We start from the raw sequence: 228847 nt of genomic DNA, 5'->3' as shown, positions 1-228847 counted from the left end.
GCTGCCATCCCATGACCGACGGCGTAGACCTTTCGGTCGCGGTAGCGGAGTCGGATTTCAGCCGACTCCGAATCCACGTCGAAGGAGCGTGCTGGGTCGTATTCGAGGAACGCCCCGGCCTCCGGCGGCGTGACGCTCAGCCCGGCTTGGAAGAGCGTGAGGGGGATGTCGAGTCGGTCGTCTCCCGTGCTCTTCGCGAGGACGCGGACATGCACCGTCACTAGGAATGCGGAGCCGTACTGCCTCCACCTCGATCCCACCTCGACCGGAATCCCACCGACACTCAGCTGCCGCATTTTGGCCGTGCTTGATAGATCCAGGACTCCCGACGAAAAGTCCGTTCGCTGCCATCTAGGCGGCCCATCGTCAACGACGCGTTCGTAGGTGCCGCCTGTCAACTGGCAGTGCACGTGCGGAATGCTCGAAACGAACGACAGCGCAACGGATGATGGGCGCCAGTCCTCCGCGACGGGCCCGGTCGCTCCGTCCTCGTCGACGTCTCCGGACTGAACATCTGCATCTGTAACGGGATAGCTGTCTTCGAGCGACCCAGTGGCATCGGTGGCCTCGGATGGATAGAGCATTCCGACCGAATACTGCCTATTCGGCGGGTTGGTCATCAGCTCGCCCGGTCCTGCTTCCGGCCCGACATACGCGGCGCGGAGGTGACGAAGGGCAAGACGCTGCGCTGACGTGTATGTCACTTCTGCTCCAGGCGGCTCTTGAGGAGGACTTGCAGACGTCGCTTGTCCGCCGCAGACGCGACGATGGTCAGCGAAACCCGAGCACGCGTGACGGCGACGTAGAACGCGGCCAAGCCGGGTACGTCATACTCAGCTGGGAGGCAGCACACGACGACATGCTCTGCCTCCAGTCCTTTCGCGAAGCGTGGGCTTGTGATCGTGAATCCGCCTGCAGTGAGCGCGGGAGGATCCACTGAATCCGCTCTGATGATCCAGACGCCCGAGCGGCTCGCACCATCCGACACGAGCTCTGATGCCGCGGACTCGCCCTCCTCAACGCCCCCTGAGCCGGTTGGTGTGTGCCACCGCACTTTCTCACCATGCACTATGCCGGGGTCCCCAACGTCTGCTCCGAGGTACTCCTGCACCACGTGGACGATTGCTCGAGTGTTGCGAACGTTCAGATCCAGATCCAGCGATGTCGCCTCGGCCGCGATGAGCTCAAGCACATCTCCATCAAACGCACCGTCGATGTGAGCCTGGTTGTTCGGGTCGAGGAACATTCGCCATCGGCCGCCCGTGCGACCACCCACGAGGAGTGCGTCGATAGCGTCCATTCCGTCCGCGGTCATGAGGTCTTGTGCTTCATCGACGAACACCACGTCATATCTCGTCCCCTGAACAAGGGAATGGAACGGTATGACGTCAACGTCTCTGCCCGCGACTCGGGGCGCAAAGAAGTCGACAAGGCCAGGGGATCCGAACGTGATGAGGACGCGTCGACCTTGGTCTGATTCCTGCTTGGCGCCCTCCGCCAGGACAACGGACTTCCCGGTGCCAGCCCCTCCCTGCACCAGTACTCGCGGATTGCGTGCGAGCGATGCTAGTACGCGCGCTTGACCCTCGGTTGCGCGATTCTGTTCCTCGAGCACTGCGCCTCGCTGTGCGTCGATCACTGGGACACGGGTGAACTCGCCAAAAAGCCGGGCCCTCAAGTCAGTGATGCGCGCGAGCTTCTGATTCACGGGGGCACTTCGCGCGGCACTTACAACGTCTTGCAGCGCGTGCGCGACGCCATCGACGCTCATCCGGTCTTTCGCAACCCAATGTGTGGGACGCCACTCAACGGAGTGGGGCGGCGAGTCGATGTCCGGAGTCACGACAATGGCTTCATGGGCGAACCACCCGAGCCCCTCATCCTTCAGGATGTCTCGAAGAGCAAATGCCGCGGACTGCGCCTGCTCCATCGGAGAGGTCGCGAGTTTGTGCCAGTCGCCGCGGCGATCGACTGAGTACCAAACACCATCATGCTTCCTCACACCGCCGCCCTTGACTTCGACGACGACGACGACACCGTGGAAGAGGATGACGAAGTCGGCCTCCGCTTGTTGCTTGTATGCGTGAGAGCGAAGCCGCACCGAGTAGAACGCCACAGCGTCTGGATCTGAGTCGACTTGTCGGAGGAGCCGCGCGAGTCGGCGTTCGGCGTCGCTGTTAGCGACTCGTTCAATGTCAGCGAGGTCTGGAACGAGGATCATGCGCTCTGCTCCTCCCACAGATCTTCGTAGTCCCTGTAGCCGAGGAAGTCATTCATCGCACCCCAGTTGTCAGCAACGTCAACAATCAGACACTCCTCCTTGCCGCCGTTCTCTTTTCCACGCAACCCTCGACCAGCCATCTGGATGTAGGCGCTTGGGCTGAATGTTGGGCGTGCGATGTAGAGAGCGCGTACACCAGGGGCATCGAAACCCTGTACGAGCAGATCACAGTTGGCGAGTACGCGAATCTTGCCCTCTTGGAACTTCTGGATCACATCTCGTCGCTCCTGGCGGCCGGTCTGTCCACTGACCGAAGCCGCTTCTGTGCCGCGGTAGCGCAAGGAGGCCGCGAGTACCTGTGCTGAGAGAACGCTCGGTGTAAAGACCAATATCGGCCAATCGGGGTGCGAGCCGAGGACGCTCAGGATGTGATCGACGAGCACCCGCATTCGCTGCTCGTTGCGTCCGATCCGCTCATAGAGATTGCGGTCGATCAGACGATTTGTCTGCAGCGTGGTCTGCTCGGGCTCGCTCAGCTCCACGTTGATGCCGGAGGGGAGTACCTCGTGCCGGACCTTGGCAAGCACCCCCAAAGCGACCAATTGCCGGTAGGCATCCGACTCGAAGGCCGTTAACCGATTCGATCCGAAACGGGCGACAAGTTCTCTGGTGCCGCTCGAATCGTCCGCGCTTCCCTTGAACGGTGTTGCCGACAGACCGACGAGAGGGCGTTCCCAGCTGCGCCCGTCGACGCCGAGCCAGCTCAGGATCTTCCTGTAGCGTCCCGATCCTCCGGCGCGATGTGCCTCGTCGATGAATACGGCGGCGGGCGTGCTCAACCATGCGTAATCGTCGCGGTCCATGATGGTCGCTATCTTGGCGTCCGTTGCGACGATCACGGCGAACTCGGTGTCCGGCTCGTGGACCATGTTGGTGTCCCAGAGTCGGCCGATAGTCAGCGGACGTTCGTCGCCTAGATAGCGCCACACAGATTGGAAAGTCTGAACGGCCTGCTCGCAAAGCTCGGCAGACTGTGCGATCCAGAGGATAGTGCCGCTAAGTACTTCGTCGACGAACAGTCTCAGAACGGTTTCCGTTGCGACGCGCGTCTTGCCCGCACCGGTCGGCAGTTCGACCATTCCCTTTTGCGAGGGGCCTGCCGCCGACGGCTGGGTGAGGACCGTACGCAGGTCCTCGCTGATTTTCTTCTGAAAGGTATGAAGCTTGTTCAGCCGAACTGCACCCGCGACGACGAATTCTTCGGGGCGAGGCTGGTTTCGCTGACCCGCATACGACGACGCGAATCCCATCTTCCGCACCCACGAGATCGCCGCTGGTGAGCCCGCCCAGGTGTCGGGGACGTCTGAGTAACCCTCTTCCCGGAAACGGTCCGCAAGGGTTTTCAGGGAGTCCGACCCGTACACCGTCAGAAAGAGCTCGGACGCGGACGTGTGTTCGCCAACAAGACCCTGCGCTTCGAGCGCGGTCCATAGGCCGGTGGGTAGGGCGTCTTTCAAGTCATCTGGGCCGATGTAGAGATCCAAACGGTCGGCATCCGACTCGATCGTTCGTGCTTGCTGGCGTAGCACTTCGAGCCGATGGTCCTGGCCGGCCTGGAGAATGGCGCTCAACTGCGCGTTGTTCAGTCGCAGCTCGAACGCCTCGCTCAAGAGCGACAAGACTCGTCGGTCGTCCGCATCGGCACGGACGACGAGATCGTGACCATCAAGATGCCAGTCCAACGGCTGGTCCTCGACGCCGTCCTCGGTTGTCACACGTTTAGCGATGTGGAGCGCCCTTGCGAATCGAACGCCTGCGAGTCGTACCGAGAACTCTGTGCGTAATCCGGGATACGCGTCGAGGATCCTTTGAAGGTCCTGCTGGCCCTCGATAACCATCGAGAACGAAAAGCTCTCCTCGAATCGTCGGCAACCGACGTCGGCGACGAATTGATCTGCCTGATCCGGTGACACACGTAGGTAGGGCCGCTGCTTCGCACGCAGGAACGACTCCTGCTCGTCTGTGGTGGCGAGGTACACCGCCCCAGGTGGTCGAGACTCGATCGCGCGGTGCACCCGTGACGGAATAGAGGTGAGCGGTGCCTCGTTCTGGACGATCCTTGCTGCGATGAGAATGAACTCGGCGAGGACGTCGTCCTTCAGTGTGGCGGGATACAGATCCTGCCCCAGGGCGGTTCTCGCGACCTCGAAGGACATGGATTCGAGGTCCTCGGGAAGCCCGAGCGACTCTTCCATTGATCGCGGACCAAGGAACAGAGGGACGAGGCCGTCGTACCTCACCAGAGATGCAGAGACGGTCTGTCGGGGCGCGAGATATCCGCGGCTGGAGTTCACGATTCCCACAGCGTCCACTGCCCACCTGACCGGCGACGGAACGGCATACGAGGCTCCGGTGTCGATGTCCTCGCAGTCCCACGCGCTGTCGCCAAACTCCATGAGTCCTCGCGTCCAGAGCTCGCGAGAAGGCGCGCTCGCATCTGAATCGGCGAGCATGAGGAGGACGGAGAACGGTCCCGGCGATGAGTCACGCCTCGGGTAGAGAGTGATGCGTTCGATCGGACGATCGTCGGGGGTAAGGCGCGAGTTCAGCTCCCGCAGCACCCATTTCTCATAATCGGCGGCGGCGAACTCATCCTCGAACGGGTAGTCCGCCTGAGGCGCACGGACGACACCGAGTGCATGTGCGACCGCCGGAAAGCAACGCTCGTGATCGAGCAGCAGGTTGCCATCTGCACCGGGGAGAGTCTCATCGAGGTCGAATGTTTGCTGCGGCCATGCCCACCCGCCGCCCCTCGTGGGCACAAGAATGACTGCTTGCGGGTGAGCTGAGATGACCTTCATCGCGTCGCGCGGGTTTACACCGAGTGCGGCGTCCCAGAACTTGCCCTGTAGAGATGTATCGGCGTTCGGGGTGAGCACCGCGGTGCGAGCGTTGAGGATCGCGATTGGATCTAGATCACGGAATCCGCATTCGCGGAGCAGCTTCTCCATCTCGGCATGCGCGAGAAAGTCGGGGTCGACGAAGACGGCACCCTCGATCTCGAGGTCCTCCACCTGGTGCAGGAACACCAGATCCTTATCCTTGAGGGCCTTGGCGCCGCTCGATGTGGGAATGACTTTAGCTTCGATGACGGTCGGATTCGTCCGCCGGTCGAAACAGAAGCGCAATGCGTTGGCGGTGGAAATCAGGTGCGTTCCCTCCGCCCACTCTCGAAGCCAGGACAACATCCCGCGCTTGGGTAGAGATCTGAGAGCCATCTCGATACGGCGCGCCCGCGGCCCGGCGTCCTCGAAGAACAGGTCGGGATCGCTGCTCGCAGCGAAGACCTCGCTAAGACGGAGTACTCGCTGACTGGAGCTATAACACTTCCAGTGCGGGACATCGCCGCCGGTGTTGGGCGATTCGATCCATGCTTTGTGAACCGACTCATCGATTTTCAGATCGTCGATGACAGCGAAGTCAAGCGGAACCAGCTCAGCCGCTGATAGGAGCGTCCCCGCGCTGTCGGGTACTAATCCGCCTTGGCCAGCGAGGCGCGGCACGTCTGCGCACAGGATCGAGTCACCGTACGACCGTTCCTCCCGACCGCGAGCAGGGAGGTAGTCGAGGTGAGCCGCCGGATCCTCGGCAGTCCGGACTTGCGGGACAAGCTCGAGGAAGACTTCCGCCATCGTGGCGAGAATCTCTCGGTTGTACTCATTGCGCAGCAATGTCGTGCGATCGTCATTGACACTCCAGGGCGCATTGAAGAAACCGGTGGCTGAGGTGTTGTCCTGCAGCGGAAAATAGCTCCAGAACTGCCCAACCTGCGTACCGCGATCGTCCTTCTCCCTTAGGCCGGCTCGGCGCGGACGCAAAGGTACAGCGACGCTGATCTTGATCTCGTCTCTCGAGACCGCCTCTCCAACCTCTCGGCGTGCCGAAGGCGACGGTGCATGCATCCGGTCTCCTACGATCCACTCGTCGCCGCTGCCATCGGGTCTTTCGATCTTGAAGCGCCCGAGTCCCATGTCACGAGAGACATGGCTCGTTTCGAAGCCTTGGTGGCCAAGGACACGGAGGTGGATCTCTCTCACGGCGCCCACGAACAGTAGGAACTCCGAAGCGAAGGTCCTCATCTCGGCCTGAATGCGGTCGACGTGAAGGATGGCGGGAAGTCTGATCACCGTGGTTGCCCAGCTCGCGAGCTCCCCCAGCGTGGCATCGCGCGCGATGGATTCGCCAGCGTCAAGCAACGTTGCCGTTCTCAGCACCGGCAGGCGCCGAGCGCCTGATCCAACCTCTCGAATCGCAGTCTTCGCAATGGGCGAGTTGTACTCGAAAGACACACTCCGGCTCAGCACCTGCGGGGAGTCGGTCAGGGCGAGGACGGACTTGAATCCCAGACCAAATCGCCCGATCTCATCGCCCCGCTTCGCGCTCAAATAGGCGTGGGCCATCGCTTCAAGCCCTTGCTTCGAAAACCCTCGCCCAGAGTTGGCGCAGTACAGGGTCTTCGAGCTTGGGTCGAGCACGATCTCTACGCGACCCAGCTCGTCCGAACCGGGTGTAGTGCCAGCCATCGCATCAGCCGCGTTTTGAACCAGCTCCAGCAGGGTGCGATTCGCGTAGCCCCCAACTCGGATCGACTCCTCGAGGTTCGCGTGCTCGACGATGAGCTTTGGGTCTGCGCGATACGAACCGATGGCTCGCTCGAATTGCTCTTCGATTTCGCGGATGAGAATCGGTTCAGGCGTCCATGCCTGAGCAGTGTCGGTCACCACTTACCCCCAATAAACGGCAGTCTAGACAGCACGCTATCCGGTCAGATCCAGACTCCGGTCGAGGGCCAACGATTTTCCCCGTCGACGTGTCGAGAGCTCGCATACATCCCCAGCGGCGCAAGTGCAGAGAACAGGTTGTCGACCAGGGCCATCGAGTCGCCACACGCCCCCCTTGCCGCGACAGACCCGAATGCCGTCGACTTGGATCTGCTCGCTGCACAAGCGGTCGTCGACGCGGACGAACGGTCCACCTCATGCGGCGGAAGGTTCAGCAACTTCGACGTCCGCGCGGGCGCAATACGCGCGCTCTCCCGCACGGGCGTCGTTGCGGAGCGCGACCGGCTCGTTGGCGTGATCGCCGAGATCACGGAGCGCGCCACGGGTTCCGTCTACCGGCTCGTTGCAGATGATCCGCCGGCGCACGTCAAGGCGTTCATGGCGACTGAGACCGTACGCGCCAAGGTGCGTGTAGCCGGTCGCTTGGATGTGCTCGCCCGACCTGGTCGCTCCCTCCTGCCGGACGAGTTGCACCGGCTCGCACCGAATGCGGATCGGTCTGCGCTGGATGCGTCGCAACGCGTTGCCGCGTGCGCCATCGCCGGCACGGACGGGCTCGTAACTGTGACCGGCCCCGCCGGCGCGGGCAAGACGACGATGCTGCGCGCTGCGTTCGCGGCCCTCACGTCGCAACGGCGGCGGATGCTCGTCGTCGCCCCCACGCGGAAGGCGGCATCGGTGGCGTCTCGCGAGGTCGGGGCCGCGGCATCCAGTATTCATGCCTTGCTTTTGGACCATGGCTACCGGTGGGGCACCGACGAGGCGGGCGCGAAGGTGTGGACCAGGCTTCGCGTGGGAGAAGTCGATCCCAGCACGGGCGCCGTATACGGCGGACCAACCCACTACGTGTTGCGTTCTCGCGCTCGGATCGTCGTCGACGAAGCCGGCATGGTCGACCTGCAGACCGCGAACGTCCTCGTCGAGCTCGCGATCGAGCAGGGCGTCGGGCTGGCCTTCGTCGGTGACACGCATCAGGCGTTGCCGGTCGGACATGCGGGTGCGATGGGTTCTGCGATCCGGCACGCGAACGCGGCGGTCGAACTCGACACGGTGCACCGGTTCCGCGATCCCGACTACGCGGCGCTCACACTGCGGCTCCGGGATGCGGGTAATCGCGAGCGGGCGCTGGTGGTTGCGGCCGAGCTTGCCGAACACGGTCACGTCGACCGAGTCGACCACCACGACGCGGCGCGTGAGCGGATGGTCGACGCTTACTTCGACTGGCACGCACGCGGCAAGCGGGTGACGTTGGTATCTGGCACGAATGCTGAGGCGGATGCGATCAACGACGCCATCCAGCAACGGCGAGTAGATCAGGGCGAGCTCGTTGTCCGCGTCGCCGCGTGGGGAATCGGGCAGCAGCGCATCCTCGTCGGGGACACCGTCCAGACCCGTCGCAACGACCGGCTCACGGGAGTCGAGAATCGTGCGCTGGTTGCCGAGCGCTCAAGCGAGGGGAGGGTCGGCGGGCTATGGGGTCGCAATTAGCGCGAGTTTCGGCTTCGCCAACAGGGTCCCTCGCTCGTTGTCCCGAGGGATGGTCACGCGCACGTTGGTGCAACTTTCGCACTTTGCTGTCCGGGCGTGTCCGAGCCCTCCACTACGTTCCTCGGCATGCCGACCGGAGTGGAGGTTCTTCAGACGACTATTGCGGTTCTGTTCGTACCGGCGGTCGCGTCCGCCACTACGTGGTTGGCGCGCCGGTTCTGCAAGGAGCCACGTCTGCTGCTGCGGCTCGAGCGGCTGGCCGCGATCTACACTGATCTCCCACACGGCTCGATGCGCGATGAGTTCGCGCGGCGGGTCACTGACGCCGGCGCAGAATTGAATGCCCGGCTCGACCCACTCTCCAGGAAGGAGCGCCGCCGCAAGAGGAAGGTAATCGCGTGGCTCGTCGTTGGGTCGGCGTTCCTCGTCTTGGTCTTCCCGGGCCACGCTGCTCTGGGGCCCGCCGGCAGCAACATCGTTAGTCTCGCGCTGGGAGCTAACGCCGTGGCAGCCTTCCTCTTGATTGAGCGCGATACGCGTCGAGAACGGGCAGCAATTGATGCCGAGCAGACCAGCGAGCGCAGCGCACTTAGATGACCCGCTCCGCACGTCTGCTGGGCCCGGCGGGGAAAGGAAAGTTCTGCGGCCGCGGCACGGTTGACCGTGCGCATGGTCGACTGTACCGTCGGCGCGTGTCATTGGTCCCTGAGTTGCCACCCGAGTGGACATCGGTTCTCACTCGACCGTCGGATCCGCACTGGCTGAATCGGCTCCGCGCCGAGATCGAGACCATCTATTCGACTGCAACAGCGGCGGTTTACCCGCATGCTTCAGATGTCTTCAGAGCCTTCGAGTTGACATTGCCCGACTCGCTGCGAGTAGTGATCGTGGGCCTCGATCCATATCGGGTTCGAGACCCGGCTAAACCCAACGGCTCTGTTGCGGATGGGCTCGCCTTCTCCGCCCGGGGCCACAAACCGCCCGCCTCGTTGCAGACGATGCTTTACAACCTTTGGCAGAGCAGAGAGATCGAGCTTCCACCTGCGGAAGGTGACCTCGCACCGTGGGCCCTCGATCAAGGCGTCTTGCTCCTGAACCTCTCCTTGACCGTGCAGAGAGGTGCGCAGGACAGCGATCGGGCGGCTCAAAGGGCGCTCTATCGGGAACTGATCGAGTCCGTCCTCGAATATGCCTCAAGTCGGCAGGGCGATCCCGTCGCCTTTCTGCTGCTAGGCGAGGAAGCTAAGCGCGTGGAGGCGTCCATCGCCAACCCATTGCAGGGGCAGGTCGTAACAGCAAGGCATCCGAGCAGGTCCTGGTGGCCGAGTGCTGGCGATACCGAGTACCCCTTCACCGCGATCAACGAGTTCTTGGGGCCGGACCGGCGCGTCGATTGGCGGCTTTGACTAGCGGCATCTAGGTCCACGCGTCACCGGTGGTGGATGGTTCCAGAGGGCTCCCGGCCCAGGACGGGACTGGTCTTGTACACATACCCCGGATGCGCGGGCACGGCGAGCGGGAATACGCGAGTATGGAACGCGGACAGTCGATAGGAGTTCTCATGAGCACGGCGGACGAAGCCACACCTGTTGAGGCCGAGGCAGAGGAGTCGATCTCGGACGCCCACCGGGTCAAGGTTTCGGACCTCGTTCTGGACCGCAACAACCCTAGGCACCCTGAGCAGCCGTTCGGCTCAGACGAGGAAGCTCTCGAGTTCCTGGTCGAAGAGGCTGACGCGAACGAGCTGGTTCAGGCGATCGGCAACACGGGTTGGCTCAACTACGAGCCACTGGTGGTACTTCGCGACGGGAACGTGGTCCTCGAGGGGAATCGCCGCCTAGCTGCTCTCCGGATCCTTCGAGACCCCGCCCTCCAGCGTGAATACGGAATCACGCCTCCGAGCCCGCTGCACGCGAACGCTGTCCCCGACGAGGTACTTGCGATCAAGGTTGGTACTCCATCCCAAGCGCGAGACTTCATTGGGTTCAAGCATGTCAATGGGCCGCACAAATGGGATTCGCTGGCGAAGGCGAAATTTGCTTGGGATTGGGTGCGGGATCCATCGGGGCTTTCGCTCGATGCAATCGCGAAGCGTCTTGGCGACAGTCACAATACAGTTGCACGACTTGTCAATGCGTATATTGTGCTTCGACAAGCTCAGCGACTAGGTTTTGACATCGCCGAGCGAACGAAGTCGAGTTTCTCCTTCTCGCACCTCTACACAGCACTTCCCCGGCCCAATGTTCGTGCCTACCTCGGATTAGACGACGCCGTCACCGATCTCCTGCCAGACAATCCTGTGCCTGAGGAGCGTCATGAGTCGCTGCTGACATTCATGACGCTCCTTTACGGACAGGGCGCTCGCAAAACTGTAATTCAAAGCCAGAATCCGAACCTCAATCAGCTGGTCGACGTTCTGGGGAACCAAACGGCCACCGCGATGCTGGTGTCCGATCGGGACCTGAAAGTTGCGTACGAGCAAGTCGAGGATCGTAGTCGGCGTTTCGCAGAGCGTCTGTTCGCGTTGAACAAGGCCGCTCGTGCAGCTAGTGAAGCGGCTGGTGACTACGCCTACGATGCGGATCTCCACGAGATGGCACTCAGCGTGCAGAAGACGGTGCGGGGGATCGTCACCGCGATGACTGCAGAGAAGGACACGGCGGAAGCAGCAACCGAGTGACCAGCGCCATCTCGCCGGTCGATCGGAAGGCGACGCGTTCGCATGCGGCCGACTGGATTGAATTGAAGGCCCTCGAGTCCGCAACTGGAAGCTATCGATCGTCACAATATGTCTCAGCGCTGAGCTGGGATTCGCGTAGCGACGACGACGACGATGGGTTTGACGACGATCGGGAGGTTGCGGAGTTCGGAGGAGACCCCGAAATCATGGATGGCGAGTTCGACGACGTCCTCGAACGAGCGTCGGATGAAATTCGCTGGCGGCAGGAAGTGCTCGGCGATCTCTACCCTTTTGAGTTGTCATCATCTCGAAGGGGCTGGGTGCTTAGGCTGCGTCGCGAGCTGAGAACTCGAGCGGAAGTGCGGTTGGCGAGAACGGTCTACATTGCTTGCCTCCTACTGTCGGCGGCAAGACATGGTCGGATTCCAGGGCTAGATCCAACACTCATCGCAGTGAAGCCAGTCGCGGACGCTTTCCAACGGATGGTCTTCCTCGTTTCACCCGCCCTGCTGGGAGGCCCATCCTTCTGGATTGCATTCCCTCGACCGGAGAGCGATGACTACGGGCCGGCGCTGGAACGGCTAATCAAAGCTATCGGGAGTGGACTCCTCCGCCGTCGTAAGCCTCCGTCTCAGACAAGCAATAAGGATGGCGGCGTTGATGTGATAACCTGGCGCCCTTTTGCGGACGGACGCTCAAACATCCTCATATCCTACGGTCAGGTTGCCAGCGGTAAGAAGTGGCGAGACAAGTCGGTCAAGAATAAGCTGAAAAGCCACTTCCTCAAATGGTTTGAGGAGCACCCCGCAGGCCACTACATTCCGGCCATGTACATCCCGCACCTTATGCACGAAGAGCTTCGAGTCGGCAAGAAGGACACGTGGGAGGAGCTGCTCCAGGACGACGCACACACCTTGGAGATGCTCCTGGGAGTCGTCGTAGATCGCGTTCGAATGACGCTCTTCGTGCCGGATGCACTTCGCTTGCGGGGCGGTTGGGATGCCACCGTTGCGTCGGAGCTGCGCACCATCGCCAGGTGGGTAGGCAAAGCCAAGCGCGCCCTTGCGGCGTCTTAAGGAATCATCAGATCTCTCATGCGATCGGAGAGGACCATGAGTTCGGTCGCGACGCCCATGTTGCGCGCTGAGTAGATCAGGCTAAAAGTCTCTTGATACCTCTCTTGGTAGAGATCTCGAATTAATTGGGTGTCATCGTATGTCAGAACCCAATTCGCGGACGCGTTGCGGTTCAGGCACAGCGCAAGGAATGTGTGGTCTGCCTCCGTAAACGAGTTCAGATACAGACTCCCGCCCATCTGAACATACGGTGGATCGACGTAAAGAAATGCCTCGGAGCGCCCCGCGTATTCCTCGATCAGCGCCCGGCCATCGCGTGACGATACTGAGATCTTGTCGCGAAGTTCGTAGATACTCTTGATGCGGGAGGCGAGTCTCTCTCGATTGAAGCGAGCGTGGATCTTGTAGCGACCCGATTGCCCCTGCCCGCCGATAACTCCTGCGTTAAGTACACCAGACCGATTGGTGCGATTCAGATAGAAGAAGGAGAAGCCGAGCTCGAAAGAGTACACGCCGGCGGCGCGTCCAGAGGCGTAGATCCGTTTCTGCGCACGCCATTCCTCGAGAGCAAGCGGGACGCGTTCAACCTGTTCGACAAATCGGGGGCCTTCTTCGACTACGGCGCGCCAGAACGAGTAGACGGCGGGATCGAGGTCATTGATGACCACGCGAGCAACATGCTCCTGGAGCAGCAGAGTGATGGCTGCGCCGGCGCCGCCAGCGAAGGGCTCAACGTACGTCACCTCTTCGATGTTCGCCTTGGCGATGGCTTGCCCGAGGAAGGCTGACAGGGAGGACTTGCCGCCGGGGTAGCGCAGTGGGCTGTCATACTGCGGGCGAGTCGTCTTTACGTCGAGCACATAGCTACTTTCTGTCGTGAGGTCAAGATCGAGGTTAGTGGGCACCTGCGACGTCTGCCAGCAACGGCTCAGCTACGTCCGTCCGCCGAGGAGCACCAGCAGCGGAGCGAGTACCGGAAGCAGCAGTGCAGCCAGCGGAGCCAGCCGCAGGCCACACGACGGTCCCAGTGCTCCCCGCGCGTCGATCCCGTGACGTCATGATCTTCAGTCGCGTGCTGCATGTGACCTCCGCGACCGCGGCACTGGACCACGCCGTGCTTGCCGGCTGCCTGGACGTTGGGCTGCACCGCGCGTCGAGCCGCTGTCAGGTGTCGACGCCGAACGCGCACAGCAGCGGCACGCGGGGGATCATGCGGCGCGGACCGAGTTGGACCGTAGGGATGGTCCCGCTCTCGATGCCGAGCTTGATGGTGCGGTAGTCGACGCCGACGAGCTTCGCGGCATCCTTCATCGTCAGAGCCAGGCAATCCTGTGACCGGTTCATCGCCCTTCCCTCCTGTGAGCCAGCAGTGTCAGTCTCCCCTCGTCGCAAGGTACCACACGCGTGAGCCAAGATCGACAGTCTTCTTCGCGTATCGTCGAAGACCTGGAATAGTGGGATTCATGGCACACGTCGAGGCGTATGACTTCAGCGACGAACGCATTGACCTCGGCAGCGGGGTGACGCTCCCGAAGTCCTGGCGCGCGCGCGTGTCGGATGAGCAGGACGTGCCCGGCACGATCACCGTCCGCGTCGAGTGGGATGACACGCTCGGACGCACCGCCGTCGTCTTCGCTGCCCTCGAGCGCGAAGCGGAGGGCGTCGACATCACCAGTCAGGTGCTGCGCGAGGTGCGAACGCACTGGATCATGACGAGGTCAGCCCTTGATGTCGTCACCGTCGATGTCCGCACCGAGGATGGCGACAAGCTCGACCGCATACCGGTGCGTGATTTTCTCACTCGCGTGCGAGCGCATGAGGAGCGCGAGCCCTTGGAGTCCCTCTACGCCGCGATCTCCGTCTATCGCGTCGCGACGGCAATCAGCTATCCGCCGCTGAAGCTCGTCGCCGACACTCTCCAGATCAGCCAGAGCACCGCGACGCGCCTCATGAGTCGCGCGCGCGACTCGGGCCTGGCGCCGGAGGTCCGGATCCAGGAGCCGCGGCGGGCGCCGGCGGTAGACCCCTATAACCCGGGCAGGACATACGACCCTGCGGCGCCCCACCAGGGGCCGACTCAGCCCGGAGGCCCTTCGATCGGCCGGTGAGAGACGGGCTGGAAACGCAGCCTGTTCGGGTGATGCCGTCAAAGCACCGCTGAGGGTTGCTTGAACATGTTGCTAAATGATGGTCAGTGGTGCAAGCAGAGTGCACAAAGTCTGCGTCTCGGCGGAGCGCTCAAAACAAACTTGCCCGCAGTCGTTCGGCGCGTGGACTGTATACCCGCTTCACAACGAGAGTCTCTTGCCCGCGTTTTGGCCGCATTCCATTCGCCGCTGGCTGTTTTCGGACGTCGCTCGATGTCGCCGCGGTCTCGAAAGCCCGCGTAATTCCGCGGAAGTCGTCGTTCGATGACGCCGTGCAGAATGCTCAAAACGTGTTCGAATCCCTCCAGGGGCATCACGCTCGAAGGATGGCTCATTCGCGCACCTCCAGGGTGCTCACCGACCGGCTGGCAACCCCGGACGCAGAGAAAGGCCGGCTCCAGCTTCGCGGAGGGCCGGCCTTTCGGTCGAGGCGGCTGGATTTACAGGCCGATGCCCGTCAGCAGGCGGTTCAGCAGCGCGCTGATCGCCGTCAGGGGACCGCCGCGGTCGAGCAGCCCTGCGACAGCGCAGAGCAAGTTGCCGAGCAGGTTCCCCGCGCCGGGAACGGTGGTGATGTCGAGGTTGACCTCATCGAGTTCGACGACCAGACCCACCAGGTCGAGGTCGAGCGGGCCGAGATCGAGATCCAGAATCATGCAGGACGCATTCGCCTGAACGCTCTCGATGACGGTGGTGAACGAGGTCGCTTCGACGTCCTGGCCGTCCAGAACACCTTGAATCGTTCCGGTGAGCTGCAGGTCTCCATCCACGACACTGACGGCGAGGTCGCTGATCTCACCCACGAACCCGTCGCCGGTCACGTCGAGTGCCGAGGCGGTGACTTCCTGCACGGCCGCGGGGGAGGCGGCCGGTGGTGCGGCGGAGGCCGCGGTGGCGGGGATGATGCCGAACGCCGACGCGAGGACGATCGCCACTCCGGCGGCGGTGGTTTTGCGTCGTCGCCCTCTGGAAACCACGAAGGCCGAGCCCGCAGCGGGGTCGGCCTTCGTGAAGAGCGTGTCAGCCCTGGGTGGCGAGGGCGAACCGGACGGAACCGTCCTGCACCATCTCGGCATCCAGCACCCGGTCATCGAGTGCCTGCGCGGCGGGCGCATCGAGGAACACCCGGGCGCCGTCGGTGACGACGACGGTGTCATCGGGCTCGGGCGTCGGGGCGACGCTCAACTCGAAACCGGTCTGCGGACCGGTGTCACGGATGCGGATACCGCCGTCCTCTGCCTGCGGGACGTTGGCGACGATCGACTTCACAGCCTCAGCGGCGGTCTGGGTCAGCGTAAGCATGCTGTTCTCCTTCGGATTCGGATCGTGCGGACCGGCCACGATTCCGAGAATCCGCGCAGCATGCAACCTGTGACCCACCATCGGCACCCATTCCCACCGAATACGGAGGTTCAGGTTCCGCGCCGAAAAGGGCTCAGGAAAAGGTCGTCAGTGCGCGGCTTCGTACGCTTCGAGAACGGATGCCGGAACCCGGCCGCGCTCCGAAACGGAATGTCCATTCGCCTTGGCCCATTCGCGCACGGCGCTGTAATCCTGCTGTCCGGTGCGACGACGTTTGCGGGCGGCCGAACCGGCGCCGCCCGAGGATCCGCGAGCCGACGAAACGGACCGTGCGGCGTCGATGTAGCGACCGAGGGTCTCGCGGAATTCCGCGGCGTGCTCGGTGGTGAGGTCGATCTCGTAGGCGGTGCCGTCCAACGAGAAGGTCACGGTTTCGCCCTCTCCGATTTCGAGGACGGTGCCGTCGATGTCATCGACGAGCTGATGCACGATTCTGCGGGCCATATCGCTCACACTACGCCGAATTGTCACGAGGAATCCGATATTCCGGATCCCCGTGACAATTCGGCGCGTGAGGGGGTCTATTCAGACGTTCCGCGTCACGGACGCCCGCCTCCGGGGCCGCCCATTCCACCGCCACCGGGGCCACCGGTCGCGACCTGCTCACCCGCGGTCGCGGTGACCGAGGTGCCCCCGTTGACCGTGATCGTGTAGGTCTCACCGTCGACGATCGCGGCGTCGCTGAAGATCACCGAGGCGAACGATGCGGGCAGTTCGAAGGTGCCCACGACGGTGCCGGCGGCATCCATGATCTCGACCGTGTCGCCGGCTGACCCGCTCACCGAAGCCGAGACGAAGGCCTGCGCGCCCGACAGGGTGCCGGTCGAGCTGCCGCCGACCTGGACGGTGCCGCCGTCGAGCGTGACCGCGCCGTTCGCGTCGATCGCGCCTTCGCCGCCGCCGGTCGGACCCGACACCGACACGACGCCGCCGGTGATGGTGATCGTGCCGTTGGAGTCCAGGCCGTCGCCGCCGCCGGTGACGCTGACGGTGCCGCCCGAGATGACGAGGGTCTCGCCGCTGTCGGCCTCGCCGCCCCCGCCCATCCCGGCGCCCTGGGTGGCGGTGCCGCTTGCGGCATTCACGCCGTCGTCGCTCGCGATTACGTCCACCGTGCCGCCCGAGATGGCGATGTCAGCCGCCTCGAGACCCTCGACCGACGAGGCGACGGTCACGACGCCGTCGCGGATCTCGAGCGTCTGCTCGGCGTGCACGCCGTCGTCGCCGGCATCCACGATGACGGTCGCGCCGCCGAGCCCGACCGAGCCGTCCGAATGCAGGGCGTCGTCGGCAGCGTCGATCGCGACCTCACCGCCGTCGAGTGCGGCGACGACACCGGCCGCGACACCCTTCGCCCCGGCATCCGCTGCCGTTCCGGCCCCGGCGGTGATGTCGACCGTGCCGCCGGTGATGACGACGTCGGTGGCGGCCGCGATCCCGTCGTCAACGCTCGTGAGCGACAGGGTGCCGCCCTCGATGAGCACGAAACCCTGTGCGGCGTCGTCTGCCTGGTCGCTCTTGAGCGCGTCACCGCCGGCGTCGACCGTGACCGTGCCGTCGCGAACGACGAGCGCGTCCTTGCCGCGCAGACCGTCGTCGACGGCCTCGACGGTGATGTCACCCGACAGCACCACGAGGTCGTCGGTCGAGGTGATGCCGTCGTTGCCGTTGCCCGACACCGTCAGCGACCCGGTGCCCGAGATCGTCAGGTCGGCGTCGCTGTAGATCGCGGCGTTCGCGTCGGCGTCGTCGGCATAGGCATCGGCGTCCGACACCGCGTTCGACGACCCGTCGGCGAGCACGAGCGCGACATCGTCGGCCGTCTGCACGGTGATCGCCGGGCCCTCGGATGCCGAGATGTCGACGTCGTCGAGGATGAGCACGACCTGCGCGTCGTCCTCGGCAGCCACGACCACCGAGCCGTCGAGCGAACCGCTCAGCCGGTACACGCCGGCCGACGTGATCGACACGATCGAGCCGTCGATCTCGACGGCGTCGGAATCGGATCCCGCGGACGAACCCGTGAGGGTCACGTCGACGGCATCGCTCTCGGACCATTCGTCGTCGTTGACGACCGTGTGATCGGCGTTCGCGGCGAGCACCGCGTCGGCGTCGAGGTCGGAGTCGACCACCACAGCGGTGGCGGTTTCGCTCGACTCGGTGGAGGTGCTCGTCGTTCCCGACGACGTGGCGGCCGCGTCAGCGGACTGCACGGTGCAGCCCGCGAGGACGACGGCGGTGAGGGTGAAGGGGATGGCGGCGAGGGAGATGCGGCGGGTCAAGCGGCGGCGGAGCATGATGCGTCCTCCATTTCTGGGTGAGTGGTTCGGGTGTCGGTGATGTGGGAGTGCGTGGAGGTGGGGGCGGCGGTGTCGAGTGGCGCGCGGCGGTCGGCCGCGAACGGGCCGCGCAGCAGGCGGGCCCAGCGGTTGCGGGGGAGTCGGGGGTGCAGCGCGGCGAGCCCGGTGGCGTACTTGCTGACGGTCGCGGGGCGGACGCCCGCGCGCCACAGCGCACGGTCGACGACGGATGCCGCAGCCCCCGACTTCGTCTCGACGATCGCGATCTCGGGCAGCGCGAACCCGCTGCCGTCGGGTGCCGCCCATTCCAGGTCGGTGTCGACCGTGGCACGGCCGACGCCGTCGGGGGCCAGAAGCGTCGAGCGCCGATAGCGGGTGACCAGCGTGGCCTCGAGGTGTTGGGCGCGCTCGCCGGCCACGCCGATCGCCTCGAGCGCGGTCGCGACCTCGGCGCGGGCGGTGGCGGTGAGTCCCGCGGCGTCGGCGGGGTCGTAGGCGCCGCGCTCCTTGACGGTCGCACCGCGCGCACCGCGGGTCTTGATCTCGAGGAACGCCGATCCGGTGTCGAGGTAGCTGCGGGTGCGCAGCTTGAACCGGCGCCGCCGGGGCTGCGCGGCCATGTGGAAGCTCAGCAGCTCGGGGGTGTCGAAGTAGACCGACTCATACGAGAACTGCCGCGCACCGTCGATCTCGAGCACCCGCGTCTGCGGGTCCATGCCGGCCAGCAGGTTCTCGACGGCCGCGCGCGGCAGGACGTACTTGCGGTCGATGCGGGTCAGCAGCGCGGCTTCGGTCACCAGCTCGTCGAGGCTCACGCGCTCGAAGCGGTCGAGGGCGCTCATCGGGCTGCTCCCGCCATGGCGCCGCGTCGCGCGCCGGTCGGGCGAGTCGTGGCGGCCGGGGCGGCCGGCCGCGCCGCACCGCCGACGCGGTAGCGCACATCGACGAGCGTGGTGTCGTTCACGAAGTCGAGGTCCTGCACGGTCAGCGACGTGACGGTCGCCACGGTCCTTTTTCCTGACGTGCTTCTTCCTGAGGTGCCCGCGCCGGCCGTGCCCCCGCCTGACGTGCCTGCGCCCGGCGTGCCCGTGCCTGACATGCCTGCGCCTGCTGGGCTTCCGCTCGACAGCCGGCGCTCGAGCTCGGTGCGCAGGTCGTCCTCATCGGTGATCGCACGGTCGAGCCGCACGATCTGGTGGCGGCTGCGCGCCAGCATCCGGGGGTGATCAGCCGCCCACAGCACCGCGAGGATGAGCGAGACCAGCGCGACCACGGGCCACGGGTCGGTCGTGGGCAGGCCGCAGATGAGCCCGGTCGCGAGGGCCGCGAAGTAATAGGCCACTTCGCGCTGCGAGATCTCGGACGAGCGCAGCCGGATGATCGACAGCACGCCGAACAGACCCAGCCCGAGTCCGAGTGCGACTTCGGCGGTGCCGAGGACGGCGGCGACGGCCATCACGCCGACGTTCACGCCGAGGAAGGCGACGACCAGGTCGCGACGGTGGTGGCGGCGGTAGTACAGGCCGAGGCTGAGGATCACGGCGGCGATCAGGTCGATCCCGATCAGCAGGAAGGTTGTGGATGTCATGGGTGTCTCCCGAAGTCGAAGGCGTCTGATTCCATTCGAGTGCGGCTCGCTATGGGGTTCCTATGGCGGGCCTCTGGCGCGGTTACGAGTTCCGCGCCGCGCCCGAAGACGAAACCGCGCTGCACGCCGTAGCTGGTGACGAACAGCACCGCCTCGGTCGCGACCTTCGCCATGATGAGCGGCACGCCGTACCCGGTGAGGGCCTGCATCCACACCACGTTCGACGCCAGCAGCACCAGCGCGAGCACGGCGTACCGCACCGCCTGACCGGTGCGGCCGGCGCCGTGCCGGCCGAACACGACCCGACGGTTCACGGCGAAGTTCACCGACGCGCTGAGCACCCGCGCTGCGACGATCGAGAGCGTCAGCGACCCCGTCGCGGCGGTGAAGACCAGCAGCGCGACGGTGTCTATGACGAATGCCATCAGCGACGACGCGGCGAAAAGCAGCAACGGGATCGCGATGCGCGCCGAATCCACGACGGGGCGGAAGTGGCTGCCGGCGTTGTGGTCGAGATAGACCGTCTCGATCCGCAGTTCGCGCGCCCGGATGCCGGCACGCCGGCTTCGCAGCAGCACGTTCTGCTCGTACTCGAAGCGCTCGCCCGGCACGCTCAGCATCCACGCGATGACGGATGCCGGGATGCCGCGCAGGCCGGTCTGCGTATCGCTCAGCGCCCACCCCGCCGCGAGCCGGAAGGTCGCGCGTGCCAGCGTGTTTCCGGCCCGACTGCGCAGCGGGACCCGGCCGGTGAAGCCCCGGCATCCGAGGATCAGCGCTGGAGCCTCGCGGGCCGCGTCTTCGCGCAGCCCGTCGACGATCCGCAGGATGTCGGCGACCGTGTGCTGGCCGTCGGCGTCGGCGGTGACGACGTCGTCGGTCGGATGCGCGCAAGCGATCGCGGCGAGCCCGGTCTTGAGCGCCGCACCTTTGCCGAGGTTGCGTCCGTGGCGCAGCACGGTGGCCCCGGCGGTGCGGGCGGCCTCGAAGACCGGCCCCGAATCTGCCGGGCTGCCGTCGTCGACCACCCACACGTCGAGGTCGGGGTCTGCGGCCAGCAGCTCGTGGACGAGCCGGGGGAGGGCGGGGCCCGGTTCGAGCGCGGGGATGAGGACGATCACGGCCGTCACCCGGCCACGTACAGGATGTCGCTGGTGGCGCGCTCGCCGCCGTTGGACGGGCTGTTGACGACCTCGCCGTCGAAGTACATCGTCGACGACCCTCCGCCGTCGAGGTTGTAGGCCGTCGTCGCGCCGAGATCGACCAGGATGTCGGCGAGCTCGGTGAGGGTGACCCCGGCGCTGTAGCCGGTCTGGCGCCCGTCGACGACGACGAACACCAGGTGATTGTCGTCGATGACCCCGACCGCAGTGCGCGGCTGGTCGCCTTGAATCGAGTGGTTGCCGAAGTTCGTGTCGATCTCGACGTCCTCGATGCCGGCGACGACCGTGGCGTCCTCGACGATCGCGGGACCGAAGCTCAGCGTGTTCCACGCCCCGGCGGCGATGAGCTCGTCGGCGGAGGTGGCGGTCTCGTCGTACACCTCGACGGTGCCGTCGGTGAAGAAGACGAGTCCCGCCCGCGCGGGCTCGTCGCGGTAGACGACCCCGTTGCGGATGACGATGCCGGTGTCGCGGAAGCCGTAGTAATCGCCGTTGACGGCGAACACCGCGCCGTTGTCGGCCGCGATCGCACTGGTGAGCTCGGTGATGTTCTCGCCGAACTGATCCTTCGCGAACGCGCTCCTCAGGTCGGTGGCGTCGCCGAGCACGACGTCGGCGACGTAGTAGGTGACCGTCTCGTCGCCGGAGCCTTCCGTGACGGTGGTGATCGTCACCGCGGTGTCGCCGTTCGTGTAGCTCGTATCGGTGAGGACGGCTTCGGAGGTGTCGACCGCGGTGTCGGTTCCGCTCGAGGTCTCGACGGGGGAGTTCTCGGCCTCGTACGCCGAGACGTCCGAGATCTCGACGTGCTCGATCAGGAACCGGTCGGCCGCCCACGCTGTCGCGCCGGTGAGCGAGAGCGCGACGGCGAGACCCGAGGCGAGCACCGCGGTGCGCCGCTTCGCGCGGGGCGCGGCGGGCCCGGGCGCGGGGTTCGGGAGGGGCGGGGTCGGGAGGGGCGGGTTCGGGAGGGGCGGGGTCGGGAGCGAGGCGTGGTCCATGGTTCATGGATACGCACCGCGCTTCAGCGCGCGATCGCCCGCCGTTATGCGCCGGCTATGGATGCGGGTCGTGCGTCAGGGCAGGATGCCGGCGCGACGCGCCTTGGCGACGGCGGCGTGCCGGGTCGACGCGTCGAGCTTGCCCATCGCGGACTGCAGGTACGACTTGACGGTGCCTTCGCGCAGGTTCAGCTCGGCGGCGATCTCGGCGTTCGTCGCGCCGAGCGCGGCACATGCCAGCACGTCCAGTTCGCGGGGCGAGAGCCGGACGTCGAGCTCGGCGGCCGGACCCGCTGGGCGGGACAGGGCGGCGAGGCGCTGCTCGAGCTTGGTGAGACGCTCGCGGACAGCGGTGTCGGTGACGGTGGAGGCGATGCTGCGCAGCTCGGCGAAGCTCTCGCGCAGCTCCTCCTGCATCGCGGGCGCCAAGGCCTCGGAGGTCGCGGGCGGCGGCATCGTCGCCAGGCGGCGCCGCACCTCTTCGCCGACGCGCAGCTCGGTCGCGAGCTCTTCGGCGACGGCGAACGCGGGCCGAGCGATGACGTCGCCGACACCGGCCTGCCCCCACGATCCGCAGTAGAGGACGCCGCGGGAGCGCCCCGACACCAGCACCGGCACGGCGAAGAGCGTCGCGATGCCCTCCGACAGCACCTGCCCGTCGTAGTCGTGGGTGATGGAGCGGGACGTGCGGTAGTCCAGCGCCAGGCGCGGGCGCTTCTCGGCGAACGCGCGCCCGCCGAGGCCGCGCGTCTCCTGCACGACGAGGCCGTCGAGGCTGCGGGTGCGGGCGCCGACGATCGAGCTGACGTGGATCGCGCCGCCCTGGGCGAGGCCGCCGAAGGCGATGGGGAAGCGGGTGCGGCGGGCCAGTTCCGACACGGCGCGCGACACCGCGCGGGTATCGCTGTCGTGTTCGGCTCGCGCGTCCACGCACTACCTACTTCCGGGGGTGACGGCATCCATGCCGCATTTCGTAGCGTCGACCATACCACCGGGGGTGGGCCTGCCCGCCCCCGTCTGCACACGGTGCGTGGAGAGAACGATCGAGCGCGATGGAGCGCTCCCATGAGGCAAGGAGGCCACATGTCCGATCCCCGGATCGATACCGCCCCACCCGGCGACATCGACTACGTCGCGGTGGAGGAGTCGCCCCGGTTCGTCGAACTCAAGCGCCGCCAGCGCGGGTTCGTCTTCCCGATGGCGATCGCGTTCCTCGTCTGGTACTTCACCTACGTGCTGCTGTCGTCGTTCGCCCGCGACTTCATGGCCGAGCAGGTGTGGGGCAACATCACCGTCGGTCTGCTGCTCGGACTGGGCCAGTTCGTGACGACGTTCGCGATCACGATGACCTACGTCTGGTACGCCAACCGGACGCTCGACCCCATCAGCTCAGAGATCCGCGACGAGCTCGAGGCGCGGGAGGGCAACGCATGAACGACGTCTTCGGAGCGGTCCACGCGGCCGTGCAGACGGTGGAGAACAACCCCGTCCTGAACATCTCGATCTTCGGGGCCTTCGTCGCGGTGACGCTGTTCATCGTCATCCGCGCCAGCCGCAACAACAAGTCCGCCGCCGACTACTACGCCGCGGGCCGCTCGTTCACGGGGCCGCAGAACGGATTCGCCATCTCGGGCGACTACCTGAGCGCGGCATCCTTCCTCGGCATCGTCGGCGCGATCGCGATCAACGGGTACGACGGGTTCCTGTACTCGATCGGCTTCCTCGTCGCGTGGCTCGTCGCCCTGCTGCTGGTGGCCGAGCTCATGCGCAACACCGGCAAGTTCACGATGGCCGACGTGCTGTCGTTCCGTCTGAAGGAGCGGCCGGTGCGCATGGCTGCGGCCATCACCACGCTCGCGGTGTGCTTCTTCTACCTGCTCGCCCAGATGGCCGGCGCCGGCGGGCTCGTCTCGCTGCTGCTGGGTATCAACGAGGCGATCGGCCAGTCGATCGTGGTGGCCGTGGTCGGCATCCTCATGATCGTCTACGTGCTCATCGGCGGCATGAAGGGCACCACGTGGGTGCAGATCGTCAAGGCGTTCCTGCTCATCGGCGGCGCGCTGGCGATGACGATCTGGGTGCTGGCGCTGCACGGCTTCAGCCTCGACAACCTGCTGGGGGCCGCGGTCGCCGCCTCGACCACCGATCCGCAGGAGGCCATCCTCGGCCCGGGCCTGCAGTACGGCGCGAACCCGCTGGACTTCATCTCGCTCGCCATCGCACTCGTGCTCGGAACCGCGGGTCTGCCGCACGTGCTGATGCGCTTTTACACCGTGCCGACCGCCAAGGAGGCGCGTCGCTCGGTGGTGTGGGCGATCTGGCTGATCGGCCTCTTCTACCTGCTGACGCTCGTGCTCGGCTACGGTGCCGCTGCGCTGGTCGGTTCCGAGACGATCAAGGCGGCTCCGGGCGGCGTGAACTCCGCCGCGCCGCTGCTGGCCCTCGCCCTCGGCGGACCGGTGCTGCTCGGGTTCATCTCGGCGGTGGCGTTCGCGACGATCCTCGCGGTCGTCGCCGGCCTCACCATCACCGCGGCCGCGTCGTTCGCGCACGACATCTATGCGAACGTGCTGAAGAAGGGGAACGTCCCCCCGGACGGCGAGGTCAAGGTCGCCCGTCGCACGGTGATCGTGATCGGCATCCTGGCGATCCTCGGCGGCATCGGCGTGCAGGGACAGAACGTGGCGTTCCTGGTGGCGCTGGCGTTCGCGGTGGCGGCATCGGCGAACCTGCCGACGATCATCTACTCGCTGTTCTGGCGCCGGTTCACCACGCGCGGCGCGGTGTGGAGCATGTACGGCGGACTGGCCGCAGCGGTCATCCTCATCCTGCTCTCGCCCGTCTTCTGGGGCACCCCGACGAGTGTCTTCAAGGACACCGGCGTGGCGATCTGGCCGCTGAGCAACCCGGGCATCGTGTCGATCCCGCTCGGGTTCTTCCTCGGCTGGCTCGGCTCGGTCGTCTCGCGCGGTCAGGAGGACCGCCGCAAGGCCGCCGAGATGGAGGTGCGCTCGCTCACCGGCTTCGGCGCCGAGAAGGCCACGCACCACTGACCTTCGGGTGAGATCACGCAGCGGCCCGGGGGAGGGTGTTCCCCCGGGCCGCTACGCGTGTGCGCGCTCGAGGTCGACGAGGAACCGCTTGACCGCGGGCTGGCCGCCGTACTCGCCGAGCGACCCGTCGGCGCGCACCACCCGGTGCACCGGCACCACGATCGAGAACGGCGTCGTGGCGCACGCCGTGCCGACCGCCCGCGCCGCACGGGGGCTTCCGGCGAGGATCGCGACCTCGCCGTAGCCCGCCGTCTCGGCGTAGGGGATCTCGCACACCGCCTCGAGCGCCGCCCGCGTGAACCCGCGCACGAGTCGCCAGTCCAGCGGCAGGTCGAACGCGCGGCGCTGCCCGGCGAAGTACTCGTCGAGCTGTGCGGCCGCGGTCGCGGTCACGTCACCCTCGCCCCCGGCATCCGTCTCATCGCCCACCGGGCCGTCACCACCCGGACCGTCGCTCACCGGGAGGGGAGCGGACCCGAGCGTCGCAGCGACGTGGGCGAGCTCGTGGTCGGCGTCGGCCCGCATCGGATGCAGCGTGACGACAGCGTCGCCCGCGGCGACGATGAGGATGTCGCCGACGGGCGAGGGGTGGATGCGGTACCGGGCGGCGGTGGTCATGACACCATCCTGGCGCGGCGCTCGGGAGCCGACCCCGGCACGCCCCGGCTGTGGACATCGGCGGCGCCGTGGGGGCCTGGGGAGGAACGGCTGATCATCCGGCGTGTCGGCAATACCGCGAAACTCGGGGAGCTTGCAGGGTTGCGCAAGACCCCCCGCATACCCTGTCACCTGTGTGGCGAGCAGAAGGCAGCGTCGTGGCCGGCGGAGACAGGGTCGCCGAGGTGAGCCCTGGCGACCTCGGACTGGCCGACCCCGGCGCGGTCGTCATGCATGTCGCCGAACCCGAGCGCGACCGGCTGCGCCTGCAGACCGCGGAACTCGGCGGTCGCTCGACCCTGTTGCACTTCTCGGACGCCGAGGACTCGTCGATCGAGATCACCAACGCCCACCCCGGGAGCCTGCCGCAGTTCATCACCGGCCGCTCCACGCTGCTGTCGAACCTGTTCCGCGACGAGGTCGCGCTGCGCAACGCGCGCCTGGCCGCCGAGCGCATCACGGCCAAGAACGTCGAGATGCGCACCACCCGCGGGCTCGAGCCGGTGCACCTGGCCGTCGGCCTCGCCTCGTGGCGCATCGGCGGCATGACCTGCACCGCCCCCGTCCTGCTGCGTCCGCTCGCGATCCGCCGCCACCACGCCGACTTCGAGCTGAAGCTGCACGGGGTCTTCCGCGTCAACCCCGAGCTCGTCCGTGCCCTGCGCACCCACTTCGGCATCGAGCTCGACGGCGCCCAGCTGTCGGCCATGGCCTACGACGGCGGCGTGTTCAAGCCGCAGCCGGTCATCGATCGCCTCCGCGCCCTCACCGCCGGCATCGACACCTACTCCGTCCGGCCCCGCCTGCTCGTCTCGAGCTTCGCCGACGTCGGCGCCGCCATGGCCCGGGATGCCGTCAACCTCGACCATCCGGTGCTGAACGCGCTCGCGGGCCACGCCGATGATCGTGAAGCCCTCACCATCCGTCGTTCACCGGCATCCACCCTCAGTCCCGATGAGCGTCCGCCCGCCGCCGACACCCTGCTGCTGGACGCCGACGCCGAGCAGGAGCGCGTGCTCGCCCGCATCGCCGCCGGCCAGTCGCTCCTCGTCCACACCCTCCCCGGAACCGGCGGCACGCAGACCGTCATCAACGCCCTCGGCGCGCTCGTGCGCGAAGGCAAGCGCGTGCTGGTCGTCAGCGCCCGCCGCTCGACCCTCGAGGGCGTGCGCCACCGCCTCGCCGGCATCGGCCTGCCCGGACTCGCCGTCTCGCCGCGGCACATGCAGCGCGACCTCATCCGCGCGATCGGCCGCAACGAGAAGGCCGTCTCGCCCAAGGTCGCCGAGGTCGACGACGCCCTCGTGCGTCTGCGCGGCGTGCTGCGCGACTATCGCGGAGCCGTGACGGCGCAGCATCCGACCCTCGGGGTCTCGGTGCTCGAGATCCTGCGCGCCCTCTCGGCGCTGACCGTGGCCGGCGCTCCGTCGACGGCCACCCGCTTCGACCTGCGCACCCTCGAGCGTCTCGCCGGAGTGCGAAAGGATGCCGCGGCGAAGCTGCGCGCAGCCGCACGGCTCGGGGAGTTCCGCTTCGGACCCGACGACTCGCCCTGGTACGGCGTCTCGTTCTCGACGCCCGAAGACGCCCGCCGCGCCCACGCCCTCGCGGGCAAGCTGCACCGCGCCGACGTGCCGACGCTGCTCGAGCGCGGCTACGAGCTCATCGCCCAGACGCGCATGCGCCCCTTCCACACCGTGTCGGAGCTGGGGGAGTACGTCGCCCTCTTGCAGGGGATCCGCGACTCGCTCGACCGCTTCAGCATCACCGTGTTCGAGCGCCCGCTCGGCGAGCTCATCCAGGCGCACGGCCACCGCCGCGACGCGCCGAACATGACCGGGGCCAACCGTCGTCGACTCAAGCGCCTGTCGCGCGAGTACGTGCGCCCAGGCGTCCACATCTCCGACATGCACGAGGCCCTCGTGCGCGTGCAGCACCAGCGCACCGAATGGCAGCGCTACGTCGACGCCGGCGTCGCCCCCGAACTGCCGCTCGGCCTCGCCGACGTGCAGGTCGCGTGCCAGCGCGTCGAAGCCGAACTCGCCGAAGTCGACGTCGTCCTCGGACGCACCGGCGCCGACCGGCTCGCCTCGCTGCCCGTCGCGCAGCTCGTCCGCACGCTCGCCGGCCTGGCCGCCGACTCCGCGGTGTTCGAGAACCTGCGCGAGCGCGCCACGCTGCGCACCGAGCTCGCCGGCCTCGGACTCGAGCCGCTCCTGGCCGAACTCTCGGTGCGCCACGTGCCCGAAGACGAGGTCGGCGCCGAACTGGAATTCGCCTGGTGGCAGTCCGCGCTCGAGCACATGCTGCGCTCGGACCGGGCCCTGCTCGGCGCCAACACGTCGGTGGTCGACCGTCTGGAGCGCGACTTCCGCCTGGTCGATGAAGCGCACGCCGCGGCATCCGGCCCGCTTCTCGCCTCACAGCTGGCCACGCAATGGCGGATCGGCATCGTCGACCACGCCAACGAGGCCGCCGCCCTGCGCAACGCGCTCAAGGAAGGCGTGAGCGACCCGGTCGTGATCGCGGACGTCGCCCCGACGCTGATGCGCACCCTCGCGCCGGTATGGCTGGCGTCGCCCTACGACGTGCCGATGATCCCCGCGCACCCCGAGTTCGACGTGGTCATCATCGCCGACGCCGCCGCGCTGTGCCTGGCCGAGGTGCTGCCCACCCTGCGGCGCGCACGTCAGGTCGTGGCTTTCGGCGACCCGGTGACGCAGAAGCCGACGCCGTTCCGCGTCGCCGCCGGTCACCCGCCGGTCGCGCCCGTCTTCGCCGACGAGACCGCCGAGGTCGACCCCGACGAGGTGCCGTTCGATCAGGTCAGCGTGTTCGAGCGCCTGGCCGAGCTGCTGCCGATCGAGACCCTCACCCGCAGCTACCGCGCCGGCGGCGAAGACCTCGCCGAGCTCGTCAACGACGCGTTCTACGGCGGCGAGCTCGTGTCGCTGCCGTGGGCGGGCTCGTACCTCGGCCGCGGCAGCCTGTCGGTCGACTACGTCGAAGGCGGCACGGGTGTGCCCGACCCCGTGAGCGGCGCCGTCGAGAGCCCCGACGCCGAGGTCGCCCGCGTCGTGACCCTCGTCGTCGAGCACGCGATCAACCGCGGGTCCGAGTCGCTCATGGTCGTCACCGCGAGCGCCAAGCACGCCCACCGCATCCGCGCCGCCGTCGAGTCGGCGTTCGCCGGGCGCTCGGACGTCGCCGATTTCGTCTCGCGCGAGACCGCCGAGCCCTTCGCCGTGCTGACCCTCGAGGAATCCGTCGCCGAGAGCCGCGACCGCGTCATCTTCGCCCTCGGCTTCGGCCTCACCCGCCACGGCCGCGTGCTCAGCGACTTCGGCGACCTGTCGACCCCCGACGGCGAGCGGCTGCTGACCGTCGGCATGACCCGCGCCCGCCGCTCGATGGTGATCGTGTCATCGATCCGCCCCTCGGCGTTCGACGACGGACGTCTCGAGCACGGCGCCGCGACGCTCATGTCGATCCTCGGCGGCATCGCCGCCCGCGCCCGCGAGGCCCGGCTCGAGGACCTCGCCGACCCGCTCACCCTCGCCCTCGCCCGGGAGCTCCGCCGCCGCGGCGTCGCCGTCGACGTGCACTACCGCGGACTGCTGCCGCTCGTGGCGCAGTACGGCGGCAAGGCGGTCGTCGTCGAGAGCGACCCCGAGACCCACGGCGAATCGCTCCGCGAATCGCTGCGGCTGCGCCCCCAGATCCTCCGGCGCCTGGGCTGGCACTACGTGCGCGTGCACTCGTTCGACCTCTACAGCGACCCCGGCGCCGTCGCCGCGCGGATCGCGGGACTCCTCGGCGTCCCGCCCGAGGCGGGTCTCGAAGACGGCGACACCCAGCCGATCGATGTCACGGAATAGCCGCCAGCGCATCGAGCGGGTCCCCGGTTCGCGCCGCGCGCGGCTCACCGCCGCGCCGGGAACCCAGCCCGAGCCCGTGCCCGCAGATACGGCGCGAGACGAGGATGCTGCGGTTGCGGCATCCGCTCGCCCTGGCGGTGCCGGAGGAGGAGCTGCCGGCGATGCGGGACCGGATGCGCCGGGGCCGAACGACGAGCGGATGAAACGCGACGTCCCGCCCCACTGGTGAGCGGGACGGGACGGCGGAGGTTCGGTCAGACGCGGGGGGCGCCGGGCGTCTGCCCGGGAGCGCCGCCCGGCTGGGCCTGCAGCAGGTCGCGGATCTGCATGAGCAGCTCCTGCTCGGTCGGCAGCGACGGCGCATCGGTCGTCTTGCCCACGCCCGCCTTCGCCTCGGCGCGCGCCTTGAAGCGGTTCATCGGGTAGACGAAGACGAAGTACACGATCGCCGCGACCGCGAGGAACTGGATGATCGCGCCGAGGATGCTGCCGATCAGGATGTTCGACGTGTTGCCGGTGAGCGTGGGGATCGAGATCACCCAGTCCGACAGGTCGCCGACCTGGAAGATCGCGCCGATGAGCGGGTTGATGAGGCCCTCGACGAGCGCGTTGACGATGGCGGTGAACGCGGCGCCGATGACCACCGCGACGGCGAGGTCGATGACGTTGCCACGCAGGATGAATTCTTTGAAGCCGTTGATCATGTCGGTCTCCTCGAGCCGGCTCACGCCGACGTGCTGGCGGATGAGGACGACGAGCCCGCCCCCGAGGACGATGATGCCGCAGACGACTCGCTTTTGCCAGACGAGCCGGAGGAGCCCGAGCCCGAGCTCGACGAGCTGGAGCCGGACGAGCCGGTCTTGCCGGCGCCGGCGCCCGCGCGTGAGTCGGTGCGGTAGAAGCCCGAGCCGTTGAAGGTCACGCCGATCGAGCCGTACTCCTTGCGGAGCGTTCCGCCGCACTCCGGGCACTCGGTGAGGGTGGGGTCGGCGAAGGACTGCACTGCGTCGAAGCGGTGTCCGCACTGCTTGCAGGCGTAGGCGTAGGTGGGCATGTGGTTTCCGTTTCAGTGCGCGGCCGGCGCGAGGGTGAGGGTGCGGGTGGGGGTGACCACTCCGGTGACGGGCTGATCGTGAAGGTCGAAGGGGACGTCGTCGACGATCTCGGAGTCGAACACGACGGCGTAGACGGGGGGACAGTGCTGCATCGACCCGAGGGTCTTGTCGAAGTAGCCGCGGCCCCAGCCCAGGCGCATGCCGTCCGGCGAGACGGCGGCGGCCGGGATGATGAGCAGGTCGACGTCGTCGAGCGCGATGGGTCCGAGCACCTCGCCGACGGGCTCGGGCATCCCGAACAGGCCCTCGGCGATGCCGCCGTCCGGTGTGGCCACCGACCAGTCGAGCAGCCCGTCCGCGCGCGTGATCGGAAGCAGCACACGGATGCCGCGCCCCACGGCCGCGGCCACGAACTCGTGGGTGCCGGGCTCGGTGGGGGTGGAGAGGAAGCACGAGATCGAGCGGGCGCCGAGTCGTTCCACCAGGGCGTCGAGCTGGCGGCGGACGCCGTCGGAAGCGGCATCCCGAGCCGATTCGGAGAGCTGCTGCCGACGCTCGCGCAGCTCGGCGCGCAGGGCACGCTTGGCATCGGCGATGGCGTCGGACATGCCCACGATTCTAGGCGGGGGCGGAGGGTATCGAATCCGACACGGGTCCCGCTCGCAAACTGCGCGTCACATTCAGATCACACACCGTCGTTAGACTGCCGCGTATGCCTCACAAGCCATTCAAGGCCGTCATCCCTGCTGCGGGTCTCGGCACTCGGTTCCTGCCCGCCACGAAGGCGATGCCGAAGGAGATGCTCCCGGTCGTCGACAAGCCCGCGATCCAGTACGTGGTCGAAGAGGCCACCGCCGCCGGCATCGACGACGTCCTCATCATCATCGGGCGCAACAAGAACAACCTGTCGAACCACTTCGACTCGGTGCCCGAGCTCGAGAACAACCTGCGCAAGAAGGGCGATGAAGACAAGCTCGCCAAGGTGCAGCAGTCGAGCGACCTCGCCGACATCCACTTCGTCCGTCAGGGCGAGCCGAAGGGGCTGGGCCACGCGGTGCTGCGCGCCCGCGCCCACGTCGGCGACCACCCCTTCGCCGTCATGCTCGGCGACGACCTCATCGACGAGCGCGACCCGCTGCTGACGACGATGCTGTCGGAGTACGACAAGCGCGGCGCCACCGTCATCGCCCTCATGGAGGTCGACCCCGAGCACATCCACCTCTACGGCGTCGCGACCGTCGAGGCGACCGACACCGACGACGTCGTGCGCGTCACCGGCCTCGTCGAGAAGCCCAAGCGCGAAGACGCTCCGTCGAACCTGGCGATCATCGGCCGCTACGTGCTCGACCCCTCGGTGTTCGACATCCTCGAGCGCACCGAGCCGGGCAAGGGCGGCGAGATCCAACTCACCGACGCACTCGAGGAGCTCGCCGCCGACCCCGAGGGTCCCGGCGTCTACGGCGTGGTCTTCCGCGGCCGTCGCTACGACACCGGCGATAGAGTGGATTACATCAAGGCCATCGTGCAGCTCGCGGCCGATCGTGAAGATCTCGGACCCGATCTGCGTCCCTGGTTCAAGGAGTTCGCGGCCACGCTGTAGGCCGCCTGTTCGAGGGGGTCGACGTGGATCTGACGGCTCCTCGTCGCCATGGACCGGTGTCGATCCGCCTGGTGCGGCAGCGCGACGCGCGCGGCTTGCAGAACGAGCTCCTCTCCAATCGCTCGTGGCTTCGGCCGTGGGAGGCGACGAGCCCCGACGGGCCGGTGTCGTTCGACATGCGGCTCGGCGTTCGTCGACTGCTGCAGCAGTACCGCGACGGGGCCGGCGTTCCGCTGGTCATGGAGTACGACGGCGAACTCGCCGGGCAGTTGAACGTGTGGGGGATCGCGCGCGGCTCGCTCGCGTCGGCGACCATCGGGTACTGGGTCAGCGAGCGCTTCGCCGGCCGGGGCATCACGCCCACGGCCGTGGCGATGGCCACCGACCTGTGCTTCACCGAACTGCGCCTGCACCGCATGGAGATCTGCATCCGTCCCGAGAACCAGGCGAGCTTGCGGGTCGTCGAGAAGCTCGGCTTCCGATACGAGGGGCTGCGCCGACGCTACATCCACATCGACGGTGACTGGCGCGACCACTACGCGTTCGCGCTCGTGAGCGACGAGGTGCCCGAAGGGGTGCTGGAGCGGTGGGTCACCGGGCAGGCTCCGCGCGATGCCGCCATCGTGCCACCGGCGGACCGGCTGCCCGCCTGACACCCGTTCGCTTCGGATGCCGTGGGTTGGGACGGCGTGCCGTGGGTTGGGGGCGCGGCCTGCGGCTTCGCGTCGAGACCGCCGCTTCGTTCGGATTGCTGGCTGCGACACGCGCGAGGATGCGGCGGGCGCGGCATCCCGTCCCCTACCGTTGAGCCCATGGGTGGGCAAGTGCTGGGCGGGGGCGTGATCGTCCTTGTCGCGACCCTGCTGTGGCTCATCTACCTGCTGCCGACGTGGAACAGCCGCCGGCAGTACGACGCCGCCGAGCGCAACGCCGTGCGGCTCAACCAGGCCCTGCGGGTTCTCGCCGAGACGAGCGAGCAGCCCGAGGAGATCCGCCTCGAACTCAACGCCCGCACGGCCTTCGCCCAGCAGCGCCTCGCGCGCCAGGCGACCGCGCAGCGCGAGCAGGCCGCGCTCGAGCAGGCGCGCATCGAGCTCGAGACCGCGCGGGCCGAGCGTGCCGCCGCGCGGCTTCGTCCCGAGGCGCGCCGCGCGCGGGCCCGTCGCTCGACGCGACTGACGCTGACGGTGCTCGCGCTCGCCGGCGTCGCGCTTGCCGGCTGGGGCGGATGGGTGGTCGTCTCGACCGGCGTCCAGGTGGCGCTGTGGAGCGGCACCGCCGTTGTCGCGGTGGCCGGACTGATGCTTCGCCGCATGGCCGTCGTCGGCGCCCGCGAAGTCGTGCGCGCACAGCGCGCCGCTGTGAGGGTCGCGCCCGGTGTGGCCGAGACCGCCGTGCAGGACGTCGCCCTCGAGCGCGAGGAGCGCGCGTGGGAGCCCCGTGAACTGCCGCGTCCGCTCACCGCGTCTGCGGGCTCGCGTGCAGCCGCCGTGCTGGACGCGACCGCCGCCCGCGAAGCGCTGCGCCAGGCCGCCCTCGACGAGGCGATGCGCCAGCGCGCCGAAGAGCACCAGCCCCCGTCGATCGAGGTCGCGAGGACGGCACGGGCGGCATCCGGTGCCTCGGAATTCGCCCGCATGGGCGTCGTCGACGACGCTGAGATCGAAGACCACGTCCGCCGGTTGCTCGCCCGCCGCGCGTCCGGCCAGTGACCCGCCTGCGCGGTGCCGGGTGATCGGCGACCCTCAGCCGGCGTGATAATGTTGCTGAGGTTCACGGGCCTGTGGCGCAGTTGGTAGCGCGCTTCGTTCGCAATGAAGAGGTCAGGGGTTCGAATCCCCTCAGGTCCACGAAACGGCGCCCCTCGCGGGCGCCTTTTTCGTTGGCCGTGCTGGCGGCGACGGTTGCCTCGCCGGCGCGGGTTCGGCTGCCCTTCGTGGCGCCTCGGCGGCCGGCGCGGATCATAACTCCTGCACTCCTGGCCGGTGCCGGGTCCGGAGCCCGCGGGATTCCGCGGGGTCGGTGAGGCGGCGACGGCGGGGTGCAGGAGTTGTGATCCTCGGCGCGGCGGCAACCCGAACCGGCTCAGCCGCGAGGGCCCGGGAAGGCGAGCGGCCTCAGCCCGTTGGGCTGGGTGACGGTCGGCGGGTGTAACGGGTCGGGCAGGATCACAACTCTTGCACCGCAAGCCGGGGGGCGGCGCCGGTTCCGCGTGATTCCGCGGGTCGGGCCGGCCGGGGCGGGCGGGGTGCAGGAGTTGTGATCCTCGGCGCGGCGGGAGAACCCGCGCGGGCTCAGCCGGCCAGGGCCGGGTGGCGGCCTCCGCTGGTGAGGCGCGCGGCGGCGAGTTTCTCGGCGGCGGCGAGCGGGGTGATGCCGCCCTGGTCGGCTTCGTCGAAGATTCGGCGGACGGTCTGGCCGATGCCGGCGACGCGGTCCATGATCTCGGCTCGCGTGCCGATCTTCTTGGCCTCGAGGTCGAGGTAGATGACACCGCCCGCGTTGACCACGAAGTCGGGGGCGTACAGGATGCCGCGCGCGGCGAGCCGGTCGGCGCCGCTGTGGTCGGCGAGGGGGTTGTTGGCCGGCCCGCACACCGCACGCGCGGCGAGGGCGTCGATGGTCTCGTCGTCGAGGACACCGCCGATGCCGGCGGGCACGAACACGTCCGCCTCGACGAGGTGCTCGGTGCCGGGCTCGGCCCAGGCGGCGCCGAGTTCCGTAGCGAGCTGACGCTTGGCGGGGTTGACGTCGGTGACGGTGAGCAGCGCGCCCTCCGCCGCCAGGCGCACGGCGAGGCGGCTGCCGACCTGGCCGAGACCCGACACGGTCACGCGGCGACCGGCGGGGTCGGCGGCGCCGGCGACGCGCTCGAGCGTCGCGCGCAGCGACTCGTACACGCCCAGGCTCGTGGGGCCGGCCGGTTCGCCCGATCCGCCCACGGCGTCGGGCAGGCCGACCACGTGCTCGGTCCGCTCGCTGACGACGAGCATGTCTTCGGTGGTCGAGCCGACGTCTTCGGCGGTCCGGTAGAGGCCGTGCAAGGACTCGACCGCATCGCCGAGGTCGAGGAAGGCCGCGCGGCGGCGATCGGCGTCGAGTGCCGTGCCCTCGGGCAGCGCGATCACGGACTTGCCGCCGCCGGCATCGAGCCCCGCGGCAGCGTTCTTGAGGGTCATCGCCGCGGACAGGCGCAGAGCGTCGCCGAGGGCGTCCGACCAGTGCGGGTAGGTCCACAGGCGGGCGCCGCCGAGTGCGGAGCCGAGCACGGACGAGTGGAGCGCGACGGTGATGAACAGACCGCTGCGTCGTCCGGTGATCACCTCCACGCGTTCGTGGGTGAAATCGGGCAGGGGCAGGGTGTGCGTCATCGCGATTCTCTTTCGGCCGGCCTTGTGGGCGCTGCTCTGCGGATGCCGCGGCGTTGCGGCGTCCGTCTCCATTGTGCCTCAGCGCACCGAAGCCGGGGGAGTGGCTGCGGGGTGAGCCTCGGCGATCGGGTGGGCGACAGGCGAGGTGCCGATGCCCGCGCCGGGGCCGCGGAGCGCGCGGAGCGCGTAGAGGATCGTGGCGAGGTCGACGAGTTCCTGGGTGAGCGCGCCGGCGACAGCGGGGATGTAGCCGGCGGCGGCGACGAGCATGAGGCCGATGCTCAGGGCGATGCCGATCCAGATGGCCGTGTAGGCGACCTTCAGGGTGTGGCGTCCGATGGCGACGGCCTCGGCGATGGGCAGCAGGGAGTCCTGGAGCACCACCGCGTCGGCGGCGTCGCCGGCCGCCGTGGCGCCCTTCGCGCCCATCGCCACGCCGATGTCGGCGGCGGCGAGCACGGGTGCGTCGTTGACACCGTCGCCGACCATCAGCACCGGGCGCGGGTGCAGCTGTGCGGCGAGCTGGACCTTGTCGGCGGGGAGCAGCTCGGCGTGCACATCGGCGATGCCCACCGTGTCGGCGATCGAACGCGCGGTCGCCTCGACGTCGCCGGTGAGCATCGTGATGCGCTCCACGCCGGTGGCGCGCAGCCACGCGACGACCTGCCGCGCTTCGGGGCGCGGATCGTCGGCGAGGATGAGCGCGCCGGCGTACCGGCCGTCGACCGCGACGTACGCCGCGGCCTGACCCCGCTGAAGCGGTTCGGGCGTGGTGTCGGAGGCGAGCGAGGCGACGTACGCGGGCTTGCCGACGACGACGGTGCGGCCGTCGATGATCGCGGTGACGCCGTTGGTGGCGACCTCCCGGGCGTCGGTGGCGGGCCGCAGTCGAAGTCCGCGCTCCTCGGCCGCGCGCCGGATGCCGTCGGCGAGCACATGGCTGGAGTACTGCTCGGCCGAGGCGGCGAGGGTCAGCAACTCGTCGGCGTCGACGGGTGAGGGGCCCGTCACCCGTGCGACGCGAACCTCGACGAGGTCGGGTCGGCCCTGGGTGAGCGTGCCGGTCTTGTCGAAGGCGGCCGAGCGGACGCGCGCGAGCTGCTCGATGACCGCGCCGCCCTTGACGATGATGCCGGCCTTCGCCGCCCGCGACAGCCCGCCCAGGAACGCCACGGGGGCGGCGATCAGCAGCGGGCACGGTGTCGCGAGCACCAGCACCTCGGCGAAGCGCGCGGGGTCGCCGGAGATCCCCCACGCCGCTCCGGCGATGACGAGCGACACCGCGGTGAAGGGGATCGCGAAGCGGTCGGCGAGGCGCACCGTGGGCGCCTGCGACTCCTGCGCGTCGCGCACGAGCGCCACGATCTGCTGGTACTGGCTGTCGGCGCTGCGGCGGATCGCGCGGATCCGCACGGCACGCGAGCCGTTGATCGCCCCCGACAGCACCTCGTCTCCCTCGCCCCGCGACACCGGCATGCTCTCGCCCGTCAGCGACGACTCGTCGAAGGTTCCGGACGTGGACAGCAGGATGCCGTCGACCGGCACGATCTCGGCGGGACGGATCAGCAGCACGTCCTCGGGTTCGACATCGTCCACGTCGACGTCCCGGACGGCGTCGGTGCCGGCATCCGATCGGGTGAGCAGATGCGCGATGCGCGGGGAGCGATCCAGCAGCGCCGTGAGCTCGCGCTTGGCGCGGCGTGCGGCGGCGTCTTCGAGGGCGGCCCCGCCGCTGAGCATGAGCACGATGATGAGCGCGGCGATGTACTCGCCGACGGCGAGCGTGGCCGCCATCGCGACGACGGCGAGGATGTCGAGCCCGACGTGTCCGCGCAGGACGTCGCGGACCATCCCGATCAGGACCCACACGATCACCCCGGCGACGTACACCGTCGCGATCCACCGCGCCGCCGGCACGTCGCTGGCGGCGAGCACCAGCACGACGGTGCCGACCACCAGCGTCGCGGCGATCGCCGGATACCGCACGAGCCTTCGCAGCCACCTGGTCACACGTCGAGCCTGGCTCGGCCGGGAGCGCCGCGCCACCGTCTTTGGTCCTGCCGTGCGGGCCCGCGGGTTCGCCCTATCCTGGGGGCGTGACCTCGCACCTCCACCCGCGCAGCCGCGCGGTGCACGACGCCCTCCGCGCCAACGGCATCGGCGGTGAGATCGTCGTCCTCCCGGATGCCGCGTCCACGGCCGCGCTCGCCGCAGCCGCTCTGGGCGTGGACGTCGGCGCGATCGCGAACAGCCTCGTCTTCTGGTCGGACGGCGAGCCGCTGCTGGTGATGACCTCGGGCGCCCACCGCGTCGACACGACCGCCCTCGCCGAGCGGCTCGGTCGCGGGAGCATCGCGCGCGCCACGCCGGAACAGGTGCGGGAGGCGACCGGCCAGGCCATCGGCGGCGTCGCACCGACCGGCCACCCCGCGCCGGTCACGACGGTCGTGGACGAGGATCTCGCCGGCTACGACGAGATCTGGGCGGCCGGCGGCACGCCGCACACCGTCTTCCCGCTCACGTTCGACGAGCTGGTGCGCCTCACCGGCGGCCCCGTGGTGAAGGTGGACTGAGCGGCGACCGACGAGAGCGCGGTCACGACGAGCGAGGTCACCGCCGGCCGATGCGGCGGCCGAGCGACGCTGCGGCTTCGGCCACGGCAGGGACCAGGTGGTCCGCCGACACCGCCGCGTCGTCGGGCCACGTCACGGCGACGGCGGCGGCCGGCCAGCCCGCGTGGTCGGTGACGGCGACGCCGACCGACCGGAGCCCGAGGCTCACCTCGCCGTCCTCGACCGCGTACCCCCGGGCGCGGACCTCGCGCAGCACGTCGCGCAGCTCGCCCGGCCTGCCCGGACCCCGCCCGGTGCGGTCGGCGAAAGCCCCGGCATCCGGATACAGCGCCCGCACCTGCGCGCGCGGCATCGCGGCGAGCATCGCCCGCCCGGTGGCGGTCAGGTGCGCGGGCAGGCGCACGCCGACGTCACTGACGAGCGCCGGCCGGCGCGGCGCGCGCTCTTCGACGATGTAGAGGACGTCCCGGCCCGTCATGACGGCCAGATGCGTGCTCTCTCCGACGCGGTCGGCGAGCGCCGCCACCAGCGGTCGGCCGAGTCGTGCCAGAGGCTCCTGCCGGGCGTACCCGCCGGCGAGCTCGAACGCCGCGGGCCCGAGCCCGAACCGCCGCTCGGCAGGCAAATGCACGACGAAGCCGTGCTCGACGAGGGCGCCGAGCAGGTGGTAGACGCTCGAACGAGGGATGCCGAGCGTGGCCGCGATCGTGCCCGCCGCGACCGGGCCGCGCTGACCCGCGAGGAACGACAGGATCCGCAGCGTCTGGTCGGCGGCGGGCACCTGCGGGCGGGGCGAAGAGGTGTCTGACATACCAGACACAGGATGGCACGGAGACCTGTTCCGCGCGAGGGAACGGGTGTGGAATCGACGCATGTCCCGCGTCGCGAGCCCCACCCTGCCGCGCACCGGAGGTGCCGTCGTGGTCGGCGCCGCGCCGCTGACCATGCGGGACGTCGTCGCGATCGCCCGGCACGACGCCCGGGTCGAGCTCGACCCCGCCGCGCGGCGGCGCGTGGCCGAGACGCGCGCACTGGTCGAGGCACTCGCCGACGACCCTCAGCCGCACTACGGCATCTCGACCGGCTTCGGCGCCCTCGCGACCACCTTCATCGCCCCCGAGCGCCGCGCGCAGCTGCAGGCGAGCCTCATCCGTTCGCACGCCGCGGGCACCGGGTCACCTGTCGAGCGCGAGGTCGTCCGCGCACTGCAGCTGCTGCGACTGCAGACCCTCATGACCGGTCGCACCGGCATCCGGCCCGTCGTCGCCGAGACCTACGCGGCGATGCTCAACGCCGGCATCACCCCGGTGGTGCGCGAGTACGGCTCGCTCGGCTGCTCGGGCGACCTCGCCCCGCTGTCGCACGTCGCGTTGGCGGCGATGGGCGAGGGCCGGGTCGTCGTCGACCTCTCGGAGGAGGATGCCGCGGACGCGCTCTCGGCCGCCGGCATCGAGCCGCTCGTGCTGAGCGAGAAGGAGGGCCTCGCCCTCATCAACGGCACCGACGGCATGCTCGGGATGCTGCTGCTCGCGCTCCACGATCTCGCGCGGCTGTTCGACACGGCAGACGTCGCCGCGGCCATGTCGATCGAGGCGCAGCTGGGCACCGACGCCGTGTTCGCGGCAGACCTCATGACGCTTCGCCCCCAGACCGGACAGGCCGTGTCGGCGGCGCACCTGCGGCGGCTCCTCGCGGATTCGCCGATCGTCGCCAGCCACAAGGGCCCGGAGTGCACGCGCGTGCAGGACGCGTACTCCCTGCGCTGCGCGCCGCAGGTCCACGGCGCCGCGCGCGACACGTGGGCCCACGCGCACACGGTCGCCGAACGCGAACTGGCCTCGGCCGTCGACAACCCCGTGATCACACTCGACGGACGCGTGGAGTCCAACGGCAACTTCCACGGCGCGCCCGTGGCGTATGTGCTCGACTTCCTCGCGATCGCCGTCGCCGACGTCGCCTCCATCTCGGAGCGACGCACCGACCGGGCCCTCGACCCTGCGCGCAGCAACGGACTTCCGCCGTTTTTGGCGCACGAGGTCGGCGTGGACTCGGGACTCATGATCGCCCAGTACGCCGCCGCCGGGATCGTGTCGGAGCTGAAGCGACTGGCCGTTCCGGCATCCGTCGATTCGATCCCGTCGAGCGCGATGCAGGAGGACCACGTGTCGATGGGGTGGGCTGCGGCGCGCAAGCTGCGGCGCGCCGTCGACGGGCTCGCACGGGTCGTGGCGATCGAGGTGCTGACGGCGGCGCGCGCGCTCGACCTGCGCGCTCCGCTGCCGGCGGGCCCTGCCACCGGGGCGGTGCGCGACCTCGTCCGCACCGTGGCCGAGGGCCCCGGGCCCGACCGCGTCGTCTCGGCCGACATCGAGGCGGTCACCGCGCTGGTGCTGTCAGGAGCCGTGGCCGAGGCCGCGGGCATCGCCGGCGATGACGCTGGGAACGAAGGAGGACACCGATGACCACCGCACCCGTCTCTCGCGTCATCCGCGCCCCGCGCGGCGCGGAGCGCACGGCCAAGAGCTGGGGTGCCGAGGCCGCCAAGCGCATGCTCATGAACAACCTCGATCCCGAGGTCGCCGAGCACCCGGAAGACCTCGTCGTGTACGGCGGCACGGGCAAGGCGGCACGGTCGTGGGAGGCCTACGACGCGATCGTGCGCACCCTCGACGAGCTCGAGCCCGACGAGACCCTGCTCGTGCAGTCGGGCAAGCCCGTCGGGGTGTTCCGGACGCACGAGTGGGCGCCGCGCGTCCTGATCGCCAACTCGAACCTCGTGGGGGACTGGGCGACGTGGCCCGAGTTCCGTCGCCTCGAGCAGCTCGGGCTCACGATGTACGGCCAGATGACAGCCGGCTCGTGGATCTACATCGGCACACAGGGCATCCTGCAGGGCACGTACGAGACCTTCGCCGCCGTGGCGCGCTCGCTCGGCCGCGATGACCTCGCGGGAACGCTGACCCTCACCGGCGGCTGCGGGGGGATGGGCGGCGCACAGCCCCTCGCCGTCACCCTCAACGGAGGCGCGGTGCTGATCGTCGACGTCGACGAGTCGCGTCTGCGCCGGCGCGTCGAGCACGGCTACCTCGACGAGTACACGACCGACCTCGACGAGGCCGTCGTGCGGGTGCTCGAGGCCAAGGCGGCCGCGACGCCGCGGTCGGTAGGGGTCGTCGGGAATGCGGCCGTGGTGTTTCCGGAGCTGCTCGCACGCGGCATCCCGATCGACATCGTCACCGACCAGACGAGCGCGCACGACCCGCTCGCCTATCTGCCGGCCGAGGTCGCCGTCGAACAGTGGCGGACCGAAGCCGAGCGCGACCCCGAGGGGTTCACCGCCCGTGCCCGTACGTCGATGGCGGCGCACGTCGAGGCGATGGTGGGGTTCCAGGATGCCGGTGCGGCCGTCTTCGACTACGGGAACTCGCTGCGGGCCGAAGCCCTGCTGGGCGGGTGCGAGCGAGCGTTCGAGTTTCCGGGCTTCGTGCCGGCGTACATCCGGCCGCAGTTCGAGGAGGGGCGCGGCCCGTTCCGGTGGGTGGCGCTGTCGGGCGATCCGGAGGACATCCGCAAGACCGACCGCGCTGTGCGCGAGCTCTTCCCCGACAACGCCGGGCTCGTCCGGTGGCTCGACAAGGCGGGGGACACCGTGCACTTCGAAGGGCTTCCGGCGCGGATCTGCTGGCTCGGCTACCAGGAGCGCCACCTCGCGGGGCTGAGGTTCAACGAGATGGTGGCGTCGGGCGAACTGTCCGGGCCCATCGTGATCGGCCGCGACCACCTCGACGCCGGCTCGGTGGCCTCGCCCTACCGCGAGACGGAGGCGATGGCCGACGGTTCGGACGCCATCGCCGACTGGCCGCTGCTGAACGCGCTGCTGAACACCGCGTCCGGGGCGTCGTGGGTGTCGATCCACCACGGCGGCGGCGTCGGGATCGGCCGCTCCATCCACGCGGGCCAGGTGACCGTCGCCGACGGTACGCCGCTTGCGGCCGAGAAGCTCGCGCGCGTGCTCACCAACGACCCCGGCACCGGAGTCATGCGCCACGTCGACGCCGGATACGAGCGGGCGCGCGAGGTCGCCCGCGAACGCGGACTGAAGGTGCCGATGCTGTGAGCGCCGCGCCCCTGCTCATCACCGACATCGGCGAGCTGACGACGAACGTCGCCGCACCGGGCGACCCCTGCGGCACCCTGCACGACGCCGCCGTCCTGGTGATCGACGGCCGCATCTCGTGGGTCGGCCCGTCCTCGCAGGCCCCCGCCGCCGGTGCGGCCGCCCGTGACGGCGCTGCGCGCGGCGGCAGTGCGGGTGACCGCGGTGCGGGTGGCCGCGAGAGTACATCCGGTCGCCGAGAGGGTGGGCGCGCCCCGGCCTCTCGTCCGCCAGGTGTACTCTCGCGGACCGCGGACGGGAGCGGGGCCGGGGCCGGGGCCGGGGACGTGGGCCCGGGCGCGGGGACGCGGATGCCGGGGGTGCGGGTCGTGAGCGCGGGCGGCGCGGCGGTGATACCCGGGTTCGTCGACAGCCACACGCACCTCGTGTTCGGCGGCGACCGCGCGGACGAGTTCGAAGCCCGCATGGCCGGCACGCCCTATGCCGCCGGCGGAATACGCCGCACCGTGGCAGCGACCCGCGCGGCGTCGACAGGCGAACTCCGCACGAGGCTGGCCGGTTTCGTCGGCGAGCTGCGCGCCCAGGGAACGACGACGTTCGAGATCAAGACCGGCTACGGGCTGACCGTCGCCGACGAGGCACGGGCGGCCGCGCTCGCGGCGGAGGTCACCGAGGAGGTCACTTTCCTCGGCGCTCACGTCGTCCCCGAGGAGTACGCCGGCGACCCCGATCGCTACGTCGACCTCGTGTGCGGCGAGATGCTCGAGGCGTGCGCGCCGCACGCACGTTGGATCGACGTGTTCTGCGAGCGCGGCGCGTTCACGTCCGAGCAGTCGCGCCGGGTACTCGCGGCCGGGATCGCCGCCGGCTTGCTCCCACGCGTGCACGGGAACCAGTTGGGACCCGGCGACGGCGTGCGTCTTGCCGTGGCCATGGGGGCGGCATCCGTGGATCACTGCACCCACCTCGGCGACGAGGACGTCGCCGCGCTCGCCGCGTCCGACACCGTTGCGACGCTGCTGCCGGGCGTGGAGTTCAGCACGCGGCAGCCGTATCCGAGCGCGCGGCGCCTGCTCGACGCGGGTGTGACGGTGGCGCTGGCGAGCGACTGCAACCCCGGATCGAGCTTCACCAGTTCGATGCCCCTCATGATCGCGCTCGCCGTCCGCGAGATGGGCATGACCACCGCCGAGGCGGTGTGGGCGGCGACGGCCGGAGGCGCCCGCGCCCTGCGTCGCGACGACATCGGCGTGATCGCCCCGGGGAAGCGTGCCGACCTCGTGCAGCTGAAAGCCCCGAGTCGCACCCACCTGGCCTACCGGCCCGGCGTGCCGCTCATCGAGCGCGTCTACCTCGCCGGCGCCGAGGTCTGACCGCCGGGCGTGCCCGCGCCGGGCTTTGGGTTGGGCGCCCGGGCGGCGCATAACTCCTGCAGGGTGTGGGGTCGCGGCCTGCCTGAGGCCCGTGATTCCGCGGATGCCGGTGCCCCGACCCGGGCGAGGTGCAGGAGTTATGCGCCCGCGACGGCGAGCCGTCGGCGGTCGTCGGGTGGCGGCGCGCGAGACTCCCGCGCTGCGGGTGGGGCGCGCGGGCGGCGCATAACTCCTGCAGGGTGTGGGGTCGCAGCCTGCACGAAGCCCGTGATTCCGCGGATGCCGGTGCCCCGACCCCCGCAAGGTGCAGGAGTTATGCGCCCGCCGACCCCGCAACCGTGGTCAGCCCGCCTCAGCGGGGCGTGTCGAAGGTCCACTCCACGGGATCGACGGCGTCGATGAGCGACCAGTCGTCCTCATCCCAGTGGAAGGTGGCGACGGCGCACGTCGGCATGTGCTCGATGCGGTCGCCCGACAGCCGCCCGGCCAGCACGCTCATCCCCGGGTCGTGGGCGACGAGCAGCACCGACGGCACCGCAGCGTCGGCGGCGTGGGCGAGCAGCGTCGGGGCGCTCGCGCCGTACAGCCTCTGATCGATGTCGACGTCGACGCCGAGGCGCTCGCCGAACACCGCCGCGGTGGTCCGTGCACGCACGGCCGAGCTCGAAAGGATCACCTCGGGCCGGAATCCCGCCTGCGCGAGCCGTTCGGCCATCACCGGTGCGTCCCGCCGGCCGCGGTCGTTCAGCGGCCGGTCGTGGTCGTCGAGGGCGGGGTCGCCCCAGTCGGACTTGGCGTGCCGCACGAGAGCCAGTCGGATCATCGGTTCAGGGCCTTTCCGGCGAGGAGTTCGAGGATGCAGAGGGCGGCGAGCCGCACGGTCCGCCCGTCGGGGGAATCGGCGGTGGCATCGACTTCGACGACATCCGCCGAAGTCACGCGCGGATCTGCGGCGAGCGCCCGCACGAGGCCCCGCAGCTCGTGTGCGGCGAGGCCTCCCGGGACCGATGCCGGGCACCCCGGAGCCACGGAGCGGTCGCACGCGTCCACGTCGATGTCGAGATGTACAGGGCCTCCGCCGTCGCCTGCCACGGCCAGCGCCTCGGCGACGACGCCGGCGGCATCCCGGCGGCGGAGCTCGTCGAGGGTCACGACGGTGATCCCGTACTCGTGCGCACGCTCGGCATACGCCGCGGAGTTGGCGAAGTCGGCGATGCCGAGCTGGACGATCCGCGCGGGATCGATGACGCCGTCGTCGACGAGACGCCGCACGGGGGAGCCGTTGGAGACGCCGTCCCGCAGATCGAAATGCGCGTCGATCGTGATGAGACCGTACGACTCCGCCCCGCGGGCGACGGAGGACGTGATCGAGTTGTCGCCGCCGACCGCGATCACGAGTTCCGCGCGGGCGATCAGCTCGGCGACGCGCTCCGACACGCGGCGCTCCCCATCGGGGCCGTCCGGCTCGGCGATGTCGCCGGCGTCCGCCACCTGCAGCACCTCGGTGAGGTCCAGCGTCCGTGGACCCATGAGTGTCGGACTGTACCGCCGCAGCGCTTGGCGCACCGCGGCGGGAGTCTCGTGCGCGCCCGTCGGCGACAGCGACGTCCGCCATGCCGGCACGCCGACGAGGACCGCGTCCACCGCCCCGGCGATGCCGTCGAGCGGCGGCCAGTCACCGGCGCGCGGCCACAGCGGATCGTGCGAGAGGGTCACGCCCTGACGTTATCGCGCACTCCCGGATCCCGCACCGTGCCAGGCTCACCCGTCGAGATACACCCACGCGGCGCGGCCGCTGGCCAGCACGACCCGGGCGCGCCGGTAGAGCGAGGCCTGGTACTCGTCGCACGCGTCGAGCTCGTCCTCGTCGAGATGCAGGACGCTGCCCACCACCTTGTCGAGGCTGCTGCCGGTCTCTCGGACGACCGGCACGACGCGGGGGGTGGCGTCGTCGATCTCACGGTGGTCCTCGACCTCGGCGTAGTCGACGGTGTACCCGGGCAGCACGTCGCCCTCGGTCCGCACCACGCGTCCGAACGTCCCGCGCTGCACCTCGGGATCGCGCAGCGATCCGTAGCTGAACAGCAGCGCCGTCGCAGAGTCCCCACCCACGCGCTCAGGGTACGCCGCCGACGCGGCTGCCCGTAAGGGCGAAGTCGCACCGTGACGGCGTGTGTCAGCCGAGCAGCGCGTGGGCGACGGCGTAGATGGTGACGCCGGCGAGCGCGCCGACGATCGTGCCGTTGAGCCGGATGTACTGCAGGTCACGGCCCACCATCAGCTCGATCTTCTCGGTCGTCTCCTCGGGATCCCACCGTTCGACGGTGTCGACGATGATCGAGGCGATGTCGTGCCGGTAGCGCTCGACCAGGAAGACGGCGGCATCCACCACCCATCCCTCGACGCGGCGCTGCAGCGCGGCATCCGTCATGAGTCGCTCGCCCACCTCGGTGACGGCGACCACCGCGCGGCGGCGCAGGGCGCTGTCGTCGTCCTCGAGGGCGGCGAGCAGCCCGGCCTTGGCGGTGTGCCAGGCCGCCGAGGCGAGTTCGCGCACGCGCGGGCTGTCGAACACGGCGACCTTCGCGTCTTCGAAGCGCCCGATCGTGACCGGGTCGTGCTGCAGGTTCTCGGCGAGGCGGTCGAGGTACCCGTCGATCGCGCCGCGGGCCGGATGCCGGGGGTCGGCCCGCACCGCCGCCACGAAGCGCACCGCCTCGGTGTAGACGGTGTCGTCGACGAGACGGGCGGCGATCGAGGGCACCCACGCGGGCAGGCGGCGCGACACGAGCCCGGCGAACGACGCGCGGTTCGCGGTCAACCAGGCGCTCAGCGAGTCGAAGCCGAGGTCGACCGCGCCATGATGGGCATCGGACTCGAGGATGCGCGAGAGCCAGGCCCCGAGCGGCGGTCCCCACTCGGGGTCGATCAGGTGCTCGCGGGCGAGCCCCTCGATGATGTCGCGCACGTCGTCGTCGCTGAGCGCGCGCAGCACGCCAACCGCGACCGCGGAGCCCTCGCCGACCACCCGCTCCGCGTTCGCGGGGGTGACCAGCCACGCGCCCAGCCGCTCGGCGATGGGCGTCGCCTCGAGCTTGGCGCGCACGACGTCGCCCCGCAGGAACTCGGTCTCGACGAACTCGCCGAGGTTGCGGCCGATCTCGTCCTTGCGTCGCGGAATGATCGCCGTGTGCGGGACGGGTATGCCCAGCGGATGCCGGAACAGCGCGGTCACGGCGAACCAGTCCGCGAGCGCGCCCACCATGCCGCCCTCGGCCGCCGCGCGCACGTAGGCGGCCCACGGCAGCGTCTGCTGCAGCGAGAACGACACGACGAACACCGCGGCCATGAACAGCAGTGCGCCGAGCGCGACGCCCTTCATCACGCGCAGTCCGCGCCGACGCTCCTGATCGGCGGGGCTGAGCAGTGCGGTCGGAGTGCGCGTCATCGCGGGCGCCCTACGCCTCTCGCGGGCCGAGCCACGCCGCGGCGACGGTCGCGTGCGCCGACTCGGGGTCGGAGGGGTGGAACTGCCCGGCCAGGACGTCGCGGTACAGGCGGCCGATCTCGCTCGACGAGAAGTAGGACGATCCGCCCGCGACCAGGACGGCGTCGTCGACGACCGCCTTCGCCGCGGTCACCGCGCGGTGCTTGAGTCCGCTCAGCAGCGAGAACCACCGGGGGCCGTGGTCGACCTGCGCGTCGACATCGCGGGCGAGAGCGGCGATCTGAGGCGGCAGGGCGTCGTAGGCGAGGGCCATCTCGGCGACCCGCCAGCGGATGTCGGGGTCTTGGCTGTAGGTCAGGCCGGTCTTCTTCGACGTGCGCCGGCCCGCCGTCTCGACGGCGACCTCGAGCGCGCGGCGCGCGATGCCGGTGTAGACGGCGGCGAGCAGGATCTCGAAGACGGCGAAGATGCCGAAGACCAGCGGATCGGGGGTGGGCCCGGGTTCGATGCGCCGCACGACCCGGTCGGCGGGTGCGACCGCGCCGTGCAGTTCGGTCGTGCGCGACTGCGTTCCGCGCATGCCGAGGGTGTCCCAGTCGTCGCGGGTGACGATCCGGTCGCTGCGCGGCACGAAGGCGTAGACCATGCGCGGCGCATCGGGCGAGGTGGTGTCGAGGCCGTGCAGCCCGAGCTGCGTCCATTCGGGGGCGAGGGAGGTGAAGATCTTCGTGCCGGTGAATGCGTACGAGCCGTCTTCGCGGGGAGCGGCGTCGGTGTCGCTGCCGAAGAGGACGAGGTCGTTCCCGGCCTCGCTGATGCCGAAGGCGAACAGCTCGCCGGCGACGGCCCCTTCGTGCACGAATCGCAGCGCGTCGTCTCCCCGGTCGGCCAGCACCTTCGCGACGCCGGTCCACACGAGGTGCATGTTGATCGCGAGCGCCGTCGCCGGTGCGGCTCCTGCCAGACGCTGCTGCACCTCGGCCGCCTCGGCCAGGCTCAGCCCCGCGCCGCCGAGGGCGGTGGGGGCGAGGAGGCCGAGGTAACCGGCATCCCGGAGCTCGGTCAGATCATCGTGCGGGAAGGTGTTGTCGCGGTCGTGAACGGCAGCGCGCTCGCGGATCCGCTCGAGCAGCTCGTCGGGCACATGGTCGGCCGGGTCGAAATCGCGCATCCTCCCATTGTGGTCGTCGTGGGCGGACCGCGTCCCGTTCCCGGCCCAACCGACGGCCCGTCGACGGATACGCACCTCTGCGTATTCCGCGCGGCAGTGGTGTTCCCGCAGTCTTGGCTCATGTCAGCGCCGCCGTGGGAGCGGCCTACCGAAAGGAACCCGTCATGACCTCATCCCGTCGCGTTCTCGGACTGGGCGGCTCCTTCATCGCCGCCACCGCCGCGCTCACGCTCGTGGCCTCGTCCGCATCGGCGCACCACTGCTACAAGGACGAGTGGGCGGAGGCCGCCTACGCCCACCACGCCGCCGGGGGCACCGCCTGGGTGCCGCTCAGCGAACTCGGCAAGTCCTTCCTCATCCCGCCGGAGCTGCAGGAGGAATGCGGCTATGTCGCTGACGACGCCGCGGCGGCGTTCATGGCGGAGCGCGTCCTCACCCAGGAGCCGCTCATCCACAGCCGCGCAGTGACCGGCGGCGGTGCGCTCTACAACGCGGGCAAGGCCCCGAAGCCGTTCAGCTATCTCACCGAGGACGACTTCATGATGCTCACGATCGATCTGATGGAGCGGCTCGAGGTCTGCGCGCCGGCCTGATCGACATCGTCAGTCGAGCAGTCCCCGTCGCTGCGCGGCGAGGACCGCCGACAGTCGGTCGCAGGCGCCGAGCTTGCGGTACAGGTGCTCCTGGTGTTTGTGGACGGTCCGGGCCGAGATCCCGAGCCGTCGCGCCATGGCTTCGGCGGTGCAGCCCTCTGCGGCGAGGGTCAGCACGACGCGCTCACGGGGGGTGAGACGCGGCGCGCCGGGGTCGGGCACTGGGGAGCGAGCGCGGGCGAGGATCCGGAGATGGGCATCGAGCCCGGCCAGAAGGCGCTGGCTGTCCCGGACCTCGTCCGCCTCGCGTTCGCCGAAGCGCTCTTCGGCCACCAGCACCCACCCGTCGTAGGCCCGACCACGGCTCAGCGGGACCGACAGCTGCTGGTCGCTGATGCGCAGATCGTGCATGACCTCCTTGCTGGCGGGGTCGAGCTCCCAGCCGGCAGCCAGCACGTCGGGCATGAGCACTGCGGTGTCATCTCCGGTGGCCACCCGGTACCGGGCCATCGGGTGGCCCCGCACCTGCGCGGCGGTGGGCCACGACGTGGGCCCCGGCTGGAACATGCATCCCGAGACGGAGATGTCGATGCGGTCGGGGTCGGTCGCGCTCAGCCTGATGCGCGACACCAGTCCGGCGTTCGTGCGTGCGATCAGCGCGGTGGTGAGTATGTCCGTGGCATCCGCGTGGCTCTGCTGTGCGAGCACGTCGGCAGCGACTGCCAGCCATGCCGTCGCCCGGTCCATCCCGGCCCCCCTTGCGCCTGGTACCGGAGGTTAGCCGAGCGGCGCCGTCGCGCACCACCCCCGGGCGTGAGCGCCCCTCGTCGTGGGCGATGGACGGTGGACTCCCGGCGCCCTCGCCATGTGCCGACGCGACCTCAGCGCCGTCCTCCCCGGCGTGGCGATCTCGATCTCCCTCGTGCCGCCCCTGGGCGTCGTCGGCGTCTGCGTGGGTCAAGGGGAGTGGGCTGGGGGCGGGCGGAGCGCTGCTGCTGTTCCTGTCGAACGTGGTCTCGCTCGTCGTGGCGGGCAGCATCGTCTTCACCCTCGCCGGTTACGCGCGCGAGCCGGGGTCGCGTCCGGGGGCGATCGCGGTCGTCGTCAACGCCGAGGTCGCGATCTCGTACCCCGTCGTCAATCGATGAGGTGCGCCGCGTCGTGATCGACGTCAGCGCACGAGCGGGGTGAGCGCGGCATCCAGCGCGGCGAGCGTTGCCTCGGGCTTGTCGCGGTGGGGGGAATGACCCGCCCGCGCGACGACGGACATCGTGACGGCCGAGTTCTGCAGAACCTCTTCGGCGAGGGCGCCGGTGAAGATGGAGTACACGCGCGGGTCGGATCCGATGATGTGCGTCGGCACGGTGAGCCGGGATGCCGCCTCGCGCACATCCCATTCGGGGTTCTGGATGCTGGTCTGTTCGACCGCCCAGCGACTGGCCTGCTGGGCCGAGAGCGCTTTGAGCTCCACGTCCACCTCGTGCCAATCCGGATGCTCGGCGCGCACGGCACGGCGGGTCGGATCCTCGAAGGCGGCCGTCTGGCTGCGTCGCACGATGCCCCGGTCTCGCGGGAGAAGGTGGAGGGCGGGGTCGATGAGCACCAGGCGTCGGGTCCACGCCGGGTCGGCGGCGGCAGTCACGGTGGCGGCGGCGGCACCGAGGGAGTGGGCGACGACGAGGTCCCACGGTCCGGCGGGGTCGCGGAGCGCGGCGAGGTCGGCCGCGTACGCGTCGATCCGGTAATCCAGCGTCCGCGGCGCGGTGCCGTGGCCGCGCAGGTCGACGGCGTCCGCGCGCCAGCCCGCGTCGGCCAGGTGCACGCCGTAGCGCCACATGAGGGCGCCGTTGGATCCGAGGCCGTGCACGAGCAGCGCGCGGCGGGCGGCGTCGGGGGAGCCCCACGACTGACGGGGGAGTGAGACCGGAGCAGGCATGCTGACAGCCTAGAAGCGGCCCCGGGCCCCGGCATCCGCGTCATGATGGTCTGCATGATCTCGACGGAACTGGCCCTGGCCCTGCGGGAGGCGGGGCTCATTTGGCACCCGCGATCGGGCGACCGGTTCCAACTGGACGAACCCGAGTTCGACGCGGACGTCTTCACCGTCAGCGAGATGACCGTCGAGCCTCGGGAATACCCCACGGGCCGGATCCTCGCCTTCAACGGGACGACGGAGTGGGCGCTGGACTCGGTGGCGCTCGAGGACGCCCTGTGGCTGCCGCACGAGCACCAGCTGCGGGAGCTGCTGCGCGGCGCGTTCCGCGGGCTGCGGCGACTGGCCGACACGCACGAGGTCGAGATCGTGCTGCGCCGGCGCGAGGGCGAGGACGAAGGGCAGGAGACCTTCGTGTTCGAGCATCCCGAGCCCGCCGACGCCTACGCGATGGCCGTGCTGGAGATGCTGCGACGCATCGCCTGAGTCGCCATGGGCCTGAGTCGCGCCATGCCTGAGTGCTACGTGATCGTGGCGACGGGCTCGGTGTCGGGGAGGGGGCTCGCATCGCGACCGCGGAGGTCGGGGAAGCCGCGCACGAACACGACCGAGACGGCGAGACCGGCGGCGGCGAAGATCGCCGCGGCGACGTACGCCCCGGAAGGGCCCACGCCATCGATGAGGAAGCCGGCGACGGCGGAACCGGCGGCGGCCCCGATGAGCTGCCCGGTCCCGATCCAGCCGTAGGCCTCGGCGGTCTCGCTGAACTTCACGCTCACGGAGGTCATCGCGAACAGCACCGCCAGGGCGGGGGCGATGCCGATGCCGGCCACGACGAGGGTGGCGCCCAGCCACCACACGTTCAGCGACACGATCGTGAGCGACAGGCCCACCGTCACGATCGCGAGGCGGCGTGCCATCGCCCACGGCCCGATCGGGATGTGCCCGAACGAGAGTCCGCCGGCGAGGCTGCCGATGGCGAACACCGCCAGCACGATCCCGGCCTCGAGGCCGTCGTGGCCGAAGGTGGCGACGACACCCGCCTCGACGGCGGCGCACGCGCCGATGAGGAGGAAGCCGATGACGGTGGCGAGGATGACCGGCGGCTTCATGAGCACGCGTCCGAGACGGCGGCGGCTGCGGGGGATGCGCACGCGTCCGACTTCGGGGGAGAGGATGAACCACGTGCCGCCGCCCACGAGGATGACGACGACGACGAGCAGGGCCTCGACGGTGCCGATCTGCGTGGCGACGAAGGTGATGAGCACCGGGGCGGCGATCCAGATGATCTCCTGCAGCGACGCATCGAGCGAGAACAGCGGCGTGAGCTGACGGGAGTTCACCATCTTCGGATAGATGGTGCGCACCGCCGACTGCACCGGCGGGGTCGACAGTCCGGCGACCAGACCCAGGGCCACGGCGGCGGGAAGGACGAGGTCGGCCAGCGCGAGGGTGGCGATGGCGATGGCGCACACCACGAGCGTCACCGAGAGCACCTTGCGCATGCCCCACACGCCCATCCAGCGGCTGGTCACCGGGCCCGCGACAGCCTGTCCCACCGAGGTGGCGGCGAGGACGAGCCCGGCCGCGCCGTACGAGCCTGTGCTCTGCTCGATGTGCAGGAGCACGGCGAGGCTCGTCATGCCGTTGGGGAAGCGCGCCGTCAGCTGCGCGGCCATGATGCGCCCGACACCCGGAGTGCGCAAGAGATCCCGATAGCCCGCCACGGATCAACGCTACCGGGGAGCGACCCCCTCGCCGACACGCGCGCGACACGCCCAAGCCGCTCTCCACAGGCGAATCCGATGTCGGTGGACGGTCGTAGCGTGCGACCTGTGGATGGATCTCATCCGCAGCGGTGAAACGCCGGTGATCCAGGGATTTTCCGAGGGCTCCTGAGCGTTTCATCCTGTGGATGGATCCGTGGAGAACCTGTGGTGTACCTGAGGACAACGGTGGAAAACTACACGGATGTAACTACTATCCCTTGTGGTGCTATCCAATGTCGGCACCCATATGTAGTATTGGACTCCCGGTGGGGCCTACCGGAGATTCACCGGATATGAGGGGAAGAACGGATCGATATGGCGATTACGGTCTACACGAAGCCAGCCTGCGTTCAGTGCAACGCGACGTACCGCGCGCTCGACTCGAAGGGCATCGAGTACAACGTGCTCGACCTGTCGGAGGACCCTGCCGCGCTCGAGCAGGTGAAGGCACTCGGCTACCTGCAGGCGCCGGTCGTCATCACCGACGAAGACCACTGGTCGGGCTTCCGCCCCGACAAGATCGACGAGCTCGCCTCTCGTCTGGCGTGACCTCGATGGCAACCGCGGTCGCCCAGCGCAGCGCGGTTGCCGACGAGGCGGCCGCGACGCCGCTGGTGGTGTACTTCTCGAGCGTCTCGGGGAACACCGCACGCTTCGTCGAGAAGCTGGGGGTGCGCGCCCTGCGCATCCCGCTTCATTCGTCGGAGCCGGATCTCGCGGTCGATGAGCCCTACATCCTGATCACCCCCACCTACGGGGGCGGGCAGGGACGCGGCGTCGAGAAGGGCGCGGTGCCCAAGCAGGTCATCCGGTTCCTCAACGACGAGCACAACCGGAGCCTGATCCGCGGAGTCGTCTCTGCGGGGAACACGAATTTCGGCGAGCACTTCTGTCTCGCCGGCGACATCATCAGCCGCAAGTGCCGCGTGCCGCACTTGTACCGGCTCGAACTTTTCGGCACGCCCGAGGATGTAGCTCGCGTACGCGAGGGAATGGATCGATGGTGGAAGCTGCAGTGAAGACGGACGTCACGAACGACGCGCGGTTCGAGGGCATGGATTACCACGCGCTGAACGCGATGCTCAACCTGTACGACGCGGACGGGAAGATCCAGTTCGACGCCGACAAGCGCGCCGCGCGGGAGTACTTCCTGCAGCACGTCAACCAGAACACGGTCTTCTTCCACTCCCTCAAGGAGCGGCTGGACTATCTGGTCGAGAAGGAGTACTACGAGCCGGCCGTCATCGAGAAGTACTCGTTCGAGTTCATCCAGCAGCTCAACGACCGCGCCTACGGCAAGAAGTTCCGGTTCGAGACGTTCCTCGGCGCCTTCAAGTACTACACCAGCTACACGCTGAAGACCTTCGACGGCAAGCGCTACCTCGAGCGCTTCGAGGACCGCGTCGTCATGACCGCCCTCGGCCTCGCGGACGGCGACGAGAAGCTCGCCGAGCAGCTGGTCGACGAGATCATCTCGGGTCGCTTCCAGCCGGCCACCCCCACCTTCCTCAACACCGGCAAGGCCCAGCGCGGCGAGCTGGTGTCGTGCTTCCTGCTGCGCATCGAGGACAACATGGAGTCGATCGCTCGCGGCATCAACTCGGCGCTCCAGCTGTCCAAGCGCGGCGGCGGCGTCGCCCTGCTGCTGTCCAACATCCGCGAATCCGGTGCCCCGATCAAGCAGATCGAGAACCAGTCCAGCGGCATCATCCCCGTCATGAAGCTCCTCGAAGACAGCTTCAGCTACGCCAACCAGCTCGGTGCGCGTCAGGGTGCCGGTGCGGTGTACCTCAACGCCCACCACCCCGACATCATGCGGTTCCTCGACACCAAGCGCGAGAACGCCGACGAGAAGATCCGCATCAAGACCCTGTCGCTCGGTGTCGTCATCCCCGACATCACGTTCGAGCTGGCCAAGAACGGCGAAGACATGTACCTCTTCTCGCCGTACGACGTCGAGCGCGTCTACGGCGTGCCCTTCGGTGACATCTCGGTGACCGAGAAGTACCGCGAGATGGTCGACGACCCGCGCATCAAGAAGACGAAGATCAACGCGCGCGAGTTCTTCCAGACCCTCGCCGAGATCCAGTTCGAGTCCGGCTACCCGTACATCATGTTCGAGGACACGGTGAACAAGGCCAACCCGATCAAGGGCCGGATCAACATGTCCAACCTGTGCTCCGAGATCCTGCAGGTGAACACGCCGACGACGTACAACGAGGACCTCTCGTACGACCAGATCGGCAAGGACATCTCCTGCAACCTCGGGTCGATGAACATCGCCCTGGCGATGGACGGCGGCGATCTCGCCGCCACCGTCGAGACCGCGATCCGCGCGCTCACCGCCGTCAGCGACCAGAGCCACATCAGCTCGGTCCGCTCGATCGAGGACGGCAACGACCGCTCGCACGCCATCGGCCTCGGGCAGATGAACCTGCACGGCTTCCTCGCCCGCGAGCACATCCACTACGGCTCGGAAGAGGGCCTGGACTTCACGAACATCTACTTCTACACCGTGGTGTTCCACGCGCTGCGCGCATCCAACCGGATCGCGATCGAGCGCGGCCAGGCGTTCGAGGGATTCGCGGACTCGACCTACGCGTCGGGGGAGTTCTTCGACAAGTACACCGAGCAGGCGTGGCTGCCCCAGACCGACAAGGTCGCCGAGCTGTTCGCCGGCATCCACATCCCGACGCAGGACGACTGGCGCGAGCTGAAGGCCAGCATCCAGGCCCACGGCATCTACAACCAGAACCTGCAGGCGGTGCCGCCGACCGGTTCGATCTCGTACATCAACAACTCCACGAGCTCGATCCACCCGATCGCGTCGAAGATCGAGATCCGCAAGGAAGGCAAGCTCGGCCGCGTCTACTACCCGGCTCCGTTCATGACGAACGAGAACCTGGAGTACTACCAGGACGCGTACGAGATCGGCTACGAGAAGGTCATCGACACCTACGCCGCCGCCACGCAGCACGTGGACCAGGGCCTGTCGCTGACGCTGTTCTTCAAGGACACCGTCACCACCCGCGACATCAACAAGGCCCAGATCTACGCGTGGAAGAAGGGCATCAAGACGATCTACTACATCCGCCTGCGGCAGATGGCCCTCGAGGGCACCGACATGTCCGAGTGCGTCTCGTGCATGCTTTGAGCTTCTGACCTGGGATTCTAGAAGGAACTGACAATGGCTGAGAAGCTGCAACTGCTGGACCACGTCCAGGCGATCAACTGGAACCGCATCCAGGACGACAAGGACCTCGAGGTGTGGAACCGCCTCGTGAACAACTTCTGGCTGCCCGAGAAGGTGCCGCTGTCCAACGACATCCAGTCGTGGAACACGCTGACCCCCGAGGAGCAGACGCTCACGATGCGCGTGTTCACGGGCCTGACGCTGCTCGACACGATCCAGGGCACCGTCGGCGCGGTCTCGCTCATCCCCGACGCGATCACCCCGCACGAAGAGGCGGTGTACACCAACATCGCGTTCATGGAGTCGGTGCACGCCAAGAGCTACTCGTCGATCTTCTCGACGCTGTGCTCGACGAAGGAGATCGACGAGGCGTTCCGCTGGTCGGTCGAGAACGAGAACCTCCAGCGCAAGGCGCAGATCGTCATGGAGTACTACCGCGGCGACGAGCCCCTCAAGCGCAAGGTCGCCTCGACCCTGCTGGAGTCGTTCCTGTTCTACTCCGGCTTCTACCTGCCGATGCACTGGTCGAGCCGCGCCAAGCTCACCAACACCGCCGACCTCATCCGCCTCATCATCCGCGACGAGGCCGTGCACGGCTACTACATCGGCTACAAGTTCCAGAAGGGACTCGAGAAGGTCGACGAGGCCACGCGGCAGGATCTGAAGGACTACACCTTCTCTCTGCTGTACGAGCTGTACGACAATGAGGTGCAGTACACGCAGGACCTCTACGACGGCGTCGGGCTGACCGAGGACGTCAAGAAGTTCCTGCACTACAACGCCAACAAGGCGCTGATGAACCTGGGTTACGAGGCGATGTTCCCGTCGAGCGTCACCGACGTGAACCCGGCGATCCTCTCGGCCCTGTCGCCCAACGCGGACGAGAACCACGACTTCTTCTCGGGGTCGGGCTCGTCCTACGTCATCGGCAAGGCCGAAGCCACCGAAGACGACGACTGGGACTTCTGATGACCGACATCACCGGCTCGGAGCGCAAGGGCGGGAAGCAGACCAACCCGTTCAAGGCCAACAGCGACGACCCCGTCACGACCGACGAGACGTCCACGGCAGACGCGGGCGACGCGCCCACCTCGGGCTCCGACTGACGAGCTCGACCGACAACGGGGATGCGCCGGCGGCTCAGTCCGCCAGCGCATCCCAGTTCACGTCGAGCACGCGCGGGTCGCTCACCGACACCCGCGCGGGCAGCACCGCGCCCACGCGCGGCCAGTGGCGTCGCGTTGTGACGACGGCCGTCGTCACCCGTGTCGGCTCGATGCCGGGCCCCTCGGCCAGCACCTCGAGCTGACACTCCTGATAGCGGCCGCGGGGTCCGGGCTCAGACGCCGCCAGGATGCGGATGCTGGCGGCGACGGCATCCGCCAACGGGTCGGCCGTGAGCCGTTCGAGCTGCCGGGCGACGTCGTCGAGGTCTTCCATCCCCGCAGGATAGCCCGCCGGGACGCAGCCCCGACCCGGGGTCCCGCGCGCTGTGGTTGGCTGGAACGATGAGGAACGTCGCGCGGTGGGCTCTGGGTCTCAGCATGATCTTCGCCGGCATCAGCCACCTGTTCTGGGCCCGGCGGGAATTCCAGGCCCAGGTGCCGGACTGGACCACGCGTGTGACCCCGCTCGACAAGGATGCCGTCGTGGTCGCCTCGGGCGTCGTCGAGGCCATGCTCGGCGGTGCGCTCATCGCCCTGCCCGGGTCGCGGCGACGGGTCGGCGCGATCCTCAGCGCCTTCTTCATCGCCATCTTCCCGGGCAACATCGAGCAGTGGGCGAAGCGTCGGGACGGCTTCGGGCTCGACTCCGACGGCAAGCGCCTCGGACGGCTCTTCTTCCAGCCCGTGCTCGTCGCGTGGGCGTGGTGGTCGACGCGCTGACCCTCCCCGTCGCGGAGGTCAGCGACGCGTCGACGCCGTGACCGTGAACTTGGCGTTCCGGGCGATCTGCCGCGTGGGTCCGACCAGCTGCTCGAGGGCGGCGCGGTAGCGCAACGGCGAGTTCCACACCGTCCACAGCTCGCCGCCGGGGCGCAGCACGCGGGCGGCGTCGGCGAAGAGCCGGGGGGCGAGATCGCCGGTGACGGCGGCGCCGCTGTGGAACGGCGGGTTCAGGGCGACGAAGCCCGCGCTCGCCTCGGCCATGCTCTCGAGGCCGTCCTCGCGCACCACCCGCACGCGCTCCGCCACGCCGTTGGCTTCGGCTGTGGCGCGCGCGGAAGCGACCGCCGCGGCCGACACGTCGGCCGCATGCACGCGAAGCAGCGGATGCCGCGACGCCAGAGCCGCCGCGATCACGCCGGTGCCGCATGCCAGGTCGACGGCGGGCAGGTCGGCGGGCACGGTGGGCGGCAGGTGCGCGAGCAGGAGGCGGGTGCCGATGTCTATCCCGGCACCGGCGAACGTGCCGCCGTACGCGCACACCACGAGACCGTCCTCGGTCGCGCGCCGCGGCTGCGGATCCGCGCCCTCGCCGGGGCCCGTGGCGATGAGAACCCGCGACTTCTGCCTGGCGTGCGTGACGTCGACCCGCGCGAAGTGCCGGCGGAGCACGTCGTTCATGCCGAGCGACATGTGCTTGATGCGGCCGCCCGCGAACACCCGGACGTCGCGGTCGGCGTGACGGGCGATGAGGCCCGCGATGTCGTCGAGGGCGTCGAGCGAGCGCGGCAGTCGCAGCAGCACGACGCGGGCGTCCTCGACGGCCGTGGCGTCGAGGGGGCGGGGGCGGGCCGCGCCGGGCATGCCGAGGTCGGCGGCATTGGCCGCCAGCGCGCGCTCGCCCACGATCGAGTCCTGGTGCACCCGGACGGGTCCGCCGGCCGAGGCGGACGCCGCGAGCGTGAGTGCGCCGTACGCGTCGCCGATGACGGCGATCCGCCCCGCGGCGACACCGTCACGGGCGCCCGTCGAGACGTCGAGGATGAGGCGATCCGCCGCGTCGACGGCGACCAGGTCCGGTCCCTCGACATCGGGTCGACGTCGCAGGGTCTCGAAGGGGAAGTCCACGCACCCACGCTAGACCGCCGCGCCGTCGGCACCGGACGGGTGCGTCCGGGCGGGCCGGCCCGCACCCGCGCTTAGGCTGGAGATCCCGACCCGAGGAGACCGGTGTTCCGCACGCCCCTGACCCTGTTCCGCACGCTGGCCATCGCTGAGGCGATCTCGTGGACGCTGCTCATCGGCGGCCTCATCCTGCGCGCGACGGCCGACCTCGCCGTCGCCGTGACGGTGGGTGGCGGCATCCACGGATTCGTCTTCCTCGCCTACGGCGCCACCGCGATCCTCGTGGCGAGGAATCAGCGCTGGGGCGCGGGGCCGGCGATCGTCGCGATCGGCAGCGCCGTCATCCCGTACGCGACCATCCCCACCGAGGTGTGGCTGCACCGCAGCGGCCGCCTCGCCGGACCATGGCGCCTCGAGCCGACGGCCGATCCGCGCGACGCCGCGTGGCACGACCGGCTCATGCGCTGGTTCCTGCACCGCCCGTGGGTGCTCGCGGCGCTGATCGTCCTGGCGGTGGCGACCCTGTTCGTCGTCCTGCTCATCGTCGGCCCGCCGGGCGGGCGCGACTGACGCCGATCACCATCCCTCGGTGAGCACGCGGTCCAGTGCGCCGACGAGGGCGTCGGCGCTGGCGTCGTCGAAGCACATGGGGGGCTTGATCTTCAGGATGTTCTGGTGGTCGCCGGTCGGCTGTGCGATCACCCCGAGGTCGCGAAGCCGCCGGCAGATCGCCGCCGTCTCGGCGGTCGCGGGCTCCCACGTCGCGCGGTCGCGGACGAACTCCGGCCCGAGGTAGAAGCCCGCGCCGTGGACGGTCGCGAGAATCGGATGCCGCGACCCCAGGTCGAGCAGCCGCCGACGCAGTCGGTCGCCGACCTCGCGCGCGTTGCGATCCAGATGCTCGTCGCTGATGACGTCGAGGACGGCCAGGCCCACCGCGCACGAGACCGGGCTGCCGCCCGCGGACGAGAAGAAGTAGCCGCCGTCGCGGTACCGCGCGGCGATCTCGCGCGTGGTGATGACGGCTCCGAGAGGCTGGCCGTTGCCCATCGCCTTGGCGACCGCGACCACGTCGGGAACGACGCCCTGCTGTTGGAACCCCCAGAACCACTCGCCCAGGCGCCCGTAGCCGACCTGCACCTCGTCCGCGATCGCGAGCCCGCCGTGCGCGCGGACGGCGCGGTAGACGGCGTCGAGGTAGCCGTCGGGGAGGAAGACCCCGCCCGCGTTGCCGAAGATGGCCTCGGCGACGACAGCACCGACGGGCGTGCCGGCGGCCGCCAGCCGCTCCACCTCGGCGACCGCCTCGCGCGCATAGGCCGAGGGGTCCGCGGCGTGGGCTCCGCGCTGCGGATGGGGCGCGGGCACCGTGTGCACCCACGCGGGCCGGGTCTCGAGGGCGGCCGGATTGTCGGCGATCGAGGTAGAGACGGCGTCGGTGAGGAAGGTCCAGCCGTGGTACGCCTCGCGCACGGCGAGGACGTCCGTGCGTCCCGACCAGACCTGACCCAGACGCAGCGCGAGGTCGACCGCCTCGGAGCCGCTGTTGACGAGGAACACCGTGTCGAGCGGGTCGGGAAGAAGCCCCGCCAGCCGCTCGGCGAACTCCACGATGCCGGGGTAGTGGAAGCGGGAGTTCGTGTTGAGCAGCCGCCACTGACGGCTCGCCGCCTCGACCACACGGGGGTGGGCGTGACCGACCGACGTGACGTTGTTGAGGGTGTCGAGGTAGACCCGCCCGTCCGCGTCGATGAGATGCTCGCGCCAGCCGCGCACGATCACCGGAGGGTCGTCGTAGTAGTGCTCCTGCACGTCGGCAAGGGCGGCGTCCCGGCGCGCGCGGAGCGTCTCGGCGTCCGGCCGCGCGGGCAGCGGCGCGAGCCCCGGAAGGATTGAGCCCGGGTCGGCGACGACCCTGCGCCACGCGTCGGCGAGCGACGCGGGCACGAACGGCGGCGCCTCGACGCCGGGTCGGGTCGCCTGCACCCACACCCGTCCGGTCGCGGTGCCGAGGACGTCGCCGGCGGCGACGGTGCCCTCGGACGCGGGCACGCACCCGTCGACCCGCAGGTCGATGTCGTCGCCGTGCAGGACGAGACCGTCCGGCGTCCGCGCGATCCGACCGGCCCAGGGCGCGCGCAGGCCGGTCTCCTCGCGCAGGCGCAGCTCGACGCCGAGGGCGACGTTGGCCGGCTCTTCGACCTGGTGCGGCTGAGACCGCGTGAGTCGGGCCTCGCCGAACCGAGCCGCCGCGACGGCGCCGGTCGTCGCATCGAAGACATCGTCTTCGACGGATGCCGCCAACCACCGGCCGCCGCGAAGGAACGCGTCGTCCAGCGCGCCGTCGAGCGCGGGACTCGTCGGCGAGAGGTCGACGGTGGTCATCTCGTCGATGTCGATCAGCGGACGAGCCGCCGGAAGCGCAGCGGGCGGCGCTTCGTGCCGTGCCGCGCGCTGCACGAGCGCGGTCGCGACCGGCAGCGGCAGCGACACGGCGTGGGCGAAGATGAGCTGCTCGTGCGACAGGTTCTCAGCCGCGTAGGCGTTCCCGGGGTCGGTGGCGAGCACGTGGTGGGCGCTCGCGACCAGAGTCGCTGCGCGCACGACCACCAGCGGCCAGAGCGCGCGTGCCTCGGCATCCGTGATCGGTCGCTCGGCGGCGTAGGCCGATACGGCCTGCATCGCCGGCACGAGTCCGCCGCCGGGGTGGTGCAGCAGGGACGACACGGTGATCGCGAGCTCGCCGATCGCCCACGTGCGGTTGAGGTCGCCCAGATCGATGACGCCGTCGGGCATGCGCGAGACGGGATCCGACGCGACGACGTTGTCGTCGGTGAGGTCGCCGTGGATCCACTGCACCGGCAGGTCGTCGGCGACGGCCTGGACGGCCGTCCACGCCGCCGCCGCGGTGTCGGCGAGCCGGCGTCGGTCGCCGGCGTCGGCGACGTGCGGCAGGGTGGCGGCGAGCGCCGTCGGCGCATGCCGCAGGTCCCACTGGTGCGTGCGCTCGGCGCCTGGGGCGTCGAGGGACTCGAGCGCGCCGGCGATCTGCGCGGCCAGCCGTCCCATCCGCCGAACGACGGGGATCGAGAGATGGCCGGTGAGCGTCTCGCCGGGGAGGAAGTCCAGCAGGCGGGCGTGCACGGTGACGCCGTGCACCGCGACGGCGAGCGTCGAGCCGTCGGCGTCGGCGTCGGCGAGGGGGAGGGCGCGGGGCGCCCGCACACCGCAGCGGTCGGCGATGAGGGCCGCCGCCGACGACTGCGCCTCGGTCTCGGCCCGCGTGACGCTGGGGTTGGCGATCTTCAGGAGCAGGTCCGGGCCGTCGGGACGCGTGAGCAGGAAGTTGCGGTCCTGGTGGCTGCCCAACGCGCGGGCGGACCCCGCGATGCCCCACCCGTCCGCGGCGATGCGCGCGGCATCCGCGGCGCTGATGGCTGGTGGCGCGGGCTGGACGAGAGGCCGGACGCTGCCGCCGGGGCCTGGCGAGGTGTCGGACATGCGGGTGCGGGTCTCCTTCAGGGCTGGGACGAGAGTATCGCCCGGCGACGGGCCGAGCGGGGTGCGCGGTGAGGCATGCTCGAGGGATGAGAAGCGGCCGACGACAGCGCACCAGACGCGCAGGGACGATTCCGCAGACGATCGCCCGCTGGGCGCTCGTCGCCCTGCTGGGTGTGGCCGGGGCGAGCCACCTGACCTGGGGACGCCGCGGCTACCGCATCGTCGTGCCGGACTGGGCCACGCGGATGCTGCGCACAGACAAGGATATGATCGTCGTGGCCTCGGGGGCGGTCGAATTCATGCTCGCCGCCGCGCTGGCGGTGCTGCCCGGCGACCGCGCGCGGGTCGGCGCGGTCGTCGCGGGCTTCTTCGTCGCCGTCTTCCCGGGCAACGTCCACCAGTGGCGCACCCGCCGGGACGCACCCCTCATGCGCACCGACCGCGCGCGGTTCGTCCGCCTGCTGCTCCAGCCGGTCCTGGTGGCCTGGGCGCTGTGGTGCACGAGGCCGGTGTCGGAGCCCCGGAGGAGGATGCGGTCATGATGCTCGCCGACCTGCTGCGGGCGACCGAGGAGGTCGCCGCCACCCGCGCGCGCCGCGGCAAGGTCGAGGCGCTCGCGGCCCTCCTGGGCGCGATGACACCGCCCGAGATCCCGGTCGCCGTCGGTCTGCTGCTCGCCAAACTTCGACAGGGCCGGCTCGGAGTCGGCTGGCGCGGGCTGGGCAGCGTCGAGACCGCGCACGCGGCGGCATCCGCTCTGACGATCCTCGATGTGGATGCCGCACTCACCCGTCTCGCCGAGGCTTCGGGCGCCGGGTCCGCGGGCGTGCGACGGAACGAGCTCGAGGCGCTCGCGGCACGCTCGACGGCGGCGGAGTGGGAGCTGCTCACCCGAGTGATGCTCGGCGAGCTGCGCACCGGCGCTCTCGAGGGCGTCGTGCTCGACGCCGTGGCCGCCGCCGCCGACCGACCCGCCGCCGTCGTGAGACGGGCCGCGATGCTGTCGGGCGACCTCGGCCGGACGGCCGCGCTCGCGCTCACGGGGACCGCCGACGAGCTCGCCGCGGTGGGGCTCGAGGTCGGCACGCCGGTGCTGCCCATGCTCGCCTCGACCGCGGGATCGGCGGCAGACGCGGTGCGCACGCTCGGCGTCGCCGCGGCGGTGGAGTACAAGCTCGACGGTGCGCGGATCCAGGTGCACCGCCGGGGCGACGACGTGAGCGTGTACACGCGCAGTCTCGCCGACATCACCCACCGCGTGCCCGAGATCGTCGAGGCGGTGCGCGCCCTGGCGGCCGACCCGGTGATCCTCGACGGCGAGACGCTCGCCCTCGACGAGGACGGCGGCCCTCGCCCGTTCCAGGACACGATGGCGCGGTTCGGGTCGGACACCGCGGCTGCGGTGGTGCTGCGCCCGTGGTTCTTCGATGTGCTGCACGCCGACGGTCGCGACCTCATCGACGAGCCGCTCAGCGTCCGGCGCGAGGTGCTCGCGGGCCTGGTCGGCGATCGCATGGTGCCGGGAATCGTCACCGACGACCCCGATCAGGCCGAAGCGCTTTCGCGCGAGGCGCTCGCCGCCGGGCACGAGGGGGTGATGGTCAAGAGCGTCGACTCGCTCTATGCCGCCGGTCGCCGGGGGTCGTCGTGGTTGAAGGTCAAACCGGTGCTGACCTTCGACCTCGTCGTGCTGGCGGTCGAGCCGGGCTCGGGACGGCGCACCGGCATGCTGTCGAACCTGCACCTGGGCGCCCGCGACGCGGCGGGGGAGTTCGGTCCTGCCGGTGGATTCGTGATGGTCGGGAAGACCTTCAAGGGCCTCACCGACGATCTGCTCCGCTGGCAGACGGCGCACTTCCCCGAGATCGAGACGCACCGCACCGCGTACGCCGTCCACGTGCGACCCGAGACCGTGGTCGAGATCGCGATCGACGGCGTCCAGCGATCGACGCGCTACCCGGGAGGCGTCGCTCTCCGCTTCGCGCGGGTCAAGGGCTACCGCCCCGACAAGTCACCCGCCGAGGCGGACGACATCCGCGCGCTCCGAGACCTGCTGCGCTGAAACCGGACTCACTTCCGGCAGAATACGCCATGACACCTCATCGACCTCTCATGCGGAAACGGCGGACGGCGCGGGCCCGGCCGAGCCGGTCCCGCGCCGTCCGCGCGTCGATGTGCGGCTAGGTTCTCGAACCGCCGCCCGAGCGCAGCCGCGACAGCGCATCGACCGTGGCCGCGAGGATCAGCACGCCGCCGGTGACGAGCAGGTTGATGCCCGCCGGCAGGTTCAGCAGACCCAGGCCGTTGGTGATGACCGCGATCACGAGGGCACCGATGGCCGCGTGGATCAGCCGGCCGCGCCCGCCGAAGAGGCTCACCCCGCCGACGACAGCGGCGGCGACACCGCTCAGCACGATGTCCCGGCCGACGGTGGCATCGACCGATCCGACCCGCGAGACGCTGAGCAGTGCCGAGAAGACCGCCAGACTCGAGCAGATGACGAACGCCCACCACTTGATCCAGCGGACCTTCACGCCGGATCGCCGCGCCGCTTCGGCGTTGCCGCCGATCGCGTAGATGTAGCGACCGAACTTCGTGCGGTCCAGAGCGAACGTGCCGATCCACAGGATCACCAGCACGATCGGCACGACGTTCGGCACGCCCTGCACCGCGTTGACCGACTGGCCGCGGTCCTGGTTGAGGATGAACACCACGGCGCCGCCGATGACGGCGATGACGGCGAGTTTGATGAACACCAGCGAGATCGCGCGGTTGGGCACGCCGGCGCGGGTGCGCCGCGCGCGGTCCCAGAAGGACGTGCCGGCCGAGACCGCGAGCATGATCGCGAGCATGAGCCAGCCTCCCCAGACGGGCAGGTTGCCGTTCTGCAGCGCGATGAGCTCGGGCACCTCGACCCGGAACAGGCCTCCCGGACCGATGATGACCAGCGCCAGCCCCTGGAGACCGAGGAACAGACCCAACGTGACGACGAACGACGGGATGCCGACCCTCGCGACGAAGAAGCCTATGAGCGCGCCGATGAGGAAGCCGAACCCGAACCCGAGGAGGAGGGCCAGCGGCCACGCGATGCCGAACTGCGCGTTGAGCACGACGAACAGCGCCATGCCCACGCCGCCGGTGACGCCGGCGGACAGGTCGATCTCGCCCAGGAGCAGCACGAACACGAGCGCCATGCCGAGGACCACCAGCGTCGCGGCCTGATTCAGCAGGTTCGCGAAGTTCCGCTCGGTGAGGAAGAACGGGCTGAGCACCGAGAACAGCAGGCTGAGCACGACGAGACCGCCGATGGCGGGGAGTGCGCCCATGTCGCCGCTGCGCACGCGCTGCCACCACGCGCGGATCTGATCGACCAGACCGCCTTCGACGCCGCTGCCGATGAGGTCGCTCGCGACGGGATCGGGCGCCGCCTCGGTCCGGGTCGCGTTGCTGCTCATAGTGCGCCTCCCTCGGTGCGGATGGTCGAGGTGTCCTCGATGACGACCCCGGACGGGGTCTTGGTGCCGGTGATGTAGCCGACCACGTCGTCGCGGGTCGTCGACGAGGTCGGGATCTGCGCGACCATCTGGCCGAGGTAGAGCACTGCGATGTCGTCGGCGACGGCGAACACGTCGGCGAGGTTGTGACTGATGAGGACCACCGCCACGCCCTGCTCGGCGAGCCGCGTGACGAGGTTCAGCACCTGCTCGGTCTGGGCGACACCGAGGGCCGCCGTCGGCTCGTCGAGGATGACGACACGGGCCTTCTTCAGCACGGCGCGGGCGATGGCGACCGTCTGGCGCTGCCCGCCGGACAGGCTGGAGACCTTCTGGCGGACCGACTTCACCGTGCGCACCGACAGCGAGCGCAGGGTGTCGGAGGCGTCCTTCTCCATGCGCCCCTCGTCGAACGTGCCCGCCGACAGCTCCTCGCGACCGAGGAACATGTTCTGGACGATGTCGAGGTTGTCGCACAGCGCGAGGTCTTGATAGACCACCTCGATGCCGAGGCCCGCCGCCTCGCGCGGCGTGGTGAGGTCGCGGTGCTCGCCGTCGATGCGGACCTCGCCGCTGTCGTACGGCTGGACGCCGGCGAGACCCTTGATGAGCGTGGACTTGCCCGCACCGTTGTCGCCGACGAGTGCGGTGACCTTTCCGGGGCGGACCTTGAGGTCGACGCCCTTCAGGACGGTGACCGGGCCGAATGATTTCCTGACGCCGATGAGTTCGATGATCGGCTCTTGTGCAGTCGCTGTTGACATGCTCGCTTCCTCGCGATGGTGGTCGACACGGGTGGAGGACGCCCCGCCCCGAAGGGCGGGGCGTCCTCGGGAGGAGGTGTTACGGGGTGACCCCGTACTCCTCGCACGCGGCCATGACCTCGTCGGTGCACACCTCGTCGTAGGCGGCGTCGCCGGCGGCGATGACGTCCTTGACCTGCTCCGGGCCGACCAGGATCGGCGTGACCTGAATGTAGGGCGTGCCGTCCTCGAGCTCGGCGTCCGTCGCCGGCTCTTCGCCGTTGAGCAGTGCCACCGCGGTCTCGACGGCCGCGGCGGCCTCATCGGCGACCGGCTTGTAGACGGTGGCGGTCTGCCAGCCGAGCAGGATGTTCTGCAGGCCCGCGACGTTGGCGTCCTGGCCCGAGACCGCGACGCCTTCGAGGTTGTTGTCCTGCAGCACCTTGATGACGCCGGCGGCGTTGGTGTCGTTGGCCACCCACACCCCGTCGACCGCGCCGTCGAGCGAGGTCAGGGCCTGCTCGAAGTTGGTCTGCGACTTCGCCTGGTCCCACACCCCCGGAGGCTCGGCCGCCGGGCTGATGCCCGCCGCTTCCATGACCTCCACGGCACCCTGCTTGAACATCGCGGCGTTGCCGTCGGTCGGGTCGCCGCCCATGTAGACGACCACGGCCTCGGCGGGGTCCTTGCCTGCGGCCTCGAGGCCGTCCAGGACGGTCTGGCCCTCGAGCCGGCCGACCTCGACGTTGTCGAACGAGACGTAGTAGTCGGCGCCGGCGAACGGGCGGTCGTAGGCGATGACGGGGATGCCCTCGTTCTTGGCCTTCGTCGCGACCGCTTCGGCCGCGCCCTGGTAGTCCACCAGCAGCATGACGCCGCAGCCCTGGGTGAGCTGCTGGTCGGCGATCGTGGAGTACTTGTTGACGTCGCCCTGAGCGTTCTGGATGTCGACCTCGAAGCCGGCGCCCTCCAGACCCTCCTGGAGGTACTTGCGGTCGAAGTTCTCCCAGCGGGGAGAGGATGCCGCGTCGGGCAGGATCACGCAGGCGCGGCCGGCGGTCTCGCCGTCGCCCTCGGCGGTGCCGCCGTCGGTGGGGGTGCCCGTGCCTGCCGAGCCGGCACAGCCGGCGAGCAGGAATGCAGCGGCGCCGGTGAGGGCGACCGCGGCGAGCAGAGAGTTCTTCTTCATCATTCGCCTTTCATCGTTGAAGGTTCGAGCGCTGTCCACAGTGATCGCATCGCGCTGGGTCAAGCATCCAAGCATCCGGCCTTGGCGTCAAGACTTGAACGTAACGCTTTGGCAACGCGGTGCGGCGGACGAATAAGCCGAACGCGAGAACGCTGTGAGTTCTCAGAATGCTTCAAGATGCGCGCCGGAATAACCTGCAAGTAAGCACTATGCGCAAGTGTTCACGACTTGTGTTCCGGATCAGGCGCGGCCGGTCGCCGCCCGGGTCCGCCGGGACATCGAGTCGACGATGACGGCCAGCACCAGCACGACACCGGTGACCATGTACCGAACCGACGAATCCAGGTTCATCAGCGTCAGACCTGACGAGATCGACTGGATGACGACGATCCCGAGCAGGGCGGAGAAGGCTGTGCCGCGCCCGCCGAACAGGCTCGCGCCGCCGATCACGGCGGCGGCGATGGCATTGAGGTTGGTGTCGGCGGCGCCCGAGCTCTGATTCGCTGCTGCCAGGCGGGCGGCGGCGAGGATGCCGCCCACGGCGGCCAGAGTGGAGCACAGGACGAAGACCGAGACGAAGATGCGGTCGACCCGGATGCCGGCGCGTCGCGTCGCCTCGACCGAACCGCCCACGGCGTAGACCGCCCGACCCCACCGGGTGCGGGTGAGGGCGATGTTCATCACCACCACCAGTGCGAGGAAGAACAGGAACATCACGCCGACGCCGCGGGAGAGGTTCAGGTACCAGGCCGACGCTGTGAGGAAGACGAGCAGGACGGTCGAGCGCGCGGCGATCTCGGCGTAGCTCTGGCTCATCAAGTTGGCGGCGGCCCGTCGACGAGCACGCAGGACCCGTGCCCACGCATACCCCGCGGCGGCGGCGACGGCCAGGACGTAGGAGGCCCACGCGGGCAGGAACATCTGCTGCGCGAACTGCACGATGAACGAGTCGAACGGCAGGTTGATCGAGCCGGTGTCGCCCAGCACCCACAGCTGCAGCCCCAGGAATCCGAGGAGGCCGGCGAGCGTGATCACGAAGCTCGGGAGCCCGAAGCGCGTGTAGAGGAATCCGTAGACGAGACCGACCAGGGCGCCCGCGGCGACCGCAGCGAGAAGGGCGAGGATCGGATGCCACTGGAGCTGCACGAAGGTCACGGCGAGCACTGCGGCGGCGAGCCCTGACACCGACCCGACGGACAGATCGATCTCGCCGACCAGCAGCACCAGCACGATGCCGAGCGCGATCGTGCCGATGGCCGCGCACTGCATGGTGAGGTTCACCAGGTTCGTGCTCGAGAGGAAGACGGGGTTCATCGCCTGGAACACCGTCCAGATGAGCACGAGCCCGACGATGACGGGCAGCGAGCCGAGGTCGCCGCCGCGCACGCGCTCCACGAAGGCCGCCGCAGCCCGCCGCAGACCCGACGAGGACAGCAGACCGTCGTCGGCGTCGTCGTCGAGTCGCCCCAGGTCGCCGTCGCGGCTCACGCGTCGTCCGTCCGCGACGCGCCCGCGCGACGGGGGCCGGTCATGGGGATGACCGAGCCGCCGGCTGTGCGAGCAGCCTCTGCCTCGCGCAGCGCCGCGTCTCGCGCCCGTGCGGCGGCGCCGTGGTCGATCGCTCCGGTGATGGCGGAGATGAGCGTCTCGCTGGTCACGTCGACGACGTTGAACACCCCGTTGTTGCGTCCGAGCCGCAGCACGACGACACGATCGGCCACGGCCATGACGTCGGCCATGTTGTGGCTGATGAGGACGACGCCGTGGCCCCGTTCGCGGAGCCGTTCGATGAGGCCGAGCACCTCAGCGGTCTGGGCCACTCCGAGCGCGGCGGTCGGCTCGTCGAGGATGACCACGCGCGGGTCGCCGACGAGCGATCGCGCGATCGCCACCGTCTGCCGCTGCCCGCCCGAGAGGGACGCCACCGGGATGCGCACCGACGGCACCTTGGCCGACAGCTCGCGCAGCAGCATCCAGGTGCGCTCCTCCATCTCGACCTCGTCCAGGCGACCCGACGACAGCAGCTCCTGTCCGAGCCACAGGTTCGCGACCACGTCGAGGTTGTCGCACAGTGCGAGGTCCTGGAAGACGGTCGCGATCCCCAGCTCCTGCGCGTCGGCGGGGTCGGCGATCTCGACGGTCTCGCCGTCGAACTCGATGATCCCGGCATCCGGAGGGTGGACCCCAGAGAGCACCTTCACGAGCGTGGACTTGCCCGCGCCGTTGTCGCCGACGAGCGCGACGACCTCGCCCTCGTTCACCCAGAAGTCCACGTCGGTGAGCGCCTTGACGGCGCCGAAGCGCTTGCCGATCCCGCGCATGGTCAGCACGCGCTCGCGTGTGCGCCGCCCGCGGCCCGGTGCCTCCGACTGCTTCGTCACCGCGGCAGGCTATCAGTCGAGTCCGGCGGCGGCGCAGGCGGCGGCGTAGTCGCTCGTGCAGATGTCGTCGATGCTCCAGAACCCGTCGGCGACCACCGTCTCGGCGATGTCGTCGACGGTGACCGGCACGGGGTCGAGAAGCGTCGCGGGCGTGCCGTCGACCTCGAGCGGGGCGGTGACCTCGTCGCCGTTGAGGAGGGCGACGGCGACCTCTGCCGCGAGCTCGGCCTGCGGCTTGATGGCCTTGTAGACGGTCATGTGCTGATCGCCGGTGAGGAGGCGCTGGATCGCCGAGAGCTCGGCGTCCTGCCCCGTCACGACCGGCCAGGGCGACACGTTGGCGGCCTTCAGCGCGGCGACCGCTCCGCTGGCGGTGCCGTCGTTGGCCGCGTACACGCCGGCGATCTCGTCGCCGAACTGGGCCAGCTGTCCCGCCACCCAGTCCTGCGCCTTGTCGGGGCTCCAGTCGGGTGTGCTGTACTCGGCGAGGATGCGCAGGCCCGAGTCGTCGATCACGCCGCGGGCGCCCTCGCGGAAGAGCGCGGCGTTGCTGTCGGTGGGGGAGCCGTGGACGAGGATGACACCGGCATCGGGCCCCGCAGCCGCCTCGACGGCCGAGACGAACGCGGTCGCCTGCAGCACGCCGACCTTCTCGTTGTCGAAGGAGACGTAGTACGCCAGGTCGCCGCCGGCGATGAGGCGGTCGTACGACACAACCGGAACCCCCTGCGCGTTCGCCGCCGCGACGATGCTCACGGCCGCGCGCGCGTCGACGGGGTCGAGGACGAGCACATCGGTTCCGGCAGCCAGGGCCGACTCGGCCTGACGCTGCTGCTCGGCGGCATCCTGATCGGCATTGGAGTACAGCACGTCGTAGTCGCCGAGCTCGGCCACGCGCGCCTCGAAGAACGGCCGGTCGAAGGTCTCGTACCGCGCGGTCTTCACATCGGGCAGCAGGAAGGCGATCGTGCCGTCGGAGGCGCCCGAGCCCGAGGCGTCGCACCCGGCGAGTCCCGTTCCGGCGCACAGCACCGCGACGCCGAGCAGAAGCGAGCGGATGCCGCGACGACGCGACGGGTGCGGGCGACGCATCCGGTCAGGCGGTGATGGGGACGGCGCCGGCGCCGGCGTCGACGGACACGTGGTCGAGGGCGATCGCGATCGCCCCGCGCACTTCGGCCCACTCGGCGAAGGACGAACCGACGATCTCGGGCAGACCGGCGCTCGATGACAGGGCGGTGCGCTCGAGCGAGTGGCGCATGGGGGCCATGAGGATCTCGCCCGCCTCGGCCAGTTCGCCGCCGACGACGATGAGCTCGGGGTCGAACAGGTTGCACACGCTCGCCGCGGCGATGCCGATGTGCCGGCCGGCGTCGGCGATCACCCGCCGCGCGCTGCCGTCGCCGGCTTCGGCTGCGCTCAGCAGGTCGCTCAGACGCTGCATGCCCTCGCCCGGAGGGAACAGCGACAGCAGCGCCGGCGCGCCGGCGTACGTCTCGAGGCACCCCCGGTTGCTGCAGCGGCAGATGGGGCCGTTCTCGTCGATCGTGACGTGACCGACCTGCCCCGCCTTGCCGTTGACGCCGCGGAAGAGGTCGCCGCCGACGACCAGGCCCGCGCTGATGGTGTGGCCCACGCGGATGTACACCGCCGACGCGGCGTCGCGGGCGCTGCCCTCGCGCGCCTCGGCGAGGCCCCCGAGGTTCGCCTCGCTGTCGACGTACACGGGCCTGCCGATGCGCAGCGTCAGGCTCTCGGCGATGTCGATGCCCTCCCAGCCGCGCAGCAGCCCCGTGGCCGAGACCATGCCGGTCCGGGGGTCGACCGGCGCCGGAACGGCCAGTCCGACGGCCAGGAGATCGCTCACGCTGCCGCCGAGGGAGTCCATCATGTCGCTGAGCAGCAGGGTGAGTCGTTCCAGCTCGGCGTCGGCGCGGTGGTCGAGGGCGAGAGGGAGTGCCGACTGCGACACGATCGTGCGGGTGGCGTCCGCGATCGCTATCCGCAGGTGGCGCGAGCTGAAATGGACCCCGGCGACGAGCCCCAGCTGACGCGCGAGCGACACGAGCGTCGCCCGCCGGCCGCTGCGCGAGGTCATCGAGGTGTGCAGGATGCCCGTGGCGGTGAGCTCCTTGACGATGTTCGACACCGTCGCCGGCGACAGCCCGGTGCTGCCGGCCAGCTCGACCTGCGTGAGACGGCCGTGCCGCTTCAGCGAGTCCACCACGCGGGCGCGGTTGGCCTCTCGCAGAGAGGACTGCGAGCCAGGCGGGACTCCTCGGCGTGCCACGAGCACACTGTACCGCGAGGCCCGGCGAAGACGATCAGGCGCGTTCGGCGGCCAGTCTCACCAGGCGCACGTTGCCCTCCTCCTTGAGATCGGCGATCGCGGGGTGGGCGGCGATGTAATCGGTGAAGCTGCGGTGCCCGAGGGACTTCTCGCTGAAGGAGGGGTCCATCCGCTTGAGCAGGCTCTTCAGGGCGGAGGCGTGCACCCACTCGTCGTCGGTGCGCTCGCTCTCGAGTCGGAGCGCCCGCTCGAGCAGATCGCCTTCGGGGTCGGCGGTCGTCTTGGTCTTGCGGGTGCGCCGCGTCGCGGCATCCGTCGCGGGCTTCTCGGTCTGCGGGACGCTCACCCCCGGCAGAGAGTCGTAGGAGTCGAACTGGTCACACGCCGCGGCGAGCGACTTGGCGGTGGAACCGGCGACGCCGACGCCGACCACCACGCGGCCGAGCCGCTTGCAGCGCTGCGCGAGCGGGACGTAGTCGCTGTCGCCGGCGACGATCACGACGTGGGTGAGGTCGGGGAGACGGAACATGTCCTCGACCGCGTCGACGGCCAGGCGGATGTCGGCGCCGTTCTTGGCGTATGCGGCCGCCGGGAACAGCTGCACGAGGTCGACGGCGCGGGCCACCAGCTGGTCGCGGTACTTCGCGTTGACGGGGGAGGACCAGTCGGCGTAGGCGCGGGTGAGCACGAGGGTGCCGAACGACGCGGCGTAGTCGATGATCGCGCCGACGTCCACGCGCGCGGCCGCGAGCTGGTCAGCGAACTCCGCATCGGGCATCTTCTGCCGGTCGCGCATGTACGAGCTCTTGCCGTGCACACGGTCGTACCAGCTCATCACGATGTTGTCGAAGTCGAGGTAGACCGCGACGCGGGGGTTCTGCAGATCGGGCATCAGCGTTCTCCGGGGTAGGCGACGCCGATCCGCGAGCGGATGTCGTCGAGGACGTGCATGATCGCGACCGACTCGTCCAGCGGCAGCAGGTCGCTGTCGAGCCGTCCGCCGGTGATGGCAGCCTCGGCCGCGATCGCCTGATACTGCATGCCGCGACCGGCGACCTCGGAGCGGTACTCCTCGAGCACCGTGCCGTCCGGTGCGCTCACCCGGAAGGTCGTCGGGGTGTACCAGACGCGGTCGATGTCGATGCGGGCCTCGGTGCCGACGATGTGCGCGCTGTTGGGCCCGGCCGACCGCGATGCCGACAGCGAGGTGGACAGCGCACCGGAGGCGTGGGTCATGATCGTCGCGACCTCGGTGTCGGCGCCGGTCTCGCCCAGCCGCCCCGCGGCGGTGAGGGACACCGGTGCGCCCAGGATGTCGTGGGCGAACGAGACGGGGTAGATCCCGAGGTCCAGGAGCGCCCCGCCGCCCAGCGCGAGGTCGTTCAGGCGGTGACTCGGGTCGCTCGAGATCCGCTGCGTGTGGTCGGCCATGACGGCACGGATCTCACCGAGGGTGCCGGCGGCGATGATCTCGCGGATCCGGATCATGTGCGGCAGGTACCGGGTCCACATGGCCTCCATCGCCAGCAGTCCGCGCTCCCGCGCCACATCGCGCACGCGGTCGGCCTCGGGGCCGGTCAGGGTGAACGGCTTCTCGACGAGGACGTGCTTGCCCGCTTCGAGGGCGAGGACGGCGTTGTCGGCGTGCATCGGGTGCGGAGTGGCGATGTAGACGATGTCGACGTCGGGATCGGCCACGAGCTCCTCGTACGCGCCGTGCGCGCGCGCCGCGCCGAACTCGGCTGCGAACGCCTCGGCCGACGCGCGCCGCCGCGACCCGACGGCCGCCAGCTCCAGGCCCGCCGTGCGCAGGTCGCTCGCGAACGCATGGGCGATACCGCCGGGGCCGAGGATGCCCCATCTGATTCCGGTCATCCTCCGAGCGTAGCGGCGCACGCCGAACCGCCATGGCTACGCTCGGGGAATGAGCACGCCCGTCGACCGCTTCCGCGAGCTGCTGCGGATCCCCACCGTCTCGCACGTCGACGAATCCCTCACCGACTGGGCGCGCTTCGCCGAGCTCCGCGAGGCGATGCAGCGGATGTACCCCGCGCTGCACGCCGCGCTCGAACGCGAGATCGTGGCGGGGCATTCCGTGCTCATGCGATGGCCGGGCGCCTCGGCGGACGCACCGCTCGTGCTCATGGCGCACCTGGACGTCGTACCGGTCGTCGACTCGGAGTGGCGGCATCCGCCTTTCGAGGCGCGCATCGTCGGATCGGGCGAGGACGCCGAGATCCACGCGCGGGGGGCGATCGACGACAAGGGCGCGCTCGCGGCCATCCTCGAGGCGGTGGAGTCGCTCGTGATCGAGGGGTTCACGCCCGCGGCGGACGTGTACCTGGCGTTCGGGCACAACGAGGAGACCGCGGGCGACGGCGCCCGGGCACTCGTCGCGGCCCTCGCGGACCGGGGCGTGCGTCCCGGGCTCGTGCTCGACGAGGGCGGCGCGGTGGTCGACGGCGTCGTCCCCGGCGTGGGCGTGCCCACCGCGATGGTCGGTGTCGCCGAGCGCGGGGTCATGACGCTCGAGCTGATCGTGCGCGAGAGCGGCGGGCACGCCTCGACGCCGCCCGCGATGCCCGCCACGGCGCGGCTTGCCCGCGCGATCGACCGCCTGCGGCGGCATCCGTTCCGCCCTCGCCTGGTGCCGCCGGTGCGTGCCATGCTCACCACCCTCGCCCCGCACGCGCCGCAGCCGCTGCGGACACTGCTGCGCTCGCTGGCGGTCACGGGACCCCTGGTCGCCACCGTCCTCGCGCGACTCGGCCCCGAGCTCAACGCGACGGTGCGCACGACCGCGGTGGTCACGCAGCTGCAGGGCGCGGCGGGCGAGAACGTGATGGCCACCACCGCGCGGGCCTCCGTGAACGTGCGGCTGCTGACCGGTGAGAGCGTCGCGGCGGCGACGGCACGCATCCGCCGCGTCGTTGCCGACGAGCGCGTGGCGGTCGAGGTGCGGCATGCCTCGGAGCCGTCGCCGGTCTCGCCGTGGACCGGACCCGCATGGCGCCGTGTCGCGGCGGCGGTGCGCGACGGCCTCGGCGGCGAGATCGTCACGACGCCGTACCTGCAGCTCGGGGCGAGCGACAGCCGATGGTTCTGCGCCATCAGCGACCACGTCTACCGATTCACGCCCTTCCACCTCACGCGGCCCGAGCGCGATGCGCTGCACGCGCACGACGAGCGCATCCGCGTGTCGGTGTGGGAACGGGGCGTGAAGTTCTACCGAGCGCTGATCAGCGCGGGCTGAGCGGCCGGCGCCTTCTCGAGAGGCGTCAGCGTCGCGAGCGCGTCGCCGAGGTCGGCGATGACGTCGGCGGCGTCCTCGAGACCGATCGACAGGCGCACCGTGGTCCACGAGATGCCCGCCTCGGCCAGCTGCGCCGCCGACATGTGGCTGTGCGTCATGGATGCCGGGTGGGCGACGAGGCTGCGGGCGTCGCCGATGTTCGCGACCAGGCGCACCACCCGCAGTCGGGCGATGAAGGACTCGACGCGGGCGAAGTCCGACTCGTCGTCGCCCGTGGTCGGCAGATCGAACGAGAAGACCGAGCCGGCGCCGCGCGGGAGGTACCGCGTCGCGAGGTCGTTCCACGGGCTGGTGGCGAGCCCCGGATGGTGCACGCGCGCGACGGCGGGGTGGGTGTCGAGGAAGCGGGCGACCTCGAGCGCGTTGGCGGCGTGCCGTCCCATCCGCAGGTCGAGGGTCTCGATGCCCTGCAGCAGCTGGAAGGCGTTGAACGCCGAGAGCGACGGGCCGAGATCGTGCACGTACTTGGTCTTGACCAGCGTGATGTAGGCCGAGCCGGTCTCGGCGCAGCGGTCGAGCAGGCTGCCCCCGTGCACGCGGGTGTAGGGCTCGGTCAGCTGCGGCCAGCGGGCCGGTTCGGCACCGAAGTCGAACGTGCCGAGGTCGACGACGACGCCGCCGAGCGAGGTGCCGTGCCCGCCCAGGAACTTGGTGGCCGAGTGCACGACGATGTCGGCGCCGTGATCCTTGGCGCGCTGCAGGTACGGGGTCGCGACGGTGGCATCGATGACGAGGGGGACCCCGGCGGCGTGGGCGATGTCGGCGACCGGACGCATGTCGAGGACCTGCGCGATCGGGTTCGTCACCGACTCGGCGAACAGGGCCCGGGTGGTCGGGCGGATCGCGTCGGCCCACGCGGTCAGGTCGTCCTGGTCGACGAAGGTCACGTCGATGCCCCAGTCGGCGAAGGTGTCGGCCAGCAGGTCGACCGTGCCGCCGTAGAGCTGGCGGGCGGCGACGATGTGCTCGCCGCTCTTGGCCAGCGCGAGAAGGGCGACGGCCACGGCCGCCTGCCCCGAGGCGACGCCGGCGGCGGCGACGCCGCCCTCGAGCGCGGCGACGCGACGCTCGAACACCAGGACGGTGGGGTTGGCGGCGCGGCTGTAGATGTTGCCCTCGCGGCGCAGCGCGAACAGGTCGCGCGCCTCGCTGAGCGACGCGAACTCGAACGCGTTCGACTGGTGGATGGGCGGCACGGCGGTGTTCTCGGCGACGCCGGGGTCGAACCCGGCCTGAACCTGCGCCGTGGCGAAGGCGCGCGGAGACTCGGGCATGGGTCCATTCTCGGACCGGGGGCCGGATCGACCGTGATCGTATGTCGAACTGTTGCGGGCCGGCGCGGTGAGCAAGCCCTCGTCGACAGATCAGCGGGCGTCAGGGCGTCAGGGTGATCTTGCCGGCGACGCCGGCCTCCACCCGCCGGTGCGCCTCGGCCGCCTCGGCCAGGGGCAGCGCGGGCCCGAGCTCGACATCGAAGCGGCCGGCCGCCAGCAGGGCGAGCGTCACCGGGATCGCCTCGGCCCGCCAGGCCTGCGCTCGCGCGGACAAGGGCACCGGGCTGCCACCGCTGAACGCGCGGATGCCGAGGCCCGCGGCATCCTTGCCCCTGACCAGCGTCGCGATACGGTCGCGGTCGGCGACCAGGTCGAGGGAGGTCTGAAGAGCCTCGTCGGTACCGGCGGCGTCGAGGGCGACGGTGATGTCGGGGGCGATCTCGCGCACGCGCTCGGTCAGCCCCGCGCCGTACGCGACGGGCTCGGCGCCGAGCTGTGCGACACGGGCGGCGCGCGCGGGGGAGGCGGTGGCGATCACCCGCGCGCCCCACAGCACCGCGAACTGGACGGCCGCCTGGCCGACGGCACCGGATCCGGCGTGCAGGAGGAGCGTGTCGCCCGGGCCGACGGCGAGGGATCGCAGCGCTTGATAGGCGGTGCTGACGGGGATGCCGATCGCCGCGCCCGTGGCGGCGTCGACACCCGGTGGGCGCGGGAGCACGCGGTCGGCGGGCAGGACGACGTCGGAGGCGTACGCGCCCGCGCCACCGAAGAACACGACGGCGTCGCCCGGGCGGAACCCCTCGACGCCGTCGCCGATCGCGGTGACGACACCCGCTCCGTCGGCTCCGACGCGCCGCGGCTCGGCGATGGGTCCGGAAGGGCGCAGGCCGGAACGGAGTTTGGCGTCGATGGGGTTGACGCCGGCTGCTTCGACGCGGATTCCGAGCTGTCCCGGACCCGGCGCGGGGGTGTCGATGTCGACCAGGCGCAGGACGCCGGGGTCGCCGAAGGCGGTGTAGACGATCGCGGAGCTCATACCGGGGCGAACGACGCCGATGCGCCGGGCTATTCCCGCAGCGCCTTGTTGATCCGCTGCGGCGACACCGGTTCGGCCGTGCCGAGGTGCTGGGCGAACAGGCTGATGCGATACTCCTCGAGCAGCCAGCGGGTGCGTGCGAGCGCGGGCGTCGCCGCGTCGGCGAGCGGGATGGTGCCGCCCGCCTCCGCGTAGGCGGCGTAGGCGCGTTCGTACTCGCTCATGCGCTGGCGGTCGCGACCGGCGTTGTCGGCGAGACCCCGGACGCGTTCGAGGGCTCCCTGCAGGTAGCGCGGCAGGTGCGCGAGGCGCGCCGTGCCCGTCCGCGAGACGAAGCCGTTGGGCACCAGCCCCGCGACCTGCGCCTTCACGTCGCCGAGGGCGCCGAGAAGCGTGAGCGAGTTCTGGGTGCGCATCGCCCGCTCGACGTCCCGGGCGAGGGTGAGGATGCGGGCGGCCAACGACACCGTCTGGAACAGCTCGTCCACCACGACCGTCGAGAACGCGTCGCGCGCGCCGTCGAAGGCGGCGGAGGTGCGGACGCCGCCGGGTGCGACGCGGTCGAGGACGGCGTCGGCCACGGCGAGCCGTGCGTCCTCGATGAGGGCCTTCGCCGAGGAGTACGGCGACGACGCCAGGGCGAGCTTCTCGGCGCTGGTGAGGTGGTCGAGGACGTACGGGGCGGGGGAGGGGATCGCCAGCAGGAGCAGACGGCGGACGCCCGCGCGCGTCGCGGCCGCGGCGGACTCGGCGGTGGAATCGATCCGGATGTCCACGGTGTCGCCCGCGTCGACCGTGGCCGGGTAGCCGCGCACGACGCCGCCGGCCACCCGCGTGTCGACGACCTCGGGCAGGTCGCCGAACGACCACGCCGTCAGCCCCGTGCGTTCGGCGAAGCCGGATGCCGCGCCCGACGGTGAGCCTGCACCGGCCGGTGCCGCGGGCCCGCGGCGCGGTCCGTTCGCTTCGCCGCCGCGGCCCGCGGAACGCTCGATCGAGGTCGCGACGGATTGCCGCGCGCGGTCGGCGAGCCGCTGCTGGAGCACCGCCAGCTCGCGGTCGCTGCCGGCGGGGCGCCCGCGGGCGTCCACCGCGCGGAACGACATCCGCAGGTGACCCGGCACGCGCTCGAGGTCGAAGTCCGCGGCCGTCACCGGCTGATTCGCGATGCGCTGGATCCGAGCGGCCAGCGCATCGCGAAGCGTGGCCGGCGGCATCCCCTCGTGGGATTCGGGTCCGGCGTCGCGGAGTTCGTCGGCGAACTTCGCCGCCCAGTCGGCGGCGGGGACGACACTGCGGCGGATCGACTTCGGCAGCGAGCGCAGCAGGCCGGCGATCAGGTCGTGGCGCATGCCGGGCACCTGCCAGTCGAATCCGTCGGGGCGCAGCTGCGCGAGCAGGGCGAGGGGGACGACGACCGTCACGCCGTCGTCTTCGGCGCCCGGCTCGAAGCGGTACGCGAGCGAGAGGACCTGATCGCCCTGGCGCCAGCGCGCCGGGAAGTCGCGCTCGTCACCGCGCGACGCGTCGTCGACGAGGTCGGCCTCGGTCATGTCGAGCAGCTTCGGCGTGCGCGTGCTCGCGTCCTTCCACCACGCCTCGAACGAGCGCGCGTCGTACACGTCGCGGGGGATGCGCGCCTCGTAGAAGGCGTAGACCGCCTCGTCGCCGACGAGGATGTCCCGTCGACGCTCCCGCTCCTCGACCTTCTCGAGACGCCGCCGCAGCTCGAGGTTGCGGCGCTCGAAGGCCGTCAGCCGCTTGTCGAGGTGGCTCGTCTCCCAGTCGCCCTCGACCAGCGCGTGGCGAAGGAACAGCTCCCGCGCCAGCGGGCGGTCGAACCGCGCCAGCTGCACGCGCCGCTTGGGCACGATCTCGACGCCGAAGAGGGTGACCTTCTCGTAGGCGGATGCCGCACCCGCGGTCTTCGACCAGTGCGGTTCGCTCAGCCGGCGCTTGGCGAGATCCCCCGCGAGGGATTCGGCCCACTCGGGGTCGATGGCGGCGACGGTGCGCGCGAAGAGCCGGCTGGTCTCGACCAGTTCGGCGGCCATCACGGCGCTCGGCTGCTTCTTGCGCAGCCCCGAGCCGGGGAAGATCGCGAAGCGCGCGCCCCGCGCGCCGAGGTACTCCGCTCCCCGTCGCTGGCTCTCGCGGCCGCTATTGCGGTCGGCGCCGCGCGCCGGGGTGGTCGAGCGCTCGTCCCGCAGACCGATGTGCGAGAGGAGCCCCGCGAGGATCGCCTTGTGGACCGTGTCGGGGTCGGCCGCCTCGGTCGGGCCGCGGTGCTTCGGGGCTTTGACCAGCGCACTCAGCTGCCGGTGGACGTCGGCCCACTCGCGGACACGGACGTAGTTCAGGTGCTCGGCCCGGCACATGCGCCGGAACGCGCTGGATCCGAGCTCGGCCTGCTTCTCCTGCAGGTGGTTCCACAGGTGCAGCAGCGTCAGGAAGTCGCTCGTCGGGTCGATGAAGCGCGCGTGGAACCGATCGGCTTCCTCGCGCCGCTCCTCCGGGCGCTCGCGCACGTCCTGGATCGACATCCCCGCGACGATCGCGAGGACCTCTCGCTGGACCCCGCTGCGCTGGGCTTCGATGAGCATGCGGGCGAAGCGCGGGTCGATCGGCAGCCGCGCGATGTCGCGGCCGATCTTCGTCAGCCGGGCATCCTTCTCGGGACTGCGGCCTGCGACGGCGGTCTCGACAGCTCCCAGTTCGACGAGCAGCTCGAACGCGGCGCGGACGCCGCGCGAGTCGGGTGGGGTGAGGAAGGGGAAGGCGGAGATGTCGCCGAAGCCGAGTGCGAGCATCTGCAGGATGACCGAGGCGAGGCTGGTGCGCAGGATCTCGGGCTCGGTGTACTCGTCGCGGCGGGCGAAGTCGTCCTCGCCGTAGAGGCGGATGGCGATTCCCGGAGCGGTGCGACCGGCGCGTCCGGAGCGCTGCTGCGCGGACGCCTGCGAGATCGGCTCGATCGGAAGGCGCTGGATCTTGCTGCGGGACGACCATCTCGAGATGCGCGCCGTTCCGCCGTCGATGACGTACCGGATGCCGGGGACGGTCAGGCTCGTCTCGGCGACGTTGGTGGCGAGGATGACCCGTCGTCGCACGCCCGCGACGGCGGAGCGCTCGAAGACTCGATGCTGCTCGGCGGCGCTCAGGCGTCCGTACAGGGGAAGGACCTCCGTCGGGGCGGCATCCTTCGCGTACATGCCGCGGACGGCATCCATCGCATCGCGGATCTCGGCCTCGCCCGGCAGGAAGACCAGGACGTCGCCGGCGGGCTCACGGTCGAGTTCGCGGAGCGCGCGGAGGAGCGCGTCGACGTCGTCTCCCGCATCGTCGGATGTCGCGCCGTCCGCGACCGCCGGACGGTAGCGGACCTCGACCGGGTAGGTGCGTCCTGACACTTCGACGACGGGAGCGGGACGGGGGTCGCCGGTCGGAGCCGAGGCGGGGGCGGCGAAGTGACGGGCGAAGCTCTCGGGGTCGATCGTCGCGCTGGTGATGATGACTTTGAGGTCGGGGCGCTTGGGCAGGATCCGGTGGAGGTACCCCAGCAGGAAGTCGACGTTGAGCGAGCGCTCGTGGGCCTCGTCCACGATGATCGTGTCGTACCGGCGCAGCAGGCGGTCGCGGTGGATCTCGTTGAGGAGGATGCCGTCGGTCATGAGGGCGATCCGGGTGTCTTCCGACACCTGGTCGGTGAAACGCACCTTGTACCCGACGGCGCCGCCCAGCGGGACCTGGAGCTCCTCGGCGATGCGTTCGGCGATCGTGCGCGCGGCGATGCGGCGCGGCTGGGTATGGGCGATGCGCGTGCGGCCGAGCTCGAGGCAGATCTTCGGCAGCTGCGTGGTCTTGCCCGAGCCGGTCGCGCCGGCGACGATGACCACCTGGTTGTCGCGGATGGCGTCGGCGATCTCGTTCCGCGCCGCGCTGACCGGCAGCTCGGGCGGGTAGACGATCACGGGTTCGCGCGCGGACATAGCCTTCCATCGTATCGGCCGCCGCCGCCCGCATCCCGCCCGCGGCGGATCCGGACGCAGGTCGGTCCTCAGTGCCTAGTCTGGACGGATGAGCATTCCCACCATCGCCCTCAACGACGGCAACAGCATCCCCCAGCTCGGCTACGGCGTCTTCAAGGTGCCCGCCGCCGACACCGAGCGCGCGGTCAGTGAAGCGCTCGAGCTCGGCTACCGCCACATCGACACCGCCGCCATCTACGGCAACGAAGAAGGCGTCGGCGCGGCGATCGCCACCAGCGGCATCCCCCGCGACGACCTCTACGTGACCACGAAGCTGTGGAACGACCGGCATGACGGCGACGAGCCGCACCAGGCGATCGCCGAGAGCCTCGAACGGCTCGGGCTCGAGAAGGTCGACCTGTATCTCGTGCACTGGCCGACCCCCGCACACGACAACTACGTCCACGCGTGGGAGAAGATGATCGAGATCCGCGCCGCGGGCTTCACCCGCAGCATCGGCGTCTCCAACCACCTCGTGCCGCACCTCGAGCGCATCGTGGCGGCGACCGGCGTCATCCCGGCGGTCAACCAGATCGAGCTGCACCCCGCCTATCAGCAGCGCGACATCACCGAGTGGGCCGCCGCCAACGGCGTGGCCATCGAGTCGTGGGGACCCCTCGGCCAGGGCAAGTACGACCTGTTCGGTGCGGAGCCGGTGGCCGGCGCCGCGACCGCCCACGGCAAGACCCCCGCCCAGGTGGTCATCCGCTGGCACCTGCAGAAGGGCTTCATCGTCTTCCCCAAGTCGGTCAAGCGCGAGCGCCTCCAGGAGAACCTCGACGTGCTCGACTTCGAGCTGTCGGCCGACGAGGTAGCGAGCATCGACGCCATGAACATCGCCGACGGCTCGGGTCGCGTCAGCGCCCACCCCGACGAGGTCAACTGAGAGCCGACCGGACGTGAACGAGCGTCTCGCCTCGTCGACGAGCCCGTACCTCCGCGCCCACGCCGCCAACCCGGTGGCGTGGCACCCGTGGGGTGAAGCGGCTTTCGACGAGGCGAGACGCCGTGACGTGCCCGTCATGGTGTCGATCGGGTACTCCACCTGCCATTGGTGTCACGTCATGGCGCGGGAGTCGTTCGAGGATGCCGCCACCGCCGCCGTGATCGACGACGGCTTCGTCGCGGTGAAGGTGGACCGCGAAGAGCACCCCGACGTCGACGCCGCCTACATGGCGGCTGCGGCCGCCTTCACCCGCGGACTCGGCTGGCCGCTGACGGTCTTCGTCACGCCCGAGGGCCGCCCGTTCTTCGCCGGCACCTACTTCCCGCCCGAGCCCCGCGGCGGTATGCCCTCGTTCACCCAGGTGCTGCACGCCGTCACCGAGGCGTGGACGACGCGGCGCTCCGAGGTCGACGCCACGGCATCGGCCGTCGTCGCCGCGCTGGCCGAGCTGCCTCGTGCGGGCCCGGGTGAGGCCGGGCCCCCGTCCGCCGCCACGGTCGCCGACGCCGCCCGAGCCCTCGCCGCGTACGAGGACACGCGGTACGGCGGGCTGACGTCGGCGGGCCCCCAGGAGGCGGCGCCGAAGTTCCCCGTCGCGACGGCCCTGCGCTTCCTGCAGCATCCGCTCGTCTCGGATGCGGCGCCCGACGCAGCAGCGGTCGCGGACCGGGCGCTGGGTGCGATGTCGCGCTCGCCGCTGCGCGACGCCGTCGAAGGCGGATTCTTCCGCTACGCCACCCGACCGGATTGGACGGTTCCGCACTACGAGCGGATGCTGACCGACAACGCCCAGCTGCTCGATGTCGCGGCCGCGGCGGGCCCGCGCTCGGGCGTCGATCTCGCCCACGTCGCGGCCGGCATCGCCGCGTTCCTCACGGGCACGCTCCGCCGGGCCACGGGCGGGTTCGGTGCGGCCCAGGACTCCGAGTCCTGGATCGACGGCGCCCGCGACGAAGGCGGCTACTATCGCCGCGACGCCGCCGGCCGCGCGGGGCTGGAGCCGCCGGCCGTCGACGCGAAGGTCGTCAGCGGCTGGAACGGTCTCGCGATCGGCGCGCTGTGCCGTGCCGGCATCCGCTTCTCGCGTGCCGATTGGGTGGAGGCCGCCCGACGAGCCGCCGAAGCCGTCCTCGTCGCGAACGTCGACGCCGACGGGATGCTGCATCGCGCATCCCTCGATGGCACGCTCTCGCCTGCTCCCGGAACCCTCGCCGACCACGGGCAGCTGGCCGAGGGGCTCGTCGCGCTGGCCGCGGCGACCGGCGAGGCCCGGTTCGCCACCCGTGCTCGCGAGCTCGTCGCGGCGTGCCTGGACGCGACCGGCGGCCTCCGGGCGCCGGCCGGCGACGATCCGGTCCTCGCGGCCGGCGGCGTGCAAGCGCCACCCGGGACCTCCGACGCCGACGAGCCGAGCGGTCCCGCGTCCATCGCGGCCGCCGCGCTCGCCCTCTGGCAGGTGGGTGCGGGCGACGACTGGCGTCGCGTCGCAGAGGGACTGGTCTCCGCCTGGGGGCCGAGCGCCGTGGCGCAGCCGCTCGGTCATGGAACCCTTCTGCGCGTCGCCGCCTCGCTGGCGCGGCCGCCGCGGCAGGTGGTCGTGGTCTCGGATGCGAGCGGCACCGCGATGCACGCCGCACTGGCCGAGGTCCGGGCCGACGCGGTCGTGCAGGTCACCGCCGCGCAGGCGGAGGAGTGGGCGGCGGCCGGCTTCGACCTGCTCGAGGGCAAGGTCGCCGAGGGAGGGGCTGCGACGGCCTACGACTGCCGCGACTTCGCGTGCCGGCTGCCGACCGATCCGGCGGACCTCAGCCGCAGCTGACCGCGGACGGTGCCCTCCGCCGGCCGCCGCAGGCGGAGGACGGATCGCGCACGGGAGGACGCGTACGTGCGGGTGTCTCCTCCGGCCGGCGACATCTCCTCCGCCCGGCGCGAGAAGCGGAGGATCGGGCTCAGCCCGCGGCGCGGGGGATGTCGACGTCCTGGGCGGCGCGGCGCGCCACCTCGAGTCCGAACACCGTCTCGAGCGCCGCCTCGAACTCGTCGAGGCGCCCCGCGGCGGCGAACTCGCGTGCGCGCACCGACGGGGTGTGCGAGAGCACTCCGGCGAGGTGGCGCAGGGCCGCGCGGGTGGCGTCGGCGCCCGGGTCGGCGTCCTTCACCCGGGCGAGCTCGGCCTCGAGTGCCGTCTGGATGTGTCCGCGCACGGCCACGACGGCGGGGGCGGCATCCCGCTCGGCCGCGAACGTGGCGGCGTGCGAGCCGACCACCTCGTGGGCGCCGCGTCCGCCGAGCTCGGGGAGCGCGGCGTGACGGCCGATGAGTTCGAGATCGATCAGCTCGATTCCGGGGACGTCGGCGACGGCCTGGTCGACGTTGCGGGGCAGACCCAGGTCGATGACCAGGCGCGGCCGGTGGTCGGGGATCTCGTCGGCGGTGACCGTGTAGCGCGCGGTGCACGTCATCACGACGTCGGCGTCGACCATGGCCGTGCGCAGGTCTGCAGCCGAGCGGATGCCGTAACGGGCGGCGAAGCGCTCGGCACGGCCCGTCGACGAGAACACCGTGATGTCGAGCGCGCCCCGCGCCTGCAGGGCGGCGATCGTCGTCGCGGCGTACTGACCGGTGCCGACCAGCAGCACCCGCACGTCGGCCCAGTCGGTGACGCGGGAGTCGACCATGTCGAGGGCGATGCGGGCGAGCGAGCGACCGGCGGCGCCGAGGTCGGAGGTCGCGCGCACCTCGCGCGTGGTGTGCGCAGCCCGCTGGAACGCCTGCTCGAGCTGCGGGGTGGTCGCCCCGCGGGCGCGGGCAGCGGCGAGAGCGCGCTGCACCTGGCCGGTGATCTCGTCCTCGCCGAGCACCATGGACTCGAGGCCCGAGCTCACCGCGAAGAGGTGTCGCACGACGTCGTCGCCCGACAGGGCCACGGCCGAGGCGCGCAGCGCGTCCACGTCGCCGTCGCCGAGCGGGCCCAGGGAGTCGAGGACCGCTTCGCGTGCGAGGGCGGCTCCGCCGGTGAGCGGCTCGTCGATGTCGAGGTAGGCCTCGAAGCGGTTGCAGGTGGCGAGCACGACCGCGCCGCGGACGAAGTCGTGGTTCGTCAGGATCGTCTCGGGGCTGGCGTCCGCGCTGCGCGAAACCCGGTCGAGCACGTCGAACTCGGTGTTCCGGTGGTTCGCGGACAGACAGAAGAGCACCGGACGATTCTACCGGTCGTTCCCGACACCTTCACGGAGACGGGCCGCGTACCCTTGTCGGGTGTCATCCGCCGTCATTTCGCTGCCCGTCGACCACCCGCTCGCGAGCGGCCGCACCGCCGCCGCGCCCCTCGTGCGGGCCGCGCGCGGCGACCGGCCCGAAACCCTTCCGGTGTGGTTCATGCGGCAGGCGGGCCGGTCGCTTCCCGAGTACCGCGAACTGCGCGTGGGGACCGACATGCTCGACGCGTGCCTCAACCCCGCCCTCGCCGCCGAGATCACCCTGCAGCCGGTGCGTCGCCACGATGTGGACGCGGCCGTGTTCTTCAGCGACATCGTCGTGCCCGTCCTGCTCGCCGGGGTGGGTGTGCGCATCGTCCCCGGCCGGGGACCCGTGCTCGACGAGCCGGTGCGCACCGCCTCGGACGTGCTCAGACTCCGACCGATCGAGCCCGAGGCGCTCGCCCCGATCTCCGAGGCCGTCGGCATCGTCGCGGCCGAGCTCGGCGATCGTCCGGTCATCGGCTTCGGCGGTGCTCCGTACACCCTCGCCAGCTATCTCGTGGAAGGCGGGCCGTCCAAGGATCAGCTGCGCACCCGCGCGCTGATGCGCACCGACCCGCGCACGTGGTCCACGCTGCTGAACTGGTGTGCGGACGTCACCGGCGCGTTCCTGAAGGCGCAGGTCCTCGCCGGTGCGAGCGTGGTGCAGCTGTTCGACTCATGGGCCGGGTCGCTCTCGCGCGACGACTACGTGCGCCGCGTCAGCCCCCATTCCCGTCGTGCCTTCGACGCGCTGCGCGGCCTGGACGTGCCGAAGATCCACTTCGGGCTCGGCATGGGCGACGTGCTCGACGTCCTTCCCGGCATCGGAGCCGACGTCGTCGGCATCGACTGGCGCCTGCCGCTGGACGAGGCCAACCGCCGGCTCCGCGGTGCCGTTCCGCTGCAGGGCAACATCGACGCGGCCTTCCTCACGGCGCCCTGGCCGCTCATCGAGCGCCACGTCCGCGACGTGGTCGAGCGCGGCGCCGCGGCGCCCGCGCACATCGTGAACCTCGGGCACGGCGTGCCGCCTGAGACCGACCCCGACGTGCTCAGCCGGATCGTGGACCTCGTGCATGACCTCTGAGGTCCTCATCGCCGGAGGGGGCGTGGGCGGGCTCGTCCTCGCCCGGCGCCTCGCGCTCGCGGGTCGCCCCGTGCGCGTCTTCGAACGCGCGGACCGCGTCGGCGGTCAGGTCGCGCCGATCCGCGTGGCCGGCGTCGACCTCGACGCCGCGGCCGAGTCCTTCGCGACCCGCGGCGGCGTCGTGGCCGCCCTCGTCGCAGAACTCGGCATGGCCGACGACATCGTCACCCCCAGCCCCGCGCCGGCGTGGCTGCACCGCTCCGACGGCACCGCCGTGCCGCTGCCGTCCACCGGCATCCTCGGCATCCCCGGCGACCCCGCGGCACGGGACGTCGCCCGCGTGATCGGCCGCCGCGCGGCAATGCGCGCCCGCCTCGACCTGCTCCTGCCGGCGGAGGTGGGGCAGGATGCCGCCACGCTCGGCGCGCTCGTGCGCGCGCGCATGGGAGCGGGAGTCGTCGACGGACTCGTCGGGCCGGTCGTCCGCGGCGTCCACTCCCGCGATGCCGACGACGTGCCGGTCGAGTCGGCGGTGCCCGGCCTTCGCGCGCGCGTGCTCGCCCATGGGTCCCTCGCGGCGGCGGTGGCCTCCCTTCGCGCCGCGGCGCCGGCGGGGTCGCAGGTCGCCGGGATCCGCGGCGGCATGCACCGCCTTCCGCACGCGCTCGCCGCGGACGCCGTCGCTGCCGGCGCGCGCATCGAGACGGGCCGCGTCGTCGAGGACATCACCGCCGACGGCCTCACCGTCGACGGCGTCCGCGCGCGGGGCCATGTCGTCCGCGCCATGCCCGACCCGAACCGTGAACAGGCCGGCCGAGTGCTCACCCTCGTCACACTCGTCGTGGACGCCCCGGCCCTCGATCGCGCTCCGCGCGGCACCGGCATCCTCGTCGCCCCCGACGCCCCCGGCGTCACCGCCCGCGCGCTGACCCACCTGACGGCCAAATGGTCGTGGATCGCCGATGCGCTCCCGGGTCGTCATGCCGTGCGGCTGTCGTACGACTGCGAGCCCGCGGATGCCGCGACCACGGCCGCACGCGACCTCGGCGTGCTGCTCGGCGCGCCCGTGGTCGAGATCGAGGACGCCGTCGCGATCACCTGGCGACGCGCCGAGAGGGACGAGGCACCCGGGATGCCGGTGGTGGGCGAGACCGCGGGGGGCACGGGCCTGGCCGCGGTGGTGGGACACGCCGAGGGGGTCGCCCGCACCCTTCTCGACGCGTCATCGACGAGTCCGGATGCGCCCGGACGGGAGAGGATGGAACCGTGAGCGAGAACGAGAACGACAGCACCCCGGTCGACCACTACGCCCTGTGGGCCGTGCTCCGCCGCGACCCGCACCCCGCGTCGGCCCCCGGGGAGCCGACCTCCCTGGCGCATCTCGCCGCCGACCTGCCCAGCCTGCGCGCGATCTACGACGTCTCGGGCCTCCGCGCCGACGCCGACATCCTGCTGTGGCTCACCGGACACACCGCGGAGGGGCTGCAGGCGGATCTGCGCACGCTCCGTCGCTCGCGCGAGCTCGCCCCGCTGCTTCCGACGTGGAACGCGCTCGGCGTCCACCGCGAGGCCGAGTTCAGCCGCGACCACGCGCCGGCGTTCTCGCGCGGTCTGCCGCCCAAGCAGTGGGTGACGGTGTACCCCTTCGTCCGCAGTTACGAGTGGTACGTCCTGCCCGCAGAGGAGCGCGGCCAGATGCTGCGCGAGCACGGGCTGAAGGGACGCGACTACCCGCAGGTGCAATCCAACACCGTGGCGAGCTTCGCGCTCGGCGACTACGAATGGCTGCTGGCCCTCGAGGCCGACGACCCGGTGGACCTCGTCGACCTCATGCGGTACCTGCGGGCCACCGAAGCCCGACGCCACGTGCGCGAAGAGGTGCCGTTCTTCACCGGACGCATGATCACGGCCGATGAGGTCGCCGAGGTGGTGGCGTGACGCTGCGCATCGGCACCCGCGGCAGCGCGCTGGCGACGGCCCAGGCGGGCACCGTGGCCGACGCCCTCGGCGGCGAGCTCGTCATCATCCAGTCGGAGGGGGACCGCTCCACGGCGTCGCTGGCGTCGCTCGGCGGGGCGGGCGTGTTCGCCGCGGCCCTGCGCGAGGCCCTGCTGGCCGGCGAGGTCGATGCCGTCGTGCACTCGTACAAGGACCTTCCGACCGCGCCCATCGACGGGCTGTCGATCGCGGCGGTGCCGCGCCGCGCCGACGCGCGGGACGCCCTGTGCGCGCGGGACGGACTCACTCTCGAGACCCTCCCCGAGGGCGCTCGCGTCGGAACCGGCTCGCCGCGCCGCCGCGCCCAGCTCGCCGCGCGCCGGCCCGACCTCGACGTCGTCGACATCCGCGGCAACATCGACACGCGGCTCGCGCGCGTCGGCGACGCCGACCCGGAGCGCGGGCTCGACGCGGTGGTGCTCGCCGCTGCAGGGCTGGAGCGCCTCGGGCGCTCCGACGCCGCGACCGAGCTGTTCGACCTCGACCGCTGGCCCACCGCCCCCGCGCAGGGCGCGCTGGCCGTCGAGACCCGCACCGGCGACGAGGCGCTCGCCGCGCGCGTCGACCACCGCTCCACGCGCCTGGCCGCCGAGGCCGAGCGGGGTGTGCTGGCACGCCTGGAGGCCGGGTGCGCCGCCCCGATCGGCGCGCGTTCCTTCGTCGAGGACGGGATGCTGTTCCTCACGGCGCGGATCTACCGCGTCGACGGCAGTGCGCAGCTGACGAGCTCGCACGCCGCCGTGCTCGACGACGACTCCGCCGCCGACCTGGCCGAGCGCGTCTCGGCCGAGCTGCTGGCTGCCGGGGCCGCCGACCTGGCGCCGCTCGGCGCCCGCCCCGAGGAGGACCGATGACCGCGTCGTTCCCCGCCGTCCGTGCGCGGCGCCTGCGCGCCACACCCGCGTGGCGTCGCCTGACCGGCGAGACCCGCATCGATCCGGCGAAGCTCGTCCTTCCGCTGTTCGTCCGCGAGGGCGCCGACGCCGCGGTCCCCATCTCGTCCATGCCGGGCGTCGTGCAGCACTCGCTCGACTCGCTGAAGGTCGAGCTGCAGCGCGCGGCCGCCGCCGGCATCGGCGGAGTGATGCTCTTCGGCGTGCCCGAGCACAAGGACGCGACCGGATCCGGCGCGACCGCCGCCGACGGCATCCTGAACATCGCGACCGAGGTCGCCGTCGCCGAGGCGGGCGACGCCCTCGTCGTGCAGACCGACCTGTGCCTGGACGAGTTCACCGACCACGGGCACTGCGGCGTCCTCGATGACCGGGGCCTGGTCGACAACGACGCCACCCTCGAGCGGTACCGCGACATGGCGCTCGCCCAGGCGGCCTCCGGCTCCCAGCTGCTGGGGATGTCGGGGATGATGGACGGCCAGACCGCGGTCATCCGCGCCGCGCTCGACGACGCCGGGCGGGGTGACGTGGCCCTGCTGGCCTACGCGGCGAAGTACGCCTCGGCCTTCTACGGTCCGTTCCGCGAGGCCGTGCAGTCGTCGCTGCAGGGCGACCGCCGCACGTACCAGCTCGATCCCGGCAACCGACGCGAAGGCGCACGCGAGGTGGCCCTCGACATCGACGAAGGCGCCGACATCGTCATGGTGAAGCCGGCGATGAGCTATCTCGACGTCCTCGCCGACGCGGCCGCCACCAGCCCCGTGCCGGTATGGGCCTACCAGGTCAGCGGCGAATACGCCATGATCGAGGCCGCCGCCGCCCACGGCTGGATCGACCGCGACCGCGCCGTCGACGAGTCGCTCGTCAGCATCCTCCGCGCCGGCGCCGACGCCGTGCTGACCTACTGGGCGATCGAGGTCGCCGAAAGGATCTCCCGCGCATGACCGTCCTCAGCGACGCCGCCCACGGCTCCGCCACCAACGACGCCGCCGCCGCCCGCGCCCGCGCCGTGATCCCCGGCGGCGTGAATTCGCCCGTCCGCGCGTTCGGGTCCGTCGGCGGCACGCCGCTGTCGATCGTCGCCGCCGAAGGCGCCCGCGTGCAGGACGTCACCGGACGGCGCTACGTCGACCTCGTCGCCTCGTGGGGCCCGGCACTCCTCGGTCACGCGCATCCCGAGGTCGTCGACGCCGTGCAGCGCGCGGCGGCCCGCGGGCTGTCGTTCGGCGCATCCACGCCGGCCGAGACCGAGCTGGCCGAGGCCGTCATCGAGCGTCTCACCGTCGACGGCGTGCGCGGCGTCGAGCGCCTGCGGATGGTCTCGACGGGCACCGAGGCGACGATGACCGCCATCCGCATCGCGCGCGGCGCCACGGGGCGCGACGTCATCGTGAAGTTCGCCGGCCACTACCACGGGCACTCCGACGGCCTCCTCGCCGAATCCGGCTCGGGAGTCGCGACCCTGGGCCTGCCCGGGTCGGCCGGTGTGCCCGCCGACATCGCCGCCCTGACCCTGGTGCTGCCGTACAACGACCGCGAGGCCGTGGCGGCCGCCTTCGCCGCCCACCCGGGGCGCATCGCCGCCGTCATCACCGAGGCGGCCGGTGCGAACGCGGGCGTCCTGGTCCCGGATGCCGGATTCAACCGGTTCCTCGCCGACGCCGTCCACGCCGACGGCGCGCTGCTCATCGTCGACGAGGTGCTCACCGGCTTCCGCGTCGGTCCCGCCGGCTGGTGGGGCCTCGAGCGCTCCGGTGCGGTCGGCACCGCGGCCGAGGGGGAGTGGGTCCCCGACCTCATCACCTTCGGCAAGGTCATCGGCGGCGGGATGCCCCTGGCCGGGATCGGCGGGCGCGCCGACCTGATGGAGCTGCTCGCACCGCTCGGGCCGGTCTACCAGGCCGGCACCCTGAGCGGGAACCCGCTCGCGGTGGCGGCGGGTATCGCGACGCTGCGCGCGGCCGACGCCGAGGTCTACCGCAGGGTGGATGCCGCCGCGGACACGGTCCGCACCGCGCTCGGCGCGGCGCTCGAGGCCGCCGGGGTCGCGCATGTGATCTCGCGTGCCGGCAGCCTGTTCTCGGTCGCCTTCCGCGACGCCCCCGTCCGCACCTACGACGATGCGCGCGCCCAGGACACGTGGCGGTACGCGCCCTTCTTCCACGAGATGCTCGACCGCGGGGTGGCGCTGCCGCCGAGCGTGTTCGAGGCCTGGTTCCTCACCGCTGCGCACGATGACGACGCGCTGTCGGTCGTCCTGGACGCGCTCCCGCACGCGGCCCGCGCCGCGGCATCCGCGACGCCGCCCGCCTGAGCCGGCCGCGCGCGGCACCCCGACCCGTGCCGCACACCGGTCCGCCGGCCGCGACCTCACGCGCCGCGCCGGTGCCCGGGCTCAGGCCCAGCCGGGGAGCCAGATGTGCGCGTGCCAGAAGTCGTAGGGCACGGTCATCGCCGTCACGACCGGGTACCAGAACGCGGACAGGCCCAGCGCGACCCACACGAACACCCAGACCAGCCGCTGCCCCGTGAGACGGCGATGGTCGTCCGCGTGCCGGGGACCGGCGATCGTCCGCAGTGCGAAAGTCAGCGCCAGCAGCACGAACGGCAGCATCAGCACGGTGTAGAACTGGAAGATCGTGCGGTCCGGGTACAGCAGCCAGGGAGCGTACGTCGATCCCACGCCGACCAGGATCAGCGCGTCCCGCCAGTCGCGCGCGACGACGAAACGGTAGAGCAGGTAGAGCACCGCGGCGATTCCGGCGTACCACAGGAGCGGGTTCGGCATGCTCGCGATCGCCTGTGTGCACCCGTTCGCGAAGGCGCAGCCGTCCTCGCCGACGGCCGTATGCCGGTAGTACATGCCGGTGGGGCGGACGAGCAGCGGCCACTGCCACGCGGGGCTGGAGTACACGTGCCCGCCGTTGATGTTCGCCGCCGAGGCGTACATCGTCTGGTGGTAGATCCACAGGCTCTGCAGCGGCAGCGGCACCCATGACCACAACCCGGTGGCGGGGGCGGCGTCGGCCGCGTGGCGGTCGTAGCCGCCGTCGGTCACGAGCCACCCCGTCCAGGACGCCAGATAGACCACGAACGCCACGGGAACCAGCAGCACGAAGGTGACCGCCCCCTGCCGCACGGCATCGGTGGGCCACAGCAGCACCCCGGCGCGCCGGCGGGCGAGGGCGTCGGTGACGACCAGGTACACGCCGAGTGCGGCCAGGACCCACGCGCCCGACCACTTGATCGCCGACGCGGCGCCCAGGGCGGCCCCGGCGGCGAGGATCCAGGGCCGGTTCCACAGCAGCGGTCCCCACCGCGGCGCAGGGGCCTCGCCGCCGCGGCGGGCTGCCAGCGTGGCGGCGACCCTGCCGGCCGTGCGCTCCCGGTCGATGACCACGAACAGGAACGCGAGGAGCACGAAGAAGGTCAGCGAGGTGTCCAGGAGCGCGACGCGGTTCATCGCCACCGAGAGCCCGTCCACCGCCAGGAAGAGCCCCGCCACGACCGCGACGTTCGTCGAGCCGGTCATCCGGCGGGCCAGCAGCATCAGCACGAGAACGGCGGCCGTCCCGAGGAGAGCGGTCGTGAACCGCCACCCCCAGCCGGTCTCGGGCCCGAAGGTCAGCATTCCGAGGGCGATGATCCACTTGCCGAGCGGGGGGTGGACCACGAAGGCGGGGTCGGTCGAGAAGACGCCGACATCGCCCGCCAGGAAGCTCTCGTTGGCATTCTCGGGCCAGGCTCCCTCGTACCCGAGCTGCGAGAGGCTCCACGCATCCTTCACGTAGAAGGTCTCGTCGAACTGGTTCATCAGGTCGTGCGGGTGGGCGAGGTTCCAGAACCGCAGCACGCCTGCCAGGACGACCACCAGGGCCGGCCCGAGCCACGCGTACAGCCGCCGCAGCCGGTCGTCGGCGTGCAGGCGAGCGGTCCAGCGGTCGTACAGCGACTGCCGCGTCGCGGGCAGGAGCGGCTCGACGGCGGTGGTCACCCGACAAGCCTACGGGCGGCGCCGCGCGGCGAAGGCTCACCGCGGGTGTCCGCCGGTCGCGGCGCGGAAGCGGGGCTAGGATGCGTCTCGTGGCTGATCAGCCCGCCGACAGCGGCTACTGGTACGGCGTGGACGACGATTCCCACCGCCGTCACGCCGTTGCGCTCCTGCAGTCCTTCCGTCGCTACCGCGCCGCCGAGGTGGCTATGCGCTCGCGCACGCGGGCGTCGATGGGGATGGGCGAGAACGACATGGCGGTGCTGCGGCATCTGCTGCACGCCGAGCGCGAGGGGCGAGTCCTGACCCCGTCCGACCTCACGCGCCGGCTCGGCATCTCGACGGCGTCCATGACGGCCCTGATCGATCGCCTCGAGGCCTCCGGCCACGCGCGGCGCGAGCGCCACCCGACCGACCGGAGGAGCATCGTGGTGGTGCCCACGCCCGCGACCGACGAAGACGTCCGCCGCACCCTGGGGGCGATGCACGAGCGGATGATCGCCGCGGTGGCGGAGATGACCGACGACGAGATGCGCGTGGTGGTCGACTGCCTCGACCGGCTGCGTCATGCCGTCGACCAGATCGACCCCGTGCCGAAGCACGACTCCCGCTGATCCGCGGCAGAGGTTCGCGACCGGAGCCGCGTGTGTGCGCCGGTCGCGGGGGTGCGCCGTGTCAGACGAACAGGGTCGTCATGGCGGTCGCGGCGGTGCCGAGGGCGACGGCGCCGGCCACCGTGGCCGTGGCGAACGCGACCCGCTCGGCCGAGGGCCGCATTCCGCGGCGGCCGCGGCGACGGATGCCGGTGAGCGCGCTCTTGGCCTCGCGCAGCGTGTCGAAGCGTCCGACCCCCGCACCGCGGGCGTCGATGGCGACATACCCGCCGGCGACCTCCTGGATGCGCCCGGCGGCCGTTCCCGCGTCGTTGCCGACCAGCACGCCGCGGTCGGCGGAGGCCCAGCGGATGCGCCGGGGTGCGGGAAGAGCGGTCCGGGTGAACGTCGCCGTCATCGCCATGGTGAAGGTCTCCAGGTTCGTCGGGTTCGAAGAGGTGTTCACCTTTTCTACCTGGAGCGCTCCGCGATCCCGGGCCCTTGACGGATCGCGCCGCTGATGATATTGCCGTTCCCCGGCTCGCCTAGGCTGGCGTGATGCTCATCCTCGCCGCCACCCCCATCGGCAACCTCGGCGACGCGTCCCGCCGGCTCGTGGAGGTCCTGTCCTCCGCCACCGTCGTCGCCGCCGAAGACACCCGCACCACCCAGCGCCTGCTCGCGGGACTGGGCATCGACAACCGCCCCCGTCTGATCGCCCTGCACGACCACAACGAGAAGCAGCGGGCCGGCGATCTGGTCGAGCTCGCCCGCACCGAGGACGTCGTCCTTCTCAGCGATGCGGGCATGCCGACGGTGAGCGACCCGGGGTTCGCCGTCGTCGCCGCCGCGGCAGCCGCCGGCGTCACCGTGACGGCGCTGCCGGGCCCGAGCGCCGTCCTCACCGCGCTCGCCGTCTCGGCGCTTCCCACCGACCGCTTCACGTTCGAAGGCTTCGTCGCCCGGAAGCCGGGGGAGCGCCGGGCGGCCCTCGCGGCCCTCGCGGCGGAGCCGCGCACGATGGTGTTCTTCGAGGCGCCGTCGCGGATCGCCGAGACCCTCGCGGCCATGCGCGACGCCTTCGGCGCCGACCGCCGTGCCGCCGTCTGCCGGGAGCTGACCAAGCTCCACGAGGAGGTCGTCCGCGGCACGCTCGCCGAGCTCGTCGAATGGGCGGCCGACCGCGTGCGCGGAGAGCTCGTGGTCGTCGTCGCCGGCGCCGAGCCCCGGACCGTGTCGTTCGCCGACGCCGTGGCGCAGGTGCGCGATCTCGTCGCTGCGGGTGTTCGGCGAAAGGATGCCGCGTCCGAAGTCGCGGCGCACACCGGTCACTCCTCACGGGAGCTGTATCAGGCGACCCTCGGCCGGGAGGGCGCGGACGGCTGATGCCGCCCGCCCTCCCGACCGTGATGCCTCAGCGGCCGCGCGGAGCGTTGCCGCTCGGGCGCGGATCCACCCGCACCGTGAGCGGTTTGACCGCGGTGGCGCCCTGCGAGTTGATCAGCTCACCTGTGTAGACGTAGCTGCCCGCGGCGCGGCCGGCGATCTCGAGATCGGCGGTCTGCGCCCTGTCGCCCGCGTACGTCAGGGGCAGCGTGGCGAGCAGATCGCCGTTCTCGTACACCCGCAGCGACGTGCCGTTGACGCCGTGCGGCAGGCTCATCCGGACGACGTAGTCCCCGTCGCGCCGGTCGGCACCGGGGGCGTCGACCTGCGACAGTCGCGCCCGTGCCGGCGGCTCCACGGCGTCGTCGGTGGTCACCAGGCCGTCGACCGCCGTTTCGAGCAGCGTCGTGACCTCATCGACGGTCGTGTCCTGGGGGGCGAGCGCACTCAGGACGACGTGGGCGATCTCGACGGCGACGTCCAGCCGCGCGAGCGAATCGGATGTGTAGAGGTCCCGGTCGACGCCCTCGGCCCGCTCGACGAGGCCGCGCAGCCCCGTGGTGTCCGCCCCCTCGGGGAGCGCGCGGACCAGCTCGAGGTCGTCGATCGTGCCCCACGCTCCGCCCGGCAGCGCCGCCGAGACCGCCACGGTCACCGATCCGCCTTCGGGGACGTCGACGGCGGCCGTCGCGGGCACCGACCAGGCGCGCCAGCCGTTCATCGCGAACGGTGCCGCCGCGGTGGATCCGGACGAGCTCGACAGGGACAGCTCGACGGTGCTCGCGGCATCCTCACCGTCGCCCTGCAGCGCCCCGCGGGCGATGTACTCACCGGCGGGCAGGCCGGTGACCGTCTGGCCGAGGGTGAAGGAGAAGGCCGATCCGGCGTAGAAGTGCGCCGAACGGGTGCCCGTCCGAGGATCGTCGGTGCTCCCGACCGTGAGCCCCTGGCCGCTCGTTGTCCACATGGAGCGGTCCGCCTCTTCGAAGCCGCCGTTGCGCAGCAGGTTCTCCGAGGTCACCGTCACCGTGGCCGCGGTGGCGTGACCGGCCGAGGTCGTGCCGGACACCCGGTACGTGCCCGGTCCGTCGATCCACGCGGCGGCCTCCGACCACGTCACGGTCTGCTCCTCGATGCTGCCGTCGTTGTACGTCACCTCCACGGTGCCGGGGAGGGAGAGCTCCTGTCCGTCCGCGATCGTCACCGACACGGATTCGACATCGGTGACCGCACGCGGCGCGACGGCGCCCGTCCGGACGTACCGGAAGACGTTGAGCGATTCCAGCGGCGTGCCGTCGTTCGCGAACAGGGCCTGGTTGTCCCACGCCGAGCCGCCGTACCACTGCCCGGCGTCGTGCGGGTCGTACTCGTTCGCGAAGCTCGTGGCCCATCCCGACCCGTCGCGCTCCCAGAGCCGGCGGTTCTGCTCGAGGTCGTCGGCGGGGCCCACCGTCAGCCACGCGGGCTCCCAGTAGAAGACGCCGAGCCCCGCCTCGCCGACGTCGGCGACCGCCTGGATGACGTCGCGCACCGCGGTGGCCTGTCCCTGCACGCTCACGGGGTACGCGGTCGCCTCGGCTGGCGTGTCGATCACGTTGGGGTGTCCGTCGGCGTCCTCGAGCGTGCGGGCCCACGAGGTCTCGGCGACCATGACCTGCTTGCCGTGCGTGTCCGCCACGTCCGACAGCACCGTGGTGAGGTTGTCGAGGCTGCCGTGCCAGAACGGGTAGTAGCTGGACGCGAAGACGTCGTAGTCCACGCCGCGTGAGGCGAGGTTCTGCGCGTATCCGGCGTACCGACCGCTCGACTCGGGGTTGGTGAAGTGCACCGCGACGAGCGCGTCGGGCAGGACGTCTCGCACGGCGGCGGCGCCGGCCGAGAAGATCTGCGCCATCCCGTCCCAGCCGGTGACGCCGGCGACGGCGTTGTTGGTCTCGTTGCCGACCTGCACCATCTCGACGTCGACGTCCGCGGCGGCGAACCGCGTCAGCGCGTCCGCGGTGAACTCCCGCACGGCCGCCGCCTTGTCGGCGACGCCGAGTTCCGCCCACGCCTTGGGCGCCTGCTGCTTGGCGGGGTCGGCCCAGAAGTCGGAGTAGTGGAAGTCCACGAGCACGCCGAGCCCGGCATCCGTCGCGCGTGCTCCGATCTCGACCGCGCGCTCGACGTCGACGTTCCCGCCGCCGTAGCCGTTGCCGTCGGCATCGAAGGGGTCGTTCCACACGCGGACCCGGACGTCGGTGACCCCGGCGTCGGCGAGCACGTCGAAGAGGTCGGCAGGCTCGCCGGCGGCATCGCGGAAGACGACGCCCGACTCCTCCAGCGAGAGCACCGACGACACGTCGACGCCGTTGATGAAGTCGGCGGGAAGGTTCTCGACCTTCTCGACCACGATGCCGGCGTCGACCGGGCCCTCTTCGGCGGCGGCGGCCGGCGGCGCGACCGTCGCGGTCGCGACCAGGGCGAGGGATGCCGCGAGGGCGGCCGCGGGCGACCTCCGCGCCGGGGATCCGGCCGCACGGGATGCGGGGGCGGTGTGGGGACGGGTGGGGGACACGGTGTTTCTCCGATCGACGTTGATCACGGGACGTGCGGGGTCAGCCCTTGACGGACCCCGCGGTGAGGCCGCCGACGATGTAGCGCTGCAGCGACAGGAACAGGACGAGGACGGGGATCGAGGCCAGCACCGCGCCGGCGGCGAACAGTCCCCAGTTGGAGGCGAGCTGGTTCGAGACCCACTGGTACATCCCGACCGCGAGCGTCCAGTTGTCCTCGGACACCAGGACGATCTTGGCGATGATGTAGTCGCCGAACGCGGCGATGAAGGCCAGCAGCGCCACGACGGCCAGGATCGGGGTGACGAGGGGGATGATCAGCTGCCAGAAGATCTGCGCGTGGGTGGCGCCGTCGATCTTCGCCGACTCGTCGATCTCGATGGGGACGGTGTTGAAGAAGCCGTACATCAGGAAGGTGTTCACGCCGAGGGCGCCGCCGAGGTACACGCAGATCAGCGCGATCTTCGAGTTGATGCCGAGCACCGGCACCACCTCGCCGAGCGCCAGCAGCATCAGGAAGATCGCGACGAAGGCCAGCGCCTGCGGGAACATCTGGATGATGAGCAGGCCGGTGAGGCTCGCCCGGCGGCCCGAGAAGCGGAACCGCGAGAACGCGTAGGCGGCGGCGGCGCCCATGAGCACCGCACCGACGGCGGCGCTGCCGCCGACGATGAGCGTGTTGGCCGCCCACGTCCAGTAGCTCGTCTCGGCGAGCGCGGCGAAGTTGGCGACGTCGATGACGCTGAACAGCGCGTTGCTGGCGGCGAGGGTGCCGCGGGGGTTGAGCGAAGCCGACAGCACGTAGACCAGCGGGAAGATCGCGTAGAAGATCACGAACGCGGCAAGCAGGTACTTCCAGCCCACCTCCAGCAGCCATCGGCGGCGCCGGGTGGCGCTGCGGTCGACGGCGGGGCGCGGCATCCGCTTCGTGGGGGAGGCGGTGGTGACGGACATCACATGAACTCCTCGAGCTTGCGGGTCTGGCGGAAGGCGATGGCCGAGATGAGGCCGACGACCGCGAACACGATGATCGACAGGGCGCTCGCGAGACCGTAGTCCGCCGCTCCGCCCGAGACGCCCGAGATGTCGTAGATCGCCGAGATGAGGATGTCGGTGGACCCGAGCGCGTATGGTGCCCCCGGGATCGCGGGACCGCCGTTGTTGAACATGTAGATGACGGTGAAGTTGTTGAAGCTGAACGCGAACGACGAGATCAGCAGCGGGGCGGTGGCCACGAGCACGAGCGGCAGGATGATCGAGCGCAGCTGCCGGGTGCGGCCGGCGCCGTCGAGGGATGCCGCTTCGAGGGTGTCTGCCGGCAGCGCCTGCAGCGCCCCCGTGCAGACCAGGAAGTAGTACGGGTAGGTGAGCCACAGATTCACCCACACGACAGCGCCGCGGGCGAGCCAGGGATCGCCCAGCCAGTTGATGTTCGCGCCGAAGAAGAACAGGTCGTTGATGACGCCGAACTCGGCGTTGAACATCCCGCGGAACAGAAGCGCCGACATGAAGGCGGGGAACGCGTAGGGGAGGATGTACAGAGTCCGCAGGAATCGTCGGCCCTTGAGGCGCGCGTCGTTGTAGATGAGCGCGAGGACGAGGCCGAGGGCGAACGGCAGCACCACCGACAGGATCGCGAAGGCGAACGTCCACACCGTCACCGTCAGCAGGGTCTGGGCGAGAACGGGGTCGGCGAACAGCCGCGCGAAGTTGTCGAACCCGACGTTGACGTACCAGCCGGTGGGCAGGCGCTGCCCGTCCGCCGACACGAAAGACCCCCGATCGTCCGCGGTGTACACCGCGCCGGTGCTGGTGTCCGTGATGCTCTGGGCACCGGCATCCCACACCAGGGTGGACTGGTAGACCGCGCCCGATGAGCCGTCGCGCGTGCGGATCGAGCCGTCGTTGGGGTCGTCCGAGACCGGCACCCGCAGGTTCACGACCTCGTCCTGCAGCGCCTGATCCGAGATGAGGGCGGCGCGCGAGACGACCGTCCAGCCCGGCACCTCGGCGGGGGCGCCGCCGTCGCCCACCACGGCCTGCGGGGCGTCGGCGAGGGGCTCGTCAGCGCTGCCGACCTGGACGACGCCTCCGTCGCCGACGACGGCGAAGCCGAGCACGCCGGCGTTCTCGACCACGGCGAGCGGGTAGGTGGGTGAGCCCTCGACGCGTCGCTCGCCCTGGATGAGGGCCGCCTCCACCGCCTGCTCCTGCGACCCCGCGTGACCGGTGCCGTAGTTGGTGAAGGCGATGTAGGCGGTGTAGCCGAAGATGAACACCTGGAACACCAGGAGGAACACCAGGCCCGGCAGCAGGTACTTCAACGGCAGGGCGCGCTTGGTGAAGTAGACGAGGTCGGCAACCACGAGGAGGACGACCGCCACGCTGAAGATGACCCAGGACTCGGCCCGCAGCGCGCTGAGGATGGCCATCACGCCGAAGGCGTTCACGAGCGCCATCACGCCGAGCTTGGCGAGGAACCCCCAGCCGGGGCCGCGCCAGCGGCGCCCGTGGGCGTCGGAGTCCTGCGGCGCGGCGGGCGCCGGGGGACGGGAGGGTGCGGTCACCGACATGGGTGCTCCTGTCAGGGGAATGGTGCCGGGAGGCGGGGAGAGGCACTCACCCGCCTCCCGGCGGTCGGGGGCGGCCCGGGACGGACCGCGGAGGATCAGCCGGCGAGCGTCGTCTCGAGGTCTTCGACCATCGTGTTCCAGGTGGACACGGGGTCGGCGCCGCCGATGATCTGCGCCTGCGCGGCGTTCCAGAGATCCCACACCGAGCCCATCTCGGGGATGCTCGGCATCGGGACGCCGTTCTGCGCCGACGCGAGGAAGCCCGCGATGATCGGGTCGGAGGACACCTCTTCGGCCAGAGCCGACCACGCCGGGATGCGGGGGTCCGCCTCGTACAGCGCGCGCTGCGCCTCTTCGGTGCCGAGGTGGTTCACGAGGAACTCCTGGGCGAGGAGGGCGTTGTCGGACTGCGAGCTGAGGTAGAAGCCCTGGACGCCCACGAACGGCGCCGCGGTCTCGCCGCCCGCGGAGGGGATCGGGTTCACCGCGACCTCGACGTCCGGGTACGAGCTGATCGCCCACGGTCCCTGGATCGTGTACGGCGCCTCGCCCGAGTTGAACAGCTCGTTGTTGATGTCGTAGTCGACGGTGGTCGAGATGATCCCGGTGCCGTCGGCGCCGTTCTCGCCGAGCCAGGTCGCGAAGGCCTCGCCGGCCTCGCCGCCCATGCCCACTTCGCTCGTGTACGAGCCGCTTTCGTCCTGGACGAACACCGGAGCGCCGAACGAGGTCTGGAAGCCGTACATCGTGTAGCCGTCGCCGGTCTCTCCGGCGGTGTTGATGACGAACGGACGCTCGGCGCCGGCCTCCTCGGCCGTGGCGATCATCTCGTCCCACGTCGCGGGGGCCTCCTCGCCGACCATCTCGACGTTCTGGACCAGCGCGATCGTCTCGAGCGAGTAGGGCAGCGCGTAGAGCTGACCGTCGTATGTCATGGCGTCCAGGGCCACCTGCTCGAACTCCGAAGCGGTGTCGCCGAGGTCGATCGTGTCGACGACCCCGGCTGCGACGAGGGCGCCGAGCCAGTCGTGGGCGCCGACGGTGATGTCGGGGCCTTCGCCGGTGGGCACCTGCGCGATGAAGTCGTTGCGCAGGTCCTCGAAGTTCTTCTGCACGATCGTCACCGTCGCGCCGGTCTCTTCCTCGAAGGCCGCGGCGGCGTCGGCGACGGCCTGCTCGCGCTCCTCGTCGGTCCAGACGACGAGTTCGGCTCCGCTGCCGTCGACGGCGGGTTCCTCGGCGGACTCGGGTGCTCCGCCCGAGCTGCAGCCCGCCAGCACCACCGTGGTGGTCAGGGCGAGAGCGCCGAATGCGATGGAGGTGCGCATATTCGTTTCCTTTCAGAGATCGGTCGTCGTCGGGTGACTCTGCGTCGTCGCGTCTTCACGACCGAGGGGCGGGCGGTGGCCGGTCGGCTGCCGCGAGGGGGTGCGGAGGACGGCGACGCCGCCCCCGGGGATGGTCAGGGTGCCGGCGACGTCGTCGCCGCGGAGGAGCTCGTGTCCGGAGGCGGCGAGCGCGGCCGGTTCGTCCCGGTGGTTGATGGCCACGAGATAGTCGGCGTCGTCGCCGCGACGGACGACGACCTCGAGCCCGTCGGGATGAGCGGGAGGCGTGACGCCTGCGTCGGCGTACACGGCGTCCATGACCGTGCGCAGCCCGTCGGCGTCCAGTCGGCTGCTGATGTACCAGCCGGTTCCCGCGCCGTGGCGGTGCCGCGTGATAGCGGGTCCGCCGGCGCCCGGACCGTCGGCGTAGGTCGCCACGACCTCGGCGCCGGCGAGGACGAGATCCTCCGCCCACGCGTCGGCGGCGAGCGTCGCGGGGCTCTCGCCGCTCCAGTCCAGGGTGCAGGTGTCGCCGTCGCGAAGCGGCAGGAACTCCTCGACGGTCACGCCGAGCGCGTCCGCGAGCGGCGCGAGGTAGCCGCCGGCGTGGACGGCGTCGTGCTCGTCGACGACGGCGGAGAAGAACGACACGACCAGCGTGCCGCCGCCGGCGACGTAGCGGGTGAGGTTCTCGGCGTCGGCGGCGCTCAGCAGGTACTGCGCGGGGACGACCGCGAGGCGGTACGCCGACAGATCGTGGCTGGGGAGGGCGAAGTCCACGGTGATGCCGTCGCGCCACAGCCGCTCGTAGAACGCCCGGATCCGCTCCGCGTGGCTGATGTCCACCGACGGGCGCCACTCCAGGTCCTGGGCCCAGAACGACTCGAAGTCCCACAGCATCGCGACGTCGGCGTGCACCCGCGACCCGCGCGCTTCGGCGACCCGCTGCAGCGCCCCGCCCAGCTCGACGACCTCGCGCCACACCCGGGAGCCGGTCCCGGCGTGGGGGATCATCGCGGAGTGGAATTTCTCGGCTCCGAAGCGCGAGGCGCGCCACTGGAAGAACAGGACGGCGTCGGCGCCGCGCGCGAAGTGCGACAGCGAGTTGCGGGCCATCTCGCCGGGACGCTTGGCGATGTTGCGCGGCTGCCAGTTCACCGCGGAGGTCGAATGCTCCATGAGGATCCACGGCTTTCCTCCGCCGACCGAGCGGGTGAGGTCCGCGGCGATCGCCAGACCGATCTCGCCTTCGGCGTCGGCCGCCCACAGGTAGTGGTCGTCGGCGACGATGTCGACCTCTCGCGCCCACGCCCACATGTCGGTCGTCCAGCTCTGATTGGCCATGAAGTTCGTGGTGATCGGCTGATCGGCGTGGGCGCGGATCGCGTCGCGCTCGGCGATGAAGCACGCCCGCAGCTGGTGGTCGGTGAACCGGGCGAAGTCGAGCCGCTGGCTCTGATTGACCACCGACGGCGCGGCGGCCGGAGCGCCGATGTGATCCCACGCGCCGTAGTGCTGACCCCAGAACGTCGTCCCCCACGCCGCGTTGAGGGCATCGAGGGTCCCGTAGCGTTCGCGCAGCCATGCGCGGAATGCGGCGACCGACTGCGGGGAGTAGTCCTCGCCGACCGGGACGCCGTACTCGTTGTGGACGTGCCACATCACGACGGCGGGGTGCGAGCCGTAGCGCTCGGCGAGCGCCGACGCGATCCGCACGATCGCCTCGCGGTACGCCGGCGACGAGTGCGATGCCATGCCGCGGGCGCCGAAACCCATGACGGTGCCGTCGCGGGTGATCACCCGGGCGTCGGGATGCTGCGCGAAGAACCACGCGGGCGGGGAGGCCGTGGGGGTTCCGAGGTCCACCGCGATGCCGTGGGTGTGGAGCAGGTCGAGCAGCTCGTCCAGCCACGCGAAGTCGAACTCGCCCTCGCTGGTCTCCAGCAGCGCCCAGGAGAAGATCCCGACACTGACGAGGTTCACGCCGGCTTCGTGCATGAGGGCCACGTCTTCGCGCCACACCTCGCGGGGCCACTGCTCGGGCGTGTAATCGCCTCCGTAGGCGATTCCGCTGATCGCGGGCCATGCGTGCGGCGAGGTCATGAACACTCCATCGGGTTTCGGGGATGAGGCGACCGGTGCCCGCCCGGCTCGGGGCGGCATCCGGCTCGCGTAACTGGGACCGGTCACAGTCTCACCTGCCCCCGGGGAGGGAGGCGACCGATCGCGGCCAACCGTTACCGAACTGTGACCGGTCCCAGTTCTCCGGCCTCCTCGTCGACGGAACCGCCGCGAGGGCCGGTAGAGTGCGGACGTGGACGAGACGACGACCGTGCGGCGACGCCCGACGATCCGCGACGTCGCGGCGGCGGCCGGGGTGTCGCGCGGCACCGTCTCGCGCGTGATCAACGGCGGGCACTGGGTGTCGCCCGATGCGCGCGAGGCCGTCGAGGAGGCCATCCGCCGGACCGGCTACACCGCCAACCACGCGGCACGCAGTCTCGCGACCGGACGGGCCGGCTCGCTCGCCTTCCTCCTCACCGAGCCGCAGCACCTCCTCTTCGACGACCCGACCTTCGCCCTGCTGCTGCGCGGGGCCGCCGAGGCGCTCTCGCAGCGGTCGATGACCCTCGTGCTGCTGGTGGCCGGCACCCCCGCGGAGCGTGCGAACGTGACGCACTTCGTCAGCACCGGCCACGTCGACGGCGTCATGCTGATCTCCTCCCACGAGTCCGACCCGCTGCTGGAGGAGCTCCTGGCCGCCGGCGTCCCGACCGTGGCCTGCGGCATCCCCCTCGGTCATCGGGCCGAGGTGCCCACGGTGTCGGTCGACGAGATCGCCTCGGCGCGCGAGATGACGCGGTATCTGCGCTCGCGGGGCCACCGGCGCATCGCGATGATCGCCGGCCCGCCCGACACCCCCGGCGGGCGTTACCGGCTGGTCGGGTACCGCGACGAGCTCGGCGACGACTTCGACCCCGACCTCGTGGCCACGGGCGACTACTCGCACGACTCCGGTGCCGCGGCGATGGCGCAGCTGCTGGAGCGCACACGCGACATCGATGCGGTCTTCGCCGCAAGCGATCGCATGGCCGCCGGTGCGATCGCGACCCTCCGGAAGGCGGGTCTGCGCGTTCCCGAGGACATCGCGGTCGCCGGGTTCGACGACTCCGGCCTCGCCGCCACCCACGAGCCGCCCTTGACGACCATGCGCCAGCCGTGGGATCGCATCAGCGACGAGATGGTCGGTCTGCTCCTGGACGTCATCGCCGGGCAGGACCCCGGCCCCATCACGCTGCCGACGACGCTCGTGGTGCGCGAGAGCGCGTGAACGGCCGCGCCCGGCGCGGCGGCCGCCCGCCGAGGTGTCACACGGCGGGGCGCGTCCCGACGCCGAACTAGAATCTCCAGGTGACTTCCGGGCGATCCTTCTACATCACCACGCCGATCTACTACCCGAGCGATGTCCCGCACATCGGGCACGGGTACACCACGGTTGCGGTGGACACGCTCGCGCGCTGGCACCGGCAGGCCGGCGACGACACCTGGATGCTCACCGGCACCGACGAGCACGGACAGAAGATGCTGCGCGCCGCCGCGGCCAACGGCGCCACGCCTCAGGAGTGGGTCGACAAGCTCGTCAGCGAGTCGTGGTTCCCCGTCCTCGACACGCTCGACGTCGCCAACGACGACTTCATCCGCACCACGCAGCCGCGCCACGAGGAGCGGGTGCGCGAGTTCGTGCAGGCGATCTTCGACCGCGGCTACATCTACGCCGGCGAGTTCGAGGCGCTCTACTGCGTCGGGTGCGAGGAGTTCAAGACCGAGGCCGAGATCGTCGACGGCGCGGGTCCCTTCGAGGGGCTCAAGGTCTGCGCGATCCACTCCAAGCCGCTGGAGCTCCTGCAGGAGAAGAACTACTTCTTCAAGCTCAGCGAGTTCCAGGACCGTCTGCTGGAGCTCTACCGAAGCGTCCCCGACTTCATCCGGCCCGACTCGGCGCGCAACGAGGTCGTCTCGTTCGTCAAGAGCGGCCTGAAGGACCTGTCGATCTCGCGGTCGACCTTCGACTGGGGCATCAAGGTGCCGTGGGACGAGAGCCACGTCATCTACGTGTGGGTCGATGCGCTGCTCAACTACGCCACGGCCATCGGCTACGGCACCGACCCCGAGCAGTTCGCCCGCCGCTGGCCGGCCTACCACGTCGTCGGCAAGGACATCCTGCGCTTCCACGCGGTCATCTGGCCGGCCATGCTGATGGCCGCCGGCGTCGAGGTGCCCCGCGGTGTCTTCGCACACGGCTGGCTGCTCGTCGGCGGCGAGAAGATGTCGAAGTCCAAGCTGACCGGCATCGCCCCGACCGAGATCACGGACGTGTTCGGCTCGGACGCGTACCGGTTCTACTTCCTGTCGGCCATCGCGTTCGGCCAGGACGGCTCGTTCTCGTGGGAGGACCTGTCGGCGCGGTACCAGGCCGAGCTGGCCAACGGCTTCGGCAACCTCGCCTCGCGCACCGTCGCGATGATCGGGCGGTATTTCGACGGGGTGCTCCCCGCCCCGGGCGAGCCCGCCGAGGGGGATCTCGCGATCCAGCGGACGGTATCGGATGCCGCGACGGCGGCCGACGCCGCGATCGAGCGCTTCCGCATCGACGAGGCGATCTCGGCGATCTGGACGATCGTCGACGAGCTGAACGGCTACATCACCGACAATGAGCCGTGGGCGCTGGCCAAGGACGATGCGCAGCGCGAGCGCCTCGGCACGGTGCTGTACACCGCCGCCGAGGGTCTCCGGGCTCTCGCCACGCTGCTGTCGCCCGTGATGCCCATCGCGACCGCGAAGCTGTGGGCCGCGCTCGGCGCCTCCGACGCGCTCGGCGCCCTCCTCGACCAGCCGATCCGCGAGGCGGGGGAGTGGGGAGGGCTGCAGCCGGGGACCGCGGTCCAGACGCTCACTCCGCTCTTCCCTCGCGTCGAGCAGGCGTGAGCGACCCGAGGGGCTACGTCCGCATCCGCTCGCAGGACGGGCGCGGCGACGTCCGGTGGCCGGCGCTGCCCGAGCCGCTGCGCGTGCCGGTGTACGACAACCACGCCCATCTCGAGATCGAGGACGGCGACGAGCCGCTCACGCTCGCTGAGCAGCTCGACCGCGCCGCCGCGGTCGGCGTGGTCGGGGTCGTGCAGGCCGGGGGCGACATCGAGTCGAGCCGCTGGTCGGCGTGGGCCGCGGCATCCGACCCGCGGGTCCTCGCGGCGGTCGCGATCCACCCCAACGAGGCCCCGGCGTACCGCGAGGCCGGGCGCCTGGACGAGGCCATCGCCGTCATCGACGAACTCGCCTCCCAGCCGCGCGTGCGCGCGATCGGCGAGACGGGCCTGGACTTCTTCCGCACCGACGAGGCGGGGCTGCCTGCGCAGTTCGAGAGCTTCGAGGCCCACATCGCGCTGGCCAAGAAGCACGGCGTGGCCATGCAGATCCACGATCGCGATGCGCACGACGCTGTGCTCGAGACGCTGCAGCGGGTGGAAGCTCCCGACCGCACGGTGTTCCACTGCTTCTCGGGCGACGAGGAGATGGCCCGGGTCGCCGCAGATCGCGGGTACTACCTCTCCTTCGCGGGCAACGTCACGTTCAAGAACGCCCAGAACCTCCGCGACGCCCTCGCGGTGACCCCGATCGAGCGCATCCTCGTCGAGACCGACGCGCCGTTCCTGACGCCGACGCCCCACCGGGGTCGGCCGAACGCGCCCTACCTCATCCCCGTCACGGTGCGCTTCCTCGCCGACGAACTCGGCGTCGGGATCGACGAGCTGTGCGCGCAGCTCGCAGCCAACACCCTCGCCGTCTACGGCTCGTTCGCCGACTGAGTCCGCGCCCGGCGCGGCGGATGTCAGTCCCGCAGCGGACGGCCGCCGTCCCCGGGCTCTGCGTCGGAGGCGACCTCGTCCGCCGTCTCGGCATCGAGGACCGGCTTCGCGGCGGCGATGTGCGAGATCGACCGCCAGACCAGCGCCAAGGTGATCGCCGACCCGGCGAAGGCGAACCACCACGGTGCGGTCAGCCCGAACAGCTGCGCGAGGATGCCGCCGATGAACTGCCCGATGACGAGACCGCCGAAGACCCCCACCATGTTGACCGAGGCGATGCGGCCCTGCAGCGGGAGCGGAACGAGGCGCTGGCGGACCGTGGTCGAGATCGTCGACCAGATGAACGCGTACAGACCGAATCCGAACATGATGACGAATGCCGCCCAGGCGGCGGTCGAGAGGGCGAACCCGAGGTGCATCACCACTTCCAGTGACAGGCACACGCGCATGAGGGTCGCGAACGACACCCGCTTCTCGAGCCAGCCGAAGCCGAAGATGGCGACCATGCCGCCGAGCGCCGACGCGGTGGTCAGGGCGCCGTAGCCGACGGGGCCCATGTCCAGGTGCTCGGTCGCGTACAGCACGAGGATGCCCCACGGGGCGGCCCACGTGACGTTGAACACCAGGATGATGACGATGAGCGTCCGCACGGGTGCGTTGCCCCGCAGCCATCGCAGTCCCTCGCGCACCGCGCCGAGCTTGGACTCTCGCGGTGCCGACGGCTCGGTCGGCACCGGCGTGCGTGCGATGCGCGAGATGAGGACGACGGCCAGCGACACGCACAGCACCTGCAGCAGGAACGGCCAGAACGATCCGAGCGCGAACAGGAAGGCGCCCAGCGGGGGCCCTGCCAGTTGGTTTCCGACGAGCTAGCCGGCCTGCATCCGGGCATTCCCGATGCCGAGATCGGCGGGCCGGACGAGCATCGGCAGAAGGGTGCTGCCGGCCGAGTCCGCGAACACCTCGGCCGTACCGTAGAGGAACGCCGTGGCCAGGACCAGCCAGACCGTGGCCTGACCGGTGACGAGGACGACGCACAGCGCCGCCACGACCACGGCCCGTGCGGCGTTGGCGATCATCACCAGCCGCCGCCGGTCGTGGTGGTCGGCGACGGCGCCGGCCAGCAGGCCGAACAGCAGCCAGGGCAGGAACTGCATCATCGCCCCGGCCGCCACCAGCAGCGGCGACGAGGTCAGCGACGCGATCAGCAGGGGCGCGGCGGCGAGGGCGATGCCGTCGCCGATGTTGCTCGTCCACGATGACGACAGCAGCCAGCGGAAGTCGGTTCCGAGGCGCCGCGGCGCGATGAGCTGGCCGAGCGAGGGCATCAGGCAATCCTAGGACCGCTCGTCGCCCGTCGGCACTCAGTCGCGCATCGACTCCAGGGTCTGCCCCTTGGTCTCGCGCACGAACCGGATGACGAAGAAGATCGCGACGAACGCGAAGAACGTGTAGACCCCGTAGGCCAGGCCCAGGCCGACCGAGGCGAGCGCCGGGAAGGTCGTCGAGATCACGAAGTTCGCGGCCCATTGCGCCGAGGCGGCGACCGAGAGGGCGATCGCACGGATCCGGTTGCTGAACATCTCGCCCAGCAGCACCCACACCACCGGTCCCCACGACGCGCCGAAGAAGACGACGTACAGGTTCGCCGCGACGAGCGCGACGGTCCCGGCGGCGCCCTGCAGGACCGGTTCCCCGTCCACGACGGGCGCGGTGGCGAACATGAACGTCAGGACCGCCAGGCACGCGAACTGCCCCATGGCGCCGACGAGCAGCAGGGGTCTACGGCCGATCCGGTCGACGAGCATGATGGCCACGATCGTCGTGAGGATGTTCGTCACCGACGTGATGACGGTGATGGTGAGCGAGTCCTGCTCGGTGAAGCCGACCGCCTGCCACAGCACGCTGGAGTAGTAGAAGATCACGTTGATGCCGGTGAACTGCTGCAGGACCGAGAGCCCGATGCCGACCCACACGATGGGCAGCAGCCCGAACGTCGAGCCGCGCAGGATCGCGAAGCGCGGCCGGTCGGGGCGGTTCTCGACGGTCTTGATGATGTCGGTGGTGGTCTTCTCGACGTCGCCCCCGACGTAACGGGTGAGGACCTTCTTCGCCCGCGCCACCTCACCCTGCGCGATGAGGTAGCGCGGGGATTCGGGGATCGTCAGGGCCAGGAGCCCGTAAAGCACCGCGGGCACGAGCTCCGACAGGAACATCCAGCGCCACGCGTCGATACCGAACAGCCACGGCGACGAGGCGCTCCCGGCGGCCGCGACGATCGCGGCGTCGGTGAGGAGGGCGACGAAGATGCCGATGACGATCGCCATCTGCTGCAGCGATCCGAGTCGTCCGCGCTGGGCCGGGGGTGACACCTCGGCGATGTAGGCGGGCGCGATCACCGAGGCCGCGCCGACGCCGAGGCCGCCGACGATGCGCCAGAACGACAGATCCCAGATCCCGAACGCGAAGCCGCAGCCGAGCGCGCTGATGATGAACAGCGTCGCGGCGATGATCATGACGCGGATGCGGCCGTAGCGGTCGGCGATCCGACCGGCGAACCACGCGCCGATCGCGCAGCCGATGAGCGCCGAGGCGACCGAGAACCCCAGCAGGAACGGTCCGGCGTCGAACTCCTCGCCGATCGCTCCCACGGCGCCGTTGATGACCGCGGTGTCGAAGCCGAACAGGAAGCCGCCGAGCGCGGCGGTCGCGGCCACCAGCACCACGCGGGCGATCGGGACCGAGGCGTTCGCATCCGCCGTCTGCGCTGAACTCATGGACCGCTCCTCCTCATGGGGCCGCCGCCGGCCTGCAGGCCCGGACGTGCGCCCCACCCTTGCCGTCCGCCTGAGCGGCTGTCAAGACCGTGCGTCGGCGGCCCCGCTGTGCCACGGCTACAGTGAAGCGCATGCCCGTGAACCTGCTCGGCGCGTCTGAGATCCGCGCGCTCGCCGCCGAACTGGACGTCACCCCCACCAAGAAGCTCGGGCAGAACTTCGTCGTCGACGCCAACACGGTGCGCAAGATCGTCCAGGTCGCCGGGGTGACGTCGGGGGAGCGCGTCGTCGAGGTCGGGCCCGGGCTCGGCTCCCTGACGCTGGCGATCCTCGAGGCGGGCGCGAGCGTGACCGCCGTCGAGATCGACCACCGCCTGGCGGCGCGCCTGCCGGAGACCGCCGCCGCGCACGGGGTGCCCGATGGTGCGCTCACGGTCGTGGACGCCGACGCCCTGCGGGTGAGGGAACTGCCCGGCGAGCCCACGGTGCTCGTGGCGAATCTGCCCTACAACGTCAGCGTCCCGGTGCTGCTGCACTTCCTCGAGACCTTCGCGGGGCTGGAGCGCGGCGTGGTGATGGTGCAGGCGGAGGTCGGCGAGCGACTCGCCGCCCCGCCCGGATCCAAGGTCTACGGCGCGCCCAGCGTGAAGGCGGCGTGGTACGGACCGTGGCGGCTGGCCGGCACCGTGTCACGCCAGGTGTTCTGGCCGGTGCCCAACGTCGACAGCGTGCTCGTGGCGTTCCGCCGGGATGCGCAGCCGCGAGGCGATGAGCAGCTGCGCCGGCGCACCTTCTCGATCGTGGATGCCGCGTTCCAGCAGCGCCGCAAGATGCTCCGCCAAGCGCTCGCCGGCGTGCTCGGGGGAACGGCCGCCGACGCCACGCGCGTCCTCGAGGCCGCGGGCGTAGCCCCCACGGCGCGCGGCGAGGAGCTCTCGATCGATGATTTCGTGCGGGTCGCCGCTTCGCTCGGCTGACCGGTTCTCTGGGCTGACCGGTTCGCTGGGCTGACCGGATCGTCACACACCGTTTCGGTCTCGTTCACCGCGTTGCGGCCCTCGGGTACGAAACATGTCGGTAACATTTCGCATGCCTCGTCTCGACCGCGGGGCATGGGGAGACGAGATCATGCGCATCGCCGAGTACCCGGCGCCGGAGCGGATCCTGCTGCACATCAGCGACACCCACCTGCGCGCGGCGGGCTCACGGCTGTTCGATCTCATCGACGGCGTCGAACGTCTGGAACGCGCGCTCGGCGCCATCGAGGCGTCCGGCATCCGCCCCGACGCGGTGGTCTTCACGGGCGACCTGGCCGACCTCGGCGAACGCGACGCCTACGAGGCTCTCCGTGAGCGCGTCGAGCCGTTCGCACGACGGCTGGCCACCCGCGTGGTGTGGGTCATGGGCAACCACGACGACCGCGCGGCCTTCCGGGCGGGACTTCTGGACGACCCGTCCGCCGATGCCCGGCCGGTCGATCGGGTCGAAGAGCTCGACGGGCTGCGCCTGGTCACCCTCGACTCGACCGTGCCCGGACACCACCACGGCGAACTCAGCGACGACCAGCTGGCGTGGCTGCGCAGCGTCCTGGCCACCCCCGCGCCGCTGGGCACCATCCTCGCCATGCACCACCCGCCGGTACCGAGCGTGCTCCCCCTCGCCGCGAGCGTCGAGCTGCGCGATCAGCGACGCCTGGCGGCGGTTCTGCGCGGTACGGACGTCCGCTCGATCATCGCCGGGCACCTGCACTACTCGACGTTCGCCACCTTCGCGGGCATCCCGGTGTCGGTTGCCTCGTCCACCTGCTACGCCCAGGACCTCACGGTCCCGGTCGGTGGCACGCGTCCGCAGGACGGTGCGCAGGCGTTCAACCTCGTGCACGTCTTCGCCGACACGGTCGTGCATTCGGTCGCCCCGGTGGACGCCCCGCAGACGCTCGAGCACATCGATGCCGCCGAGGCGCGTCGACGACTTCAGGATGCCGGGGTCGAGACGGTCAGCGGCCTCCGGCCGGATGCGCCGACCGAGCCGATCGCTGTCCTTCGCTGAGCTCGGCCTTCTCCCACGGGGCGCGCACAGGGAACATCCGCTCGAGGGCGGTGCGCAGTGCACGCACGCGCAGCTCTTCGGGCACTTCGCGCTCACCCCCGTCGTTCAGGCAGAACATGTCGACGTCGGTGCGCTCGGCCAGTCGTTCCATGCGCCGCATGGACGCCGCGAGCGTGGTCTGGACGTACTCCACACGCGGACGCCGCGTCGCCACGGCGCGCCCGGTCATGAGCGCGTAGTAGTGGTAGAGGCTGTTGGTCACCGAGATGTCGGTCGCGCTGCGGAACCTCGACGCCGCCGTCCGCGCGAAGTCCTCGGGGAAGGCGGCTTCGAGCTCGGCCATGACGCTGCGACGCAGGGGAGCGGCGCAGTGCTCGAGGTCGCGGACGATCGTGCGGCCGAACCGCTCCCGCAGCAGCGCGCGATTGACCCGCAGGCCGTTGTCGTGCCCGCTGCGCTGGGTCGCGGGCTCCCCGGGGCCGATGCGCACCTCGCACTCGACGAAGCGGCTGATGCCGGCCGAGCTGAAGAACAGCTCGGGCTCGACCATCCGCCCGAAGAACATGTCGTCGTTCGAATAGAGGAAGTGCTCGGCGATGCCGGGGATGCGGTGCAGCTGAGCCTCGACGGCGTGGGAGTTGTGCGTGGGGAGCACCGAGGGATCGGCGAAGAACTCCTCGCTGCGCACGATCGTGACCTTGGGGTGATCGGCCAGCCACGCGGGCGCGGGCGAGTCGGTGGCGATGAATATCCGACGCACCCACGGGGCGTACATGTGCACGCTGCGCAGGGCGTACCGCAGCTCGTCGACGTGGCGGTAGCGGGCCGGACCGTCGTCGCCCTCGCCCACCACGTACTCGGCCATCTGCGCCGCGCGCTGGCGCTGGAACTCGCTGGACGAACCGTCGACCCAGGAGAAGACCATGTCGATCTCGCCGGTGAACTCGTCCGGCTGCGCGTCGAACATGCCGGCCACGGTGCGCCAGGCGCGGCCGAAGCGCTCGACGGTCTCGAACGACACGTCACCGGTCGACGTCGTCGCCCGCAGCAGCGCGTTCGCGCCCGGCGCCTCGACGACGTCGGCGCCGAAGCGCCAGAACTCCACCCGTGCGCCGAGCGCGGCGGCGTAGCGCAGACTGTGGTTCGCCGTGATGCGGGGCACGTAGAAGCGCACGACGGTCGGTTCCGCGCCGGGCAGGTCGAGGTCGGACACGAGGACCGCCGGGCGGCGCTTCGCCTTGCCGTACAGCGGCGTCCGGGCGCACACCTCGGCGAGCGCGGCCAGCGCGGCATCCTTCTGCTCGATGTCGACGACGAGGGCCGGAACCGCGCGATCGTGACGGATGAGGGTGACCTCGATGCCGGCGGTCTCGAGGACATCGGCGACCATCAGCAGATCGGCGGTGCGCGCCTCGAGCGGGCTGAGGGTGTCGTGGACGACATGCAGGATGCCGCGATCGAGCACGACGTCGTCGCGATCCAGCAGGGCGGTGCCCGGATGCTGTCGCTGCGGCAGTGCGGAAAGTGCGGTCATGGGCGCCCTCCTTTCCCGGCGCAGGGTGCGGCCGGTGAACACTCCAGAGTAAGCCGGATCTGTTACGACGACGTTTCCCTGCCGATAGCCTCGGATCCATGACCGATGCGCCACGCTTCCGCTCCGACGTCGCCGACATCCACCGCCCCTACTCCGCCTCGGGCGAGCGGTATGCGGCCACCGGCTATCGGCAGGTCGGGACGTCGGGGCTCTACCTGCCGCCGCTGTCGCTCGGGCTGTGGTGGAACTTCGGCGACAACATCCCCTTCGACGACCAGCGGACGCTCCTTCGGCACGCGTTCGACCGCGGCATCACGCACTTCGACCTGGCCAACAACTACGGACCGCCCTACGGCGCGGCCGAGACGAACTTCGGCCGCATGATGCGCGAGGACTTCGCGCCGTACCGCGACGAGCTCATCATCTCGTCCAAGGCCGGATGGGACATGTGGCCCGGCCCGTACGGGGATCTGGGCTCGCGCAAGTACATCCTCGCCAGCGCCGAGCAGTCGCTCACCCGCATGGGCCTGGACCACGTCGACATCTTCTACTCGCACCGCGCGGACCCGGTCACCCCGGTCGAAGAGACGGTCGCGGCCCTCGACACCCTCGTCAGGCAGGGCAAGGCGCTCTATGTCGGCATCTCGTCCTACTCCGCCGAGCGCACGGCGGTTGCGGCATCCGTCGCCCGGTCGCTGGGGACGCCGCTGGTGATCCACCAGCCGGCGTACTCGATCCTCAACCGGTGGGTCGAAGACGGTCTGACCGGCGTGCTCGCGCAGGAGGGGATGGGGGCGATCGCCTTCACCCCGCTGGCGCAGGGACTGCTCACGAGCAGGTACCTCGGCGACGGCCCCGTCGAGCGCGCGCAGAAGCGCGCCTCGCTCCCCGACGCCGAACTCTCGCCGAAGGGCAAGGCGACGCTCCGCGGCCTGGACGTGATCGCCGACGAGCGCGGGCAGACCCTCGCGCAGATGGCGATCCAGTGGGTGCTGCGCGACCCGGTCGTCGCGTCGGCCCTCATCGGCGCGTCGCGTCCGGCGCAGCTGGACGAGAACCTCGCCGCCGTGAACGGACCGGCCTTCACCATGGAGGAGCTCGAGAGGATCGACGCGCTGTCGGACGGCATCGACGTCGATCTGTGGGCGGATTCGGCGAAGCTGTGACCGGCGCCTTCGCCGACGGCCGCGTGCACGTGCGCGCGCCGGGCAAGCTGAATGTCTTCTTCGAGGTCGGCGATGTCCAGGACGACGGCTACCACGACGTTGCCTCGGCCTACCAGGCGGTCTCGCTGTACGAGGATCTGTGGGCGGAGCCGGCGCTCGACTTCACCGTGTCGATCCGCGGCACGGTGGATGTCGCCGGGGTGCCGTCGGATGACCGCAACCTCGCCCTGCGCGCGGCCCGGCTGGTCGCGCAGCGCATCGGCCACACCGGGGGAGTCCACCTCGACATCGTCAAGCACGTACCGGTGGCCGGCGGCATGGGCGGCGGGTCCGCGGATGCCGCAGCCGCGCTCGTCGCGTGCGATGCGCTGTGGGGTGCCGACCTCGGTTCGGCCGAGCTCCATCGTCTCGCCGCGAGACTGGGCGCCGACGTGCCGTTCGCCCTCATGGGCGGCACCGCGATCGGCACCGGACGCGGTGATCAGCTCAGCCCCGCCCTCGCGCAGGGACGCTTCGAGTGGGTGGTCGTCACGCGTCCCGACGGCCTGTCGACACCCGAGGTGTACGCGCACCTGGACTCGCTGCGCACCCGTCCCGACATCGCGCCGCCGCGCAAGACCCCCGACGTCGACCCCGGAGTGCTGCAGGCCCTGCGCGCCGGCGACCCGCACGCCCTCGCCGCCCACACCCGCAACGACCTCGAGGCTGCGGCCGTGTCGCTGCGCCCGGCGCTCGGCGATGTGCTGCGCCTCGGGCGCGCGTCCGGGGCACTCGCCGGTTTCGTCTCGGGATCGGGACCGACCCTCGCGTTCCTGTGCGCGGATGCCACCGCCGCACTCGACCTGCAGGTGACCCTGTCGGCCGCCGGGCACACCGCCCTGCACGTGCACGGGCCCGTCGCCGGGGCCCGCCTGCGCCATGCGTGACGGCCCCTGGGGCGCCCGGTCCTGCGCGCCGGCGCTCCTGCTTCCGCTCCCGCTTCCGCTCCCGGAGAGAGGATCCCGATGATCACCGACGACCCCGACGCCGCCGACGTCTCTCGCTCGGGCTTCCTGAGCGCGCCCCTCGACCCCGCCTCCGCCGACCGGCTGGCCGGGGCGGGACTGCGCTATCGGTCCGTGCCGGTGGACGACCCGGCATCCTTCGACCCGTGGGTCCAGGTGGTCGCCCGCGGCTTCCAGGACGGCGAGCGATCCGCAGAGCAGCTCGCGGCGATACGCGAACGCAGCGCATACCGCCGCGTCACCGGGGTGTACGACGGGTCGGCGCCGGACCCGGACGCCCCGGTCGCCACGATCGCGTCCTGGATCGGCGAGCTCGCCGTTCCCGGCGGGGTCGGCATCCCCTCGTGCGCGATCTCGGCGGTGACCGTGGCGCCCACGCACCGACGTCGCGGCATCGCCCGCGCGATGCTCGAGGGCGAGCTGCGCGTCGCGGCAGCCTCCGGTGCGCCCGCGGCCATGCTCACCGTGAGCGAGTCGACCCTCTACGGCCGCTACGGGTTCGCGTCGGCGGCGCCGGCCGCCGCGTGGCGCATCGACGTCAAGCGGGCGGCGTGGACCGGTCCGGTCCCCGCAGGTCGCGTGGACTTCATCTCGCGCGAGCGGCTCCGCGAGCTCATCCCCGCGCTCCACGACAGCGTCCGCCTCGGCACGCCTGGCGAGATCGACGTCCCCGCCGGGCACTGGGACACGCTCGCCGGCACCCGGCCGGACGCGAAGGACGCCGGCGAGGTGCGCGCCGTGCAGTACGCCGACACCTCGGGCACCGTGCGCGGTCTCGCGCTGTACCGGGTGTCCGAGAATCACGACGACCACACCAAGGCGACGGTCGACGTGGTCTACCTCCTCGCCGCCGACGACGACGCCTACGCCGCGCTGTGGCGGTTCTTCGTCGAGCTCGACCTGGTGGGCGAGGTGCGCGCGCGGGAACTGTCGGTCGACGAGCCGCTGTGGTGGATGATCTCCGATCAGCGCGCGGCGACGGTGACGGTGAGCGATCACCAGTACATCCGCATCCTGGACGTGCCCGCAGCCCTCGCGGCGCGCCGCTACGGTGCGGCGGGTCGCCTCGTGCTCGACGTCGAGGATCCCCTGGGTTTGGCCGATGGGCGCTTCGTCCTCGAGGTCGACGCGGACGGCTCCGCCCGGGCGACGAGGACGACGGATGCCGCGCCGGACGCGATCTCGCTCTCGCTCGGCATCCGCGAGCTCGCAGCCGTCTATCTCGGAGGCGTCTCGGTCGTCACGCTGGCACGCGCCGGTCTCATCGCGGCATCCGACCCGGTTGCGGCGGCACGGGTGTTCGGGTGGCATCAGCCTCCGCGCCTGAGCTTCTGGTACTGAGCTCCGGCGCCCGTGCCACGCACCGTGGCGGTGCACCATAGCGGCGCGGGAGGCCGGGAGCAACCCGCGGTCGCGATCGCCGTGACGTCGCGGGGGTCCGGTACCGTGAACGCGATGAGGGGAGCGCACGCGTGATCGAGTTGACCGATGTGTCCAAGCAGTTCCCGGACGGCACGCTCGCCGTCGAGGACTTCGATCTGGTGATCCCCCCGCACCGCACGACGGTGCTGGTCGGGTCATCGGGGTCGGGCAAGACGACGCTGCTGCGGATGATCAATCGCATGGTGGATCCCACCAGCGGCTCGATCTCGATCGACGGCGACGACATCTCGCGGCGCGACCCCGTGCAGCTGCGCCGCAGCATCGGCTACGTCATGCAGAACTCCGGCCTCATGCCGCACTTCACGGTGGCAGACAACATCGCCACCGTGCCCGTGCTCCAGGGCCGGCCGCGCCGCGAGGCTCGCTCTCGCGCCCTCGAGCTGATGGACACGGTGGGGCTGGATCACGCGATGGCCGACCGTTACCCGCATCAGCTCTCGGGCGGGCAGCAGCAGCGGGTGGGCGTTGCGCGAGGCCTCGCCGCCGATCCGAACATCCTCCTCATGGACGAGCCCTTCGGCGCCGTGGACCCGATCGTCCGCGCCGAGCTGCAGGAGGAGCTGCTGCGCCTCCAGCGGGAGATCGGCAAGACCATCGTGTTCGTCACGCACGACATCGACGAGGCGTTCCTCCTCGGGGATCAGGTCGTCATCCTGGAACGCCAGGCCCGGGTCGCGCAGATCGGCACGCCGGACGAGATCATCGAGAATCCCGCGACGTCCTTCGTGGCGAGCTTCATCGGCGCCGAGAAGGGCAAGCGCGCGCTCAGCCTGCGCCGGACCCCGCACGGCACGGTGGTCGTCGACGCCGAGGGCCGTGCGCAGGGGTCGCTCGTGGACGAGGCCGGCGCAGGAGGCGCCTCGGCGGGTACGTCCGAGGGCACGGTCCCGTGAGCTGGATCCTCGACAATCTCGACCTGATCGGCGAGCTCACCCTCGTCCATCTGCGCCAGAGCGCGCTCGCCATCGTCCTCGGGTTCGTCATCTCCCTGCCGCTGGGCTGGGTGGCGTGGCGGTATCGGCTGCTGCGCGGGTGGATCATCACCGTCACCGGCCTGTTGTACACGATCCCGTCCCTGGCGCTGCTGATCCTGTTGCCCACCGTCATCGGCTACAGCGCCCTCAGCGAGACCAACCTGATCGTCGCGCTGACCATCTATGCGGTCGCGATCATGGTCCGCGCCGTCGCGGACGGCCTCGACAGCGTCGACGACGCGGTCCGCCGCTCGGCGACCGCGATGGGTTTCGGCTCCCGGCGCCGCTTCTGGGCCGTCGACCTGCCGCTGGCGGGGCCGGTCGTCCTCGCCGGCCTCCGGGTCACCGCGGTCAGCACGATCTCGCTGGCCACAGTCGGCATCCTCGTCGGGGTCACCAACCTCGGCTACCTCTTCACCAACGGCCTGCAGCGCCGGATCGTGCCCGAGGTGCTCGCAGGCATCATCGTCGTCATGGCGCTCGCCCTCGTCATCGACGGGCTGCTCGTGCTCGCAGGCAAAGCGCTCATGCCCTGGACGCGTCGCACGATCACCCCACCCGCGGCCCCGGCCCGCGGCGGCGAGAGCATCGCGAGCGCAGAGGCAGGGGCTGCCGCATGAACCTCATCCTGGACGCGTTCGCCTGGATCTTCTCGCCCGAGCGGCTCGAGGGTCAGTACGCCATCCCCACTCTCCTCGGCCAGCACCTCTGGTACACCTTCCTCCCCGTGGCGATCGCGGCGCTGATCGCGATCCCCGCCGGCTGGGCCATCGGCCACACCGGCCGCGGGCGCGAGATCGCGGTCGCGATCTCGGGAGCCGCACGCGCGATCCCGTCCTTCGGCCTGCTCGTGCTCCTCGTGCTGCTGCTCGGGGTCCTCCGCCGCCCGGAGGCCGCCGTGATCACCTTCGTGCTGCTGGCGATCCCCTCCCTCCTGGCCGGTGCGTACACCGGTCTCGAGGCCATCGACCGACGCGTGATCGACGCCGCCAAGGCCATGGGCATGACGCGCTGGCAGGTGCTGTGGCGCGTCGAGGTGCCCCTCGGCCTGCCCCTGCTGATCGGGGGGCTCCGTTCTGCGACCCTCCAGGTCGTCGCGACCGTCACCATCGCCGCCTACGTCAACCTCGGCGGCCTCGGCTTCCCGATCATCCAGGGAATACCGCTGCGGCGCTTCGATCAGGTGCTGGGCGGCGCGATCCTCGTCGCCGTCCTCGCCCTCGTGCTCGACGCGCTTCTGGCGCTCGCGCAGCGCGCCGCCGTTCCCCGCGCCCTGCGCGACGCACCCCGCGGACGGCGCCGGTCGCCCGACGCGACGGCTTCCCGGCAGACGACCACCGACCCGACCCCCACCGAACAAGAGAGAATCGCATCATGAGAACAGCGCACAGCACCCGCCTCCTCGCCGCGGCGGGCCTCGCCGCCGCCACCGCCCTCGTCCTCGCCGGCTGCGCCTCGGGCGACCCGCTCGAGGCCGACACCGACACCGATCCGGGTGACACCGGCTCCAGCGAGACGATCGTGGTCGGCTCGCAGGCCTACTACTCCAACGAGATCATCGCCGAGATCTACGCGCAGGCCCTCGAGAACGCCGGCTTCGACGTGGAGCGGCAGTTCCAGATCGGCCAGCGCGACGCGTACCTCCCGGTCATCGAGAGCGGAGAGATCACGCTCTTCCCCGAATACAGCGGAAACCTGCTGCAGTACTTCGAGCCCGACACCGAGGCGCGCACCCCCGAGGATGTCGAAGCCGCGCTCGCCGATGCGCTGCCCGAGGGCCTGACGGTCCTCGACGCGTCCGAGGCGAGCGACCAGGACTCGTACACCGTCACGGCGGCCTTCGCCGAGGAGAACGGGCTCGCGAGCATCGCCGATCTGGCGGACGTCGACGGCCCGCTGACCCTGGGCGGCCCGCCCGAGCTCGCCGAGCGGCCCTACGGGCCGTCGGGCCTCGCGGACACGTACGGCGTCGAGGTCGAGTTCTCGGCCACCGGCGAGACCACCGTGGAGGACCTCGTCGCCGGCACGGTCGACATCGCCAACGTCTACACCGCGGACCCGCGCATCGAGACCGAGGACCTCATGGTCCTCGACGACCCCGAGGGACTGTTCCTCGCGTCGAACGTGATCCCGCTCGTGAGCGCCGACGTGGCCGACGAGATCGCGGACGTCATCAACGAGGTCAGCGCCGCGCTGACGCCGGAGGGCCTCGTGGCCCTCAACGTCCAGAGCACCGTCGACCAGATGTCCTCTGCCGACATCGCCTCGGCATGGCTCGAGGAGAACGGTCTGGTCTGATCCCCGGTCCGGTACCGACGACGATGGCCCGCCTCTTCGGAGGCGGGCCATCGTCGTCGCGATGCGGTCAGGGCTGGTCGGGGTGGCCCGGGCAGCGCGACGCCTCGGGGACGCCGGCGAGCGCCTCCTCGACGTGCTGACCGCAGCCGGCCCAGGTGGCCTTGCCGCAGGTGGTGCAGGTGATGCGCTGACACATGTCGGTCTCCTTCGTGGATGCGGGTGTGGGGGAGGGGTCAGGCGAGTGAGAGGAAGAGCTTCTCGAGCTCATCGGCGGTGAGGCCCTCGGCCGCGGCGGTGGCGTCGGGATCGACCACGCAGTCTCTCATCGCGGTCGAGATGATGGCGAATCCCGCGCGGTCCAGCGCGCTCGTGACGGCGGCGAGCTGGGTCACGACGTCGCGACACGATCCGCCGTTCTCGACGGCCGCGATGACAGCCGCCAGCTGACCGTGCGCGCGACGCAGCCGGTTGACGACCCGCTTCTGCGCGGCGGCCTGCTCCTCGGGTGTTCCGGTGATCATCATGCGAATGCTCCTTCGGTCGACAGGATCCGCTCGACGTCGGCACCGTACCAGTGGCGGAGGGTCTGGATGCCGCCCGACAGCGACGACGAGTCGAAGCCCGCGCCGACGAGGATGCGGTGAGCGATGTTCGCGCGGACGCCGGCGGCGCACATGACGCGCACCGGACGGTCTGCGGCGGCATCCCGTACCTCGTCGAGGCGGCCCCGCAGTTCGGTGTGCGGGATATTCAGGGCCCCGGGAAGATGCCCGGTGGCGAACTCGGCGGCACTCCGGACGTCGAGAACGAGCGCCTCTTCGCCGATCGTCGCCGCGTCTTCGGCGTACCAGAGACGCAGTCGGCCGGTTCGTACGTTCTCGGCCACCATGCCCACGAGGTTGACGGCGTCCTTCGCCTGGCCGTAAGGCGGCGAGTACGCCAGGTCGAGGTCGATCAGGTCGTCGGCGGCCAGGCCGGCGCGCAGCGCCGTGGCGAGCACGTCGATGCGCTTGTCCACGCCCTCGGTGCCCACGGCCTGCGCGCCGAGGAGCCGCCCGTCCTCGCCGACGTGCACGATCAGGTGCATCGCGGCGGCACCGGGGAAGTAGCCGGCGTGCTGGTTGGGGTGCAGGTGCAGGGTGCGGTAGGCGATGCCGGCCGCGTCGAGAGCGGCCCGGTTCCCCCCGGTCATCGCCGCCGTCAGGCCGCCCACGCGCACGATCGCGGTTCCCAGCGGCTGGGTGATGGCCCGGCCGCTGCCGCTGCCGAAGATGTCGTCGGCGATGAGGCGGCCCGCGCGGTTGGCGGGCCCGGCGAGGGCCACCGGGCGCACCGCGCCGGTGACGGCATCGACGGACGCGGTCGCATCCCCGGCCGCCCAGACGCCCGGGGCCGACGTGCGGCCGCGGTCGTCCACGACGATGGCGCCGCGCACGGTGTCGATGCCGGCTGCCTCGACGAACGCGGTGTCGGGCCGGACGCCCACCGACAGGACGATGACGTCTGCGGCGATGCGCGTACCGTCGGCGAGGACGACGGTGTCGGCGTCCGCGCCGCGCTCCACGCTTTCGGCGCCGACCCCGTCGTGCACGCGGATGCCGAGGCCCTGCAGCTCCTCGGTGACGAGGGTGGCGAGCTCGCGCTCGAGCGGGGGAAGCACGTGGGGAGCGAGCTCGACGACGTCGACGTCGAGACCGGCGTGTCGGAGGGCCTCGGCCGCCTCGATCCCGATGAAGCCGCCGCCCAGGACGACGGCCCGGCGCGCGCCGGTGGTCGCCCGCTCGCGAAGGGTCACGGCGTCGGCCACCGTCCGCAGGGTCCGCACGCGCGGCGAGCCGAGCCCCGGGAGCGGGGGGACGAGCGCCGAGGCGCCCGGCGAGAGCACGAGCGCGTCGTAGTCGAGGGTGTCGGTGCCGTCCTCCGAGAGCACGGTGATCGTCCGCGCGACGGTGTCGATCGCCGTGACCTCGTGACCGGTGCGCACGTCGAGGTTGAGGGCCGCGCGCAGCGTCGTCGGCGTGTGGAGGAGGAGCGAATCTGCGTCGGCGATCTCTCCGCTGACGTGATACGGCAGGCCGCAGTTCGCGAAGGAGACCTCGGGTCCTCGCTCGAGGACGACGATCTCGGCGGTCTCGTCGTGCCTGCGGGCACGTGCCGCGGCGCTCATGCCTGCGGCGACGCCTCCGACGATGATGATGCGCATTCCCACTCCTCTCAATACCCCTCAGGGTATCCCAATGACGCTCGCAAACTATACCCCAGGGGGTATCACGTGTGCAACTCGGCGACGACTGCCAAGGCTGCTCGCCTAGCCTGGAGACGATATGGCACATCTTCTGGGGGCTGAAGCCCTCCATCTCGAGTTCCCCACCCGCGTCGTGTTCGAGGGGGTGTCGCTCGGCGTCGACGAGGGCGACCGCATCGGCATCGTCGGACGCAACGGCGACGGCAAGTCCAGTCTCATGGCGATGCTCGCCGGACGGCGCGAGCCGGACTCAGGACGCGTGACCGTGCGCGGCGGCGTCCGGGTTGGCGTGCTCGATCAGGCGGACGTGCTGGACGACTCCCTGACCATCGCTCAGACCGTGGTCGGCGACCGACCCGAGCACGAATGGGCGGGCGACGCCCGCACCCGCGATGTCATCGCGGGGCTTCTGTCCGACATCCCCTGGGACTCGCCGGTGCGCGACCTCTCGGGTGGGCAGCGCCGCCGTGTCGCGCTGGCCGCGCTGCTGAGCGGCGACCACGACGTGCTGTTCCTTGACGAGCCCACGAACCACCTCGACGTCGAGGCCATCGCCTGGCTCGCCGACCACGTGAAGCGCCGCTGGAGCCCCGGCGCCGGGGCTCTGCTGGTCGTCACGCACGACCGATGGTTCCTGGACGAGGTCTGCACGCGCACCTGGGAGGTCCACGACCGCATCGTGGAGCCGTTCGACGGCGGGTACGCGGCCTACATCCTGCAGCGGGTCGAGCGCGACCGGCAGTCGGCGGCGATCGAGGCGCGCCGGCAGAATCTCGCCCGCAAGGAGCTCGCGTGGCTGCGGCGCGGCGCTCCCGCGCGCACGTCGAAGCCGAAGTTCCGCATCGACGCGGCCAACGCCCTCATCGAGGACGTCCCCGAGATCCGGGATGCCGTGACGCTGCGCTCGCTGGCCGTGTCGCGACTGGGCAAGGACGTCGTCGACCTCCTCGACGCCTCGGTGTCGTACCCCGACCCGCTCGAGCCCGAACGCACCCGGACCGTGCTGAGCGACGTCGAGTGGCGGATCGCCCCGGGCGAGCGCACCGGCATCCTCGGTGTCAACGGCGCCGGCAAGTCGACCCTGCTCGGCCTCGTCTCGGGTGAGGTGGAGCCGACCGGTGGTCGGGTCAAGCGCGGCAAGACCGTCAAGGTCGCGACCCTCTCGCAGCGGCTCGACGAGCTGGAGGACCACCTGCAGGACCCGGTCCGCGTCGTCATCGAGGGCCTTCGCACCACCTACTCCTTCGGGTCGGGATCGAAGACGCAGGAGCTCTCCCCGGGGCAGCTGCTGGAGCGGATGGGGTTCTCGAGCGCGCAGCTGTCCACCCCGGTCAAGGACCTGTCAGGCGGCCAGAAGCGCCGTCTCCAGCTGCTGCTGATCCTCCTGGAGCAGCCCAACGTGCTGATCCTCGACGAGCCCACGAACGACCTCGACACCGACATGCTCGCCGCGATGGAGGACCTCCTGGACACGTGGCCCGGGACGCTGCTGGTCGTCTCGCACGACCGCTACTTCCTCGAGCGCGTCACCGACCAGCAGTACGCGATCCTCGGCGGTCACCTGCGCCACCTGCCCGGCGGCGTCGACGAGTACCTGCGGCTGCGCTCGCGCCAGCAGGCGGAGGAGTCCGCGCCCACCGCAGCGGCCGGCGCGACGCCGGCCGGGCTCGGCGGCGCCGAGCTTCGCACGGCCCAGAAAGAGCTGTCGGCGCTGGAGCGGCGGCTCGAGAAGCTGGAGAAGCAGATCGCCGCCGCCCGCACCGCGCTCGCCGACCACGACCAGGCCGACTACGTCGGTCTCGGCGCCGAGATGGCGCGGATCGGCGCGCTCGAATCGGAACGGGACGATGTCGAGGCGGCGTGGTTCGCCCTCACCGAGCGGATGGGCTGAGGGGAGTCGCCGACGCGTCGAAGCCCAGGCTGAGTTTTCGCAACAGGCTCGCCAGGCGCTCGCGGTCACCGCGCGACAGGGCGCCGAGAAGCACGGCCTCGGCATCGACGAGTCGGGTGATCGCGGCATCCACGCGCACCCGGCCGTCCTCGGTGAGGGTGACCAGCACGCTGCGGCCGTCTGCGGGATCAGCCTCGCGCCGCACCAGTCGGCGGGCGACCAGGCGGTCGATGCGGTTGGTCATCGTGCCGCTCGAGACGAGGGTCTGCTGCAGGAGCTGCTTGGGACTGAGCTGGAACGGCTCTCCGGCCCGACGCAGCGCCGACAGCACATCCCACTCCCAGGGCTCCAGATCGCTGCGGCGGAACGCGTCGCGCCGAGCGCGGTCGAGGTGCCGCGAGAGGCGGTCGACCCGCGACAGCACCTCGAGGGGCGAGAAGTCCAGGTCGGGGCGCTGCACGCCCCACGCGCCGACGATGCGGTCCACTTCGTCGGTCTCGTGCGTCATGGCTCCATTATCGGGCTCCGATGGGCGTCGGCCGGGAATCGTGGTGCGTCGCGGCGATCGGGGCCTGGCAGACTTGACGGGCGGCGTCCGCTGGGGGCCGCGGTCCGCCGTGGTGTAATGGCAGCACGACAGCCTTTGGAGCTGTGAGGTCTAGGTTCGAGTCCTGGCGGCGGAGCATGAGCGACAACACCGACGCGCGCCTCGCGGTCATCGTCCTTGCGGCCGGGCAGGGCACGCGCATGAGATCATCACTGCCGAAGGTTCTGCACCGCATCGGCGGGCGCTCGCTCGTCGGCCACGTGCTCGAGACGGCGCGGGCACTCTCTCCCGAGCGGACGGTCGTCGTGGTGCGCCACGAGCGCGACCTCGTGGCCGAAGCGATCGCCGAGGCGGCTCCCGACACGATCGTCGTCGATCAGGACGACATCCCCGGAACCGGCCGCGCCGTCGAGATGGCGCTGGCGGGTCTGGCCGATTACGAGGGCGACGTGCTCGTGCTCAGCGGCGACGTGCCGCTCCTCGAGACCGGCACCCTGCAGGAGCTGCTGCGCGCGCACCGCGAGCGTCGCGCCGCCGCGACCGTGCTGAGCGCGACCGTGGACGACGCCACCGGCTACGGGCGGGTCATCCGCGACGACGCCGGCGGGGTCGCGCGCATCGTCGAGCACAAGGACGCCGACGAGGCCGAGATCGCCGTCAGCGAGATCAACGCCGGCGTCTACGTGTTCCAGGCCTCTCCGCTGCGCGAGCAGCTCGCCCGGGTGGGTACGGCCAACGCGCAGGGGGAGAAGTACCTCACGGACGTGGTCCGACTCCTCCGCGAGGCGCGGCTCGCCGTCGCCGCGGCTTCGGCGCCGGATGCCGCCGCCGCCCTCGGGGTGAACGATCGCGTGCAGCTCTCCGAAGCCGCGCGCATCCTCAACGCGCGCACCGTCCGCCGCTGGCAGCTCGAGGGCGCCACGATCCTCGATCCGGCCACGACGTGGATCGACGTGACCGCCACCCTCGCTCCCGACGTCACGGTGCTCCCGGGCACGCAGATCCTGCGTGCCACGACGGTCGCCGCGGGCGCGGTCATCGGGCCCGACACGAGCCTCGTGGACTGCGAGGTGGGGGAGGGCGCGACCGTCCGCCGGTCCGACGCCACCCTCGCCGTCATCGGTGCCGGTGCCACGGTCGGACCTTTCGCATACCTGCGCCCGGGAACGCAGCTGGGCGCCGACGGCAAGATCGGAACCTTCGTCGAGACCAAGAACGCCGTCATCGGCGAGGGCAGCAAGGTGCCCCACCTGTCCTACGTGGGCGACGCGACCCTCGGTCGCGGCGTGAACCTGGGCGCCGGTGCGATCACGGCCAACTACGACGATCTGGCCAAGCACCGCACCGAGATCGGCGACGAGGTGCACGCCGGCTCGCATAACGTCTTCGTCGCGCCCGTTAGGATCGGAGACGGCGCGAAGACCGGAGCCGGAGCGGTCATCCGCAAGGATGTCCCCGCCGGCGCTCTGGCATTGAGTGTGGCTCCCCAGCGCAACGTCGAGGGGTGGGTCGAGAAGAACCGACCGGGAACGGCGGCGGCCGACGCGGCCGCAGCAGCCCGGTCCGCACAGGAAGCGGACAATGGGGCGCAAGAAGAAGACCGTTGAGCTCGACCGCGACAACGACATCGCGCCGGGCCTGGTCGCCAAGACCAAGAAGCGCCTCGTCGTCGCGCGCGGCAGCTCGCACCCGGAGCTGGCGATCGACGTCGCCGAGGCGCTCGGCACCGAACTGGTGCCCACCGAGTACCGCACGTTCGCGTCGGGCGAGATCCTCACCCGTTTCGAGGTCTCGATCCGCGGCTGCGATTTCTTCCTGATCCAGAGCTTCGGGCCGCCCGTCAACGAGTGGCTCATGGAGACGCTCATCATGCTGGATGCCGCCAAGCGGGCATCCGCCAAGCGCATCACCGTCGTGGCGCCCTACTACCCGTACTCCCGGCAGGACAAGAAGGGCCGCGGGCGCGAGCCGATCAGCGCCCGCCTGGTCGCCGACCTCATGCGGACCGCCGGCGCCGACCGGGTGATGAGCGTGGACCTGCACGCGGCGCAGATCCAGGGCTTCTTCGACGGACCCGTCGACCACCTGTTCGCCAAGCCGGTGCTGCTGGAGTACTTCGAGAAGACCCTCAGCGCCGCCGATCGCGAGGCTCTGACGGTGGTCTCGCCCGACACCGGCCGCGTCCGTGTGGCCGACACGTGGTCGGACAGCCTCGGCGCACCGCTGGCGATCATCCACAAGCGCCGCGATCCGAATGTGGCCAACCAGGTGACGGTCAACGAGATCGTCGGCGACGTCGAGGGTCGCGTGTGCCTGCTCGTGGACGACATGATCGACACCGGCGGGACGATCGTCAAAGCCGCGCAGGCGCTGAAGGCCAACGGCGCCGTGAAGGTCATCGTCGCCGCCACGCACGCGATCTTCAGCGATCCCGCCGCCGCGCGACTGCAGACCGACGCGATCGACGAGGTGGTCGTCACCGACACCATCCCGATCCCCGAGCACAAGCGCTTCCCGACCCTCACGGTGCTGCCGATCGCGCCCCTTCTGGCGCGCGCGATCCACGAGGTGTTCGAGGACGGCTCGGTCACCAGCATGTTCGACGGCGCCGCATGACCGCGGCTGCGCGTCCGGTGCGGTTCGCCGTCGCCCTCGCCGGCGTGACCGGCACGCTCGCCCTCACGGCGTGCGCGGGGGCGTCGGCCGACACCGATCAGCCCGGCGGTGCGGCCTCGGGCGGGGACGCCTCGTACACCGACGGCACGTACACCGCCGAGGGGTCGTACGCGACGCCCGAGACGGTCGAGACCATCCAGGTGACGCTGACGCTCGAGTCCGACGCCGTCACCGCGGTCGAGGTGACGGGTGACCCCCAGCGGCCCGAGTCCGAGCAGTACCAGAGCCAGTTCATCGGCGGCATCAGCGACGAGGTGGTGGGCGAGGACATCGACGAGATCGCCGTGTCGCGCGTCGCCGGCTCCTCGCTCACGAGCGGCGGCTTCACCGAGGCGCTCGAGGCGATCAAGGCCGAAGCGGCGGAGTGACCGCGTCGGAGCCGGCCACCTGGCGGTTCGACGCGATCGGCACCGCCTGGGAGGTCGTCACGGATGGTCCGCTCGACGAGGCGGTACGCCGCGAGACGGCTGCGATCATCGAGCGCTTCGACGCCGCCTGGTCGCGCTTCCGCCCCGACTCCCTCGTCTCCCGCCTCGCCCGGCACGGCGGCCGGGTGCCCGCACCGAGCGATGCGGCCCCGCTGCTCGACACGCTGGCCGAGGTGGCTACGGTGACCGGTGACGCGGTGAACCCGCTCGTCGGGGGCTCGCTCGAGCAACTCGGCTACGGCGCCGCCTACACCCTGCGCGCCGGTGCTCCGGTCGCAGCGCCGTCGGACTGGCGCGCGGCGCTGTCGTGGAGCGCCGACGAACTCGCGCTGGATCCGCCCGCGATGATCGACGTGGGCGCGCTCGGCAAAGGGCGGCTCGTGGACCTCGTGCTCGGCGCCCTTCCGCCCGGCGACGCGGTCGTGGACGCGGGCGGCGACATCGCCGTCCGCGGGCAGCCGGTGCGCATCGGTTTGGAGCACCCGTACGACTCCCGCCGCGCCATCGGCGTGTGGGAGATCACGGATGCCGCGCTGTGCGCATCGGCGGTGAACCGGCGGGCGTGGGGCGACGGACTCCACCACGTCCTCGATGCGCGCACCGGCGAGCCGGTCCGCGCCGTCGCGGCGACGTGGGCGGTCGCCGACGACGCGATGCACGCCGACGCGCTGGCTACCGCCCTGTTCTTCGAGTCGGGCCCGGAGGTGGCGGCGCGGTGGCGCGGCACGTGGAACACGCAGTGGGTGCGGATGCTGACCGACGGGCGCGTGGAGTGGTCGCCCGGATGCGACGCTCAGCTGTTCGGCGGGCGCTAGCGTGGTGCAGTGACGTCTCCGACCGCCCTCGCCGCGCCCGTGCCCCAGGAGCCGCCGTGCTGAGCACCATGACCGCGGCGTTCAACCGCGTCTTCGCCGTCCTCGGTCGCGTCTCGATGTACCGCGTCGTGTACTTCGCGCTGGCGGCCCTCGCCGTGATCTCGCTCGTCCTGTCGTTCTTCGGGCTCGTCGCGCCGTCGCCCCTCGAGCTGATCGCGACGCTCGCGGTCCTCTCGGCCGTATGCGTGGCGGTGGACGCCGCGGCCCAGCGCATCCTGCGGTTGCACTGGCGGCTGGAATCGTCGCTCATCACGGCGCACATCCTGCTGTTCGTCCTCCGCCCGACGCTGGAGGCCGCAGCCCTCGGCGGCATCGCGCTCGCGGCGGCGGTCGCGTCGCTGTCGAAGTACGTGCTCGCGTGGCGCGGCCGTCACATCTTCAACCCCGCTGCCGCCGGCGCCTCGGCCCTGACGCTGCTCGCGATCGCCGTGCCGGCCCTGGGCGCCTCGTCGTGGTGGGTGGGCACCCCCGCACTGGCCGGACCCGTGATCGTCCTCGGGCTGGCGGTGCTGTGGCGCACCGAGAAGATCCGCGTCGCCGCGGTGTTCCTGGTCGTGGCGATCGGGGTGGGGGTGCTGCGCACCGGCGCGCAGTACCAGCAGGCGGGGCTTCCCGTCGACCTGGGCGACATCGCGGGACCCATCCTGTGGTCCTCTCCGTACCTCTTCCTCGGCGCGTTCATGCTGTCGGAGCCCCTCACTCTGCCGCCGCGCCGGTGGCAGCAGCTGACGGTGGCCGCCGTGGTCGGCGTGCTCGCGGGCTGGCCGATCCTCATCGGCGAGTTCAGCCTCGGACAGGAGCGCGCGCTCATCATCGGCAACCTCGTCGCCTTCGCGTTCTCGGTCCGCACGGCCGTGAAGCTGACCCTCGCCTCCCGCGACGATCTGTCGCCGACGGTGCGCCAGCTGACCTTCCGGGCCCACCGGCGCCTGTCGTTCACGCCGGGACAGTATCTCGAGCTGGACGTGCCGCACCGGCATCCCGATGCCCGCGGCACCCGCCGGGAGTTCAGCATCGCCTCTGCGCCCGAGGATCTGCCGCTGGTGCGGGTCGCGTTCCGCGAGGCGCCCAGCAAGAAGCCGCTGAGCTCGTACAAGAAGGCCCTGGCGCAGGTGACGGCGGGAACGGATCTCGCCGTGACCGGTGTGTGGGGTGACTTCCTGCTCCCGACGCGGACGACCGCGCCGGTGCTGATGGTGGCAGCGGGAATCGGCGTCACTCCCTTCGTGTCGCAGCTGCGGCACATGACGGCCACCGGCCAGGACCGTGACATCGTCCTGGTCTACGTCGCGTCCGAGCCCGAGGAGCTGGTGTTCCGCGACGACATCGCCGCCTCCGGCATCCCCGTCATCGTCTTCACCCGCACCGAGCCGGCCGGTCTGCCGCCGCAGTGGCGATGGGCCCGCGGGGTCCGGCTGGACGCCGACGGGCTGCTGCGGGTGGTTCCCGACATCGCCTCGCGGCACGCGTACATCTCGGGTCCGCCGGGACTCATCGCCGAGCTCGCACCGGCGCTCGAGCGGGCGCGATCGATCACGACGGACGCGTTCTCGGGCTACTGAGCCCGCGGCACCCGTCGTGCTGTCACCGCTCCGCTCCGGCCGGGGCGGGCTCCTGGGGGCGAGCCGGAAGGCGCACCGTGAAGACGGTGTCGCCGGGCACGCTGTCGACGGTGAGCGCACCGCCGTGCGCCGACACGATCGCCCTCGCTATGGACAGGCCCAGGCCGGTGCCGCCGGTCTTGCGAGCCCGCGAGCGATCCGCGCGTGCGAAGCGCTCGAACAGCTCGCCCTTGACAGCATCGTCGACACCGGGACCGTCGTCGTGCACGCGAAGCACCGCCTCGGCCCCCTCGCGTGCGACGCTCACCGTGACCGTCGTCCCCTCCGGCGTGTGGGTGCGGGCGTTGGCCAGCAGATTGGCCACCACCTGGTGCAGGCGTCCGCTGTCGCCGGCCACGACGACCGGCTCCTCATCGACGTCGAGCCGCCACGTGTGCGCGGGGCCTGCCGGGCGCGCGTCGCCGACGGCTTCGATCGCCAGCTGCGTGAGGTCGACCGATCCGAAGACGAGCTCCTGGCCTTCGTCGAGGCGGGCGAGCAGCAGCAGGTCCTCGACCAGGGTCGTCATGCGCAGCGACTGTGCCTGGATGCGCTCCAGCGCCGATCCCGTGGTCTCGCTCAGCGAGGGGTCGCGCAGCGACAGTTCGGAGTAGCCCCGGATGGAGGCGAGCGGCGTCCGCAGCTCGTGGCTGGCGTCGGCGACGAAGCGCCGCATCAGCTCCTCATTGCGCTGGCGTGCCGCCAGTGAGGAGTCCACGTGATCCAGCAGGGTGTTCAGCGCGTGGCCGACCCGCCCGATCTCGGTGGATTCGTCGGTCTGGGTGTCGGGGACGCGCTCGTCGATCGTGACGGCGCCTTGGGACAGCGGCATCGCGGCCACGCGCTCGGCGGTGTCGGCTACCGAGCGCAGGGGTTTGAGGCTGCGGCGGATGACGAGCGCGATGGCGACGCCGAGAAGCAGGAGCCCGCCGGTGGTCACCAGGGCCACGGTGGTGAGGATCTGGCCGACGATGCCGCTGACCTCGGTGGTCGGAAGCCCGGCGAGGATGAACGCCCCCGACGGGGAGCCGCTCATGAGCACGCGGTAGTCGCCCACGCCGTCGACGCGGACCGTGGCATTTCCCCGCGGCTCCATCGCGTACAGCAGCTTGGCGATCTGATCGTCGCCGAGCTCCGCCACGGTCTCGTCGGCCGTGACGTACGCGCCGGTCAGTCCCGACTGGTTCTGCAGGACGAGGAGGAAGCCTTCGGGCTGACGACCGGAGGTCAGCACGTCCTCGGCGGTGGAGTCGGGCGGCCCCCGCAGCGCACCCGCCGCCGAGAGCAGCCGCGCGTTCAGGTTCTCGTTGAGGATGCTGCCCAGCAGCGCTCCCGTGGCCACTCCGACGAGGGTGAGGATGAGCGCGACGATGCCGATGACCGTCACCATCAGGCGGGTCTGCAGGCTCCACGAGCGCGGCGCCCGAACGCGCGGGAGGCGCGCGACCTCGGGGTCGGACTCGGCAGTGCGGGCGGTGCCGGTGGGGGCGGTGGAGCCGGCGAGGCCGACGGGTCGGGTCACTGGGGCGCCTTGATCATGTACCCGACTCCGCGGACGGTGTGGATGAGGGGCTCGCGGCCCTGATCGATCTTCTTGCGCAGGTACGAGATGTACAGCTCGACGACGCTCGAGCGACCGCCGAAGTCGTAGTTCCAGACCCGGTCGAGGATCTGCGCCTTGGAGACCACGCGCCGCTGGTTGCGCATGAGGAAGCGCAGCAGCTCGAACTCGGTCGCCGTGAGCTCGATCGACGTGCCGTCGCGGTCGACCTCGTGGCTGTCCTCGTTGAGGCTGAGATCTCCCACCCGCAGGATCGGCTCGGCTCCGGCGGCGTGGGCCGTGCCGGCGCGGCGCATGAGGCCTCGCAGGCGGGCGACCACCTCTTCGAGACTGAAGGGCTTCGTCACGTAGTCGTCGCCTCCCGCGGTGAGCCCCGCGACGCGGTCGCCGACGGCATCCTTCGCGGTCAGGAAGAGCACCGGCACGTCATCGCCGGCCTGGCGCAGCCGCTGCAGGACCGCCATGCCGTCGAGGTCCGGCATCATGATGTCGAGCACGAGGGCGTCGGGAGAGAACTCGCGCGCGGCCTGGAGCGCCTCGTACCCCGATCCCGCCGTGCGCACCTCCCAGCCCTCCATGCGCAGCGCCATGGAGAGCAGATCGGTGAGCATCTGCTCGTCGTCCACGACGAGGACGCGGGGGGCCGTGCCGTCGAGGCGCGTGAGTCCGGAGCTGGGGTTGAGAGCCGTCATGACCCCATTGTGTCGGCGTTCCTATGCGCTTCCTATGGCGCGGGCTATGCGCCGGCTGTGAATAGGATGCCGCGTCAGCCGATGCTGCGTGCGTGGGCGGCGAGGCGGTCGAACAGCGCGTTCTTGTCGTCGTCGACTTCCTGTGCTCCGGGGTGCGCGTCGTAGTACGCGAGCATGCGGCGCGCGCCTTCGTCGAACGTCACGGTCGTGCGGAACTGCGGAACCAGCGCTGACACCTTGGCGTTGTCGAACACCATCGCGTGGGCCTTGTCGCCCAACAGCCCGGGCCCCAGATCCGGGGCGGCGGCGGCGATCGTCTCGGACGCGACGTGCACGAGGTCGGGCTCGGGGACTCCGGCGGCTTCGGCCAGCCAGGTGTAGATCTGATTCCACGTGGGGGCGTGGGTGCCCGTGAGCGTGAAGGCCTCGCCGATCGCGGCGGGGTGTCCCAGCAGTCCCGTGAAGGCCACGGCGACGTCGTCGCTGTGGGTGATCGTCCACAGGCTCGTCCCGTCTCCGTGCACGATCACCGGTGCCCCCGCCCGCATGCGCGCGATGTCGGTCCAGCCGCCGAGGGTCGGGAGCATCTGCTCGTCGTACGTGTGCGAGGGGCGGACGATGGTGACGGGCAGTCCCCGGTCGCGGTAGGCGGCGACCAGGAGGTCCTCGCACGCGATCTTGTCGCGGGAGTACTTCCAGAAGGGGTTGCGCAACGGCGTGGACTCTGTCACCGGCAGCAGTCTGGGCGGTTTGTCGTACGCCGAGGCGGAACTGACGAACACGTACTGCCCGCAGGCGCCCTCGACGCTCGACAGCAGGTCGGTCACATGCCCGGGGGTGAACGACAGGAAGTCCGCGACGACGTCGAACTCCTCCGACCCGACGGCGGCCCGCACGGCGTCGGGGTCGCGCACGTCGGCTTCGAGCCGTCGCACCTCCTGCGGGACGTCGCGTCGTCCGCTGCCGCGGTTGAGGACGAACACCTCGTCGCCGGCGGCGACGGAGCGACGCACGCACGCCGCGCTGATGGTGCCGGTGCCGCCGATGTACAGGATGCGTCTGACCGTCATGCGACCCGACTCTACGCGGGAGGGCCGACGCGGAAGGGCGGACTCCCGGGGAGTCCGCCCTTCGCCGGTGCGCCGGAACGGCGTCAGTGGGTGTCTTCGGCCTCGATCTCGCTGCGGTCGCCCGACCACTGCGTGTGGAAGGTGCCTTCCTTGTCGATGCGCTTGTAGGTGTGCGCACCGAAGAAGTCGCGCTGGCCCTGCACGAGTGCGGCGGGGAGCCGCTCGGCCCGCAGGCCGTCGTAGTACGCCAGCGACGACGAGAACGCGGGGGCGGGGATGCCGGCGCCCGCGGCGAGCTGCACGATGCGGCGCCACGCGCCCTGCGCGCGTCCCAGTGCCTCCACGAAGTACGGCGCGGCCAGCAGCACCGGCAGGTCGGGGGTGTCCTGGTAGGCCTCGGCGATGCGGTTGAGGAACTGCGCGCGGATGATGCACCCGCCGCGCCAGATCTTCGAGACCGCTCCGAGGTCGATGGTCCAGTCGTACTCGGCGGCGCCGGCGCGGATCTCGTCGAATCCCTGGCTGTACGCGACGATCTTCGACGCGTACAGCGCCAGCCGGACGTCCTCGATGAAGGCGTCGGCGTCCGAGATCGCCAGCGGCTCAGCGGCACCGGGGAGGTCGCGCGAGACCTCGCGTTGCTCGGGGTGGCTGGACAGCGACCGGGCGAACACCGCCTCGGCGATGCCCGAGACGGGCACTCCGAGATTGAGAGCGGTCTGCACGGTCCAGGCACCCGTGCCCTTGGCGCCGGCCTGGTCGAGGATGACATCGACCAGCGGCGAGCCTGTCTCCGCGTCGATCTGGCGGAGCACCTCGGCGGTGATCTCGATGAGGTACGACTCCAGCTCGCCGCCGTTCCACTCGGCGAAGACGTCGGCGATCTCGGCGGGGCTCTTGCCGGTGCCGCGACGGATGAGGTCGTACGCCTCGGCGATGAGCTGCATGTCGGCGTACTCGATGCCGTTGTGCACCATCTTGACGAAGTGTCCGGCGCCATCGTGACCGACGTGCGTGACGCAGGGCTCGCCCTCGGCGACGGCGGCGATGGACTTCAGGATCGGGCCGAGCGTCACCCAGGACTCGTCGGACCCGCCCGGCATGATCGACGGCCCGAGGAGCGCGCCCTCCTCGCCGCCCGAGATGCCGGCGCCGACGAAGTTCACCCCGGTCTCGCGGACGGCCTTCTCACGGCGGATGGTGTCGGTGAACAGCGCGTTGCCGCCGTCGACGATGATGTCGCCGGGCTCGAAGACCTCGAGGAGCGAGTCGATGACCGCGTCGGTGGGCCGGCCGGCCTTGACCATGATGATGGCCGTGCGGGGCTTGGCGAGGGTCGCGGCGAACTCCTCGTACGAGAACGCCGGCACGAACTCCGCCTCGGGGTGCTCGGCGACCAGCGTGTCGGTCTTCTCGCGGCTGCGGTTGTAGACCGCCACCGTGTTGCCCTCGCGCGAGGCCAGGTTGCGGGCGAGGTTGGACCCCATCACCGCGAGCCCGACCACGCCGATGTTCGCGGCCGCCTCCGACCCGGTCGCCTCGGTCCTCGTCGCCTCGGTCCTCGATGCCTTGGTCCTCGATGCCTCGGTCCTAGATGCCTCAGTCACACACACTCCTGTCGTCGTGCCTTCAAGCCTAGATTCTGACGCGTCCGTGTTACGGGGTGAGGGCGGGAGGCTCACCGGACGCGTGGGGGGATTGTGAGAGCCCCGCCGCGGGGTTCAGCGTAGCGCGACGGTGCCGAGCGCCTCGGCCTGTGTGACGGCATCCTTCGTCAGCCCGGTCACGCGCGCCCAGTCGCCGTCGCGCACGGCGTCGGCCGGCAGCATCCACGAGCCGCCGACCGCGCGCACCTGCGGGATCGACAGGTACGCGGCGAGGGTGTCGGGGCCGATGCCGCCGGTGGGGACGAATCCGACGTCGCCGAACGGCGCGGCCAGGGCGCGGAGGGCGGATGCCCCGCCGGAGGCCTCGGCGGGGAAGAACTTGAGCACACGGGCCCCCGCCTCCAGCGCGGCCTGGATCTCGGTCGCGGTCACGGCGCCCGGAAGGATCGGGATGCCGAGCGATCCGCAGCGATCGATGACGGCGCGGCTGGTGCCGGGCGACACGATGAACCGGGCGCCGGCGGCGACGGCCTGGTCGACCTGTTCGGGGCGGATGACGGTGCCGGCGCCCACGAGGACGTCGGGTCGCTCGCGCACGGCCGCGGCGATGGCTTCGGCCGCTGCAGGGGTGCGGAAGGTGATCTCGGCGACGGGAAGCCCGCCCTCCGCCAGCGCGGCGGCGATGTCGGCGCCCTGCCGGGCCGTGTGCGCTGTGACGACCGGGACGATCCGGTGCGCGCCCAGCAGTTCGAGGATGTCGTTCATCGCTGCCTTCCGTCGGCGCTTCCCCGCGCCATGCGGAAATGATCATATCATTGGGATGCGCGACCGCGACGCGTCGACGCACGACCACTCCGACGATGGGGCGAAGCATGATCATTCTCGCGCTCGAGGCGAGCACCACCTCGGCCAAGGCGATGCTGTTCGACACCGACAGCGGGCTCTCCACGGTGCGCGCCCGCCGCTTCGAGGTGGCAGGCCCCGATGCCGCCGTGCGGGACGGGGACGCGATCTACACCCAGACGATGGCGCTCGGACGCGAGAGCGCAGCGGGACAGGACGTCGACATGATCGTCCTCAGCAGCACGTGGCACGGGCTGACGCTGCGCCACGACGACCTCTCCGCCGTCACGCCGGTGATGGAGTGGCCGTACACCGGCGCCCAGGACCTGTGCGCGCGACTGCGCGCCGACGAGGCCTTCACGTGGTGGTTCTACGAGCGGACCGGGTGCATGGTCAACGCGGCGTACCCCTTCTTCAAGCTGCTGCATCTGCGGGAGCGAGGGCAGTCCCTCGACGGGCTGCTCGCGCTGGACCAGCCCAGCCTCATCTTCGCGCGCATGACGGGCCGGACGTGGACGAACCCGTCGCTGGCGTCCGGTACGGGTCTGCTCAACGCCCACACCGCCGACTGGGACCAGGAGGTGATCTCGCCCTTCGACCTGTCGGGCGTGCGCCTGCCGGAGCTCCGCGCCGTCACCGACACCGCGCCGCTGCGGGACGATGCCGCGGTCCTGCTGGGGGTGCGAGCCGGCATCCCCGTCCTCACGCCGGGACCCGACGGCGGTCTCAGCCAGGTCGGAGACCTCGCCACCACCCCCGGCGACATGACGTTCTCCATGGGGACCAGCGGTGCGCTGCGCTTCTCGACCCTCCACCCCTCGTTCTCACCGACCCTCAGCACGTGGTCGTACCGCTCGCCCGCGGGCGCCCTCAGCGGCGCGGCCACCTCGGGCTGCGGGAACTGCGTCGACTGGGCGCGCGAGCGGCTCTTCGGGCAGGCGGCGGACTACTCCGAGATCGAGCCCCTCATGTCGGCGGACCGTCGTGAGACGCCGGTCTTCCTGCCGTTCCTCTTCGGCGAGCGCAGTCCCGGCTGGCAGGATCAGCGCCGCGGCGGGCTGATGGACCTGCGGCCCGAGCACACCCGCGCCGACATGTACCAGTCGGTGCTGGAGGGCGTGGTCTACTCGCTCTTCCACTGCTTCAAGGAGCTCACGGCGCTCAACGGCCCGCCCCGGCGCATCGTGCTGTCGGGAGGGGTGCTGTCGTCCCCCTTCTGGACGCAGCTGACCGCCGACGTGTTCGGCGCCGAGATGGAGACCTCCGCGCGGCAGCACAGCTCGGTCGTCGGCGCGGTGCGCATGGGGCTGCGCGCCGCGGGTCTGGACGACCGGCATCCGGCCCTCGAGGAGTCCGAGCCGCGCATCGTGAGCCCGCGAGTGGAGCGCCGCGCGCAGTACGACGAGGGGTTCGCCCGCTACCTCGACCACTACACCCGCACCGAGCCGACCGAGCGGACGTTCTTGCGCTAGCGTCCGCGCACCTCGCCGAGGACCGCGTCGACGTAGAGCCGCGTGTGATGCTCGGCGGCCTCGGCGTCTCCGCAGGCGATGGCGGCGGCGGTCTGGACGTGGTTGTGCAGCGCCTCCTGGTGCGGCACGCCGGGCGTGAGACCGAGGCGCGCGCGCCCGGCGATCACCGCCGCGATGGCGGGCTTGACCGCAGCGAGCATGAGGTTCCCGCTCGAGTCCAGGATGAGGTCGTGGAAGGCGATGTCGGCCGCGAGGTATTCCTCACTGTCGCCTCGCCCGGCGTGGCCGAGATCCTCCAGCCGTGTGGCCAGACGCAGGATCTCGGCGCGCTCGTCATCGCCTGCCCGCTGGGCGCTGAGCCTGGCGGCGACCGGCTCGATGGCGGCGCGCAGCTCGGTCACGACGATCAGCTGCCGATCGCGGCCCGGCCCCGCCAGCTGCCAGCCGATGAGGCGCGTGTCGAGGGCGCTCCATTGCGAGACGTCCTGCACCCGGACCCCGACCCGACGGCGCGAGGCGAGCATCCCCATCGCCTCGAGTACGCGCACGGCCTCGCGGACGACGGTCCGCGACACCCGATAGGTGTCTTCGAGCGCGGCCAGGGTCAGGACGGTGCCCGGCGCGAGCTCGCCCGAGGCGATGCGGGCGCCCAGGTCGTCCAGGACCGACCCGTGCGATGCCTGCGCCATGATCGGCCCCTCCCGAAGAACACGAGGACTCCCCGCGCCGGGCGGGCCCGGACACTGCGGAGCGCTCCCGCGCGCGGCGGCTCAGTCCTGACGGTAGCCCTGGCGGCCCATCGTCCAGAAGGCGCCGACGGCCAGGACGGCCCCGACGGCCGTCATCGCACCGATCAGCCAGAGCAGAAGGTGGGAAAGAAAGCCGTACTCCATGGGGGTCCTCCGTCGCCGGTTCGCGTGCGTTCCTCATCGTACCGGCAGCGCTGGTAGACTCTCCCACTGTACTTCGGCGAGGGACGCCTCGTATCGGCCGCAGGGTCGCATGCGGCATCCGTGATCGACGAGGGTGTGGAGGCTCACGGTTCCTCACGCGCTCGCGTTCGAGTCGAATCCAGACCCCTGATACCCCGGGCCCCCGCCCGATCAAGAACGGGCCGACGCGCCCGCGAGGAGAGAACCATGTCGCAGGACATCGACACCAAGGTCCAGGCCGAAGTCCGCTCGAACTTCGGCAAGGGCTTCGCCCGCCGTCTTCGCGCGGCCGGCAAGATCCCCGCCGTCATCTACGGCCACGGCACCGACCCGGTGCACGTCGCGCTGCCGGGCCACCAGACCGCGCTGCTCATTCGCCGCGCGAACGCGGTGCTCGAGCTCGACATCGAAGGCGCTTCGCACCTCGCGCTGGTCAAGGACGTCCAGAAGGACCCCGTGCACCAGATCATCGAGCACATCGACCTGCTCGTGGTGAAGAAGGGCGAGAAGATCCAGGTCGACGTGCCCGTCGTCGTCCACGGCGAGTCCTTCGCCGGCACGATCGTCAACCTCGACGCGCAGACCATCCTGCTCGAGGTCGAGGCCATGCACATCCCCGAGCACGTCGAGGTCGACGTGGACGGCCTCGAAGAGGGAACGCACATCACCGCCGGCGAGCTGACGCTCCCCAAGGGCGCGTCGCTGGCCGCCGACCCCGAGACGCTCATCGTGGCGATCTCCGTTCCGGCCGCCGAAGAGCTGCCCGAGGACGCCGCCGACGAGGACGAGGCCGGCGCCGAGGCGTCGACGTCGGAGGAGTCCTCCGACGAGGCCGCTTCCGAGTAAGTCGAATCGATCGGGTCGAGGGGGTGCGGATGCCGCGCCCCCTCTTCCTGTTCCCGGGCCTGCTGCGGCGGGGCCGACGAGAAGGAGAGCGCATGGCCGAGTCATGGCTCGTCGTGGGGCTCGGAAACCCCGGCCCACGATACGAGCAGACCCGTCACAACATCGGGCAGATGGTCCTCGACGAGCTCGCCGCGCGGCGGGGGGAGACCTTCCGCGCCCACAAGGCCAACGCCCGGGTCGCCGAGACGTGGCTGCGTCCGGGCGGCGCCAAGCTGGTGCTGGCCAAGCCGAACTCGTTCATGAACGTCTCGGGCGGTCCGGTGTCGCAGCTCGCACGCTTCTACGGCCTCGACCCCGACCGCGTCGTCGTCGTCCACGACGAGCTCGACATCCCGTTCGACACGATCAAGCTCAAGACCGGCGGCGGTCACGGCGGCCACAACGGCGTCCGCGACGTCGCCAAGGCGCTCGGCACGGCGGACTTCCCTCGCGTCCGGGTCGGCATCGGCCGACCGCCCGGACGTCAGGATGCCGCGGACTGGGTCCTGGATCCGTTCGGCGCCGCGGAGCGGACCACCCTTCCGAACCTCATCGCCGACGCCGCCGACGCGGTGGAGCAGCTCATCGACGAAGGACTCGTCGCAGCGCAGCAGAAGCACCACGCGCCGCGCGCGTGACTCATCCGCCGATGCTGCTGCCGGCGCCGAACCCCGCGGTGAGTGCGGCCTGGACGGCGGTGAAGAAGATCGCGGGTCCGAAAACGGCGATCACCACGGCGGCGATCGCGTAGCCGCGGCCGCGCCGTCGGAGGATCGCGACGATACCCTGCACCAGAGCCCAGACGCCGAGGACGGTGCCGATCCAGAACGACGCCTCGGCGAGGAGCACGAGGTCACGCACGGGCGAGAGCACGGACCAGTCGACGTTCATGTCCATCGGGCGCAGTGCGATCTCGGACCCCGCCCCCATTCCGATCCGGAAGGCGGCCCACGCGCCGACGAGGGTCGCGCCGACCGCGGCGATGAGCGCGAGCACCAGCGACACGATGCCCAGCGCCGGTGTCGCCGGCGCGGCGGGGGCGGTCGCCACGGGGGGCATGCCCGGCGGGGCGTAGCGGGCACCGGGCCCGCCGTAGCCGGCCGGCATGCCGTGCGGGCCGGCGGCCGGGGGAGTCGCGGGGGAGCCCGGCGGTGGTCCGAACGGCGGGGTTGCGGGGGCCGCCCACCCTGGCGGGGGCGTCGGGCTCTGCTCCGGGCGATCGCTCACGACACTCATCCTATTTGCGGCCCGGGCGAGGTCCCAGAGCGATCGACGAGCGCTCCGTCGGCGCCGGGCCGCGCGGGGCAGGAGGCCGCCGCCGGGGTCGCCGGTCGGACGTAGACTCTTCCGGTGACAGTTCCCGGGATCCTTCGCGCCCTCGAACAGGCTGAGTCGTTTCAGGATGCGGTGGGTGCGGCATCCGTCGACGCCGACTTCTCGCTGGTCGAAGGCCTGGACGCCCCTTTGCTGGCGGCACTCGTCGAGCGCCGCCGAGGAGCCGGCCGTCCGCCGGCCCTCCTCGCCGTCGCCCCGACCGGGCGGCGCGCGGAAGCCCTCGGGCCCGCACTGGAGGCGCTGCTGCCGGGCGCGCAGGTCCTGCACTTCCCGGCGTGGGAGACCCTGCCGCACGAGCGGCTCAGTCCGTCCGCCGAGACGGTCGGCCGTCGCCTCGAGATCCTCGCCGCGATCGCGGCCTGGGACGGCGCCGCGCCGCTCGTGATCACGGCGTCCGTGCGTGCCGCGATCCAGCCGCTCGCCCCGGGCCTGGCCGATGCCCCGCCCATCCGGCTCGACATGGGCGGGCGCGGCCACGAACTGTCCGACATCGTCGAGCAGCTGGTGACCCTGGCCTATCACCGTGTCGACATGGTGTCGCGCCGCGGCGAGTTCGCGGTGCGCGGCGGCATCCTCGACGTCTTCCCGCCGACGGCGGCCCACCCCTTCCGGGTGGAGTTCTTCGGCGACGAGATCGATCAGATCCGTGCGTTCTCCGTCGCCGATCAGCGTTCGCTCCCGGGCGATGTCCCCGACGTGGTGCTGCTCGCCGGTCGCGAGCTGCTGCTCACCGATGCGGTGCGCACGCGCGCCCGCGAACTGCGCGACACGCTGCCGGGTCTCGGCGGCATGCTCGAGAAGATGTCCGAGGGCATCCCGGTCGAGGGTATGGAGTCCCTCATGCCGGTGGTCCTCGACGGCCTGGTCACCCTCGTGGACTATCTGCCTGCGGGCGGCGCGGTGTGCCTCGTCGAACCCGAGCGGTGCGTCACGCGGGCACTGACGCTCGGCGACACCAACCGCGAGTTCCTCGACGCGGCCTGGAGCGCCGCGACAGCGGGCGCGGACATGCCCGTCGACACCTCCGCGGTGAGCGCGAGCCTCGGCGCCGGCGATTTCGTCACGCTGCCGCGCCTGCGCGACGTGGCGCGGGAGCGCGACGACGTGTGGTGGACGCTCAGCTCCTTCGACTCCGGGGCGGCGGACGCCTCGGCCGAGGGCCTCCTCGACATCGACGTGGCGCTCGAGCAGTCCGCCGCCATCCGCGTCCGCGGTGCCGCCGTGCCGGCGTTCCACGGCAACGTCGACGGCGCGACCGAGCACGTCGGGGCGCTTCTGGCCGACGGCTGGCGCGTCGTGGTCGCCGCCTCCGGAACCGGTCTGGTCGAGCGAGCTGGCGATGTGCTCTCCGACCGGGGTATCGCGGCACGCCGCGTCGACCACGTGGGCGACGCGCCCGAGCCGGGCGTCGCCCAGCTGGTCATCTCGTCGCTGGAGCGCGGATTCGAGAGCGAAGAGGCAAAGCTCGCCGTGCTCACCGAGGCCGAGTTCTACGGCCGCACGATCGGCGGCGATCAGCGTGTGGTCAAGAAGCTCGCGTCGCGGCGTCGCAACGTCGTCGACCCGCTGCAGCTGAAGACCGGCGACTACGTGGTGCACACCACGCACGGGATCGGCCGGTTCGTCGAGCTCACCCAGCGCGAGGTCTCCAGCGGCGGCCGCAATGCCGTCAAGAGCGTGCGCGAGTACCTCGTGCTCGAGTACGCGCCCAGCAAGCGCGGATATCCGGGCGACAAGCTGTTCGTCCCCACCGACCAGCTCGACCTGCTCTCGCGCTACGTGGGCGGCGAGGCCCCCACGCTGTCGAAGATGGGCGGCAGCGACTGGGCGCAGGCCAAGGGCAAGGCGCGCAAGGCCGTGCGCGACATCGCCGTCGAGCTGGTGAAGCTCTACTCCGCGCGGATGGCGGCCAAGGGGCATGCGTTCGGGCCGGACTCGCCGTGGCAGCGCGAGTTGGAAGAGGCGTTCCCGTTCGCCGAGACCCCGGATCAGCTGCAGACGATCGACGAGATCAAGGCCGATATGGAGAAGCCGATCCCCATGGACAGGCTGCTGTCGGGCGACGTGGGCTTCGGCAAGACGGAGGTCGCCGTCCGCGCCGCCTTCAAGGCGATCCAGGACGGCAAGCAGGTTGCGATGCTCGTCCCCACGACCCTTCTGGTCAAGCAGCACCTCGAGACCTTCACCGAGCGCTTCGCCGGATTCCCGGTCAAGGTGAAGGCCCTGTCGCGGTTCCAGACCGACAAGCAGGCCCGCGAGGTGATCGAGGGCCTCTCGGACGGCACCGTCGACATGGTGATCGGCACGCATCGCATCCTGACCGAGAAGGTGATCTTCAAGGACCTCGGGCTCATGATCATCGACGAGGAGCAGCGGTTCGGCGTCGAGCACAAGGACAGCCTGAAGAAGCTCAAGACGAACGTCGACATCCTCGCGATGAGCGCCACCCCGATTCCCCGCACGCTCGAGATGGCGGTCACCGGCATCCGCGAGATGTCGACGCTGCAGACCCCGCCCGAGGATCGGCATCCGATCCTGTCGTACGTCGGACCGCGCAACGACAAGCAGATCGCGGCGGCGATCCGCCGGGAGCTGCTGCGCGAAGGGCAGGTGTTCTACGTGCACAACCGGGTGCAGTCCATCCAGCGCGTGGCCGCCCACCTGGCAGAGCTCGTTCCCGAGGCCCGCGTGGTCGTCGCGCACGGCCAGATGGGGGAGCACCAGCTCGAGCAGGTCGTGGACGACTTCTGGGAGCGGCGCGCCGACGTGCTCGTGTCGACCACCATCATCGAGACCGGCCTCGACATCGCCAACGCGAACACGATCATCATCGACCGAGCCGACAAGTACGGTCTGTCCCAGCTGCACCAGCTGCGCGGGCGAGTGGGTCGCGCGCGCGAGCGGGCGTACGCCTACTTCCTCTACGACGAGAACAAGCCCCTGTCCGAGACGGCCGCCGACCGCCTCGAGACGATCGCGGTGAACAACGACCTCGGCAGCGGCATGCAGGTCGCGCTGAAGGACCTCGAGCTGCGCGGGGCGGGCAACCTCCTGGGCGGCGAGCAGGCCGGCCACATCGCCGGCGTCGGCTTCGACCTCTACCTGCGCATGATCGGCGAGGCCGTCTCGGCGTTCCGCGGTGAAGAGACCGAGGGCCCCGCCGAGCTGCGACTCGAACTGCCCGTGCAGGCGCGCATCCCGGAGTCCTACATCGACAGCGAGCGCCTGCGACTGGAGGCCTACCAGAAGCTCTCGGCCGCGGCATCCGTCACCGCGAAGGACGACGCGATCGACCTCGTCATCGACGAGCTCACCGACCGCTATGGCGACCTCCCCGCCGAGGTCGAGGGGCTCATCGAGGTGGCGCGACTGCGGCGGCGTGCGGCGCACGCCGGACTCGCCGACGTCGTCGCCATGGGGCCGAACCTGCGGATCGCGCCCGCGCACCTGCCCGATTCGATGCGCGTGCGCCTGCAGCGGCTCTACCCCAAGGCCAAGCTCCTGTCGGGGGGCGACGCCCTCGTGGTGCCGCTGCCGACGGCGGCGGGCGAGGCCGTGGGCGATGCCGACCTGATCGCGTGGGTCGGGCAGCTGCTCGACCAGCTGTGGCCCGTCAAGAAGGCAGAGCCCGCCACTGTCGACGCGGGCGGCTGACGTTCACCGCCGGCTCAGATGACGCCCTGCGCCTGCATGGCGTGGGCGACCCGCTCGAACCCGGCGCAGTTGGCCCCGACGACATAGTCGCCGGGGCGGCCGTACCGCTCGGCGGCTGTGAACGCCGCATCGTGGACCCCGCCCATGATGGCGCGCAGCTTCGCCTCGCTGTCGCCGAAGCTCCACCGCTGCCGGGACGCGTTCTGGCTCATCTCCAGCGCGGAGGTGGCCACGCCTCCGGCGTTCGCGGCCTTGCCGGGCCCGAACAGCACGCCGGCCTGCTGCAGCGCATGCACGGCGTCGGGGGTGCTGGGCATGTTCGCGCCTTCGGCGACCGCTCGGACGCCGTTGCCCACCAGAGTGAGCGCGTCGGCCTGGTCGAGTTCGTTCTGCGTGGCGGAGGGGATCGCGACATCCACCGGCACCTCCCACGGTCGCGCGCCCTCGACGAAGCGGGCGCTCGGGCGGCGGGCCGCGTAATCGCGGATGCGGCCGCGCTCGACCTCTTTCACCTGGCGCAGGACCTCGAGGTCGATCCCGGCGTCGTCGACCACATACCCGGATGAATCCGAGGCGGTGACCGGTGTCGCCCCCATCTGCCATGCCTTCGCGATGGCGTAGACCGCGACGTTGCCGGACCCGGAGACGGCGACGCGCTTGCCGTCGAGCGAGTCGCCCTGGACCCCCAGCATCTCCTGGACGAAGAACACCACGCCGTAGCCGGTCGCCTCGGTGCGCACCTCCGCGCCACCCCACTGCACGCCTTTCCCGGTGAACATCCCCGACTCGTGCCGGTTGGTGATCTTGCGGTACTGGCCGAAGAGGTAGCCGATCTCGCGCGCGCCCACGCCGATGTCGCCCGCCGGGACGTCGGTGTGCTCGCCGAGGTGCCGGTACAGCTCGTTCATGAACGATTGACAGAAGCGCATGACTTCGGCGTCCGAACGGCCGTGGGGGTCGAAGTCGCTGCCGCCTTTGGCGCCGCCGATGCCCTGACCGGTGAGGGCGTTCTTGAACACCTGCTCGAACCCGAGGAACTTGATGATGGAGAGGTTCACCGAGGAGTGGAACCGAAGCCCGCCCTTGTAGGGGCCGAGCACGGACGAGAACTGCACGCGGAACCCCCGGTTCACCTGCAGCCGGCCGGCGTCGTCCACCCAGGGCACACGGAACAGGATCTGTCGCTCCGGCTCCACCAGACGCTCCAGGATGCCGTCCTCGACGAACCGCGGGTGCGTCTCGAGGACGGGGGCGATCGACTCGAGCACCTCGTGCACCGCCTGCAGGAACTCCGGCTCGTGAGGATTGCGGGCATGGACGGTGTCGAGGACGGACTGAACGGGCGCCGGGAGGGCGCGGGGCGACGTGGTCATCGTGGAGCTTTCCGGATGGGCGGAGCGCAGCAGCAGAGAGCCGGCGCGGTTTCACCCTACCCACGCGCGCGGAGCGCGTTCGCACGTGTGACGCCGCCCGGCGTTACGCTGAGCAGCGACGAGGGAGGGACGATGCAGTTCGAGCACCTCGGGGCGCGGCCCCGCATCCATCCGGACGCCGTCATCGCGCCGACCGCCGTGATCAGCGGGGACGTCGTGATCGGCGCCGACTGCCAGGTGCTGCACGGGGCGGTCATCACCGCCGAGGGCGGGGCGATCACCCTGGGCGAGAACGTGATCGTGATGGAGAACGCGCTCATCCGCGCGACCTCGACCAATCCCGTGCACATCGGCGATCACGTCCTGGTCGGACCGATGGCGAGCGTGTCGGGCGCGACGGTCGGCGACGAGGTGTTCCTGGCGACGGGGACGCGGATCTTCAACGGGGCCCGGATCGGGGCGCGCAGCGAAGTGCGCATCAACGCCGTCGTGCACCTGCGCACCGAGCTGCCCGAAGACGCCGTCGTGCCCATCGGGTGGGTCGCCGTCGGCGAACCGCTGCAGATCCTCTCACCCGACCGGCACAACGAGATCTGGGCGGCCCAGCGCGAACTGGACTTCCCCGGCTACGTCTTCGGACTCGACCGGTCGACCCCCGACCTCATGGTCCAGCTCACCGAGCGGTACGGCCGCAGCCTCGCCCGGCATGCGGACGACCGCCGGGCCGACTGACCGGCGGGCGGCGCAGGCCCGCTCAGCCGGTGTTCTGCAGTCCGGCCGCGACGCCGCTCACCGAGAGCAGCAGCAGTCGCTGCTGCTCGGGATCGGGCTCCGCGCTCTGCCTCGCGGCATCCCGGAGCGCGCGCAGCGCCCGCAGCTGCAGCAGCGAGAGCGCGTCGACGTAGGGGCTGCGCATCTTCACCGCGCGTTGCAGCACGGGCTTGTTCCCGAGCAGCTCGGTGCCCCCGGTCAGGCGCACGACCCAGTTGCGCGTGACCGCCATCTCGTCGAGCACCAGCTGGGCCAGCTCGTCGCGGTCGCCGAGCTCGAGGTAGCGCCGCGCGATGCGGGTGTCGGCCTTGGCCAGGCTCATCGCCACGTTGTCGATCATCGTGCGGAAGAGCGGCCACTGCTCGTAGGCCTCCCGCAGCAGGTCCTCGTCTCCGACCGCGTCGAGGGCCGTGCCGAGGCCGAACCAGCCGGCGAGGTTGATGCGGGCCTGCGTCCAGGCGAAGACCCACGGGATGGCGCGGAGGTCCTCCAGCGACTCCACCGACAGCCCGCGTCGAGCCGGCCGGGAGCCGAGCGCCAGCAGGCCGATCTCCTCCATCGGCGTCACCTGCGCGAACCAGGGGGCGAAGCCCGGTGCCTTGACCAGCGAGAAGAAGCGCTCCCGCGAGGCGGCGTCCATCGTCGCGGCGATCGCGGCGTAGCGCTCGGCGGCGGCGGAGTTGCGCTGCTCGATCGACGGCGCCGAGGCCAGGAGCACCGCCGCGGCCACCTGGTCGATGTGCCGCATCGCGATGGCGGGGTCCCCGTACCGGGCGAAGATGACCTCGCCCTGCTCGGTGAGCTTGAACCTGCCGTCGACCGAGTGCGGGGGCTGCGCGAGGATCGCCGAGTTCGCGGGCCCACCGCCGCGGCCGAGCGCTCCGCCGCGACCGTGGAACAGGGTGAGCTCGATGCCCTCGGACCGCGCCCACTCCGAGATGCGGGCCTGAGCGGTGTAGAGGGCGAGGTTCGCGGCGACGGGGCCGACGTCCTTCGACGAGTCGGAGTAGCCGAGCATGACCTCCAGGCGTCGTCCGGTCGCGTCCAGCCGGGCGGTGAATTCCGGATGCCGCATGACCTCGGCCAGGATGTCGGGCGCGGCCTGCAGATCGGCGAAGGTCTCGAAGAGGGGGATGACATCCAGCACCGGGGGAGTGCCGTCCGGCCCCACGGCGTACCGGGCGAGACGGTGCACGGCGGCGAGGTCGTCGGCGGACTGCGTGAACGACACGATGTAGCGGCCGGCGGCGCGCGGACCGTAACGGTCCTGCAGGAAAGCCACCGCGCGGAAGACGTCCAGCACTTCGTCGGTCTGCTCCGAGCGCGGGCCACCGGCATCCAGCTCGGCGAGCACCTTCCGGTGGACGGCGGAGTGCTGGCGGACCTCGAGCTCGGTGAGGTGGAAGCCGTAGGTCTCCGCCTGCCACAGCAGCTGCTGCAGGTGTCCGTACGCCTGCCGGGCGGCACCGGCCCGCACCAGGGAGTCCTGGACCGTGCGCAGGTCGGCCAGCAGCTCGTCCGGTGTCCGATACGCGCGGTCGGCGTCGCGCTCGCGGGTCGCGGCGATCTTCCGCGCGATCAGCAGCAGGATGCGCCGGTGCGGCTCGTTCGGCGAGCGCTTCGCGATGTCGTTGGCGGCGTCCTCATCGGCGGCTTTGAGCGAGTGCCAGAGGGCGACAAGCGCATCGCTCGGAGGCGTGGTGGCGGCATCCAGGGTCATCGTGCGCCCGATGCGGCTGGCGCTCGCCTCCAGGCCCAGGAGCACGTGCTCGCTGGCGATCTTCGCGGCCTTGCGGGTGACGGACGCGGTGACGAACGGGTTGCCGTCGCGATCGCCGCCCACCCAGGAGCCGATGCGGACGAAGGGCCGCACGACGGGGGCGCGGCCACCCGCCCCCGGACCCTGCAGGGCGTCGTCGATGCGCCGGTAGACGTGGGGGATGGCGGTGTACAGGGTCTCGTCGAACACGCCCATCACGGCGCGAACCTCGTCGGTGGGGGTCGGCTTCTCGGCCCGCAGCGGCGCCGTGCGCCACAGCGTGTCGATCTCCTCGAGCATGCGACGCTCGGCGCGGCGCTGGTCGGCGCCGTTGCGCAGCGACGCGTCGTGTTCGTCGAGCAGGGTGGACAGACGTCGGACGCTCGACGAGACGGCTCGGCGCCGGGCCTCGGTCGGGTGCGCGGTGAAGACGGGGTGGAACCGCAGGGACTGCAGACGCGCGAGGGCGGTCTCGTCGCCGACCTCGGCCGACAGGCGCACGAACGCCGCCGCCACAGAATCCGTGGCCTCCTCGCGGTCGGGGCGTCCGTCGCGCTCACGCAGGATGCGCACGCGCTGGTGCTCCTCAGCGAGGTTCACCAGGTGGAAGTAGGCGGTGAAGGCGCGGGCGACCTCGTCGGCCCGCGAGACGCTGAACGAGTTCGCGATCGCCTCGGCGCGCTCGACGGCGGCGGGCGTCTCGTCGGTGTATGCCTGGATCGTCGCGACGCGCAGACGCTCGACGTCCTCGTACAGTCCGGGCGAGCCGCTCTCGCGCAGTACGCGGCCCAGGAGGGAGCCGAGCATGCGCACATCCGCGCGCATGCGCTCGGGAATCTCCTGGCCGGCCTCGAACCGTCCCACGAGGTCGATCGCTTCGGTCTGGGTGGGCTCACGCATGGACTCCACGCTATCGCCGTGAGATCACCGCGACGTGACGCGGTGTCACGGTGTGACGCATCCGGGCGACGTCCAGGCCGGTTCGGTACGCTGGTCGGCGGTGTGCCGGGAAGTCTGGTCGGCGGTGGGCTCTGCCCACCCGTCACCGGACCCACGGAAGGATTCCATGTCCCTGTTTCGCTCTGCGCGCTTCCCCGCGATGGTGCTTCTGGCCGCCGCCGCCCTGGGTCTCATCGTGGCCAATTCCCCGCTCGGCGGGGGCGTCGACCAGCTCATGCACACCTACCTCGGCATCCCCGGGGTGTTCGAGCTCTCGATCTCGCACTGGATCAAGGACGGCCTGCTCGCGGTCTTCTTCTTCGTCGTCGCGGTCGAGCTGCAGTTCGAGCTCACCAACGGCCAGCTGAACTCGGCGAAGAAGGCGATCCAGCCCGCGATCGCCGCGGCGGGCGGCGTGATCGTGCCCATCGCCGTCTTCCTCCTGTTCGCCTGGGGCTCGGACGCCGCACGCGGCTGGCCGATCCCCACGGCCACCGACATCGCCTTCGCGCTCGGGGTGCTCGCCGTCTTCGGCCGCGGCCTCCCGCCCGCCCTGCGCGTGTTCCTGCTCGCCTTGGCGATCCTGGACGACATCGTGGGCATCATCTTCATCGCGGTGCTGTTCACCACCGACGTCAACTACGCCATGCTCGGCGGCGCCGCCCTTCTGGTCGTCCTGTTCGGATTCCTCAGTCGCCGGCTCGGAGATCGACGCAGTGCGCCGCTCGTCGTGGCCCTCATCGTCATCGCCGTGGTCGCGTGGGCGCTGACCTATCTGTCGGGCGTCCACGCCACGATCGCCGGCGTCGCCCTCGGCCTGGCGATGAGCCAGCAGCCGGCGCTGCGCACCCGCCACGTGCTCGAGCCGTGGGTGAACGCGGTGGTGCTGCCGCTGTTCGCGTTCTCGGCGGCGCTCGTGGTCATCCCGCAGGTTTCGCCGACGCAGCTGTCCCCGGCGTTCTGGGGCATCGCCGTCGCGCTCCCGGTGGGCAAGATCATCGGCATCGCCCTGTTCGGGTGGGTGTCGCTGCGGATCGGCGCGCGCGGCGCGGCGCCGCACCTGAGCTTCACCGACCTGCTGGCCGCCGGCGCGCTCGGCGGGATCGGGTTCACGGTGTCGCTGCTGCTGAGCGAGCTCGCCTTCGCTGATCAGGCGCTGCTGCGCGACGAGGCGACCCTGGGCGTGCTCGCCGGGTCGATGATCTCGCTCGCGCTGGCCGCGGGTCTCGTATCGTGGCGGGCATGGCACTACCGGCGGCTCGAAGCGGCGATGCAGTGACCGATCCGCTGCGCGAAGCGGCGGAGGTCATGCGCGCGGTGCGCGACCGCTGCGTGTGGACGCAGCAGATCGACCACCGCGCGCTCGTGGCGTACCTCGAAGAGGAGGCGGCGGAGCTCATCGACGCGATCGAGTCCGGTTCGCGCGAAGAGCTGCGTGAGGAACTGGGCGACCTGCTGTGGCAGGTGCTGTTCCACGCCGAGATCGCCTCGCGCGACCCGGCTGCCCCCTTCGACATCGACGATGTGGCCCGCGGGCTCTCCGACAAGATGATCCGCCGGCACCCCCATGTCTTCGCCGGCGAGACCGCGACGACGCCCGAAGAGGTGCTGGTCCACTGGAACGCCGCGAAAGCGGCCGAGAAGTCCTCGCGCACCAGCATCCTGGACGGCGTGAGTCAGCGCATGCCGACTCTCGCCCTGGCCCAGAAGCTGCTCGGGAAGGCCGCCCGCATCGGCGCGTCGCCCGATCTGCCCGCGAGAGCACATCCCCGTGACGAGGGGGCGGGCGCCGACCACCCGCTCGGCGGTGAGGAGCACTCTCGCGGTCCGAGGCCGGGTGCAGGGCCGGGGGCGGCTCCTGGGTCGGAGGCGGAGCTCGGCGAGGCGCTGCTCGCCCTCGTCGCGACCGCCCGGGCGCAGGGGTGGGATGCCGAGCGCGCACTCCGGGAGCGGCTGCGGATGCTGCAGACCGACATCCGGGCGGCGGAATCGGGTGATCTGGAAGACTAGGGCGGTGCCCTCCGTGAATCCGCCGCGCGGCATGCGCGACTTCCTGCCCGCCGACAAGGCCCGACGCGAGCGAGTGCTCGCCGTCATCCGCGAGCGCTACCGTGCGCACGGGTTCGACGAGATCGAGACCCCCGTGATGGAGGAGCACGGCCGTCTCCACGCCGGCATCGGCGGCGACAACGAGAAGCTCGCCTACAACGTGCTCAAGCGCGGCCTCGACGCCGACGCCATCCGTGCCGCGGCCGACGATCCCGCGGCCCTCACCGACCTCGGGCTGCGGTACGACCTGACGGTGCCGCTCGCGCGCTTCTACGCCACGAACCGCGGCGCACTCCCGACGGTCTTCCGTGCGGTGCAGATCGCCCCGGTGTGGCGTGCGGAACGCCCGCAGAAGGGCCGCTACCGCCAGTTCGTGCAGTGCGACATCGACATCATCGGCGACGCCGCGCCGCGCGCCGAGGCCGAGCTCATCGTCGCGACCCTCGACGCCGTGGACGCCCTCGGGCTGCGCGGCGCGAACGTGCGCATCAACGACCGGCGCGCGCTCGATGGGATGCTGGCGAGCTTCGGCTTCGCCGAGGCGGACCGCCCGGGTGTGCTCATCACGATCGACAAGCTCGACAAGATCGGGCCGGAAGGGGTCGTCGCCGAGCTGCGCGAGCGCGGCGCCGATCCCGCCGCTGTGGCGGAGTTCGCGGAGTTCCTCGACCGCGCACCCGCACCGGCGGCGCCGTTCGGCGCGGAGGCGATCCGAACGGCTCTGCCCCCGGGAGTCCCCGACGAGGTCGTCGCGCACCTGGCGGGCGTGGGCGCCGCCGTCGCCGCCGCCCTCGGCGCAGACGACGCGAGCCCCCTGGTGTTCGACCCGTTCCTGGTCCGCGGGATGGGGTACTACACCGGCACCATCTTCGAGCTCGCGCACCCCGACGTGTCGTACTCCCTCGGCGGCGGGGGACGCTACGACGGCATGATCGGGCGCTTCCTCGGACAGGACGTCCCGGCCGTGGGCTTCTCGATCGGCTTCGAGCGCATCGTCGACCTCGTCGCGAAGGACGACGCTACCGCCGCCGCCGCGATCGTCCTCGTGCACGACCGCGACGTTCCGCTGGACGAGCTGCTCGCCCTCAAGACGCGCTTCGTCGCCGAGGGCGCGCGGGTGCGCCTCGAACAGCGCACCAAGAACCTCAAAGCGCTGCTGGAACGTGCGGCCGCCGACGGCTACGGCGCGTTCGCGCTCGTCGCGGCGGGATCCGCGCGCGAGAGCCTCGAGGTCAAGCCGCTCGCGTGACCCGCCGTCGCACGAGCCGGTAGAGCACGCCCGCTCCCACCACCGCCACGCCTGCGACGACGCTCTGCCACGGCAGGGTCAGACACAGGATGCCGCACCCGGCCGCGCCGATGGCCTGCAGCATCCGCGGGTATCGCCGAACCCCGCCACGCTGGCGGTAGGCGGCGACGTTGGCGACGAAGTAGTACAGGAGCACGCCGAAGGACGAGAAGCCGATCGCGCCGCGGACGTCGACGAGCAGGACCACCCCGACGACGATGGTCGCGACGACCGCCTCCGCACGGTGCGGGACGCGCCACCGCGGATGCACCGCCGCCAGGGCGTGCGGCAGGTCGCCTTCGCGGGCCATGGCGAAGGTCGTGCGGCCGATGCCGGCGATGAGGGCCAGGAGCGCCCCGAGCGAGGCCGCCGCGGCTCCGACGCGGACGATCGGCTCGGCCCAGGGCCATGCGGACCCGGCGACCGCGTCGGCGACGGGCGCCGTCGACGCCGCGGTGGCGTCGGGCCCGAGTGCGGTCAGCACCGAGACGCCGACGACGGCGTAGGCCACGACGGCCCCCGCGAAGGCGAGCACGATGGCGCGGGGGATGGTGCGCTCCGGATCGCGGACCTCCTCGCCCATCGTGGCGATCCGTGCATAACCGGCGAAGGCGAAGAACAGCAGTCCTGCGGACTGGAGGATGCCGTACCAGCCGCCCGTCCACAGCGCGTCGGCGCCGAGCACGTCGGCTCGCGGCGCCGTGCCCGCCGCGGCGACGGCGACCGTGAGGCAGAGCAGCACGACCACGACGATCACGCGGGTGAGGGCGGCCGTGCGCGTCACCCCGAACCAGTTGACCGTCGCCAGCGCGACCACGGCGACGGCGGCGACCACCCGCTCCCACCCTTCCGGTGCGGCGTACGCCGCGAACGTGAGCGCCATCGCGGCGCAGCTGGCGGTCTTTCCGATGACGAATCCCCACCCGGCGACGAACCCCCACCACGGCCCGAGCTCGGCGCGGCCGTAGGCGTATGTGCCACCCGACGTCGGATGGGCCGCGGCGAGCTGCGCGGAGGACGTCGCGTTTCCGAAGGCCACGACCGCCGCCAGGGCGAGCCCGATCAGCAGCCCGCTTCCGGCCGCCGCGGCGGCGGGGGCGAACGCGGCGAACACCCCCGCGCCGATCATGGAGCCCAGGCCGATGAAGACGGCGTCGCGCAGGCCCAGACGACGCGACAACGAGGGTGCGGTCACCGCGGCACTGTATCGCGGCGAGGGATCGCCCCGACGCCCGTCACCGCCGCGACACATGCCGTTCACCGGCATCCGGTCGGATCCGACCATGCACCGGTCCCGCCTGGCTCTCGCCGTCGCGCTCGTCGCGGGCCTTCTCGCCCTCGGTGCGCTGGCGCTGCGTGCCGTGCTGCGGCGCCAGGCGGCGCTGGCCCGGCGCCGGATCGGCAAGCCCCTGGGCGAGCAGGCGCCCGACGCCGACCGGGTGTGGCGGCCGTCGCTGGCGGGCGAGCCGCTCGACCTGCTCATGCTCGGAGACTCCATCGCCGCGGGCCTGGGCGCTCCCCGCCCCAAGGACACCCTCGGTGCGCGTCTGGCCAAGGCCCTCGCCCGGCGGGAGCAACGTCCCGTGCGGCTGCGGACGGCCGCGGTGGTCGGCGCGGAATCGGCGGGCTTGGCCGGTCAGATCGATGCACTGCCGGCTGACTACAGGCCCGAGCTGGCCGTCATCGTGGTGGGCGGCAACGACGTCACCCACCGCCTGCCGGTCTCGCTGGCCGCGGCGCACCTCGCGCGGGCCGTGGAGCGTCTGCGCGGCCGCGGCGCCGAAGTGGTGGTCGGCACCTGCCCCGACCTGGGCGCCCTGCGCGCGGTGCCGCAGCCGCTGCGCGCGCTCGGGTCGCGGCTGTCGCGCCAGCTCGCCGACGCGCAGGCCGTCGCCGCGACGAAGGCGGGAGCCCGGGCGGTCTCGCTGCGCCGCGCCGTGGGAGAGGTGTTCGTCTCGCGACCGGACGAGATGTTCAGCCTCGACCGGTTCCATCCCAGCGCCCTGGGGTACCGCCGGACCGCCGACGCGCTCCTCGTCGCCGCGTCGGCGGCGCTGCGGGATGCCGGTGAGAGCGCGCACTGAACCCGTGACGGTCCTTGACGGCACGGCGCGGGACTTGTTGGCTGAGCACATGGCCGATCCCACTGCCGATCTCGCCCGCCGCGTCGACGCCTACCTCACCGCCACGCTCGTCGGACATGACGACGCGCTCGAACGTGCGGTGGCCGATCAGCAGGCCGCCGGCCTGCCGGCCATCGAGGTCGCGCCGGTGAACGGCAAGCTGCTGCATCTGCTGGCCCGCATATCGGGAGCCCGGAGAGTGCTCGAGATCGGCACGCTCGGCGGCTACTCCACGATCTGGCTCGCGCGCGCCCTGCCCGAGGGCGGACGCGTCGTCACGATCGAGGCCGAGGAGCGCAACGCCGAGGTGGCGCGGGCGAATCTCGATAGGGCGGGCGTCGGCGAGCGGGTGGAGATCCTCCTCGGCCGCGCCGCGGATGTGCTGCCCACCCTCGACGGCGCGGACCCCTTCGACATGGTGTTCATCGACGCCGACAAGGAGTCCAACACGATCTACTTGGACTGGGCGGCCCGCCTCGGGCACAGCGGCACCGTCGTCGTGGTCGACAACATCGGGCGCGCGGGAGAGGTGGCCAATCCGGCGACGGAGCGATCCGATGTGATCGGCACCCAGCGCGGCCTGGAGATGCTCGGCCGCGACCCGCGTTTCGATGCGACCGCCCTGCAGACCCTCGACCTCAAGGGGTACGACGGGATCGCCATCGCCCGGCTCGTGTGACGGCGCGACGATGTCGCCGGCATCGGGCATCACTAGACTCGGGGGCGGACCGACGACGCTCCCATGAACCACCCTCCACAAGCAAGGAGCTTCCTGTGGCACAGATCGAGGCTGTAGGCGCGCGCGAGATCCTGGACTCGCGCGGCAACCCCACCGTCGAAGTGGAGGTGCTGCTCGACGACGGGATCGTCCAGCGCGCGGCCGTCCCCTCCGGCGCATCCACCGGCGCGTTCGAAGCGTACGAGCTGCGCGACGGCGACAAGAGCCGCTACGGCGGGAAGGGCGTCCTCAAGGCCGTCGCCGCCGTCATCGACGAGCTCGGCCCTGCCATCGAGGGCGTCGAGGCGAGCGAGCAGCGCGTCGTCGACGAGATCCTCCTCGAGACCGACGGCACCGAGAACAAGTCCCGCTGCGGCGCCAACGCCATCCTCGGTGTCTCGCTCGCCGTGGCGAAGGCCGCGGCCGACAGCGCCGACCTGCCGCTGTTCCGCTACCTCGGCGGACCCAACGCGCACGTCCTTCCCGTGCCGCTGTTCAACGTCATCAACGGCGGCGAGCACGCCGACAACGGCATCGACATGCAGGAGTTCTTCCTCGCCCCCATCGGCGCCGAGACGTTCGCCGAGTCGCTGCGCTGGGGCACCGAGGTCTACCACGTCCTCAAGGGCGAGCTGAAGGCCGCGGGCTTCGCGACGGGCCTCGGCGACGAGGGCGGCTTCGCCCCCGACCTGCCGAGCAACCGCGAGGGTCTCGACTTCCTCGTGCGCGCCATCGAGAAGGCCGGCTTCACTCCCGGTAGCGACATCGCGCTGGGCCTGGACGTGGCGGCGACCGAGTTCTTCAACGACGGCGTGTACCGCCTCGACAACAAGGACTGGACGGCCGCCGAGCTCACCGAGTACTACGTCGGGCTCGTCAACGACTACCCGATCGTGACCATCGAGGACGCGCTCGCCGAGGATGACTGGGACAACTGGAAGGCCCTCACCGACGCGCTCGGCACCAGGACGCAGCTCGTCGGCGACGACCTCTTCGTCACCAACCCGCAGCGCCTGGCGGACGGCATCAAGCGGGGCGTCGCCAACTCGCTCCTGGTCAAGGTCAACCAGATCGGCACGCTGTCCGAGACGCTCGACGCGGTCGACATGGCCCACCGCGCCGGCTACACCGCGATGCTGTCGCACCGCTCGGGTGAGACCGAGGACACCACGATCGCCGACCTCGCCGTCGCCACCGGCGCCGGTCAGATCAAGAGCGGCGCGCCCGCGCGCAGCGAGCGCGTGGCGAAATACAATCAGCTTCTGCGCATCGAGGAAGAGCTGGGCGACGCGGCGACCTTCATCGGCCGCGCGGCCTTCCCGCGCTTCACCAGCTGACGGCCGCCTCGCGCGGTCGCGAGACCGACACCGAGAGGGGGGAACATGGCGAAGAGCCCTAGTCCCCCCTCTCGCGTTCCCCGGCGCGCGTCGGCCGGGGCGCGCGCCGCGCGCGGTGCCGTCGACGCGCGCGTCTGGCTGTCGGGCATCCGGCTGTCCGGCTTCATGGTGATCATGCTGGGGCTGGTCGTCCTCGCCGCCTTCGTTCTCGTCCCCACCGTGGGTACGTACGTCTCGCAGCGTCAGCAGCTGGCCGCCCTCGAAGAGAGCGTCCAGCTCACCCGCGACGAGGTCGCCGACCTCGAGGCGCAGCGCGACCGCTGGCGCGACCCTGCCTACATCACCACGCAGGCCCGCGAGCGGCTTTACTACGTGCGTCCCGGCGAAGTGGTCTACCTCGTCGACAACGACCTGCCGCCCGAGCTGGTGCCCCAGGAGCAGCGCGCCGTCAGCGAGGACGTGCAAGCCACCCGCACCGACTGGATGGGCCAGCTCGTCCGCTCGATCACCGAGGCGGGGCTCGCCACCACCGGAGTCGCCCCGATCACCGTCGGCGTGCCCGATCCGGCGCCGACCCCGTCGCCCTCCGACACCGCGGAGTAGTCCCGAGGTCGCCGCGGATGCAGACTCGTCCCAGGCGACGGCGCTAGCCTTGCCGGGTGACGACGCCGCCCTACGCCCCCGTGTCCGACGCCGATCTGGCGGTGCTCCGCCAGCAGCTCGGACGCCCTGCGCGCGGCGTCGTCGGCATCGCCGCGCGCTGCGTGTGCGGCAATCCGACAGTGGCTGCGACCGCTCCCCGGCTGGACGACGGCACGCCGTTCCCCACGTTCTACTACCTCACCCACCCGGGCGCCACGGCCGCGATGTCGGCCCTGGAGGCCACGCAGGTGATGCGGGAGTTCAGCGACGAGCTCGCCGCCGACGACGAGCTCGCCGCTCACTACAGCGCAGCGCACGAGGCGTACCTGCGCGATCGCGCGGGCTACGGCGCCGTCGAAGAGATCGAGGGCATCTCGGCCGGGGGCATGCCGGTGCGCGTGAAGTGCCTGCACGCCCTCGCCGCGCACGCGCTGGCCGCCGGTCCCGGTGTGAACCCGTTCGGCGACCGCGCGCTGGCCCGGTCGACGTGGTCGCCCGAGCGCTGCTCGTGCGTCGAGCCCGGTACGGCGGGGACCGGCGGATGAGGCTGACCCCGATCGTCGCGGCGGCGACGGCGCTCGTACTGACGCTGGCGTCTCCGTCGGCCGCGGCCACCCCCGAGGCCCAGCCCGAAGAGGACCCGGTCCGCGCCGCGCAGTACTGGCTCGAGGACTACGGCATCGAGGCTGCGTGGGAGACCACCCGAGGTGAGGGCGTGCGCATCGCCGTGATCGACACCGGCGTGGGTCGCGGCCCGGTCGAGTTCGAGGGGGCCGTCGTCGGTGGCATCGACGTGTCGGGCGTCGGCGCCCCCGACGGAAGGATGCCGGTGGGCGCCGTGGACGCCAACCACGGCAGCTGGGTGGCATCGCTCGCAGCCGGCCGGGGCACGGGCCCCGATGAGGGCATGATCGGCGTCGCGCCGGAGGCGGAGATCCTCGCGGTGTCCGTCGGCTTCGGCACCTCGTCGGCCGTGCCGTTCTCGCAGCAGATCGCGGAGGCCATCCGCTGGTCGGTCGACAACGGGGCCGACATCATCAACCTCTCGCTCACCACGAACACCCCGGACTGGGACACCAGCTGGGACGACGCCTTCACCTACGCCTTCGACAACGACGTCGTCGTTGTGGTCGCCGCCGGCAACCGGGGGAGCGGCACCGATCGCGTCGGCGCTCCCGCGACGATCCCCGGGGTGCTCACCGTGGCGGGCGTCGATCCGGACGGCCGCGCGAGCGTCGAAGCATCCACCCAGGGGATCACGATCGGTGTCGCGGCTCCCAGCGAGGAACTCATCGGCGTCTCGGCGGACGGCCGCCTCGTGCGCTGGAACGGGACGAGCGGCGCCGCGCCGATCGTCGCCGGTGTCGCCGCCCTCGTGCGCGCCGCCCACCCCGACCTGGACGCGGCCAACGTCATCAACCGCATCATCAGCACAGCCACCCCGCCCGCGGGCTCCAGCGCCGTACCCGATCCCCTCTACGGCTACGGACTCGTGGACGCCGAGGCGGCCGTCACCGAGACCGTCGCCACGGTCACGGCGAACCCGATGGGCAGCCTCGCGGACTGGATCCGCATCCACCGGCGCGCCCAGAGCGACCCCGTCCCGGAGCCTTCCGCGCAGCCGGTCGAGGTCGACCCGCTCCCGCCCGCGGACCCCGCCGAACGGGCCGCCTCACCGCTTCTTCCGAACCAGCAGACGCTGCTGTACGGAACGGTGCCGCTTCTGGTCTTCACCGTCACGGCTATACTGGTCGGGCTCGGCGTCACCGCTGCTGTCCGACGCATCCGATTGGCGTCCCGCGCGCCGAGCCGCTGACACAGGAGGAGAACTCCAAACCGTGACCAACACCGTGCCCAAGATCCTCATCGTCGGTGGCGGCTACGCAGGCTTCTACACGGCCTGGAAGCTCGAGAAGCTCCTGCGCAAAGGCGAAGCCGACGTCACCGTCGTCGATCCGCTCCCGTACATGACCTATCAGCCGTTCCTCCCTGAGGTGGCCGCAGGTTCGATCGAAGCCCGTCACTCGGTGGTGGCGCTGCGTCGCCACCTCAAGCGGTCCACCGTGATCGCCGGCAAGGTGACCGGTATCCAGCACGCCGACAAGGTCGCCACGATCACGCCCGTCGCCGGTGAGGCGTACCAGGTGGAGTACGACCAGATCGTCGTCACCGCCGGCGCGGTCTCGCGCACCTTCCCCATCCCGGGGATCGCCGACAACGCCATCGGCCTCAAGACCATCGAAGAGGCCGTCGCGATCCGCGACCGCCTCATGTCGAACTTCGACAAGGCCTCCACGCTGCCTGCCGGCCCCGAGCGCGACCGCCTGCTCACCGTCGTCGTCGTCGGCGGTGGCTTCGCCGGCATCGAGGTGTTCGCCGAGCTGCGTTCGCTGGCGTCGTCGCTGATCAAGTTCTACCCGCAGCTGACGTTCGAGGACACGCACTTCCACCTCGTCGAGGCCATGGGCCGCATCATGCCCGAAGTCTCGCTGAAGACCAGCGAATGGGTGCTGAAGGACCTGGCCAAGCGCGGGGCCAACGTGCACCTGGACACCCAGGTCACGGGCGCCGTCGACGGCAACATCGAGCTGTCCACCGGCGAGACGATCCCGTCCGACCTCATCATCTGGACCGCCGGCGTGATGGCCAACCCCACCGTCGTCCGCGGCAGCGACCTCCCCGTAGAGGAGCGCGGTCGCATCCGCACGCGCCCCGATCTGCGCGTCGGCACCGACGAGGAATTCGTCGAGGGCGCGTGGGCAGCCGGCGACGTATCTGCCGTGCCCGACCTCACGGGCGGCGGCGTGGGCGGCTACTGCGTCCCCAACGCCCAGCACGCCGTACGCCAGGGCAAGCTGATGGCCAAGAACATCACCGCCGTGCTGCGCGGCGAGCTGCCGAAGGAATACGTCCACAAGAACCTCGGTGCCGTCGCGGGCCTGGGGCTGTACAACGGCGTCTTCCAGTCCGGCAACATCGCCCTCAAGGGCCTCGTCGCGTGGGTCGCCCACCGCGGCTACCACGGTCTGGCGATGCCCACCTGGGAGCGCAAGTTCCGGGTGGTGTGGGGCTGGTGGAACAACCTCTGGCTGGGTCGCGACATCGTGAACCTCTCGACCGTGCAGAACCCGCGCTACGTGTTCGAGGAGTTCGCCGCGCGTCCCCGCCCGGCACAGCCGGCCAGCACGCCGCCGGCAGAGCCGCGCGAGCAGGGCAAGATCGCCGACCAGCCCGAGAAGGTCGAAGCAGACAAGGAGGCCGCCGCCGCGCGCTGACGGTAGCGTGGTGGCGTCGCGCGAGCGGCGCCCCCGTAGCCCAATCGGCAGAGGCAGGCGGCTTAAACCCGCTCCAGTCCGGGTTCGAGTCCCGGCGGGGGTACGAGTGAGGGCGGCGTCCACGGACGCCGCCCTCACTCGTACCCGGTCGGTACGCCGCACCGGACGCTCGGTGGGTAACGGCTGAGAGACGTCGGTGCGCACCGGTGCGCGAGGGATGCCGTGGCTAGGATGAGGTCAAACCGCGAACGGAGTGCCTGGCAATGGAATGGTTGATCCCCGTCCTCATCGTGGTGGCGCTCGTCGTCATCGCGGGCATCTACCTGTGGGCGACCTACAACTCGCTCGTGCAGCTCAATGTCCGTGTCGACGAGGCGTGGAGCGACATCACCGTTCAGCTCAAGCGCCGCGCCGACCTGCTGCCGAACCTCATCGAAGCGGTCAAGGGGTACGCAGCCCATGAGAAAGCCGTGTTCGAGAACGTCACCCGCGCACGCGCCGAGACCATCACCGCCGAGAGCCCCGCGGCTGCGGGCGTGGCGGAAGGTCACATGCAGCGGGCCCTGAAGTCGCTCTTCGCCGTCGCCGAGGCGTATCCGCAATTGCAGGCGAGCCAGAACTTCCTGCAGCTGCAGCAGTCGATCGTCGACACCGAAGACAAGATCCAGGCCTCGCGCCGGTTCTACAACGGCGGCGTGCGCGAGCTCAACACCAAGATCAAGGTCTTCCCGAACAACCTCTTCGCGCGGAACCTCGGCTTCCACGAGCGCGAGTTCTTCGAGGTGGTCGACGGTGCCGCGATCAGCGAGCCGCCGCGCGTCCAGTTCTGAGCCCGGCGGGCGCCCGTCGTGCGGCCGCTGACGAGAGCGCAGGCGAGGCGACTCGCCGTCCATGCTCAGCTGCTGGGCGCGGCACGCCCGGTCGGCATCGTCGAGACGATCGACGCCCTCACCGTCGTCAACATCGAGCCGACCGCCGCGATCGCGCCGAGCGCCGACCTCATCCTCTGGTCACGCCTGGGATGGCCGTATCAGCCCGATGATCTCGTCCGGCTGGTCGAGGTGGACCGTGCGGTCTTCGAGTGGGGCGGGTTCTACCGCGCGATGACGGATCTCGCCCTGCTGATCCCCGAGATGCGCACTCGCCCGGCATCCCGCTCGGCACGGGACTGGCTCGAGGCCAACGACCGGTTCCGCAGGGACGTGATGGCCAGGCTCCGCGCGGACGGACCGCTCCGGCCGACCGAGATCCCCGACGGTGCTCAGGTGCCGTGGCGTTCCACCGGCTGGACCGACAACCGCAACACGCTGCAGCTGCTCGAGATCCTCGTGATGACCGGCGACGTCGCGATCCACTCGCGGGACGCCAAAGGCCGTCTCTTCGACCTCGCCGAGCGGGTGTATCCGGCCGACGTCGAGACGCTCAGTGCGGAGGACGCGGCGCGCGAGCGGGCGCAGCGGCGCCTGGGCGCGCTGGGCATCGCGCGAGTGCGCAGCGTCGCGCAGCCGGTCGAGGCCATCGATGTCGGCGAGATCGGCGATCCGGTCGTGGTGGAGGGCGTCGACGGCGAGTGGCGGGTGGACGCGGCCGCTCTTGACGAGCTGGACACCTTCGCGCCGCGCACCGCGCTGGTCTCGCCCTTCGACCGACTGGTGTTCGACCGCGACCGGCTGCAGCAGCTCTTCGAGTTCGAGTACGTGCTGGAGATGTACAAGCCCGCGACCGCGCGCCGGTGGGGATACTTCGCCCTGCCGATCCTCCACGGCGACCGGTTCGTCGGGAAGCTCGACGCCAAAGCGGATCGTCGCGCCGGAGTACTGACGGTGCATGCCGTCCACGAGGACATCCCGTTCACTCCCGAGATCGACGACGCGGTCGAGAACGAGGTCCAGGAGCTCGCGCGGTGGCTCGGCCTGGAGCTCAGGCGCGGCTGAGGCCGCGATCCGATCATGCGTCGGGGTACCCCGATCACCGCACGGCGAGCACCATCCGGTCGCCGCGGAAGGAGAGGTCTCCGCGCAGCGTCCAGGTATCGGTGCGGTAGGTGAACGAGCCCTCGTCCCCGGTCCGAGTCACACCGGTCACCGTGGCCACGAGCACACCGTCGGTCGCCGTGAACGACAGATCCTCCTCGGACAGCTCCACCACCGGGTGTGCCTCGATGCGGAAGTCGACCGCCGTCAGGGTCGCGAGGTCCGCCGCCCACGGGATGCGGATGCCGCACCGCTCGGGCACGGCATCGGCGGGGCGCGCGCAGTCGTCGGAGTAGGCGTCCACGCCCTCCTGCGCCCGGGTCTCGGCGTCGGGTCCGAGCGCGGCCCGCACCGTCACCTCGACCTCGGCGCCCGGAAGCGCCAGTGCCTCCTCGCGCCCGACCAGGAGATCACCGGGCGCGGCCTCGACGTCGTAGGCGGCGGGGAGCACCGGCACCGCATCGCCCGCCCGCGCGAGGACACCTCCGATACGGATGCTGTCGCCGAGCGTGGTGCCGGCGGTGACGCTCCCGAGCCCGTCCTGTACGCGCCAGCCGACCGGCGTGCGCACGAGGGCCAGGGTGACACGGGTCGTCGTGCCCCCGAGCGCGATGTCGGCGACGGCGGTCGCGGCGTCGTCGCTGGCCGCGTCGATCGAGCGTACGTCCGGGTCGCTGATGTAGGCCGCGGCGTCGGCGAAGCGTTCGACGATGGCCTCCGGCGGGGGATCGGCCAGAAGAGCGGCCGCATCGTCGCCCTTGCCGGCCGCCAAGGCGGAGAGGAACGCGTCGGCGACGGCATCCGGTCCTGAGGGCCGCGTGAACAGCCACGCCGTGATGACGATCGCCGTGACCGCGAGCACGGTGCCGACGGCGATGCCCATCACCGCTCGAGGTCTCACCCGTCCACGTTAGCCGGTGCGTCACCCGCTGCCCCCGTGGCAGGGGCCGCTTCCGAGACGTCAGGCCGGCTGTCGTGCCGCTCGGCTTCGGGGAGCGCTGCCGCGACGTCATCGGCGGCGTCGCCCCAGCGCGACACCGAGATGCTCTCCAGTCGCTGCCATGCCGCGGCGGTGCGCACCTCGGTGGCGAGGCGCTCCGCGGCATCCGCAGGTCGACCGTGCTCCCACCAGGCCGATTGCACCAGCAGCGTCGAGCGCGCGCGATCCGCCTTGAGGTCGACGCGTCCGACCACGTCGTCGCCGAGCAGGACGGGCAGGGAATAGTAGCCGTAGCGACGGCGCGGGGCCGGTGTGTAGATCTCGATGCGGTACGCGAAGTCGAAGAGCCGCTCGGCGCGGTCGCGGAACCACACCATCGGATCGAACGGTGTCAGCAGTGCGGCGGCGTCGACGCGCCGGGGGAGGACGGCGTCGCGGTGCAGCCACGCCTTGGCCGGTCTTCCCGCGCTGGTCCAGCCGGCCACGGTGACCGGCTGCAGAACGCCGGCGTCCTGGAGTTCGGCGATCGCACGGTGCACCGCCGGTCGATCCCTGAGACGCCAGTAGTCGGCGAGGTCGGATGCCGTCGCCACGCCGTACGCGGCGCTCGCTCGCGCGACGAGTTCTCGGATCGCGTCCGGCCGCGGGATGACGGAGTCCAGGACCGCAGCCGGTATCACCTGCTCCGCGAGGGCGTAGCGGCGTTCGAATCCCTGGCGACCCGCAATGGCCACCTCGCCGAAGAGCCAGAGGTACTCCAAGGCGTTCTTCACCACGTCCCAGTCCCACCAGGGCCCGCGGCGCGATGAGCGCTGCGCGTCGTGCTCGAGCTGCGCGGGGCGCAGCGGCCCCCGCTCGGCGAGCTCGCCGCGCACCCAGTCGACGATGTCGCTGTGGCGCCGAAACCATCCGTCCGGGTCAGTGCCGTACTTCGCGCGGTTGTCGTCCATGCGGAAGCGGAAGAGCGCCCAGTCCGCGGCGGGGATGAAGGCGGCCACATGCGCCCAGTACTCCACGTACGGTGCACGGCGGGCGAACAGAAGGCGATCCAGGTCCGCGGGATCGTAGACGCCCAGGCGCGAGAACAGGGGCATGTAGTGCGAGCGTGCGAAGACGTTCACCGAGTCGATCTGCAGCGTCCCCATCCGGCGGATCGCCGAGTTGAGCTGGCGCGTCGTCACCGCGGCGGGCCGGGGCCGGGCGAAGCCCTGGGCGGCCAGCGCGATGCGCCGCGCCTCGGCAGTGCTGAGCGTGGATCTCACGCGCGTCAGCCTAACGACGGCCGCCGACATGTCGCCTCGGGCTCATGAACGGCGCGGTATGCCACGCGCCTAGACTGGCGGGATGAGCGGCTCCGACGACAAGCCGCGCGGCTCCCTGCTGGACGCGCTGAAGGATCGCAGTCGCGTCGTCTCGTCCGAGATCGGCGCGACCGTTCCGCGCGGGCTGCGCATCGCCACCGCCTACTCGTGGCGTCTTCTGGTCGTGGCCGCCGCAGCCGCCGTGGCCATCTGGCTGATCATCCAGCTGAAGCTCCTCGTCATCCCCCTGCTGATCGCGATCCTCATCACCGCCCTCCTCTCACCGGGGTTCGGCTGGATGCTGCGTCATCGCGTGCCCCGCTGGCTGGCCATCGTGGTCTCGGTGCTCACGACCCTGGCGGTCGTGTCGGGCCTGATGTGGCTGGTGATCTGGCAGGTGACCCGCGAGTGGCCGTCGGTGAGCGAGCGCACGGTGGAAGCGGTGGGAGAGTTCCGGCAGTACCTCATCCAAGGGCCGCTGCACCTGACCGCCGGGCAGATCGACGACCTGCTGGGACAGGCGTGGTCGCTCATCCAGGAGCAGGCGGGTGCCCTGTGGAGCGGTGCGCTGGCGATCGGCACGACCATCGGCCACGTCGCCACCGGTGCGCTGCTGACCCTCTTCATCCTCCTGACGCTGCTGGCGGACGGGGCGGGGATCTGGCGGTGGAGCACGCGGCTGTTCCCGCGGCGCGCGCGTCCGGCCGTGGACGGCGCGGCGCGCGCCGGATGGGTGACGGTGGTCAACTACGCGCGCACGCAGCTGCTCGTTGCCACGATCGACGCCATCGGCATCGGGCTGGGCGCGTTCTTCCTGGGCGTGCCTTTGGCGATCCCGATCGCCGTCCTGGTCTTCCTCGGCGCTTTCATCCCCATCGTCGGTGCGGTTCTGACGGGCGCGGTCGCGGTGTTCCTCGCGCTGGTCTACAACGGGCCCTGGATCGCGCTGTGGATGCTGGTGGTCGTGCTCGGGGTCCAGCAGCTGGAGGGTCATGTCCTCCAGCCCCTCCTGATGGGCTCGGCCGTGAAGGTGCACCCGCTGGCGGTGGTGCTCGTCGTCGCCGGCGGCGCTCTCATCGCCGGCATCCCGGGCGCCCTGTTCGCCGTGCCCCTCGCCGCCTTCGTCAACGTCGTCGCCGTGTACCTCGGCGATCGCGCGTGGGAGACCGGGGCAGCGCCGCCCTCGGGCGATCTCATCTGGTCCACCGTCCCGCGTCCGAGGAGGACACCCGCGTGAGCACCGACCCGTCGTCCGTCGTGGCCGGCCGCATCCCCACTTTGGCGGAGGTCGACAGCGCCGCTGCGGCCCTCGCCGGCGTGATCTCGACCACGCCTCTGGACTACTCGCAGAATCTCAGCGATGTGCTCGGCGTCCCCGTCCACCTCAAGCTCGAGAACCTCCAGCGCACCGGCTCGTTCAAGATCCGGGGCGCGACGTACCGACTGTCGCGCCTGACCGCCGAGGAGCGGGCGCGCGGGGTCGTCGCGGCGTCCGCGGGCAACCACGCCCAGGGTGTCGCGCTGGCGGCCAAGGCCCTCGGCATCCACGCCACGATCTTCATGCCGCTCGGGGTGCCCGTGCCGAAGCTGCTCGCCACCCGCGGCTACGGTGCGGACGTCGTCCTCGAGGGCGCCACGGTCGAGACGCCGCTGCGTCTGGCGGCGGAGTTCGCCGAGCGCACGGGCGCCGTCTTCATCCACCCCTTCGATCACCCGGACGTCATCGCGGGGCAGGGCACCCTCGGCCTGGAGATCATGGACGAGCTTCCCGACGTCGAGACGATCGTGGTGGGGATAGGCGGGGGAGGGCTGCTCGCCGGCGTCGCCGCCGCGGCCAAGGCCCGCGCGCGTGCGGCCGGGCGAACGGTGCGCATCATCGGGGTCCAGGCGGAGAACGCCGCGGCCTACCCGTCGTCGCTCGCCGCCGGGGAGCCCCTCGAGATCGAGACCCGCCCGACGATCGCGGACGGCATCGCCGTGGCGCGCCCCGGCGACCTTCCCTTCGAGATCATCCGCGACCTCGTGGACGATGTCGTCACCGTCTCCGACGACGACATCGCCCGGGCGCTCCTCGTGCTGCTCGAGCGGGCCAAGCAGGTCGTGGAGCCCGCGGGTGCCGTGGGGGTGGCCGCGATCCTCGCCGGCAAGGTCACGGCGTCGGGGCCGACCGTGGCCGTGCTCTCGGGCGGAAACATCGATCCGCTCCTCCTGCAGCGCGTGGTCGCGCACGGACTCGCGGCCTCGGGACGCTACATGACCCTGCAGATCCCGCTGCCGGATCGTCCCGGTCAGCTCGCGCGCGTCTCGGAGCTGCTTGCCCACGCGGGAGCCAACGTCATCGAGGTGCTGCACACGCGGCACGGACAGGGCCTGCAGATCAGCGAGGTGATCCTGCAGCTGAGCGTCGAGACGCGCGGCGAGGAGCACCGCGCACACGTCATCACGGTGCTCGAAGAGGCGGGTTACGCGCCCACCGTCGTGCCGGACTGACCCCGGAACCCACCGCCCACCCCGATGGGACGCGCGCGGCTACTGCCCGTGATAAGTCTCGACCTTGACGATCTCGACCGAGATCTCGCGCCCGTTCGGGGCGGTGTAGCTGGTGCTGTCGCCCTCGGCCAGTCCCAGGATGGCGGAGCCGAGCGGTGAGGCCTCGCTGTAGACGTCGAGCTCGCTGTTCGCTGCGATCTCGCGGCTGCCGAGGAGGAAGACCTCTTCGCCTCCCGCGATGACCGCCGTGACCACGGTGCCGGGTTCGACCATTCCGGTGCTTTCGGGCGCTTCGCCCACGGTGGCGTTCTTCAAGAGCGACTGCAGGGTGCGGATCCGGGCCTCCTGCTTGCCCTGCTCGTCCTTGGCGGCGTGGTATCCGCCGTTCTCCTTGAGGTCGCCCTCTTCGCGCGCCGCCTCGATGCGTTTGGCGATCTCTTCGCGACCGGTGGTGGAGAGGTGCTCGAGCTCGGCGGCGAGACGGTCGTACGCATCCTGCGTGAGAAAGGTCACCTGGGCATCGTTGGACACGTCTGACTCCTTCGATATGAGGGTCCGGATGTTCGAAACGCCCCGGCTCCGGCCAGGGCGTCACGAGAAGGTCTTCGCGACAGACTACGTCACCCAGCAGGCGTTGACCAAACCCGTCGTGGCCTCTGCCGTCGTGGGGATGACCTCCCGAAAAGCCCGCGCAGCCTGGTCGGATGCCGGGAACTCGACGACGCGCCAGCCGACCACGCCGTGCTCGGTGTCCTGCGCCTCGAGCGCGCACGCGACGGTGCGGCCGACCGGGCCGCTGAACTGGAACCCCAGTTCGACCGTGTGCTCGTCGACGACTTCGAAGCTCGTGGTGTCCACGTCGACGGTCTCGAAGGTGGGAGCGACCACCGACCACGCGAGCAGGCCCGTGAGCACCGCGCCGATCCCGATCGCCGCGCCCAGCATCCACTTCGATCGGGGCGTGCGCGTACGACCGTATCGCTCGTCGAGCATCTCTGCCGTGGTCATGGGGTCCGCTCCGAAGATTAGGCTGGGACCACCAGGCTACGCGCCGTCGTCGCCGCGTCGGGCCATCACCCGCCCATGCCGTACGCCTGCTCCGCGCTCGATCGAGGACACCATGCCGCACGCTCTCTCCGCCGTCGCCCACGTCGTCACCGGCGCCGCCACCCCCACCCCGACGCCGACGGTCGACCCCGAACTGGTCACGCCGGGGGTCTGGGGCTTCGCCATCATCGCGTTCATCGCGCTGGCGGTGGTGCTGCTGGTGGCCGATATGCTGCGCCGCATCCGCCGGGGACGCGTCCGCGCCGACATCGCCGAGGAGCTCGACGCCGAGGAGCGCGCGGCCGAGCAGCGCGCGGCCGAGGAGCGGGACGCGAGGCAGCGGGCCGCCGACACGGATTCCGCTGCGCAGGACGACGCGTCCGATCAGCGGCCGCCGCGGGGCGAGTGACGGCTCAGCCGCCGTGGTACGCCGGCTCGATGGCGATGAGCAGGCATGCCGTCCAATGGCACAGGAACGCCAGGACCGTGCACACGTGGAAGATCTCGTGGAACCCGAAGTGCCCGGGCCACGGGTTCGGGCGCTTCATGGCGTACACGATCGCGCCCGCGGTGTAGAGCAGTCCGCCGACGCACACCAGGATCATCATCGCCGCGTTGGCCGCGAGCAGGTCGGGGAGATACATCACCGCGGCCCAGCCGAGAGCGAGGTACAGCGCGACGTAGAGCCACCGCGGTGCGTGCACCCAGAAGACGCGGAAGAGGATGCCCACCAGCGCTCCGCCCCACACCAGGGACATGAGCAGGACGGTCTTCGGGGTGGGGAGCGCGAGGACGGCGATCGGGGTGTAGGTGCCGGCGATGAGCAGCACGATGTTGGCGTGGTCGATGCGCTTGAGCAGGACCTTCGTCTTCGGGCTCCAGTCGAACCGGTGGTACAGCGCCGAGATGCCGAACAGCAGCAGCGAGCCCACCATGAAGATCGCCGAGGCGATCTTGGCCGCCGAGCCCTGCGCAGCGGCGATCAGCACGATCCCCGCGACGATCGCGATCGGGAAGGTCGCGGCGTGGATCCACCCGCGCCACGTGGGCCGCACGTCGACGACCGCGTCGACGTGCGCGGCCTCCATGAGGGGCAGGTGCGGGACGTCGGGTTCGGGGGGAGTGGGGCTGCGGCGGGCCATTGCTCCAGGGTAGATCCCCGGCCATACCGGCACCCGTACATACTCGATCCCATTGCCGGTGGGACCGGGTCCCATTGCGCGGAGCCGCGCGGAGCCGGGCGACGGGGACGATAGCGTAAGCGTGTGGCGCATGCTTCGTCGAACGAGGGGAGAGGTCCTCTCTACCGTCTGTACATCAACAGGCTCCGGCGCCGCCTGCGGCCCGAGGACGTGCCCCACCACATCGCGATGATGATCGACGGCAACCGCCGATGGGCGCGCCAGCTCGGCTACGATTCCGCCGCCCACGGTCATCGGGCGGGGGCGGCGAAGATGCGCGAGTTCCTCGGGTGGTGCGATGACATCGGCGTGGGGGTGGTGTCGCTCTATCTGCTGTCGAGCGACAACCTGCGCAAGCGCGACTCGCGCGAGCTCTCGGATCTCATCGAGATCATCGCGGAACTGGCCGACGAGCTCTCGCACGAGCGCGATTGGCGGGTCAAGCACGTCGGCCGGACCGAGGAGCTCCCGACGGAGCTCGCCCGCGTCCTGGCCGAGGCGGAGAGGCGAACGACCGGCAACAGCGGCCTGCACGTCAACCTGGCCGTGGCCTACGGCGGCCGCGGCGAGATCGTCGACGCCGTGCGCAGCATCATCGCCCAGCACGGGGGCGGCGGCGGGTCGCTCGAGGAGCTGGCGGCCAACCTCACTCCCGAGCAGATCGGCGAGCACCTGTACACCGGCGGCCAGCCCGACCCGGACCTCGTCATCCGCACGTCGGGGGAGCAGCGTCTCAGCGACTTCCTGCTGTGGCAGAGCGCGCACTCCGAGTTCTATTTCGTCGAGGCGCTCGGACCCGACCTTCGCGAGGTGGACTTCCTGCGCGCGATGCGCGACTACGCCAGCCGCGATCGCCGTTTCGGCGGCTGACCGGCCGCTCTCCCGCATCGACCCGGCCCGGTGCGCAGCGCGTCGTGCCAGAATGACGTCGTGGCGGATATGGAGTCGTTCCTGGCCTCGTTCGATGCCGAGCCGGGATATCTGGACTGGGCCTCCTTCGGCCCGCTGTCGCCGTCCGTGCGCGCGGAGGCGGGGGCCGACACCGAGCTGCTCGGCTCCGGGCGGCGCTCGAGCCTCGACCTCGTCGGGGAGCACGTGGCCGACGCCCGCGAGCTTCTCGCCGGAATGCTGGATGCCGCGCCCGACCAGGTGGTCCTCCAGCCGTCGACCACGTATGGACTCATGCACGCCATCTACGGCGTCGCGGGCGGGCTGCTGGTCTCGCGGGCGGAGTTCCCCAGTCTCACCGTCACCGCCCAACGTGCGGCGGACGCTCTCGGCTCGCTGCAGGTGCAGTGGATGGATCCGGAAGACGGGATGGTCACCCCGGAGCTGGTGCGTGCGTCGCTCACCGACGACACCCGCGCCCTCGCCGTCAGCCTGGTCGACTTCCGCACGGGGTACCGCGCCGACCTCACCGCGCTGCGCGACGTGATCGGCGATCGCCTGCTCATCGTCGACGCCATTCAGGGCTTCGGCGTCGTGGACGCAGACTACGGCGCCGCCGATGTCGTCTGCGCGAACGGCTACAAGTGGCTCCGAGCCGGTCGCGGCACCGGCTTCGCACGCTTCGGCGAGCGGGCGCTGGAGCGTCTCGCGCCGGTGCTGTCGGGCTTCGCGGGCACCGACGGCGACCTTCCCGTGGATGTCGTGCCGCTTCCTTCCGCTTCGGCCCGCGCGTTCACCGTCGCATGGCCCGATGCGCTCGCCGCGTCGCGGCTGGCCGCCGCACTCCGCGAGATCGCCGAGGTCGGGGTCTCCGCGATCGAGGGCGAGGTGGCCGGGCGGGCGCGGGACGTCTTCTTCACCGCCGATCGCTACGGCATCCCCGTGCTCACGCCGCGCGAACCGACGCAGCACGCCGGTATCGTGACGCTCGCTCCGGCTCCGCAGGATGCCGCGCCGCTGGCGGCATCCCTGGCCAACCACGGCATCACGGTGACGGTGCGCTCCGGGCTCATCCGCGTCGCGCCCCACGCGGGGACCGGCGCCGACAGCATCCGCCTGCTGGGAGACGCGCTGGCGGAGTTCTCCGCCGCCCGCGTGTGGTGACGGCCACGGAATTAACCCGGGCGTAACCAACTCGCCGCGTGTCGGAATCGCCGGAGAATCATCGTGGTCGTAGTTTCAACCCAACGGGCACGGAGCCCGTTCGAGTCGGCCTGAGATCGCGACTCGTGACCCTGGTCGACTCGTGACTGCCGGGTGAAGCACCCGGGACGGGAGTGGGTTGTGACCACACGAGCACCACACGATCAGCGCAGTCGGATCCTCGACGAGGAGGTCGCGGAAAGCGATACGGCCTTGCGCACCTACGTCCTGGACACATCGGTCCTGCTGAGCGACCCCCGAGCCTTCTTCCGGTTCGCCGAGCACAGCATCGTGATCCCGGTCGTGGTGATCACCGAACTCGAGGGGAAGCGTCACGATCCCGAGATCGGATACTTCGCCCGTCAGGCGCTGCGCCATCTCGACGAGATGCGCATCGAGCACGGCCGGCTGGACTATCCCGTCGAGGTCGGCACCGGGGGCACCCTGCGCGTGGAGCTGTCCAACACCGACCCCGCGGTCCTGCCCGCCGGCATGCGCCTCGGCGACAACGACAGCCGCATCCTCGCCGTCGCCATGCATTTGGCGGGCGAGGGACAGGACGTCACCATCGTGTCGAAGGACCTCCCGATGCGCGTCAAGGCGGCATCCATCGGTCTCACCGCCGAGGAGTACCTCGCCGAGCAGGCCGTCGACTCGGGGTGGACGGGCATCACGGCCATCGACGTCTCGGGCGACGAGATCAGCGACCTGTACGAGACCGAGGTGGCCACGAGCGAGGACGTGCGCGGTCTGCCCGTCAACACCGGCCTGATCATCCACTCCGAACGAGGCTCGGCGCTCGGCCGGGTCACCGGCGACGGCGGATACCGGCTGGTGCGAGGCGACCGCGAGGTCTTCGGTCTGCACGGGCGCTCCGCCGAGCAGCGGATCGCCATCGACCTGCTGCTGGATCCCGAGGTCGGCATCGTCTCGCTCGGCGGCCGCGCCGGCACGGGGAAGTCCGCCCTCGCGCTGTGTGCGGGACTGGAGGCGGTGCTCGAACGCCAGCAGCAGAAGAAGATCATCGTCTTCCGTCCGCTGTTCGCGGTGGGCGGGCAGGAGCTCGGCTACCTCCCCGGCGACCAGGCCGAGAAGATGAACCCGTGGGGGCAGGCCGTCTTCGACACCCTCGGCTCGGTCGTGTCGGGGAATGTCCTCGACGAGGTCGTCGAGCGCGGTCTGCTCGAGGTCATGCCCCTGACCCACATCAGGGGACGCTCGCTGCACGATGCCTTCGTGATCGTCGACGAGGCCCAGTCGCTCGAACGGAACGTCCTGCTCACCGTCCTCAGCCGCATGGGGCAGAACTCCCGCGTCGTGCTCACCCACGACGTGGGTCAGCGCGACAACCTGAGGGTGGGGCGCCACGACGGTGTCGCCTCGGTCATCGAGACGCTGAAGGGTCACGGACTGTTCGGGCACGTGACACTCACGCGGTCCGAGCGCTCGGCGATCGCCGCTCTGGTGACCGATCTGCTCGAAGCGGGCGAACTGGCCTGACGACGACGAGGGGGCCGGGATGCCGCATCCCGGCCCCCTCGTCGCGTGCGGGCGGGTGCGATCCGCCCACCGAATGAGAAGAGTCTCATCGCCGAAGTGCCTCGCCGGCCGTACCAGTCTGGAAACATGGTAGCTGCGCGTGGGGACGCCTCCACGTCTGTGCGCTGATCGACGGATGCAGGGAAGGATGCCGTGGACACTCGGAGACGCTTCGCCGTCGGCGGCGCCGCCACCGTCGTGGCCAGCATCGCCGTGATGGCCGCCGTCGCCGTCACCACCTCGGCCGTCCTCGCCGATGCGGCCGGATCACCGGTCGGCGCCGCACCCCTGCTCGTGCCGTCCGCCTCTCCGACACCGGTGCCGCCGGCCGCCGCCCCGACGAACCGCCCTGACGCTGCGTCGAGCGATGCCACGGCGGTCGGAGCCGGCGCGGAGCCGGCCCCGCCGGCGCCGGTTGCCCGGGCCGAGGTCGTCCCCGCACCCGAGCCGGGGATCGTGCCGGATGCCGCGCCGTTCGACCTCGAGGTCGCTGAGGCATCGGTCTCGGCGTGGCGCGACGACGGTGCCCCAGACCTTCTCCGCGACTGGGCGCTGAGCCGTGGCTGGTCCGCCGATCGCGTCGACCGCTGGTTCGCCGGACTCGCCGACGACGGTGGGGCGTCCGAGCCGGACATGCCCGAGGGCGGACGGCTCACGGATGCCGACCTGGTGGAACCGGGCGCGGTCGATTCCGAAGGTCCCGGTTCTCGTTCGGGCTCCGGCGCCGAGCGCGGTCCTGCCGACGAGAAGCTCTCGACCGAGTCCTCAACGCAGAGAGCGTCGTCCGCGCCGGCCCGAGAGAACGCGGCATCCGGCCCCGCTCAGCGTTCCCCTGTCGCGGAGGAGCGCGCAGCCAACACGCGCGCTCACGCCGCCACGCCTCCCCAGACTCCCGTCCCCTCGACGGGTCGCTCCGCGGACAATCCCGGGCTCGCGCTCGGGACCGGTGCGAAGAAAGCCCAATCGCGCGTTCCCCCAGACCAGCGCGATTGATGAGGCCGGTTCCCCCGCCGGCCGTCACAGCCCCCGGTGTCCCCCAGCGCCGGGGGCTTCTTCGTGCAACGGGCTACTCCCAGCGGTACCCCGCCCCACGCACGGTGATGATGTGCGCAGCGCCGAGCTTGCCGCGCAGGTACCGCACGTAGACGTCGACGACGTTCGATCCGGGGTCGAAGTCCAGGCCCCACACGCGGCTGAGCAGCACCTCACGGCTGAGGACGCGACCCGGATTGCGCAGGAACTGCTCGGCGAGTGCGAACTCGCGCGTCGACAGCTCCACCTCGCGCCCACCCACCGTCGCGCGGCGCGCGAGCACATCGAGCACGACATCGCCATGGGTGATGCTGACTCCGGGCGACAGTGCGGTCTCGCGCAGGCGCGAACGCACACGGGCGAGCAGCTCGTCGAACGTGAACGGCTTCGGCACGTAGTCGTTGGCGCCGGCGTCGAGCCCGTCGACGGTGTCGCGGGTGCTCGAACGAGCGGTGAGCATGATGACGGGGATGGTGTTCCGCTCGGCGCGCAGGGCGCGCAGCACCTCGAAGCCGTCCATCGTGGGAAGACCGACGTCCAGCAGCACGAGGTCGGCGTCGCCGTGGAGGGCTGCCGCCAGCCCCTCACCGCCGTCCTCGACGGTCTGCGTCTCGTAGCCGGCCGCCTCCAGCCCGCGGCTGACGAACGAGGCGATGCGCGACTCGTCCTCGATGATGAGGATCTTGGTCATTCCGAAGCCTCTCGTTGCAGGACGACGTCTCCCGCACGCACCGGAGAGGGCAGGCTGGCCGACGCCGAGGGCAGGTGGATGGTGAAGGTGGCTCCGCCGCCGGGGGTGTCCGACACGGCGCACACACCGCCGTGGGACTTGGCGATGGCGTCGACGATCGCGAGCCCGAGACCGGAGCCGCCGATCTCGCGTTTGATCTGTGCGCGGTCGAAGCGACGGAAGATGCGGTGCCGGGCCGCCGGCGGGATGCCGGGGCCGTGGTCGCGCACCCAGAGCTGGGTGCCGGTGGCGTCCAGGGCGCTGCCGATCTCGATGGGCGAACCCGGCGGTGTGTACTTGGCCGCGTTGTCGGCGAGCTGAAGCCACGCCTGCAGCAGGCGGTCGCCGTCGGCGACGACGTGCCCGGCGGCGTAGGACTCCACGCTCCAGGCATGCCCGGGGATCACTGCGACGAGCTCGCCCACGCGCGCGGTGAGGGCGCCCAGGTCGACCTCGCCCATCGTGTAGGCGTCGCCCTCCGCAGCGGCCAGCAGGTCGATGTCTTCGACCAGTCGGGTCATCCGGTCGAGTTCGGCCATCCCGATCTCGCGGGCGGCTTCCACATCCGCGGCGTCGCGCGTGTTCATCAGCTCGAGGTGGCCGCGCACGATGGTGATCGGCGTCTTGAGTTCGTGGCGCACATCGTCCAGAAGCTGACGCTGGACGTCGACGGAGCCCTCCAGGCGGTCGAGCATCGAGTTGACGGTGCGAGAGAGATCGGCGATGTCATCGGTGCCGCGCGCGCGCATGCGCGGGGAGAGGTCCTCGATGGTGATCGCGTCGGCGGTCTCGCGCAGATGACGGATGGGAGAGAGCAACCGCCCTGTCACGAACCAGCCGACGACGCCGATCGCGGCGAGCACGATCACCGCGGCCAGGGCGTAGGTGGCCATGCCTGCGGTGACGGGCTCGAGCTCGGCCTCGAGATCTATGGCCCTCAGGTACACGCCCTCGCGGGGATCGCCGGCCACCTGGACCGGGACGGCGATGTAGCGCAGGGCGCCGTCCCCGCTGCTGGCGGTGCCTGAGACCGTCTCGCCCGTCGCGGCGGTCTCGGCGCTGACGCGGGCGATGAGGGCGCGGTCGTCGGCGATGTCGAAGCCCGACAGCGTCGTGGGCCGGAAGCGCGCCGCGCCGTCGACGATCGCCACGGATGCCTCGTTCCGCCCCGGCACCAGGCGGGCCACGGCATCGCGCAGATAGTCGTCGACCGAGGCGTACTGCTGCACGGGGGGATCCTGCGATGTCGAGGGGGTGCCGACCTCGGACGCGCCGCTGTCACCACCGAGACCCGCGACTGTCTGCAGACGCTCCACCTGCCCGTACAGCCGCGCCTCGACCTCGCGGACGATGCGCTCGCGCTGCACGATGAAGGTCACGCTTCCCACGATCGCAAGACCGATGCACGCCACGGCGAGGATCGCGCCGAGGATGCGCGCACGCGCCGTGAGCGGCCGGGAGGTGGGTGCCACCCCCTGATTATCGCCCCGCGACAGTCCGTGCGCGGCACCCGCGTTTCGTGCCGCCGGCGGCCTCAGCCCGGGTGCGTCATCGACAGCAGGTCGAGCTTGCTGTCGAGCTGCTCGATGGTGAGCTCACCGCGGTCCACGTAGCCGAGGTCGAGCACCGCCTCACGGACGGTGATCCCCTTGGCGACGGAGTGCTTGGCGATCTTCGCGGCGGCTTCGTAGCCGATGAGCTTGTTCAGCGGGGTCACGATCGACGGCGACATGCCGGCGTAGGCCGCGGCGCGCTCGACGTTCGCTTCGAGCCCGTCGATCGTCTTGTCAGCCAGCACGCGTACGGCGTTGCTGAGCAGGCGGATCGACTCCAACAGGGCTGTGCCCATCACGGGGATGGCGACGTTGAGCTCGAACGAGCCCGATGCGCCCGCCCACGCCACGGTGGCGTCGTTCCCGATGACGCGTGCGCACACCATGAGCACGGCTTCCGGGACGACCGGGTTGACCTTGCCGGGCATGATCGACGAGCCCGGCTGCAGGTCGGGGATGTGCAGTTCGCCGAGTCCGGTGTTCGGGCCCGAACCCATCCAGCGCAGGTCGTTGTTGATCTTCGTCAGCGAGACCGCGATGGTGCGCAGCGCTCCCGAGGTCTCGACCAGGCCGTCGCGATTGGCCTGCGCCTCGAAGTGGTCCTTGGCCTCGGTGATGGGCAGCTCGGTGTCGGCCGCCAGCAGCGCGATGACCTTCTGCGGGAAGCCGGCGGGCGTGTTGATCCCGGTGCCGACGGCGGTGCCGCCCAGCGGCACCTCCCCGACGCGGGGGAGTGCGGACTGCACGCGCTCGATCCCGAGCCGCATCTGCCGCGCGTAGCCGCCGAACTCCTGGCCGAGGGTCACCGGGGTGGCGTCCATCAGGTGGGTGCGACCGGACTTCACGACGCTCTTCCACTGCTCCGCCTTCGCCTCGAGAGCGACGCAGAGGTGGTCGAGCGCGGGGATGAGGTCGTCGATGAGCGCCTGGGTGACGGCGATGTGGACCGAGGTGGGGAACACGTCGTTCGAGGACTGGGACGCGTTGACGTGATCGTTCGGGTGGACCGGTGATCCGAGGTGACGCGTGGCGAGGGTCGCCAGCACCTCGTTCATGTTCATGTTCGACGAGGTCCCGCTGCCGGTCTGGTAGGTGTCGACGGGGAAGTGCGCGTCGTGGACACCCGAGATGACCTCGTCGGCCGCGGCAGCGATCGCGTCGGCGATGCCGGCGTCGAGGACCCCCAGCTCTTTGTTGGCCAGGGCCGCGGCCTTCTTGATGCGCGCCAGCGCCGCGATCTGAGTGGACTCCAGGCCGGTGCCCGAAATGGGGAAGTTCTCGACGGCGCGTTGGGTCTGCGCGCTGTAGAGAGCGGCTGCGGGCACCCGCACCTCGCCCATGGTGTCGTGCTCGATGCGGTACTCGGTGTCGGTCACGTCGTTGTTCCTCCGGTGTCTACGTCGTGGCAGGGGTGCAGCTCAGTGGTGGGCGCTGGGGTCGCTGTCGAGCCCGACGATGACATCGGGCACGGCCGTCCCCTCGGCGAGGCGGTAGTTCGCGCCGACGATGGCGAGGCGGCCGTCCGCGACGGCGTCGCTGATGAGCTCGGACGAGTGCAGCAGGTCCGCGACAGTGTCGCGCAGGTGCTCGCGGCCCACGACCTCGGGGTCGACGGGTGCGTCGGGGCCGTTCTCGCGGATGACGCGCCGCACGGCGGGCACGATGGGGGCGATCTGTCGCCAGATGTGCGGCGGGAGGGTGGGAGCGTCGATGCCGGTGCTGTCGATCGCGGCCCCCACCGCGCCGCACGCGTCGTGGCCGAGCACGATGATGAGCGGAACCTCGAGCACGGCGACGGCGTACTCCAGGCTTCCCACCACGGAGTCGGAGATGACCTGGCCGGCGTTGCGGACGACGAACAGATCGCCCAGGCCCTTGTCGAAGATGATCTCGGCGGCCAGGCGCGAGTCCGAGCAGCCGAACAGGGCGGCGCGGGGCCGCTGACCGGCGGCCAGGACATGACGACGTTCGACGTCCTGGCGGGGGTGACGGGGCTCACCGGCGACGAAGCGCTCATTGCCGCGTCGCATCTCCTCCCACACCTTGGCAGGTGTGGGAGCGGTGGCGGGGGTTGCGGTGCTGTCGGTCACGATTCCTCCTCACGCAGGGCCAATACGTCCTCGGCGACGGCCTCGGCCGCGCGCTCCAGGTCTTCGTCGGACGACGTGCCGTAGACCATCACGATGTCGGCGCCGGCGTCGGTGGCGAGCGCCCCCGAGACGTTCCCGGCGCGCGCGGGGTCGCGGATGTCGTAGCGATCCCACTCGACACCTGCGATCTCGACGGTCTCGCCGACCGCTGCGCCGCCCAGCTCGCGGGTCGGCCATGACTCGTCGGCGTCGAAGCCCTGCGCGATCCTCAGAAAGCCGGCGTCGGGCACGTAGACCACGGTCCAGGCGCGGATGCCCTCGCCGGTGACCGAGGCGGCGTTCACGCGCCACTGGGGGGGAGCATCGGGCACGATGACCGTGCGCTCCCGGGCGTCGGCGACGTCGGCGGCGACAGCGGCGACGTCGATCGGCCCGTCGTCGGGCGGGGTGCCGCGGGGAACGGCGAAGATGATGACGGCGACGACGGCGACGGTGATGACGAGCGCGGCGACGAGGTTCCGCACCGTCTGGCTGGACCGGTAGATGCGCGAGGCTTCGGCCTTCCGCGCGGCGGTCTCGTCAGGGGTCTCGGGGCGGCCGAGCTCGGCCACGATGCGCGGGTCGCGTGCCATCACCCGTCCGTCCGGTCGGTGCCGGCGCGGGCGTCCTCCAGCCGTCGCTTGGCGCCGCGCAGCCATTCCTCGCACCGGGCGGCCAGGGCCTCGCCCCGCTCCCACAGGGCGAGCGAGTGCTCGAGCGTGGGGGCGCCCTGCTCCAGTTCGGCGACCACGCGCACCAGCTCGTCCCGCGCCTGTTCGAACGACAGCTCGGCGACGTCGACGGCGGGGCCCTGCGACTCGGTCATGGCTTCCATCCTAGGTCGCACCGGAGACGGCGCCCGCGGTCGTACCGTCGGACCCGCCCTCGTCGACCGGCCCCTCGGAGCGCGCCGCGAAGGAGCCCTGCGCGACGGTCACGAGCACCTCGGTGCCGGACGGGGCCTGCGCGGCATCGCGGACGATCGCGCCGCCCGGGACGTGGGCGATGGCGTACCCGCGCGCGAGGGTCGACGCGGGAGAGAGCGCGCGCAGCGTGGCCGTGAGCTCGGCTGCGTGGCGTGCGTGCGAGTCGAGTGCGCGGGTCACCCGATCGCGACCTCGCGCCGTGAGCAGATGGATCTCGTGCGAGCGTGCCGTGAACATGGATGCCGGATCGCGCAGCACGGGGCGGGACCGCAGCTGCTCGAGCTGAGCGATGTCGTGCGCGACGCGCTGGGTGAGGCGCATGGTGAGCCGGGACCTCAGCTGCCCCACCAGCGCCCGCTGCTCGGACACATCCGGCACGACTCGCTTGGCGGCGTCCGTCGGTGTGGAGGCGCGGAGATCGGCGACATCGTCCAGCAGCGGGTGGTCGTTCTCGTGCCCGATGGCGCTGACGACCGGGGTGGTCGCCGCTGCCACCGCCCGAACGAGACGCTCGTCGCTGAATCCGAGGAGCGTCTGCGGATCGCCGCCCCCGCGGGCGATGACGATGACGTCGACATCGGGGTCGGCGTCGAGGGCTTTGAGCGCGGCGATCGTCTCAGGTACGCAGCGGTCGCCCTGCACGGCGGCGTAGCGGGTGCGGAAGTGCACCTGCGGCCAGCGCAGTTCGGCGTTGCGATGGACGTCCTTCTCGGCATCCGATCTCTCGCCGGTGATCAGGCCGATGCAGTGCGGCAGGAAGGGGAGGGGCTTCTTGCGAGAAGCATCGAACAGGCCCTCGGAGCGCAGTTGCGCGCGCAGGCGTTCGAGCTTCTCGAGCTGATCGCCGAGACCGACGTGTCGCATGGCCGACACGCCGAAGGTGAGATCGCCGGTCTTGATGAAGTAGTCGGCCTTGACGCACGCGATGACGTGGTCGCCGACCTTGAGGTCGCTCGGCAGCCGGTCGCGGGTGGACGACCAGATGCGGAAGGTGATGCTCGCATCGGTGACGAGGTCCTTCATCCTTCCGAAGACGTTGCCGCCCCGCAGGTTCCACGACGTGATCTCGCCCTCGACCCACACCGAGCCCCACGTCTGCAGGAACCCGCGGATCGTGTCGTTGAGCCGCGCGACCGAGGTCGGAGCCTCGGCCGAGGAGTCGCGCGGACGCACCGAATCGGGCGGCGGCGCCTCGCCGGCGACGGCCACGGGCTCGAACGCGGTCATGGTCCTCCTGGCGGCGGCGGGGCTGGGCGGCGACCCCGCCCGTAGAATCGAACGGTGAGTGCATCCACAGCGAACCCGGCCGTCCGAATGCCCGTGCCCCGTGTGCCACGGCGGCGCGAGCGTCTTCAGGATATCCCGGTGCCCGGACACAAGCGGGTGCTGCTGGCCGCGCCCCGCGGGTACTGCGCCGGTGTCGATCGCGCCGTGATCGCCGTGGAGAAGGCCCTCGAGCGCTTCGGCGCGCCCGTGTACGTGCGCAAGCAGATCGTGCACAACATCCATGTCGTGTCCGAGCTCGAGGAGCGCGGCGCCATCTTCGTCGACGAGGTCGATGAGGTTCCCGAGGGCGCGCACGTCGTCTTCAGCGCGCACGGCGTCTCGCCGGCCGTGGTGAACGCAGCCGCGGACCGCCACTTGCAGGCGATCGACGCGACCTGCCCGCTCGTGACCAAGGTGCACCGCGAGGCCGTGCGCTTCGCCCGAGACGACTTCGAGATCCTGCTGATCGGCCACGAGTGGCACGAAGAAGTCGAGGGGACCGCCGGTGAGGCGCCCGACCACGTGACCGTCGTGAACTCGCCCGACGAGGCGGCCACCGTCGAGGTGCGCGATCCGTCGAAGGTCGTCTGGCTGTCGCAGACCACCCTGTCGGTGGACGAGACCATGGAGACGGTGCGTCGGCTGCGTGAGCGCTTCCCGAACCTGCAGGACCCGCCGTCGGACGACATCTGCTACGCCACGCAGAACCGCCAGGTGGCGATCAAGAAGGTCGCGAAGGACGCCGACCTGGTGATCGTCGTCGGTTCGGCGAACTCCTCGAACAGTGTGCGGCTGGTGGAGGTGGCGCTGGAGTACGGCGCCAAGGCCGCGTACCGCGTGGACTACGCGGACGAGATCGAGCAGGCGTGGTTCGACGGCGTCGAGACGGTCGGCGTCACCAGCGGCGCGTCGGTGCCCGAGGTGCTCGTCCAGCAGGTGCTCGACGACCTGCGCGATGCCGGGTTCGGGGACGTCGAAGAGGTCAAGACGGCGGAGGAGGACCTGATGTTCTCGCTTCCCAAGGAGTTGCGCCAGGATGCCGAGAGCCGCCGCGGCGGGCGCGTTTCGGCGGAGCGGTCGACCGCGTGAGCGCTGACGGCGACCTGTCGCGACCGCGGCCGCAGTACGGCGAGTACGCCACTCCCGAGGAGCAGCGCGCGCGCATCCGCCAGCCCGACGTCACGGCGGCGCTGGACACCGGCCAGAGCCCCGATGAGGTCGCTTCCGCCTCGGCGCACCGGCCCGCTGCCGGGAAGCCCGGCTCGTCGGGTCCGGGGGTGCGCAGCGAAGACGGCGCGGCCGCCGCGCCCGCGCGGGCGACGCGGGGCCGTTCGATCGATCGCATCGTCACGATCGCGCTGCTCGCCTACGGTTTCGTCACCATGATCGGCGCGATCCCGGCGTTCATCGACTACGGCACGTACGCGTCCAACCTCCTCGAGACGATGGGGGTGGACGCCGAACTGTCCGATCCGGCGGCCGGCCGGCCGTGGGCGATCGCGGCCAGCCTGGTGCTCGCCTTCGGGTGGATGGTGACGGCGGCGCTCGCCGCGTGGAGCATGCGTCGCGGGCGCCTGTCGTGGTGGATCGCCCTGACCGGCGGGGTGGTCTTCACCTTCATCTCCGGCCTCCTCATCGTGGTGCCTCTCCTGTCGGATCCCGAGGTCTTGCGCGCGATGCAGAGCTTCACGATCGGTGGGCTCGGCGGCTGAGGACTCGAAAGTCCCGGTCGCTGCACGCCTCGTGCGTAGGATGACGGGATGCCGCGTCTTCTCGCCGTCTGCGCCGTCCGTCAGCTGCGTGAGGACGACGGGCCGGGCGCCATCGGAGTGACCGCGATCGACAAGGGCCCCCTCGACGGCGCCGTGAAGATCGGCAGATTCGGCGCATACGGCGACGTGCAGGCCGATCGTCGCCACCATGGCGGTCTCGACAAGGCGCTGTACGCCTACGCCCAGGAGGATGCGGCCTACTGGGAGAAAGAGCTGGGCCGACCGCTGTCGCCCGGGTTCTTCGGCGAGAACCTGCGCACCGAAGGCATGGACGTGAACGCCGCCGTGATCGGGGAGCGCTGGCGCATCGGCGGCCGTGTCGAAGTGGTCGTCACGATGCCGCGCACGCCCTGCCAGACGTTCGCACGCTGGGTCGGCGGCGCCGACCAGCGCGGCTGGGTGCGGCGCTTCTCGGACGCTCGCCGTCTGGGGCCGTACCTCAAGGTCGTGAAGACCGGGCACATCGAGGCAGGCGATGAGATCGTGGTGATCTCCCGCCCCGAGGGCGCGCCGACCATTCTGGACGTGTACCGGGCTCCCTGACCCACGCGGCACCCGCCCCCTCCCCATCGGCCGGCCGCACCGAGCCGTCACCTGTGTCCGTGCGAGGTACCGCACCTCGACATACGTGACGGCTGACTCTCTGACAGCCCCGACAGGCCGTTGTGACTGGCGCAGACCCCGACGCCGGGAAAGCCGAACGCCCCGCCCGGGAGGGGCGGGGCGTTCGGGAGTGACTGAGGTCAGGCGGCGAGGCTCCTGCCGTGCGAGCCCAACTGGCGCGTGGCCTCGACCACGCGAGCAGCCATCGCCGACTCGGCGACCTTGCCCCACGCGCGGGGGTCGTAGGCCTTCTTGTTCCCGACTTCGCCGTCCACCTTCAGCACGCCGTCGTAGTTGGCGAACATGAAGCCGGCGATCGAGCGGGTGAAGGCGTACTGGGTGTCGGTGTCGATGTTCATCTTCACGACGCCGTTGGCCACGGCCAGCGCGATCTCTTCGTCGGTCGAGCCGCTGCCACCGTGGAAGACCAGGTCGAGGGGCTTCGGGCCGGTGCCGAACCGCGCCGCGATGCCCTCCTGGATCTCGCCGAGCAGCTCGGGACGGAGCTTGACGTTCCCGGGCTTGTAGACACCGTGGACGTTGCCGAAGGTGAGTGCCGAGATGTAGCGGCCGTTCTCGCCGAGACCCAGGGCCTCGACGGCCTTCGTGACGTCCGCGACGGTGGTGTAGAGCGCGTCGTTCGAGCCCTCGTGCTTGACGCCGTCCTCCTCGCCGCCGACGACGCCGATCTCGACCTCGAGGATGCCGTTGATGTTCTTCAGGCGGGGCAGCAGATCCTTGGCGATCTGGATGTTCTCGTCCAGCGGCACCGCGGAGCCGTCCCACATGTGCGACTGGAAGATCGGGTTGCGGCCAGCCCGTACCTCTTCTTCGGATGCTTCGATGAGCGGCATCACGAACCCGGGCAGTGCCTCCTTGGGGCAGTGATCGGTGTGCAGGGCGACCGTGATCGGGTAGTTCTTGGCGACCTCGGTGGCGAACCGGGCGAAGGCGAGGGCCCCCGCTGCACGCGCCTTGACGGTGTGGCCGGCGAAGTAGTCCGCGCCGCCGGTGGTGACCTGGAGGATGCCGTCGGAGCCGGCTTCGGTGAGGCCCTGCAGGACGGCGTTGATCGTCTGCGAGCTCGAGACGTTGATCGCGGGATACGCGAAGCCGCCGGACTTCGCGCGGTCCAGCATGTCGGCGTACTGCTCGGGAGTGGCGACGGGCATGAATGCTCCTTGGTCGTATTCGGGCGTCAGGGTCACTCTATCCAAGCCGTCGACGGCGCACAGAGACGAGCGGATGCCGCATGCGCGAGCGGGCGCGGCATAACGCTCACGAAAGAATCTGATTTTCTTCACCGCCGGATCGTGACATCCACGGTTTGCGAGCGGGCGATCTGGCTAGGGTGAAGCCATGGTGAGTCTGACCGCGGACATGAGCCCGCTGCATCCCGACCGGAACCTCGCACTGGAGCTGGTCCGCGCGACCGAGGCCGCGGCCATCCGCGCCGTTCCGTTCATCGGGCGGGGGGCGAAGGAGAAGGCGGATGCCGCCGCGGTCGACGCGATGCGGGCGTTCTTCACCACCGTCAACTTCGACGGCACGATCGTCATCGGCGAGGGCGAGAAGGACGAAGCGCCCATGCTGTTCAACGGGGAGAAGGTCGGAAACGGCCGCGGGCCCCGTGCGGATGTGGCGGTCGACCCGATCGACGGCACCACGCTGACCGCCGAGGGGCGCAACAACGCGCTGTCGGTCATCGCCGTCTCGGAGCACGGCACCATGTTGGACGCCTCGACGGTGTTCTACATGGACAAGCTCGTGACCGGTCCGGCCGGCGTCGGTGTGGTCGACATCCGCCTTCCGATCGGCGAGAACATCCGACGACTGGCGAAGGCGCTGGGCAAGCCCGTGGACGAACTCGTCGTCTCGGTGCTGAACCGTCCCCGCCACGAGCAGCTCATCCACGACATCCGCGAGGCCGGTGCGGGCACGCGCCTCATGAGCGACGGCGACGTGGCCGGCGGCATCAACGCCGCCCGTCACAACGCACGGACCGACATGTGCGTCGGCGTGGGCGGCAGCCCGGAGGGCATCGTCACCGCCTGTGCGATCAAGGCGCTCGGCGGGCACATCCAGGGCCGGCTGTGGCCGCGCGACGACGACGAGAAGCAGAAGGGCGCGGATGCCGGGCTGAAGGTCGACGGCTACGTCTACGAAGCCGACGAACTCGTCACCGGCAGCAACACGATCTTCGTGGCGACCGGTGTGACCAACGGCGAGCTGGTGGCGGGCGTCCGTCGCGAGGGAGGCTACGTCTACACCGAGAGCGTCGTGCTGCGCGGTTCATCCGGCACCCTGCGCCGCATCTCGTCGGAGCACCTCGTCTCGAAGTGGCTCTGACCCCGGCGCTGGCCGGGATCGAACGCGGCGATCGGATCGTGACCGCGCCGTAACCCGGCCTCCCAGGGTTCTCTGGCACAATTGGTGACGGTGTCAACGGAGATGCTCGTCGTCGTTCCGAGCCCAAGGGGGTAGTGATGTCCGCACAGCTGAGCGGAACCTCACCGCAGACCGGTGCCATCGCCGTGGTGGCCGATGCCACCGACCCCGCGCGCCGTCCCGACGTGCTGCTGCGGGTCCGTCGTGACGAAGGCCACGAACTGAGCCCGTGGTGGATGATCGGCGCCTTCGTCGTCGTCTCGGGCGCGGTCATCGCCCTTCTCAGCTTCGTACCCGGCGGCGCCTGAGTCCCTTCCTCGCGGCGCCTGAGTCCTCTCCTTCCGGCACTCAGTCGTCGGCTGTCGACACGCGCGCGCGCACGTCCCCGAGATCCGCACGGACCGGTTCCGCGCCTCGGTCGGGCTCCGCGTCGTCCCACGGCGACGCATCGAGCAGCTCCGGGGCGGTCAGTCGCCGCGGGGTCGCTTCGACGGCTGCGGGCGCCGAGAGGGCGTCGAGGCGTGTCTGATCGATGCCGGGGAACCGTCGTGCGGTGACGAGCACACGCGATTCGAGCGATCCCACGAGCTTGTTGTAGCTGTCCACGGTGCGTTCGATCGCGCGACGCATGTCGTCGGTGTGGCCGGCCAGGGATCCGAGTCGTTCGTACAGCTGGGAGCCGAGATCGAACAGGGTCCGCGCCTCCTGCGAGACGTCCTGCTGGGTCCACGTGAGCGCCACCGTCTTGAGCACGGCCCACAGGTTCACGGGCGAGGCGAGGGCCACCCGCTTCCCGAACGCGTAGTCCAGCAGCGACGGGTCGGCTTCGAGCGCGGACGACAGGAGCGACTCGCTCGGGACGAAGCAGATCACGAACTCGGGGCTCACCGCCAACCCCGCCCAGTACGCCTTCTTCGCCAGGGCGTCCACGTGCGCGCGGACGGCCTTGACGTGCTTGTCGATCAGGGCCTGCCGACGGGCGCCCTCGGCGCCGGTGGCGGTCACCGCGATCGCGCTGGCTTCGAGATAGGCGTCGAGGGGCACCTTCGCGTCGACCGCGATGGCTTTGCCGGCAGGCAGGCGGATGACCATGTCGGGGCGGCCCGCTCCGGCATCCGAGGCGAGGGAGGCCTGCAGATCGAAGTCGACGTGGCGGGTGAGTCCCGCGGCTTCGACGACCCGGCGCAGCTGGGTCTCGCCCCACACGCCCCGCGTACTGCCCGAGCGCAGTGCGCCCGCGAGGGATTCGGTGGTCGCGCGCAGCGCCTCATCGCTCTCCTGCGCGCGCCGCAGCTGCTCGGCGAGCGTGGAGAACTGACGCGTGCGATCGCGTTCGAGGTCGTCGACCTTCGTCTGCATCGCCTCGAGCGTCTGCTGCACCGGTGACAGCGCGCGCAGCACCGTCTGCTCGCGGCGCTCGCGCTCCTCGCGCGCCGCCTGGTCGGCGCGGGTCTGCGCGATCAGATCGCGATAGAGGATCTGCTGGTGCTCGAGTTGGGACTGGACACCCTCGCGGGCGGCGGTCGCCGACGCGACCTGCGCCAGGAGCGAGGCGTGCTCCCGTGCCGATCGTGCCGAGGCTCGGGCGAGCCCGGCGGCCCAGCCGGCGAGCGCGCCGATCAGCAGCGATCCGATGACGATGAGGGCCACGGTGAGTGCGTCCATGGTCTGAGCGTGCCTCATCCCTCCGACATCGGGTGCCGAGCTTCTCGCCCGTCGGCGGGGCTCAGGCGACCGCCGCGGGGAAGAACGTGACCGGCGCCTCGGTGATCGCCATCTGCGAGACGCGGATCCCCGCTGCTGCCGCGAGGTCGTCAACGTCCGAGACCTGCAGCCGGCGTGCGATGTCGATCATCACGTGAGCGCACGCGAGCGCATCGGCGGTGGCGTTGTGATGGGCGAAAGAGCCGAATCCGGCCTCGGCGGCCACGAACGGCAGTCGGTACGAGTCCAGCGCATAGACGCGGCGTGCGGCCTGAAGGCTGCAGGCGTAGCGATAGGGCGGGCACTCGTCGCCGGTGGCTTCGGAAGCCCGCTTGAGGACCGCCATGTCGAATCCGGCGTTGTGGGCGACGAGCACGTCGGCACCCGCGAACGCGGCCAGGTCGGCGAGCTGCTCGCTCCACCCCTTCGCGTCGGCGACGTCCTCGGCGGTGATGCCGTGGATACGCGTATTGAGGTCGAAGAAGCGGTCGTGACCCGCCGGCGGCCGGATGAGCCAGCCCGTCTGGGCGACCACTTCGCCGTTGCGGACCCTCACGAGCCCGACGGCGCACGCCGAGGCATTGCTGGAGTTCGCCGTCTCGAAGTCGATCGCGGTGAAGTCCAAGGGCACGGAACCACCATCGCCCTGCTCGTGCGGGATCGGCGTCAGGCGCGCCGGGCGTAGGGTCGACGCATGGCCGGACGTGAGGAGCTCTCGAGGTCGTTCGGTGCCGTGGCCGACGTGTACGAGTCGGGCCGGCCCGGTTACCCCTCCGAGGCGGTCGCCTGGATGCTCGCCCCGGTCCGCGCCGAGGGCCGCGTGCTGAGGGTCGCCGACGGCGGAGCCGGAACGGGCAAGCTCACCCGCGCTGCGGTCGAGTTCGGTGCTCAGGTCGTCGCCGTCGACCCGGATGCCGCCATGCTCGCCCAGCTGCGCGAGCGCGTCCACGGGGTTCCGACGTTCGTCGGTTCCGCCGAGCGGATGCCGCTGCCGGCGGCTTCCCTGGACGCCCTCCTCTACGGGCAGGCGTGGCACTGGGTGGACCCGACCGCCGCTGCGCCCGAGGCGGCGCGGGTGCTGCGCGCCGGTGGCGTGCTCGGACTGATCTGGAACATCCGCGACGAACGCGAGCCGTGGGTGCGGCGCCTCACCGCGATCATGAAGGGCAGCCACGCGGAAGAGATGCTCGCCGCGGGAGACCCGCCGGTCGGACGGCCGTTCGGCGACCTCGAGCGGGCGCGGTGGAGGTGGTCGCAGCCGATGACCCGGGACGCGCTGTTCGCGATGGCCCGCTCGCGCAGTCACGTCATCACCGCGTCAGCTCAGGAGCGAGCCCGCATCGAAGACGGCCTCGAGCTGCTGTGCGACGAGATCGGTGCCGTCGGCGACGACACGGTGGAGCTTCCGTACGTGACCAACGCATTCCGAGCCCTGCGTCCCTGACGCGCCACGCGGGTGAATCGTCAGGAGCGCACCGCACCCACGACCGCCCACAACCCTGCGCGTCGGCGGTAGTCGGCCGCGAAGCCGTGGCGTGCGAGCACGTCGATCATCGCCTGGGGCGGGTGGATGAACCCCCGGTAGGTGTGGCGGGTGAGCCTCATTCCGGCATTGGCGAGGACGCCGAGAGCCCGGGTGAGCAGCGTGCGGGGCGGGTGGCTGAAGACGACGGCCCGGCGCGCGAGCGCCGCTGAAGCCGACAGCAGTCGGTCGTAATCCGGGTAGCAGCACACCACTCGATTCAGCACCACGATGTCTGCGGGGGCCACGGATGCCGGATCCACCGCGATGTCGATCCCCACGAGTCGCGTGATGGACGTCTGTCGCCCGGCTGCCCGTGCGAGTCGCGCGGCTTCCGGTTCGTACTGGCGCGACAGCTCGAGATTGGTCGTGTGCGCGGCACCGCGTCTCAGCAGCTCGAGCTGTATCTCGCCGATCCCGCCGCCCACCTCGAGCACGGTGGCGCCGGTCAGGCCGAGCGACGAGGCGAAGTCGATGACGACCTGCTCCGGCTTCGTCGGTCCGCGGCGCTCGTAACGACGCGCCAGCTTCCGAGCGAAGCGGGCGTCGAACACCTCGTCGTACCCACCCGGGGTCCGCGGGACGCAGCATTCGTCCACGGCCTCAGTATGCTCCGGCGATGCGTCCGGCGACAGGGCGGCAGGGCGCGGCATCCCGCGCACGTAGACTTGGGGCCCGTGGCTCTCACCATCGGAATCGTCGGACTCCCGAATGTCGGCAAGTCGACCCTCTTCAACGCCCTGACCAAGAATCAGGTTCTCGCCGCGAACTATCCGTTCGCCACGATCGAGCCGAACGTCGGGGTCGTGAACCTCCCCGACCCTCGTCTGCAGGTGCTCGCCGACATCTTCCACTCCGAGCGGGTCCTGCCCGCGGCGGTGTCGTTCGTCGACATCGCCGGCATCGTCCGCGGCGCCAGCGAGGGGGAGGGGCTGGGCAATCAGTTCCTCGCCAACATCCGCGAGGCCGACGCGATCGCCCAGGTCGTGCGGGGGTTCAGCGACGACGACGTGGTGCACGTCGAGGGTGCGGTGAATCCGCAGAGCGACATGGAGACCATCAACGCGGAGCTGCAGCTGGCGGACCTGCAGACGCTGGAGAAGGCCGTCACGCGGTTCGAGAAGGAAGTCAAGGGCAAGAAGCTCGATCCTTCTGTGCTGCAGGCGGCGCTCGAGGCCAAGGACGCTCTCGAACGCGGCGTCCTGCTGTCGGGCTCGGGTATCGACCTCGCTCCGATCAAGGAGCTCGGACTGCTCACCGCGAAGCCGTTCATCTTCGTGTTCAACGTCGACGAGGCGGTGCTGACGGATGCCGAGCGCAAGGCGGAGCTCGCGGCGCTCGTCGCGCCGGCGCAGGCGGTCTTCCTCGACGCCAAGATCGAATCCGAGCTGATCGACCTCGACCCCGACGATGCCGCCGAGCTCCTGGCGTCGACCGGCCAGGAGGAGTCCGGACTCGACCAGCTGGCTCGCATCGGCTTCGACACCCTCGGCCTGCAGACGTACCTCACCGCGGGGCCGAAGGAAGCCCGCGCCTGGACGATCGGCAAGGGCTGGAAGGCGCCCCAGGCCGCGGGTGTCATCCACACCGACTTCGAGAAGGGCTTCATCAAGGCCGAGGTCATCTCGTTCGATGACCTGGTCGCGCTCGGCTCGGTAGCCGAGGCCCGTGCGAAGGGCAAGGCGCGACTCGAGGGCAAGGATTACGTCATGCAGGACGGCGATGTCGTCGAGTTCCGCTTCAACGTCTGACGAAAGGACCGATCCCATGCCCGACTCCCAGATCTTCGAGCCGTCCGGTCGCGCCATCCCCTTCGTCGATGAGGGCGACGGACCGATCAAGCTCGTCCTCATCCCCGAGCCCGGCGAAGGGCGCGACGCCCTCGGAGTGGTGGGTCACTACCTCGCCGAGGAGGCCGGCTTCCACGTGATCCGCATCGGGCATCGTGCGGATGCCGACGGCTCGCCCTCGCTCGACGAGCGCGCCGAGGACGTCGTCGCCGTGATGGACCACCTCGGCCTCGACCGCTCGTGGATCGGCGGCCATGGCTTCGGCGGCACTGTCGCCCGCGCCGTCGTCGCCAGTCACGCAGACCGTGCGAACGGCCTCCTGCTCCTCGGCGTCGAGGACGACGACATCGCCCTCGCGCCGGTGATCCCCGTCCTCATCATCCAGGGAACCGAGGATGATGTCACGGTGCCGGCCAACGGCGACCGGCTTCAGTCGACGGCCCCCGAGCGTGCCAGCGTGAAGCCCCTCGACGGCGCGGGTCACCTTTTCCCGCTCACGCACCCGATCGAGACCGCGGTCATCATCGAGGAGTACCTCGACTGGGACTGAGGGCTACCGGCCCTGTCGCTTCTTGTACGGTTTCGGCTGACCCTTCACGACGGGTGCGCGGCCTTTTCCCTTCGAGGCCTTGGCCTTGCCTCCGGCAGCAGGCTTCGGTGGTTGCGCAGCGGCGGGTGCCGCGGAGATCTGCGCTTTCGCCTCGTCCAGGAGCAGCTGCCCGGCGGGGCTCAGCACACTGCCCGACTTCGTGCGCGTGAAAAGCGGATGCCCGACCTCGGCCTCGAGGCGCTCCATCGACGAGTACAGCGCGGCCAGCGGTATTCCGAGCGCCTCGGCTGCGCGTGGGAAGTGCAGGTCGGCAGCCTCGACAGCCGCGAAACGTCGGAGATCGGCGAGCTTCACGTCTCCAGGGTACTGATCGGCGTGCCTGGCCGGTCGAGGGGCGGCACCGGGTCTCCGTCCGCCCTTCTCACACCCGGGTCGGTCCTGTCCAGCCTCGACCGAGCACGTGCGGTTCCTGGCAGGCTGGGACGACGCGACCGGGACTGATCCGGGAAGCGACCGGGCCGATCCCGAAGGACGGGCGGGTCCGAAGAAGGAGACGACGTGAGACAGCGCATCCTCGCCGGCCGGCAGGTCTCGGCGATCGGCCTGGGGGCCATGCCCCTGTCGATGAACAACGACAAGCAGATCCCCTCTCTCGAGGATGCCGTCGCCACAGTGCACGCGGCGCTGGATGCGGGCGTGACACTGATCGACACCGCCGACATCTACGCTCCTGCGTGGAACGAGATGGGGCACAACGAGCGGATCGTCGCCGAGGCGCTGCGCACGTGGGACGGCGATGCGTCGAGCATCTTCGTCGCGACCAAAGGCGGCATCACGCGCAGCGAGGGCGAGGTGTGGGGACGCGACGGCTCCGAGGCCTACCTGCGCTCGGCGGTCGAGCGGTCGCTCGAGATCCTGGGCGTCGACCGGATCGAGCTGTATCAGTACCACCGTCCCGACCGCTGGCTGGTCTACGGGGACGTCATGAAGGCGCTCGCCGCTCTTCAGGCGGACGGCCTCGTCCGGGCCGTCGGGATCTCCAATGCCAGCGTCGAGGAGATCGAGATCGCCCTGGAGGTGCTCGGCGAGGGCAACCTGGCGAGTGTGCAGAACGAGTTCTCGCCCAAGCACCCCGGCAGCATCGACGAGCTGCGCTTCTGCGGCGAGCACGGGATCGCCTTCCTGCCGTGGAGTCCGCTGGGCGGCACCGGTGGGGGAGCCCGCAGCGTCGGCGACCGGTTCTCCGTGTTCCGAGAGGTCGGCGACGCGCACGGCGTCAGCCCGCAGCAAGCGGTGCTGGCCTGGGAACTCGCGCTGGCCCCGACGGTCATCCCGATCCCGGGAGCGCGGCGCGCGGCATCCATCGTCGATTCGGCGAAGGCGGCCGATCTCGACCTCGAGGCGGACGAGGTGTCTCGCCTGTCGGCGTCGGTCGGCATCTTCGACTGACCCCCGAGCCGTCCGGCGTGTCGGTGCGGCGAGATAGCGTGTGGAGATGACGTCGACCGACGACCTGTACGCCTGGCTGCTCGACGCGGATCCGGCCCTCCGCTGGCAGGTCGAGCGCGATCTGCTCGACGCGCCGCGGGATCATTGGCAGGCGACCCGGTCGCGCGTGGCCACCGAGGGGTTCGGGGCCGCGCTCCTGAGGGCGCAGGATCCGGACGGGCAGTGGGCCGGCGGTTCGTTCTTTCCCGCCGGATTCTTCGACGGCGACGAACCTCGGCAACCGGGTCAGCCGTGGACGGCGACGACGTGGGTGCTGCGCGATCTGCGGGAGTGGGGCGTGGATGCGGCGGTTCTGGGCGACACCGCGGCACGATTGGCTGCCAACAGCCGGTGGGATTACGAGGACCTGCCGTACTGGGGCGGAGAGGTGGACGTGTGCATCAACGCGTACACTCTCGCCACCGGAGCCTGGCTCGGCGCGGACGTATCCGGGCTCGCCGCATGGTTCCCTGCGCATCAGCTCGAGGACGGCGGGTGGAACTGCGAGGCGGAGGAGGGGGAGTCCACGCGATCGTCGTTCCACTCGACGCTCAACGCCCTTCGCGGCATGCTGCAGTACGAGCAGCTGACCGGAGATGTCGGCCTGCGGGCATCCCGTCATCGCGGACAGGAGTACCTGCTGCGGCGGCGACTGATGTACCGCGCCACCACCGGAGCGCTCGTCGGCGACTTCGTCGTGCGCTTCGTGTACCCGAACCGCCACCGCTACAGTGCGCTGATCGCGCTCGACTACTTCAGAGATGCCGCGCTGCACGACGGAGTCGCTCCGGACCCTCGTCTGTCGGACGCCGTCGACCTCGTGCGTGAGGCCCGGCGACCCGACGGCACCTGGTTGCAGTCCACCCCGCTCGCCGGGCGCACGTGGTTCCCCGTCGATGTCGACGAAGGCAGTCCGTCGAAGTGGCTCACTCTCTTCGGCTCGCGTGTGCTGCGATGGTGGGATGCCGCCTCGGCGGACGTCGGGGACCGACCGGGCTCCACGTCGCGACCGCCCGCGTGAGTCCGACCCGCGTCTCTGGATCCGAGCATCTTGTGAGCGCCGGTGGCGGGCGGTATCGTTCCGACACCGACGAGGGCGCCCGACCGGAAGTCAGGGGTTCGTCAGCTGGGGGCCGCGATGGTCGATGGCACTGCGATGCAGCTCGCGGGCGCCGCTGCCGCTGCGGGCCGGTGGCGCGAGGTCTGCGTACGGCTCGAAGGCGCTCGCTCGGCGGGTGAGCTCGGCGGGCCGGTGCTCGAGCAGCTGGCCGAGGCCTACTTCCTGCGTGGAAGGACCGCCGAGTCGTTCGCGGCGCTGGCCGAAGCGCACGAGAGGTATCTGGTCGAGGGCGAGACGGTCGGTGCGGCGCGGACGGCGGGGTGGCTCGCGATCGAGCTGCTCGAAGCCGGGGAGGTGTCGCAGGCCGCCACCTGGGTGGCCCGGGGCCTGCGGGTGGTCGACCGGCTGGAAGGTCGCAATCCCGTCGGCGGGCTCGTCGCGCTCGTGCCCGCCGCGCTGACGGTGATGTTCGTCGGCGACCAGGGGGAGGCCATTCGACGGTACGACGTCATCGCGGCGACGGCGGAGCGCTCGGGCGATCGCGAGCTGGCCGCGCACGCCGCCTTCGGGCGAGGCAAGGCTCTCACGATGCTCGGACGGACGGCGGAAGGATTAGCCAGTCTGGACGTCGCCATGGCCGCAGTGGCAGCAGGGGAGGTGTCACCGGTCATGATGTGCGTCATGTACCGGGTCGTCCTCGACGTGTGGCACGAGGCATTCGACCTCGCGCGGGCGCACACCTGGACGAGGGCGTTCGCCTCGTGGTGCGACGCGCAGCCCGAGCTGCTCGCGTATACCGGGCAGTCCCATGCCTACCGCGCGCAGCTGCTCCTCCTGCACGGTCGGTGGGATGCGGCATCCGCTCACGCCCATCTCGCCGGAGAGCGACTGAGGGAGGGCGACTTCACCGCGGGCTATGTCGCGAACTACGCCCGCGCGGAGGTGCACCGAGTGCGGGGCGAGTTCCGTCCTGCGCTCGAGCACTACCGACAGGCAGGGGTCACAGGATGGGATCCGCAGCCGGGGCTCGCCCTGCTGCACCTCGCGCGCGGCGACGCAGCCGCGGCCCAGGCGATGATCCGCAGCAGCGTCGCCGGTGCGGACGAGGCCACCCGGCGACGACTGCTGCCGGCGCTGGTGCACATCGAAGTCCGCGCGGGTGACGCCCCCGCGGCGCGGCGGGCGGCCGACGACCTTCTGGGACTGTCGCGAGCGGCGCCGACACCCATGCTGATGGCGCTCAGCGCTGCGGCAGACGCGGAGGTCCTCCTCGCCGAGGGCGAGCCGCCGGCGGCATGTGCGCGAGCGACGCAGGCGTGGGATGCGTGGATCCGGGAGGACGCGCCGTATGAGGCCGCCCGATGCCGGGTGCTTCGGGGTAGGAGCCTGATGGCAGACGGGCGCGCCGAGGCGGCCTCCGCGGAGTTCGCGGCGGCGCGGGAGACGTTCGAGCTCTTGGGGGCGCACGCCGACCTCGCCGAGCTGGCCGGGCTGACCGGAGCCCGGGCGCGCGACGCTCTCACCACTCGCGAGGTCGATGTGCTGCGACTGGTCGCGACCGGGCTCACCAACCGCGGCGTCGCGACACGGCTGTCGATCAGCGACAAGACGGTGGCGCGGCACTTGAGCAACATCTTCGGGAAGCTCGGGTTGACCTCGCGCGCGGCGGCGACGGCGTATGCGTACGAGCACGGGCTGATCTGAGCCGGATGCCGCAGTCTCAGGATCCGCAGGGTGCATGCCGCGGGGATCTACATATATCTGCCCACGCACGGGCGCGGCCGGAATGGGTGATCCGACCGACGCGGCGAAGAGCGGGCCGCGCATAGCGTTGCCGGCATGGACATCCCGCTCGTCGCAGGCACGGTCTCGACCGTGGTCTTCGCGGCGAGCAACCTGCCCATGCTGCGCAAGGCGCTGCGGACCGGGGACGTCTCGTCGTACAGCGTGCCGAGCCTCGTCATGATCAACGTCGCGAACCTCGTGTACTCGCTGTACGTCTTCACTCTCCCGATCGGGCCGATCTGGGCGCTGCACTCGTTCTACGTCGTCTCGTGCGCCATCATGCTCGTGCTGTGCATCGCACAGAGGCGTGCAGGGAGGAACGAGGCAGGCGGAGAATCTCACTGGCCTGGAGCCGCCCATCTCCGAGCGCGCGGGCGGCGTCAGAGCAGGTCGACGAGCCGCTCGATCGTGACGCGGTTCTTGCCGGCGCCCTTCGACTCGTACATCGCGCCGTCTGCTCGCACGAGAAGGTGCTCGGGCTCGGGGCGCGGGTCCTCCTGCGGACGATAGAGCGAAACGCCGACGCTCACCGACGGTGAGATCAGGCCGGAGTCCACGGTGATCGGGTCCTGGGTCATCGTGAGGATCCGCTCGGCGATGGCCTCGGCGGCTTCCTGGTCGGCATCCGCGCAGATGGCGACGAACTCGTCCCCGCCGATGCGACCGACGACGTCCCCCGCGCGCACGCCGTGCGTGAGGCGCGCGGCGAGCTCGGTGAGGACCATGTCGCCGGCCGCGTGGCCGAACCGGTCGTTGATGCTCTTGAAATCGTCCACGTCGAGGAAGAGGACCGCCAGCGGGGTGCGCTCGTTCCACGCGGTGCGGATCGCGTCGTCGAGACTCTGCTCGAGCAGCTGACGGTTGCCGACGCCCGTCAGCTGGTCGTGGAGGGCGAGGAAGGCGAGACGGCGCTGGTAGCGCAGACGGACGAGCGTCTGCGACGCCTGCCTGCCGAGCGCCTGCTGCAGGTCGTAGAACTGGTCGTCGAACTCGCGATCGCGCCCGAAGAAGCACACCAGCACGCCCAGCCGATCGCTCTCGTCCAAGAGCGGCGTGACGCTCAGCGCCTCGAGTCGGGTCTCGCGCATGGCGGCGGCGAGCTCGGGGAACTGCGTCTGCGCGGCCTTCTCGGTGACGGCGACGACCCGCGGCGTGTTGCGGAGCGTGACGACCGGCGGCACGCGACCCGCGAGCGGGTTCACGCCGCCCGCCAGCACGAGATCGCCCTCCTCGTCCCACAGGAGCACCGCCGCCTCCTGTGCGCTGAAGGCGGTTCGCGCGACGTCGGCGAAGGCGTGCGCGACGTCCTCCGCGCTCGCTGTCAGCCCGAAAGTGCTCGAGACCTCCTGCAGCACGCGCACGCGGGCCTCGGAGGACTCGGCAGCTCGTCGAGCGTGAACAAGGTCGCGCTCGTACCGGATCCGCTCGGTCGCGTTGAAGACCGCCGTCCGCACGACGCCGGTCGCGGCGTCCCGCAGCGAGTTGACCAGGACCGGGATGCCGTGGCCGTCGGTCCGGCGGATCGTCAGCGCTGCCTCGTCGACCCTCCCCTGCAGGTGCAGCGACTGCACGTGCCGCGTCTCGTAGAACAGGCGGCTCCCGGGATCGAGCAGGTCCGCGAAGGGCGAGCCGATGATCTCTGGCGAGTGTCCCGTCCACTCGAGGAACGTCGAATTGGCCTCGAGGACGGTGCCGTCGGGCGAGGTCGCCACGAGCCCGCACGGGGCGAGATCGAACCAGCTGTCCGCGCTCACGCCAGGAACTCCCGGATCTCGGCGATGACGGCGTCGGGCGCGGAGAGGATGGGGACGTGGCCGGTGGCTTCCAGGACAGCCAGCCGACTGCCGGGGATCGCGGCGTGGACGTAGTCGCCGACCGTGCGGGGGGCGAGCGCGTCGCTGCTGCACTGCAGCACGAGGGTCGGCACCGAGACCGCGCGCAGGTCATCCCGGTTGTCGGAGAGGAAGGTCACGCGCGCGAAGTGCCGCGCGATCGCCGGATCGACGCGGCAGAAGCTCGCGGTCAGCGCCTCGCCCAGGTCCGGGCGTTCGGGGGTCCCCATGATCACCGGGGCGAACTCCCGCGACCAGCCGAGGTAGTTCGCGTCCAGCGAGTCGAGCAGGCTCGAGATGTCGTCGGGCTTGAAGCCGCCGTCGTACTCTGCATCGTCGACGTATCGAGGCGAGGGGGTCACGAGCACCAGGGCGCCGAATCGGGACGGATCGCGGTTCGCCGCGAGCACCCCCACCATCGCACTCACCGAGTGCCCGACGAAGACGACGTCCGTGGCGTCGATGGCTTCGAGGATCTCGAGCAGATCCTCGGCATAGCCGTCGAGCGAGTCGTACCGGCCGGGGTGGTAGGCGCTCAGGTCGGACCCGCCGGCTCCGACATGATCGAAGAGCACCGTTCGATGGTCGGGTGCGAACGCGGGCGCCACCGCACGCCAGACAGCCTGGTCGCAGCCGAAGCCGTGCGCGAAGACCATGACGCGCCCGTATGGGTCGCCGCCGACGGTGACGTTGTTGCGTCGGAGCGCGTCCGACGCCTGCACGGCTGCGGTCATGGGCGCTCCTCGGGTCGAAACGCGGCGTACTGCATGACCGCACTGCTGAGCGTAGACGACGGCGTCGACAATCCGGTATCGGGGCACGCCCTGCCGCGTAGCGCGACGGGACATGTGAGTGCAAGGGGCAGGTCGAAAGTCAGGGGGCGACCTACACTTTCGGCAGTCGAGGGGAGTGGCGCGTGGGCGAACAGGCGACGGCGGTCGAGGCGGCCCGGGCGGTCGAGCGACTGAGATTGGCCGAAGCGCGCCTGGCACGCCGGCGGCAGACGCAATGCGGGCCGAGCGAGACCGCTCGTGCGGCGATGCGGTACGTCTACGAGAGTTCCGACGCCGGTGTCGACGTCACGCCCACCATGGTCGCCGATCACGTCGGCGTCTCGACAGCATCCATGACGACGATCCTCGATCGGCTCCGCACCGGCGGTCTGATCGTCTTCGAGCGGAATCCGGATGACGGTCGGAGCAAGTTCGTGCGGCCGCTCGACCGCTCGGCGGACGCCGATGACATCGACCCGCTGACCGCGCACGTACGGCGTCTCGCCGACAACCTCAGCGCGGTCGACATGGAAGAGGTCGTGCGCTTTCTGACGCTCATCACGGACGCGGTCGACCGGGAATGCACCTGAGCACATCGGCGAGCACGTCCGGCCTGGCCGGGCTCACCCGGAGGCCGCGGCGTTCTCCTCGTCGGGCTCGGCGACGATCCGCAGTCCGTGGGGTCCCGCCGCTTCGAGCATGAGCGCGTCGACCCACGCCCGGTTGAGCCGTGGGGCTCGAGATCCGTAGAAGTGGAAGACGATCGGCACCGCGGGATGGACCCACAGAGACCGCACGCCGGGGGGATCGGGAAGGTGGAACATGAAGGGCTCGAGTCGTCGCAGCTTGTTCATGAACACCACGCGGAGGTGCGCCAGAACGCGGTCGTCGATGTCGAGCGATCGAGAATCGCTGCCATAAACGAGTTTTCCCACATCCACAACGTAGAGCGGGAAGGCGGGCTTACTAAATGAAGTAAGCCCGCCTAATCATCCGAGAGGGGTCATGCTGTCTGGCCTGCGTGATCGCCTTCGGCCACCTCTTCGATGAGCTTGGCGTTGAAGGCCGGCAGGTCATCCGGCGTGCGGCTCGACACCAAGCCCGCGTCCACCACGACCTCTTCGTCGACCCAGGTGGCGCCGGCGTTGCGCAAGTCGGTCTTGAGGCTCGGGTAGCTCGTCAGCGTGCGGTCGGCGACCACTCCCGCTTCGATGAGAGTCCATGCTCCGTGGCAGATCACCGCGACCGGTTTGTGCTGTTCGAAGAACTCGCGAGCGAACGACACGGCGTCTTCGTCCATCCGAAGGTGATCGGCGTTCACGACGCCACCCGGAAGCACGAGCGCGTCGAATTCCGACGCCTGTACGTCCGTGACCGGACGGTCCACGCTCTGCTCGTGGCCGTTCTTGCCCGTGACAGACCCCGAAGCCGGTGATACGAGCGTCGCGGTCGCGCCGGCATCCGTCACGGCGCCCCAGGGGGAGGTCAGCTCGCTGTCCTCGAAGCCGTCCGTCAGCAGGAAGGCGACGGTCTTGCCGTTGAGATCGGTCATGGCAGTGTCCTTTCGTCGATGGATGCATCGGGTGGGCGGTGCGGGTCCGCGACCACCGATCGCCACGTTACGTCGGGAGTCGGCCGGGGCGAGGGGGTTGCATCGACCGGCGTCGTCGACTACTCACGTGACGCACGGCGCTTCCGTGCCGATGTCGGCCTCCGCGGTTACGATGGGGGAATGTCGACCTCATCCTCCACCACGCCCCTTCAGCCCGTCACCGACGAGAAGAACCTGCTCGTCACGGCCTCCGACGAGTCCGCCGGCTCGTGCTGCGGCGGCGGATGCTGCGGCGGCAACTGACCCCGCCGGCCGCACCGGCCGCCCGTTGACGCCATGCCGGAGTCGCCGGAAGTCCAGATCCTCGCGGAGGATCTCGATCGCGCGCTCACCGGCAGGCGCATCCAGGGCATCGATCTCATCGAGGCGCGCGTGTGGAAGACCCGCGAGCGCCCCGCTGAGGGTATCGCCGGATGCCGCATCACGGGTGTCTCCCGATTCGGCAAGCACGTCGATCTCGAGATCGACCGCGGAAGTCTCGTCGTCTCGTTCGGTCGTGCCGGCTGGGCCCGTCTGCGTGCTCCGGAACTCGCGTCCGCGGCAATGGACCCCGACGCCCCGCCGGTCGTGGCCGCCATCTCTTTCGATGACGGCAGCGCGCTCGAGCTGACGGATGCGGGGGAGTGGCTGTCGCTCGGCCTCTCGTGGGTCGACGAGCCGCTGCAGGTGCCCGCGATCGCCAAGCTGGGGCCGGATCCGATGGGCCCGGCGTACACGCGTGAAGATTTCGCCCGCGCCGTGGACGGGCGACGCAAACGGCTCAAGGCGCTCCTGGTCGAGCAGGAGAGCTTCTCGGGTGTCGGAAACGCCTACTCGGACGAGATCCTCCACACGGCCAGGCTGTCGCCCTTCACACACGCGGCCGCCCTCACCGACGAGGAGAAGGACCGGCTGTTCGCCACCGTCCGCGCCGTGCTCATCGACGCCACCGCGGCCCGGCGCGACACGCCGCCCGAGGAGCTGAAGGCCGCGAAGGTCGCCGCGATGCGCGTGCACGGCCGGGCAGGGGGCCTGTGCGGCGTCTGCGGCAGCACGATCCTCGACGTGCCCGGAACCAGTCAGGGTGCCCAGTACTGTCCCGGCTGCCAGACCGGCGGGGTCCCGCTGCCGGAGTGACCGCGGGGGACGGCCTCGCCTCAGTGGGCCGCGGGCACCGAGCCCTGGTCGTCAGCGGGCTTGCGGATCAGGAAGGCGCCGACGATGAGCGGCAGCGACACGAATGCCGCCACGAGGAACGCGGTCCGGGTTCCCACCGCGCCGGCGGTGATCTCGTCCAGTCCGGCGCCGACGGCATCCGCGGCGACGGAAGAGTAGATCGTGATCAGCAGCGCGATGCCCGCGGCCCCGGCGACCTGCTGCGCGGTGCCGAGGATGGCCGAGCCGTAGGAGTAGAACTGCGGCTGCAGCGAGGCCAGCGACGCGGTGAACAGAGGCGTGAACGACATCGCCAGTCCCAGCGACAGCACGGTCTGAGCGATGGCGATCGTCCACACCGTGGTCGAGGCGTCGAAGGTGGTGAAGATCCACAGCATGCCCGAGGCGATGATCGACCCGGGGATCAGCAGCACCTGCGTGCCTCTCTTGTCGTAGATGCGGCCGATGACGGGACCGGCCAGGCCCATCACCAGCGCCCCGGGCAGGACCACCAACCCGGTCTCGAGAGCTGACACCTGGAGGACGTACTGCATGTAGAGGGGCACGACGGTGATCGTGCCGAAGAAGGCGATCGACAGCAGCGTCATCTGGATGATCGACAGGGTGAAGTTGGGCGAGCGGAAGACCCGGAGATCGAGCAGAGCATCGTCATTCCTCTGCAGGCGCAGCTGACGCCACACGAACAGACCGAGCGTGATGACCGACACCGAGAGGGCGACGACGAGTGCGATCGACGAGGTCGTCCCGGCCGCCGCCTCCTCGGCCGCGGTGCCGCCGCCGTGACCCGAGGCGCCGCCGATCTGGCTGAGGCCGTAGACCAGCCCGCCGAAGCCGAAGGCCGACAGGATCACCGAGAGCACGTCGATGGGGGCGCGGGTCGTCTCGCCGAGGTTGTGGATCCAGCGAGCGCCGATCGCGAGCGACACCAGGGCGATGGGCAGAACGACGCCGAAGTTCGCACGCCATCCGACGGTGTCGAGCAGGAAGCCCGACAGGGTCGGTCCGATGGCGGGGGCGAGCGAGATCACGATGCTGACGCGCCCCATCATGCGGCCGCGGGAGTGGGCCGGAACGAGGTTCATGATCGTCGTCATGAGCAGCGGCATCATGATCGCGGTGCCCGACGCCTGGATGACGCGGGCCACCACCAGCAGCTCGAACCCCGGAGCAAGGAGTGCCGCGAGGGTGCCTAGCGAGAACAGGCTCATCGCGGTGATGAACATCTGCCGCGTCGTGAAGCGCCGCAGCAGGAATCCCGTGACCGGGATCACGATCGCCATCGTCAGCATGAACGCCGTCGTCAGCCACTGCGCGGCGACGGCGGTGATGCCGAGATCGGTGATGAGGTGCGGGATCGCGACACCCATCGTGGTCTCGTTGAGGATCGCAACGAACGCGGCGGCCAGCAGCAGCCAGATCACGCGGTTCTCGGCGGCGGTGAGCTTCGATCCCTGCGGGACCGGGATGCCGCCGGTGGCCGGAGTTGCACTGGTGTCGGTCGCGGCCATGCGTGCTCCTCGGCGGTCGGTCGGCGCCATCGCAGGGTCGACCCCCGGATGGCAAGCCTCCAGGATAACCACGGGGTCCGACAGGGCATTCCCGACCGGGTGAAACCGGAGCCCGTCGATCCGCGCGTGGCTAGGCTTGGCCTCCATGAGCATGGGGCGCGGGGGCGGCGGCGGAGGTGGCGGCCACCCCGGCGGCGGCGGCGGCTTCCGCGGCGTCGACATCGAGGCGCAGAAGCGCATCAACGCGCAGGCTCCCCGCATTCCCGACCTCGGCCGCCGCGTGGTGGCGCTGTTCCGTCCGTACCGCGGCCGCATCGTCGCCACCGGAGCCCTGGTGATCGCCGGTGCCGCGATCGCGGTGATCCCGCCGCTCATCGTGCAGCGGGTGTTCGATGACGCGCTGTTCCCGCTCGACGGCGGTCGGCCGGACCTGTCACTGCTGGCCACCCTCGTGACGGCGATGATCGGACTCTTCCTGCTGTCGGCGATCGTGGGTGTGGCGCAGACCTGGCTCACGGCCACCGTCGGCAATCGCGTCACCGGGGATCTGCGCGTGCGCCTGTTCGAGCACCTGCAGTCCATGGAGCTCGGCTTCTTCACCCGCACCAAGACCGGGGTGATCCAGTCGCGTCTGCAGAACGACGTGGGCGGCGTATCGGGCGTGCTCACGAACACCGTCACGAGCATCCTCGGCAACGCCGTCACCGTGATCGCCTCGCTCGTGGCGATGATCATCATCGACTGGCGCCTGACCCTCATCGCGGTGGTCGTGATGCCGTTCCTCGTCGTGGTGCAGCGACGTGTCGGCCAGGTCCGCGCCCGCATCGCCGGCGAGACCCAGGAGTCGCTCTCGGAGCTGACTTCCATCACCCAGGAGACGCTGAGCGTGTCGGGGATCCTGCTTTCCAAGTCGTTCAACCGGCAGCGCACCGAATCCGCACGGTACGGCGACGAGAACGTCAACCAGGTGCGTCTTCAGGTGCGCCGTGCGATGAGCGGCCAGGGCTTCTTCGCCGTGGTGCAGGTGATGATGGCGAGCGTCCCGGCGATCATCTATCTCGTCGCGGGGTACCTCGTCGCCGGCGGGGCCGCCGAGATCACGGCGGGCACGATCGTGGCCTTCACCACCGTGCAGGCCCGACTCCTCATGCCGCTCATGGGCCTCATGCGCGTGGCCCTCGATCTGCAGACGTCCGCCGCGCTGTTCGCCCGCATCTTCGAGTACCTCGACCTGGTGCCGGCGATCCAGGACGCCCCCGACGCGCTGTCGGTCGAGCAGGCGCCCGGTCCGATCGGGCGGATCGAGTTCCGTGACGTCGTCTTCCGGTACCCGGATGCCGCACCCGACAGCCGCCCGACCCTCGACGCGGTGAGCTTCACCGCCGACCCGGGTCAGCACGTCGCCTTCGTGGGTCCCTCCGGCGCCGGCAAGACCACGGTGCTCTATCTCACGCCCCGGATGTACGAAGCCGCGGCGGGACAGGTGCTCTTCGCGGGCGAGGACGTCCGCCGACTCCGGCAGGAATCCATCGTCGATCACGTCGGCATCGTGTCGCAGGAGACGTACCTCTTCCACGCGACCATCCGCGAGAACCTCCGCTACGCCAAGCCCGACGCCACCGATGACGAGGTCGCCGCCGCGTGCCGGGCCGCGAACATCCACCACGTCATCGAGGGATTCGAGCGGGGGTACGACACCGTCGTCGGCGAGCGCGGCTACCGGCTCTCAGGCGGGGAGAAGCAGCGGATCGCCATCGCGCGCGTGCTGCTGAAGGACCCGCCGGTGCTGCTGTTGGACGAGGCGACCTCCGCCCTCGACACCGTCTCGGAACGCGTCGTGCAGGAGGCCCTGGATGCCGCCGCCCGCGGCCGCACGACCCTCACGGTCGCGCACCGGCTGTCGACCATCATCGGCGCCGACATCATCCACGTCGTGGAGGCGGGGCGCATCGTCGAATCAGGAACCCACGCCGAACTCCTCGCAGGCGGGGGGCTCTACGCAGACCTCGCGGCGGAGCAGCTCGCGGCCAGCCGCATCCTCGAGGCGGAGAAGGCGGCGGAGTCCGCGGCATCCTGAGATCGGGTCCTCACCACAGCAGGGCGGGAGCGACGTCGTCGTCCGGTGCACCCCCGCGGTCCGCGAGTCGCCGCACGAAGGCGCCCAGGGCTCGACGGTACCGGGTGTCGGGGTGCGTGCGCGCGATCGTGACCAGCGGCGGCAGGTCCATCGCCAGGATCAGGTCGACCCGCGCCCGCGCGGCGGCGGTGTGGCCGGAAGCGTCGAGCACCCCGATACCCGCCTCGAGCGCCTCGAGGTAGTCGTTCAGCACGTCGAGCCGCTCGCGGTGCTGGGTGATGGACGAGCCGTCGGCGCGTTCCCGCCACTCCACGACGACGTCGGGGACGACGTCGATCCCGCGCGCGTGGGCGTACAGCAGCTGCGCGACGACCTGGTCCTCGTAGGCCTTGCCGACGGGGAAGCGCAGGCCCGCCCGTCGCCACAGATCGATGCAACTCACCTTCGACCACGCCACGATGTTGCCGGCGACCTGAGGATGCTCCCGCAGCGAGGTTCCGGTGCGGACGGGGTCGGTCGCCGAGCGCACCCACGGCTGGACCGTCCCCGGGGTGTAACCGCCGGCGCCATCGGGCCGCAGCCGGACGTACGCGCCGACGGCGACGTCGCTTCCCGAGGCGTCCAGGGAATCGACGAGCCGCTCCAGGGCACGGGGGCGCATGCGGTCGTCGGCGTCGAGGAATCCGACGAACGGCGTGTCGACGAGGTCGAGTGCGGTGTTGCGTGCGGCACCGAGGCCGCGGCGCGCGTCGTGCCGTACGAGGCGGAAGCGCTCGTCGCGCGCGGCCGCGTCCGCGAAGATGCGCCCGGTGTCGTCGGTGGACGCGTCGTCCACAAGGATGGCCTGCCACGTCGGGAGCGTCTGCGCCTCGAGGGAGGAGAGGGCCTCCGCCGCCCAGGGCCCCACATCGTATCCGGGGACGATGATCGTGACGACGGGTGCGGGCGACGGGGTCACCCGCCCGATCGTACCGCTGCCACGGAGGCGGCCACCGCGTCCGCGACGGCGTCGAGCGGCTGGGCGAGCGAGCGGGGGAGCGTGAAGCGCACCGCGGTCCGGGCGACGTCGGCGTCGATGCCCAGCGCGGTGAGGACGTGCGAGGGCTCGTCGCTGCCGGCCGCGCAGGCCGAGCCGCTCGAGGACACCACGCCTCGTCGCTCCAACTCGAGCAGGACGGCTTCGCCGCTCGTGCCCGCGAAGGTGAAGCTGGCCGTGCCCGCGAGACGATGCTCCGGATCGCCGGTGAGGCGAGACGAGGGAACGAGGGCGAGCACCCGGGCGATGAACGCGTCCCGCCAGGCCCCGACGCGGCGGCTCGCCTCCTCCCGCTCGGCCTCGGCCAGTTCGAGGGCGGTGGCGAGGGCGACGGCGCCGGCGACGTCCTCGGTGCCGCTGCGCCGCCCCTGCTGCTGTCCGCCGCCGTGGAGGACGGGCTCCAGCGGAAGGCGAGAGCGCACTCCCAGCACGCCCGTGCCTTTGGGCGCCCCGATCTTGTGGCCGGCGACGGTTATCGCGTCCACGCCGAGCTCCCGTGCCGACAGTGGCAGCCACCCGGCCGCCTGCACGGCGTCGACGTGCACCGGGATGCGGCGGTCCCCGGCGGCCGCGCGGACGGCCGCCGCGATCGCCGCGACGTCCTGCACGGTGCCGATCTCGTTGTTGGCGTAGCCGAAGCTCACCAGGACGGTGTCGGCACGGATCGCCTCCGCGACGGCATCCGCATGCCAGCGTCCACCCGGATCCACCGGCACGAGCGAGACGTCGACCCCGTGGATGCGGGCGAGGTGATCGGCCGAGGCGAGCACGGATTCGTGCTCGATCGGGGAGGTGACGAGGTGGCCCGGTCGCACCGCGCGGGGTCCCGTGACGGCGGCGACGACGAGGCCCTTCACGGCGAGATTGTTGGACTCCGTGCCGCCCGAGGTGAGGACGATGTCGGCCGGACGCATCCCCAGCACGTGCGCGATACGGGCGCGGGCGTCCGCGAGGGCGGCCGCCGCGGCCTCGCCGACCGTGTGATGGCTGGAGGGATTGCCGAAGGTGCGGGCGAGGTAGGGGGCCATGGCCTCGAGGACTTCGGGACGGACGGGCGTCGTCGCGGCGTTGTCGAGGTACAGCATGGGCGGGGGTCAGAGGGCGACGGGTGTGCGGGAGTCGTCGAGACGGATGTCGAGTCCGAGATCGAGCGCCGGCGCGGAATGGGTGAGCGCCCCCACCGAGATGACGTCCACTCCCGTCTCGGCGATCGCACGCACGGTGTGCAGCGTGACGCCGCCGGAGGCCTCGACGATGGCACGCCCCCCGATCTGCTCGACGCCGGCGCGGAGGTCTTCGAGAGAGAAGTTGTCGAGCATGATCGTGCCGATCCCCGCGGCGAGCACCGCATCGATCTGATCGAGCCGGTCGACCTCGACCTCGACGTGGGTGGTGTGCGGCAGGCGGGCGATCGCCCCCTGCAGCGCAGCCGTCACCGAGAGACCGCGCTCGGTCAGGACGGCGAGGTGATTGTCCTTGGCCATCACCGCGTCGGAAAGGGAGTGACGGTGGTTGTGCCCCCCGCCGCTCACGACGGCGTGGCGTTCGAAGGCGCGAAGGCCGGGCGTCGTCTTGCGCGTATCCGCGATACGGGCGCCGGTGTGGGCGACCTCGGCGACGTACCGGGCGGTCAGCGTGGCGATGCCCGACATGCGCTGCGCGAAATTGAGCCCCACGCGTTCGGCCGTGAGCACCGCGCGGGCAGGTCCCGTGACCGCCGCGAGGACGTCGCCGACGGCGAACCGCTCGCCGTCGCGCACGAGGAGGTCGACCTCGACGGCGGGGTCGGTGAGACGGAACGCGGCGGCGAACACATCGCCGCCGCTGAAGACGCCCTCTTCGCGGGCGACCAGCTCGGCGTTTGCGCGGGCGTCGGCGGGGATGAGCGATTCGGCGGTGATGTCGCCCCAGGGCGCGTCCTCGTCGAGAGCGACGGCGACGACGCGGTCGATGGTGGTGCGGGTGAGCATCAGGCGGCTCCCTTCGTGAGCGTCATGGCGGTGGGGTCGTCTCGTCGGAAGTGGGCACCGGCGGACCTCGTCCGCGCGCGGGCGGCGGCCACGAGGTGTTCGGCGACCAGGAGGAGGTTCTCATCCTCGAACGCGGACTCGGATGAGGGGCGACGGCGAGTGGAGCGCCACAGCGCGAGGTGCGCGGCGGCGCGAGCGAGCCCGGCTTCGTCGCGGACGAGACCGGCGTGCTCCCAGAGCAGTCGCTGCAGGGCGCTCCGCGAGAACGGCACGGCGCCGGGCGTCGCTTCCACGCCCCGCACCGCGACCGGTGCCGCGGGGCTCGTGGCGGCATCCGGCCAGCGACGTGAGATGACGTCGGCGGCGATCACGTCGCCCGCACGCGCGCCGAACACCGCGCCTTCGAGCAGGGAGTTCGACGCGAGCCGGTTCGCGCCGTGGACGCCGGTGCGCGCGACCTCGCCGACGGCGTAGAGGCCGGGGATGCTGGAGCGACCCCACAGGTCGGTCACGACGCCACCCATCAGGTAATGCGCGGCGGGGGCGACCGGTACCGGCCGACGCGCCCAGTCCAGTCCGCGCTCGCGCACCGCGCGGTCGATCGTGGGGAACCGCTCGGCCAGGAATCGTGCGCGCTCGTCGGCATCGGCCGAATGCAGGCCGGTGGCGTCCAGGCGGACCGGACGGCCGCCCTGACGCTGCATCGCGCGGGCGATCGAGCGCGCGACGACGTCGCGCGGGGCCAGTTCGCCGTCGGGATGGTCATCGAACGCGAACCGTCGTCCGGTGTCGTCGATGAGCACCGCGCCTTCGCCGCGGACGGCCTCCGACACCAGGAAGGGCTCCCCGACGGCCAGGATCGTCGGGTGGAACTGGAAGAACTCCAGGTCCGCCACCGCCGCTCCGGCCCGCAGCGCCGCGGCGATGCCGTCGCCGGTGGCCACCGTCGGGTTGGTCGAGAACGCGTACAGCTCGCCGGCGCCGCCCGAGGCGAGGACGACGGCATCGGCGGAGATCGTGCGGCGGGTGCCCGGGCGACCCGAGTCGGTTCCGGATGCCGCGCGCTCGCCGACCAGCAGCTCCACACCGGCGGCCCGACCGGCATCCAGGACGAGGTCGACCACGAACGCGTGCTCGATCACGTCGGCGCCGCTGGCCCGCAGCCGTGCCACGAGCGCCCGTTCGATGGCGGTCCCGGTCGCATCGCCCCCGGCGTGCAGGATGCGCGGGTAGGAGTGGGCGGCTTCGAGCCCTTTCACGAAGTCGCCGCCCGCACTCCGGTCGAACTCGACCCCCAGGTCGATCAGCTCGCGGATGCGCTCCGGGCCCTCGCCGACGAGCACGTCGACGGCGGCGGGGTCGCTGAGGCCGGCGCCCGCCGCGAGGGTGTCGCGCACGTGATCAGCGACGCTGTCATCGTCGAACATCACGCCGGCGATCCCGCCCTGCGCGTATCGCGTGTTCGCGTGCTCGAGCACATCCTTGGTGACGAGGGTCACGCGGCAGCCGTGCTCGACGGCGTGCAGGGCGACGGTGAGCCCCGCGATGCCGCTGCCGACGACCACGGCGTGCACGGCGGCGGGGGGGGTCATGCCGGCGCTCCGGCGGCGGTCGCGACCGGACCGGGAGCTCCGCCCGGCTCGAGTCGTCCGGCCGGCGGCTTGGCGGCCAGCATCCGCTCGAGCGCGACCCGCGCGGGGTCGGCGACATCGGCCGGGACGGTGATGCGGTTGACGACCTCACCGCGGACCAGTGACTCGAGCACCCACGCGAGGTATCCGGGGTGGATGCGGTACATCGTCGAGCAGGGGCACACGACCGGGTCGAGGCAGAAGATCTCGTGCTGCGGATGCTGCGCCGCCAGCCGCTGCACGAGGTTGACCTCGGTGCCGATCGCGAACGTGGTCGGTTCGGTCGCGCCCTCGATGGCCCGGCGGATGTAGTCGGTCGAGCCCGCTTCGTCGGCGGCGTCGACGACCTCCATCGGGCACTCCGGGTGCACGATGACGCGGACGCCCGGGTGCGCGGTGCGGGCGGCGGCGATCTGGTCGACGGTGAAGCGGCGGTGGACCGAGCAGAACCCGTGCCACAGGATGACGCGCGCGTCGTGCAGCGCATCCTCGTCGGCTCCGCCGAGGGGACGTCGCGGGTTCCACATCGGCATCTGCTCCACGGGCACGCCCATCGCCTTCGCGGTGTTGCGGCCGAGGTGCTGGTCGGGGAAGAACAGCACCCGGCGGCCCCGCGCGAAGGCCCATTCCAGGACGGTGCGCGCGTTCGACGAGGTGCACACGATGCCGCCGTGGCGACCCACGAAGCCCTTGATCGCCGCGGAGGAGTTCATGTACGTCACCGGGATGACGGGCACCCTGCCCTCGGCATCCACGGCGGTCATGTCGCCGTACAGCTCCTCGAGCTGCTCCCAGCAGTCCTCGACCTGGTCGATGTCGGCCATGTCGGCCATCGAACATCCCGCGGCCAGGTTGGGGAGGATGACGGCCTGCTCCGGCTGCGAGAGCAGGTCGGCGGTCTCGGCCATGAAGTGCACGCCGCAGAACACGATGGCCTCGGCCTCGGGATGTGCTTTCGCGGCGCCGGCGAGCTGGAACGAGTCGCCCACGTAGTCGGCGTGACGGACGACCTCTTCGCGCTGGTAGAAGTGACCCAGCACGACGACCCGGTCCCCGAGGAGGGCCTTGGCAGCGCGGATGCGATCGTCCAGCTCGGCGTCGTCGGCCTCGCGGTACTCGCGCGGGAGCTCACCCTGGCGGGGGGCGCCGGTGGGGATCACATCGCCCATCGATGCGCCGGGGCCATAGCCCGGGCGCGTGTCGAAGTCCCACGGACCGGCGGCGAGGTCGGTGTTGCAGGTCTCGGTGGTCGAGGCGCCGCGGACGATCGCCTGGATCTCGTGGTCGACCGACGGGTCGACTCCGGGGTGCGGGGTGAGGGAGATGTTGACGGCGGTCATGGGATTCTCTGTTCGGGTGGGGCGGTGGCCGGGGCGGTTCGGGTCAATGGCGCGCCGAGAGCGGCCCGCGGTCGGCGAGCTCGACATCGCGGTCGTAGCGGTACAGCCTCGCGGGGCGGTGGCTCCCGGTGCGGAAGTGGTCGGTGGGGATGAGGGTGCCGGAGTTCTCGGCCTGGCGGCGGAAGTTCGCCGGGTCGAGCCGCTTGCCGAGGATCGACTCGTACACCTCGCGCAGCTCGGCGAGCGTGAACTCGTCGGCGAGCAGTCCGTGCGCGATGCGGCTGTAGCCGACCTTGTTCCGCAGGCGCCACAGGGCGTAGTCGACGATGTCGTTGTGGTCGAACGCCAGGCGCGGAAGAGACGTCGCATCGAACCACGACACGTTCTCCTCCGCGGCCGCGGCGGCCGCCTCGTCGGCGCGCAGCAGCGCCCAGTACACGATCGACACGACGCGGGTGGGGGAGCGGTCCACGGCGCCGAAGGCGTACAGCTGCTCGAGGTAGCTCGGCTCCAATCCCGTCGTCTCGGCCAGGGTCCGGGATGCCGCGGCGTCCAGTCCCTCGTCGACGTCCAGCCAGCCGCCCGGCAGCGCCCACGAGCCCTCGTGGGGGTCGCGCGTGCGACGGACGAGGGGCAGGGCGAGCTCGGGGCGGTCGCCGTCGGGGTCGCGGCGGAGCGTGAAGATGACCGTGGACACGGCGACGCGCGTCGCGTCTCCTTCGGCGGACGCGATGGGGATGCCGTGGCTGATCGTGCTGGTTCGTGTCATGGTGACTCTAACTCCTTCGACCGATCTTAGTGTCATGGTGACCAGAAGGTCAAACGCGTGACGTTCGCGTCGTTCTCCCAGTCGCGCGCCGTAGGGTGGCCCTCCCCGGAAGGAGCCCCCGTGCAGGTGATCGACATCGTTCTGATCGTCATCCTCGTCGTCGCTCTGCTGGCAGGTCTCCAGCGCGGGCTGCTCGCCAGCCTCGGATCCCTGCTGGGTCTCGTCGGCGGCGCGTTCGCCGCCCTCTGGGCCATCCCACTGGTCAACGACGCCCTGCCCACTCAGCAGTGGCGGCCCCTCGTCGTCATCGGCGGCACCCTGCTGCTCCTGGTGGTCGGCATCGCGATCGGCGGCGGCATCGGCATGGCCCTGCGGCGCGGCGTCGACCGCACCCCCCTCCGCGGCTTCGAGCGCCTCCTCGGCGGCGCCGCGAGCGTCGTCATCGCCGCGCTCGCCGCCTCGTTCGTCGGGCAGGGACTCGTCGCGACTGGGATGCCGGTGGTGGCGCCCGCGATCGGCTCATCGACGGTGCTGCGCACGATCGACTCGCTGACCCCCCGGCCCGTGCAGACCACGCTCGCGCAGCTGCGGGCCGCCGTCCTCGACGAGGGCATTCCACGACTGGGCGGTCTCCTCGCCCCCGAGACCGAGACCGGACCCCTGCCGGCCATCGCGCTGGATTCACCGCGTCTCGAGGCCGCAGCGGCCTCGGTCGGACTGATCTCGGGCGTGGCGTACGCCTGCGGGACGAGCTCCACGGGCAGCGGGTTCGTCGCGGCTCCCGACCTCGTCGTGACCAACGCGCACGTCGTGGCAGGGGTCGACGCACCGGTGGTCGAGCTCCCCGGCCGCGCCGCCCGCGAGGGCCGCGTGGTCTACTTCGATCCGGTCGACGACCTCGCTGTCATCGAGATCGACGATCTGGATGCGGCCGCTCTCGGCATCACCGAACCGCTGGAGCCGGGTGCGTCGGCGGTCGTGCAGGGCTACCCGTACGGCGGCCCGTTCTCGTCGGGCCCCGCCCGCGTCCTGTCCGCCACCTCGGCGCCCGTGCCGGACATCTACGAGGACGCCAGCGCCCCACGCGAGATCTACGCGCTGCAGGCGCAGGTCGTGCCGGGCAACTCCGGCGGCCCGCTGCTGACCACCGACGGCGACGTCGCCGGCGTGGTGTTCGCGCGGGCGGACGACGGCCGCGAGGTCGGCTACGCGATGACGACGGCCGAGCTGCTGCCCGTCCTCGCCCAGGCGGATGCGTTCGAGCAGCCGGTGTCCACGGGCGCCTGCACGTCGTGACGGTCGGGGGCGCTATGCTGGCCCCGCAACTGAACAGCAACAGAACCGGCTCGATGACCTCTGCGGGAGAGCCCCGGCACTACGCCGGGCACCGAAGGAGCAAGCCTCCCCGCCAATCTCTCAGGTACGCGTACCGCTGAGGTCGGGCCACTCTGGAAAGAGATGTCTTCGACATCCGCCGACGGTGAAAGCACCGGCATCCCCTTGACGAACGGATGCCGATGCGAAACTCTCAGGCCCATGACAGAGGGGGAGTTCGATAGGCGCGGACCCGCGCCTGCCCGACCGACGGGAGAACTCATGCCAGACCCTCGCTCCACGCCGCTGCGTGGGCGCCACGAAGCGCTCGGCGCCTCGTTCACGGACTTCGGCGGCTGGCTCATGCCGGTGCGCTACTCGTCCGACCTGGCCGAGCACAAGGCCGTCCGCGAGAGCGCGGGACTGTTCGACATCTCGCACATGGCGGAGTTCCTCGTCACCGGCACGCACGCCGGGGCGTATCTCGACTACGCGCTCGCCGGCCGGCTCTCGGCGCTCGCCGAGGGCAGGGCGAAGTACTCGCTCGTGCTGGCGGCCGACGGCGGCATCATCGACGACGTGATCGTCTACCGCCTCGCCGACGACCGCTACCTCGTCATCGCCAACGCGGGCAATCGCGACGCGGTCGCCGAAGCCCTCGCCGAGCGGGTGGCGATGTTCCCGCCGCCGCCGCCCCTCACCGGCCAGGACGGGTCGTTCGCGTTCATCCCCGGCACGCATGCCCGCGTCGAGGACGTCTCGGATGGCTACGGCCTGCTCGCCGTGCAGGGTCCGGCGGCACGGGCGGTCCTCGAGGCGACGCCCGAGCTGACGGGGTGGCAGCGACCGCTCGCAGACGTGCCGTACTACGCCACGACCAGCGCGTCGTTCGACGAGACCGGTGTGCTCGTGTGCCGCACCGGCTACACCGGCGAGGACGGCTTCGAGCTGCTCGTGCCCGTCACCCGTGCCGAGGCGCTCTGGGACGCCCTGCTCCGCGCCGGCGAACCGCTCGGGCTGGTGCCGGCGGGCCTGGCCGCGCGCGACACCCTGCGCCTCGAGGCCGGCATGCCGCTCTACGGCCACGAGCTGACGCGCGACATCGCCCCCGCCCAGGCGGGCCTGGGCCGGGTCGTCGTGACGGACAAGGACGACTTCGTCGGCAAGGCCGCGCTCGCCGGGCGCGACCTCACGGACGCGCCCGTCCTCGTCGGGCTCGTCGCCGAGGGGCGCCGAGCCGGACGCGCCGGGTACGGCGTCTTCGACGGGGACGCGCCGGACGCGTCGCGCGTCGGCGAGGTCACCTCCGGCGCGCTCAGCCCGACCCTCGGCCACCCCATCGCCATGGCCTTCGTCGCCCCCGCGGCATCCGCCGCCGGCACCGTGCTGTATCTCGACGTGCGCGGAACCCGCATCCCCGCGACCGTGACCGCCCCGCCTTTCTACCGGAGGAAGAAGTGACCGATCTCAACAGCCTCAAGTACACCGCTGAGCACGAGTGGGTGGCCCTCGACGGCACCACCGCCACGGTCGGCATCACCGACTACGCCGCCGACAAGCTCGGCGACGTGGTGTTCGTGGAGCTCCCGTCCACCGGATCGGCCGTCACGGCGGGCGAGGTGTGCGGCGAGATCGAGTCGACGAAGTCCGTCGGCGAACTGTACGCACCGCTCACCGGCGAGGTCGCCGAGACGAACGACGCCGCCGTCGACGACCCTTCGCTGGTGAACTCGTCTCCCTACGGGGACGGGTGGCTGCTGAAGATCACCGTCGACCCGACCGCGGTGGAGGGTCTCATGGATCGTGCCGCCTACGTCGAACTCACCGGCGGGGACGCGTGAGCGGGCCCGGATCGGTCGCGGGCGGCACCTTCGCCGCCCGGCACATCGGCCTCGACGCCGACGCGCAGCGCGTCATGCTCGACGCCCTCGGCTACGAAGACGTCGACGCCCTCGTGCGACGCGCCGTTCCGGCATCCATCCAGGTGGACGCCCGCTCGACGAGCGACATCCCGGCCGCCGCGACCGAGGCCGAGGCCCTCGCCGAGCTGCGCGCGCTCGCCTCGCAGAACCGCGTCGCCCGGCCGATGATCGGGCTGGGCTACTACGACACGTTCACCCCGTCGGTGATCGCGCGGAACGTGCTCGAGAACCCGTCGTGGTACACCGCCTACACCCCGTACCAGCCCGAGATATCGCAGGGGCGGCTCGAGGCGCTCATCAACTTCCAGACGATGGTGACCGATCTCACCGGACTCGCCACGGCCAACGCGTCGATGCTCGACGAGTCGACGGCCGTCGTCGAGGGGATGCTGGTGGCCCGCCGTGCATCGAAGGCGGCCTCGAACGTGTTCGTCGTCGACGCCGACGCGCTGCCGCAGACCAAGGCGCTGCTCGTGCACCGGGCCGCGGCCCTGGGCATCGAGATCGTCGAGCGCGACCTCGCGCGCGGAGCGACGCTGCCCGAGGAGCTGTTCGGCGTGTTCGTGCAGTATCCCGGCGCATCCGGCGAGGTCTGGGACCCCCGTGGCGTCGTGGACGCCGCGCACGTCGCCGGCGGGCTCGCCGTGGTCGCCGCCGACCTGCTCGCCCTCACACTGCTGCGCTCGCCCGGCTCGTTCGGTGCCGACGTCGCCGTCGGCACCACCCAGCGCTTCGGCGTGCCCCTGGGCTTCGGGGGACCCCACGCCGGGTACATGGCCGTCCGCCAGGGGCTCGAGCGCCAGCTGCCCGGCCGACTCGTCGGCGTCTCGCAGGACGCCGAGGGTCACCCCGCCTACCGGCTGTCACTGCAGACCCGCGAGCAGCACATCCGCCGCGAGAAGGCCACGTCCAACATCTGCACGGCGCAGGTGCTGCTGGCCGTCATGGCCGCCATGTACGCGGTCTACCACGGGCCGGACGGCCTCACCCGCATCGCCACGGAGGTGGCGCAGAAGGCCGAGGCCCTCGCCGATCGGCTGCGCTCCTACGGGCTCTCGCTGCGCACCGACGCGTTCTTCGACACGATCCGGGTGTCGACCCCGGGCCCTGCGCGACGGGTCATCGAGCGCGCACGGGAGCGCGGGTACCAGCTGTTCTGGGCCGACGACGCCACGGTCGGCGTATCGGTGGACGAGACCACGACGGCCGAGGACCTCGCCGCGATCGCCTGGGCGTTCGGCCTGCCCGAGGCCGAGGTGTCGGGCGGCGGCGAACAGGGCGAGCGCGCCGTGCCGTACGGTGCGGCATCCGCTCTGGCCGGTGTCGTGGCGCAGCTGCGGCGCGGCGACGAGGCGTTCCTCACGCACCCGGTGTTCAGCTCGCACCGCTCCGAGACGGCGATGATGCGCTACCTCAAGCAGCTGGCCGACCGCGACTACGCGCTGGACCGCGGCATGATCCCGCTCGGCTCGTGCACCATGAAGCTCAACGCCGCGACAGAGATGGCGGCGGTGTCGTGGCCGGAGTTCTCGCGCGTGCACCCGTTCGCCCCCGAGGCGGATGTGCGCGGGTATCTCGCGATGATCGAGCAGCTCGAGGTCTGGCTCGCCGAGGTGACGGGGTACGACGCCGTCTCGCTGCAGCCCAACGCCGGGTCGCAGGGCGAGCTCGCGGGCCTGCTCGCCATCCGCGGGTATCACCGCGCCAACGGCGACACCGACCGGACCGTGTGCCTCATCCCGTCCTCGGCGCACGGCACGAACGCCGCCTCGGCGGTGCTCGCGGGCATGAAGGTCGTCGTCGTCGCCTGCGACGAGGCCGGCAACGTCGACCTCGACGACCTGCGGGCGAAGATCGCCGCCCACGCGACGTCGCTCGCGGCGCTCATGATCACCTACCCGTCGACGCACGGGGTGTACGAGCACGACGTGCTCGAGATCACCCAGGCCGTGCACGACGCCGGCGGGCAGGTGTACGTCGACGGGGCGAACCTGAACGCGCTGCTGGGGTACGCCCGCTTCGGCGACCTCGGCGGAGACGTGTCGCACCTGAATCTGCACAAGACCTTCGCGATCCCCCACGGCGGGGGCGGTCCGGGTGTCGGTCCGGTGGCGGCGAAGGCGCACCTCGCGCCGCACCTGCCCGGCCACCCCCTCGCGCAGCGTCGCGACCACGCCGGGGGAGTGTTCGAGGGCGGACCGGTCTCGTCAGCGCCGCACGGCTCGGCCGGCATCCTGCCCATCTCGTGGGCGTACGTGCGGATGATGGGCGTCGACGGGCTGCGCGATGCGACGGCTGCCGCCGTGCTCGCGGCGAACTACATCGCCTTCCGGCTGAAGGACCACTACCCGGTGCTGTACGCCGGCGAGGGCGGGCTGGTCGCGCACGAGTGCATCCTCGACCTGCGGCCGCTGCGGGAGGAGACGGGTGTGACCGTCGACGACGTGGCCAAGCGGCTCATCGACTACGGCTTCCACGCGCCGACGATGTCGTTCCCCGTGGCGGGCACCCTCATGGTCGAGCCCACCGAGTCGGAGGACCTGGGCGAGATCGACCGCTTCGTCGAGGCGATGATCGCGATCCGCGCCGAGGCGTCGCGGGTCGCCGCGGGGGAGTGGCCGGCGGACGACAACCCCCTGGTGAACGCCCCGCACACCGCGTCGGCGGCGATCGAGGGCGAATGGACGCATCCGTACACCCGTGCCGAGGCGGTCTATCCCGTGCGCTCGCTCGTACGAACCAAGTACTGGCCGCCGGTCCGCCGCATCGACCAGGCCTACGGCGACCGCAACCTCGTGTGCGCCTGCCCCCCGATCGAGGCCTTCGCCTAGTCTTCGCCGGCCCTCGGTCGTGCCCCTCGACCGCGAGAGTACATCTGGCGGACGAGGGTGCGGGGTGCACCCGGGGTTTCGTCCGCCAGATGTACTTTCGCGGACCGGCGCGGGGGAGGGGCGCGGGGCAGGGGCGCGGGGCAGGGACGGGAGGGTCACGCGGTGCGGTGCGGCGGATGCGGCGCGAGCGCCCGGCGCAGCGAGGACAGGTGCGCCGGATGCTCCGGCTCCCGCTGACGCAGACCGACACCGATGAGGATGCTGCGCAACGAGTCCACGCGCGTCGCATCGGCCCACCCCCAGTGCACCAGACTGCGCACCCGCGGCTGCGCGCGTAGGCGCCGGTCGCGTTCGGACTGGGAGCGAAGCACGGCGCGCGCGTCGCCGTACCGACCGTCGTACTTCAGGTCTCCGTCGCTCTCGCCGACGAGCCCGATCTCGGGCCAGAACATGTCGGACCGGTCGACGACGTCGTCTGTCGACACGAAGGAGACCTGCAGGTCCGGGGGCGGAAAGCCGAGCCACTCGATCACCGCCCGGCTGACAGACTCGAGCGCTGTCTCGGCATCGGCGGTCGCGCGCGAGAGCGGCCACCGTGCCAGATTGCGGCCGCGACTGCTCCGGCGACCCTCGTTCACGCCCTGCAGGGCCTCTCGGCTCAGATCTGCCTCGAGCCGGAGCGCGGCATCGGCCGCGGCCAACCCGACGGCCGGATGCCGGTGCCGTCCGAGATCCACGGCAGTGTCGGCCGCAGATGTCATCGCGATGCCGCCGACCTCGACGACGTCGCGATCGAGCGTCGTACGGTGCGTGTTCACCCCCGACACCAGACGCGACGCTGACGAGTCGGTCACGGCGACGTGAACGGTGCGCGGGTCTCCGAAGATCGGCATCCCCTGGAGTGCGGCGGCGGACTCGAGGCAGAAGACGGCATCCGGCGTCACCAGCGCGACGGCGTGCACGCGGGCGAGATAGCGATGCCACGGCGGCAGGGCGTTCCACAGCGGCGTCGACGCGTACACACCTGCCCGGACGCGCACGAGGACGCCGGCGGCGACGCCGCGCTCGGGATGTGCGACGTCGCGGCTGCGCAGGAGCGGCAGCGGACACGGCTGGATGGTCGAGGTCAGGGCGCGCAGCGGCATCCGTCCACCCTGGCGCCGACCCGCGTCCACCCCCGCCGCGCCCCGCGATCTGTGGACACCGCGCCCCCGCCGTCACCCTGTGCAGGCGACGCCGCTCACGCACCCGCCCGCCCCCCGACGCGCCCCGACATTCGCGAAAGTACACCTGGCGGACGAGGGGTCGGGGGAACCCCAGCCGGTCGTCCGCCAGGTGTACTTTCGCGGAACCGAAGGGGGCGTCAGGGGGACGGCGTCGGGGTGGGCGAGGGCGTGGGGGTGGGGGTGAAGACGGCGGGGAAGAGGGCGGCGGCGAGGGGATAGCCGACGAAGGCGATCACGTCGATCACGGTGTGCGCGATCACGAGCGGCATCACCCGGCCCCAACGGCGGTAGCACCACCCGAACACCACGCCCATGACGAAGTTCCCGATGATCGAACCCACGCCCTGATACGCGTGGTAGGCCGCGCGCAGCCCGGCCGTCGCGAGGATGATGGTCCACCACGACCACCCGACGCGCCGCAGCCGGTCGAAGAGGTAGCCGAGGAGGATGACCTCCTCGACCAGGCCCGCCCGCACCGCCGACAGGAGCAAGAGCGGAACGGTGTACCAGGCGGCGTCCAGGGGAGACGCCACGACGGCGACGGTGAGGCCCAGCATCCTGCCGACGATGTACAGGGCGAGTCCCGGCACCCCGATCGCGAGGACCAGAAGGATGCCGCGCCCGGCGTCCGAGCCGAAGCGGCCGACGTCCAGGCCGATGCGCTTGAGGGCGTTCGTCCCCGGCTCCCACAGCAGGTAGAGGACGAGGGCGACCAGCGCCAGCGAGAAGAAGATGTCGAGCAGCTGATAGACGAGGTCCCACAGCGCCTGCGTGTCGCGCGACGGGTTCAGTCGGGCCTGCTGGTCGCCGAGCGAGGCGTTCTGCTCGAGCGCGCGCTGGATCGAGCGCACGAACGACAGCACGCTGTACACCGCGGACTGGCCCACCGTGACCGCCAGGACGATGCCGATCTCCCACCACGTGCGGGCGCGCGGGGAGGTCGTGGGAAACCTCACATCGGCCGCGCCGGAATCGCCGTTCATCTTGTCAGATTGTCACACGTCGTCTGCCCTGAGTTAAGGCTATGTAACGTTTTCGTTCGGACTTTTGACCATCCGACACACGCGTGCTTAGGGTGTGTCTATCCGCGCGCCGGGGTCCAACCATGGCCTCGTGCGCGCACAACCTTGCACAGGAGGAATAGTGAGAATGAAGCGCATCCTGACTGCGGTGGGATTCACCGCAGTCGGCGCACTCGTGATCTCCGGATGCGCCGCCGGTGGCTCTGACACCGACGGTGGCGACGATTCGGGGCTCGTCGAGGGCTCCTCGATCACAGCAGCGTGGAACCAGGCGTTCTACTCGATGAACGGCAACACGTCGTTCGGCAACGCCACAGCCAACAACAACATCAACTACCTGGTGTTGGACGGCTTCAACTACTACAACAACACGCCCGAGCTCGTGAAGAACACCTCGTTCGGCACGTACGAGCTGGTCAGCGAAGACCCCCTGACGGTGACCTACACCGTCAACGAGGGCGTGAACTGGTCCGACGGCACCCCGGTCGACGCTGCCGACCTCATGCTCAACTGGGCTGCGCTCTCGCGTGCGCTGGACACCCCGGACTTCGACCCGGGCGAGTTCACCGACCCCGAGACCGGTGAGTTCACCGACGCGTTCCCCGAGGACATCGTCTACTTCGACTCCGGCGCCACGCCCGAGTCGGGCATGGGCCTGGTCACCGAGACGCCGGAGATCGGCGAGGACGGCCGCTCCATCACGATGACCTTCGACCAGCCCTTCGTGGACTGGGAGCTCGTCTTCTCGTCGCCGCTTCCCGCGCACATCATCGCGAAGAAGTCGCTCGAGATCGAGGACAACGAAGAGGCCAAGCAGGCCGTGCTCGACGCGATCGAGTCCGAGGACGCCGAGGCCCTGGCCGCGATGTCCGCGTTCTGGAACGGCGGCTTCAACTTCACGTCGATGCCCGACGACACCGAGCTCGTCACCGCGAGCGGCCCGTACATGATCAGCGACTACCAGGCTGACCAGTTCGTGACCCTCACGGCGAACCCGGAGTACGCCGGCGAGAACTCCCCGAACATCGAGGAGATCACGATCCGCTTCATCCCCGACCCGCTGGCTGCCGTCCAGGCGCTCGAGAACGGCGAGGTGGACATCATCCAGCCGCAGGCGACCGCTGACATCACCGACGCGCTCGAGGGCATCGACGGCATCACGGTGAGCACCGGCCTCGGTGGCACCTACGAGCACGTCGACCTGCAGTTCGACCAGGGCCGCAACCCGGAGAACATCTTCTCCAACCCGCAGGTCCGTCAGGCGTTCATGAAGACGATCCCCCGCCAGGAGATCGTCACCACCCTCATCGAGCCCATCATCGGCGACGACGCGATCCTCCGTGACTCGCAGCTGTTCGTCCCCGGTGCCGAGGGCTACGACGAGTCCGCCGCGAACAACACCTCGGCCGACTACGCCGAGGTCGACATCGAGGGCGCTCGCCAGCTGCTCGAGGACTCCGGTGTCACCAACACCGAGGTCTGCATCCTCTACGCGTCGAACAACCCCCGTCGCGTGAACGAGTTCGCTCTCATCCAGCAGTCGGCCAACGAGGCCGGCTTCGAGGTCACCGACTGCGGTTCCGAGGACTGGGGTGGCCTGCTCGGCACCCCCGGCGCCTACGACGCGTCGCTGTTCGGATGGCAGTCGACGAGCCTGGGTGTGACCAACTCGCTCCCGACGTTCGTGACGAACGGCATCAACAACCTGAACTACTACTCGAACGAGCGTGTCGACGAGATCATCTCCGAGCTCAACGTCACCTTCGACGCCGAGCAGCAGATCACGCTGCAGCAGGAGCTGGACCGCCTTCTCTGGGAGGACTTCTACGGAGTCACCATCTTCCAGTTCCCGGAGGTCACCGCCTACAGCGACCGCGTCACCAACATCGACCCGTCGATCCTCGCGCCGACCATCTTCTGGAACGCGTGGGACTGGGAAGTGACGGACGCCGGTACCGAGGAGTAAGTCACAGCCGGTGGCTTCGGGCTGAGCCCGCCGCGACCGGACACGGGGGTGCAGGTTCCACGGGACCTGCACCCCCCCTCCATGAGACTTCTCTTCAGCGGCTCGGCGCTCCACCCGGGGGCGCCGGACGCCGTCTGGCATATCGACAGGCAGGCTGCCACACCATGGCTTCATTCATCATCCGGCGATTGATCGCATCGGTCTTCGTGCTCTTCGCCGCGACATTCCTGATGTACGTGCTCGTCTCGCTCTCGGGCGATCCCCTGGAAGAGCTCAAGCAGTCCAATGCTCCCAACAAGGCGGAGCTGATGGAAGCGCGTACCAGGCTCCTCAACCTCGACGTCCCCGCCCCGCTGCGCTACTTCATCTGGCTCGGCGGCATCTTCCGCGGCGACTTCGGAATCAGCATCCAGAACCAGCCCGTGAACGCGCTGCTGGCGAACGCACTGACGTCGACGCTGACGCTCGTGACCATCGCCACCGTCGTCGCCATCGTGCTCGGCATCTCGGTCGGAATCATCTCGGCCTTGCGCCAGTACAGCGGCTTCGACTACGCCGTGACGTTCGTCTCTTTCCTCTTCTTCTCGCTGCCCATCTTCTGGGTGGCCGTCCTCCTCAAGCAGTACGGTGCCATCCAGCTCAACGGCTGGCTGGGCGAGCCGACCATCGCGATACCCGTCATCGTGATCGCCTCGCTCATCGCCGGCGTGCTGTGGATGTCGCTCATCGGCGGATCGTGGAAGCGGCGGGGCATCGTCTTCGGCGTGGCGACGCTCGCCACCGCCGGCGTGCTCGCGTACCTCTCGGCGACGCAGTGGTTCGCCGATCCGAGCATCGGCATCGTCGTGTACGCGGCGCTCGCCATCGGCATCGCCTTCGGTGTGACCGCCGTCTCGACCGGTCTGCGCAACCGCAAGGCGCTCTACGGCTCCCTGGGAGTGGCCGCGCTGGGCATCGCCCTGTACTTCCCGATGATGACCTACATCCTCAACGGCATGACGCTGTGGGTGTTCATCGGCCTGGCGGCGGCGACGATCGTCGTCTGCGGCGCCATCGGCTGGTTCATCGGCAGCCCTGACCGTGGCCCCGTCATCCGCACCACGATCATCGTGGGTGTGCTGACGGCCGGGCTCATCGCGCTCGACAAGTACATGTCGTACTGGGCGGTCTACTCCAACTCCAGCCGGATCCGGGGTCGTCCGATCGCCACCGTCGGCGCCTCGACGCCCAATCTCGGCGGAAACTTCTGGGTGCAGGGCATCGACCTCTACACGCACCTGCTGCTTCCGACCATCGCGATCATCCTCATCTCGTTCGCCGGCTACACCCGCTATTCGCGGGCGAGCCTGCTCGAGGTGATGAACCAGGACTACATCCGCACCGCGCGCGCCAAGGGCCTCACCCAGCGCACGGTCGTGGTCCGCCACGCGTTCCGCAACGCGCTGATCCCGATCACGACCATCATCGCGTTCGACGTGGGAGCGGTGGTCGGCGGCGCCGTCGTCACCGAGACGGTGTTCGGCTGGACCGGAATGGGCCGGCTGTTCGTCGACGCGCTCGGCGTGTCGGACCCGAACCCCGTGATGGCGTTCTTCGTCGTCACCGGCACCCTGGCCGTGGTATTCAACCTGATCGCGGACCTCGTCTACGTGGCCCTCGACCCCCGAATCAAGGTGAGCTGATGAACACCTCCGCCACACAAGCGCCCGATTCCCGCGAGGATGAGGCCAAGACCGAGATCTCGATCGAGCAGCGCGAGACCGAGGGGCTCAGCCAGGGCCAGATCGTCCGGCGCCGGTTCTTCCGTCACCTGGGCGCCGTCACCTCGATGATCGTGCTGGCCTTCATCGTCCTGCTGGCCTTCACCTCGGTCGGCGTCGACCTGTGGGGGATCCGCATCCCCGGCTGGTGGCAGTACAGCTGGACGGAGATCCCGACGAAGCTGAACAACGGCGTGCCGACCCTCAGCATCATCCCGCAGTTCCTCGGCGGCCCCGGGATCCGCTTCGGCGACCACCCGTTCGGTCAGGACGAGGTCGGCCGCGACATCTTCGCCGTCGTCATGCGCGGGGCGCAGCAGTCGCTCATGGTCATGGTCATCGCCGGTGTCGTCGCCACGTTCATCGGCGTCGTCATCGGGGCGGTCGCGGGCTACTACCGCAAGATGACCGACTCGATCCTCATGCGCTTCACCGACGTCATCATCACGATCCCGCTCATCGTCATCGGTGCGGTGCTCGGCAACATGCTCGGCAGCCTCGGCGCCGCGGTGCTCGGTGTCGTGATCGGCCTCTTCGCGTGGACGACCCTCGCCCGGCTCGTGCGCGGCGAGTTCCTGACCCTGCGCGAGCGCGAATTCGTGGATGCCGCACGCGTCAGCGGTGCGCGCGACCGGCGGATCATCTTCCGTCACATCCTCCCGAACGCCGTGGGCGTCATCGTCGTCAACGCGACGCTGCTCATGGCCGGGGCGATCCTGCTGGAGTCGGCGCTGAGCTTCCTCGGCTTCGGCGTGCAGTCTCCGGACACCTCGCTGGGCAAGATCGTCTCCGACAACCAGGCGGCGTTCTCGACGCGGCCGTGGCTGTTCTGGTGGCCCGGCATCTTCATCATCGTCATCGCGCTGTGCGTGAACTTCATCGGCGACGGCCTGCGCGACGCGTTCGACCCGCGTCAGAAGAAGATGCCGAGCGAGCGCGCGATGGCCCGCGCCGGCCGCGCAGCCAAGCTCGACGCCTCGCCCGAGGCGGGGGCGGCCGTGCGAACGGATGCCGGAGACGTCACGATCCCGGGGCAGAGTGCCTTCGCCGGTGACGTCGAGAGCTCCACCGACCCGCGCCCGGCCGAGCCGGGCGAGAAGCGGGACGACCCGCGCGATCCGGGGCGCTGATCCGATGCGATCAGACCACCAGGCCCGCGACGGTGGCCACCGCGAGAGCCGTCAGCACGACGGCCGTCACGGTGTGCCACGTCGCGGTCTCGGCGTCCGGATCCTCGCCGGCGGCCAGCATCCCGGCATCGCGCAGCCGCTCCCAGTGTCCGCGGATGACCTGGGCCAGGTTGCCCGTGGGCGTGGACACCGCGTCGCTCGGGCGCAGCGAGCCGTGCTCGCCCAGGGCCGTCGCGCCGACGCCGTCGAAGTCCTTGCTCGCAAGGCCGAGCGTGCGGTGGCGGCCGGGAGCGGGCGTCGCCCACACCTGCACGCGACGGCGGCCCGTGACGAGGGTCAGCGCGTACCGCGTCTGGATGTCCCGGATGGCCGGCCACGGGACGAAGTAGGTGCGGAAGACGTTCACCACGGTGATGCCGTGCTCCTGCACCCGCAGCTCCGGGCGCCAGAACAGCGCCCACGCCAGGGCGCCGATGAAGATCACCGGCCACGCGTACCGCACCGCCGAGACGAGATCACCCCAGAACAGCGCCGCAACGCCGATGGCGCACACGACGACGGTCACGACAGCGAGAATCCGGCCCCACATCGGCCGGTAGACGACCTCCTGAAACGACATGACCCCAAGTTTCTCAGATGGGAACACACCGCATGACTGACACCACGGGCACCCGCGCACCGCACGAAGCCGGCCCCGAGACGATCCTCCAGGTCGACGGCCTGAACGTCGACTTCTGGGTGGAGGGCGAGTTCTACCCGGCCGCCATCGACATGAACTACCGCGTGGGACGGGGCGAGGTCCTCGCGATCGTGGGAGAGTCCGGGTCCGGCAAGAGCACGAGCTCCATGGCCCTCCTCGGACTCCTCCCCGAGAACGCCCGCGTCACCGGATCGATCACGCTGCAGGGGCGTCAGCTGCGCGGCGTCGACGACGCCACCCTGCGGACGCTGCGCGGCAACGAGATCGCCGTCATCTTCCAGGAGCCGATGACCGCGCTGAACCCCGTCTACACCGTGGGGTTCCAGATCGTCGAGGCACTGCGCTCGCACGACCGGTCGCTGGCCCCGTCGGAGGCGAAGGACAAGGCGGTCGAGCTGCTCCGGCTCGTCGAGATGCCCGACCCCGACCAGGCGTTCCACAAGTACCCGCATCAGCTGTCGGGTGGTCAGCGTCAGCGCGCCATGATCGCGCAGTCCATCTCGTGCGATCCGCTGCTGCTCATCGCCGACGAGCCCACGACGGCGCTGGACGTCACGGTGCAGGCCGAGATCCTCGACCTCCTCCGCAACCTCCACAAGCGCCTGGACTCGGCGATCATCCTCATCACCCACGACATGGGTGTCGTCGCCGACCTCGCCGACCGCATCATGGTCATGAAGAACGGCGAAGTGGTCGAATCCGGAACGGTCGACGCGATCTTCCACGCCCCGCAGCACCCCTACACCCAGCAGCTGCTGGCATCGGTGCCGCACCTGGGCCTGGGGGTGCTGGAAGAGGTCGAGCACGGTCCCGACCACGTCGAGACGGACACCTCGAGCGTGCCGGTGATGGCCGCCGTCCGCGAACGGGCGTCGCAGGCGGAGCCGGTCGCCGAGGCCCGCACGCCCGTGCTGTCGTTCCAGGACGTGGCCATCGACTACCCCAAGCGGGGCCGCATCCCGGCGTTCCGCGCCGCCGAGCACATCGACCTCGAGATCTACCCCGGCGAGATCATGGGCCTGGTGGGCGAGTCCGGCTCGGGCAAGACCACCCTCGGTCGCGCCGCCATCGGCCTTCTCCCGATCGCCGACGGCACCCTGACCACGGTGGGCGTCGACATCTCGCACGCGTCGCAGAAGGATCTGTTCGCGATCCGCCGCCGCACGGGCATCGTCTTCCAGGATCCGGCGTCGTCGCTGAACCCGCGGATGCCGATCGGCCAGTCCATCGGCGAGCCGCTGCTGCTCTCGGGCGAGGCCAAGGGCGACGCCCTGGATCGGCGCGTGGAGACGCTGCTGGACCAGGTCGAGCTTCCGGCGTCGTACCGCAACCGCTTCCCGCACGAGCTGTCGGGTGGACAGCGGCAGCGTGTGGGCATCGCCCGCGCGCTCGCGCTGGCCCCGGAGCTGCTGATCGCCGACGAGCCCACCTCTGCGCTGGACGTCTCGGTGCAGGCCCGCTTCCTCGACCTGCTGCAGGAGCTGCAGTCGCGCCTCCAGTTCGCGTGCCTGTTCATCAGCCACGACCTCGCGGTGGTGGACATCCTCGCCCACCGCATCAGCGTCATGCACCACGGCAAGCTCGTGGAGACGGGCACGCGCGACCAGATCCTGCGCGGGGCCAAGGACCCGTACACGCAGCGTCTCATCGCCGCGGTCCCGGTGCCCGACCCCGACGAGCAGCGGGTGCGTCGCGAGGCGCGCGCCGCGCTGCTGAAGAGCGCCGGCTGACCCGCCGCGAGGTGGTCCACAGGGCCCTCACGGCGGGCCGACGCGCCGCCTTGTAGACTGGGGGACGGTCCGAATCCGGATCGTCCCCCATTTCTGCAAGGAAACCCCTTATGGCGCGCGCCCTCCGTCCGGACCTCCGCAACGTCGCGATCGTCGCGCACGTCGACCACGGCAAGACGACGCTGGTCGACGCGATGCTCCGTCAGACCGGCTCGTTCGGCGACCACGCCCACGTGGAAGAGCGCGCGATGGACTCGAACGACCTCGAGCGCGAAAAGGGCATCACGATCCTCGCGAAGAACACCGCGATCACCTACAACGGCATCCACACCGACGTCCCGGTGACGATCAACGTCATCGACACGCCCGGTCACGCCGACTTCGGCGGCGAGGTCGAGCGCGGCCTGTCGATGGTCGACGGCGTCGTCCTGCTCGTCGACGCGAGCGAGGGGCCGCTGCCGCAGACCCGCTTCGTGC

General features: G+C 70.7%; 205 protein-coding genes, 3 tRNA genes, 2 pseudogenes and 1 riboswitch (2 of these 211 running past the window's edge). Of the genes and pseudogenes, 109 read left to right on the top strand and 101 right to left on the bottom strand.

The annotated features are described in order from the left end of the window. From Q9S36_RS08295 to Q9S36_RS08285, 3 genes are all read right to left on the bottom strand, one after another. A protein-coding gene (locus Q9S36_RS08295; RefSeq protein ID WP_311284704.1) for a helicase-related protein crosses the window boundary here: on the bottom strand, positions 1-620 show its beginning. Its footprint begins 2485 nt before the window's first position; 620 of the gene's 3105 nt are visible here — the first part of the coding sequence; its start codon is at positions 618-620; its stop codon lies beyond the left edge, outside the window. Between the two features lie 80 nt (positions 621-700). After that, a complete protein-coding gene (locus tag Q9S36_RS08290) occupies positions 701-2221 on the bottom strand; it encodes an NERD domain-containing protein (protein WP_056369665.1) in 1521 nt (506 codons plus the stop codon). Beyond that, positions 2218-7002, bottom strand: a complete 4785-nt coding sequence (locus Q9S36_RS08285) for a sacsin N-terminal ATP-binding-like domain-containing protein (protein ID WP_311284703.1) — start codon at positions 7000-7002, stop codon at positions 2218-2220. The genes Q9S36_RS08290 and Q9S36_RS08285 overlap by 4 nt, the downstream gene beginning before the upstream one ends. A gap of 204 nt (positions 7003-7206) precedes the next feature. Here Q9S36_RS08285 and Q9S36_RS08280 point away from each other — a divergent pair, with 204 nt between their 5' ends. The 5 genes from Q9S36_RS08280 to Q9S36_RS08260 all read left to right on the top strand — a co-directional run bounded on the left by Q9S36_RS08280 (position 7207) and on the right by Q9S36_RS08260 (position 12306). Further along, positions 7207-8550: an AAA family ATPase gene (locus Q9S36_RS08280; RefSeq protein ID WP_311284702.1), complete on the top strand. Its 1344-nt coding sequence runs from the start codon at positions 7207-7209 to the stop codon at positions 8548-8550. 126 nt (positions 8551-8676) lie between these two features. Further along, positions 8677-9147 (top strand): hypothetical protein, encoded by a 471-nt coding sequence (locus Q9S36_RS08275; protein ID WP_311284701.1) that lies wholly within the window; start codon positions 8677-8679, stop codon positions 9145-9147. A 95-nt stretch (positions 9148-9242) separates the two neighbouring features. Then, positions 9243-9956, top strand: coding sequence for a uracil-DNA glycosylase (locus Q9S36_RS08270; RefSeq protein ID WP_311284700.1), 714 nt, complete (start codon positions 9243-9245; stop codon positions 9954-9956). Positions 9957-10111: 155 nt separating this feature from the next. Continuing rightward, a complete protein-coding gene (locus Q9S36_RS08265) occupies positions 10112-11230 on the top strand; it encodes a hypothetical protein (RefSeq protein ID WP_311284699.1) in 1119 nt (372 codons plus the stop codon). Continuing rightward, entirely contained in the window at positions 11227-12306 is a 1080-nt protein-coding gene (locus Q9S36_RS08260) for a hypothetical protein (protein WP_311284698.1), read from the top strand. Before Q9S36_RS08265 ends, Q9S36_RS08260 begins: the two co-directional genes overlap by 4 nt. Here the strand turns inward: Q9S36_RS08260 and Q9S36_RS08255 are convergent. Beyond that, a complete protein-coding gene (locus Q9S36_RS08255) occupies positions 12303-13211 on the bottom strand; it encodes a DNA adenine methylase (protein WP_311284697.1) in 909 nt (302 codons plus the stop codon). The two genes, Q9S36_RS08260 and Q9S36_RS08255, sit on opposite strands and share 4 nt — an antisense overlap. A gap of 259 nt (positions 13212-13470) precedes the next feature. Next, entirely contained in the window at positions 13471-13650 is a 180-nt protein-coding gene (locus Q9S36_RS08250; protein WP_311284696.1) for a helix-turn-helix domain-containing protein, read from the bottom strand. A gap of 119 nt (positions 13651-13769) precedes the next feature. Between Q9S36_RS08250 and Q9S36_RS08245 the strand changes: the two genes are divergently transcribed. Then, positions 13770-14414, top strand: coding sequence for a hypothetical protein (locus tag Q9S36_RS08245; protein WP_311284695.1), 645 nt, complete (start codon positions 13770-13772; stop codon positions 14412-14414). 479 nt (positions 14415-14893) lie between these two features. Here the strand turns inward: Q9S36_RS08245 and Q9S36_RS08240 are convergent, their stop codons facing one another. From Q9S36_RS08240 to Q9S36_RS08200, 9 genes are all read right to left on the bottom strand, one after another. Beyond that, a complete protein-coding gene (locus Q9S36_RS08240; RefSeq protein WP_311284694.1) occupies positions 14894-15388 on the bottom strand; it encodes an ABC transporter substrate-binding protein in 495 nt (164 codons plus the stop codon). An 85-nt stretch (positions 15389-15473) separates the two neighbouring features. Further along, the gene (locus tag Q9S36_RS08235; RefSeq protein ID WP_311284693.1) at positions 15474-15755 is read right to left on the bottom strand and encodes a Fe-S cluster assembly protein HesB; all 282 of its coding nucleotides are present in this window, start codon (positions 15753-15755) and stop codon (positions 15474-15476) included. A 147-nt stretch (positions 15756-15902) separates the two neighbouring features. After that, a complete protein-coding gene (locus Q9S36_RS08230; RefSeq protein ID WP_311284692.1) occupies positions 15903-16259 on the bottom strand; it encodes an Lsr2 family protein in 357 nt (118 codons plus the stop codon). Between the two features lie 95 nt (positions 16260-16354). Beyond that, a complete protein-coding gene (locus tag Q9S36_RS08225; protein ID WP_311284691.1) occupies positions 16355-18112 on the bottom strand; it encodes a carbohydrate-binding domain-containing protein in 1758 nt (585 codons plus the stop codon). Continuing rightward, on the bottom strand, positions 18094-18957 hold the full coding sequence (locus Q9S36_RS08220; RefSeq protein WP_311284690.1) for a polyphosphate polymerase domain-containing protein: 864 nt from the start codon (positions 18955-18957) through the stop codon (positions 18094-18096). The genes Q9S36_RS08225 and Q9S36_RS08220 overlap by 19 nt, the downstream gene beginning before the upstream one ends. Beyond that, entirely contained in the window at positions 18954-19703 is a 750-nt protein-coding gene (locus Q9S36_RS08215; protein ID WP_311284689.1) for a DUF4956 domain-containing protein, read from the bottom strand. Before Q9S36_RS08215 ends, Q9S36_RS08220 begins: the two co-directional genes overlap by 4 nt. After that, a complete protein-coding gene (locus Q9S36_RS08210; RefSeq protein ID WP_311284688.1) occupies positions 19700-20833 on the bottom strand; it encodes a bifunctional glycosyltransferase family 2/GtrA family protein in 1134 nt (377 codons plus the stop codon). Before Q9S36_RS08210 ends, Q9S36_RS08215 begins: the two co-directional genes overlap by 4 nt. Then, positions 20830-21867, bottom strand: coding sequence for a phosphodiester glycosidase family protein (locus Q9S36_RS08205; protein WP_311284687.1), 1038 nt, complete (start codon positions 21865-21867; stop codon positions 20830-20832). Before Q9S36_RS08205 ends, Q9S36_RS08210 begins: the two co-directional genes overlap by 4 nt. A 75-nt stretch (positions 21868-21942) precedes the next feature. After that, positions 21943-22797: a LuxR C-terminal-related transcriptional regulator gene (locus Q9S36_RS08200; RefSeq protein ID WP_311284686.1), complete on the bottom strand. Its 855-nt coding sequence runs from the start codon at positions 22795-22797 to the stop codon at positions 21943-21945. A 153-nt stretch (positions 22798-22950) separates the two neighbouring features. Here Q9S36_RS08200 and Q9S36_RS08195 point away from each other — a divergent pair, with 153 nt between their 5' ends. Both Q9S36_RS08195 and Q9S36_RS08190 read left to right on the top strand, forming a co-directional pair. Further along, positions 22951-23301, top strand: a complete 351-nt coding sequence (locus tag Q9S36_RS08195; protein WP_251450601.1) for a DUF485 domain-containing protein — start codon at positions 22951-22953, stop codon at positions 23299-23301. Continuing rightward, positions 23298-24920 carry a sodium:solute symporter family transporter gene (locus tag Q9S36_RS08190; RefSeq protein WP_311284685.1) on the top strand — a complete coding sequence of 541 codons (1623 nt, stop codon included), beginning with the start codon at positions 23298-23300 and terminating at the stop codon, positions 24918-24920. The genes Q9S36_RS08195 and Q9S36_RS08190 overlap by 4 nt, the downstream gene beginning before the upstream one ends. A gap of 51 nt (positions 24921-24971) precedes the next feature. On the opposite strand, the gene Q9S36_RS08185 is transcribed toward Q9S36_RS08190, so the two are convergent. Further along, entirely contained in the window at positions 24972-25538 is a 567-nt protein-coding gene (locus Q9S36_RS08185; RefSeq protein ID WP_311284684.1) for a methylated-DNA--[protein]-cysteine S-methyltransferase, read from the bottom strand. Positions 25539-25807: 269 nt separating this feature from the next. Between Q9S36_RS08185 and Q9S36_RS08180 the strand changes: the two genes are divergently transcribed. After that, a complete protein-coding gene (locus tag Q9S36_RS08180) occupies positions 25808-29455 on the top strand; it encodes an AAA family ATPase (protein WP_311285069.1) in 3648 nt (1215 codons plus the stop codon). 254 nt (positions 29456-29709) lie between these two features. On the opposite strand, the gene mscL is transcribed toward Q9S36_RS08180, so the two are convergent. Genes mscL through Q9S36_RS08165 form a run of 3 tightly spaced genes read right to left on the bottom strand, consistent with a single transcriptional unit; the run spans position 29710 to position 31118 of the window. Continuing rightward, positions 29710-30159, bottom strand: a complete 450-nt coding sequence (mscL, locus tag Q9S36_RS08175) for a large conductance mechanosensitive channel protein MscL (RefSeq protein ID WP_311285068.1) — start codon at positions 30157-30159, stop codon at positions 29710-29712. 20 nt (positions 30160-30179) lie between these two features. Further along, the gene (locus Q9S36_RS08170) at positions 30180-30509 is read right to left on the bottom strand and encodes an FmdB family zinc ribbon protein (protein ID WP_311284683.1); all 330 of its coding nucleotides are present in this window, start codon (positions 30507-30509) and stop codon (positions 30180-30182) included. A 12-nt stretch (positions 30510-30521) separates the two neighbouring features. After that, on the bottom strand, positions 30522-31118 hold the full coding sequence (locus tag Q9S36_RS08165; RefSeq protein ID WP_251450596.1) for a 5-formyltetrahydrofolate cyclo-ligase: 597 nt from the start codon (positions 31116-31118) through the stop codon (positions 30522-30524). Between the two features lie 104 nt (positions 31119-31222). On the opposite strand from Q9S36_RS08165, the gene galU reads away from it, so the two are divergent. The 4 genes from galU to Q9S36_RS08145 all read left to right on the top strand — a co-directional run bounded on the left by galU (position 31223) and on the right by Q9S36_RS08145 (position 33960). Beyond that, the gene (galU, locus tag Q9S36_RS08160) at positions 31223-32110 is read left to right on the top strand and encodes a UTP--glucose-1-phosphate uridylyltransferase GalU (protein WP_251450595.1); all 888 of its coding nucleotides are present in this window, start codon (positions 31223-31225) and stop codon (positions 32108-32110) included. A 23-nt stretch (positions 32111-32133) separates the two neighbouring features. Next, complete coding sequence (locus tag Q9S36_RS08155; RefSeq protein ID WP_251450594.1) at positions 32134-32763, top strand: GNAT family N-acetyltransferase; 630 nt, start codon at positions 32134-32136, stop codon at positions 32761-32763. Positions 32764-32922: 159 nt separating this feature from the next. Beyond that, a complete protein-coding gene (locus Q9S36_RS08150; protein ID WP_311284682.1) occupies positions 32923-33822 on the top strand; it encodes a large exoprotein in 900 nt (299 codons plus the stop codon). Positions 33823-33887: 65 nt separating this feature from the next. Beyond that, positions 33888-33960 (top strand) — tRNA-Ala (locus Q9S36_RS08145). Positions 33961-34404: 444 nt separating this feature from the next. On the opposite strand, the gene Q9S36_RS08140 is transcribed toward Q9S36_RS08145, so the two are convergent. Both Q9S36_RS08140 and Q9S36_RS08135 read right to left on the bottom strand, forming a co-directional pair. Then, positions 34405-35481: a Glu/Leu/Phe/Val dehydrogenase dimerization domain-containing protein gene (locus tag Q9S36_RS08140; protein ID WP_311284681.1), complete on the bottom strand. Its 1077-nt coding sequence runs from the start codon at positions 35479-35481 to the stop codon at positions 34405-34407. A gap of 78 nt (positions 35482-35559) precedes the next feature. Further along, the gene (locus Q9S36_RS08135; protein WP_311284680.1) at positions 35560-37491 is read right to left on the bottom strand and encodes a heavy metal translocating P-type ATPase; all 1932 of its coding nucleotides are present in this window, start codon (positions 37489-37491) and stop codon (positions 35560-35562) included. 86 nt (positions 37492-37577) lie between these two features. On the opposite strand from Q9S36_RS08135, the gene Q9S36_RS08130 reads away from it, so the two are divergent. Beyond that, entirely contained in the window at positions 37578-38054 is a 477-nt protein-coding gene (locus Q9S36_RS08130) for a YbaK/EbsC family protein (RefSeq protein ID WP_251450590.1), read from the top strand. Between the two features lie 37 nt (positions 38055-38091). Here Q9S36_RS08130 and Q9S36_RS08125 read toward each other — a convergent pair whose 3' ends face one another. Then, a complete protein-coding gene (locus Q9S36_RS08125; RefSeq protein ID WP_311284679.1) occupies positions 38092-38865 on the bottom strand; it encodes an IclR family transcriptional regulator in 774 nt (257 codons plus the stop codon). 61 nt (positions 38866-38926) lie between these two features. On the opposite strand from Q9S36_RS08125, the gene hutH reads away from it, so the two are divergent. The 3 genes from hutH to hutI are packed head-to-tail and all read left to right on the top strand — an operon-like array spanning position 38927 to position 43544. Next, positions 38927-40516: a histidine ammonia-lyase gene (hutH, locus tag Q9S36_RS08120; protein ID WP_311284678.1), complete on the top strand. Its 1590-nt coding sequence runs from the start codon at positions 38927-38929 to the stop codon at positions 40514-40516. Next, on the top strand, positions 40513-42171 hold the full coding sequence (gene hutU / locus Q9S36_RS08115; protein ID WP_311284677.1) for a urocanate hydratase: 1659 nt from the start codon (positions 40513-40515) through the stop codon (positions 42169-42171). The genes hutH and hutU overlap by 4 nt, the downstream gene beginning before the upstream one ends. Further along, the gene (hutI, locus tag Q9S36_RS08110; RefSeq protein WP_311284676.1) at positions 42168-43544 is read left to right on the top strand and encodes an imidazolonepropionase; all 1377 of its coding nucleotides are present in this window, start codon (positions 42168-42170) and stop codon (positions 43542-43544) included. Before hutU ends, hutI begins: the two co-directional genes overlap by 4 nt. A 352-nt stretch (positions 43545-43896) precedes the next feature. Here the strand turns inward: hutI and Q9S36_RS08105 are convergent, their stop codons facing one another. The 5 genes from Q9S36_RS08105 to Q9S36_RS08085 all read right to left on the bottom strand — a co-directional run bounded on the left by Q9S36_RS08105 (position 43897) and on the right by Q9S36_RS08085 (position 48163). After that, positions 43897-44367 (bottom strand): histidine phosphatase family protein, encoded by a 471-nt coding sequence (locus Q9S36_RS08105; protein ID WP_311284675.1) that lies wholly within the window; start codon positions 44365-44367, stop codon positions 43897-43899. Continuing rightward, positions 44364-45260, bottom strand: a complete 897-nt coding sequence (locus Q9S36_RS08100; protein ID WP_311284674.1) for an agmatinase family protein — start codon at positions 45258-45260, stop codon at positions 44364-44366. Before Q9S36_RS08100 ends, Q9S36_RS08105 begins: the two co-directional genes overlap by 4 nt. 45 nt (positions 45261-45305) lie before the next feature. Beyond that, the gene (locus tag Q9S36_RS08095) at positions 45306-45656 is read right to left on the bottom strand and encodes a gamma-glutamylcyclotransferase family protein (protein WP_311284673.1); all 351 of its coding nucleotides are present in this window, start codon (positions 45654-45656) and stop codon (positions 45306-45308) included. 64 nt (positions 45657-45720) lie between these two features. Continuing rightward, entirely contained in the window at positions 45721-46992 is a 1272-nt protein-coding gene (locus Q9S36_RS08090) for a DUF445 domain-containing protein (protein ID WP_311284672.1), read from the bottom strand. A gap of 10 nt (positions 46993-47002) precedes the next feature. Then, positions 47003-48163, bottom strand: coding sequence for an acyl-CoA dehydrogenase family protein (locus tag Q9S36_RS08085; RefSeq protein WP_311284671.1), 1161 nt, complete (start codon positions 48161-48163; stop codon positions 47003-47005). 164 nt (positions 48164-48327) lie between these two features. Here Q9S36_RS08085 and Q9S36_RS08080 point away from each other — a divergent pair, with 164 nt between their 5' ends. Beyond that, entirely contained in the window at positions 48328-48756 is a 429-nt protein-coding gene (locus Q9S36_RS08080) for a hypothetical protein (RefSeq protein ID WP_311284670.1), read from the top strand. Between the two features lie 9 nt (positions 48757-48765). On the opposite strand, the gene Q9S36_RS08075 is transcribed toward Q9S36_RS08080, so the two are convergent. Beyond that, positions 48766-49503, bottom strand: coding sequence for a helix-turn-helix transcriptional regulator (locus Q9S36_RS08075; protein ID WP_311284669.1), 738 nt, complete (start codon positions 49501-49503; stop codon positions 48766-48768). A gap of 118 nt (positions 49504-49621) precedes the next feature. On the opposite strand from Q9S36_RS08075, the pseudogene Q9S36_RS08070 reads away from it, so the two are divergent. Together Q9S36_RS08070 and Q9S36_RS08065 are read left to right on the top strand one after the other, a co-directional pair. After that, a pseudogene (locus Q9S36_RS08070) lies at positions 49622-49690 on the top strand (hypothetical protein); the annotation flags it as partial. Between the two features lie 76 nt (positions 49691-49766). Beyond that, positions 49767-49904 (top strand): hypothetical protein, encoded by a 138-nt coding sequence (locus tag Q9S36_RS08065; protein ID WP_311285086.1) that lies wholly within the window; start codon positions 49767-49769, stop codon positions 49902-49904. A 23-nt stretch (positions 49905-49927) separates the two neighbouring features. Here Q9S36_RS08065 and Q9S36_RS08060 read toward each other — a convergent pair whose 3' ends face one another. Beyond that, positions 49928-50692 carry an alpha/beta hydrolase gene (locus Q9S36_RS08060; RefSeq protein WP_311284668.1) on the bottom strand — a complete coding sequence of 255 codons (765 nt, stop codon included), beginning with the start codon at positions 50690-50692 and terminating at the stop codon, positions 49928-49930. Between the two features lie 54 nt (positions 50693-50746). Here Q9S36_RS08060 and Q9S36_RS08055 point away from each other — a divergent pair, with 54 nt between their 5' ends. Further along, positions 50747-51175, top strand: a complete 429-nt coding sequence (locus Q9S36_RS08055) for a pilus assembly protein CpaE (RefSeq protein ID WP_311284667.1) — start codon at positions 50747-50749, stop codon at positions 51173-51175. A 35-nt stretch (positions 51176-51210) separates the two neighbouring features. Here the strand turns inward: Q9S36_RS08055 and Q9S36_RS08050 are convergent, their stop codons facing one another. After that, positions 51211-52416, bottom strand: a complete 1206-nt coding sequence (locus tag Q9S36_RS08050) for an MFS transporter (protein ID WP_251450565.1) — start codon at positions 52414-52416, stop codon at positions 51211-51213. A gap of 357 nt (positions 52417-52773) precedes the next feature. Between Q9S36_RS08050 and nrdH the strand changes: the two genes are divergently transcribed. Genes nrdH through Q9S36_RS08025 form a run of 5 tightly spaced genes read left to right on the top strand, consistent with a single transcriptional unit; the run spans position 52774 to position 56757 of the window. Continuing rightward, the gene (nrdH, locus tag Q9S36_RS08045) at positions 52774-53007 is read left to right on the top strand and encodes a glutaredoxin-like protein NrdH (protein WP_251450563.1); all 234 of its coding nucleotides are present in this window, start codon (positions 52774-52776) and stop codon (positions 53005-53007) included. A gap of 5 nt (positions 53008-53012) precedes the next feature. Further along, positions 53013-53477 (top strand): class Ib ribonucleoside-diphosphate reductase assembly flavoprotein NrdI, encoded by a 465-nt coding sequence (nrdI, locus tag Q9S36_RS08040; protein ID WP_251451511.1) that lies wholly within the window; start codon positions 53013-53015, stop codon positions 53475-53477. Next, on the top strand, positions 53459-55612 hold the full coding sequence (nrdE, locus tag Q9S36_RS08035; protein WP_311284666.1) for a class 1b ribonucleoside-diphosphate reductase subunit alpha: 2154 nt from the start codon (positions 53459-53461) through the stop codon (positions 55610-55612). Before nrdI ends, nrdE begins: the two co-directional genes overlap by 19 nt. 33 nt (positions 55613-55645) lie before the next feature. After that, positions 55646-56620, top strand: coding sequence for a class 1b ribonucleoside-diphosphate reductase subunit beta (gene nrdF, locus Q9S36_RS08030; protein ID WP_311284665.1), 975 nt, complete (start codon positions 55646-55648; stop codon positions 56618-56620). After that, positions 56620-56757: a hypothetical protein gene (locus Q9S36_RS08025; RefSeq protein ID WP_251450555.1), complete on the top strand. Its 138-nt coding sequence runs from the start codon at positions 56620-56622 to the stop codon at positions 56755-56757. Before nrdF ends, Q9S36_RS08025 begins: the two co-directional genes overlap by 1 nt. A gap of 34 nt (positions 56758-56791) precedes the next feature. Here Q9S36_RS08025 and Q9S36_RS08020 read toward each other — a convergent pair whose 3' ends face one another. Then, the gene (locus tag Q9S36_RS08020; protein ID WP_311284664.1) at positions 56792-57091 is read right to left on the bottom strand and encodes a hypothetical protein; all 300 of its coding nucleotides are present in this window, start codon (positions 57089-57091) and stop codon (positions 56792-56794) included. A 68-nt stretch (positions 57092-57159) separates the two neighbouring features. Here Q9S36_RS08020 and Q9S36_RS08015 point away from each other — a divergent pair, with 68 nt between their 5' ends. Next, positions 57160-57537 carry a MauE/DoxX family redox-associated membrane protein gene (locus Q9S36_RS08015; protein ID WP_311284663.1) on the top strand — a complete coding sequence of 126 codons (378 nt, stop codon included), beginning with the start codon at positions 57160-57162 and terminating at the stop codon, positions 57535-57537. An 18-nt stretch (positions 57538-57555) separates the two neighbouring features. On the opposite strand, the gene Q9S36_RS08010 is transcribed toward Q9S36_RS08015, so the two are convergent. Continuing rightward, positions 57556-58665, bottom strand: a complete 1110-nt coding sequence (locus Q9S36_RS08010) for a methyltransferase (RefSeq protein ID WP_311284662.1) — start codon at positions 58663-58665, stop codon at positions 57556-57558. A gap of 102 nt (positions 58666-58767) precedes the next feature. Here Q9S36_RS08010 and Q9S36_RS08005 point away from each other — a divergent pair, with 102 nt between their 5' ends. Then, positions 58768-59232, top strand: a complete 465-nt coding sequence (locus tag Q9S36_RS08005; RefSeq protein ID WP_311284661.1) for a DUF3817 domain-containing protein — start codon at positions 58768-58770, stop codon at positions 59230-59232. A gap of 6 nt (positions 59233-59238) precedes the next feature. Here the strand turns inward: Q9S36_RS08005 and Q9S36_RS08000 are convergent, their stop codons facing one another. Next, positions 59239-62163, bottom strand: a complete 2925-nt coding sequence (locus tag Q9S36_RS08000; RefSeq protein WP_311284660.1) for an aminotransferase — start codon at positions 62161-62163, stop codon at positions 59239-59241. An 86-nt stretch (positions 62164-62249) separates the two neighbouring features. On the opposite strand from Q9S36_RS08000, the gene Q9S36_RS07995 reads away from it, so the two are divergent. Together Q9S36_RS07995 and Q9S36_RS07990 are read left to right on the top strand one after the other, a co-directional pair. Beyond that, positions 62250-62705, top strand: a complete 456-nt coding sequence (locus Q9S36_RS07995; protein WP_311284659.1) for a hypothetical protein — start codon at positions 62250-62252, stop codon at positions 62703-62705. Continuing rightward, positions 62702-64225, top strand: a complete 1524-nt coding sequence (locus Q9S36_RS07990; protein WP_311284658.1) for an ATP-dependent DNA ligase — start codon at positions 62702-62704, stop codon at positions 64223-64225. Before Q9S36_RS07995 ends, Q9S36_RS07990 begins: the two co-directional genes overlap by 4 nt. 118 nt (positions 64226-64343) lie before the next feature. Here the strand turns inward: Q9S36_RS07990 and Q9S36_RS07985 are convergent, their stop codons facing one another. From Q9S36_RS07985 to Q9S36_RS07945, 9 genes are all read right to left on the bottom strand, one after another. Further along, entirely contained in the window at positions 64344-65618 is a 1275-nt protein-coding gene (locus Q9S36_RS07985; RefSeq protein ID WP_251450540.1) for a sugar ABC transporter permease, read from the bottom strand. Next, entirely contained in the window at positions 65615-66421 is an 807-nt protein-coding gene (locus Q9S36_RS07980; protein WP_311284657.1) for an ATP-binding cassette domain-containing protein, read from the bottom strand. Before Q9S36_RS07980 ends, Q9S36_RS07985 begins: the two co-directional genes overlap by 4 nt. Positions 66422-66500: 79 nt before the next feature. Further along, positions 66501-67589 carry a sugar ABC transporter substrate-binding protein gene (locus Q9S36_RS07975; RefSeq protein WP_251450536.1) on the bottom strand — a complete coding sequence of 363 codons (1089 nt, stop codon included), beginning with the start codon at positions 67587-67589 and terminating at the stop codon, positions 66501-66503. Between the two features lie 240 nt (positions 67590-67829). Continuing rightward, positions 67830-69026: an ABC transporter permease subunit gene (locus Q9S36_RS07970; protein ID WP_311285067.1), complete on the bottom strand. Its 1197-nt coding sequence runs from the start codon at positions 69024-69026 to the stop codon at positions 67830-67832. A 47-nt stretch (positions 69027-69073) separates the two neighbouring features. After that, the gene (locus Q9S36_RS07965; RefSeq protein WP_311285066.1) at positions 69074-69910 is read right to left on the bottom strand and encodes an ATP-binding cassette domain-containing protein; all 837 of its coding nucleotides are present in this window, start codon (positions 69908-69910) and stop codon (positions 69074-69076) included. A gap of 72 nt (positions 69911-69982) precedes the next feature. Then, positions 69983-71062, bottom strand: coding sequence for a substrate-binding domain-containing protein (locus tag Q9S36_RS07960; RefSeq protein WP_311284656.1), 1080 nt, complete (start codon positions 71060-71062; stop codon positions 69983-69985). A gap of 4 nt (positions 71063-71066) precedes the next feature. Then, positions 71067-72260, bottom strand: a complete 1194-nt coding sequence (locus Q9S36_RS07955; protein ID WP_251450532.1) for an ROK family transcriptional regulator — start codon at positions 72258-72260, stop codon at positions 71067-71069. Between the two features lie 34 nt (positions 72261-72294). Next, positions 72295-73152, bottom strand: a complete 858-nt coding sequence (locus Q9S36_RS07950; RefSeq protein ID WP_251450530.1) for an NYN domain-containing protein — start codon at positions 73150-73152, stop codon at positions 72295-72297. Continuing rightward, complete coding sequence (locus Q9S36_RS07945; protein ID WP_311284655.1) at positions 73152-74135, bottom strand: Gfo/Idh/MocA family oxidoreductase; 984 nt, start codon at positions 74133-74135, stop codon at positions 73152-73154. The genes Q9S36_RS07950 and Q9S36_RS07945 overlap by 1 nt, the downstream gene beginning before the upstream one ends. A gap of 49 nt (positions 74136-74184) precedes the next feature. Between Q9S36_RS07945 and Q9S36_RS07940 the strand changes: the two genes are divergently transcribed. Next, entirely contained in the window at positions 74185-75513 is a 1329-nt protein-coding gene (locus Q9S36_RS07940; RefSeq protein WP_311284654.1) for a M20/M25/M40 family metallo-hydrolase, read from the top strand. Here Q9S36_RS07940 and Q9S36_RS07935 read toward each other — a convergent pair. From Q9S36_RS07935 to hrpA, 3 genes are all read right to left on the bottom strand, one after another. Next, the gene (locus Q9S36_RS07935; RefSeq protein WP_311284653.1) at positions 75486-76847 is read right to left on the bottom strand and encodes an aminotransferase class V-fold PLP-dependent enzyme; all 1362 of its coding nucleotides are present in this window, start codon (positions 76845-76847) and stop codon (positions 75486-75488) included. The genes Q9S36_RS07940 and Q9S36_RS07935 overlap by 28 nt on opposite strands. A 100-nt stretch (positions 76848-76947) precedes the next feature. Then, on the bottom strand, positions 76948-77886 hold the full coding sequence (locus Q9S36_RS07930) for an NADP-dependent oxidoreductase (protein WP_311284652.1): 939 nt from the start codon (positions 77884-77886) through the stop codon (positions 76948-76950). A 29-nt stretch (positions 77887-77915) separates the two neighbouring features. Next, positions 77916-81875: an ATP-dependent RNA helicase HrpA gene (gene hrpA, locus Q9S36_RS07925; RefSeq protein WP_311284651.1), complete on the bottom strand. Its 3960-nt coding sequence runs from the start codon at positions 81873-81875 to the stop codon at positions 77916-77918. An 88-nt stretch (positions 81876-81963) separates the two neighbouring features. Between hrpA and Q9S36_RS07920 the strand changes: the two genes are divergently transcribed. Together Q9S36_RS07920 and Q9S36_RS07915 are read left to right on the top strand one after the other, a co-directional pair. Then, positions 81964-82800, top strand: coding sequence for an aldo/keto reductase (locus Q9S36_RS07920; RefSeq protein WP_311284650.1), 837 nt, complete (start codon positions 81964-81966; stop codon positions 82798-82800). 13 nt (positions 82801-82813) lie between these two features. Next, positions 82814-84679 carry a DUF255 domain-containing protein gene (locus Q9S36_RS07915; protein WP_311284649.1) on the top strand — a complete coding sequence of 622 codons (1866 nt, stop codon included), beginning with the start codon at positions 82814-82816 and terminating at the stop codon, positions 84677-84679. Positions 84680-84809: 130 nt separating this feature from the next. On the opposite strand, the gene Q9S36_RS07910 is transcribed toward Q9S36_RS07915, so the two are convergent. Further along, positions 84810-86057 carry a glutamyl-tRNA reductase gene (locus Q9S36_RS07910; protein WP_311284648.1) on the bottom strand — a complete coding sequence of 416 codons (1248 nt, stop codon included), beginning with the start codon at positions 86055-86057 and terminating at the stop codon, positions 84810-84812. Positions 86058-86133: 76 nt separating this feature from the next. On the opposite strand from Q9S36_RS07910, the gene hemE reads away from it, so the two are divergent. Genes hemE through Q9S36_RS07880 form a run of 6 tightly spaced genes read left to right on the top strand, consistent with a single transcriptional unit; the run spans position 86134 to position 92394 of the window. Then, entirely contained in the window at positions 86134-87189 is a 1056-nt protein-coding gene (gene hemE, locus Q9S36_RS07905) for a uroporphyrinogen decarboxylase (protein ID WP_311285065.1), read from the top strand. After that, positions 87179-88459 carry an FAD-dependent oxidoreductase gene (locus tag Q9S36_RS07900; protein ID WP_311284647.1) on the top strand — a complete coding sequence of 427 codons (1281 nt, stop codon included), beginning with the start codon at positions 87179-87181 and terminating at the stop codon, positions 88457-88459. The genes hemE and Q9S36_RS07900 overlap by 11 nt, the downstream gene beginning before the upstream one ends. Beyond that, positions 88456-89127 (top strand): hydrogen peroxide-dependent heme synthase, encoded by a 672-nt coding sequence (hemQ, locus tag Q9S36_RS07895; RefSeq protein WP_311284646.1) that lies wholly within the window; start codon positions 88456-88458, stop codon positions 89125-89127. Before Q9S36_RS07900 ends, hemQ begins: the two co-directional genes overlap by 4 nt. Beyond that, positions 89124-90041 carry a hydroxymethylbilane synthase gene (gene hemC, locus Q9S36_RS07890; RefSeq protein ID WP_311284645.1) on the top strand — a complete coding sequence of 306 codons (918 nt, stop codon included), beginning with the start codon at positions 89124-89126 and terminating at the stop codon, positions 90039-90041. Before hemQ ends, hemC begins: the two co-directional genes overlap by 4 nt. Next, on the top strand, positions 90038-91024 hold the full coding sequence (gene hemB / locus Q9S36_RS07885) for a porphobilinogen synthase (RefSeq protein ID WP_251450509.1): 987 nt from the start codon (positions 90038-90040) through the stop codon (positions 91022-91024). Before hemC ends, hemB begins: the two co-directional genes overlap by 4 nt. Next, a complete protein-coding gene (locus Q9S36_RS07880) occupies positions 91021-92394 on the top strand; it encodes a glutamate-1-semialdehyde 2,1-aminomutase (protein WP_311284644.1) in 1374 nt (457 codons plus the stop codon). The genes hemB and Q9S36_RS07880 overlap by 4 nt, the downstream gene beginning before the upstream one ends. A gap of 81 nt (positions 92395-92475) precedes the next feature. Here the strand turns inward: Q9S36_RS07880 and Q9S36_RS07875 are convergent, their stop codons facing one another. Further along, entirely contained in the window at positions 92476-94074 is a 1599-nt protein-coding gene (locus tag Q9S36_RS07875) for a glycosyltransferase family 39 protein (RefSeq protein ID WP_311284643.1), read from the bottom strand. 80 nt (positions 94075-94154) lie between these two features. Between Q9S36_RS07875 and Q9S36_RS07870 the strand changes: the two genes are divergently transcribed. Further along, positions 94155-94685, top strand: coding sequence for a MarR family winged helix-turn-helix transcriptional regulator (locus tag Q9S36_RS07870; protein ID WP_396653731.1), 531 nt, complete (start codon positions 94155-94157; stop codon positions 94683-94685). A 61-nt stretch (positions 94686-94746) separates the two neighbouring features. Here the strand turns inward: Q9S36_RS07870 and Q9S36_RS07865 are convergent, their stop codons facing one another. Next, positions 94747-95130, bottom strand: coding sequence for a hypothetical protein (locus Q9S36_RS07865; RefSeq protein ID WP_311284641.1), 384 nt, complete (start codon positions 95128-95130; stop codon positions 94747-94749). Between the two features lie 92 nt (positions 95131-95222). Here Q9S36_RS07865 and rsmI point away from each other — a divergent pair, with 92 nt between their 5' ends. Then, positions 95223-96050, top strand: a complete 828-nt coding sequence (rsmI, locus tag Q9S36_RS07860) for a 16S rRNA (cytidine(1402)-2'-O)-methyltransferase (RefSeq protein ID WP_311284640.1) — start codon at positions 95223-95225, stop codon at positions 96048-96050. Between the two features lie 28 nt (positions 96051-96078). Here the strand turns inward: rsmI and Q9S36_RS07855 are convergent, their stop codons facing one another. From Q9S36_RS07855 to Q9S36_RS07835, 5 genes are all read right to left on the bottom strand, one after another. Further along, entirely contained in the window at positions 96079-98607 is a 2529-nt protein-coding gene (locus tag Q9S36_RS07855; protein ID WP_311284639.1) for a glycosyl hydrolase 53 family protein, read from the bottom strand. A gap of 40 nt (positions 98608-98647) precedes the next feature. Further along, positions 98648-99559 carry a sugar ABC transporter permease gene (locus Q9S36_RS07850; RefSeq protein ID WP_396653730.1) on the bottom strand — a complete coding sequence of 304 codons (912 nt, stop codon included), beginning with the start codon at positions 99557-99559 and terminating at the stop codon, positions 98648-98650. Further along, positions 99559-101178 carry an ABC transporter permease subunit gene (locus Q9S36_RS07845; RefSeq protein ID WP_311284638.1) on the bottom strand — a complete coding sequence of 540 codons (1620 nt, stop codon included), beginning with the start codon at positions 101176-101178 and terminating at the stop codon, positions 99559-99561. Before Q9S36_RS07845 ends, Q9S36_RS07850 begins: the two co-directional genes overlap by 1 nt. A gap of 95 nt (positions 101179-101273) precedes the next feature. Next, positions 101274-102506 carry an extracellular solute-binding protein gene (locus tag Q9S36_RS07840; RefSeq protein WP_311284637.1) on the bottom strand — a complete coding sequence of 411 codons (1233 nt, stop codon included), beginning with the start codon at positions 102504-102506 and terminating at the stop codon, positions 101274-101276. Positions 102507-102518: 12 nt separating this feature from the next. Next, complete coding sequence (locus Q9S36_RS07835) at positions 102519-104609, bottom strand: beta-galactosidase (protein WP_311284636.1); 2091 nt, start codon at positions 104607-104609, stop codon at positions 102519-102521. 211 nt (positions 104610-104820) lie between these two features. Between Q9S36_RS07835 and Q9S36_RS07830 the strand changes: the two genes are divergently transcribed. From Q9S36_RS07830 to Q9S36_RS07820, 3 genes are all read left to right on the top strand, one after another. Next, positions 104821-105837 (top strand): LacI family DNA-binding transcriptional regulator, encoded by a 1017-nt coding sequence (locus Q9S36_RS07830; protein WP_251450489.1) that lies wholly within the window; start codon positions 104821-104823, stop codon positions 105835-105837. An 80-nt stretch (positions 105838-105917) separates the two neighbouring features. Next, a complete protein-coding gene (gene metG / locus Q9S36_RS07825; RefSeq protein WP_311284635.1) occupies positions 105918-107492 on the top strand; it encodes a methionine--tRNA ligase in 1575 nt (524 codons plus the stop codon). Further along, positions 107489-108373 (top strand): TatD family hydrolase, encoded by an 885-nt coding sequence (locus Q9S36_RS07820; protein WP_311284634.1) that lies wholly within the window; start codon positions 107489-107491, stop codon positions 108371-108373. Before metG ends, Q9S36_RS07820 begins: the two co-directional genes overlap by 4 nt. Before the next feature lie 23 nt (positions 108374-108396). Here the strand turns inward: Q9S36_RS07820 and Q9S36_RS07815 are convergent. Both Q9S36_RS07815 and Q9S36_RS07810 read right to left on the bottom strand, forming a co-directional pair. Further along, positions 108397-109701, bottom strand: a pseudogene (locus Q9S36_RS07815) (MFS transporter). A 36-nt stretch (positions 109702-109737) separates the two neighbouring features. Beyond that, positions 109738-111150 carry a sugar porter family MFS transporter gene (locus Q9S36_RS07810; RefSeq protein WP_311284633.1) on the bottom strand — a complete coding sequence of 471 codons (1413 nt, stop codon included), beginning with the start codon at positions 111148-111150 and terminating at the stop codon, positions 109738-109740. 131 nt (positions 111151-111281) lie between these two features. Here Q9S36_RS07810 and rsmA point away from each other — a divergent pair, with 131 nt between their 5' ends. Both rsmA and Q9S36_RS07800 read left to right on the top strand, forming a co-directional pair. Then, on the top strand, positions 111282-112127 hold the full coding sequence (rsmA, locus tag Q9S36_RS07805) for a 16S rRNA (adenine(1518)-N(6)/adenine(1519)-N(6))-dimethyltransferase RsmA (RefSeq protein ID WP_311284632.1): 846 nt from the start codon (positions 111282-111284) through the stop codon (positions 112125-112127). A gap of 151 nt (positions 112128-112278) precedes the next feature. Continuing rightward, positions 112279-113199, top strand: a complete 921-nt coding sequence (locus Q9S36_RS07800; protein ID WP_311285063.1) for a phosphodiesterase — start codon at positions 112279-112281, stop codon at positions 113197-113199. Here Q9S36_RS07800 and Q9S36_RS07795 read toward each other — a convergent pair. Beyond that, entirely contained in the window at positions 113147-114733 is a 1587-nt protein-coding gene (locus Q9S36_RS07795) for a stealth conserved region 3 domain-containing protein (protein ID WP_311284631.1), read from the bottom strand. The two genes, Q9S36_RS07800 and Q9S36_RS07795, sit on opposite strands and share 53 nt — an antisense overlap. A 98-nt stretch (positions 114734-114831) precedes the next feature. Between Q9S36_RS07795 and Q9S36_RS07790 the strand changes: the two genes are divergently transcribed. The 7 genes from Q9S36_RS07790 to Q9S36_RS07760 all read left to right on the top strand — a co-directional run bounded on the left by Q9S36_RS07790 (position 114832) and on the right by Q9S36_RS07760 (position 121618). Then, positions 114832-115899, top strand: a complete 1068-nt coding sequence (locus Q9S36_RS07790; protein ID WP_311284630.1) for an aldo/keto reductase — start codon at positions 114832-114834, stop codon at positions 115897-115899. Continuing rightward, on the top strand, positions 115896-116825 hold the full coding sequence (locus Q9S36_RS07785; protein WP_311284629.1) for a 4-(cytidine 5'-diphospho)-2-C-methyl-D-erythritol kinase: 930 nt from the start codon (positions 115896-115898) through the stop codon (positions 116823-116825). Before Q9S36_RS07790 ends, Q9S36_RS07785 begins: the two co-directional genes overlap by 4 nt. Positions 116826-116903: 78 nt before the next feature. Beyond that, a complete protein-coding gene (locus tag Q9S36_RS07780) occupies positions 116904-118244 on the top strand; it encodes a GNAT family N-acetyltransferase (RefSeq protein ID WP_311284628.1) in 1341 nt (446 codons plus the stop codon). Between the two features lie 131 nt (positions 118245-118375). Next, entirely contained in the window at positions 118376-119239 is an 864-nt protein-coding gene (locus tag Q9S36_RS07775) for an ATP-binding cassette domain-containing protein (protein WP_311284627.1), read from the top strand. Next, on the top strand, positions 119236-119940 hold the full coding sequence (locus Q9S36_RS07770) for an ABC transporter permease (RefSeq protein WP_311284626.1): 705 nt from the start codon (positions 119236-119238) through the stop codon (positions 119938-119940). The genes Q9S36_RS07775 and Q9S36_RS07770 overlap by 4 nt, the downstream gene beginning before the upstream one ends. Continuing rightward, positions 119937-120698: an ABC transporter permease subunit gene (locus tag Q9S36_RS07765; RefSeq protein ID WP_311284625.1), complete on the top strand. Its 762-nt coding sequence runs from the start codon at positions 119937-119939 to the stop codon at positions 120696-120698. The genes Q9S36_RS07770 and Q9S36_RS07765 overlap by 4 nt, the downstream gene beginning before the upstream one ends. Then, positions 120695-121618 (top strand): ABC transporter substrate-binding protein, encoded by a 924-nt coding sequence (locus Q9S36_RS07760; RefSeq protein ID WP_311284624.1) that lies wholly within the window; start codon positions 120695-120697, stop codon positions 121616-121618. The genes Q9S36_RS07765 and Q9S36_RS07760 overlap by 4 nt, the downstream gene beginning before the upstream one ends. Positions 121619-121685: 67 nt before the next feature. On the opposite strand, the gene Q9S36_RS07755 is transcribed toward Q9S36_RS07760, so the two are convergent. Genes Q9S36_RS07755 through Q9S36_RS07745 form a run of 3 tightly spaced genes read right to left on the bottom strand, consistent with a single transcriptional unit; the run spans position 121686 to position 123821 of the window. After that, positions 121686-121814 (bottom strand): hypothetical protein, encoded by a 129-nt coding sequence (locus Q9S36_RS07755; RefSeq protein ID WP_285814542.1) that lies wholly within the window; start codon positions 121812-121814, stop codon positions 121686-121688. Between the two features lie 37 nt (positions 121815-121851). Beyond that, a complete protein-coding gene (locus Q9S36_RS07750; protein WP_311284623.1) occupies positions 121852-122142 on the bottom strand; it encodes a metal-sensitive transcriptional regulator in 291 nt (96 codons plus the stop codon). Beyond that, complete coding sequence (locus Q9S36_RS07745) at positions 122139-123821, bottom strand: FAD-dependent oxidoreductase (protein WP_311284622.1); 1683 nt, start codon at positions 123819-123821, stop codon at positions 122139-122141. The genes Q9S36_RS07750 and Q9S36_RS07745 overlap by 4 nt, the downstream gene beginning before the upstream one ends. Before the next feature lie 121 nt (positions 123822-123942). Between Q9S36_RS07745 and Q9S36_RS07740 the strand changes: the two genes are divergently transcribed. Continuing rightward, entirely contained in the window at positions 123943-125754 is a 1812-nt protein-coding gene (locus tag Q9S36_RS07740; protein WP_311284621.1) for an ABC-F family ATP-binding cassette domain-containing protein, read from the top strand. On the opposite strand, the gene Q9S36_RS07735 is transcribed toward Q9S36_RS07740, so the two are convergent. After that, a complete protein-coding gene (locus tag Q9S36_RS07735; protein WP_251450466.1) occupies positions 125735-126262 on the bottom strand; it encodes a MarR family winged helix-turn-helix transcriptional regulator in 528 nt (175 codons plus the stop codon). The two genes, Q9S36_RS07740 and Q9S36_RS07735, sit on opposite strands and share 20 nt — an antisense overlap. A 103-nt stretch (positions 126263-126365) precedes the next feature. Here Q9S36_RS07735 and Q9S36_RS07730 point away from each other — a divergent pair. The 6 genes from Q9S36_RS07730 to Q9S36_RS07705 all read left to right on the top strand — a co-directional run bounded on the left by Q9S36_RS07730 (position 126366) and on the right by Q9S36_RS07705 (position 131842). Beyond that, positions 126366-126437, top strand: a tRNA-Gln gene (locus Q9S36_RS07730). Position 126438: 1 nt separating this feature from the next. After that, on the top strand, positions 126439-127908 hold the full coding sequence (gene glmU / locus Q9S36_RS07725; protein WP_311284620.1) for a bifunctional UDP-N-acetylglucosamine diphosphorylase/glucosamine-1-phosphate N-acetyltransferase GlmU: 1470 nt from the start codon (positions 126439-126441) through the stop codon (positions 127906-127908). Next, positions 127883-128917, top strand: coding sequence for a ribose-phosphate diphosphokinase (locus Q9S36_RS07720; protein WP_311284619.1), 1035 nt, complete (start codon positions 127883-127885; stop codon positions 128915-128917). The genes glmU and Q9S36_RS07720 overlap by 26 nt, the downstream gene beginning before the upstream one ends. Continuing rightward, on the top strand, positions 128914-129345 hold the full coding sequence (locus tag Q9S36_RS07715; protein WP_311284618.1) for a hypothetical protein: 432 nt from the start codon (positions 128914-128916) through the stop codon (positions 129343-129345). The genes Q9S36_RS07720 and Q9S36_RS07715 overlap by 4 nt, the downstream gene beginning before the upstream one ends. Further along, positions 129342-130220, top strand: coding sequence for an FAD:protein FMN transferase (locus Q9S36_RS07710; protein WP_311284617.1), 879 nt, complete (start codon positions 129342-129344; stop codon positions 130218-130220). The genes Q9S36_RS07715 and Q9S36_RS07710 overlap by 4 nt, the downstream gene beginning before the upstream one ends. A gap of 56 nt (positions 130221-130276) precedes the next feature. After that, on the top strand, positions 130277-131842 hold the full coding sequence (locus tag Q9S36_RS07705) for an FAD-dependent oxidoreductase (RefSeq protein WP_251450458.1): 1566 nt from the start codon (positions 130277-130279) through the stop codon (positions 131840-131842). A gap of 22 nt (positions 131843-131864) precedes the next feature. On the opposite strand, the gene Q9S36_RS07700 is transcribed toward Q9S36_RS07705, so the two are convergent. The 5 genes from Q9S36_RS07700 to eda all read right to left on the bottom strand — a co-directional run bounded on the left by Q9S36_RS07700 (position 131865) and on the right by eda (position 137576). Then, positions 131865-133403, bottom strand: coding sequence for an ATP-binding protein (locus Q9S36_RS07700; RefSeq protein WP_311284616.1), 1539 nt, complete (start codon positions 133401-133403; stop codon positions 131865-131867). Further along, positions 133400-134134 (bottom strand): response regulator transcription factor, encoded by a 735-nt coding sequence (locus Q9S36_RS07695; RefSeq protein ID WP_251450456.1) that lies wholly within the window; start codon positions 134132-134134, stop codon positions 133400-133402. Before Q9S36_RS07695 ends, Q9S36_RS07700 begins: the two co-directional genes overlap by 4 nt. Positions 134135-134208: 74 nt before the next feature. Next, positions 134209-135204, bottom strand: a complete 996-nt coding sequence (locus tag Q9S36_RS07690) for an NAD-dependent epimerase/dehydratase family protein (RefSeq protein WP_311284615.1) — start codon at positions 135202-135204, stop codon at positions 134209-134211. Between the two features lie 83 nt (positions 135205-135287). Next, positions 135288-136715 (bottom strand): NADP-dependent phosphogluconate dehydrogenase, encoded by a 1428-nt coding sequence (gene gndA / locus Q9S36_RS07685; protein ID WP_311285062.1) that lies wholly within the window; start codon positions 136713-136715, stop codon positions 135288-135290. A gap of 210 nt (positions 136716-136925) precedes the next feature. Next, positions 136926-137576: a bifunctional 4-hydroxy-2-oxoglutarate aldolase/2-dehydro-3-deoxy-phosphogluconate aldolase gene (gene eda, locus Q9S36_RS07680; protein ID WP_311284614.1), complete on the bottom strand. Its 651-nt coding sequence runs from the start codon at positions 137574-137576 to the stop codon at positions 136926-136928. Between the two features lie 107 nt (positions 137577-137683). On the opposite strand from eda, the gene Q9S36_RS07675 reads away from it, so the two are divergent. Next, a complete protein-coding gene (locus tag Q9S36_RS07675; RefSeq protein ID WP_311284613.1) occupies positions 137684-139126 on the top strand; it encodes an FGGY-family carbohydrate kinase in 1443 nt (480 codons plus the stop codon). Here Q9S36_RS07675 and Q9S36_RS07670 read toward each other — a convergent pair. Both Q9S36_RS07670 and Q9S36_RS07665 read right to left on the bottom strand, forming a co-directional pair. Beyond that, the gene (locus tag Q9S36_RS07670) at positions 139123-139815 is read right to left on the bottom strand and encodes an FCD domain-containing protein (protein WP_311284612.1); all 693 of its coding nucleotides are present in this window, start codon (positions 139813-139815) and stop codon (positions 139123-139125) included. The genes Q9S36_RS07675 and Q9S36_RS07670 overlap by 4 nt on opposite strands. A gap of 81 nt (positions 139816-139896) precedes the next feature. After that, entirely contained in the window at positions 139897-140019 is a 123-nt protein-coding gene (locus Q9S36_RS07665) for a hypothetical protein (RefSeq protein ID WP_285814540.1), read from the bottom strand. Between the two features lie 246 nt (positions 140020-140265). Between Q9S36_RS07665 and Q9S36_RS07660 the strand changes: the two genes are divergently transcribed. Further along, positions 140266-140904 carry a 50S ribosomal protein L25/general stress protein Ctc gene (locus tag Q9S36_RS07660; protein ID WP_311284611.1) on the top strand — a complete coding sequence of 213 codons (639 nt, stop codon included), beginning with the start codon at positions 140266-140268 and terminating at the stop codon, positions 140902-140904. A 92-nt stretch (positions 140905-140996) separates the two neighbouring features. Then, entirely contained in the window at positions 140997-141581 is a 585-nt protein-coding gene (gene pth, locus Q9S36_RS07655) for an aminoacyl-tRNA hydrolase (RefSeq protein WP_251451497.1), read from the top strand. Position 141582: 1 nt separating this feature from the next. Here pth and Q9S36_RS07650 read toward each other — a convergent pair whose 3' ends face one another. After that, the gene (locus Q9S36_RS07650; RefSeq protein ID WP_396653729.1) at positions 141583-142179 is read right to left on the bottom strand and encodes a hypothetical protein; all 597 of its coding nucleotides are present in this window, start codon (positions 142177-142179) and stop codon (positions 141583-141585) included. Between the two features lie 114 nt (positions 142180-142293). On the opposite strand from Q9S36_RS07650, the gene mfd reads away from it, so the two are divergent. Further along, positions 142294-145932, top strand: a complete 3639-nt coding sequence (mfd, locus tag Q9S36_RS07645) for a transcription-repair coupling factor (RefSeq protein WP_311284609.1) — start codon at positions 142294-142296, stop codon at positions 145930-145932. A 14-nt stretch (positions 145933-145946) separates the two neighbouring features. Here the strand turns inward: mfd and gdhA are convergent, their stop codons facing one another. After that, complete coding sequence (gene gdhA / locus Q9S36_RS07640) at positions 145947-147305, bottom strand: NADP-specific glutamate dehydrogenase (protein WP_311284607.1); 1359 nt, start codon at positions 147303-147305, stop codon at positions 145947-145949. 132 nt (positions 147306-147437) lie between these two features. On the opposite strand from gdhA, the gene Q9S36_RS07635 reads away from it, so the two are divergent. Continuing rightward, complete coding sequence (locus tag Q9S36_RS07635) at positions 147438-148037, top strand: gamma carbonic anhydrase family protein (protein ID WP_311284606.1); 600 nt, start codon at positions 147438-147440, stop codon at positions 148035-148037. A 22-nt stretch (positions 148038-148059) separates the two neighbouring features. Here Q9S36_RS07635 and Q9S36_RS07630 read toward each other — a convergent pair whose 3' ends face one another. Next, complete coding sequence (locus Q9S36_RS07630) at positions 148060-150735, bottom strand: phosphoenolpyruvate carboxylase (protein WP_311284605.1); 2676 nt, start codon at positions 150733-150735, stop codon at positions 148060-148062. A gap of 166 nt (positions 150736-150901) precedes the next feature. Between Q9S36_RS07630 and nhaA the strand changes: the two genes are divergently transcribed. The 3 genes from nhaA to hisS are packed head-to-tail and all read left to right on the top strand — an operon-like array spanning position 150902 to position 154072. After that, positions 150902-152053, top strand: coding sequence for a Na+/H+ antiporter NhaA (nhaA, locus tag Q9S36_RS07625; protein ID WP_311284604.1), 1152 nt, complete (start codon positions 150902-150904; stop codon positions 152051-152053). Then, a complete protein-coding gene (locus tag Q9S36_RS07620; RefSeq protein ID WP_311284603.1) occupies positions 152017-152784 on the top strand; it encodes a MazG family protein in 768 nt (255 codons plus the stop codon). The genes nhaA and Q9S36_RS07620 overlap by 37 nt, the downstream gene beginning before the upstream one ends. Positions 152785-152815: 31 nt before the next feature. Further along, complete coding sequence (gene hisS, locus Q9S36_RS07615) at positions 152816-154072, top strand: histidine--tRNA ligase (RefSeq protein ID WP_311285061.1); 1257 nt, start codon at positions 152816-152818, stop codon at positions 154070-154072. On the opposite strand, the gene Q9S36_RS07610 is transcribed toward hisS, so the two are convergent. After that, positions 154056-155306, bottom strand: a complete 1251-nt coding sequence (locus tag Q9S36_RS07610) for an amino acid permease (protein WP_311284602.1) — start codon at positions 155304-155306, stop codon at positions 154056-154058. The two genes, hisS and Q9S36_RS07610, sit on opposite strands and share 17 nt — an antisense overlap. 88 nt (positions 155307-155394) lie before the next feature. On the opposite strand from Q9S36_RS07610, the gene Q9S36_RS07605 reads away from it, so the two are divergent. The 10 genes from Q9S36_RS07605 (at position 155395) to Q9S36_RS07560 (ending at position 164140) form a co-directional block, all read left to right on the top strand. Next, positions 155395-156195 (top strand): SGNH/GDSL hydrolase family protein, encoded by an 801-nt coding sequence (locus tag Q9S36_RS07605; protein WP_311284601.1) that lies wholly within the window; start codon positions 155395-155397, stop codon positions 156193-156195. Between the two features lie 49 nt (positions 156196-156244). Continuing rightward, positions 156245-156913, top strand: coding sequence for an O-methyltransferase (locus Q9S36_RS07600; RefSeq protein WP_311284600.1), 669 nt, complete (start codon positions 156245-156247; stop codon positions 156911-156913). Between the two features lie 95 nt (positions 156914-157008). Next, positions 157009-158289: a phosphopyruvate hydratase gene (gene eno, locus Q9S36_RS07595; RefSeq protein WP_251450430.1), complete on the top strand. Its 1281-nt coding sequence runs from the start codon at positions 157009-157011 to the stop codon at positions 158287-158289. 45 nt (positions 158290-158334) lie between these two features. After that, a complete protein-coding gene (locus Q9S36_RS07590) occupies positions 158335-158892 on the top strand; it encodes a septum formation initiator family protein (RefSeq protein ID WP_311284599.1) in 558 nt (185 codons plus the stop codon). Positions 158893-158948: 56 nt separating this feature from the next. After that, positions 158949-159476 (top strand): DUF501 domain-containing protein, encoded by a 528-nt coding sequence (locus Q9S36_RS07585; RefSeq protein ID WP_311284598.1) that lies wholly within the window; start codon positions 158949-158951, stop codon positions 159474-159476. Continuing rightward, entirely contained in the window at positions 159473-160747 is a 1275-nt protein-coding gene (locus Q9S36_RS07580) for a S8 family serine peptidase (protein WP_311284597.1), read from the top strand. Before Q9S36_RS07585 ends, Q9S36_RS07580 begins: the two co-directional genes overlap by 4 nt. A 34-nt stretch (positions 160748-160781) precedes the next feature. Next, positions 160782-162206, top strand: coding sequence for an FAD-dependent oxidoreductase (locus Q9S36_RS07575; RefSeq protein WP_311285060.1), 1425 nt, complete (start codon positions 160782-160784; stop codon positions 162204-162206). Positions 162207-162235: 29 nt separating this feature from the next. After that, a tRNA-Leu gene (locus tag Q9S36_RS07570) sits at positions 162236-162309 on the top strand. Between the two features lie 160 nt (positions 162310-162469). Beyond that, complete coding sequence (locus tag Q9S36_RS07565; protein WP_251450422.1) at positions 162470-163036, top strand: LemA family protein; 567 nt, start codon at positions 162470-162472, stop codon at positions 163034-163036. Between the two features lie 18 nt (positions 163037-163054). Next, complete coding sequence (locus Q9S36_RS07560) at positions 163055-164140, top strand: DNA glycosylase AlkZ-like family protein (protein WP_311284596.1); 1086 nt, start codon at positions 163055-163057, stop codon at positions 164138-164140. 34 nt (positions 164141-164174) lie between these two features. Here the strand turns inward: Q9S36_RS07560 and Q9S36_RS07555 are convergent, their stop codons facing one another. Both Q9S36_RS07555 and Q9S36_RS07550 read right to left on the bottom strand, forming a co-directional pair. Beyond that, positions 164175-165080 carry a hypothetical protein gene (locus tag Q9S36_RS07555; RefSeq protein ID WP_311284595.1) on the bottom strand — a complete coding sequence of 302 codons (906 nt, stop codon included), beginning with the start codon at positions 165078-165080 and terminating at the stop codon, positions 164175-164177. After that, positions 165077-166381: a DNA glycosylase AlkZ-like family protein gene (locus tag Q9S36_RS07550; protein WP_311284594.1), complete on the bottom strand. Its 1305-nt coding sequence runs from the start codon at positions 166379-166381 to the stop codon at positions 165077-165079. The genes Q9S36_RS07555 and Q9S36_RS07550 overlap by 4 nt, the downstream gene beginning before the upstream one ends. 82 nt (positions 166382-166463) lie before the next feature. Between Q9S36_RS07550 and Q9S36_RS07545 the strand changes: the two genes are divergently transcribed. Together Q9S36_RS07545 and ilvA are read left to right on the top strand one after the other, a co-directional pair. Beyond that, positions 166464-167657, top strand: coding sequence for an AI-2E family transporter (locus Q9S36_RS07545; RefSeq protein ID WP_311284593.1), 1194 nt, complete (start codon positions 166464-166466; stop codon positions 167655-167657). Continuing rightward, positions 167654-168910: a threonine ammonia-lyase gene (gene ilvA / locus Q9S36_RS07540; RefSeq protein WP_311284592.1), complete on the top strand. Its 1257-nt coding sequence runs from the start codon at positions 167654-167656 to the stop codon at positions 168908-168910. The genes Q9S36_RS07545 and ilvA overlap by 4 nt, the downstream gene beginning before the upstream one ends. Before the next feature lie 39 nt (positions 168911-168949). On the opposite strand, the gene greA is transcribed toward ilvA, so the two are convergent. Together greA and Q9S36_RS07530 are read right to left on the bottom strand one after the other, a co-directional pair. Further along, entirely contained in the window at positions 168950-169441 is a 492-nt protein-coding gene (gene greA, locus Q9S36_RS07535) for a transcription elongation factor GreA (RefSeq protein ID WP_311284591.1), read from the bottom strand. 84 nt (positions 169442-169525) lie between these two features. Further along, entirely contained in the window at positions 169526-169918 is a 393-nt protein-coding gene (locus tag Q9S36_RS07530; RefSeq protein ID WP_251450411.1) for a DUF4307 domain-containing protein, read from the bottom strand. A 112-nt stretch (positions 169919-170030) separates the two neighbouring features. Here Q9S36_RS07530 and Q9S36_RS07525 point away from each other — a divergent pair, with 112 nt between their 5' ends. After that, on the top strand, positions 170031-170366 hold the full coding sequence (locus Q9S36_RS07525; protein ID WP_311284590.1) for a hypothetical protein: 336 nt from the start codon (positions 170031-170033) through the stop codon (positions 170364-170366). A 4-nt stretch (positions 170367-170370) separates the two neighbouring features. Here the strand turns inward: Q9S36_RS07525 and Q9S36_RS07520 are convergent, their stop codons facing one another. Beyond that, the gene (locus Q9S36_RS07520; protein WP_311284589.1) at positions 170371-171099 is read right to left on the bottom strand and encodes a hemolysin III family protein; all 729 of its coding nucleotides are present in this window, start codon (positions 171097-171099) and stop codon (positions 170371-170373) included. 123 nt (positions 171100-171222) lie between these two features. On the opposite strand from Q9S36_RS07520, the gene Q9S36_RS07515 reads away from it, so the two are divergent. The 4 genes from Q9S36_RS07515 (at position 171223) to Q9S36_RS07500 (ending at position 175761) form a co-directional block, all read left to right on the top strand. Further along, complete coding sequence (locus Q9S36_RS07515) at positions 171223-172008, top strand: isoprenyl transferase (protein ID WP_311284588.1); 786 nt, start codon at positions 171223-171225, stop codon at positions 172006-172008. Between the two features lie 69 nt (positions 172009-172077). Beyond that, positions 172078-173190: an aminotransferase class V-fold PLP-dependent enzyme gene (locus Q9S36_RS07510; RefSeq protein WP_311285059.1), complete on the top strand. Its 1113-nt coding sequence runs from the start codon at positions 172078-172080 to the stop codon at positions 173188-173190. Between the two features lie 180 nt (positions 173191-173370). After that, the gene (locus Q9S36_RS07505; RefSeq protein WP_396653728.1) at positions 173371-174729 is read left to right on the top strand and encodes a PhoH family protein; all 1359 of its coding nucleotides are present in this window, start codon (positions 173371-173373) and stop codon (positions 174727-174729) included. A 192-nt stretch (positions 174730-174921) separates the two neighbouring features. After that, the gene (locus Q9S36_RS07500) at positions 174922-175761 is read left to right on the top strand and encodes a hypothetical protein (RefSeq protein ID WP_311284587.1); all 840 of its coding nucleotides are present in this window, start codon (positions 174922-174924) and stop codon (positions 175759-175761) included. 73 nt (positions 175762-175834) lie between these two features. On the opposite strand, the gene Q9S36_RS07495 is transcribed toward Q9S36_RS07500, so the two are convergent. From Q9S36_RS07495 to xseA, 7 genes are all read right to left on the bottom strand, one after another. Continuing rightward, complete coding sequence (locus tag Q9S36_RS07495; protein ID WP_311284586.1) at positions 175835-176491, bottom strand: response regulator transcription factor; 657 nt, start codon at positions 176489-176491, stop codon at positions 175835-175837. Beyond that, complete coding sequence (locus Q9S36_RS07490) at positions 176488-178002, bottom strand: ATP-binding protein (protein ID WP_311284585.1); 1515 nt, start codon at positions 178000-178002, stop codon at positions 176488-176490. Before Q9S36_RS07490 ends, Q9S36_RS07495 begins: the two co-directional genes overlap by 4 nt. 62 nt (positions 178003-178064) lie before the next feature. Continuing rightward, the gene (locus Q9S36_RS07485; protein ID WP_251450397.1) at positions 178065-179459 is read right to left on the bottom strand and encodes a class II fumarate hydratase; all 1395 of its coding nucleotides are present in this window, start codon (positions 179457-179459) and stop codon (positions 178065-178067) included. A 42-nt stretch (positions 179460-179501) separates the two neighbouring features. Next, entirely contained in the window at positions 179502-180113 is a 612-nt protein-coding gene (locus Q9S36_RS07480; RefSeq protein ID WP_311285057.1) for a carbonic anhydrase, read from the bottom strand. Positions 180114-180169: 56 nt separating this feature from the next. Next, entirely contained in the window at positions 180170-180805 is a 636-nt protein-coding gene (locus Q9S36_RS07475; protein WP_311284582.1) for a DUF4245 family protein, read from the bottom strand. Continuing rightward, complete coding sequence (locus Q9S36_RS07470; protein WP_251450393.1) at positions 180805-181047, bottom strand: exodeoxyribonuclease VII small subunit; 243 nt, start codon at positions 181045-181047, stop codon at positions 180805-180807. Before Q9S36_RS07470 ends, Q9S36_RS07475 begins: the two co-directional genes overlap by 1 nt. A 1-nt stretch (position 181048) precedes the next feature. Next, the gene (gene xseA, locus Q9S36_RS07465) at positions 181049-182365 is read right to left on the bottom strand and encodes an exodeoxyribonuclease VII large subunit (protein WP_311284581.1); all 1317 of its coding nucleotides are present in this window, start codon (positions 182363-182365) and stop codon (positions 181049-181051) included. 87 nt (positions 182366-182452) lie between these two features. Here xseA and Q9S36_RS07460 point away from each other — a divergent pair, with 87 nt between their 5' ends. Genes Q9S36_RS07460 through Q9S36_RS07450 form a run of 3 tightly spaced genes read left to right on the top strand, consistent with a single transcriptional unit; the run spans position 182453 to position 184719 of the window. Then, positions 182453-183493 carry a 4-hydroxy-3-methylbut-2-enyl diphosphate reductase gene (locus Q9S36_RS07460; protein WP_251451487.1) on the top strand — a complete coding sequence of 347 codons (1041 nt, stop codon included), beginning with the start codon at positions 182453-182455 and terminating at the stop codon, positions 183491-183493. After that, positions 183490-184116, top strand: a complete 627-nt coding sequence (locus tag Q9S36_RS07455; protein ID WP_311284580.1) for a DUF6264 family protein — start codon at positions 183490-183492, stop codon at positions 184114-184116. The genes Q9S36_RS07460 and Q9S36_RS07455 overlap by 4 nt, the downstream gene beginning before the upstream one ends. 48 nt (positions 184117-184164) lie before the next feature. Continuing rightward, positions 184165-184719 carry an MOSC domain-containing protein gene (locus Q9S36_RS07450; RefSeq protein WP_311284579.1) on the top strand — a complete coding sequence of 185 codons (555 nt, stop codon included), beginning with the start codon at positions 184165-184167 and terminating at the stop codon, positions 184717-184719. 200 nt (positions 184720-184919) lie between these two features. Here Q9S36_RS07450 and fbaA read toward each other — a convergent pair whose 3' ends face one another. After that, positions 184920-185951: a class II fructose-bisphosphate aldolase gene (gene fbaA, locus Q9S36_RS07445; protein ID WP_311284578.1), complete on the bottom strand. Its 1032-nt coding sequence runs from the start codon at positions 185949-185951 to the stop codon at positions 184920-184922. Between the two features lie 187 nt (positions 185952-186138). On the opposite strand from fbaA, the gene glpX reads away from it, so the two are divergent. Further along, entirely contained in the window at positions 186139-187128 is a 990-nt protein-coding gene (glpX, locus tag Q9S36_RS07440) for a class II fructose-bisphosphatase (protein ID WP_251450383.1), read from the top strand. A gap of 137 nt (positions 187129-187265) precedes the next feature. Next, complete coding sequence (locus Q9S36_RS07435; RefSeq protein WP_251450382.1) at positions 187266-187475, top strand: UDP-N-acetylmuramyl pentapeptide phosphotransferase; 210 nt, start codon at positions 187266-187268, stop codon at positions 187473-187475. A gap of 40 nt (positions 187476-187515) precedes the next feature. Here the strand turns inward: Q9S36_RS07435 and rmuC are convergent, their stop codons facing one another. Beyond that, positions 187516-188832 carry a DNA recombination protein RmuC gene (gene rmuC, locus Q9S36_RS07430; RefSeq protein WP_311284577.1) on the bottom strand — a complete coding sequence of 439 codons (1317 nt, stop codon included), beginning with the start codon at positions 188830-188832 and terminating at the stop codon, positions 187516-187518. Between the two features lie 61 nt (positions 188833-188893). Then, positions 188894-189502 carry a 3'-5' exonuclease gene (locus Q9S36_RS07425; RefSeq protein WP_311284576.1) on the bottom strand — a complete coding sequence of 203 codons (609 nt, stop codon included), beginning with the start codon at positions 189500-189502 and terminating at the stop codon, positions 188894-188896. A gap of 63 nt (positions 189503-189565) precedes the next feature. On the opposite strand from Q9S36_RS07425, the gene Q9S36_RS07420 reads away from it, so the two are divergent. After that, positions 189566-190315 (top strand): class I SAM-dependent methyltransferase, encoded by a 750-nt coding sequence (locus Q9S36_RS07420; RefSeq protein ID WP_311284575.1) that lies wholly within the window; start codon positions 189566-189568, stop codon positions 190313-190315. 20 nt (positions 190316-190335) lie between these two features. On the opposite strand, the gene Q9S36_RS07415 is transcribed toward Q9S36_RS07420, so the two are convergent. Continuing rightward, positions 190336-190992, bottom strand: coding sequence for a methyltransferase domain-containing protein (locus Q9S36_RS07415; protein WP_311284574.1), 657 nt, complete (start codon positions 190990-190992; stop codon positions 190336-190338). A gap of 78 nt (positions 190993-191070) precedes the next feature. Between Q9S36_RS07415 and ychF the strand changes: the two genes are divergently transcribed. Beyond that, complete coding sequence (gene ychF, locus Q9S36_RS07410; RefSeq protein WP_311284573.1) at positions 191071-192144, top strand: redox-regulated ATPase YchF; 1074 nt, start codon at positions 191071-191073, stop codon at positions 192142-192144. 16 nt (positions 192145-192160) lie between these two features. Then, a complete protein-coding gene (locus Q9S36_RS07405) occupies positions 192161-192733 on the top strand; it encodes an alpha/beta hydrolase (RefSeq protein ID WP_311284572.1) in 573 nt (190 codons plus the stop codon). 3 nt (positions 192734-192736) lie between these two features. Here the strand turns inward: Q9S36_RS07405 and Q9S36_RS07400 are convergent, their stop codons facing one another. Continuing rightward, positions 192737-193087 (bottom strand): LysR family transcriptional regulator, encoded by a 351-nt coding sequence (locus Q9S36_RS07400; protein ID WP_251450373.1) that lies wholly within the window; start codon positions 193085-193087, stop codon positions 192737-192739. A 204-nt stretch (positions 193088-193291) separates the two neighbouring features. Between Q9S36_RS07400 and Q9S36_RS07395 the strand changes: the two genes are divergently transcribed. The 3 genes from Q9S36_RS07395 (at position 193292) to Q9S36_RS07385 (ending at position 196985) form a co-directional block, all read left to right on the top strand. After that, positions 193292-194182 (top strand): aldo/keto reductase, encoded by an 891-nt coding sequence (locus tag Q9S36_RS07395; protein ID WP_311284571.1) that lies wholly within the window; start codon positions 193292-193294, stop codon positions 194180-194182. Positions 194183-194228: 46 nt separating this feature from the next. Next, entirely contained in the window at positions 194229-195242 is a 1014-nt protein-coding gene (locus Q9S36_RS07390) for a squalene cyclase (protein WP_311284570.1), read from the top strand. Positions 195243-195359: 117 nt separating this feature from the next. Next, a complete protein-coding gene (locus Q9S36_RS07385; RefSeq protein ID WP_311284569.1) occupies positions 195360-196985 on the top strand; it encodes a LuxR C-terminal-related transcriptional regulator in 1626 nt (541 codons plus the stop codon). Between the two features lie 461 nt (positions 196986-197446). Here the strand turns inward: Q9S36_RS07385 and Q9S36_RS07380 are convergent, their stop codons facing one another. Further along, positions 197447-198820 (bottom strand): diguanylate cyclase, encoded by a 1374-nt coding sequence (locus Q9S36_RS07380; protein WP_311284568.1) that lies wholly within the window; start codon positions 198818-198820, stop codon positions 197447-197449. After that, positions 198817-199632, bottom strand: a complete 816-nt coding sequence (locus Q9S36_RS07375) for an alpha/beta hydrolase (protein WP_311284567.1) — start codon at positions 199630-199632, stop codon at positions 198817-198819. The genes Q9S36_RS07380 and Q9S36_RS07375 overlap by 4 nt, the downstream gene beginning before the upstream one ends. A gap of 182 nt (positions 199633-199814) precedes the next feature. Between Q9S36_RS07375 and Q9S36_RS07370 the strand changes: the two genes are divergently transcribed. Continuing rightward, entirely contained in the window at positions 199815-200261 is a 447-nt protein-coding gene (locus Q9S36_RS07370; protein WP_251450363.1) for a MarR family winged helix-turn-helix transcriptional regulator, read from the top strand. 33 nt (positions 200262-200294) lie between these two features. Here the strand turns inward: Q9S36_RS07370 and Q9S36_RS07365 are convergent, their stop codons facing one another. Together Q9S36_RS07365 and Q9S36_RS07360 are read right to left on the bottom strand one after the other, a co-directional pair. Next, complete coding sequence (locus tag Q9S36_RS07365) at positions 200295-200606, bottom strand: ATP-dependent DNA ligase (protein WP_251450361.1); 312 nt, start codon at positions 200604-200606, stop codon at positions 200295-200297. Between the two features lie 68 nt (positions 200607-200674). Further along, positions 200675-201223 carry a type 1 glutamine amidotransferase domain-containing protein gene (locus Q9S36_RS07360; protein ID WP_311285056.1) on the bottom strand — a complete coding sequence of 183 codons (549 nt, stop codon included), beginning with the start codon at positions 201221-201223 and terminating at the stop codon, positions 200675-200677. Positions 201224-201403: 180 nt separating this feature from the next. Here Q9S36_RS07360 and Q9S36_RS07355 point away from each other — a divergent pair, with 180 nt between their 5' ends. Both Q9S36_RS07355 and Q9S36_RS07350 read left to right on the top strand, forming a co-directional pair. Next, entirely contained in the window at positions 201404-201526 is a 123-nt protein-coding gene (locus tag Q9S36_RS07355) for a hypothetical protein (RefSeq protein ID WP_311284566.1), read from the top strand. A 33-nt stretch (positions 201527-201559) separates the two neighbouring features. Next, positions 201560-202399, top strand: coding sequence for a DNA-formamidopyrimidine glycosylase family protein (locus tag Q9S36_RS07350; RefSeq protein ID WP_311284565.1), 840 nt, complete (start codon positions 201560-201562; stop codon positions 202397-202399). A gap of 20 nt (positions 202400-202419) precedes the next feature. Here Q9S36_RS07350 and Q9S36_RS07345 read toward each other — a convergent pair whose 3' ends face one another. Continuing rightward, positions 202420-203946 (bottom strand): MDR family MFS transporter, encoded by a 1527-nt coding sequence (locus Q9S36_RS07345; protein WP_311284564.1) that lies wholly within the window; start codon positions 203944-203946, stop codon positions 202420-202422. A gap of 151 nt (positions 203947-204097) precedes the next feature. Between Q9S36_RS07345 and Q9S36_RS07340 the strand changes: the two genes are divergently transcribed. Next, on the top strand, positions 204098-206023 hold the full coding sequence (locus Q9S36_RS07340; RefSeq protein WP_396653743.1) for an ABC transporter ATP-binding protein: 1926 nt from the start codon (positions 204098-204100) through the stop codon (positions 206021-206023). Positions 206024-206033: 10 nt separating this feature from the next. Here Q9S36_RS07340 and Q9S36_RS07335 read toward each other — a convergent pair whose 3' ends face one another. From Q9S36_RS07335 to Q9S36_RS07310, 6 genes are read right to left on the bottom strand one after another with little or no spacing between them, the layout of a single operon-like run. Further along, positions 206034-206981 (bottom strand): glycosyltransferase family 2 protein, encoded by a 948-nt coding sequence (locus Q9S36_RS07335; protein WP_311284562.1) that lies wholly within the window; start codon positions 206979-206981, stop codon positions 206034-206036. Then, entirely contained in the window at positions 206978-208144 is a 1167-nt protein-coding gene (locus tag Q9S36_RS07330; RefSeq protein WP_311284561.1) for a cysteine desulfurase family protein, read from the bottom strand. The genes Q9S36_RS07335 and Q9S36_RS07330 overlap by 4 nt, the downstream gene beginning before the upstream one ends. Positions 208145-208153: 9 nt before the next feature. Beyond that, positions 208154-209029 (bottom strand): carboxylating nicotinate-nucleotide diphosphorylase, encoded by an 876-nt coding sequence (gene nadC / locus Q9S36_RS07325; RefSeq protein ID WP_311284560.1) that lies wholly within the window; start codon positions 209027-209029, stop codon positions 208154-208156. Next, positions 209029-210621, bottom strand: a complete 1593-nt coding sequence (nadB, locus tag Q9S36_RS07320) for an L-aspartate oxidase (RefSeq protein ID WP_311284559.1) — start codon at positions 210619-210621, stop codon at positions 209029-209031. The genes nadC and nadB overlap by 1 nt, the downstream gene beginning before the upstream one ends. Then, a complete protein-coding gene (gene nadA / locus Q9S36_RS07315) occupies positions 210618-212000 on the bottom strand; it encodes a quinolinate synthase NadA (RefSeq protein WP_311284558.1) in 1383 nt (460 codons plus the stop codon). Before nadA ends, nadB begins: the two co-directional genes overlap by 4 nt. Before the next feature lie 43 nt (positions 212001-212043). Further along, entirely contained in the window at positions 212044-212697 is a 654-nt protein-coding gene (locus Q9S36_RS07310) for an NrtR DNA-binding winged helix domain-containing protein (RefSeq protein WP_311285055.1), read from the bottom strand. Between the two features lie 192 nt (positions 212698-212889). Between Q9S36_RS07310 and Q9S36_RS07305 the strand changes: the two genes are divergently transcribed. The 4 genes from Q9S36_RS07305 to gcvP all read left to right on the top strand — a co-directional run bounded on the left by Q9S36_RS07305 (position 212890) and on the right by gcvP (position 218836). After that, positions 212890-214065, top strand: coding sequence for a MarP family serine protease (locus Q9S36_RS07305; protein WP_311284557.1), 1176 nt, complete (start codon positions 212890-212892; stop codon positions 214063-214065). A 53-nt stretch (positions 214066-214118) separates the two neighbouring features. After that, a riboswitch (glycine riboswitch) is annotated at positions 214119-214211 on the top strand. Positions 214212-214365: 154 nt separating this feature from the next. After that, complete coding sequence (locus Q9S36_RS07300) at positions 214366-215544, top strand: glycine cleavage system aminomethyltransferase GcvT (protein ID WP_311284556.1); 1179 nt, start codon at positions 214366-214368, stop codon at positions 215542-215544. Then, entirely contained in the window at positions 215541-215924 is a 384-nt protein-coding gene (gene gcvH, locus Q9S36_RS07295) for a glycine cleavage system protein GcvH (RefSeq protein WP_251450340.1), read from the top strand. The genes Q9S36_RS07300 and gcvH overlap by 4 nt, the downstream gene beginning before the upstream one ends. 74 nt (positions 215925-215998) lie before the next feature. After that, a complete protein-coding gene (gene gcvP / locus Q9S36_RS07290; RefSeq protein WP_396653742.1) occupies positions 215999-218836 on the top strand; it encodes an aminomethyl-transferring glycine dehydrogenase in 2838 nt (945 codons plus the stop codon). Between the two features lie 155 nt (positions 218837-218991). Here gcvP and Q9S36_RS07285 read toward each other — a convergent pair whose 3' ends face one another. Continuing rightward, positions 218992-219981, bottom strand: a complete 990-nt coding sequence (locus Q9S36_RS07285) for a hypothetical protein (RefSeq protein ID WP_311284554.1) — start codon at positions 219979-219981, stop codon at positions 218992-218994. 218 nt (positions 219982-220199) lie between these two features. Beyond that, the gene (locus Q9S36_RS07280; protein WP_311284553.1) at positions 220200-221045 is read right to left on the bottom strand and encodes a CPBP family intramembrane glutamic endopeptidase; all 846 of its coding nucleotides are present in this window, start codon (positions 221043-221045) and stop codon (positions 220200-220202) included. A 187-nt stretch (positions 221046-221232) separates the two neighbouring features. Between Q9S36_RS07280 and Q9S36_RS07275 the strand changes: the two genes are divergently transcribed. The 3 genes from Q9S36_RS07275 to Q9S36_RS07265 all read left to right on the top strand — a co-directional run bounded on the left by Q9S36_RS07275 (position 221233) and on the right by Q9S36_RS07265 (position 225940). Beyond that, the gene (locus Q9S36_RS07275; protein WP_311284552.1) at positions 221233-223050 is read left to right on the top strand and encodes an ABC transporter family substrate-binding protein; all 1818 of its coding nucleotides are present in this window, start codon (positions 221233-221235) and stop codon (positions 223048-223050) included. A gap of 164 nt (positions 223051-223214) precedes the next feature. Beyond that, complete coding sequence (locus Q9S36_RS07270; protein ID WP_311284551.1) at positions 223215-224732, top strand: ABC transporter permease; 1518 nt, start codon at positions 223215-223217, stop codon at positions 224730-224732. Continuing rightward, positions 224732-225940: an ABC transporter permease gene (locus Q9S36_RS07265; RefSeq protein ID WP_311284550.1), complete on the top strand. Its 1209-nt coding sequence runs from the start codon at positions 224732-224734 to the stop codon at positions 225938-225940. Before Q9S36_RS07270 ends, Q9S36_RS07265 begins: the two co-directional genes overlap by 1 nt. A gap of 10 nt (positions 225941-225950) precedes the next feature. Here Q9S36_RS07265 and Q9S36_RS07260 read toward each other — a convergent pair whose 3' ends face one another. Next, positions 225951-226559: a PH domain-containing protein gene (locus Q9S36_RS07260; RefSeq protein ID WP_311284549.1), complete on the bottom strand. Its 609-nt coding sequence runs from the start codon at positions 226557-226559 to the stop codon at positions 225951-225953. A gap of 32 nt (positions 226560-226591) precedes the next feature. Here Q9S36_RS07260 and Q9S36_RS07255 point away from each other — a divergent pair, with 32 nt between their 5' ends. Together Q9S36_RS07255 and typA are read left to right on the top strand one after the other, a co-directional pair. Beyond that, a complete protein-coding gene (locus tag Q9S36_RS07255) occupies positions 226592-228370 on the top strand; it encodes an ABC transporter ATP-binding protein (RefSeq protein WP_311284548.1) in 1779 nt (592 codons plus the stop codon). Between the two features lie 110 nt (positions 228371-228480). Beyond that, on the top strand, positions 228481-228847 hold the start of the coding sequence (gene typA / locus Q9S36_RS07250; protein ID WP_311284547.1) for a translational GTPase TypA. The gene runs 1547 nt beyond the window's last position; 367 of the gene's 1914 nt are visible here — the first part of the coding sequence; its start codon is at positions 228481-228483; the stop codon falls past the right edge of the window.

Source organism: Microbacterium sp. ARD31 (assembly GCF_031844425.1).
This window is presented reverse-complemented; position numbering and strand designations above follow the sequence as displayed.

What these genes read in the sequence shown, in the direction of transcription:
- Q9S36_RS07530 (WP_251450411.1), bottom strand. Translation starts at nt 169,918, where the DNA reads ATGACCACGGCAGAGATGCTCGACGAGCGATACGGTCGTACGCGCACG.
- gcvP (WP_396653742.1), top strand. Translation starts at nt 215,999, where the DNA reads ATGCTCGACGCCCTCGGCTACGAAGACGTCGACGCCCTCGTGCGACGC.
- Q9S36_RS07650 (WP_396653729.1), bottom strand. Translation starts at nt 142,179, where the DNA reads ATGAGTGTCGTGAGCGATCGCCCGGAGCAGAGCCCGACGCCCCCGCCA.
- Q9S36_RS08205 (WP_311284687.1), bottom strand. Translation starts at nt 21,867, where the DNA reads ATGGACCACGCCTCGCTCCCGACCCCGCCCCTCCCGAACCCGCCCCTC.
- Q9S36_RS07545 (WP_311284593.1), top strand. Translation starts at nt 166,464, where the DNA reads ATGAGCGGCTCCGACGACAAGCCGCGCGGCTCCCTGCTGGACGCGCTG.
- Q9S36_RS07755 (WP_285814542.1), bottom strand. Translation starts at nt 121,814, where the DNA reads ATGTGTCAGCGCATCACCTGCACCACCTGCGGCAAGGCCACCTGGGCC.
- Q9S36_RS07740 (WP_311284621.1), top strand. Translation starts at nt 123,943, where the DNA reads ATGGCACATCTTCTGGGGGCTGAAGCCCTCCATCTCGAGTTCCCCACC.
- Q9S36_RS08150 (WP_311284682.1), top strand. Translation starts at nt 32,923, where the DNA reads ATGGGTGGGCAAGTGCTGGGCGGGGGCGTGATCGTCCTTGTCGCGACC.
- Q9S36_RS07345 (WP_311284564.1), bottom strand. Translation starts at nt 203,946, where the DNA reads ATGGCCGCGACCGACACCAGTGCAACTCCGGCCACCGGCGGCATCCCG.
- Q9S36_RS07255 (WP_311284548.1), top strand. Translation starts at nt 226,592, where the DNA reads ATGACTGACACCACGGGCACCCGCGCACCGCACGAAGCCGGCCCCGAG.
- Q9S36_RS08075 (WP_311284669.1), bottom strand. Translation starts at nt 49,503, where the DNA reads ATGGACCGGGCGACGGCATGGCTGGCAGTCGCTGCCGACGTGCTCGCA.
- Q9S36_RS07790 (WP_311284630.1), top strand. Translation starts at nt 114,832, where the DNA reads ATGACCGATGCGCCACGCTTCCGCTCCGACGTCGCCGACATCCACCGC.
- Q9S36_RS07330 (WP_311284561.1), bottom strand. Translation starts at nt 208,144, where the DNA reads ATGCTGTACCTCGACAACGCCGCGACGACGCCCGTCCGTCCCGAAGTC.
- Q9S36_RS08215 (WP_311284689.1), bottom strand. Translation starts at nt 19,703, where the DNA reads ATGACATCCACAACCTTCCTGCTGATCGGGATCGACCTGATCGCCGCC.
- Q9S36_RS07930 (WP_311284652.1), bottom strand. Translation starts at nt 77,886, where the DNA reads ATGAGCTCCGCGATCGTCTACACCGCCTTCGGCGACCCCGGCGTCCTG.
- Q9S36_RS08080 (WP_311284670.1), top strand. Translation starts at nt 48,328, where the DNA reads ATGACCTCATCCCGTCGCGTTCTCGGACTGGGCGGCTCCTTCATCGCC.
- Q9S36_RS07835 (WP_311284636.1), bottom strand. Translation starts at nt 104,609, where the DNA reads ATGACCTCGCCGCACGCATGGCCCGCGATCAGCGGAATCGCCTACGGA.
- Q9S36_RS07950 (WP_251450530.1), bottom strand. Translation starts at nt 73,152, where the DNA reads ATGCCCGATCTGCAGAACCCCCGCGTCGCGGTCTACCTCGACTTCGAC.
- Q9S36_RS08185 (WP_311284684.1), bottom strand. Translation starts at nt 25,538, where the DNA reads ATGACCACCGCCGCCCGGTACCGCATCCACCCCTCGCCCGTCGGCGAC.
- Q9S36_RS07260 (WP_311284549.1), bottom strand. Translation starts at nt 226,559, where the DNA reads ATGTCGTTTCAGGAGGTCGTCTACCGGCCGATGTGGGGCCGGATTCTC.
- Q9S36_RS07385 (WP_311284569.1), top strand. Translation starts at nt 195,360, where the DNA reads ATGGTCGATGGCACTGCGATGCAGCTCGCGGGCGCCGCTGCCGCTGCG.
- Q9S36_RS07690 (WP_311284615.1), bottom strand. Translation starts at nt 135,204, where the DNA reads ATGACGGTCAGACGCATCCTGTACATCGGCGGCACCGGCACCATCAGC.
- Q9S36_RS07800 (WP_311285063.1), top strand. Translation starts at nt 112,279, where the DNA reads ATGCGCATCGCCGAGTACCCGGCGCCGGAGCGGATCCTGCTGCACATC.
- Q9S36_RS07665 (WP_285814540.1), bottom strand. Translation starts at nt 140,019, where the DNA reads ATGGAGTACGGCTTTCTTTCCCACCTTCTGCTCTGGCTGATCGGTGCG.
- Q9S36_RS07840 (WP_311284637.1), bottom strand. Translation starts at nt 102,506, where the DNA reads ATGCGCACCTCCATCGCATTCGGCGCTCTCGCCCTGACCACCACGGTG.
- rsmA (WP_311284632.1), top strand. Translation starts at nt 111,282, where the DNA reads ATGCCCGTGAACCTGCTCGGCGCGTCTGAGATCCGCGCGCTCGCCGCC.
- nadC (WP_311284560.1), bottom strand. Translation starts at nt 209,029, where the DNA reads ATGCTCACCCGCACCACCATCGACCGCGTCGTCGCCGTCGCTCTCGAC.
- Q9S36_RS08265 (WP_311284699.1), top strand. Translation starts at nt 10,112, where the DNA reads ATGAGCACGGCGGACGAAGCCACACCTGTTGAGGCCGAGGCAGAGGAG.
- Q9S36_RS07760 (WP_311284624.1), top strand. Translation starts at nt 120,695, where the DNA reads ATGAGAACAGCGCACAGCACCCGCCTCCTCGCCGCGGCGGGCCTCGCC.
- Q9S36_RS07495 (WP_311284586.1), bottom strand. Translation starts at nt 176,491, where the DNA reads ATGACCAAGATCCTCATCATCGAGGACGAGTCGCGCATCGCCTCGTTC.
- Q9S36_RS07920 (WP_311284650.1), top strand. Translation starts at nt 81,964, where the DNA reads ATGAGCATTCCCACCATCGCCCTCAACGACGGCAACAGCATCCCCCAG.
- Q9S36_RS08230 (WP_311284692.1), bottom strand. Translation starts at nt 16,259, where the DNA reads ATGGCCCGCAGAATCGTGCATCAGCTCGTCGATGACATCGACGGCACC.
- Q9S36_RS07565 (WP_251450422.1), top strand. Translation starts at nt 162,470, where the DNA reads ATGGAATGGTTGATCCCCGTCCTCATCGTGGTGGCGCTCGTCGTCATC.
- Q9S36_RS08190 (WP_311284685.1), top strand. Translation starts at nt 23,298, where the DNA reads ATGAACGACGTCTTCGGAGCGGTCCACGCGGCCGTGCAGACGGTGGAG.
- Q9S36_RS07745 (WP_311284622.1), bottom strand. Translation starts at nt 123,821, where the DNA reads ATGCGCATCATCATCGTCGGAGGCGTCGCCGCAGGCATGAGCGCCGCG.
- Q9S36_RS07605 (WP_311284601.1), top strand. Translation starts at nt 155,395, where the DNA reads ATGCACCGGTCCCGCCTGGCTCTCGCCGTCGCGCTCGTCGCGGGCCTT.
- Q9S36_RS08085 (WP_311284671.1), bottom strand. Translation starts at nt 48,163, where the DNA reads ATGCGCGATTTCGACCCGGCCGACCATGTGCCCGACGAGCTGCTCGAG.
- Q9S36_RS07420 (WP_311284575.1), top strand. Translation starts at nt 189,566, where the DNA reads ATGGCCGGACGTGAGGAGCTCTCGAGGTCGTTCGGTGCCGTGGCCGAC.
- Q9S36_RS07520 (WP_311284589.1), bottom strand. Translation starts at nt 171,099, where the DNA reads ATGGCCCGCCGCAGCCCCACTCCCCCCGAACCCGACGTCCCGCACCTG.
- gdhA (WP_311284607.1), bottom strand. Translation starts at nt 147,305, where the DNA reads ATGACCACGTCGCCCCGCGCCCTCCCGGCGCCCGTTCAGTCCGTCCTC.
- galU (WP_251450595.1), top strand. Translation starts at nt 31,223, where the DNA reads ATGCCTCACAAGCCATTCAAGGCCGTCATCCCTGCTGCGGGTCTCGGC.
- nrdI (WP_251451511.1), top strand. Translation starts at nt 53,013, where the DNA reads ATGGCAACCGCGGTCGCCCAGCGCAGCGCGGTTGCCGACGAGGCGGCC.
- Q9S36_RS07635 (WP_311284606.1), top strand. Translation starts at nt 147,438, where the DNA reads ATGCAGTTCGAGCACCTCGGGGCGCGGCCCCGCATCCATCCGGACGCC.
- Q9S36_RS08245 (WP_311284695.1), top strand. Translation starts at nt 13,770, where the DNA reads ATGGCACACGTCGAGGCGTATGACTTCAGCGACGAACGCATTGACCTC.
- pth (WP_251451497.1), top strand. Translation starts at nt 140,997, where the DNA reads ATGGCCGAGTCATGGCTCGTCGTGGGGCTCGGAAACCCCGGCCCACGA.
- Q9S36_RS07340 (WP_396653743.1), top strand. Translation starts at nt 204,098, where the DNA reads ATGGGGCGCGGGGGCGGCGGCGGAGGTGGCGGCCACCCCGGCGGCGGC.
- nrdF (WP_311284665.1), top strand. Translation starts at nt 55,646, where the DNA reads ATGGCTGAGAAGCTGCAACTGCTGGACCACGTCCAGGCGATCAACTGG.
- Q9S36_RS07350 (WP_311284565.1), top strand. Translation starts at nt 201,560, where the DNA reads ATGCCGGAGTCGCCGGAAGTCCAGATCCTCGCGGAGGATCTCGATCGC.
- Q9S36_RS08250 (WP_311284696.1), bottom strand. Translation starts at nt 13,650, where the DNA reads ATGAACCGGTCACAGGATTGCCTGGCTCTGACGATGAAGGATGCCGCG.
- Q9S36_RS07510 (WP_311285059.1), top strand. Translation starts at nt 172,078, where the DNA reads ATGGAGTCGTTCCTGGCCTCGTTCGATGCCGAGCCGGGATATCTGGAC.
- Q9S36_RS07590 (WP_311284599.1), top strand. Translation starts at nt 158,335, where the DNA reads ATGGCGAAGAGCCCTAGTCCCCCCTCTCGCGTTCCCCGGCGCGCGTCG.
- nrdE (WP_311284666.1), top strand. Translation starts at nt 53,459, where the DNA reads ATGGTGGAAGCTGCAGTGAAGACGGACGTCACGAACGACGCGCGGTTC.
- Q9S36_RS07480 (WP_311285057.1), bottom strand. Translation starts at nt 180,113, where the DNA reads ATGCGACGCGGCAATGAGCGCTTCGTCGCCGGTGAGCCCCGTCACCCC.
- Q9S36_RS08090 (WP_311284672.1), bottom strand. Translation starts at nt 46,992, where the DNA reads ATGACGCGCACTCCGACCGCACTGCTCAGCCCCGCCGATCAGGAGCGT.
- Q9S36_RS07780 (WP_311284628.1), top strand. Translation starts at nt 116,904, where the DNA reads ATGATCACCGACGACCCCGACGCCGCCGACGTCTCTCGCTCGGGCTTC.
- Q9S36_RS07735 (WP_251450466.1), bottom strand. Translation starts at nt 126,262, where the DNA reads ATGACGCACGAGACCGACGAAGTGGACCGCATCGTCGGCGCGTGGGGC.
- fbaA (WP_311284578.1), bottom strand. Translation starts at nt 185,951, where the DNA reads ATGCCCGTCGCCACTCCCGAGCAGTACGCCGACATGCTGGACCGCGCG.
- Q9S36_RS07630 (WP_311284605.1), bottom strand. Translation starts at nt 150,735, where the DNA reads ATGCGTGAGCCCACCCAGACCGAAGCGATCGACCTCGTGGGACGGTTC.
- Q9S36_RS07900 (WP_311284647.1), top strand. Translation starts at nt 87,179, where the DNA reads ATGACCTCTGAGGTCCTCATCGCCGGAGGGGGCGTGGGCGGGCTCGTC.
- xseA (WP_311284581.1), bottom strand. Translation starts at nt 182,365, where the DNA reads ATGACCGCGTTCGAGCCCGTGGCCGTCGCCGGCGAGGCGCCGCCGCCC.
- Q9S36_RS07980 (WP_311284657.1), bottom strand. Translation starts at nt 66,421, where the DNA reads ATGTCAACAGCGACTGCACAAGAGCCGATCATCGAACTCATCGGCGTC.
- Q9S36_RS07880 (WP_311284644.1), top strand. Translation starts at nt 91,021, where the DNA reads ATGACCGTCCTCAGCGACGCCGCCCACGGCTCCGCCACCAACGACGCC.
- nhaA (WP_311284604.1), top strand. Translation starts at nt 150,902, where the DNA reads ATGTCCCTGTTTCGCTCTGCGCGCTTCCCCGCGATGGTGCTTCTGGCC.
- hutU (WP_311284677.1), top strand. Translation starts at nt 40,513, where the DNA reads ATGACCACCGCACCCGTCTCTCGCGTCATCCGCGCCCCGCGCGGCGCG.
- hrpA (WP_311284651.1), bottom strand. Translation starts at nt 81,875, where the DNA reads ATGTCCGCGCGCGAACCCGTGATCGTCTACCCGCCCGAGCTGCCGGTC.
- Q9S36_RS07715 (WP_311284618.1), top strand. Translation starts at nt 128,914, where the DNA reads ATGACCGCGGCTGCGCGTCCGGTGCGGTTCGCCGTCGCCCTCGCCGGC.
- Q9S36_RS07795 (WP_311284631.1), bottom strand. Translation starts at nt 114,733, where the DNA reads ATGACCGCACTTTCCGCACTGCCGCAGCGACAGCATCCGGGCACCGCC.
- Q9S36_RS08140 (WP_311284681.1), bottom strand. Translation starts at nt 35,481, where the DNA reads ATGACGCACACCCTGCCCCTGCCCGATTTCACCCACGAACGCGTGGAG.
- Q9S36_RS07995 (WP_311284659.1), top strand. Translation starts at nt 62,250, where the DNA reads ATGAGAAGCGGCCGACGACAGCGCACCAGACGCGCAGGGACGATTCCG.
- nadA (WP_311284558.1), bottom strand. Translation starts at nt 212,000, where the DNA reads ATGACCGCCGTCAACATCTCCCTCACCCCGCACCCCGGAGTCGACCCG.
- Q9S36_RS07620 (WP_311284603.1), top strand. Translation starts at nt 152,017, where the DNA reads ATGGCACTACCGGCGGCTCGAAGCGGCGATGCAGTGACCGATCCGCTG.
- Q9S36_RS07390 (WP_311284570.1), top strand. Translation starts at nt 194,229, where the DNA reads ATGACGTCGACCGACGACCTGTACGCCTGGCTGCTCGACGCGGATCCG.
- glmU (WP_311284620.1), top strand. Translation starts at nt 126,439, where the DNA reads ATGAGCGACAACACCGACGCGCGCCTCGCGGTCATCGTCCTTGCGGCC.
- Q9S36_RS07405 (WP_311284572.1), top strand. Translation starts at nt 192,161, where the DNA reads ATGCCCGACTCCCAGATCTTCGAGCCGTCCGGTCGCGCCATCCCCTTC.
- Q9S36_RS07460 (WP_251451487.1), top strand. Translation starts at nt 182,453, where the DNA reads ATGCCCGTGCCCCGTGTGCCACGGCGGCGCGAGCGTCTTCAGGATATC.
- Q9S36_RS07285 (WP_311284554.1), bottom strand. Translation starts at nt 219,981, where the DNA reads ATGCCGCTGCGCGCCCTGACCTCGACCATCCAGCCGTGTCCGCTGCCG.
- Q9S36_RS08165 (WP_251450596.1), bottom strand. Translation starts at nt 31,118, where the DNA reads ATGTCCGACGCCATCGCCGATGCCAAGCGTGCCCTGCGCGCCGAGCTG.
- hisS (WP_311285061.1), top strand. Translation starts at nt 152,816, where the DNA reads ATGCGCGACTTCCTGCCCGCCGACAAGGCCCGACGCGAGCGAGTGCTC.
- Q9S36_RS08060 (WP_311284668.1), bottom strand. Translation starts at nt 50,692, where the DNA reads ATGCCTGCTCCGGTCTCACTCCCCCGTCAGTCGTGGGGCTCCCCCGAC.
- Q9S36_RS08180 (WP_311285069.1), top strand. Translation starts at nt 25,808, where the DNA reads ATGCATGTCGCCGAACCCGAGCGCGACCGGCTGCGCCTGCAGACCGCG.
- Q9S36_RS07845 (WP_311284638.1), bottom strand. Translation starts at nt 101,178, where the DNA reads ATGTCGGTGACCGCACCCTCCCGTCCCCCGGCGCCCGCCGCGCCGCAG.
- eda (WP_311284614.1), bottom strand. Translation starts at nt 137,576, where the DNA reads ATGAACGACATCCTCGAACTGCTGGGCGCGCACCGGATCGTCCCGGTC.
- Q9S36_RS07990 (WP_311284658.1), top strand. Translation starts at nt 62,702, where the DNA reads ATGATGCTCGCCGACCTGCTGCGGGCGACCGAGGAGGTCGCCGCCACC.
- Q9S36_RS07360 (WP_311285056.1), bottom strand. Translation starts at nt 201,223, where the DNA reads ATGACCGATCTCAACGGCAAGACCGTCGCCTTCCTGCTGACGGACGGC.
- hutH (WP_311284678.1), top strand. Translation starts at nt 38,927, where the DNA reads ATGTCCCGCGTCGCGAGCCCCACCCTGCCGCGCACCGGAGGTGCCGTC.
- Q9S36_RS08025 (WP_251450555.1), top strand. Translation starts at nt 56,620, where the DNA reads ATGACCGACATCACCGGCTCGGAGCGCAAGGGCGGGAAGCAGACCAAC.
- Q9S36_RS07280 (WP_311284553.1), bottom strand. Translation starts at nt 221,045, where the DNA reads ATGAACGGCGATTCCGGCGCGGCCGATGTGAGGTTTCCCACGACCTCC.
- Q9S36_RS07945 (WP_311284655.1), bottom strand. Translation starts at nt 74,135, where the DNA reads ATGACCGGAATCAGATGGGGCATCCTCGGCCCCGGCGGTATCGCCCAT.
- Q9S36_RS07670 (WP_311284612.1), bottom strand. Translation starts at nt 139,815, where the DNA reads ATGGCGCAGGCATCGCACGGGTCGGTCCTGGACGACCTGGGCGCCCGC.
- Q9S36_RS08170 (WP_311284683.1), bottom strand. Translation starts at nt 30,509, where the DNA reads ATGCCCACCTACGCCTACGCCTGCAAGCAGTGCGGACACCGCTTCGAC.
- Q9S36_RS08055 (WP_311284667.1), top strand. Translation starts at nt 50,747, where the DNA reads ATGATCTCGACGGAACTGGCCCTGGCCCTGCGGGAGGCGGGGCTCATT.
- Q9S36_RS07720 (WP_311284619.1), top strand. Translation starts at nt 127,883, where the DNA reads ATGGGGCGCAAGAAGAAGACCGTTGAGCTCGACCGCGACAACGACATC.
- nrdH (WP_251450563.1), top strand. Translation starts at nt 52,774, where the DNA reads ATGGCGATTACGGTCTACACGAAGCCAGCCTGCGTTCAGTGCAACGCG.
- Q9S36_RS07435 (WP_251450382.1), top strand. Translation starts at nt 187,266, where the DNA reads ATGTCCGCACAGCTGAGCGGAACCTCACCGCAGACCGGTGCCATCGCC.
- rsmI (WP_311284640.1), top strand. Translation starts at nt 95,223, where the DNA reads ATGCTCATCCTCGCCGCCACCCCCATCGGCAACCTCGGCGACGCGTCC.
- Q9S36_RS07270 (WP_311284551.1), top strand. Translation starts at nt 223,215, where the DNA reads ATGGCTTCATTCATCATCCGGCGATTGATCGCATCGGTCTTCGTGCTC.
- Q9S36_RS07675 (WP_311284613.1), top strand. Translation starts at nt 137,684, where the DNA reads ATGATCATTCTCGCGCTCGAGGCGAGCACCACCTCGGCCAAGGCGATG.
- Q9S36_RS07975 (WP_251450536.1), bottom strand. Translation starts at nt 67,589, where the DNA reads ATGAAGAAGAACTCTCTGCTCGCCGCGGTCGCCCTCACCGGCGCCGCT.
- hemB (WP_251450509.1), top strand. Translation starts at nt 90,038, where the DNA reads ATGACCGCGTCGTTCCCCGCCGTCCGTGCGCGGCGCCTGCGCGCCACA.
- Q9S36_RS07960 (WP_311284656.1), bottom strand. Translation starts at nt 71,062, where the DNA reads ATGCGTCGCCCGCACCCGTCGCGTCGTCGCGGCATCCGCTCGCTTCTG.
- Q9S36_RS08225 (WP_311284691.1), bottom strand. Translation starts at nt 18,112, where the DNA reads ATGCTCCGCCGCCGCTTGACCCGCCGCATCTCCCTCGCCGCCATCCCC.
- Q9S36_RS08125 (WP_311284679.1), bottom strand. Translation starts at nt 38,865, where the DNA reads ATGTCAGACACCTCTTCGCCCCGCCCGCAGGTGCCCGCCGCCGACCAG.
- Q9S36_RS07810 (WP_311284633.1), bottom strand. Translation starts at nt 111,150, where the DNA reads ATGAGTTCAGCGCAGACGGCGGATGCGAACGCCTCGGTCCCGATCGCC.
- mscL (WP_311285068.1), bottom strand. Translation starts at nt 30,159, where the DNA reads ATGATCAACGGCTTCAAAGAATTCATCCTGCGTGGCAACGTCATCGAC.
- Q9S36_RS07525 (WP_311284590.1), top strand. Translation starts at nt 170,031, where the DNA reads ATGCCGCACGCTCTCTCCGCCGTCGCCCACGTCGTCACCGGCGCCGCC.
- Q9S36_RS08020 (WP_311284664.1), bottom strand. Translation starts at nt 57,091, where the DNA reads ATGGAAGACCTCGACGACGTCGCCCGGCAGCTCGAACGGCTCACGGCC.
- Q9S36_RS07985 (WP_251450540.1), bottom strand. Translation starts at nt 65,618, where the DNA reads ATGAGCAGCAACGCGACCCGGACCGAGGCGGCGCCCGATCCCGTCGCG.
- Q9S36_RS07375 (WP_311284567.1), bottom strand. Translation starts at nt 199,632, where the DNA reads ATGACCGCAGCCGTGCAGGCGTCGGACGCGCTCCGACGCAACAACGTC.
- glpX (WP_251450383.1), top strand. Translation starts at nt 186,139, where the DNA reads ATGGTGAGTCTGACCGCGGACATGAGCCCGCTGCATCCCGACCGGAAC.
- Q9S36_RS07870 (WP_396653731.1), top strand. Translation starts at nt 94,155, where the DNA reads ATGCGTCTCGTGGCTGATCAGCCCGCCGACAGCGGCTACTGGTACGGC.
- Q9S36_RS08105 (WP_311284675.1), bottom strand. Translation starts at nt 44,367, where the DNA reads ATGATCCGACTGGCTCTCGTGCGGCACGCCAAGTCCGACTGGGGCGAC.
- Q9S36_RS07750 (WP_311284623.1), bottom strand. Translation starts at nt 122,142, where the DNA reads ATGATGATCACCGGAACACCCGAGGAGCAGGCCGCCGCGCAGAAGCGG.
- Q9S36_RS08195 (WP_251450601.1), top strand. Translation starts at nt 22,951, where the DNA reads ATGTCCGATCCCCGGATCGATACCGCCCCACCCGGCGACATCGACTAC.
- rmuC (WP_311284577.1), bottom strand. Translation starts at nt 188,832, where the DNA reads ATGGACGCACTCACCGTGGCCCTCATCGTCATCGGATCGCTGCTGATC.
- Q9S36_RS08220 (WP_311284690.1), bottom strand. Translation starts at nt 18,957, where the DNA reads ATGAGCGCCCTCGACCGCTTCGAGCGCGTGAGCCTCGACGAGCTGGTG.
- Q9S36_RS08235 (WP_311284693.1), bottom strand. Translation starts at nt 15,755, where the DNA reads ATGCTTACGCTGACCCAGACCGCCGCTGAGGCTGTGAAGTCGATCGTC.
- Q9S36_RS07940 (WP_311284654.1), top strand. Translation starts at nt 74,185, where the DNA reads ATGAGCACGCCCGTCGACCGCTTCCGCGAGCTGCTGCGGATCCCCACC.
- Q9S36_RS07600 (WP_311284600.1), top strand. Translation starts at nt 156,245, where the DNA reads ATGGCCGATCCCACTGCCGATCTCGCCCGCCGCGTCGACGCCTACCTC.
- Q9S36_RS08000 (WP_311284660.1), bottom strand. Translation starts at nt 62,163, where the DNA reads ATGTCCGACACCTCGCCAGGCCCCGGCGGCAGCGTCCGGCCTCTCGTC.
- Q9S36_RS08290 (WP_056369665.1), bottom strand. Translation starts at nt 2,221, where the DNA reads ATGATCCTCGTTCCAGACCTCGCTGACATTGAACGAGTCGCTAACAGC.
- Q9S36_RS08015 (WP_311284663.1), top strand. Translation starts at nt 57,160, where the DNA reads ATGAGGAACGTCGCGCGGTGGGCTCTGGGTCTCAGCATGATCTTCGCC.
- nadB (WP_311284559.1), bottom strand. Translation starts at nt 210,621, where the DNA reads ATGACCCCCCCCGCCGCCGTGCACGCCGTGGTCGTCGGCAGCGGCATC.
- Q9S36_RS07355 (WP_311284566.1), top strand. Translation starts at nt 201,404, where the DNA reads ATGTCGACCTCATCCTCCACCACGCCCCTTCAGCCCGTCACCGACGAG.
- Q9S36_RS07660 (WP_311284611.1), top strand. Translation starts at nt 140,266, where the DNA reads ATGTCGCAGGACATCGACACCAAGGTCCAGGCCGAAGTCCGCTCGAAC.
- Q9S36_RS07965 (WP_311285066.1), bottom strand. Translation starts at nt 69,910, where the DNA reads ATGCGCGGGATCGGCAAGCGCTTCGGCGCCGTCAAGGCGCTCACCGAC.
- Q9S36_RS07450 (WP_311284579.1), top strand. Translation starts at nt 184,165, where the DNA reads ATGCCGCGTCTTCTCGCCGTCTGCGCCGTCCGTCAGCTGCGTGAGGAC.
- Q9S36_RS07470 (WP_251450393.1), bottom strand. Translation starts at nt 181,047, where the DNA reads ATGGAAGCCATGACCGAGTCGCAGGGCCCCGCCGTCGACGTCGCCGAG.
- Q9S36_RS08275 (WP_311284701.1), top strand. Translation starts at nt 8,677, where the DNA reads ATGCCGACCGGAGTGGAGGTTCTTCAGACGACTATTGCGGTTCTGTTC.
- Q9S36_RS07850 (WP_396653730.1), bottom strand. Translation starts at nt 99,559, where the DNA reads ATGTCCGTCACCACCGCCTCCCCCACGAAGCGGATGCCGCGCCCCGCC.
- Q9S36_RS07765 (WP_311284625.1), top strand. Translation starts at nt 119,937, where the DNA reads ATGAACCTCATCCTGGACGCGTTCGCCTGGATCTTCTCGCCCGAGCGG.
- Q9S36_RS07265 (WP_311284550.1), top strand. Translation starts at nt 224,732, where the DNA reads ATGAACACCTCCGCCACACAAGCGCCCGATTCCCGCGAGGATGAGGCC.
- Q9S36_RS07935 (WP_311284653.1), bottom strand. Translation starts at nt 76,847, where the DNA reads ATGCCCGAGTCTCCGCGCGCCTTCGCCACGGCGCAGGTTCAGGCCGGG.
- Q9S36_RS07580 (WP_311284597.1), top strand. Translation starts at nt 159,473, where the DNA reads ATGAGGCTGACCCCGATCGTCGCGGCGGCGACGGCGCTCGTACTGACG.
- Q9S36_RS07695 (WP_251450456.1), bottom strand. Translation starts at nt 134,134, where the DNA reads ATGACGGCTCTCAACCCCAGCTCCGGACTCACGCGCCTCGACGGCACG.
- Q9S36_RS07475 (WP_311284582.1), bottom strand. Translation starts at nt 180,805, where the DNA reads ATGGCACGCGACCCGCGCATCGTGGCCGAGCTCGGCCGCCCCGAGACC.
- Q9S36_RS07300 (WP_311284556.1), top strand. Translation starts at nt 214,366, where the DNA reads ATGCCAGACCCTCGCTCCACGCCGCTGCGTGGGCGCCACGAAGCGCTC.